This is a genomic window from Paenibacillus sp. CFBP13512 (assembly GCF_005233705.1).
In the GTDB taxonomy this organism is placed as follows: Bacteria; Bacillota; Bacilli; order Paenibacillales; family Paenibacillaceae; genus Saccharibacillus; species Saccharibacillus nuruki.
Genome location: NZ_QGAD01000004.1, coordinates 230,686 through 461,371, shown reverse-complemented (window position 1 = coordinate 461,371; position 230,686 = coordinate 230,686). Strand labels below are relative to the sequence as shown.

Annotated in this window: 213 protein-coding genes, 2 tRNA genes, 1 other RNA gene and 1 riboswitch (2 of these 217 running past the window's edge); of the genes, 55 read left to right on the top strand and 161 right to left on the bottom strand. The window is 39.9% G+C overall.

The window, feature by feature from the left end:
- Positions 1–1,059, bottom strand: the 5' portion of a protein-coding gene (locus tag PaeCFBP13512_RS08660; RefSeq protein ID WP_137222477.1) for a glycerol dehydrogenase. Its footprint begins 60 nt before the window's first position; the window shows 1,059 of its 1,119 coding nt (coding positions 1–1,059); the start codon lies at positions 1,057–1,059; its stop codon lies beyond the left edge, outside the window.
- Positions 1,060–1,461: 402 nt separating this feature from the next.
- On the opposite strand from PaeCFBP13512_RS08660, the gene PaeCFBP13512_RS08655 reads away from it, so the two are divergent.
- Complete coding sequence (locus PaeCFBP13512_RS08655; RefSeq protein ID WP_137222476.1) at positions 1,462–1,959, top strand: hypothetical protein; 498 nt, start codon at positions 1,462–1,464, stop codon at positions 1,957–1,959.
- Between the two features lie 222 nt (positions 1,960–2,181).
- Here the strand turns inward: PaeCFBP13512_RS08655 and PaeCFBP13512_RS08650 are convergent, their stop codons facing one another.
- The 23 genes from PaeCFBP13512_RS08650 to PaeCFBP13512_RS08535 all read right to left on the bottom strand — a co-directional run bounded on the left by PaeCFBP13512_RS08650 (position 2,182) and on the right by PaeCFBP13512_RS08535 (position 19,797).
- On the bottom strand, positions 2,182–2,433 hold the full coding sequence (locus tag PaeCFBP13512_RS08650) for a hypothetical protein (protein WP_137222474.1): 252 nt from the start codon (positions 2,431–2,433) through the stop codon (positions 2,182–2,184).
- Between the two features lie 135 nt (positions 2,434–2,568).
- Entirely contained in the window at positions 2,569–2,898 is a 330-nt protein-coding gene (locus PaeCFBP13512_RS08645; protein WP_069327821.1) for a hypothetical protein, read from the bottom strand.
- 273 nt (positions 2,899–3,171) lie between these two features.
- Positions 3,172–3,741, bottom strand: coding sequence for a xanthine phosphoribosyltransferase (locus PaeCFBP13512_RS08640; protein WP_069327820.1), 570 nt, complete (start codon positions 3,739–3,741; stop codon positions 3,172–3,174).
- An 81-nt stretch (positions 3,742–3,822) separates the two neighbouring features.
- The gene (locus tag PaeCFBP13512_RS08635) at positions 3,823–5,001 is read right to left on the bottom strand and encodes a glycosyltransferase family 4 protein (protein WP_137222472.1); all 1,179 of its coding nucleotides are present in this window, start codon (positions 4,999–5,001) and stop codon (positions 3,823–3,825) included.
- 103 nt (positions 5,002–5,104) lie between these two features.
- A complete protein-coding gene (locus PaeCFBP13512_RS08625) occupies positions 5,105–5,917 on the bottom strand; it encodes a Cof-type HAD-IIB family hydrolase (protein WP_137222468.1) in 813 nt (270 codons plus the stop codon).
- 19 nt (positions 5,918–5,936) lie between these two features.
- The gene (locus PaeCFBP13512_RS08620; protein WP_137222466.1) at positions 5,937–6,692 is read right to left on the bottom strand and encodes a pseudouridine synthase; all 756 of its coding nucleotides are present in this window, start codon (positions 6,690–6,692) and stop codon (positions 5,937–5,939) included.
- A 5-nt stretch (positions 6,693–6,697) separates the two neighbouring features.
- Positions 6,698–8,353: an RsmF rRNA methyltransferase first C-terminal domain-containing protein gene (locus PaeCFBP13512_RS08615; RefSeq protein ID WP_137222464.1), complete on the bottom strand. Its 1,656-nt coding sequence runs from the start codon at positions 8,351–8,353 to the stop codon at positions 6,698–6,700.
- A 227-nt stretch (positions 8,354–8,580) separates the two neighbouring features.
- Complete coding sequence (locus PaeCFBP13512_RS08610) at positions 8,581–9,060, bottom strand: DUF309 domain-containing protein (RefSeq protein ID WP_069327815.1); 480 nt, start codon at positions 9,058–9,060, stop codon at positions 8,581–8,583.
- On the bottom strand, positions 9,044–9,868 hold the full coding sequence (locus PaeCFBP13512_RS08605; protein WP_069327814.1) for a GTP pyrophosphokinase: 825 nt from the start codon (positions 9,866–9,868) through the stop codon (positions 9,044–9,046). Before PaeCFBP13512_RS08605 ends, PaeCFBP13512_RS08610 begins: the two co-directional genes overlap by 17 nt.
- 52 nt (positions 9,869–9,920) lie before the next feature.
- On the bottom strand, positions 9,921–11,015 hold the full coding sequence (locus tag PaeCFBP13512_RS08600) for a quinone-dependent dihydroorotate dehydrogenase (RefSeq protein ID WP_083243496.1): 1,095 nt from the start codon (positions 11,013–11,015) through the stop codon (positions 9,921–9,923).
- A 214-nt stretch (positions 11,016–11,229) separates the two neighbouring features.
- Complete coding sequence (locus tag PaeCFBP13512_RS08595; protein ID WP_137222462.1) at positions 11,230–12,642, bottom strand: L,D-transpeptidase; 1,413 nt, start codon at positions 12,640–12,642, stop codon at positions 11,230–11,232.
- Positions 12,643–12,881: 239 nt separating this feature from the next.
- On the bottom strand, positions 12,882–13,124 hold the full coding sequence (locus tag PaeCFBP13512_RS08590) for a ferredoxin (protein ID WP_069327812.1): 243 nt from the start codon (positions 13,122–13,124) through the stop codon (positions 12,882–12,884).
- A gap of 210 nt (positions 13,125–13,334) precedes the next feature.
- Complete coding sequence (locus PaeCFBP13512_RS08585) at positions 13,335–14,624, bottom strand: DNA polymerase IV (protein ID WP_069327094.1); 1,290 nt, start codon at positions 14,622–14,624, stop codon at positions 13,335–13,337.
- A 202-nt stretch (positions 14,625–14,826) separates the two neighbouring features.
- The gene (locus tag PaeCFBP13512_RS08580; protein ID WP_137222460.1) at positions 14,827–15,261 is read right to left on the bottom strand and encodes an immunity 26/phosphotriesterase HocA family protein; all 435 of its coding nucleotides are present in this window, start codon (positions 15,259–15,261) and stop codon (positions 14,827–14,829) included.
- Between the two features lie 59 nt (positions 15,262–15,320).
- Complete coding sequence (locus tag PaeCFBP13512_RS08575) at positions 15,321–15,767, bottom strand: DUF6386 family protein (RefSeq protein WP_137222458.1); 447 nt, start codon at positions 15,765–15,767, stop codon at positions 15,321–15,323.
- A 91-nt stretch (positions 15,768–15,858) separates the two neighbouring features.
- Positions 15,859–16,206, bottom strand: coding sequence for a hypothetical protein (locus tag PaeCFBP13512_RS08570; RefSeq protein WP_137222456.1), 348 nt, complete (start codon positions 16,204–16,206; stop codon positions 15,859–15,861).
- An 11-nt stretch (positions 16,207–16,217) separates the two neighbouring features.
- Entirely contained in the window at positions 16,218–16,595 is a 378-nt protein-coding gene (locus PaeCFBP13512_RS08565; RefSeq protein ID WP_137222454.1) for a hypothetical protein, read from the bottom strand.
- Positions 16,596–16,637: 42 nt separating this feature from the next.
- Positions 16,638–17,012 (bottom strand): hypothetical protein, encoded by a 375-nt coding sequence (locus PaeCFBP13512_RS08560; RefSeq protein WP_137222452.1) that lies wholly within the window; start codon positions 17,010–17,012, stop codon positions 16,638–16,640.
- Between the two features lie 13 nt (positions 17,013–17,025).
- Complete coding sequence (locus PaeCFBP13512_RS08555; protein WP_137222450.1) at positions 17,026–17,646, bottom strand: SMI1/KNR4 family protein; 621 nt, start codon at positions 17,644–17,646, stop codon at positions 17,026–17,028.
- A gap of 29 nt (positions 17,647–17,675) precedes the next feature.
- On the bottom strand, positions 17,676–18,149 hold the full coding sequence (locus PaeCFBP13512_RS08550) for a hypothetical protein (protein ID WP_137222448.1): 474 nt from the start codon (positions 18,147–18,149) through the stop codon (positions 17,676–17,678).
- 12 nt (positions 18,150–18,161) lie between these two features.
- A complete protein-coding gene (locus PaeCFBP13512_RS08545; protein ID WP_137222446.1) occupies positions 18,162–18,704 on the bottom strand; it encodes a hypothetical protein in 543 nt (180 codons plus the stop codon).
- A complete protein-coding gene (locus tag PaeCFBP13512_RS08540) occupies positions 18,701–19,156 on the bottom strand; it encodes a tetratricopeptide repeat protein (protein WP_137222444.1) in 456 nt (151 codons plus the stop codon). The genes PaeCFBP13512_RS08545 and PaeCFBP13512_RS08540 overlap by 4 nt, the downstream gene beginning before the upstream one ends.
- A gap of 80 nt (positions 19,157–19,236) precedes the next feature.
- Positions 19,237–19,797, bottom strand: coding sequence for an Imm50 family immunity protein (locus PaeCFBP13512_RS08535; protein WP_069327084.1), 561 nt, complete (start codon positions 19,795–19,797; stop codon positions 19,237–19,239).
- 186 nt (positions 19,798–19,983) lie between these two features.
- Here PaeCFBP13512_RS08535 and cimA point away from each other — a divergent pair, with 186 nt between their 5' ends.
- Together cimA and PaeCFBP13512_RS08525 are read left to right on the top strand one after the other, a co-directional pair.
- Positions 19,984–21,603: a citramalate synthase gene (gene cimA, locus PaeCFBP13512_RS08530; protein WP_137222442.1), complete on the top strand. Its 1,620-nt coding sequence runs from the start codon at positions 19,984–19,986 to the stop codon at positions 21,601–21,603.
- A gap of 248 nt (positions 21,604–21,851) precedes the next feature.
- A complete protein-coding gene (locus PaeCFBP13512_RS08525) occupies positions 21,852–22,427 on the top strand; it encodes a M67 family metallopeptidase (RefSeq protein WP_161594238.1) in 576 nt (191 codons plus the stop codon).
- A gap of 27 nt (positions 22,428–22,454) precedes the next feature.
- Here the strand turns inward: PaeCFBP13512_RS08525 and PaeCFBP13512_RS08520 are convergent, their stop codons facing one another.
- The 3 genes from PaeCFBP13512_RS08520 to PaeCFBP13512_RS08510 are packed head-to-tail and all read right to left on the bottom strand — an operon-like array spanning position 22,455 to position 25,694.
- Positions 22,455–23,192, bottom strand: coding sequence for an exonuclease domain-containing protein (locus PaeCFBP13512_RS08520; protein ID WP_137222438.1), 738 nt, complete (start codon positions 23,190–23,192; stop codon positions 22,455–22,457).
- Positions 23,189–24,271, bottom strand: a complete 1,083-nt coding sequence (locus PaeCFBP13512_RS08515) for a DUF294 nucleotidyltransferase-like domain-containing protein (RefSeq protein WP_137222436.1) — start codon at positions 24,269–24,271, stop codon at positions 23,189–23,191. The genes PaeCFBP13512_RS08520 and PaeCFBP13512_RS08515 overlap by 4 nt, the downstream gene beginning before the upstream one ends.
- 40 nt (positions 24,272–24,311) lie before the next feature.
- Positions 24,312–25,694: an ammonium transporter gene (locus PaeCFBP13512_RS08510; RefSeq protein ID WP_069327079.1), complete on the bottom strand. Its 1,383-nt coding sequence runs from the start codon at positions 25,692–25,694 to the stop codon at positions 24,312–24,314.
- A 479-nt stretch (positions 25,695–26,173) separates the two neighbouring features.
- Here PaeCFBP13512_RS08510 and PaeCFBP13512_RS08505 point away from each other — a divergent pair, with 479 nt between their 5' ends.
- Together PaeCFBP13512_RS08505 and PaeCFBP13512_RS08500 are read left to right on the top strand one after the other, a co-directional pair.
- A complete protein-coding gene (locus tag PaeCFBP13512_RS08505; RefSeq protein ID WP_069327107.1) occupies positions 26,174–26,608 on the top strand; it encodes a MerR family transcriptional regulator in 435 nt (144 codons plus the stop codon).
- A gap of 27 nt (positions 26,609–26,635) precedes the next feature.
- A complete protein-coding gene (locus PaeCFBP13512_RS08500) occupies positions 26,636–27,319 on the top strand; it encodes a zinc metallopeptidase (protein ID WP_137222434.1) in 684 nt (227 codons plus the stop codon).
- 152 nt (positions 27,320–27,471) lie between these two features.
- Here the strand turns inward: PaeCFBP13512_RS08500 and PaeCFBP13512_RS08495 are convergent, their stop codons facing one another.
- Positions 27,472–28,155 carry a rhomboid family intramembrane serine protease gene (locus PaeCFBP13512_RS08495; protein ID WP_137222432.1) on the bottom strand — a complete coding sequence of 228 codons (684 nt, stop codon included), beginning with the start codon at positions 28,153–28,155 and terminating at the stop codon, positions 27,472–27,474.
- Between the two features lie 121 nt (positions 28,156–28,276).
- Here PaeCFBP13512_RS08495 and tpx point away from each other — a divergent pair, with 121 nt between their 5' ends.
- Complete coding sequence (gene tpx, locus PaeCFBP13512_RS08490) at positions 28,277–28,795, top strand: thiol peroxidase (protein WP_137222430.1); 519 nt, start codon at positions 28,277–28,279, stop codon at positions 28,793–28,795.
- A gap of 169 nt (positions 28,796–28,964) precedes the next feature.
- Here tpx and PaeCFBP13512_RS08485 read toward each other — a convergent pair whose 3' ends face one another.
- The 4 genes from PaeCFBP13512_RS08485 to PaeCFBP13512_RS08470 all read right to left on the bottom strand — a co-directional run bounded on the left by PaeCFBP13512_RS08485 (position 28,965) and on the right by PaeCFBP13512_RS08470 (position 32,539).
- Entirely contained in the window at positions 28,965–29,360 is a 396-nt protein-coding gene (locus PaeCFBP13512_RS08485) for a DUF1499 domain-containing protein (protein WP_069327075.1), read from the bottom strand.
- 204 nt (positions 29,361–29,564) lie between these two features.
- A non-coding RNA gene (ssrS, locus tag PaeCFBP13512_RS08480) (6S RNA) lies at positions 29,565–29,754 on the bottom strand.
- A 122-nt stretch (positions 29,755–29,876) separates the two neighbouring features.
- Complete coding sequence (locus PaeCFBP13512_RS08475) at positions 29,877–30,743, bottom strand: YesL family protein (RefSeq protein ID WP_083243412.1); 867 nt, start codon at positions 30,741–30,743, stop codon at positions 29,877–29,879.
- A gap of 209 nt (positions 30,744–30,952) precedes the next feature.
- On the bottom strand, positions 30,953–32,539 hold the full coding sequence (locus PaeCFBP13512_RS08470; protein ID WP_069327074.1) for a DEAD/DEAH box helicase: 1,587 nt from the start codon (positions 32,537–32,539) through the stop codon (positions 30,953–30,955).
- A 392-nt stretch (positions 32,540–32,931) separates the two neighbouring features.
- On the opposite strand from PaeCFBP13512_RS08470, the gene PaeCFBP13512_RS08465 reads away from it, so the two are divergent.
- From PaeCFBP13512_RS08465 to PaeCFBP13512_RS08450, 4 genes are all read left to right on the top strand, one after another.
- On the top strand, positions 32,932–33,753 hold the full coding sequence (locus PaeCFBP13512_RS08465) for a YitT family protein (protein WP_069327073.1): 822 nt from the start codon (positions 32,932–32,934) through the stop codon (positions 33,751–33,753).
- A 258-nt stretch (positions 33,754–34,011) separates the two neighbouring features.
- Positions 34,012–34,200 (top strand): hypothetical protein, encoded by a 189-nt coding sequence (locus PaeCFBP13512_RS08460; RefSeq protein ID WP_175425148.1) that lies wholly within the window; start codon positions 34,012–34,014, stop codon positions 34,198–34,200.
- 255 nt (positions 34,201–34,455) lie between these two features.
- Entirely contained in the window at positions 34,456–35,628 is a 1,173-nt protein-coding gene (locus PaeCFBP13512_RS08455) for a putative glycoside hydrolase (RefSeq protein WP_137222428.1), read from the top strand.
- 211 nt (positions 35,629–35,839) lie between these two features.
- Complete coding sequence (locus PaeCFBP13512_RS08450) at positions 35,840–37,207, top strand: MATE family efflux transporter (RefSeq protein WP_137222426.1); 1,368 nt, start codon at positions 35,840–35,842, stop codon at positions 37,205–37,207.
- 56 nt (positions 37,208–37,263) lie between these two features.
- Here the strand turns inward: PaeCFBP13512_RS08450 and PaeCFBP13512_RS08445 are convergent, their stop codons facing one another.
- From PaeCFBP13512_RS08445 to PaeCFBP13512_RS08430, 4 genes are all read right to left on the bottom strand, one after another.
- Complete coding sequence (locus tag PaeCFBP13512_RS08445) at positions 37,264–38,145, bottom strand: DUF72 domain-containing protein (protein ID WP_069327069.1); 882 nt, start codon at positions 38,143–38,145, stop codon at positions 37,264–37,266.
- A 28-nt stretch (positions 38,146–38,173) separates the two neighbouring features.
- A complete protein-coding gene (locus PaeCFBP13512_RS08440; protein WP_069327068.1) occupies positions 38,174–38,770 on the bottom strand; it encodes a TetR/AcrR family transcriptional regulator in 597 nt (198 codons plus the stop codon).
- A 279-nt stretch (positions 38,771–39,049) separates the two neighbouring features.
- Positions 39,050–40,021 carry a 6-phosphofructokinase gene (pfkA, locus tag PaeCFBP13512_RS08435; protein WP_069327067.1) on the bottom strand — a complete coding sequence of 324 codons (972 nt, stop codon included), beginning with the start codon at positions 40,019–40,021 and terminating at the stop codon, positions 39,050–39,052.
- Between the two features lie 27 nt (positions 40,022–40,048).
- Positions 40,049–41,119: a tetraprenyl-beta-curcumene synthase family protein gene (locus tag PaeCFBP13512_RS08430; protein WP_425415572.1), complete on the bottom strand. Its 1,071-nt coding sequence runs from the start codon at positions 41,117–41,119 to the stop codon at positions 40,049–40,051.
- Positions 41,120–41,524: 405 nt separating this feature from the next.
- Here PaeCFBP13512_RS08430 and PaeCFBP13512_RS08425 point away from each other — a divergent pair, with 405 nt between their 5' ends.
- The gene (locus PaeCFBP13512_RS08425) at positions 41,525–42,838 is read left to right on the top strand and encodes a multi antimicrobial extrusion protein MatE (protein ID WP_137222424.1); all 1,314 of its coding nucleotides are present in this window, start codon (positions 41,525–41,527) and stop codon (positions 42,836–42,838) included.
- Between the two features lie 255 nt (positions 42,839–43,093).
- Here the strand turns inward: PaeCFBP13512_RS08425 and PaeCFBP13512_RS08420 are convergent, their stop codons facing one another.
- Entirely contained in the window at positions 43,094–43,291 is a 198-nt protein-coding gene (locus PaeCFBP13512_RS08420; protein ID WP_069327064.1) for a cold shock domain-containing protein, read from the bottom strand.
- Between the two features lie 153 nt (positions 43,292–43,444).
- On the opposite strand from PaeCFBP13512_RS08420, the gene PaeCFBP13512_RS08415 reads away from it, so the two are divergent.
- From PaeCFBP13512_RS08415 to PaeCFBP13512_RS08395, 5 genes are all read left to right on the top strand, one after another.
- Positions 43,445–43,675 carry a hypothetical protein gene (locus PaeCFBP13512_RS08415; RefSeq protein WP_069327063.1) on the top strand — a complete coding sequence of 77 codons (231 nt, stop codon included), beginning with the start codon at positions 43,445–43,447 and terminating at the stop codon, positions 43,673–43,675.
- Between the two features lie 9 nt (positions 43,676–43,684).
- Positions 43,685–43,873, top strand: coding sequence for a hypothetical protein (locus PaeCFBP13512_RS08410; protein ID WP_069327062.1), 189 nt, complete (start codon positions 43,685–43,687; stop codon positions 43,871–43,873).
- Between the two features lie 62 nt (positions 43,874–43,935).
- Positions 43,936–45,726 (top strand): oligoendopeptidase F, encoded by a 1,791-nt coding sequence (pepF, locus tag PaeCFBP13512_RS08405; protein WP_137222422.1) that lies wholly within the window; start codon positions 43,936–43,938, stop codon positions 45,724–45,726.
- A gap of 152 nt (positions 45,727–45,878) precedes the next feature.
- Positions 45,879–46,229, top strand: a complete 351-nt coding sequence (locus PaeCFBP13512_RS08400) for a LapA family protein (protein ID WP_175425146.1) — start codon at positions 45,879–45,881, stop codon at positions 46,227–46,229.
- 173 nt (positions 46,230–46,402) lie between these two features.
- Positions 46,403–47,443, top strand: coding sequence for a M42 family metallopeptidase (locus PaeCFBP13512_RS08395; RefSeq protein ID WP_069327060.1), 1,041 nt, complete (start codon positions 46,403–46,405; stop codon positions 47,441–47,443).
- 127 nt (positions 47,444–47,570) lie between these two features.
- Here the strand turns inward: PaeCFBP13512_RS08395 and PaeCFBP13512_RS08390 are convergent, their stop codons facing one another.
- The 9 genes from PaeCFBP13512_RS08390 to PaeCFBP13512_RS23585 form a co-directional block, all read right to left on the bottom strand.
- Positions 47,571–49,517 (bottom strand): ABC-F family ATP-binding cassette domain-containing protein, encoded by a 1,947-nt coding sequence (locus PaeCFBP13512_RS08390; RefSeq protein WP_137222420.1) that lies wholly within the window; start codon positions 49,515–49,517, stop codon positions 47,571–47,573.
- Positions 49,514–50,137, bottom strand: coding sequence for a TetR/AcrR family transcriptional regulator (locus tag PaeCFBP13512_RS08385; RefSeq protein ID WP_069327058.1), 624 nt, complete (start codon positions 50,135–50,137; stop codon positions 49,514–49,516). Before PaeCFBP13512_RS08385 ends, PaeCFBP13512_RS08390 begins: the two co-directional genes overlap by 4 nt.
- A 12-nt stretch (positions 50,138–50,149) precedes the next feature.
- On the bottom strand, positions 50,150–50,986 hold the full coding sequence (locus PaeCFBP13512_RS08380; protein WP_137222418.1) for a DUF92 domain-containing protein: 837 nt from the start codon (positions 50,984–50,986) through the stop codon (positions 50,150–50,152).
- Entirely contained in the window at positions 50,986–51,612 is a 627-nt protein-coding gene (locus PaeCFBP13512_RS08375) for a fumarylacetoacetate hydrolase family protein (RefSeq protein WP_137222416.1), read from the bottom strand. Before PaeCFBP13512_RS08375 ends, PaeCFBP13512_RS08380 begins: the two co-directional genes overlap by 1 nt.
- Before the next feature lie 34 nt (positions 51,613–51,646).
- Entirely contained in the window at positions 51,647–53,110 is a 1,464-nt protein-coding gene (locus PaeCFBP13512_RS08370; protein ID WP_137222414.1) for a CapA family protein, read from the bottom strand.
- Positions 53,111–53,375: 265 nt separating this feature from the next.
- Complete coding sequence (gene hemG, locus PaeCFBP13512_RS08365) at positions 53,376–54,812, bottom strand: protoporphyrinogen oxidase (protein WP_137222412.1); 1,437 nt, start codon at positions 54,810–54,812, stop codon at positions 53,376–53,378.
- The gene (gene hemH, locus PaeCFBP13512_RS08360; RefSeq protein WP_069327053.1) at positions 54,812–55,759 is read right to left on the bottom strand and encodes a ferrochelatase; all 948 of its coding nucleotides are present in this window, start codon (positions 55,757–55,759) and stop codon (positions 54,812–54,814) included. Before hemH ends, hemG begins: the two co-directional genes overlap by 1 nt.
- Before the next feature lie 53 nt (positions 55,760–55,812).
- Complete coding sequence (gene hemE / locus PaeCFBP13512_RS08355) at positions 55,813–56,871, bottom strand: uroporphyrinogen decarboxylase (RefSeq protein WP_069327052.1); 1,059 nt, start codon at positions 56,869–56,871, stop codon at positions 55,813–55,815.
- A 76-nt stretch (positions 56,872–56,947) separates the two neighbouring features.
- A complete protein-coding gene (locus PaeCFBP13512_RS23585) occupies positions 56,948–57,076 on the bottom strand; it encodes a hypothetical protein (protein WP_275094487.1) in 129 nt (42 codons plus the stop codon).
- 310 nt (positions 57,077–57,386) lie between these two features.
- Here PaeCFBP13512_RS23585 and PaeCFBP13512_RS08350 point away from each other — a divergent pair, with 310 nt between their 5' ends.
- Positions 57,387–58,643 (top strand): MFS transporter, encoded by a 1,257-nt coding sequence (locus PaeCFBP13512_RS08350; protein ID WP_137222539.1) that lies wholly within the window; start codon positions 57,387–57,389, stop codon positions 58,641–58,643.
- A gap of 119 nt (positions 58,644–58,762) precedes the next feature.
- On the opposite strand, the gene PaeCFBP13512_RS08345 is transcribed toward PaeCFBP13512_RS08350, so the two are convergent.
- On the bottom strand, positions 58,763–59,407 hold the full coding sequence (locus tag PaeCFBP13512_RS08345; protein ID WP_137222410.1) for an O-methyltransferase: 645 nt from the start codon (positions 59,405–59,407) through the stop codon (positions 58,763–58,765).
- 316 nt (positions 59,408–59,723) lie between these two features.
- Between PaeCFBP13512_RS08345 and PaeCFBP13512_RS08340 the strand changes: the two genes are divergently transcribed.
- Positions 59,724–60,884: a THUMP domain-containing class I SAM-dependent RNA methyltransferase gene (locus PaeCFBP13512_RS08340; RefSeq protein WP_069327050.1), complete on the top strand. Its 1,161-nt coding sequence runs from the start codon at positions 59,724–59,726 to the stop codon at positions 60,882–60,884.
- 53 nt (positions 60,885–60,937) lie between these two features.
- Positions 60,938–62,953: an LTA synthase family protein gene (locus PaeCFBP13512_RS08335; protein WP_441343323.1), complete on the top strand. Its 2,016-nt coding sequence runs from the start codon at positions 60,938–60,940 to the stop codon at positions 62,951–62,953.
- A 200-nt stretch (positions 62,954–63,153) separates the two neighbouring features.
- On the opposite strand, the gene PaeCFBP13512_RS08330 is transcribed toward PaeCFBP13512_RS08335, so the two are convergent.
- The 6 genes from PaeCFBP13512_RS08330 to PaeCFBP13512_RS08305 all read right to left on the bottom strand — a co-directional run bounded on the left by PaeCFBP13512_RS08330 (position 63,154) and on the right by PaeCFBP13512_RS08305 (position 68,537).
- Entirely contained in the window at positions 63,154–63,405 is a 252-nt protein-coding gene (locus PaeCFBP13512_RS08330) for a DUF1450 domain-containing protein (protein WP_069327048.1), read from the bottom strand.
- Positions 63,406–63,429: 24 nt separating this feature from the next.
- On the bottom strand, positions 63,430–63,732 hold the full coding sequence (locus tag PaeCFBP13512_RS08325) for a heme biosynthesis protein HemY (RefSeq protein WP_069327047.1): 303 nt from the start codon (positions 63,730–63,732) through the stop codon (positions 63,430–63,432).
- 307 nt (positions 63,733–64,039) lie between these two features.
- Positions 64,040–64,300 carry a hypothetical protein gene (locus PaeCFBP13512_RS08320; protein WP_069327046.1) on the bottom strand — a complete coding sequence of 87 codons (261 nt, stop codon included), beginning with the start codon at positions 64,298–64,300 and terminating at the stop codon, positions 64,040–64,042.
- A 222-nt stretch (positions 64,301–64,522) separates the two neighbouring features.
- A complete protein-coding gene (locus PaeCFBP13512_RS08315; RefSeq protein WP_137222408.1) occupies positions 64,523–65,161 on the bottom strand; it encodes a class D sortase in 639 nt (212 codons plus the stop codon).
- 6 nt (positions 65,162–65,167) lie between these two features.
- Positions 65,168–67,150 (bottom strand): hypothetical protein, encoded by a 1,983-nt coding sequence (locus PaeCFBP13512_RS08310; protein ID WP_137222406.1) that lies wholly within the window; start codon positions 67,148–67,150, stop codon positions 65,168–65,170.
- A gap of 31 nt (positions 67,151–67,181) precedes the next feature.
- Positions 67,182–68,537 (bottom strand): hypothetical protein, encoded by a 1,356-nt coding sequence (locus PaeCFBP13512_RS08305; RefSeq protein WP_137222404.1) that lies wholly within the window; start codon positions 68,535–68,537, stop codon positions 67,182–67,184.
- A gap of 290 nt (positions 68,538–68,827) precedes the next feature.
- On the opposite strand from PaeCFBP13512_RS08305, the gene PaeCFBP13512_RS08300 reads away from it, so the two are divergent.
- The 4 genes from PaeCFBP13512_RS08300 (at position 68,828) to mtnK (ending at position 73,814) form a co-directional block, all read left to right on the top strand.
- Positions 68,828–69,919, top strand: a complete 1,092-nt coding sequence (locus PaeCFBP13512_RS08300) for a sugar ABC transporter substrate-binding protein (RefSeq protein WP_137222402.1) — start codon at positions 68,828–68,830, stop codon at positions 69,917–69,919.
- Between the two features lie 108 nt (positions 69,920–70,027).
- Positions 70,028–71,557 (top strand): sugar ABC transporter ATP-binding protein, encoded by a 1,530-nt coding sequence (locus PaeCFBP13512_RS08295; RefSeq protein WP_241669317.1) that lies wholly within the window; start codon positions 70,028–70,030, stop codon positions 71,555–71,557.
- A complete protein-coding gene (locus tag PaeCFBP13512_RS08290; RefSeq protein WP_137222400.1) occupies positions 71,554–72,540 on the top strand; it encodes an ABC transporter permease in 987 nt (328 codons plus the stop codon). Before PaeCFBP13512_RS08295 ends, PaeCFBP13512_RS08290 begins: the two co-directional genes overlap by 4 nt.
- A gap of 65 nt (positions 72,541–72,605) precedes the next feature.
- Positions 72,606–73,814, top strand: coding sequence for an S-methyl-5-thioribose kinase (mtnK, locus tag PaeCFBP13512_RS08285; RefSeq protein ID WP_137222398.1), 1,209 nt, complete (start codon positions 72,606–72,608; stop codon positions 73,812–73,814).
- Between the two features lie 135 nt (positions 73,815–73,949).
- Here mtnK and racE read toward each other — a convergent pair whose 3' ends face one another.
- The 6 genes from racE to PaeCFBP13512_RS08255 all read right to left on the bottom strand — a co-directional run bounded on the left by racE (position 73,950) and on the right by PaeCFBP13512_RS08255 (position 77,674).
- Positions 73,950–74,759, bottom strand: coding sequence for a glutamate racemase (gene racE / locus PaeCFBP13512_RS08280; protein WP_069327039.1), 810 nt, complete (start codon positions 74,757–74,759; stop codon positions 73,950–73,952).
- An 81-nt stretch (positions 74,760–74,840) separates the two neighbouring features.
- Entirely contained in the window at positions 74,841–75,155 is a 315-nt protein-coding gene (locus tag PaeCFBP13512_RS08275; RefSeq protein WP_069327038.1) for a YtxH domain-containing protein, read from the bottom strand.
- A gap of 126 nt (positions 75,156–75,281) precedes the next feature.
- Positions 75,282–75,923: a helix-turn-helix transcriptional regulator gene (locus tag PaeCFBP13512_RS08270; protein WP_137222396.1), complete on the bottom strand. Its 642-nt coding sequence runs from the start codon at positions 75,921–75,923 to the stop codon at positions 75,282–75,284.
- A 168-nt stretch (positions 75,924–76,091) separates the two neighbouring features.
- Positions 76,092–76,565: a DUF86 domain-containing protein gene (locus PaeCFBP13512_RS08265; RefSeq protein ID WP_069327036.1), complete on the bottom strand. Its 474-nt coding sequence runs from the start codon at positions 76,563–76,565 to the stop codon at positions 76,092–76,094.
- Between the two features lie 15 nt (positions 76,566–76,580).
- Positions 76,581–76,868 carry a Dabb family protein gene (locus tag PaeCFBP13512_RS08260; RefSeq protein ID WP_069327035.1) on the bottom strand — a complete coding sequence of 96 codons (288 nt, stop codon included), beginning with the start codon at positions 76,866–76,868 and terminating at the stop codon, positions 76,581–76,583.
- A 152-nt stretch (positions 76,869–77,020) separates the two neighbouring features.
- Positions 77,021–77,674, bottom strand: coding sequence for a 50S ribosomal protein L25 (locus tag PaeCFBP13512_RS08255; RefSeq protein ID WP_069327034.1), 654 nt, complete (start codon positions 77,672–77,674; stop codon positions 77,021–77,023).
- A gap of 670 nt (positions 77,675–78,344) precedes the next feature.
- Here PaeCFBP13512_RS08255 and PaeCFBP13512_RS08250 point away from each other — a divergent pair.
- Positions 78,345–78,947, top strand: coding sequence for a transcriptional regulator (locus PaeCFBP13512_RS08250; RefSeq protein ID WP_069327033.1), 603 nt, complete (start codon positions 78,345–78,347; stop codon positions 78,945–78,947).
- Between the two features lie 104 nt (positions 78,948–79,051).
- Here PaeCFBP13512_RS08250 and PaeCFBP13512_RS08245 read toward each other — a convergent pair whose 3' ends face one another.
- From PaeCFBP13512_RS08245 to PaeCFBP13512_RS08200, 10 genes are all read right to left on the bottom strand, one after another.
- Positions 79,052–79,657: an SMI1/KNR4 family protein gene (locus PaeCFBP13512_RS08245; protein ID WP_137222394.1), complete on the bottom strand. Its 606-nt coding sequence runs from the start codon at positions 79,655–79,657 to the stop codon at positions 79,052–79,054.
- Positions 79,658–79,727: 70 nt separating this feature from the next.
- Entirely contained in the window at positions 79,728–80,810 is a 1,083-nt protein-coding gene (locus PaeCFBP13512_RS08240; RefSeq protein ID WP_069327031.1) for a GntR family transcriptional regulator, read from the bottom strand.
- A 60-nt stretch (positions 80,811–80,870) separates the two neighbouring features.
- Positions 80,871–82,034, bottom strand: a complete 1,164-nt coding sequence (locus tag PaeCFBP13512_RS08235) for a sn-glycerol-1-phosphate dehydrogenase (protein WP_137222392.1) — start codon at positions 82,032–82,034, stop codon at positions 80,871–80,873.
- Positions 82,035–82,261: 227 nt separating this feature from the next.
- Positions 82,262–83,188 (bottom strand): prenyltransferase, encoded by a 927-nt coding sequence (locus PaeCFBP13512_RS08230; RefSeq protein WP_137222390.1) that lies wholly within the window; start codon positions 83,186–83,188, stop codon positions 82,262–82,264.
- 214 nt (positions 83,189–83,402) lie between these two features.
- A complete protein-coding gene (locus PaeCFBP13512_RS08225; RefSeq protein WP_069327028.1) occupies positions 83,403–83,861 on the bottom strand; it encodes a PTS sugar transporter subunit IIA in 459 nt (152 codons plus the stop codon).
- A 121-nt stretch (positions 83,862–83,982) separates the two neighbouring features.
- Entirely contained in the window at positions 83,983–85,365 is a 1,383-nt protein-coding gene (locus PaeCFBP13512_RS08220; RefSeq protein ID WP_137222388.1) for a PTS fructose transporter subunit IIC, read from the bottom strand.
- Positions 85,366–85,532: 167 nt separating this feature from the next.
- The gene (locus PaeCFBP13512_RS08215) at positions 85,533–86,297 is read right to left on the bottom strand and encodes a DeoR/GlpR family DNA-binding transcription regulator (RefSeq protein ID WP_137222386.1); all 765 of its coding nucleotides are present in this window, start codon (positions 86,295–86,297) and stop codon (positions 85,533–85,535) included.
- Positions 86,298–86,711: 414 nt separating this feature from the next.
- Positions 86,712–88,670, bottom strand: coding sequence for a PTS fructose transporter subunit IIABC (locus PaeCFBP13512_RS08210; RefSeq protein WP_137222384.1), 1,959 nt, complete (start codon positions 88,668–88,670; stop codon positions 86,712–86,714).
- Positions 88,671–88,707: 37 nt separating this feature from the next.
- Positions 88,708–89,619 carry a 1-phosphofructokinase gene (gene pfkB / locus PaeCFBP13512_RS08205; protein ID WP_137222382.1) on the bottom strand — a complete coding sequence of 304 codons (912 nt, stop codon included), beginning with the start codon at positions 89,617–89,619 and terminating at the stop codon, positions 88,708–88,710.
- A 2-nt stretch (positions 89,620–89,621) separates the two neighbouring features.
- A complete protein-coding gene (locus PaeCFBP13512_RS08200) occupies positions 89,622–90,368 on the bottom strand; it encodes a DeoR/GlpR family DNA-binding transcription regulator (RefSeq protein ID WP_137222380.1) in 747 nt (248 codons plus the stop codon).
- Positions 90,369–90,669: 301 nt separating this feature from the next.
- Here PaeCFBP13512_RS08200 and PaeCFBP13512_RS08195 point away from each other — a divergent pair, with 301 nt between their 5' ends.
- The gene (locus PaeCFBP13512_RS08195; RefSeq protein ID WP_193555943.1) at positions 90,670–91,440 is read left to right on the top strand and encodes a cyclase family protein; all 771 of its coding nucleotides are present in this window, start codon (positions 90,670–90,672) and stop codon (positions 91,438–91,440) included.
- Between the two features lie 113 nt (positions 91,441–91,553).
- On the opposite strand, the gene PaeCFBP13512_RS08190 is transcribed toward PaeCFBP13512_RS08195, so the two are convergent.
- The 4 genes from PaeCFBP13512_RS08190 to PaeCFBP13512_RS08175 are packed head-to-tail and all read right to left on the bottom strand — an operon-like array spanning position 91,554 to position 95,895.
- The gene (locus tag PaeCFBP13512_RS08190) at positions 91,554–92,510 is read right to left on the bottom strand and encodes a DUF1861 family protein (protein ID WP_193555942.1); all 957 of its coding nucleotides are present in this window, start codon (positions 92,508–92,510) and stop codon (positions 91,554–91,556) included.
- Positions 92,511–92,530: 20 nt separating this feature from the next.
- Positions 92,531–93,610, bottom strand: a complete 1,080-nt coding sequence (locus tag PaeCFBP13512_RS08185) for a mannose-1-phosphate guanylyltransferase (RefSeq protein WP_069327021.1) — start codon at positions 93,608–93,610, stop codon at positions 92,531–92,533.
- On the bottom strand, positions 93,603–94,712 hold the full coding sequence (locus tag PaeCFBP13512_RS08180; RefSeq protein ID WP_137222378.1) for a glycosyltransferase: 1,110 nt from the start codon (positions 94,710–94,712) through the stop codon (positions 93,603–93,605). The genes PaeCFBP13512_RS08185 and PaeCFBP13512_RS08180 overlap by 8 nt, the downstream gene beginning before the upstream one ends.
- A gap of 1 nt (position 94,713) precedes the next feature.
- The gene (locus tag PaeCFBP13512_RS08175) at positions 94,714–95,895 is read right to left on the bottom strand and encodes a glycosyltransferase family 4 protein (RefSeq protein ID WP_083243410.1); all 1,182 of its coding nucleotides are present in this window, start codon (positions 95,893–95,895) and stop codon (positions 94,714–94,716) included.
- Between the two features lie 381 nt (positions 95,896–96,276).
- Between PaeCFBP13512_RS08175 and PaeCFBP13512_RS08170 the strand changes: the two genes are divergently transcribed.
- Positions 96,277–96,897 (top strand): 50S ribosomal protein L25, encoded by a 621-nt coding sequence (locus PaeCFBP13512_RS08170; protein WP_069327018.1) that lies wholly within the window; start codon positions 96,277–96,279, stop codon positions 96,895–96,897.
- A 126-nt stretch (positions 96,898–97,023) separates the two neighbouring features.
- Here PaeCFBP13512_RS08170 and PaeCFBP13512_RS08165 read toward each other — a convergent pair whose 3' ends face one another.
- Both PaeCFBP13512_RS08165 and PaeCFBP13512_RS08160 read right to left on the bottom strand, forming a co-directional pair.
- Entirely contained in the window at positions 97,024–98,013 is a 990-nt protein-coding gene (locus tag PaeCFBP13512_RS08165; RefSeq protein WP_137222376.1) for a D-cysteine desulfhydrase family protein, read from the bottom strand.
- 90 nt (positions 98,014–98,103) lie between these two features.
- Positions 98,104–98,757, bottom strand: a complete 654-nt coding sequence (locus PaeCFBP13512_RS08160) for a serine/threonine protein kinase (protein WP_137222374.1) — start codon at positions 98,755–98,757, stop codon at positions 98,104–98,106.
- Between the two features lie 224 nt (positions 98,758–98,981).
- Here PaeCFBP13512_RS08160 and PaeCFBP13512_RS08155 point away from each other — a divergent pair, with 224 nt between their 5' ends.
- Positions 98,982–99,356: a ribosomal protein L7/L12 gene (locus PaeCFBP13512_RS08155; RefSeq protein ID WP_069327015.1), complete on the top strand. Its 375-nt coding sequence runs from the start codon at positions 98,982–98,984 to the stop codon at positions 99,354–99,356.
- A 71-nt stretch (positions 99,357–99,427) separates the two neighbouring features.
- Here the strand turns inward: PaeCFBP13512_RS08155 and PaeCFBP13512_RS08150 are convergent, their stop codons facing one another.
- Complete coding sequence (locus PaeCFBP13512_RS08150; protein WP_137222372.1) at positions 99,428–100,873, bottom strand: FAD/NAD(P)-binding protein; 1,446 nt, start codon at positions 100,871–100,873, stop codon at positions 99,428–99,430.
- A gap of 396 nt (positions 100,874–101,269) precedes the next feature.
- The gene (locus PaeCFBP13512_RS08145; protein ID WP_137222370.1) at positions 101,270–103,120 is read right to left on the bottom strand and encodes a UbiD family decarboxylase; all 1,851 of its coding nucleotides are present in this window, start codon (positions 103,118–103,120) and stop codon (positions 101,270–101,272) included.
- Between the two features lie 312 nt (positions 103,121–103,432).
- On the opposite strand from PaeCFBP13512_RS08145, the gene PaeCFBP13512_RS08140 reads away from it, so the two are divergent.
- On the top strand, positions 103,433–104,506 hold the full coding sequence (locus PaeCFBP13512_RS08140) for a polysaccharide deacetylase family protein (protein ID WP_137222368.1): 1,074 nt from the start codon (positions 103,433–103,435) through the stop codon (positions 104,504–104,506).
- 194 nt (positions 104,507–104,700) lie between these two features.
- Positions 104,701–105,789 carry a low temperature requirement protein A gene (locus PaeCFBP13512_RS08135; RefSeq protein WP_069327011.1) on the top strand — a complete coding sequence of 363 codons (1,089 nt, stop codon included), beginning with the start codon at positions 104,701–104,703 and terminating at the stop codon, positions 105,787–105,789.
- Positions 105,790–105,921: 132 nt separating this feature from the next.
- On the opposite strand, the gene PaeCFBP13512_RS08130 is transcribed toward PaeCFBP13512_RS08135, so the two are convergent.
- The 6 genes from PaeCFBP13512_RS08130 to PaeCFBP13512_RS08105 all read right to left on the bottom strand — a co-directional run bounded on the left by PaeCFBP13512_RS08130 (position 105,922) and on the right by PaeCFBP13512_RS08105 (position 112,813).
- A complete protein-coding gene (locus PaeCFBP13512_RS08130; RefSeq protein ID WP_161594237.1) occupies positions 105,922–106,596 on the bottom strand; it encodes a TetR/AcrR family transcriptional regulator in 675 nt (224 codons plus the stop codon).
- 138 nt (positions 106,597–106,734) lie between these two features.
- Positions 106,735–108,177 (bottom strand): hypothetical protein, encoded by a 1,443-nt coding sequence (locus PaeCFBP13512_RS08125; protein WP_137222364.1) that lies wholly within the window; start codon positions 108,175–108,177, stop codon positions 106,735–106,737.
- Positions 108,178–108,353: 176 nt separating this feature from the next.
- A complete protein-coding gene (locus PaeCFBP13512_RS08120) occupies positions 108,354–109,808 on the bottom strand; it encodes a glycoside hydrolase family 1 protein (RefSeq protein ID WP_137222362.1) in 1,455 nt (484 codons plus the stop codon).
- 150 nt (positions 109,809–109,958) lie between these two features.
- Positions 109,959–111,860 (bottom strand): beta-glucoside-specific PTS transporter subunit IIABC, encoded by a 1,902-nt coding sequence (locus PaeCFBP13512_RS08115; RefSeq protein ID WP_137222360.1) that lies wholly within the window; start codon positions 111,858–111,860, stop codon positions 109,959–109,961.
- Between the two features lie 416 nt (positions 111,861–112,276).
- Positions 112,277–112,645 carry a hypothetical protein gene (locus tag PaeCFBP13512_RS08110; RefSeq protein WP_137222358.1) on the bottom strand — a complete coding sequence of 123 codons (369 nt, stop codon included), beginning with the start codon at positions 112,643–112,645 and terminating at the stop codon, positions 112,277–112,279.
- Between the two features lie 97 nt (positions 112,646–112,742).
- A tRNA-Ala gene (locus PaeCFBP13512_RS08105) sits at positions 112,743–112,813 on the bottom strand.
- Positions 112,814–113,081: 268 nt separating this feature from the next.
- On the opposite strand from PaeCFBP13512_RS08105, the gene PaeCFBP13512_RS08100 reads away from it, so the two are divergent.
- Together PaeCFBP13512_RS08100 and PaeCFBP13512_RS08095 are read left to right on the top strand one after the other, a co-directional pair.
- Entirely contained in the window at positions 113,082–114,056 is a 975-nt protein-coding gene (locus PaeCFBP13512_RS08100) for an ABC transporter substrate-binding protein (RefSeq protein WP_137222356.1), read from the top strand.
- 265 nt (positions 114,057–114,321) lie between these two features.
- Positions 114,322–114,405 (top strand) — tRNA-Leu (locus tag PaeCFBP13512_RS08095).
- Positions 114,406–114,494: 89 nt separating this feature from the next.
- Here the strand turns inward: PaeCFBP13512_RS08095 and PaeCFBP13512_RS08090 are convergent.
- Complete coding sequence (locus PaeCFBP13512_RS08090) at positions 114,495–115,457, bottom strand: aldo/keto reductase (protein ID WP_137222354.1); 963 nt, start codon at positions 115,455–115,457, stop codon at positions 114,495–114,497.
- Complete coding sequence (locus PaeCFBP13512_RS08085) at positions 115,458–115,853, bottom strand: tautomerase family protein (RefSeq protein ID WP_137222352.1); 396 nt, start codon at positions 115,851–115,853, stop codon at positions 115,458–115,460.
- Positions 115,854–116,005: 152 nt separating this feature from the next.
- Between PaeCFBP13512_RS08085 and PaeCFBP13512_RS08080 the strand changes: the two genes are divergently transcribed.
- Positions 116,006–116,881 carry a LysR family transcriptional regulator gene (locus PaeCFBP13512_RS08080; RefSeq protein ID WP_137222350.1) on the top strand — a complete coding sequence of 292 codons (876 nt, stop codon included), beginning with the start codon at positions 116,006–116,008 and terminating at the stop codon, positions 116,879–116,881.
- Positions 116,882–117,045: 164 nt separating this feature from the next.
- Here the strand turns inward: PaeCFBP13512_RS08080 and nrdR are convergent, their stop codons facing one another.
- From nrdR to PaeCFBP13512_RS08000, 16 genes are all read right to left on the bottom strand, one after another.
- On the bottom strand, positions 117,046–117,522 hold the full coding sequence (gene nrdR / locus PaeCFBP13512_RS08075) for a transcriptional regulator NrdR (RefSeq protein WP_069327000.1): 477 nt from the start codon (positions 117,520–117,522) through the stop codon (positions 117,046–117,048).
- A 125-nt stretch (positions 117,523–117,647) separates the two neighbouring features.
- Positions 117,648–118,211: a lytic transglycosylase domain-containing protein gene (locus tag PaeCFBP13512_RS08070; protein ID WP_069326999.1), complete on the bottom strand. Its 564-nt coding sequence runs from the start codon at positions 118,209–118,211 to the stop codon at positions 117,648–117,650.
- Positions 118,208–118,804 (bottom strand): dephospho-CoA kinase, encoded by a 597-nt coding sequence (coaE, locus tag PaeCFBP13512_RS08065; protein ID WP_137222348.1) that lies wholly within the window; start codon positions 118,802–118,804, stop codon positions 118,208–118,210. Before coaE ends, PaeCFBP13512_RS08070 begins: the two co-directional genes overlap by 4 nt.
- Positions 118,805–118,813: 9 nt before the next feature.
- Positions 118,814–119,659: a DNA-formamidopyrimidine glycosylase gene (mutM, locus tag PaeCFBP13512_RS08060; RefSeq protein ID WP_137222346.1), complete on the bottom strand. Its 846-nt coding sequence runs from the start codon at positions 119,657–119,659 to the stop codon at positions 118,814–118,816.
- A 186-nt stretch (positions 119,660–119,845) separates the two neighbouring features.
- Entirely contained in the window at positions 119,846–122,512 is a 2,667-nt protein-coding gene (gene polA / locus PaeCFBP13512_RS08055) for a DNA polymerase I (RefSeq protein WP_137222344.1), read from the bottom strand.
- 171 nt (positions 122,513–122,683) lie between these two features.
- Positions 122,684–123,343, bottom strand: coding sequence for a phosphate signaling complex protein PhoU (gene phoU, locus PaeCFBP13512_RS08050; protein ID WP_069326995.1), 660 nt, complete (start codon positions 123,341–123,343; stop codon positions 122,684–122,686).
- A gap of 25 nt (positions 123,344–123,368) precedes the next feature.
- The gene (gene pstB, locus PaeCFBP13512_RS08045; protein WP_069326994.1) at positions 123,369–124,124 is read right to left on the bottom strand and encodes a phosphate ABC transporter ATP-binding protein PstB; all 756 of its coding nucleotides are present in this window, start codon (positions 124,122–124,124) and stop codon (positions 123,369–123,371) included.
- 134 nt (positions 124,125–124,258) lie between these two features.
- The gene (locus PaeCFBP13512_RS08040) at positions 124,259–125,443 is read right to left on the bottom strand and encodes a methyl-accepting chemotaxis protein (protein WP_137222342.1); all 1,185 of its coding nucleotides are present in this window, start codon (positions 125,441–125,443) and stop codon (positions 124,259–124,261) included.
- Between the two features lie 125 nt (positions 125,444–125,568).
- On the bottom strand, positions 125,569–126,300 hold the full coding sequence (locus PaeCFBP13512_RS08035; protein WP_069326992.1) for a response regulator transcription factor: 732 nt from the start codon (positions 126,298–126,300) through the stop codon (positions 125,569–125,571).
- Between the two features lie 89 nt (positions 126,301–126,389).
- The gene (gene pnpS / locus PaeCFBP13512_RS08030; protein WP_069326991.1) at positions 126,390–128,207 is read right to left on the bottom strand and encodes a two-component system histidine kinase PnpS; all 1,818 of its coding nucleotides are present in this window, start codon (positions 128,205–128,207) and stop codon (positions 126,390–126,392) included.
- Complete coding sequence (locus tag PaeCFBP13512_RS08025; RefSeq protein ID WP_137222340.1) at positions 128,204–129,178, bottom strand: bile acid:sodium symporter family protein; 975 nt, start codon at positions 129,176–129,178, stop codon at positions 128,204–128,206. Before PaeCFBP13512_RS08025 ends, pnpS begins: the two co-directional genes overlap by 4 nt.
- Before the next feature lie 236 nt (positions 129,179–129,414).
- Entirely contained in the window at positions 129,415–130,275 is an 861-nt protein-coding gene (locus PaeCFBP13512_RS08020; protein WP_069326989.1) for an SDR family oxidoreductase, read from the bottom strand.
- A 315-nt stretch (positions 130,276–130,590) separates the two neighbouring features.
- Positions 130,591–131,016 (bottom strand): hypothetical protein, encoded by a 426-nt coding sequence (locus PaeCFBP13512_RS08015; RefSeq protein WP_137222338.1) that lies wholly within the window; start codon positions 131,014–131,016, stop codon positions 130,591–130,593.
- A gap of 222 nt (positions 131,017–131,238) precedes the next feature.
- Positions 131,239–132,183 carry a malate dehydrogenase gene (gene mdh, locus PaeCFBP13512_RS08010; RefSeq protein WP_069326987.1) on the bottom strand — a complete coding sequence of 315 codons (945 nt, stop codon included), beginning with the start codon at positions 132,181–132,183 and terminating at the stop codon, positions 131,239–131,241.
- An 11-nt stretch (positions 132,184–132,194) separates the two neighbouring features.
- The gene (icd, locus tag PaeCFBP13512_RS08005; RefSeq protein ID WP_069326986.1) at positions 132,195–133,490 is read right to left on the bottom strand and encodes an NADP-dependent isocitrate dehydrogenase; all 1,296 of its coding nucleotides are present in this window, start codon (positions 133,488–133,490) and stop codon (positions 132,195–132,197) included.
- Between the two features lie 250 nt (positions 133,491–133,740).
- Positions 133,741–134,853 carry a citrate/2-methylcitrate synthase gene (locus PaeCFBP13512_RS08000; protein ID WP_137222336.1) on the bottom strand — a complete coding sequence of 371 codons (1,113 nt, stop codon included), beginning with the start codon at positions 134,851–134,853 and terminating at the stop codon, positions 133,741–133,743.
- 386 nt (positions 134,854–135,239) lie between these two features.
- On the opposite strand from PaeCFBP13512_RS08000, the gene ytvI reads away from it, so the two are divergent.
- Complete coding sequence (gene ytvI, locus PaeCFBP13512_RS07995) at positions 135,240–136,355, top strand: sporulation integral membrane protein YtvI (RefSeq protein WP_137222334.1); 1,116 nt, start codon at positions 135,240–135,242, stop codon at positions 136,353–136,355.
- Between the two features lie 208 nt (positions 136,356–136,563).
- Here ytvI and PaeCFBP13512_RS07990 read toward each other — a convergent pair whose 3' ends face one another.
- The 6 genes from PaeCFBP13512_RS07990 to PaeCFBP13512_RS07965 form a co-directional block, all read right to left on the bottom strand.
- On the bottom strand, positions 136,564–136,974 hold the full coding sequence (locus tag PaeCFBP13512_RS07990; protein WP_371748083.1) for an FxsA family protein: 411 nt from the start codon (positions 136,972–136,974) through the stop codon (positions 136,564–136,566).
- A 30-nt stretch (positions 136,975–137,004) separates the two neighbouring features.
- A complete protein-coding gene (locus PaeCFBP13512_RS07985; RefSeq protein WP_137222332.1) occupies positions 137,005–137,523 on the bottom strand; it encodes an acyl-CoA thioesterase in 519 nt (172 codons plus the stop codon).
- Positions 137,524–137,648: 125 nt separating this feature from the next.
- Positions 137,649–139,076: a pyruvate kinase gene (pyk, locus tag PaeCFBP13512_RS07980; RefSeq protein ID WP_069326982.1), complete on the bottom strand. Its 1,428-nt coding sequence runs from the start codon at positions 139,074–139,076 to the stop codon at positions 137,649–137,651.
- Positions 139,077–139,235: 159 nt separating this feature from the next.
- Positions 139,236–140,333, bottom strand: a complete 1,098-nt coding sequence (locus PaeCFBP13512_RS07975) for an acetyl-CoA carboxylase carboxyltransferase subunit alpha (protein WP_069326981.1) — start codon at positions 140,331–140,333, stop codon at positions 139,236–139,238.
- The gene (accD, locus tag PaeCFBP13512_RS07970) at positions 140,334–141,233 is read right to left on the bottom strand and encodes an acetyl-CoA carboxylase, carboxyltransferase subunit beta (protein ID WP_069326980.1); all 900 of its coding nucleotides are present in this window, start codon (positions 141,231–141,233) and stop codon (positions 140,334–140,336) included.
- A 233-nt stretch (positions 141,234–141,466) separates the two neighbouring features.
- Positions 141,467–145,267, bottom strand: coding sequence for a DNA polymerase III subunit alpha (locus tag PaeCFBP13512_RS07965; protein WP_137222530.1), 3,801 nt, complete (start codon positions 145,265–145,267; stop codon positions 141,467–141,469).
- Between the two features lie 232 nt (positions 145,268–145,499).
- Here PaeCFBP13512_RS07965 and PaeCFBP13512_RS07960 point away from each other — a divergent pair, with 232 nt between their 5' ends.
- Positions 145,500–147,452 (top strand): methyl-accepting chemotaxis protein, encoded by a 1,953-nt coding sequence (locus PaeCFBP13512_RS07960; protein WP_069326978.1) that lies wholly within the window; start codon positions 145,500–145,502, stop codon positions 147,450–147,452.
- A gap of 272 nt (positions 147,453–147,724) precedes the next feature.
- Here the strand turns inward: PaeCFBP13512_RS07960 and PaeCFBP13512_RS07955 are convergent, their stop codons facing one another.
- From PaeCFBP13512_RS07955 to PaeCFBP13512_RS07930, 6 genes are all read right to left on the bottom strand, one after another.
- Positions 147,725–149,062 (bottom strand): DRTGG domain-containing protein, encoded by a 1,338-nt coding sequence (locus PaeCFBP13512_RS07955; RefSeq protein ID WP_069326977.1) that lies wholly within the window; start codon positions 149,060–149,062, stop codon positions 147,725–147,727.
- A 226-nt stretch (positions 149,063–149,288) separates the two neighbouring features.
- The gene (locus tag PaeCFBP13512_RS07950; protein ID WP_069326976.1) at positions 149,289–149,636 is read right to left on the bottom strand and encodes a YlbF family regulator; all 348 of its coding nucleotides are present in this window, start codon (positions 149,634–149,636) and stop codon (positions 149,289–149,291) included.
- A gap of 141 nt (positions 149,637–149,777) precedes the next feature.
- The gene (locus PaeCFBP13512_RS07945; RefSeq protein WP_137222330.1) at positions 149,778–150,464 is read right to left on the bottom strand and encodes an HAD family hydrolase; all 687 of its coding nucleotides are present in this window, start codon (positions 150,462–150,464) and stop codon (positions 149,778–149,780) included.
- Between the two features lie 86 nt (positions 150,465–150,550).
- Positions 150,551–151,942 (bottom strand): hemolysin family protein, encoded by a 1,392-nt coding sequence (locus PaeCFBP13512_RS07940; RefSeq protein ID WP_069326974.1) that lies wholly within the window; start codon positions 151,940–151,942, stop codon positions 150,551–150,553.
- Positions 151,943–152,004: 62 nt separating this feature from the next.
- The gene (gene yfkAB, locus PaeCFBP13512_RS07935) at positions 152,005–153,138 is read right to left on the bottom strand and encodes a radical SAM/CxCxxxxC motif protein YfkAB (RefSeq protein ID WP_069326973.1); all 1,134 of its coding nucleotides are present in this window, start codon (positions 153,136–153,138) and stop codon (positions 152,005–152,007) included.
- 98 nt (positions 153,139–153,236) lie between these two features.
- Positions 153,237–154,679 carry a bifunctional metallophosphatase/5'-nucleotidase gene (locus tag PaeCFBP13512_RS07930; RefSeq protein ID WP_137222528.1) on the bottom strand — a complete coding sequence of 481 codons (1,443 nt, stop codon included), beginning with the start codon at positions 154,677–154,679 and terminating at the stop codon, positions 153,237–153,239.
- A 108-nt stretch (positions 154,680–154,787) separates the two neighbouring features.
- Here PaeCFBP13512_RS07930 and PaeCFBP13512_RS07925 point away from each other — a divergent pair, with 108 nt between their 5' ends.
- The 3 genes from PaeCFBP13512_RS07925 (at position 154,788) to PaeCFBP13512_RS07915 (ending at position 157,522) form a co-directional block, all read left to right on the top strand.
- Positions 154,788–155,519, top strand: a complete 732-nt coding sequence (locus PaeCFBP13512_RS07925) for a molybdenum cofactor biosynthesis protein (RefSeq protein ID WP_137222328.1) — start codon at positions 154,788–154,790, stop codon at positions 155,517–155,519.
- Positions 155,520–155,608: 89 nt separating this feature from the next.
- Positions 155,609–156,655: an HD-GYP domain-containing protein gene (locus PaeCFBP13512_RS07920; protein WP_137222326.1), complete on the top strand. Its 1,047-nt coding sequence runs from the start codon at positions 155,609–155,611 to the stop codon at positions 156,653–156,655.
- 237 nt (positions 156,656–156,892) lie between these two features.
- Positions 156,893–157,522 carry a 3'-5' exonuclease gene (locus tag PaeCFBP13512_RS07915; protein ID WP_137222324.1) on the top strand — a complete coding sequence of 210 codons (630 nt, stop codon included), beginning with the start codon at positions 156,893–156,895 and terminating at the stop codon, positions 157,520–157,522.
- Between the two features lie 68 nt (positions 157,523–157,590).
- Here PaeCFBP13512_RS07915 and PaeCFBP13512_RS07910 read toward each other — a convergent pair whose 3' ends face one another.
- The 4 genes from PaeCFBP13512_RS07910 to PaeCFBP13512_RS07895 all read right to left on the bottom strand — a co-directional run bounded on the left by PaeCFBP13512_RS07910 (position 157,591) and on the right by PaeCFBP13512_RS07895 (position 160,584).
- Positions 157,591–157,917, bottom strand: coding sequence for an MmcQ/YjbR family DNA-binding protein (locus PaeCFBP13512_RS07910; protein ID WP_069326969.1), 327 nt, complete (start codon positions 157,915–157,917; stop codon positions 157,591–157,593).
- 164 nt (positions 157,918–158,081) lie between these two features.
- On the bottom strand, positions 158,082–159,005 hold the full coding sequence (locus tag PaeCFBP13512_RS07905) for an NADP-dependent oxidoreductase (protein ID WP_137222322.1): 924 nt from the start codon (positions 159,003–159,005) through the stop codon (positions 158,082–158,084).
- 43 nt (positions 159,006–159,048) lie between these two features.
- Positions 159,049–159,510: a MarR family winged helix-turn-helix transcriptional regulator gene (locus tag PaeCFBP13512_RS07900; protein ID WP_069326967.1), complete on the bottom strand. Its 462-nt coding sequence runs from the start codon at positions 159,508–159,510 to the stop codon at positions 159,049–159,051.
- A gap of 6 nt (positions 159,511–159,516) precedes the next feature.
- Positions 159,517–160,584 carry an alkene reductase gene (locus tag PaeCFBP13512_RS07895; RefSeq protein WP_137222320.1) on the bottom strand — a complete coding sequence of 356 codons (1,068 nt, stop codon included), beginning with the start codon at positions 160,582–160,584 and terminating at the stop codon, positions 159,517–159,519.
- Positions 160,585–160,986: 402 nt separating this feature from the next.
- Here PaeCFBP13512_RS07895 and PaeCFBP13512_RS23580 point away from each other — a divergent pair, with 402 nt between their 5' ends.
- Complete coding sequence (locus tag PaeCFBP13512_RS23580) at positions 160,987–161,115, top strand: hypothetical protein (RefSeq protein WP_275094486.1); 129 nt, start codon at positions 160,987–160,989, stop codon at positions 161,113–161,115.
- A 164-nt stretch (positions 161,116–161,279) separates the two neighbouring features.
- Here the strand turns inward: PaeCFBP13512_RS23580 and sufB are convergent, their stop codons facing one another.
- The 7 genes from sufB to PaeCFBP13512_RS07860 all read right to left on the bottom strand — a co-directional run bounded on the left by sufB (position 161,280) and on the right by PaeCFBP13512_RS07860 (position 167,878).
- On the bottom strand, positions 161,280–162,677 hold the full coding sequence (gene sufB / locus PaeCFBP13512_RS07890; protein WP_069327101.1) for a Fe-S cluster assembly protein SufB: 1,398 nt from the start codon (positions 162,675–162,677) through the stop codon (positions 161,280–161,282).
- A 33-nt stretch (positions 162,678–162,710) separates the two neighbouring features.
- Complete coding sequence (gene sufU / locus PaeCFBP13512_RS07885; protein ID WP_069326965.1) at positions 162,711–163,136, bottom strand: Fe-S cluster assembly sulfur transfer protein SufU; 426 nt, start codon at positions 163,134–163,136, stop codon at positions 162,711–162,713.
- Positions 163,126–164,346 carry a cysteine desulfurase gene (locus PaeCFBP13512_RS07880; RefSeq protein ID WP_069326964.1) on the bottom strand — a complete coding sequence of 407 codons (1,221 nt, stop codon included), beginning with the start codon at positions 164,344–164,346 and terminating at the stop codon, positions 163,126–163,128. The genes sufU and PaeCFBP13512_RS07880 overlap by 11 nt, the downstream gene beginning before the upstream one ends.
- A complete protein-coding gene (gene sufD / locus PaeCFBP13512_RS07875; RefSeq protein WP_069326963.1) occupies positions 164,343–165,644 on the bottom strand; it encodes a Fe-S cluster assembly protein SufD in 1,302 nt (433 codons plus the stop codon). The genes PaeCFBP13512_RS07880 and sufD overlap by 4 nt, the downstream gene beginning before the upstream one ends.
- A gap of 29 nt (positions 165,645–165,673) precedes the next feature.
- The gene (gene sufC, locus PaeCFBP13512_RS07870; RefSeq protein WP_069326962.1) at positions 165,674–166,456 is read right to left on the bottom strand and encodes a Fe-S cluster assembly ATPase SufC; all 783 of its coding nucleotides are present in this window, start codon (positions 166,454–166,456) and stop codon (positions 165,674–165,676) included.
- A 253-nt stretch (positions 166,457–166,709) separates the two neighbouring features.
- Positions 166,710–167,303: a DUF1802 family protein gene (locus PaeCFBP13512_RS07865; RefSeq protein ID WP_069326961.1), complete on the bottom strand. Its 594-nt coding sequence runs from the start codon at positions 167,301–167,303 to the stop codon at positions 166,710–166,712.
- 110 nt (positions 167,304–167,413) lie between these two features.
- Entirely contained in the window at positions 167,414–167,878 is a 465-nt protein-coding gene (locus PaeCFBP13512_RS07860; RefSeq protein ID WP_069326960.1) for a Dps family protein, read from the bottom strand.
- Between the two features lie 289 nt (positions 167,879–168,167).
- Between PaeCFBP13512_RS07860 and mtnA the strand changes: the two genes are divergently transcribed.
- Both mtnA and PaeCFBP13512_RS07850 read left to right on the top strand, forming a co-directional pair.
- Complete coding sequence (mtnA, locus tag PaeCFBP13512_RS07855; RefSeq protein ID WP_137222318.1) at positions 168,168–169,265, top strand: S-methyl-5-thioribose-1-phosphate isomerase; 1,098 nt, start codon at positions 168,168–168,170, stop codon at positions 169,263–169,265.
- A 318-nt stretch (positions 169,266–169,583) separates the two neighbouring features.
- Positions 169,584–170,126 (top strand): hypothetical protein, encoded by a 543-nt coding sequence (locus PaeCFBP13512_RS07850; RefSeq protein ID WP_069326958.1) that lies wholly within the window; start codon positions 169,584–169,586, stop codon positions 170,124–170,126.
- Positions 170,127–170,238: 112 nt separating this feature from the next.
- On the opposite strand, the gene PaeCFBP13512_RS07845 is transcribed toward PaeCFBP13512_RS07850, so the two are convergent.
- On the bottom strand, positions 170,239–170,622 hold the full coding sequence (locus tag PaeCFBP13512_RS07845) for a DUF423 domain-containing protein (RefSeq protein WP_069326957.1): 384 nt from the start codon (positions 170,620–170,622) through the stop codon (positions 170,239–170,241).
- Between the two features lie 118 nt (positions 170,623–170,740).
- Between PaeCFBP13512_RS07845 and PaeCFBP13512_RS07840 the strand changes: the two genes are divergently transcribed.
- Together PaeCFBP13512_RS07840 and PaeCFBP13512_RS07835 are read left to right on the top strand one after the other, a co-directional pair.
- Positions 170,741–171,316: a hypothetical protein gene (locus PaeCFBP13512_RS07840; RefSeq protein ID WP_137222316.1), complete on the top strand. Its 576-nt coding sequence runs from the start codon at positions 170,741–170,743 to the stop codon at positions 171,314–171,316.
- A gap of 190 nt (positions 171,317–171,506) precedes the next feature.
- A complete protein-coding gene (locus tag PaeCFBP13512_RS07835) occupies positions 171,507–172,364 on the top strand; it encodes a DegV family protein (RefSeq protein WP_069326955.1) in 858 nt (285 codons plus the stop codon).
- 83 nt (positions 172,365–172,447) lie between these two features.
- Here PaeCFBP13512_RS07835 and PaeCFBP13512_RS07830 read toward each other — a convergent pair whose 3' ends face one another.
- Both PaeCFBP13512_RS07830 and PaeCFBP13512_RS07825 read right to left on the bottom strand, forming a co-directional pair.
- Complete coding sequence (locus PaeCFBP13512_RS07830; RefSeq protein ID WP_137222315.1) at positions 172,448–175,525, bottom strand: PAS domain S-box protein; 3,078 nt, start codon at positions 175,523–175,525, stop codon at positions 172,448–172,450.
- A gap of 55 nt (positions 175,526–175,580) precedes the next feature.
- Positions 175,581–176,435, bottom strand: coding sequence for an alpha/beta hydrolase (locus PaeCFBP13512_RS07825; protein WP_137222313.1), 855 nt, complete (start codon positions 176,433–176,435; stop codon positions 175,581–175,583).
- Between the two features lie 97 nt (positions 176,436–176,532).
- Between PaeCFBP13512_RS07825 and PaeCFBP13512_RS07820 the strand changes: the two genes are divergently transcribed.
- Positions 176,533–177,216, top strand: coding sequence for a 4'-phosphopantetheinyl transferase family protein (locus PaeCFBP13512_RS07820; RefSeq protein WP_137222311.1), 684 nt, complete (start codon positions 176,533–176,535; stop codon positions 177,214–177,216).
- A 300-nt stretch (positions 177,217–177,516) separates the two neighbouring features.
- On the opposite strand, the gene PaeCFBP13512_RS07815 is transcribed toward PaeCFBP13512_RS07820, so the two are convergent.
- The 15 genes from PaeCFBP13512_RS07815 to PaeCFBP13512_RS07745 form a co-directional block, all read right to left on the bottom strand.
- Positions 177,517–178,974 (bottom strand): hypothetical protein, encoded by a 1,458-nt coding sequence (locus tag PaeCFBP13512_RS07815; protein WP_137222309.1) that lies wholly within the window; start codon positions 178,972–178,974, stop codon positions 177,517–177,519.
- Positions 178,971–180,266 carry a type III PLP-dependent enzyme gene (locus PaeCFBP13512_RS07810; protein ID WP_137222307.1) on the bottom strand — a complete coding sequence of 432 codons (1,296 nt, stop codon included), beginning with the start codon at positions 180,264–180,266 and terminating at the stop codon, positions 178,971–178,973. Before PaeCFBP13512_RS07810 ends, PaeCFBP13512_RS07815 begins: the two co-directional genes overlap by 4 nt.
- Positions 180,267–180,358: 92 nt before the next feature.
- A complete protein-coding gene (locus PaeCFBP13512_RS07805; protein WP_241669315.1) occupies positions 180,359–181,453 on the bottom strand; it encodes a Gfo/Idh/MocA family protein in 1,095 nt (364 codons plus the stop codon).
- Positions 181,453–182,592: a UDP-glucuronosyltransferase gene (locus PaeCFBP13512_RS07800; RefSeq protein WP_137222305.1), complete on the bottom strand. Its 1,140-nt coding sequence runs from the start codon at positions 182,590–182,592 to the stop codon at positions 181,453–181,455. Before PaeCFBP13512_RS07800 ends, PaeCFBP13512_RS07805 begins: the two co-directional genes overlap by 1 nt.
- Before the next feature lie 398 nt (positions 182,593–182,990).
- Positions 182,991–184,421, bottom strand: a complete 1,431-nt coding sequence (locus PaeCFBP13512_RS07795) for a hypothetical protein (protein WP_137222303.1) — start codon at positions 184,419–184,421, stop codon at positions 182,991–182,993.
- Positions 184,422–184,451: 30 nt separating this feature from the next.
- Positions 184,452–185,264, bottom strand: a complete 813-nt coding sequence (locus PaeCFBP13512_RS07790) for an ABC transporter permease (RefSeq protein ID WP_069326947.1) — start codon at positions 185,262–185,264, stop codon at positions 184,452–184,454.
- Positions 185,265–185,268: 4 nt separating this feature from the next.
- Positions 185,269–186,075, bottom strand: coding sequence for an ABC transporter permease (locus PaeCFBP13512_RS07785; RefSeq protein ID WP_137222301.1), 807 nt, complete (start codon positions 186,073–186,075; stop codon positions 185,269–185,271).
- A complete protein-coding gene (locus PaeCFBP13512_RS07780) occupies positions 186,065–187,057 on the bottom strand; it encodes an ABC transporter ATP-binding protein (RefSeq protein WP_069326945.1) in 993 nt (330 codons plus the stop codon). Before PaeCFBP13512_RS07780 ends, PaeCFBP13512_RS07785 begins: the two co-directional genes overlap by 11 nt.
- A 30-nt stretch (positions 187,058–187,087) precedes the next feature.
- Positions 187,088–188,104: a BtrH N-terminal domain-containing protein gene (locus tag PaeCFBP13512_RS07775; protein WP_137222299.1), complete on the bottom strand. Its 1,017-nt coding sequence runs from the start codon at positions 188,102–188,104 to the stop codon at positions 187,088–187,090.
- Entirely contained in the window at positions 188,097–188,342 is a 246-nt protein-coding gene (locus tag PaeCFBP13512_RS07770; RefSeq protein WP_069326943.1) for an acyl carrier protein, read from the bottom strand. The genes PaeCFBP13512_RS07775 and PaeCFBP13512_RS07770 overlap by 8 nt, the downstream gene beginning before the upstream one ends.
- 38 nt (positions 188,343–188,380) lie before the next feature.
- A complete protein-coding gene (locus PaeCFBP13512_RS07765) occupies positions 188,381–189,739 on the bottom strand; it encodes a peptide ligase PGM1-related protein (protein WP_069326942.1) in 1,359 nt (452 codons plus the stop codon).
- A 15-nt stretch (positions 189,740–189,754) separates the two neighbouring features.
- Positions 189,755–190,957, bottom strand: a complete 1,203-nt coding sequence (locus PaeCFBP13512_RS07760) for a radical SAM/SPASM domain-containing protein (protein WP_137222297.1) — start codon at positions 190,955–190,957, stop codon at positions 189,755–189,757.
- A gap of 186 nt (positions 190,958–191,143) precedes the next feature.
- Entirely contained in the window at positions 191,144–191,437 is a 294-nt protein-coding gene (locus tag PaeCFBP13512_RS07755; RefSeq protein ID WP_069326940.1) for an acyl carrier protein, read from the bottom strand.
- A 380-nt stretch (positions 191,438–191,817) separates the two neighbouring features.
- On the bottom strand, positions 191,818–193,353 hold the full coding sequence (locus tag PaeCFBP13512_RS07750) for a methyl-accepting chemotaxis protein (protein ID WP_137222295.1): 1,536 nt from the start codon (positions 193,351–193,353) through the stop codon (positions 191,818–191,820).
- A 188-nt stretch (positions 193,354–193,541) separates the two neighbouring features.
- Positions 193,542–194,978, bottom strand: coding sequence for an amidase family protein (locus tag PaeCFBP13512_RS07745; RefSeq protein ID WP_137222293.1), 1,437 nt, complete (start codon positions 194,976–194,978; stop codon positions 193,542–193,544).
- Positions 194,979–195,253: 275 nt separating this feature from the next.
- Here PaeCFBP13512_RS07745 and PaeCFBP13512_RS07740 point away from each other — a divergent pair, with 275 nt between their 5' ends.
- Genes PaeCFBP13512_RS07740 through hepT form a run of 3 tightly spaced genes read left to right on the top strand, consistent with a single transcriptional unit; the run spans position 195,254 to position 196,562 of the window.
- On the top strand, positions 195,254–195,691 hold the full coding sequence (locus PaeCFBP13512_RS07740) for a GNAT family N-acetyltransferase (protein ID WP_069326937.1): 438 nt from the start codon (positions 195,254–195,256) through the stop codon (positions 195,689–195,691).
- A 59-nt stretch (positions 195,692–195,750) separates the two neighbouring features.
- Positions 195,751–196,164 (top strand): type VII toxin-antitoxin system MntA family adenylyltransferase antitoxin, encoded by a 414-nt coding sequence (gene mntA / locus PaeCFBP13512_RS07735; protein WP_137222292.1) that lies wholly within the window; start codon positions 195,751–195,753, stop codon positions 196,162–196,164.
- Entirely contained in the window at positions 196,161–196,562 is a 402-nt protein-coding gene (gene hepT, locus PaeCFBP13512_RS07730; protein WP_137222290.1) for a type VII toxin-antitoxin system HepT family RNase toxin, read from the top strand. Before mntA ends, hepT begins: the two co-directional genes overlap by 4 nt.
- A gap of 114 nt (positions 196,563–196,676) precedes the next feature.
- Here the strand turns inward: hepT and PaeCFBP13512_RS07725 are convergent, their stop codons facing one another.
- The 11 genes from PaeCFBP13512_RS07725 to PaeCFBP13512_RS07675 all read right to left on the bottom strand — a co-directional run bounded on the left by PaeCFBP13512_RS07725 (position 196,677) and on the right by PaeCFBP13512_RS07675 (position 212,912).
- Positions 196,677–198,263 (bottom strand): glycoside hydrolase family 32 protein, encoded by a 1,587-nt coding sequence (locus PaeCFBP13512_RS07725; protein ID WP_241669314.1) that lies wholly within the window; start codon positions 198,261–198,263, stop codon positions 196,677–196,679.
- A gap of 164 nt (positions 198,264–198,427) precedes the next feature.
- Entirely contained in the window at positions 198,428–199,942 is a 1,515-nt protein-coding gene (locus PaeCFBP13512_RS07720) for a glycoside hydrolase family 68 protein (RefSeq protein ID WP_069326933.1), read from the bottom strand.
- Between the two features lie 484 nt (positions 199,943–200,426).
- On the bottom strand, positions 200,427–201,275 hold the full coding sequence (locus tag PaeCFBP13512_RS07715) for a PRD domain-containing protein (RefSeq protein WP_137222288.1): 849 nt from the start codon (positions 201,273–201,275) through the stop codon (positions 200,427–200,429).
- Entirely contained in the window at positions 201,265–202,806 is a 1,542-nt protein-coding gene (locus PaeCFBP13512_RS07710; protein ID WP_137222286.1) for a PTS transporter subunit EIIC, read from the bottom strand. Before PaeCFBP13512_RS07710 ends, PaeCFBP13512_RS07715 begins: the two co-directional genes overlap by 11 nt.
- Positions 202,807–203,014: 208 nt before the next feature.
- The gene (locus PaeCFBP13512_RS07705; protein ID WP_137222284.1) at positions 203,015–204,778 is read right to left on the bottom strand and encodes a glycoside hydrolase family 2 protein; all 1,764 of its coding nucleotides are present in this window, start codon (positions 204,776–204,778) and stop codon (positions 203,015–203,017) included.
- Between the two features lie 69 nt (positions 204,779–204,847).
- Positions 204,848–205,660 carry a carbohydrate ABC transporter permease gene (locus tag PaeCFBP13512_RS07700; protein WP_069326930.1) on the bottom strand — a complete coding sequence of 271 codons (813 nt, stop codon included), beginning with the start codon at positions 205,658–205,660 and terminating at the stop codon, positions 204,848–204,850.
- A gap of 17 nt (positions 205,661–205,677) precedes the next feature.
- Complete coding sequence (locus tag PaeCFBP13512_RS07695; RefSeq protein ID WP_137222282.1) at positions 205,678–206,562, bottom strand: carbohydrate ABC transporter permease; 885 nt, start codon at positions 206,560–206,562, stop codon at positions 205,678–205,680.
- Positions 206,563–206,649: 87 nt separating this feature from the next.
- Complete coding sequence (locus PaeCFBP13512_RS07690; RefSeq protein ID WP_069326928.1) at positions 206,650–207,942, bottom strand: ABC transporter substrate-binding protein; 1,293 nt, start codon at positions 207,940–207,942, stop codon at positions 206,650–206,652.
- A gap of 184 nt (positions 207,943–208,126) precedes the next feature.
- Positions 208,127–209,731 carry a response regulator gene (locus PaeCFBP13512_RS07685; RefSeq protein WP_137222280.1) on the bottom strand — a complete coding sequence of 535 codons (1,605 nt, stop codon included), beginning with the start codon at positions 209,729–209,731 and terminating at the stop codon, positions 208,127–208,129.
- Positions 209,724–211,550 (bottom strand): cache domain-containing sensor histidine kinase, encoded by a 1,827-nt coding sequence (locus tag PaeCFBP13512_RS07680; protein ID WP_241669313.1) that lies wholly within the window; start codon positions 211,548–211,550, stop codon positions 209,724–209,726. The genes PaeCFBP13512_RS07685 and PaeCFBP13512_RS07680 overlap by 8 nt, the downstream gene beginning before the upstream one ends.
- A gap of 3 nt (positions 211,551–211,553) precedes the next feature.
- Positions 211,554–212,912: an extracellular solute-binding protein gene (locus PaeCFBP13512_RS07675; RefSeq protein WP_241669312.1), complete on the bottom strand. Its 1,359-nt coding sequence runs from the start codon at positions 212,910–212,912 to the stop codon at positions 211,554–211,556.
- Between the two features lie 249 nt (positions 212,913–213,161).
- Between PaeCFBP13512_RS07675 and PaeCFBP13512_RS07670 the strand changes: the two genes are divergently transcribed.
- On the top strand, positions 213,162–214,568 hold the full coding sequence (locus PaeCFBP13512_RS07670; protein ID WP_137222278.1) for a family 43 glycosylhydrolase: 1,407 nt from the start codon (positions 213,162–213,164) through the stop codon (positions 214,566–214,568).
- Between the two features lie 186 nt (positions 214,569–214,754).
- Here the strand turns inward: PaeCFBP13512_RS07670 and PaeCFBP13512_RS07665 are convergent, their stop codons facing one another.
- Positions 214,755–215,735: a DMT family transporter gene (locus tag PaeCFBP13512_RS07665; RefSeq protein ID WP_069326924.1), complete on the bottom strand. Its 981-nt coding sequence runs from the start codon at positions 215,733–215,735 to the stop codon at positions 214,755–214,757.
- Positions 215,736–215,871: 136 nt separating this feature from the next.
- Positions 215,872–216,030, bottom strand: a riboswitch (FMN riboswitch).
- A 386-nt stretch (positions 216,031–216,416) separates the two neighbouring features.
- Between PaeCFBP13512_RS07665 and PaeCFBP13512_RS07660 the strand changes: the two genes are divergently transcribed.
- Positions 216,417–216,713 (top strand): hypothetical protein, encoded by a 297-nt coding sequence (locus PaeCFBP13512_RS07660; protein ID WP_206665604.1) that lies wholly within the window; start codon positions 216,417–216,419, stop codon positions 216,711–216,713.
- Positions 216,714–216,778: 65 nt separating this feature from the next.
- Here the strand turns inward: PaeCFBP13512_RS07660 and PaeCFBP13512_RS07655 are convergent, their stop codons facing one another.
- Complete coding sequence (locus tag PaeCFBP13512_RS07655; RefSeq protein ID WP_069326923.1) at positions 216,779–217,651, bottom strand: hypothetical protein; 873 nt, start codon at positions 217,649–217,651, stop codon at positions 216,779–216,781.
- A 159-nt stretch (positions 217,652–217,810) separates the two neighbouring features.
- Positions 217,811–218,686 (bottom strand): LysR family transcriptional regulator, encoded by an 876-nt coding sequence (locus PaeCFBP13512_RS07650; protein WP_069326922.1) that lies wholly within the window; start codon positions 218,684–218,686, stop codon positions 217,811–217,813.
- 215 nt (positions 218,687–218,901) lie between these two features.
- On the opposite strand from PaeCFBP13512_RS07650, the gene PaeCFBP13512_RS07645 reads away from it, so the two are divergent.
- Genes PaeCFBP13512_RS07645 through PaeCFBP13512_RS07630 form a run of 4 tightly spaced genes read left to right on the top strand, consistent with a single transcriptional unit; the run spans position 218,902 to position 223,984 of the window.
- Positions 218,902–219,885: an ABC transporter ATP-binding protein gene (locus PaeCFBP13512_RS07645; RefSeq protein ID WP_137222276.1), complete on the top strand. Its 984-nt coding sequence runs from the start codon at positions 218,902–218,904 to the stop codon at positions 219,883–219,885.
- 45 nt (positions 219,886–219,930) lie between these two features.
- Positions 219,931–220,965, top strand: coding sequence for an ABC transporter substrate-binding protein (locus tag PaeCFBP13512_RS07640; RefSeq protein WP_069326920.1), 1,035 nt, complete (start codon positions 219,931–219,933; stop codon positions 220,963–220,965).
- A gap of 14 nt (positions 220,966–220,979) precedes the next feature.
- Positions 220,980–222,665, top strand: a complete 1,686-nt coding sequence (locus PaeCFBP13512_RS07635; RefSeq protein WP_137222274.1) for an ABC transporter permease — start codon at positions 220,980–220,982, stop codon at positions 222,663–222,665.
- Entirely contained in the window at positions 222,662–223,984 is a 1,323-nt protein-coding gene (locus PaeCFBP13512_RS07630) for an MBL fold metallo-hydrolase (protein ID WP_241669311.1), read from the top strand. Before PaeCFBP13512_RS07635 ends, PaeCFBP13512_RS07630 begins: the two co-directional genes overlap by 4 nt.
- 201 nt (positions 223,985–224,185) lie before the next feature.
- On the opposite strand, the gene PaeCFBP13512_RS07625 is transcribed toward PaeCFBP13512_RS07630, so the two are convergent.
- Both PaeCFBP13512_RS07625 and PaeCFBP13512_RS07620 read right to left on the bottom strand, forming a co-directional pair.
- Entirely contained in the window at positions 224,186–224,434 is a 249-nt protein-coding gene (locus tag PaeCFBP13512_RS07625; RefSeq protein WP_069326918.1) for a type B 50S ribosomal protein L31, read from the bottom strand.
- A 107-nt stretch (positions 224,435–224,541) separates the two neighbouring features.
- Positions 224,542–225,603: a globin-coupled sensor protein gene (locus PaeCFBP13512_RS07620; protein WP_137222272.1), complete on the bottom strand. Its 1,062-nt coding sequence runs from the start codon at positions 225,601–225,603 to the stop codon at positions 224,542–224,544.
- 271 nt (positions 225,604–225,874) lie between these two features.
- Here PaeCFBP13512_RS07620 and PaeCFBP13512_RS07615 point away from each other — a divergent pair, with 271 nt between their 5' ends.
- Positions 225,875–226,588, top strand: coding sequence for a DUF2161 domain-containing phosphodiesterase (locus PaeCFBP13512_RS07615; RefSeq protein ID WP_137222271.1), 714 nt, complete (start codon positions 225,875–225,877; stop codon positions 226,586–226,588).
- On the opposite strand, the gene PaeCFBP13512_RS07610 is transcribed toward PaeCFBP13512_RS07615, so the two are convergent.
- Together PaeCFBP13512_RS07610 and PaeCFBP13512_RS07605 are read right to left on the bottom strand one after the other, a co-directional pair.
- A complete protein-coding gene (locus tag PaeCFBP13512_RS07610) occupies positions 226,579–227,808 on the bottom strand; it encodes an aminotransferase-like domain-containing protein (RefSeq protein WP_069326915.1) in 1,230 nt (409 codons plus the stop codon). The genes PaeCFBP13512_RS07615 and PaeCFBP13512_RS07610 overlap by 10 nt on opposite strands.
- Positions 227,809–227,856: 48 nt before the next feature.
- Complete coding sequence (locus tag PaeCFBP13512_RS07605; protein ID WP_137222269.1) at positions 227,857–228,576, bottom strand: response regulator transcription factor; 720 nt, start codon at positions 228,574–228,576, stop codon at positions 227,857–227,859.
- Between the two features lie 249 nt (positions 228,577–228,825).
- Between PaeCFBP13512_RS07605 and PaeCFBP13512_RS07600 the strand changes: the two genes are divergently transcribed.
- Positions 228,826–229,233 carry a hypothetical protein gene (locus PaeCFBP13512_RS07600; protein WP_069326913.1) on the top strand — a complete coding sequence of 136 codons (408 nt, stop codon included), beginning with the start codon at positions 228,826–228,828 and terminating at the stop codon, positions 229,231–229,233.
- Positions 229,230–230,297 (top strand): phosphodiester glycosidase family protein, encoded by a 1,068-nt coding sequence (locus PaeCFBP13512_RS07595; protein ID WP_137222267.1) that lies wholly within the window; start codon positions 229,230–229,232, stop codon positions 230,295–230,297. The genes PaeCFBP13512_RS07600 and PaeCFBP13512_RS07595 overlap by 4 nt, the downstream gene beginning before the upstream one ends.
- Positions 230,298–230,453: 156 nt before the next feature.
- Here the strand turns inward: PaeCFBP13512_RS07595 and PaeCFBP13512_RS07590 are convergent, their stop codons facing one another.
- Positions 230,454–230,686 carry the 3' portion of an AbrB/MazE/SpoVT family DNA-binding domain-containing protein gene (locus PaeCFBP13512_RS07590; protein ID WP_069326911.1) on the bottom strand. Its footprint extends 22 nt past the window's final position, so 233 of the gene's 255 nt are visible here — the last part of the coding sequence; the start codon falls outside the window, past its right edge; its stop codon occupies positions 230,454–230,456.

Genomic DNA, 230,686 nt, shown 5'->3' with positions numbered 1-230,686 from the left:
ATCTTTCACATCAGCCGCAGTCACAGGGAAAGGCAGATTATGAGCCGTCTCATCTGCTTTGGTCGCCGCTTCAGCTACACGATAAAGATCTTCATCGCTTGCATCTTGTAAATGTAGATCTTCCAATGTCACCGGCAATTCCAAGCTGATGTAGAAAGCAATATAACGTTCGATTTCTTGAATAGATCGTTTCTCAAGAGCTAACTGTGACAAAGTACCAAAAGCGACTTTCTCACCATGTGTCATATGATGAATTTCTCCATCCAATACAGTGAATCCATTATGGATAGCATGTGCCGCAGCTAGACCTCCACTTTCGAATCCAAGTCCACTGAGTAGTGTATTGGCTTCAACTACCGATTCAAGCGCAGGTGTAACCACTTTACGTTTAACTGATTCATAAGCAAGTACACCATAATCGAACAATACTTCTTCGCATTTACGAGCAATCGCTTCAGCAGCAATCGTTGTTAAACCGCCTGCCATGGTTGTCGCGCGAGCTTCAATTACTGCTCTAGCCTCTACCCATGTTGCTAGTGCATCTGCTATACCCGAAGATAAGAAGCGTGGCGGTGCGCCTGCAATCGTTTTGGTATCGACTAGAATCAAGTCAGGATTTTTGTTGTAAAATTTATAACTTTCAAATACACCTTCGTCTGAATAAATAACAGAAAGTGCACTGGTTGGCGCATCGGTAGACGCTGTTGTTGGGATAATAACACTGTACCCACCCAACTGATCGCTGACCGCTTTGGCGGTATCTAACGTTTTACCACCGCCTACACCGATAACGATCGTTGCCTGACCTTCTTTACCAAGTCCTGCTAGGCGGTTAATCTCATTTGTTGAAGCTTCGCCGTTAAATACGGCTTTGGTGTATTGTACGCCAGCTTTGTCCAAACTTTCCAATACACGGTTCCCTGCTATATCCCAGACAATATCATCAGCAATAACTAATGCTTTGCCATCGTTAATGCCTTTAACGTATTCTCCTGCTTTGTCGGTAACATCTCTACCCTGTACGTATTTTCCTGGGCTGATAAATATGCGTTCTGTCATGAAGATCTTCCCCTTCCAATTCATCAAATAGTTGGTCGAATGGATCCTATTACTCCGCTATGTACCTGAATGTGTACTTCCCTATATTGTAAATGTTGCTCACTATTCATCTTAGTTATTAGGAATCGGCAATGGCGGATCAATAGTCTCTTCTTCTAATTTCACCAAAACTGACCTTTATGAACACTAAGAAGGTTAGCTTTCGGCTTTTCAAAGTAGATAATGATGTTAATTATAAAATATAGATGATCATTGTCAAATAGAGTATTCCAAAAATATGAAATTCTGCTAACAGCGAATATTATTTTATTTTGTTCGCCTTTTTTACGAACAAAGTATTGTATCTTTACAAGTTATACCATATAATAAGAACATAAGTTCTTATACTAGGTGGTGATATGAATGGCTGTATTTTTATCTGAAGAAGAGCGATCTCTGGTAAAAAGCTATCTGCTGCTTGTTTATATTCAAAAGAAATTTGATCGTGATGCAAAGTCGTTAGAAGAAAGTGATCAATTGCCGTCTGCCGAATTATATATGGAAGTGATTCGTAGCGGTATTGACCGCACTAATCTATTGTTGTCAGAAGTTCGTCGTGATCTGCGTAGTCATAATTTACGATTATATGAGATTAATCAATCTCCTACTCATATTGAAGCTCAGATTCTTTGTAGTGGTCATCATGGCGTATTTCAGTTAGGAATAACTGAATTTCATCAAGAAGCGAATGAACGGATGCGTGCTTATCTGGGATTGTCTCCTGTTCCAGCTACTCATACACCTTCGTCTTATGAAGATCAAGGTTCTCCACATCCTGCAACAGTGTCTAATAACACGAAGCTACGGGAACCTTCTCGTTATTCAGGTTATCGTCCTTATCGTACAGGTACACTTGGTTAATTACAGTTATTCTAGGGGTTACTATCTAAATACCGTCTAGATTCCATATCCATTGATTTTAGTGAAACCACACATTTCGCTAGTCTGCATTTTCATTCAACTCCTTGAATGGCTTTTATATAATAAAAGCATCTATGATCTCTGTCTTGTGGGCAGATGTTCATAGATGCTTTTTTGTGTAACTTTATATAACTCTTTGACTGCTTTTATTTGGATGATGCTTTATTCCTCAGATGCTGGCTGAGTAGTATTATCCATTTCATCTAGCGGACTCCGGCGTTCTTCTTTGGAAGGTTGATAAATATAGCTACGACTTAATTTAACAACGTTACGGTTAGGACGGCGAATCAGTACCTGCTCATCATCCCATGCTACAACGATGCCACGAATATCATTTTCTCGAATATCATCACGCACGACACGGACTTTCTCACCGGATACACGGTATGCATCTAATTCATCATCTGTAATCATCAATTCACCCTCTTATTGGTTATATTTATCTGTACAAAAAAAGACCTAAATGAAATCCCATTTAGGTCTGATAATTTGTTGAAATGTCTGTAGATTCTAGTTGACTGTAACGACAAAGGATTTTCCTAAAGCGGATTAACGCTGTGCAGGTTCTTTGGTATCGTTTTTCTCGAACCAAAAATCAAGCACTTTAGCTGACATCACACGTTGTTCTACATATTCTACTTGGTGAGCTGAAAATTCTTGCTCCCATGCAAAATCCAGGTCTTTACACAATCCTACAATGGTCAACAGTTCTGACCAGGCAACATAGCGTTTATACCAAAAGAACTGAGGATGTTCAATCATATAGGGATACAGGTCATCAAATTCAGTGTGCTTACAATCCAAAGCACGCTCGAAGTGAATTTTTGCATCGGCTAGTTTTTTGATGAAGAACTCTTCAGTAATCGGTTCTTTCCCCATTGGTCTGCCTCCCCTCGATAACATATCTTTATTATAAGACAAATATACCCCATTTGGAAAGAGATTGCTCACATTTTCAACAAAAGGTTCAAGATATTTGTAAATGTAGTGACAATTGCGCTTAGATCACCAAGCACTAATATGGGTTATATTGTAACATATCGGAATCTGCTTTACCGAATATAAGACTTTGTTGCAACAAATTTGATTCAACTAGAACTTATTTGTAATTGTCTATCTACATCATAACTACGTGTATGATACCACTTTGGATCACCCGAATGTAATTTGTCCATCTTGAAGTGAAGTGATTTTGACCAGTGAATCCAGACGAATATTCTGATCACGAATCGCTTGTGCTCCACTTTGGAAGCATTTCTCGATTACAATACCTACGCCTAGCAACGTTGCACCGGAGCGTTCAATAATGCGAATCATTCCGCGAGCGGCATCTCCATTAGCGATAATATCATCAATAAATAGAATACGATCTTGCTCGGTCACAAATTGACGGGATAGCATAATATCGGTCACAATCCCTTTGGTAAATGAAGGCACACGCTCGATCAATGAATCGGGATCAGCAAGCAATGTCTTTTTACGACGTGCAAACACAAGCGGTACACCCAGTTCAAAAGCTGTTGTGAAAGCGACCGGAATCCCTGAAGATTCAACGGTAACCACTTTGGTAACCCCTTCTGTCCGGTACAAATCCGCAAACTCTTTGCCCATACGCATAATCAGTTGCGGATCGACTTGATGATTCAGTATGGCATCTAATTTTAGTACATCGTTAGACATAACTGATCCTTCTGCCAAAATACGTTGTTTTAATTCTTCCATATTCTCCGTCCCCCATCACCGGTATTCTGGTGCTTCTTTAGTGTCATCATATCATGTATCAAAGCTGTGATTTACTTTTTTCTATTCTGGCTCATTCGGTAATACCGATAACTGAGACATAGATTCTACTGAATTTTCAGGTTGAAATTCCAAATATAACTTTTTGAGTTCATTCACGATATGGCTTAATGAATATTGTGTTTTGGCTTTTTCCCAGCCTGTGCGTGCCAATTCATAACGATACGAAGGATCATTGATGACTTTTTCAAGCGCATCTGCAAGCAACTTTTCATTTTCCGGTGGAACTAATAATCCATTGACACCATCTTCAATCTGCTCGGCTATACCACCAATATCGGTTCCAACTAATGCTAACCAACAAAGTGCTGCTTCAGCAAACACGGAACCAAATGCTTCAGCACGCGAAGGCAGAACGAAAATATCAAAGAAAGGCATAAATTCTTCTGGATGTAAGGTATATCCATAAAAAATCGTTTCTTCATAAATACCTAACTTTTTCGCTAAGTCTTCAAGATCAGTACGACTTGGACCATCCCCGATAATATGCAGTACATACGCTTGTCCACGCTGTTTGAGAAGCGCACAAGCCTCAAGTAGTGTGTCTAGACCTTTCGCAGGGACAAGGCGACATACGGTGATAAGCTGAGCCACTTCATTTTCATGAGCGATCGGCTTGAATCGTTTCTCATCGAATCCATTCGGTAATACTCTGACGTGCTCAGGATGATCTAAAAAAGGCGCTAAGTATTGACGGAACGAATGAGATACCGTCATTAAAATATCTGTTTTATGTTCTAGTTCACGGTACAATGATGTCAAAAATTGATCTTCCAGTCCACCACGTTCGATTTTACCATTCAAAATCAGTTCACGTTCATAACTGGAGTGAATGGTCTGTACCAGCGGCGTCTCTGGAAATACTTCTTTCATCACCATGCCGACTAATGGATGATGAGAATGGATAAGATCATACGGTTTATTCAATCGCATTTTCGCCCACCAGCGGTAATCTTTATACGTCTGAATATACTTCGTTACTATAGGACTTTCACTATAGATCGTCCAATCAAACGTTTCAAAAACAACGTCTTCTTTTCCTTTGTTGCGAATCCGTTTGGGCAAAGAAAATAATTCCATTTCCCAGCGTGCAGAACTGAACCGTTCCTGCAAATAAGGGATCATGGACGATACGCCCCCTGGCTGTTCAGGAGGAAAAAACAAAGCTTGCAACAATCTCAAAATTGTTCCTCCTTCCTGTATGCTGATAATTATTGATTGTACCATGTATTGAAGTCAACCAACACAACAAAACCGCTCAAAATACAGAGCGGCTAATCAAAATTTAAACAGATATCAGTCCATGCTTGACCAAAATGTGATGAATACCATCTTCGTTGTTAGATAACGTCACCTCATCTGCGGCGGCTTTGACTTCAGCAGGAGAATTATCCATCGCAACCCCAAGTCCTGCATACGTAATCATCGAAAGGTCGTTAAAATAATTACCGATCGCTATCACTTCCGAAGAGGCGATCCCTTTACTTTCAGCAAGTGCTTGTAGCGATGCTCCTTTGGAAGATTGAGGATGCATGAGGTCGATAAAAAACTCACCACTCCGCAACATATTGAACTCTGGATTCCATGTTGTCCATTCTGCATAAGCTTGATCTAATTGATCAATTGTAGCAAAAGCACTTAGCTTGAGCACAGGCTCTGTAAATTCACTCCACGGTGGTAATACTTGAGGTGTCATTAGAAAGTTATCATACATTTTACCTGCATCTGCTTGTAATGTATCAATTGAATCCACGTACAACCCAAATGCTGTATTGATATCAAAATGGATATCATGTTGCTTACAGTACTGAATATAGGGATCAAGCCCTTGCGCGGCTAACGGAAATTGATGCACGATTTCTCGGGTACCTGCATGAACAGTGGCTGCCCCATTATGGACAATCACATAGCCATCTTCGTGTAATCCGAGTTGCTCCATGTATGGAATCGAGTTAATAGGTGTTCTACCTGTGCAAAATACGATCTCCACGCCTTGAGCGGCTACTTGCTTGATCGATTGTGCGGTCTGTGGTGAAATCTCATGATGATCATTTAAAAGAGTTCCATCCATATCGAGTGCAATTAAACGGTATGTCATTGTTCACCTGTCCTTAAATTTATTGTTCAGTTCCTCGTCCAATCTGAACTAACTCTTCAGCGGTAAGTTCACGGTATTCTCCAGTTGGTAGCGTCGGATCTAATTGTAAAGCGCCCATAGAGACACGCTTGAGGAATGTTACTTTTTTGCCTACAGATTCGAACATGCGTTTTACTTGATGGAATTTGCCTTCTGAGATAGTGAGGCGGATATGGGACATGGTTCCTTCTGGACTTGGCGTGTGATTAAGAATTTGTAATTCAGCAGGCAACGTTACATAACCATCTTCAAGAGTAACCCCTTTGCTAAATTGAACGATATCCTCTTCCGTCACTTCTCCCAGTACGTCAGCTTCATATGTTTTGGGAACGTGTTTGCGTGGAGATAGCAGTTCATGGGCTAATCGACCATCGTTGGTGATCAGTAGCAACCCTTCAGTGTCTTTATCCAAGCGACCGACAGGAAACGGTTCAAATACCTGATATTCGATATCCAATAAATCCACCACCGTAGAGTCATGACGATCCTCAGTAGCTGAGATTACTCCTTGCGGTTTGTTCATCAACAAATAAATATATTCACGATAATTCACTTGTTCTCCATCAAATTCTAGCTTTTCTTGATAAGGATCGATCTGTAATCCGCTATCTTTGACAACCTCATCATTGACTTTGATGCGTCCTTGTTTGGCGGCACGTTTGAGTTCGCTTCGTGTGCCATAGCCTAGATTTCCTAATATTTTGTCTACGCGTTGCTTTTTAACTGATGTTTTCATAAATTTTATGTCCATCTCCATCCTGCTGGATATTCATTTTTGAGCATACCCTCTAACCATTTTCCCCATCCGACCGAATAACCGTCAATACAGACTAATACATAGCCTTTAGGTGGAATATCTGTAGCACGTTCTACACGTTGTTCTTCGATTGTTAATGTTTCTCCTTTTAAGTAGGAGACAGCTTCAGTAGTATTCGATTGAAGCTGGATAGAGCGCTTGGCTTCGGTGGTCTGAAGCGCAGTAGCAAGAGCATGAGACGGTGTAAAGCGTCCATTCTTTATCGTACCGACAAACCAACCCGGTCTGACCACTTTAAGCCCTTTGAGTTGCTGTTCTGTTATCGGTGATTGATAAATACGTCCACCAAAATGAATCCAGTTCTGCGACCATGTTAGATTCAATTCACGATCTGTAAATTCTTGAATCACTTCTGTCATCGACAATGATTCATTGTGATCACTTGATGGAGCTTTTGCATCGGAACGATAGTCTTTGCTTTTCTTACCTGAACGGCGATCACTTTTCCAATCGTGTTGGTCTTTCGTAGATGGTCGTTTTTCGGCACGTTTCGGTTTGTCCGTATATGTTTTGGAGAATGTAGACTGTGGGTTGATATTCATCACAGGATGATTTGCTACAGGTTCCGCTTCTCCTTGATGATCCAGCACACAAATATAATGCCCTTCTCCTTCGATTAGATGTGGCCATAATCGAGCACTATGCACTGTCTGTTCGAGTGATGCTGTAGATACAGGCTGATAAGATTCATTATGGTCTACATCCAGAGCAGTCCCACTCAACATGGAAGTACCTGCTTGTAATTCATGTTCTACTTGCTGCGCCCAATCACTATGACCGGATGCAAAATGTTCTGCATTTTGTAGTGGAGTCACTTGAAATTCAGCATGCTGATCTAGAAATACAGCGATACTACGCTCATTTTCCTCAGGTGCAAACGTACACGTCGAATATACGATTCGTCCACCGGGAGCTAACATTTTAGCTACAATATTCAAAATATCTTGTTGCATCATTGCACAGCGTTCAACCGAATGATTGACCCACTGGCGTGCCATATCTTCATCTTTACGGAACATACCTTCACCTGAACAAGGCGCATCGACTAATATTTTGTTGAAAAATCCTGCAAACTGCTCTGCGATATGCTCGGGTGTCTCATTCAAAACGACGGCATTACGAACACCGTATAATTCCATATTTTTAGCAAGGGCTTTGGTACGATCTGCACTGATATCATTGGTCACTAATATCCCTTGTCCTTGTAGAGCCGCTGCAATCTGCGTAGACTTGCCTCCAGGAGCGGCACATAGATCAAGTACCCGATCACCCGGCTGTACATCTAGCGCTTCCACAGGAGCCATAGCACTAGGCTCTTGAATATAGTAAAGTCCTGCATGATAATATGGGTGCTTACCCGGTCTTGTTCCTTCTTCTACATAATATCCGGTAGGACACCACGGAATCGGACGTAATGCGAATGGAGTTATATGTTGAAAATCCTGATCGGTGATTTTGAGTGTATTGATGCGTATGCCTGCATGAGGTGATTGTTGATAGCTATCCATAAAAGACTGGAATTCATCACCGAGCAAATCTTGCATCCGCTGCACGAATAGCGGCGGGAGTTGCAAAGCCATATTGGGTCGTTCTCCTTTAATTGAGGTTGATAATAGATCGATTGATCTGTATACATCCAGACAAACGTCATTTTATTTTACCATAGTTTAAAGCTACTCATACCAAAAAGCTTGCCATAGTGGCAAGCTTAGTGTGTACGCTTATATTTCCAAGCGCTCAAAGTAAGATATTTTGCTTCGCAAAAATCACTTTTGATTGGACTGGGTCGCGCTTTTACTTCCAAGCGCTAGAGTTCTTTGGATTTAGGACCTCGTTCGTAGCCTGTGCGTAACGGTAGATTCGGTTGAATGGTCTGATACGCTTGGTCTACTTCTTTTTGCAATAATGGGTCTGTGATTTGGATATTGAGGTCATAAAAGTCAAAAGGTTGTTCTTGATAATGTTCTAGTCGCTCAATATACAATTGCACATCTGCCATTAGTTTTTCCATATTAATGCCGAGTGCATGATGTTGATACGGCAGTAATTTGTTATAACTGCTTTTCATCATTTTGACAGCACCAGCGATTTTATTATAGGTATGATTCACTGTTCCATTGCGGAAATGAAAGAGTGCAACTGCAATTTGTAGCAATCCCTGATATACCGGTTCTCGCTGTTTCTCTAGCCATAACTCTTCCAGCACTTCATGACATTCAAAATAATCGCGATCCCGATTAAAGTAGACCAGATATGCTACATACAGCGGCTCAAAATTGGCTTTCATCTTCTTCTCCACTTACTTTAACTGACTCTGCTCGAAGCATGACTTTGATATCGCTGGATAATTCTTTGAGCCCTTCAAAATCATGTTCTTGCCATAATTCATCAAACCGCTTGCGGAAAGCAATCGCTTCTACAATCAGATGGAAGAAGTACAACTTGTGGATATCCGTCAGAATTCGATGCACAATACTGGAATCATCTTCAAAGCTTTTCTGAGCGGATAAAATATCTTCACGAATACTGGACATTTCGTTATCGAGCACCATCGCCGCTTCCGCCGCTGTTTTGAGTCGACTACGAATATCGTCCGGTAGACTGTTATGGTATTTATAATTCAAAGAGTGTTCAATCGTTGCCCAGAAATTCATCGCAAGTGTACGAATCTGAATCTCAGCAAGCACCATTTTTTGTCCGAAAGCGGTCTGCACCGGATATTCAGCAATCATATGGAAGCTACGGTATCCACTATCTTTGAAGTTAGTAATATAATCCTTTTCATATAACACTGTTAAATCTTTGCGAGAACGTACATACTGGGCAACCCAACGAATATCTTCTACAAATTGGCACATGATACGGATGCCGGCGATATCCTCGATTCCAGTTTCAAGTTCATCCATCGGTACATCTAGACGTTTGGCTTTATCCAGAATACTCGATATTTTTTTGACACGACCGGTTACAAATTCAATCGGTGCATATTCCTGACGTTTTTTAAGTTCTGAACGCATTGTTTTGAACTTGACTTTTAATTCTTCAACCGCTTGCTCATAGGGAAGCAAGAATAATCCCCAGTCTCTTCCGTCCATCTTCATGCCTCCTTAGTCTATGACCTCTTCATTGAGTCGAGGGTATATTGGATTAATGATGATCTGCTCCCACTGCCTGGGAAATGTGTGTGAATCCGTCACGTTGCATACGCTCCCGGATATCCATATGTATCTTCCGGGTCACTTCCGGTCCTTCGTAGATAAATGAAGTATAAATCTCGACCAGACTAGAACCCGCTCTGATTTTGTCATAAGCATCCTGTCCTGAGAAAATGCCTCCACAACCTATGATTGGCAGTTTACCTTCAGTCTGACGATACACTTGAGAAATGATTTCTGTAGATCGCTTGGTTAGTGGTCTGCCGCTTAGTCCACCTGCTTCACTCGCATGCTGATGAGTCAATCCATCACGAGATAGCGTAGTATTGGTAGCAATTAGACCTGCTACACCACTTGCAGCAATCGTATCTACCATATGTTCAAGTTCATTATCGTTGACATCCGGTGCAATTTTGACCAGTACCGATTTGGACATGCCATTTTGCTTCGCTTGTCGTTTCATTTCACCCATCACTTGTCTGAGCAAATCTTTTAATTCATCACCATGCTGCAAGTTTCGCAGATCAGGTGTGTTAGGTGAGCTAATATTAACTACAAAAAAATCAGCATATCGATACAATGTGCGAATACACGTTTCATAATCGCTAGCTGCATCTGCATTAGACGTTACTTTATTTTTACCGATATTGACTGCTATAGGAATAGGTCTTGAAGACAATGAACGCAGTCTTCCTGCCATAGCAGCTGCCCCTTCATTATTGAAGCCCATTCGATTCACCAGCGCTTCATCTGAAGGCAAGCGAAACAAACGTGGCAATTCATTACCGGATTGTGCTTTGGGTGTTACTGTTCCGACTTCCATAAATCCAAAACCTGACGCAGACAATCCTGGAACAGCCTGAGCATTTTTGTCTAACCCTGCCGCAAGACCAACAGGACTAGGAAATGAAAGTCCAAACAATTCAGTCGTCATATCTGGTGTACTTGTCACCCCATACATCGACTTCATAGCAGCTAATGTGCCTGGTATACGCACTCCCGCGCCCAGACCTCCAATAACCATATGATGTGCTTTTTCCGGGTCCATCCGAAATAACATAGGTTTGAAAACATTGCGATAAAGCAAGTCACATTCACTCCGTTCCTGGCATTTACAAAAAGCCTTTATGCATGAATGTATAAGGAATACAGTATATTAACCTGTACATTCATTCTCTATACCAGTTTATCCTGTTCTGTGACAAAAGAAAAGCGCTCTTCTCATTTGAAAAGAGCGTCCACTGTGTACATAAACTCAAACGGTCTATAATGAATCAAACCAGTGACTACAAGGAACCATCCTAATTCAACCAATGATAATGACGGGAAGGATCAGTCTGATCTTGAGTGCGATTTGTCTTGAAACGTACAGTCGGTATCGCAGGATCACCCGGCAACACATTACTATCAATCGTCACTTTGGTACCTAACGGAATCATATCGAATAATTCTTCAACATCGGCTTGATCCATCCGTACACAACCTAGCGATTCATCTTTCCCAACACTATCCGGATCATTGGTACCATGAATAGCATAATTTGTATCGGATAACTGCATACCCCGACTTCCAAATTCTCCTTTGGATTTACTATTTGGATTGATCACTTTAATCGATACTCTAAACGTTCCTTCAGGCGTTTTGCTTCCACCTAGCCCGACTTCATAATTGCGTAAAATAATCGATCCACTTACAATCGCCAAGCGATGCTTTTCTCTGTCTACGATCACTTCAAGTGGCTTTGTAAAATAAGGATGATTACCAAGTGTAGAGGAGAAAGCTTTGTCTCCTCTGGTACTTTCACTATCACCTGTACTTTGTCCCGGACGACTTTGCCATTTCTTCAATGCTGTAAATGTGCTATTCATCGTATCCGAACTACCTGCTAACCAGTTACCGGGAAAAGGAGCATCCAATTGATTGATCTGCGCCGGAAGATTCCCTTTAGCTGTAATATAATTCGTAATCGCAGTCTGCATCACAATCCATTGTTCTTGTTGCTGTACCCATGCCGCAGATTCATTAGTATAACGTTCCAGTTCTCCCGGCTTGCACTTACAAGCTTCTGGATCATACGATTGTAGATCGATTTGTCCGGGTTGTTTGGTTGCAGCCATTGTATATAATACAGGCATATTGTCTTTCCATATCAACCAATCATCTTGCTTTTCCATACCTAGTACTGAGGCTACTTGAGGTGCTGTTTGGAACAATTGTTGTTGCATATACTTGGATACCGCCAATAATGAAGCATTGCTATGAATCCCCGATGCTTCAGCTGTAAAGCTAAGCGGCACAGAGTATCCTTTGAATGTTTCTTTCGGTTGTTTTTGAGAGGCTACCTGAGTAGGTGACTTGGTTGGTTGAGAAGCCAATTGATCTGCAAGAGTATCATCTGTTGCGTGAGGAGCGTCTACAGAACGTAACATAATCAGAAAAAGCAATAATAATGCGAATAAGCTACGCCGCCAACGACGTATTTTATGATCTCTTTTTTCAGCCATCTCCATGAGCTTGGCTTCATAATCTTTCAAAATATCAGCAGGGACTTTGCTATGTTCAAACGCTTCGTATACATCTCCAGCTTTGTTGTAACAGTAATTAGCTTTACCCATTTGCCCATCTGCTTCATATTCTTTACCTAACAAATACCAGCCCATTCTGTTGTTGGGATGCATTTTGACATATCGCTTTAGATAGAGTAGATTTTTCATTCATTACCTCCAGCATGGACACTGCGCTCCAATATTCTATATTTTCTCTATAGTATGTACCATTTAGGGATAATTACTTTAGATTTAAAATGTACTACAATATTATTTATATCGGCTAATCTGTGTATTTCTTCAAGGGGCTTTAAAAAGATGATAAAAGGCGTTGAGAGACACATATGTGCCTCTGCAACGCCTTTTATTCGGATCCTGTATTTATGATATTATAAATACAATCTAAATTATTCAGATTGAGCGAAAGGCTCATCAGCAATTTTGATTGAATCTGTAGGGCAACCATCGCAAGCATCTTGCAAGTCATCGTACATATCGTCTGGAATTGCCATTATACCGCGGTTAGCATCACCATCATAAATCACTTCTGCCAAACCTTCATCATCATAATCGTAAACGTCTGGAGCTGTTGCTCCACAAGCACCACAAGCGATGCATGTATCTTTATCAACCCAACTATATTTCCCCATCTTTATATATGCCTCCTATCGTTACTTACCAGTTGTCTTTTTGAGAACCGACACCAGTGTACATATAATCACAATATAATATAAAAAATCGATAATTTCAAATCAATAACCAGCAATTTCCAATACACAAATTGTAACATACCTCTTGCATTAATCCAAGATTCCCTAAAATTTAAACTATATTTTTTTATTTTAATGTCTATTTATCGTCTATTCTTCCATACCTGGTAAGATAACTCCATCTTTTTGCAGCGAAGTTCCTCTGATTTTGTGATTGCGAATCAATACCGAAGGATCATTACCTAACATACCTGCTGTCAAAATCGCACTTTCGCCAAATTTGTCACGTAATTTATCCATTACTTCATTTAACTGTTCTTTGACCGGTTGACGACTATAATCGAACAAATCCATTTGTAGAGCAGCTTCTTCTTTCGGTTGCAAATTCTGAAGAGATACACCCAGCAATCGTACAGGCGCACGATCTCCCCAATGGCGATCATACAATGCGCAAGCTTCACGATAGACTTCATCAGCGGTTTCTGTAGGAACAGCCAGCGATTTGGAGCGAGTGATCGTTTTCATATCTGGCGTACGAATCGTAATCTGAATCGTCTGTGCTATTAATTTCTGACGACGCAATCGGCGACACACCTGATCACTTAGATTGAGCATTACTCTTCTGATATCATCACGTGCTTGAATATCTGCGGGTAATGTTGTGGTATGCCCTATCGACTTACTGACTTCACGATCAATCTCAACAGGCGAATGGTCAATACCGTTAGCCGCTTGTTTGAGCCAGCTTCCCATTACACCAAATCTAGCTGTTAAGCGAGCTTCATCTGCCGCCGCCAGTTGTCCAATCGTGCGAATACCCATATCTACCAATTTGGCAGATGTTTTACCACCTACACCAAATAATTGTCCACATGGCTTATCCCACAACAACTTGGGCATATCTCGTATACGCAAAATCGAAATTCCTTTAGGCTTTTTCATATCAGAAGCCATTTTTGCCAGTAATTTATTAGGAGCAATCCCTATCGAACACGGCAAATGCAATTCGTCCCAGATCCGTTGTTGTAGCTGTTCAGCAATCTGTGGAGGTGTACCGAATTGACTTGAACCGGTGATATCTAGATAACATTCATCAATGGAGGTTGCTTGCAACATTGGCGTATAACTATAGGCAATATTCATAAATGCCATCGAGTATTGTTTATACAGATAAAAATCAGGCGAAATTAAGATCAGATTCGGGCATTTTTGCAAGGCTTCTCTAACTAACATACCTGTTTTGACGCCACGATTTCTAGCTTCATACGATGAAGTTACCACTATTCCTTTACGAAGTTCAACACTACCCGCAACAGCAGTTGGTTTTCCTTGATATTTGTCAGGTTCTTCCGCCGTATGAACAGAACAGTAAAAAGCATTCATATCCACATGCAGAATGACCCTTCCTTTGGCAGGGTAGTAATTGGCATGATGCCTCAAGCTGATCATCCTCCTTGCCTGTGTAGAGTGTACCCTGTTCCCTTTGCTCGATGATCCGAATCATTTACAATAAATATCGTATGGTTTTATTATATCGTAACTGTATCATTTAGCCTATCCTATCCATCTAAAAATAAGTACAAACGTTCGACATTTTATTATGTATGTATTGGAGCTGAATAGAGATGAATCAATTTCAACCTTATGGATACTGAGCCAGATACTTTTGTACTAATTCATATCCTGCTACAGCAAGTGGAGGATAATCTTGTAATTCACTGATTTCAAGTATTCTGATGTAGTCGTCATTGTGATATAGATGGTTAGAAACGGAGAAATATTGCAACGACGCTTGTTCAGCCGATAATGGAGCATAATCGATGATTTGCCATGTTCCTTTTGCGAGTAATTTAGAGGCGGTAACGATCATGGAGAAAGATCCTCGATAATTTGTAAATAAAAGATACTGTTGTTCCCCGTGATAGACTTCATCTTCTTGAATAGAAAGCACACCAAATGAAAATACCTTTTTAAATCGGTCATGCAGAGCACTAATCACCTGACAAATTGCAAATCGCTGATCATGCATTGGAATCACAAAAATATCGCCTGCTTTATACTTTACCTTTTTAAACATCTCCTAACTCCTTTTTTCGTTTATCAATACGTTCGCTAATGGGCTCATCTCCTTATTACTTATCCTATACGAATCAAATCTTTGAACTCGTTCGTAGCTTGCTGATGCTCAGTCCATAACAGCGCAAACTCAATCTGTTGTTCATTTCGTGCTATTTTCAAATGATAGACACCAGGCTCAACCGTTATATACTGTCCACTGTCTCCATCTTCAGGTTCTAGCTCGCCACCTGTTACATTTTCTGCTGCTCCTGCATACAATTGACCCGAAGGAACATTGATCCACAATTGTACCGATGTTTGTTGTATATCTTCTACCTGTTGCATCGTGTATAAGCCATCTGCGCCTACATTGAGAAAAGCAACATTTCCTAAATTCACTTCTAGCAATTCATCTTCAGGAATAGACCACCAATCGGATGTATCTTCTAACCGATGTTTAAGGGCTTGAAGATCGTAAATACACAATGTAGCTGTGTCTGTAATGACTTGAATTTGGTTAGACATTGGATTGCTCCTCTCTTGGTTATACTCATTTCATAATGTGCACATCTGATCCTGATTACAATCTCATCTCTTCCAGTACTCTTATGATCATTTACAATTCAATCCACTGATCTTCGGTAGAAATAATTGTTTGGATGGTATCAATCATTCGCCGTACAGGTGCATCATGTCGATGAAACAAACAATAAATATACACTTCGCCTTCGGCTATAGATTCAATGGCTAGCTCAGCCTGCTCCACTTGAATCTGTGCCACATGCGGCCACTCTGTATGAGAAGGATCTGTGATAACCAACCCATCGTCTACCTGCTCTATCACCATATCACCCAGATCTAACGTAACCAAATCCTGTCTTAACTGCTCCATTAACTGCTTGGCTTGCTGTTCTTTACTTATGCTATCATGTTCTATACATTGAATACCGTATTCCCAACCCACGATGACTCACCTCATAAATTTCCGAAAATAATAATTTCATCTGCCCATTCCAACTGTATCTCTAACCATGTAACTAGTGAGCGAATAAAAGCTTTCAGTTCACGATCTTTGGTCTGATAAGCTTTCATTTCGGCTAATATATTGGTCCAGAGTGCTTTGGCAATCGGATTAAATCCTGTTGTATCAAAGTATCCATATCGATCTTTGGTCACCGGATCAACAATCGGATAATGCTTTTTCAGATAAGGCATCAAATAATCAAAATCACCCGCATAAATAAAAACAGAATCGGCTTCAATCTGATTCCACTTTTCACCATAACGCGCAGGCAATAATTCATATCCTAGTAGTCCATCAGCTTTACTATGCTTATAGGTAATAGCTTTCATTGGTACACCCTCATTTCTTATGAAATGACATCTGTTTGCAATTTACTTTTCACCAGAATATAGGAACGGATACATGTACGACTTCATCCATTGTTGCGTTTGCTCGTGAGTGGACGACTTCACATAGGGTTGCTCTTGCTCTAGACGCTTCAACTTTTCCTCAACAAATGTTTCATTCATCAGAGACGATTGATTATAAAACGAAGCCGAACTTTCAGCCATATCACTTGCTTTCATGATTTTATAAAGTAGACTATTCAGCGAATCACTACCTGCATACAATAGTGAATCTGTTTCTTCACAAGCAAATTTCAGATACAACATTGCTTTTTGAAAAGCAACAATCTCCGCTTGATTAACCTCTATCGTTCGCAACGGTCCATCCCGCTCATCGTCTTGCTCTATAAATGGATTCAATTTCAAACCCCTCCTACCTGCTTGGATTCAATAACGATTGATCTAACCAGAGTTCATACCAGTCCAAAAAATGTAAGCGATTGGGATTATCAAAATAATGATCTGGATATATTCCTCCATCATTGAATCGATCATCTACCCATATTTCTCCGTAACTGTTCCCTCGTACAATCAAATTAATCGATACACCGCAACCATAATTGCTAATTCTCAGCATTCCATCTGCCCATTTGGCATCATACATAGCTTCTTCATCAATCTCATCTTCTGCCTCTTCCTCAGCAGGCAATAGATTCCACGATTCAGTAAACCGAAAATCAGCCGAAATATTTACCAGTCCGAATGCTTCATTTTTATCATCTAAAGATTCATAAATGCCATCTGCTAACCGTTCTAATCCATAATAAGGCCCTGCTCCACCATCACCAATTTGTAACAAAAATGCTCGATAATCCGCAGGTAATACGATTTGATGTTGTTGTTCAAACGCAGTGATTTCAGCTTCAGTTTGGACAGTATTTAGTCGATACTGATGATGAAAAGCACCGAATACTTGAAATGTACTATCCTGTATCCGCAATTGCTCCAACTTATCATAGATTCGTATGAGTTGAGTCTGAATCTGCTCACTCATTATGTATAATCTCCTTTCACCGATATAGACTAGCTGTGGATCGTACATTGATCCAATTGTACCCATAGATTCTGCTCATCATAACCACTAACAATACCGGTTACCGTTAATCCTACTCCGATCGGTTGTCCATTCATCTGTTCAGGCAATGTTGTTGTATCGGCAATTGCATACACATGCTCATTCAATTGAATAAGACAACCTTGCGGATAGAACATACGTAATATGCCTGTTACCGAATCACCGGGCAAGTACTGTTGTTTGTAATAATCCCATTGCTTTCGATAGGATGAGATTGCAGATTCCCATATTATTTCAAATTCAATTAGACCAATCTGTTCATCCGGTTCAAAATCAACTTTTTTCTCAGCGAGCATAAAATCAGGCGCAATCGATACTTTGGATTGACCTTCTGCTATCACAATCTGGCGATAAGCTACTCGTTGATCGTCCACTTCAAAATAGTATATTTCATCTTCAAATAACGATTTGATATACTGCACAATCCATCCTCCTTATTCCAAGTACTCCATACAGTCCTGCAACGTATTTTGCATATCTTGATCTGTCGTATGACGTGAGATATTTTCAAATACAGGTAGAGCTTGCTTCAGAAGTAGATAACTGTAGACATAATAATTGAAAAAGATTTCTGAATCATATCCGCGAGGTTCTTCATTGTCCCATTCTAATTCATCATCTTGATCATCGTTATCCCAAAGATACGTTTCTTCTAATAAAAGAGGCATTGCGTCCAGTGTCTGCTTAGTATCTTCCAACTGTTCGTGTTCAGAAAGAGCTTCAATTACTCCTGCATACAAATCAATCTCTGCTGCGCTGACTTCATCTGGTGATTGAAGAGATAATTCTTTTAACAAAAAGAATAGTAGCCATGGTGTGACCTGCCATAATGTTGATTGATGTTCTACGATATTGGATAGACCACTGTAATTCCTTTTGGCGATCATTTGAGGAACTTCTGTCGCTCTCCCGTAAGGCGTAGTGATCCGATTCCATGGAATATCTTGAATAGTTAATTGATCTAAAGAAACTGTCATTGGGCTTCCTCCTTTTCCGTTTGTTTCATCTGTGTATAGAATTGCAGATATTTGCGATCGAATCCTTGAAAAGCACGTGTACCACCAAATTGATAGGCTTGTTCAAACCATGTATATGCTTCGGACGTATCCCCTGTCTCATAACAGGTTATACCGACATTTATTCGAGCTGAAGTATGTCTAGGATTATCTTTTACTGCTTCTAGAGCAAGCAGTGCCCACTCACGAGCCTGTTGATAATCCTGACGATCCATATAGACACTTACTTTACATGAAGCAATCCATTCTGTAAGATCCCAGTGCGCTATAGGCTCTGGAAGCAACTCCCAAGCCTCTGTATATTTATCTAACGCTTGATCCCATTTATGATCTTCGTGAGAACGATTTCCTTGTTCTACAATAGCTACAATTTGATCGGATAACGGTTGATTATAATCTTCCAAATTAGGCATATCTATCCCCCTTTATCCCTTTACAGATATATTTCTTCAAAAGTCGTCCTCTTAAGTCTGAGGTGAACTTTCCATAGAGCTTACGATTTCAACTCTGCTTTGATGCCTCCACAGAAGAAACTACCTGACATGCCTCTTGCTGCTTCAATATCAACGACCATCAATGTTTCATCATAACGGAAATCCATCTCAGCGATTTCATTCTTCTCCATATCCGGTGCTGAAAATTCAATCTCAGTCGCTTCCAAAAAAGTAAGCTTGATCGTATGATCTGCAAAAGGTTCTGCCAATTGAACATCTAACTCCACTTTGTCTTTACCAATAGTATGATCAGTTATTACACCGTGTTCGAAGTCAGGAAAATGCCCTAATTTGGCAATAATCTCTTTACTCCCTACAATCGATACTGTCGGTGAAAATGCCAGTTGGATCACAACTTGATCGCCCCACTCTAGCGGTTCGTCTGTTGAAATATATAGCTGAATCGCATCTGCTGTTAATTCACGCACACTTGCGACTACATAATCTCCAGCAGATACCATGACCACATCGTGTGGATCAAACGGTAAAGGTTGTTCTGACGTATAATAAAGGGTGAATACCTTGTTATTTTGTTCAACTTTTTGAATATGTAATTGCATGATGTACTGCCTCCTAGTAAACTAAATAAAATCAAAATTATCGTATCCCTTACATAAGTGAGGTGATATAATAATAAATTATACTAAAAAACAATGCTTTATTGACACCCCACTTCACAAATGATTAACGAAACACTAAAAAAAGCTATTCATTTTTTTGCACAAATGAAGGAGGAACTCCCCATTATGTCAAAGTCCATATCGATTTTCGACACTACGCTTCGTGACGGTACTCAAGGTGAAGGTATCAGTTTGTCCGCAGATGACAAGCTCAAAATCGCCAAAAAACTTGATGAGCTTGGTGTTCATTATATTGAAGGCGGTATTCCCGGAAGCAATGGCAAAGACATTGAGTTTTTCAAACGAGTACAAACACTTGGATTACATGCCAAAATCACAGCCTTTGGTAGTACACGTCGTAAGGGGAGTATTGCCCATCAGGATGATAATCTCAAACGCATGATCGAATCCGGTGCACAAGCCGCTACATTAGTCGGTAAGTCTTGGGATTTTCATGTGCATACTGCACTTCAGACTACACTTGAAGAAAATCTAGCGATGATTGCAGATTCAATCTCCTATTTGAAGCAACAAGGAATGGAACTTATTTTTGATGCTGAACACTTTTTCGATGGGTACAAAAACAATCCTGAATATGCAGTAGAAGTATTACGTACAGCACGCAAAGCAGGTGCAGATTGGTTAACCATGTGCGATACCAATGGTGGTACACTTCCACATGAAATTTATGAAATCGTATCCAGATTAAATCTTGAACTTGACGGCGCTCCTCTAGGAATTCATACACATAACGATTGCGAACTAGCTGTAGCTAATACATTAAGCGCTGTTCAAGCCGGAGCAAGACAGATTCAAGGCACAATGAATGGATATGGTGAGCGTTGTGGTAATGCTAACCTTTGTTCTATCCTACCTACACTGCAATTAAAAATGGATTATACCTGTATCAGTAACGAACAGATGGCTCAATTAACGAATACAGCAAGGTATGTTAGCGAAATTGCGAATGTGCATATGCCTATTAATCAGCCTTATGTTGGAAATGCTGCTTTTGCCCATAAAGGAGGTATTCACGTTTCTGCTATTTTGCGTGATTCTAGAACTTATGAGCATATCGAACCTGAGAAAATTGGTAACAAACAGCGTATTCTTGTCTCTGAATTAGCAGGACAAAGCAATATCCTTTCTAAAGCGAAAGAAATGGATCTGATCCTTGACCCTGAAAATGAAAATACCAAACAGATTATTGGTAAAATCAAAGATTTGGAGCATCAAGGATATCAATTCGAAGGCGCAGATGCTTCGCTTGAATTGTTGCTACGTGAAGCCAATGGTGAAATTAAAGAATTATTCGTTTTTGAATCGTTCAAAATGTTGGTCGAGAAAAATGCAGGTTCTGCTGTTGTATCTGAAGCTTTTGTCAAACTCAAAATCGGTGGAGACAGTATCTACACTGCCGCTGAAGGTAATGGTCCGGTGAATGCACTGGATAATGCACTTCGTAAAGCTTTGGTTGAACATTATCCGAATTTACGTGAAATGCATCTATCCGATTATAAAGTTCGTGTATTAGATGAAGCAGACGCAACCGCTTCTAAAGTCCGTGTATTGATCGAATCACAGAATCTAAGCAATACGTGGAGTACGGTCGGTGTATCTGCTAACGTTATTGAAGCCAGTTGGGAAGCATTGGTAGACAGTATCCGTTATGCTCTTATTGGACAAGCTTTGCCTGATCAGAATCTATCTAACGGCCCTTCTATTCATGGGATCGTGAACCATTAATAAGAGATTGTAAGATGTTTACGATAACTTCGCACTGTAATGCTTCATAGCGTTAGAGAGCGTGATCCACTTCTGTATCTATTAGTTATATGATGAATATCAAAAATAAGGTTCTGGATCGTATATCTTTTGGATATAGGTCGCAGAGCCTTATTTTATGAAACGTTCTACAAATACATATCTATTATAATAAAAAAAGTGACTCTCCTGATTGCATGGAGAGTCCAATAAAGAGAGGGGTAAATACAATGGCAGACCTGCTGCGCACAGATAGGGAGACTGACATCTCCATTCGTCCAACAGCCCTACAGCTACTGACCGACCATATGAGCAGTTCCCTATCCTCAGAAGTCTGCGGGGTATTGCTCGGTAGAAAAGCAGCGGGAGGTATGCGCATCGAATCCTATCGGAAGCTACGCAACGTTGCACCTGACCCGCTGCACCACTTCCTGTTTGACCCTATTGAATGGGTTCAATGTTGTTATCAAGAGACTGACTTGATCGGCATTTTTCATTCCCATCCATTGTCTGCTCCTATACCTTCTTCCACAGATCTTATTCAATTACAGCAATTTGGTGCTTTGACCCCTATTTATCTAATTGGATCATCATCTACTGCTTTATCTGATCAGCCACAATGGATAGATCGTTCATGGCTTATGATCTCAGATCAAGATCATGTACACAAAAACCATTTGCATACACACAATACGCAATCTTTGGCTATAGCAGGTTATCAAGTGATCACGGATAATTTAGCAGATTCAACTGCCTCAGATACACCTTTGTATACATTGCAATCTTGCGCATTGAGACTGGTTTAAATCATATTAATTTCTTTGAAATCAATCTTAGAAATTACTCAAATAAGCATACAAATCTTCGAGTGTATCCACCTGTTTATGACGCATTAGACGAAGGTACTCTCCCCATAACGAAGCTGTCATTTTGGCATCTTCTAGTGCATGATGGCGAAGTGTAATCGGAATACGTGCTTCTTCCAATAATTCATCTAATCCGTAACTACCAAGTGAAGGTTTAAGCCATTTGCCGATCATCATTGTATCCAGTATCCGATGTGTTAATTGGATTTTGGATGTTTTCCATAAAGCGGCATTGAGAAATGCTTTATCATGCCCTGTACCATGAGCAATTAATACCGATCTACCGACAAAAGCCATAAAGTCATGCAACCCGTCGATTAGCGAAGGGGCACCTTCAATCATTTCCTGGGTAATACCTGTCAGCTCTGTAATATTTTCAGGGACATTGGTTTTGGCATTTACTAACGTATAAAATTGTTCATCTGTCACTTCATCGCCAATCATTTTGACCGCTCCGAAAGATAATATCTCATCTCCATGTTGAGCATGAAATCCCGTCGTCTCCAGATCGAAAACGACGGTCTCTAACTTGCTCAGTGGCATATACAATACTTCAGGGCGACGCTGTTCACGAGAAAGAGATCTTATAAAAGCCATTTGCTGTGCAGAAGGAGCACCGAATACGGAAGCAATAGCAGATGGAACACCACCACTACGCAGACTGCGCCAAAAACCATTGTTCGCTGTTTTCACTGGCTCTTTCATAAGCGTCTCCTTTCTAAAAAGCGTAATTGCCGTTGAAGTACACGATGTGCTTTTTTCACTGTTCCCAGACTATCTCGAAGCTCATGGAAAAGAGGTCTTTGTTTCCAATCTTTTTGCGGCATAAATCCAGTACCGATATACAATCCATCCACTTGCTGTACAGGTGTAGAATTACGCATACGCAGTGCTGTTAAAAAAGCTTCTTGCATCATTTCCAGTAGCGATAACGTGGCTGCTTCTAATTGAATAAGCCGTTCTAATCGCTTTAATGTAGAAGATTCATAGATACCATGCTGTAATGCCAGATAACGTGATGCATTAACAAGCGGAATATAAATACCATACTTTACATCGAAATCACCTGCATGCTCGCCAAATCGTTCAGCCACGACCTGACCCAATACATTGAGTGTTGCTTTGTGACGAACGGTATTTCGCAAAACTGCCGCTGGTAATTGAGGTGTTTCTTTGATCCCTCCATATAACGTATCTAACCATGCATTTGAAAGTTCAGTATCCCCTACCATATGTCTCATATCGGAAGCGATAATCCAATTACGAACAGGCTCCCAACTGAGATCACTACGCCAGGTATTCAATTGAGTACGCCAATCGGTTAGCGTTTTACGCCACATCGGCTCAGAGCACATCACTTTTCCCTGACATTTCTCATAACCTATCGCTTCTAATATATCTGCAAGTGTACTGCCAAATTGTTTGAAATAATCTTCTTTGCCCTCATGAGGTTCATCACTTATGATCAATCCATTGTCTTGATCGCTCCAAAGTGTAGATTCCAATCTCCCTGCGCTACCGAAAACAATAAAAGAATATGCAACAGGAGGCGGACCGTAGCCCGCCTCACTTAATTGTTTTTCACAAATGGCTACTGCCTGTTGCATTACATGATCGTGCATTTCATTGACCTTCTTTACCCACTGACGCGTGTCGCTATCCGGCAAAGCTTGATACAATTCGGTCTGCATCGATATGCGCTTTTCTTTCAATAATTGCGGAGTATCAGCATCGGCAAGATCACGCAAGGGAAGATCAAAAGAATATTCATTCATCAGCTTCATCCCCTACTGCTCTTTCTTCATGATGTTGGAGAACAGAGCGTTATTTGCGCGCATCTTCACCTAATGCTCTCATTTGCTCAGGATAACCATAAGAACCATGTTCACTAATATCTAGACCCATCATTTCTTCTTCTTCAGTAACACGAATACCATTGATCGATTTCATGATCCATAAGATAAGAAGAGAGATCACGAGAACAAAGATAAATGTACCGATCATCCCTAGCAACTGAACGCCTAATTGATGGAATCCACCACCATAGAACAATCCTGGAGAACCAACACCTGTTTTTTCTACTAATTCCGGTGTAGCGAAGAATCCTGTAGAGACAGCTCCCCACATACCTGCAATACCATGAACAGAGAACGCATAGATCGGATCATCGATTCCTGCTTTTTCAAACCATTGTGATGTAAAGAAGGTTACAATACCTGCTACCAGACCGATTACGATAGCCGCCCATACATCGACAAAAGCACAAGAACCGGTAATCGCTACAAGTGCAGCAAGCACACCATTTAACATACTTGGAATATCTGCTTTACCAAAAACAACCCATGAGATCAATAGAGCGGCTACACCACCTGCTGCGGCTGCAAGATTAGTTGTCAGCGCCACATAAGTGAAGAATCCATCATTTAATGTAGATAGCGCACTACCCGGGTTAAAGCCCATCCAACCGAACCAGAGAATAAATACACCGACTACAGAATAAATCTGGTTATGACCTGGAATAATATTAGGCTTACCATCTTTATTGTATTTACCAAGACGAGGTTTGAGCATTAATGTAGCGGCTAGACCTGCTGTTGCACCTGTCAAATGGACAACGGTAGAACCTGCATAATCCTGCATCTCCATAGCGCCTAACCACCCGCCACCCCATACCCAGTGAGCAATGATCGGGTAAATAATAACCGTAAACAAAATACCGAAGATAATATACACACTTAACTTCGCACGTTCAGCAAATCCGCCAAAAGCAATAGATAAGGAGACTGCTGCGAAAGCAAGGTGGAAAAGGAACATCATTGAGATTGGAATACCAAGCCCAGATAGTGCATCAAACGACCCCATCATTCCTTCGCCACTTAAGAAAAATCCTTCATACCCGAAAAATCCATTACCATTACCAAATCCAAGACCAAAACCAAAAGCCCAGAAAGCAATGAGTGCAATACCCAGTGTAAGAATTGTTTTACCTGCAACGTGACCCGCATTTTTCATACGTACTGAACCCGCTTCTAACAGTGCAAAACCAGCTTGCATGAATAACACCAGTGCGAACGCCAGGAACACGAAGAACGTGTTAAGTCCTGTGGATACCTCAGCTGTTGTAACCTCAGCTGCTGCAAAAGCACTTAATGGAAAAGCAAGAAGGGTTGATGCCGCTAACCCCATAACGGCCCATTTTTTTCTCATATAACCCACTCTCCTTATGTAATATTACTTCACATGTCGTGAAATCCTTAATGTCATTATAATCAGAATAATGAAAGAATGACAAGAGTTAATTTTCAATTTTTGAAAATATTTTGTTTCTTACATCTACTCTTACTTTAATTCTTTACCGTTTAACATCGTCAAAGTGTAGTGAATTCAAGCTTTTGAGCGATTTTGATCCTATTTTTTATACGTATTTTTATATTTGTTATGATGAATACTTTTTATACTATTTATATAGTATTCAGATCATTTTCATCTAAATTTAAGGGATCGTGATTATACTAGATTTAAGTCTTCCTTCATATAGTGTGACAGAATATGTAAAAGCAAGCATAACGTTACACTGTATGGTTTGACTGCAACGTTTGTATTCCTGTAATATAAACAAACAGGATGCAAACTCAAGGGATCCTGTTTTGATCATGACTATAAATGGGGGTGGATACCTTGGGGATATGAAACTTTATCGGATCGGCGAATTAGCCAAAACAGCCGGCATTAGTGAACGTACAGTTGATTACTACACTAAGCTCGGATTGATACAACCAGAAAGTCGTTCCTTAAAAAACTATAGGCTCTATAGTTTTGAAACCTTAATACGATTGGAACGTATAACAAAGTTAAAGCAGGACAAATACACTCTTGATGAAATTAGAGATAAACTGCACGCCTGGGATCGGGTTTCAGACGAAGAACAGGTTACGCAACGACTCACCGAGTTGGAACAACACATGCTTCAATTACAACGCGAAGTACGTGAACTCGAACCTTTACTTTCACAAATGAAGCCTAATCAAGCCAAACGTGCATTTGTTAATCTGATTCCTCAAAGTGCCGCCTGTATCGAGGCGTTAAAATTCCTGCTAGGTCAAAGTTCAGGCATGATGTAATTTGTCTATACTATGGAGGAATGAGAAATGAGTATTAATGCTTTCTTTTGGATCTTAATTATTCTTGCGTTTGGATTAACCATCTGGGCACAATTTAGAGTTAAAGGTACATTTAAGAAATATTCTGAAGTTCCTAATGCACGAGGTCTTACCGGTTATGAAGCAGCACGTCATATGTTAGATAGTAACGGTCTTCAAGATGTTCCTATCGAACCTGTACGTGGAACGCTAAGCGACCACTATGATCCTGTTCATCGGGTAGTACGTCTTTCTGAAGATGTATATTACCAAAACAGTATTTCGGCTGTATCTGTAGCTTGTCACGAAATTGGTCATGCGATTCAACACAAAACGCATTATCCAATGCTTGCACTTCGTCACCGTATCTTCCCGGTTGTTAACTTCACATCCGGTATTGCACCATTTTTAATTATTGCAGGTGCTATTTTCAGTTCGTTTAGCCTTTTGGGACTTGGGGTTATTTTCTTCTCGGCTGCTGTTGTATTCCAATTGGTAACTTTACCCGTTGAGTTTAACGCAAGTAACCGTGCAAGAGATATTATGGTTGCTGAAGGTTATGTAACGAATGAAGAAGAACGTAGTGTAGGTAAAGTATTGAATGCTGCTGCTCTTACTTATGTAGCGGCTGCGCTATTGTCTGTACTTGAATTGTTACGCCTTGTCTTTATGTTTGCAGGTAACCGTGACTAAGAACGTTATCATCAGATGACTGTCTAATCATTAAATTCAATAGATTCCAAACAAAAACCACTTTCGATGTATAGAAAGTGGTTTTTGTTGGTTTACACTCTATCTTTATTTTATCTAAACGACTAAAGATTAGTGGTATAGATCGAACAAGATCATTCCATTTTGTTTCGATTTTCTTGTTCAGACAGTGATTTGGCATAAGCTTCTGCCAAACGTCTCCATCGTCCACGTAATCCAGTCAATCGCAACATCAATCCGTAAATAAAGAATCCAGCGATTAGACCGCCTACATGCGCCCAGATGCCAATACCCGGAACAACGAAGGTGAAAATAAGACCCAGACCTAAAATCGTGTACATCGTCTTACGAGAAGCCTCATCCATAATTTGACGCTGGAACAACGCTATATATAAAAATGCTCCATAGATACCATAGATGGCTCCAGATGCCCCAACTGCAACTACACCGGTAACGGATTGTTGATACAGTTCCCAACTGATTACATTTCCGATAATACCACTCGCCATATACAGAACTACATAACGCCAGCTTCCAATTAAACGTTCAAGCGGTGGAGCAAATACAATTAGACCAAAGCTATTCGATAACAAATGGCTAAATCCATTATGCAAAAATATAGCTGTAATTACTCTCCACCATTCACTATATGCTGGATGATTTGTAACAGCTCCATAATCAGCTAATGTCTGCAAATTGGTCGAACCGCCATTAAAGCTTAAAAAGATAAACACTGCAACATTAATCAATAATATCAAAGAAGTGACTGGATAATACCGTAAAAAACTTTTCCAATTCTCATAACGGACAAATAACATAGGATCTTCCTTTACTGAATATAGTAGTGAACTGCATTTTTGATTTATTACCCTCACTCTATTATAATGAATTCTGGTTAAGATTGCGAAATGATAGCAAGATATAAGGAGGCAATATGATATGGTACAAGAACGTACAGGCATAGCTACTTTTAAAGGAAACCCTATTACTCTTATTGGCCCTGAACTTAAAGTAGGCGATCAAGCTCCTGCATTTAATCTGAGTAAAAATCTACTTGAACAAGCAACACTTAGCGATTACGCAGGTAAAGTAAAATTGATTAGTGTGGTTCCTTCTCTGGATACAGGTGTATGTGATGCACAGACACGTCGTTTTAATGAAGCCGCTTCTGAACTAGGCGATGACGTAATCGTTCTGACGATCAGTGCAGACCTTCCTTTTGCTCAAGCAAGATGGTGTGGTGCAGCTGGTGTAGATCGTGTCGTTACTCTATCTGATTATCGTGATAACTCGTTTGGCAAAGCTTATGGTGTATTGATTAAAGAATTTGTAATTGATATGCGTTCGATTTTTGTCATTGATCAAAACGATGTTATTCAATATGTTGAATACTTGCCAGAAATGGCTGAACATCCAGACTATGACAAAGCAGTTGCAGCCGTCAAACAATTGCTATAATCTAGCTTCAATAAGTCAATAAGTATTTCACAGTAAGAATCTAATCCTTAGTATTACGGTAGACTATCGTTAACGTTCCAAAAAAAAGAAGCTTCCTACTCACGGTATGTGAATAGGAAGCTTCTTTGAAGTCGTATACCAAATACGTATGTATGAAGCATGGGCTTCATTAGGTACTGGTTGTTTTGTATTGTGCTAGCTTTTTATCCAAAGAACCAAAAAGATTCAGGATATTACGATAATTCGCTCCTAGATCACCTAATGATCCACGAGAAGCAGAATAAATATCGATGGCACTACGCACAGGACTTACCGATACAATCGATACGGTAATATCCATTGTCCGTCCAAAACCTGTTTTTTTCTCCAGTATAATTTCGCCTACACTTGGAACTTCATGCAGTACTTTATAACCCGGAATTTTTTTGAGGGTTGAAGAAACTTCTTCCCATGCTCTTTCACGGGACAGATTGTAATATCTTGTTTTCATTTGAGGATCTTTGGCACGATCGCCTGTTCCTTCTTGGCTACGTATAATCCCCACCAATGTTCTCTTTAACGACAAGATTTTTCCTCCTTTACATGTGAAGCCTACCTTATTCTAAGTGTATCATTAGTACCTGAATAATAAAACTAATATTATGTAAGCGCACACGAAAAACGCCCTATTCTATCAATTCTTTTACAGAACTGTAGCTAGAGCGCTCTCGTATTCAATAATTCGGTCATTCACACTACACCAACCTCTTGCTTACTGATGAATCTACTAAAAAGTCCCGCATATGCCGTCTGATTACATTGTCTTCGAACCTGCGTAGCAGGTGGGTGATCGCAAAACTGTTTTTGAAGTCCCCGCATCCAATGGATAGGGCTGGTCAGCTACAGTTCAATTTGAATCTCCCAAGACATTGTTATTGGTTCAAAACAACAGATAATCAAAACGTACATTGCAGGATGTAAATTCATTATAAACCTCGTGTAGCGAATTGTAAACCTTTACACCATTTTTTTCCTGATATCTATTTTTGAACGATAATAAGGAATAAAATATGAGTTTTAACGACTATTTGTTCGGGCTATGTTAACGTTCTTTATTTTTAGTCAAGCTTTTTTTAACATTATCGTTCATTGAAGTTGGTTGCTTTTCAACATTGATTTGTTTGGCTTGCTCAACAGGAGACTGATCCCCAATCACTAATTGTTCATCTGCTTTTAATTCTTTTTCTTCATCTGCTAGTGCTTGTTTCTCAGACTGTTCTTGCATTTTAAGGAACATCCCATAGAAGTTAAAGAATGCAAACCACGCGATACCTGAAGCTAAAAAGAAAACAAATAGCACAGGATATTTGGTACCGATAAACAATAAAGCTACTGTACCGAGCAATGTCGAGAACAGACGAAATGGTCTAACGATTGATAAAAGGATCGCATTTTTAACAATATCTTTTAATTTCATATGATAGTGAGCAATCATAGCGAAGAAATTGAACAAAGATACGAATAATACCAGCAAGAAAATCAACATCACGATTCCAAGTAATTGTAGATTCGGGAATTGAGTCATATAAACGGTATAGTCTACATACATAATAACAAATAATAATGTATAGAAGAATCCACCTAACATACTCTGTTTATAATTTTCTTTGTATCCTCTAAAGTAGGTTTTGAATACCGATACATCGCCTTCGCCCATCACCCATTTACGAACCACTGTAAAAAGAGCAGCTGTCGCCGGAAACAATGTGAACGGTGCCATAATTCCCATTCCCCAATTGGCTTGAAGAATATCATTCGCTGTAAACCCGGATTGACCAAAAATAAATCGCATTACTAGGAAAAATAAAAATGGTGAAGAACAAATGACCCATAATAGGTTACTACCTGCTAAGCGCATAATCCACTCGGATAGCCTGTATATTCCACCCATTACCCCTCTAAATTCCAAATCAACTTCCCCCTCACGTCTGCATCAGCATTTCATCATATCGCTGTTTTCTCTGAAACCTACACATATTAAATATACCTAACTCTTCATTATAATACCAGTGTCGATTGATTATGTATGGTATTTCGCTAATTCCCCTTGGTTAAAAATAAAAAAAGAGAGCCAGGTTTTATACCTGACTCTCCTATTTATACAAAGATGTTATTTACTTATGCGTTGAAAGAATCGTCGCGTTTTGGTGCTGGACGACGGTTTTCGCTGCTAGTTGTACGTGGTTTGTTACGATCACGTCCAGCATCTTTGTTACCTTTATATCCGCCACCGCTAGAGCTTCCGCCGCTGCTGTATCCACCGCGTCCACCACTGCTGCTACTGTTACCTTTGTATCCACCAGTGCTACTTCCACCACGGTTGTAGCTACCACTTGGCTTACGTCCACCTGAACGAACATCTGGTTTACGACGTTTTGCACGAATTGGATCTTCTGGAGTCAAATCAACCTGTGCATCTTTTTTCTCGCCAGTTAACAATTTGATTGCTGCTGAAAGCAAGTTCACAGAATCATATTGTTCTAACAATTGAATAGCAATACCTTTATATTCGTTCAAAGGTGTTGTATCGTCTTGTACTAGCTCAAGCAAGCGCTCAGCTGTAATGCGTTGTTTACCTTCAATCGCTTCTGCCAAAGATGGAAGAGGTTTACGTGCGATTTTTTGGTTTGTTACACGCTCAATAAAGTGTAAATGATCCATTTCACGTGGCGTTACGAAAGAGTAAGCTGCGCCTTCTTTACCAGCACGTCCTGTACGACCGATACGGTGAACATAACTTTCTGGATCTTGCGGCAAGTCAAAGTTTACAACATGAGTTACGCCAGATACATCAAGTCCACGTGCTGCTACGTCTGTAGCTACTAGAACGTCGATACTACCGTCACGGAATTTACGCATTACACTATCACGTTGATTCTGAGACAAGTCACCATGCAAACCGTCAGCTGTATAGCCACGTTTTTGCAAAGCTTCTGCCAATTCGTCAACACGACGTTTAGTACGTCCGAATACGATTGCTAGTTCAGGAGATTCCATATCTAATAGACGAGACAATGCATCAAATTTTTGACGCTCGTTTACTTCGATATAAGATTGGTCAATCAAAGGTGCGCTAACATGTTTTGGAATTACAGAAACATGTTCAGGGTTTTTCAAGAATTGTTGCGCTAAACGTTTGATGTTAGCAGGCATAGTTGCTGAGAACAACATGGTTTGACGCTCTTCTGGAACTTGTTTCAAAATAGATTGGATATCTTCCATGAAACCCATATCAAGCATTTCATCTGCTTCATCCAATACTACAGTTTGTACATCATCAAGTTTGATTGTTTTACGGTTGATATGGTCAAGCAAGCGACCAGGTGTACCGATGATAATTTGAGGTTTCTTTTTCAAAGCGCGAATTTGGCGAACGATATCTTGTCCACCATAAATTGGCAATGAACGGATACCTTTAAAGCGAGCTAGTTTCTCAATTTCTTCTGCTACTTGGATCGCCAACTCACGTGTTGGTGCCATGATCAAAGCTACAATTTTATCTTCCGAACGTTCGATCTTGTTAATAAGGGGTATGCCGAATGCTGCTGTTTTACCTGTACCTGTTTGAGCTTGTCCGATCATGTCACTGCCGCTCATAGCAATTGGAATAGCTTGTGCTTGGATAGGTGTTGATTCTTCAAAACCTAGCTCCATTACCGCTTGTAGTACTTTTTCATCTAATCCGAAATCTGCAAATTTAGTCAAAATATTCGTGCTCCTTCTATATTGTGGACAATCCACCAACTTGTTTGTATTCTTAAGTAGCAAATGAGTAGTATATACCTGCATCGCAGGAGGCCTTGTGGACCGCCACTTATTCTTTTTTTGTTATGAACTATTGAATAATTCAGTAGTTAGTATAAACTATACCTTTGTTCAATAGTTTCTATGATGAAATAAATCAGTCTTGCGTTTATAGAATAGTCAACATAATTCAGCAAAACATCCCTACTCAAGAATATCTAAATCATTATATCACAAAATACACAATGATTACTAGCTGAATCATAATATAATTACTTTTGTGAAAGATACTTCTTATAAATTAACAGGTATACTTTCCATAACTTACTAACTTACAACCCGAGGTGATTTTTGTGTCAAAAAAAATCGGTGCCCTATTTGTTGTTTTTCTGGGCTCCTTATTCACAGCTGCTGCGTTTAACCTGTTCCTGATTCCCCATCAATTATTAAGTGGTGGTGTATCAGGACTTGCTATGTTAACCGGTTATTTTACACCGCTTAATATTAGCCTGCTTTACTTTGTATACAATATACCTCTGTTGATTGCAGGTTGGTTTTTGCTTGGCAAACGATACATTTTGCTCAGTATTGTCTCTGTCGCAGCAACCACATGGATGATGACTATTATTCCCGTTGAAGCAGCAGCACCTGATTTACTCCTTTCTGCTGTATTTGGTGGTGTACTTATAGGAATAGGTGTAGGTATTTCTTTCCGTGTCGGCGGTTCTTCGGGTGGATTCGATATTCTTGGTTCCATTATTACGCGCTATCGTGATTTCCCGGTCGGTAATGTGATTGTTGGATTAAATGGATTGGTTGTACTCGCTATGGGTTACTGGTCGAATAATTGGAATATCGCACTTGCTTCTATGGTCTCTATTTATATTGCAGGTAAGGTACTAGATCTTATTCATGTTAGTCATGTCAAAGTAACTTTGTTTATCGTATCTAATCATACTGATCTATTGTTAGAAAAGTTAATGCCTCTTCAGCGTGGGGTAACGATGATCAAAGCAGAAGGTGCATTCTCGCATACGCCTAAAGATATGTTAATGACGGTAACCACACGTTATGAACTCGCAGAATTACGTAGAATTATTAAAGAAACTGATCCTGCTGCTTTTGTAAATATGGTCGAAACGGTCGGAGTTATGGGTTCTTTCCGTAAAGGTTAATAGACGACAAAAAATATTGTTTTGATGTTTTATTAAAAAAATGTAAACTATTTTGGTTTTGCTATACACTGAAAGTCGCTTTTTGTCGTAATATATAGTAGACTAAAAACACGCCACCTCTACCTTTTTATTAGTTGCAGTTTGTGTTCAGTCCCTAACATTTGATACACAGCCATGCTTTTCCTAAAGTTCTCATTAGAATGATTTCGTTCATTAAGCGTAATGATTCCAGAATAGGAAAGGGTGATTATTGTGGAAATGGAAACGGTCAAATTGTCACAAATCGTCATGAAATGGTTTCCTGATATGATGCCTTCCCTAAAACAGCAAGAATTGAACGCTGTTATTGTTTTACGTGATGGGTTGCGTATCTTGGAGCCAGAGGATGCTATGGAAATTATTCAACACAGTATTTGCGAAAATCAAAGCCAGCAATTCATGCAATAAGATTAACTTATAACGATATTAGAAATGTCGCTTCTACCTTCTTCTATAGAGGGTTGGAAGTGGCATTTTTATGTTTTATACTAAAAAAGATTAATACTTGTTTAGCTATGCTTTGACATGGTTAAATATGTAAGATGGATATTTTTAGATACTAACGGTAACAATTATGTTCTTTACAGTTTATTGACATCCGTTATACTTAAAAAGTAAATCCACATGACGTCACGATTATACATACAGAGAAGGAGCTAACACATGGAAATCTTATGGGCAATTATGCTGCTCGCATCTACAACGCTTAGTGGTGGTCAAAGTGATCAAGGTACAACAAAGACAACTACTCTTCAATCCGCTTTGAATCAAGCGGCTATTCACAGTCAAATGAGTCAAACAGAGGTGGATGCTGATAATCCTCCTGCCAAAATTGATCCGCAAGTCGATGCACCTAAAGTAAAAGGCGTATACGTTACAGCTTACAGTGCTGGTGGTTCACGTATGACTACCCTGCTTGATCTTTTGGACAAAACAGCATTAAATGCTATGGTTATTGATCTTAAAGACGATGCTGGATACATAACGTATAAGACGAAAAATGCAAAGTTGAAAGAAATGGGTAGCCCGCAAAAATTTATTGCTGATCCAGAAGCGATGATGAAACGTTTGAAAAAGCATGATGTTTATCCGATTGCACGTATTGTTGTGTTCAAAGACTCTATCCTTGCTAAAAAGCATCCTGAACTTTCTTTTGTAAAAAGCAATGGACAAGTATGGAGCAATGCTAAAGGCGATAACTTTGTAAATCCATATAATAAAGACGTATGGGATTACAATATTGAATTGGCTAAAGAAGCAGCAGCGATGGGATTCAAAGAAATCCAGTTTGATTATGTTCGTTTCCCTGAAGGCTTCGAAAATCATGAAGCTGAATTGAAATTTACCAAAACTAAACAATCTCGTGTTGATGTGATTGCTGAATTTGTACAATATGCTCGTAAAGAGCTTGCTCCACTAGGTGTACGGGTTTCTGTTGATATTTTCGGTTATGCAGCTTCTGTTCCTGCGGCTGAAGGTATCGGACAAGATTTCACGAAAATTTCAGAAAATGTAGATGTTATCAGTCCAATGGTCTATCCAAGTCATTACTCTACAGGTTGGTTCGGTGTTAAAGATCCCGACAAAAACCCATATGCAACCATTAAAGGTTCGATGGAAGATACATTGAAAAAGTTAAAACCACTTGGTGATCAAACACCGATTATTCGTCCGTGGATTCAAGACTTTACAGCAAGCTGGTTAGGTAGCGGCCACTATACATCGTATGGTGCTAAAGAAGTTAACGACCAGATTCGTGCGATGCATGAAAAAGGTATCGATGAGTACTTGCTATGGAATGCAGGTAACCGTTATACAGCCAACGCTGATTATTAATCATCATTTTATGTTGGGAATGCTATACCATTTAAAGTGCAGAACCCGGATCATTTTCCGGGTTCTTTTTTTGACTATTCAAAATAATCGTTATCCTGTACAATCAACTTTTGATACTTATAATTTTGATGCCTATGATGCCTATATAGTAACTATTTGATTGTATTGATGAATACATATATTACTTTATTCTATTAAATGAGGTTAGACTATGATCCCTACAGTTACACTTTTGCAAAAGTTCAGTCAGTTTCTAAAAATATTGTTTCCAATTCTGGTCACACAGATTGCTTTATCATTGATGACTTTTTTTGATACTAATATGTCGGGACATGCCAGTGCCGAAGATCTAGCTGGTGTAGCTATTGGTTCTAGCTTATGGGTTCCAATTCAAGCAGGTCTTAGTGGTATTCTAGTGGCTGTTACACCTATTGTGTCTCAGCTGATCGGTTCCAATCAACGCAAGCAGATTAGCTTTAATGTCGTTCAAGCCTTGTTATTATCTGTAGTCGTCTCGATCGTGATTCTCATTGTAGGCGGTCTATTATTGAACCCCATTTTGGATCTAATGAGTCTAGAACCTTATGTACGTAAAGTCGCTCATGGATTTATTGTATGTTTATCTACAGGCATCGTGCCGTTGTTCGCTTATACCGTGTTGCGTAGTTATATTGATGCACTAGGACAGACACGATTTTCGATGATGATTACATTATGTGCGCTACCGATCAATGTAGTGATTAACTATTTGCTTATTTTCGGTAAATTTGGATTTCCTAAATTGGGCGGAATTGGTGCGGGTGTAGCCTCTGCGATCACCTACTGGTGTGTGTTTTTAATAGCCGTATTGGTTATTCATCTCGCTGAACCTTTCCGTCAAGATCAGATGTTTAAAAAATGGCACTCCCCTTCTTTTCAAAAATGGGGCGAAATCTTGAAATTAGGTATTCCTATGGGATTTGCTATCTTTTTTGAAGTTGCTATTTTCGCAGGTGTAACATTATTTATGAGCAACTACGATACAATGACGATTGCAGCTCATCAGGCGGCTCAGAACTTTGCAGCAACCCTGTATATGATTCCGTTAAGTATTTGTACAGCTTTGACGATTCTGGTCGGTTATGAAGTCGGTGCAAAGCGCCTCAAGGATGCAAGGCAATATACTAAGCTTGGTCTGGGATTAGCTCTTGCATTATCATTATGTACGGCTGTGATTTTACTTGCTTTTCGCCAATCGGTTTCTGCACTGTACTCGTCTGATCCGGTATTGATCGACCTGATTGCTCACTTTATGATCTATGCTGCTTTTTACCAAATATCAGATGCGATTGCTACTCCTGTACAAGGGGCTTTACGAGGATATAAAGATGTTAACCCAGCTTTCTTTTTAACCTTTATCTCATATTGGATTATTGGATTACCTGTAGGGTATATTGTTGCAAACTATACCGATTTTGGTGCTTTCGGGTATTGGATAGGATTGAGTATCGGGCTTGCAGTAGGAGCAATTACGTTGCTTTCTCGTTTATTGTGGGTACAACGACAAGCTATCCGTGATACGAACTTTGCTTCCAAATAAGATGGTTTATCAACAAAAGCGGCATTCTCCTATCCAAGGAAAATGCCGCTTTTTATTTATTCTTGTCCACTCCAGTCGAAAAGATCAATCTGTTCCATATCGACTTTCTTTTCTTCTGGAATCGTCGGTACTTCTTGTCCTAACATCGCCATCAATTGCCGAGCATTATCTGCTGCATCTCCGCCTGAATTATTATTGAAAATCACACAGACTTCTTCGGATTGCTGTTCCAATCGCTGTAGACGTTGTGCCCATTCTTGTAATTCTGCTTCATTGTAGCGGTACAGATAACGTACTTCTCGCCAGTTCGGTTGTCCTGATGAATTCCAGCCTGATTCATTACGGCCATGCATACGAACCACTGTTAACTGACGATCAGTCACTTCTTCAACAATTGGGACAGAACCGATTCCAGCCTGCGGTTCATCGCAGATGCTATGAATCCAGTTCTCTTTACGCATAAATTGGATCGTTTTATCTCGCATTTCAGGCGTGTACCAACTTTGATGGCGAAATTCGAGTGCACACGGGTAATCTCCCATAAGTTCACGAATATGCCGAAGAGTCTTTACATTTTCTCGATTACAATCGAACCAGGGTGGAAATTGAAATAGAGCAGCCATCAATTTACCTGCTTGATCCATTGTACTGATCGATAAGCGAAAAGCTTCAAACATCTCTGCTTCACTATCAAAAGGAATTTTACCCCGTGAATGCCCTGTCATACCTTGAAAAGCTTTGACAAGAAAACGAAAAGAACCAGGTGTCTCTTCAGTCCACTTTTCCATATTCCGCCGGGATTGGATCGCATAAAAGGAACTATCTACCTCTACGGTGCGGAATAATGAGCTATAAGTGGGTAATTTGTTCTTATTTGCTTCTTTGGTAAGATAGAGAGAATCATGATCTCCCCAACCCGTCAAACCGACAGTAATCATATGAAAATGAACCTCCTAGCGCTATCATCTACACTTTGCTTTGTTTCATACCAATTCCAGATACATATAAATTTACAATATCAAGCGCTAATTGTTCTGGTGCAACTTTGCCAGGAAGAAGTTGTGTAAATACAATCCGTTCGATTGTACCTACCAAACATTCTGAGACCATATTCATCCGAAATTCAGACTTAAATTGTCCAGAACGTTGTTCACCCGATAACATCTGCTCAACCCATTGAACCAATTCTTGCTTCATATTTTGCGATTGTGGTGCCAAATGAAATCCAATTCTTGTTAAATACGGATTCGCATAAAAATAGTCAAACATTGAGGTCAACGTATGACATAATTGGTGCAGCACCCCATCAGTTGAATGTATTTCAGGAAGACGACTTTCATTGATGACTGTAGTGAGTCTAGCATGGAAAAGCTTAACTAGCTCTTCAAACACAGCATCTTTACTTTCAAAGTACAAATAAAATGCGGGTTGTGAAAGCTTGGCTTCTGCAACAATAGCACTGACTTTCGTTTCATGAAAACCATGTACAGCAAATTGTTTAGCAGCAGCGTGTAGCAAACGTAAACGGCTCTCCTTTCCTTTTGCTCCTTTTTCTCTCGTCAATGTATGGTAGCCCCCTTCTAGTTGGTCTCTCCAGTTCCTACGGAGTTAAGATATAAATGACTTACTCCCTTATAGTACAATAATTTACCCGTTACTTCTAATCTTTAATTCAAAAATTTTACCATTTCTTCTCATATTTTTTACAAAAGTGATATCTAAAAGTAATTTTTGGTAAAATAAAAAGCGTGCAAATATTAGCAATCCGAAGATTACGTAAGATTTAGCCCGCTTTTTAAAGTTGATGATTCAAACATTTATCCGTTTTAGGACTGGCTTAAATTATTGAGATAAGCGAAGTGCTAACTCGTATGTTTCATGGTCAAACTCTTTTTTGCTATTTACAACTTTATCAATATCCGTCAATACGATTTCGCCTTTGATCACGCCACAAGCTTTGTCGGATTCACCTTCAATTAACTTACGTACTGCAAAATCACCCAAACGACTTGCTAGATTACGGTCACGAGGCGTTGGTGTTCCACCGCGCTGAATATGTCCAAGTACAGTTACACGAGGTTCCAAGTTAGGATAGTGGATATGCAGTTGTTCTGCGATATCTTCGCCACGACCTGCACCTTCAGCTACGATAACAATACTATGACGTTTACCACAAGCAAAGTTGTGATGCATACGATCTGCAACTTCTTTAAGATCATACGATACTTCAGGAACAAGAATAGTCTCTGCACCAGAAGCTAGACCAGAATGAAGAGCAATATCGCCGCAATGACGACCCATAACTTCTACAATAGATACACGTTCATGAGAAGACATGGTATCACGCAATTTGTTAACCGCATCTACAACAATACCTACTGCTGTATCAAAACCAATCGTTGTATCTGTATACGAAATATCGTTATCGATTGTACCTGGCAATGCCATCGTTTTGATACCTAATTTACTTAATTTGTTCGCACCTTGGTAAGATCCATCTCCACCGATAACGACTAATCCATCAATACCGTGTTTGCGAAGAATATCAGCACCTTTTTGTTGACCTTCAAGTGTCATGAATTCTTTACAACGTGCTGATTGAAGAACCGTTCCCCCACGTTGGATAATATCGCCTACACTACGTAGATCCATCGGGAAAATATCTTCGTTTAACAAACCTTGATATCCACGTTGAACTCCACATACTTCAAGACCAAAATAAAGAGCACTACGCACAACGGCACGAACCGCTGCGTTCATTCCTTGGGAGTCTCCTCCACTGGTTAGTACTGCAATTTTTTTTACTGCTGACATTTCAAATTGCCCCCTTGTTCATTATGTTTACAGATACTTGCGAATCACTTGACTATTAATGATAAAAAAGGCTCGCATAGGAGGACCTTTTCGCAATAGCCGTTTAGAGATAGCACGCACTTCTCGTTGTGTCTTGACCTTGGGGTCTGTTAAGTATAGTGCGACTAGACCTTCAACAATCATAAGATGGAATGAAGCACCCGGAAGTTGTTGTACATCTGCGCGCGCCCAATCAACGATCTTCTCAATACGATCAATGACCTTAATAGACGGATCATAATAATCGCAAAAATTAAGATCGCCTGAATGCTGATCTTCTTCCTGATCAATCACATAGTCCAGCATAATATGAAGACAACATACATTTGGAAAATAAGCAGCATGCGCTTGCTTAGCTGCCGCATCATTCATACCCGGTAGACCACTTGCTGCCAAAAACATCATAAATATGCCCAAAGTAGAGCCTGTTGCCGCAGCAAATTCATGCCAGTATAACTGAGGTGTACGATGCTTATGCTCAGACCACCATTCCATCAATGTGGGTTGTCGTAGTTCAGGAGCGATATGTTTGTATGTCTGTAAACCACAATATAATTCAACCAGATCACGCAAATAAGGATATACAATATCATAATCTGGAAGTTCACTAATATATCCCTGGCAAGCTTTTACCAGTGTAGACATATAACCAACTTCACTTTCACTATTAAATTCATAATAGTTTTTGGGTTCTACGCCTGGAACAATCGCATCAAGCAAAGCCTGATGGAGTAAACGGAAATCTTCAACATTTGTACATTGAGGACGATCAGATAGATTATCTGCATAATCACAAATCGTCTGAAATGCTACAATCAAAGGTAGCAAGTTATGAAATTGAGCCATATTCGCTACGGCATATACTGATCCACCATCACAGTGAAATTGCTTGTTACCTAGACTATCAAGTGCTTGATATCGTAGTTCAGCATCAGGTATCAAATTCGCCTGTTCACGCCAGCGAGCAAACTCTTTACGGACTTCCGGTATTCCGTGTTTGTATACGCGTCTCATCAAAGAAACAGCATTACGCGGAAACGGATAACGGACTTTCATCATATCATTCAATGGGCTTCCTCCACATAGTTGTCTGTTGAACCTATCAGTATTATCATACATTATATTCAGAGTGCTCACAACGTACAATTGAATTTATCACACCGCGCCACATATGGGTTTTCTTTCTTTTTTTCTTCATTTTAAGGGCATATATTTCTTATTTTCTCTATGGTCTTTGAATAGAATACAAAAAGGATATTCAATGTTGGAAATCGGATTAAAAACACCACTTTTTGTTTTGACTTTCCACACCCTGCTCTATACCTATAATCAGCAGTAATAAACTTGCACAAATAGATACAATTTTAAAAAAATGTAACTTTTTGTTGGTTAGATCACGCTCTCTTAGAGATCATTATGATATACTAACGATAATTTTTATAGAACAAAGGGAGACGATTACATATGTCCACACCAGAACCGCTCTCATGGAGGCGGTTGTTTTCATTTTTTATCCCTCTTGGGATTTCAGCCTCATTAGTCACTATTTCACATGTCATTATTAATCGTACGCTGGCATTTGCTGTTGATGCTGAAGTGGTGATTGCTAGCTATGCGTTAGCGATGAGTCTAGTGACGATTACAGAAAGACCGTCTACCTTATTGCGGCAGACCTGTTCTGCGCTTGTGGGAGATCGACTTTCGTTCAAAGCTTTGCTCAAAGTAACATGGATTTTTCTAGCCTTTGTACTAGCCATTGGCATACTGATTGTCTATACGCCTATAGGAAAATGGATATTTAATACTTTATTCGGAATCAAAGATTCGATGGTTCCATTAGTGATTAATGTGTATGCAATCTTAATGTTTGTAAGTATCTTTTCAGTGATTCGCAATATTTATCAAGGCATTATTATTACCAATAATCGTACCAAATGGTTAACGATTGGCATGGTATTCCGTTTAGCAGGTATGTACTCGTTATCTCTTTACTTTATTTATTATCATCAGATTACAAGTGGTACGATCGGAGCCATCTTATTTCTGACAGGTATGATTATCGAAGCAGCTGTCAGCTATAGCGAAGGACGAAATATCGCTAAAAAGATGCCTGAAAAACTTGCCGATCATCCGGTAGAAACGCGTGCAGATGTATTCAAATTTTACAAACCGCTTCTTTTTTCATCTTTTGTTGCGATGTTGATTGGCCCTGCTATCAATGTTGTTCTTGGTAAAACAGAAGGTATTGCTTTAGCGATTTCTTCCTTTGCAATTGCCAGCAGTCTGTTACAATTAATGCTTAGCTTTTTTACGTATATTCATCAGATTGTATTGAATTTCTATCATATCGATCCCAAAAAAGTACGCCGCTTTGGATTGTTAACTGGATTTATTCCGGTCACTTTGCTAGCTATTATCGCTTATACGCCTATGAGTTATTGGGTGCTAGGACATATTATGAACGTGAACGGTGAATTATTAACACAAAGTCTGTATACTTTACGAGCTTTTGTGTTGTACGCGTTAGTTATGCCATGGTTAGATTATTCGAATGGACTGATTCTTTTGCGTGGACAAACCAAAGCAATGTTTCGTTCACAGATGGCGAATGCTATATGTACATTTATCGTGCTAATAATCTTACTTTTTATCTTCCCTGCATGGAATGGTGTAATCGGGGCACTTGCTCAGTCGATCGGACTTGCTGCTGAGTTAGCTATCATTACACTGGTTATTCGTCGTACAGGACGACGTTCTGGACTTCAAGTAAATAATTAAGATTGCCAGATATCCATAAATGATAATCAGATATCCTTATTACCATAGTTGATGTGTTACACAAAACCCTGTACTGCTCTAGGAATGCCTAGAATAGGTACAGGGTTTTTATTTAGAGTATAGATTACATATAGACATATAAAAAAGCGCAAGTCTCTTAAAATGAATCAAGAGAACTTACGCTTTTACTAACATATGGATGAACATTCAAACGAATATTCAATATATAAGTGATCTGCTAAGCAGATATCGGTCTTATAATTTAATTACGTTAGCTGCTTGAGGACCACGGTTACCTTCAGTAATGTCGAATTCTACCGCTTGACCTTCATCTAACGATTTGAAACCATCACTTTGAATAGCTGAGAAATGTACGAATACGTCTTCTCCACCTTCAACCTCAATAAATCCGAAACCTTTTTCTGCATTAAACCATTTAACTGTACCTTTCATTCAAAAAACCTCCTAGAATATCGCCATATATGACGCATAACCATAGTATAACGCACCTGTTCTTAAATAGCAAATAAAACAACGGATATGATTTGCAATTAATGAAGGCAAAGGGTATGATTTTAGCAAACGGACAGGGAGTAGAATACTAAAATGATAAAAAAACACACGATTTATAAAAAAGACAATTGGAACATGATGACTATTGAAGTTCAAGGACGCAAAATCGTTTTGAGAGAGATCTCTGACGAATGGGGCGAAGAAACGCATGATTTCTTGAGCCGTCCTGCTTTGATGCAATGGGCAAGCGATCGTTTTCCTAAAGAACGCTTTGAAACAGAAGCGGAATGGGAAGAAATTATGAATGCTTTTCGGGAGGTATAACCCTTTCCAATGAATTATACAGCGATTGTCATATTTATTATTCTTGCTTTTTTGCAAGGGTTTGTACTGATTGCTTATAAGGAAACCATTCCAGCGCCTTTAAAGCGCTGGCTTGCTATTTTTGCTATTGTCATGTTACTGGTTGCGTTCTTCTTAATGATCTACGGATTTTTGGTTGCCGTTAACCCTAACACATAATATAGCTTGATGTAGATCTATTAACTATCTATCATATCATCGCTCAAGAGGAGGATTTATTTATGCAGCAAGTACTTAAACGGTCAGAAGTGTCACAGGAAAATTGCTGGAATTTATCCGATCTGTTCGCAGATCAACAAGCTTGGGATCAAGCCTATGACAAAGTAAAACAAGAATTACCTGAAGCGATTCAACTACAAGGTAAACTCAACACTCCTGAAGCGGTCAAATCGGCTTTTGAGCTCGAAGATCGTATCGGTCTACAAGTCGAACAATTATATGCGTATGCTCATATGCATCAGGATGAAGACACCACCAATCCTACATATCAGGCATTGTCGCAAAAAGTTAAAAAATTAGGCGTAGAACTTGGTCAAGCCCTCTCCTTTATCACACCTGAAATCTTGGGTCTGTCTGATGAGAAGTTGGATGAATTGCTTGCTTCTCCGGTTCTTGCTCCTTATCACTTTACATTACAAGAAATGAAGCGTGAGAAAGCACATGTGTTGACACAAGCAGAAGAAGCTTTGCTCGCACAAGTGGGTAATCTTTCTCAAGCACCACAGACTATTTTCGGAATGTTGAATAACGCAGATATGAAATTCCCTAACATTATAGATGAGAATGGTAATGAAGTGGAACTTACACATGGTCGTTATATTCAATTTTTGGAAAATCCGAATCGTGAACTACGTGAGCGTGCATTCAAAGCAATCTATAGCGCATATGCTCGTCAAAAAAATACAATTGCTGCTACGTTAACAGCTAATATTAATAAAAATATTTTCTATGCTAATGTACGTAAATATCCATCTGTGTTGGAAAAAGCTCTTTATGGAGATAATATTCCTAAAGAAGTATATACCAACTTGATCGATACGATTCATGAGGGTCTTCCTCTACTGCATCGTTATATTGCATTACGCAAGAAATTGCTTGGTGTGGATGAACTGCATATGTATGATCTGTTTGCGCCACTCGTTGATGAATTCAAAATGGATATCACGTACCAAGAAGCCAAAGCTACTGTGGCAGAAGGTCTCAAACCACTCGGTGAAGATTATCAACAAGCGCTTCAAGCAGGCTATAATGAAGGCTGGATCGATGTGTATGAGAATGAAGGTAAACGTACAGGGGCTTATAGCTGGGGTGCTTATGGTGTCCATCCTTACGTTCTACTGAATCACAAAGACAATCTGAATAGTATGTTTACACTGGCTCATGAAATGGGTCATGCATTGCATAGTTATTATTCAGACAATGCTCTTCCTTATCGTGATGCACAGTATACTATTTTCCTTGCAGAAGTCGCTTCGACGACTAATGAAGCGTTATTGATGGACTACCTTTTGAAAAAATCGACAGATCCTAAAGAAAAAATGTATCTGTTAACGTATTATGCAGATCAATTCCGCACAACTGTTTTCCGTCAGACGATGTTTGCTGAATTTGAAATGATTACACATGCTCGCGCAGAAGCTGGTGAGTCCTTAACTCCACAAGAACTATCCAAAATCTACTATGACCTCAATGTGAAATATCATGGTGAAGGTATGCATGTCGATCAGGATATTGAAATGGAATGGGCACGTATCCCGCATTTCTACAATAGCTTCTATGTGTACAAATATGCGACAGGCTTCTCTGCGGCAACAAGCTTCTCCAAACAAATTTTGGAAGAAGGTCAATCTGCTGTAGATCGTTATACCGGTTTCTTACAAAGCGGTGGTAGTGATTATTCTATTAACATCCTTGCCAAAGCGGGTGTTGATATGTCTACTCCTGCTCCTATTCGCGAAGCTATGAGCGTATTTGAAGCATTGATTACAGAAATGGAAGAGTTAGCAAAATAAGAATTTGAAGCTGGTGAACTACAACTAGACTTTGCATTCCCTTCAAAATTCACCTAATACTTGTAAAGACATGTTTACAATAGGGTTGATTGCGTTTTATAGATTAGATAAGGATGTATTCGGCCTTATGCTAAATTGAGGGGGTTATTATTTTGAAAATGCAATGGATGCTTATTTTGGGTTTGATCTTTGCGCTAATTACAGCTGTATTTGCGGTAATCAATGTCAATCCTGTGCAGGTAAATCTTTATTTTAATGTAGTACAAGTACCTTTAATTCTTTTAATTATTGGATGCGCTTTGTTAGGTGGTCTAATTGTAGGATTTTACGGTATCTATCGTCAGTACCGCTTACAGCGTGAGATCAAACTACTGAAAGCTGAGTTAGCTCAAGCTCCAGTTGCTGGAACTCCATTAACTACATCATCTGTAGATAATGATCCACTCAAGCCGATGTATACTGATAATGATACGACTGCAACTTCTTTTTCAAACCGTAAGTAATAAGAGCTGAAAAGCTAAACAGATTACTTACTGATCAAGATGAACTCAACCACTTATCGATTGTTGTCTGATTTCAGCCAACAGGTAAGTGGTTTTTTCATGTGAACTATGCTTAAAATATAAATTTACGAATGATTTTTATACCAATTTTCTCACTAAGGAGACGTTTTATAATGGCAATCACGATCAATCAAGAATATACTATTTCGCTGCTCAAAGAATTATTATCTACGGCAAGCCCGACTGGATTTACACATGATATTATTACACGTATTGCAGAAGAAGCTGGCAAATTCGGCGTTACGACCGAGTATAATCAAAAAGGCGGTCTGATCTTAACATTAGACGGCCAAGATGCTTCCAAAACGATTGCTCTCAGTGCACATGTAGATACACTTGGTGCAATGGTACGTGCAATTAAATCGCAAGGAACAATCCGTTTTACAATTCTAGGTGGATTCAGTATGAATAGTATTGAAAATGAATACTGCACGATTCATACACGCAGTGGCAAAACGTATACAGGTACTATCCTGTCTGTTCAACCTTCTGTGCATGTATATGATGAAGCACGTGGGCTTAAGCGTGAAGAAGAAAATATGGAAGTTCGAATTGATGAGTTGGTATCGTCCAAAGAAGATGTACAGCAACTAGGCATACAAGTTGGTGATTATATTTCATTTGATGCTCGTCCTGTCGTTACACCAAGTGGGTATATCAAATCTCGTCATTTGGATGATAAAGCAAGTGTAGCCGCATTGTTTGCATTATTAGAGTCACAACACACTCATCAATGGACACCACAGTATCGCACTCAATTCCTAATTTCCAATTATGAAGAAGTGGGTCATGGTACAGCTTATATTCCTGAAGGTATTCATGAAATGATCGCTGTGGATATGGGTTGTATCGGAGACGATCTTAGCTGCAAAGAAACCGATGTATCAATCTGTGCCAAAGATTCTTCTGGTCCTTATGATTATGCAATGACAGGCAAATTGATTGAATTGGCTCAAGCGGAGCAGATCGCTTATGCTGTAGATGTATATCCTCATTATGGTTCAGATGCTTCTGCTGCTCTTCGTGCAGGCAACAATATTCGTGCAGCTCTCATCGGGCCTGGTGTACATGCTTCGCATTCTATGGAACGTACTCATACGGATGCTGTGATTAATACCGCTAAATTATTAGGCGCTTATATTACGACTAAATAAAATAATACACAAAAAAACCTTCTTTCTCGTCAGAAATGATAAGAAAGAAGGTTTTTGTTTTATAGAATGCTTATTGATATCACACTGAGATGCTTATACCCTAAAAGTCTTTGGAGATCGAATGGAATTAATTCTGACTTTGCTGTATTTTTTCAGCCAATTCGGTTAGATACGTCCAGCGTTCCATCAGATGTTCTAAATGCTTTTCAGTTGCTGTCTGCTCAGCCATCAATTCTTGTAGTCTTACAGAGTCGCTGAATGCTTTCTCCATATCACTAGCAAGATCGACTAACTTCTGCTCTGTATCTGTAATATTTTTATCAATTTGCTCATATTCTAATTGCTCTTTATATGAGAATTTGACTTTATTACGCCAAGCATTTTTGTCTGGAGCAGGTGCTTTTTCTTTTACAGGTGCAGGTTCTACTGCTTTGGGTGCAACAATAGGTGCATTAGCTGCTTTAGCAATTTTGGCAAGATCAGCAATACGCTCTTCATAATCACTATAATTTCCTGCATGAATACTAACCTGACCTTCACCTTCAAAAGCAAAGATACGATCACAAGTACGATCCAAGAAGTAGCGATCATGTGAAACAGCGAATACAACGCCAGGGAATTCATCTAAATACTGTTCCAAAACGGTTAATGTTGTAATATCCAAATCATTGGTAGGCTCATCCAGTAACAATACGTTAGGTGCGCCCATCAGTACACGTAGTAAATACAATCTACGCTTTTCCCCACCGGATAATTTGGAGATCGGTGTCCATTGTGATGCAGGTGTAAATAAGAATCGTTCTAGCATTTGCGAAGCAGAGATTTTACTACCATCTGCTGTTTCTACGACTTCTGCTACATCTTTGATATATTCGATCACACGCATTGATTCATCCATTTCTTGATGCTCCTGCGTGAAATAGCCAAATTTAACGGTCTGTCCTGTAACTACATTACCTTCGCTTGCAACCAGACGACCAGATACCAGATTCAGCAATGTCGATTTACCACGTCCATTGGGACCTACAATTCCGATCCGATCTCCAGGAACAGCATGATACGTGAGATCGTGAATCAGCTCTTTACCACCAAGCGTTAATGACACATGGTCTAACTCTACAATTTGTTTCCCTAGACGAGAAGAAATCGCAGACATGTCCATCGCTTCATCGCGACGACCTGGTCCATCATTTTTCAACTGCTCAAAACGGTTAATACGTGCTTGTTGCTTGGTTGTACGAGCTTTGGCTCCACGTCTGATCCATGCTAATTCACGACGCAATAGATTTTGACGCTTATCTTCAGATGCTGCTTCTCGTTCTTCACGGTCTGCTTTGAGTTCAAGAAAACGTGAATAGTTCGCTTCATAACGATATAGACTACCATGATCGAGTTCGATCATCACATTGGCTACACGATCCAAGAAATAACGATCATGCGTAATCATTAACAATGCGCCACGACGCTTTTGCAAAAATTGTTCTAACCAGGTAATCGAATCATGATCAATATGGTTCGTAGGCTCATCCAAAATTAACAAATCAGACGGTTGAATTAGTGCAGACGCAAGAGCTACCCGTTTACGTTGACCACCTGATAGTGTACCCATCAAAGCATCATAATGATGAATGCCTAATTTGGACAAAATATTTTTAGCTTCACTTTCGAGTGACCATGCATCTAAGCGTTCCAATTCTTGATTTAAATGAATCAGTTGTTCTAATACAGCTTCATCTTCAGGATGAGTCTCTAATTGTTCCAGTACATTCATATATGCACCAACAATTTGAAGTTCTTCCCCGCCGCCATCAAATACTTGACGCAATACTGTAGCTTCCGGATCATATGGTGGATTCTGTGCCAAATAACGAATACGTAATCCATTATTGATAGTCACACGTCCACTTTCTGTACTTTCCATTCCTGCAATGACTTTAAGAAACGTTGATTTCCCTGTACCATTGACACCAACGATACCGATTTTGTCTTGATCTTCCATCCCAAATGAAGCATTTTCAAATAGTACTTTTTCGCCGTAACTTTTGGAGATTGACTCCACTGTCATAATATTCATTGTGACTCACCTTCTTGGGACTGATCCCGGTCTATTTGATCCTGAGTATTCAGCGAATGATGACAACCTTCTAGAAATAGACGTGCAACAAAGTCTGTCCGTTCATGAAGTTGTTCCATCGGAAACTCAGGGTTGAATAAAATATCCATACGTATCCGGTCTAACATACCAATATACGATTCTGCACACCATACGGGTTGAGCGACTCCACCTTCTGTGAGTACTTTCTCTACCGCTTGCATATATCGCAACATAAACTGCTTCATATACGCCATAAGTTCAGGGTCGTTATTGGGTGTCCGGAAAAATAACTTGGTGCGATGCTTACGTTCAAAATAATACATCGAATGATGCTTGGCAATCACAAGCAATCGTTCTGCCATCGTACTACAATTTTGCAAATTAGTATCTAAACCGTCAAGAAAATGTTCACAGTCTCGACGAGTAACAGCCATAAATAGTTCTTCTTTGCTTTTAAAATATAAATAAACCGTTCCTTTGGCTATTCCTGCCTGGTGTGCGATATCTGAAATCTTGGTCTCATAAAACCCATTGGAACCAAAAAGATCGTAAGCAGCATCCAAAATTAATTCTAACTTTTCACCTGTGGTGCTGCTCATTAGCGCACTCTCCTATACCCATAAAAATAACAATGCTACAACTCCACCAATAATAGAGCTAAGCCCATTCACGAGATCATTACTCATCCACGGCCATCCACGCAAATAAGAGGTTGGGCGATTACAGTGTACTTTGGTTTCCACAGCTTTACCGCAGACTTCACATTGATACATCACCTGTACCGTTGCTCCTAAAAAAGAATCCGCAAAACAACCAGCTAATCCGCCCACCAATCCAACGAGTGGCAATAGACCAATAGTAAGTATACCATCTTTAGCTACATTGTTGCTTGATTCTATAGATACACCTGACCATAATGAAAATGCCCAAGCTGCGATACCAATCAATAATGCACCGATCGCCGCAGCTAATGTACCACGAACAGATACTCCTCCAGAAGCCCCTGCTTCTAATACACGACCATTCAATACAGAACGCGGAGGCTTGCGACTAAGGCTTCCCCACTCTGTTGCCCATGTATCTGCAGTAACTGTTGCCATCACGCCTACAAAAGCGTATATCCATGCTGGATGAGGTATTAGAGCATGACCGAGGCACAGAATCATACCCAGCCCACCATTAGCAAATACTTGCCCTGCATCTCGGCGTGATGTTTTGGCATAATCCTGCTCCAATTTGCGCTTGCGTTCGCCTTTCATTTTGGAGAGTAAGCTGCCACTGATAAAAAATAAGATCAACAATCCAAACCAGAGTAGATTACCTGCTCCATAATAAATGGTACCCATAATAGCCGCTGCATATGCGCCTGAACCGGATAACCACTGCTTTTTATAAGCAAGTCCAGCAATCAATCCAGCACAGACCGCACCTATGATCCAATCTAACATTATTCTGCGATCCGGCACTTACCTACAGAAGTGCCCGCATACATTAATTCGAAAGTATCACCAACTGCTACAGGTCCAACACCTTCAGGTGTACCTGTGAAAATAATATCACCTGCTGCAAGCCCATAATTTTCTCCAATATGAGCAATAATCGTTTCGAGTGAAAAGATCATATTACGTGTATAGCCTAGCTGAACTTGCTGATCATTTTTGAGCAAAGCAAAAGGTTGTTCTGCCCATGTTGTAGCATCTGGAAATGGAACAAAAGATGTCAACGGTGCAGAGTTTTTGAACCCTTTAGCTGCTGTCCACGGATGCCCTTTTTTCTTCAAAACACTTTGTACGTCACGTAATGTAAAATCGATCCCAAGTGCTAATCCATCGACCATTTCTTCCACAGAAAGATCAGGTGCATAATCGCGTCCAATTCGAATCACTAACTCTGCTTCATAATGAATCTCACCTTTGTCTGTAGGTAAAACCAATTCTGCATGTTCTAACGGTACAGCCGCATGAGAAGGTTTCATAAAAATCATAGGTTGAGTCGGTACTTCATTTCCTAATTCTTCCGCATGAAGACGATAGTTACGACCTACACAATATACGTTTTGAATAGCAGTCATTATACATTCTCCTCTGTTATAAATAATCTAGGATCTATTAATTGGCTGGATTTGCGATAGCATTTCCTTTGATATCAAATTGAATATGATTAGATAATGTCTGTAATCGTTGGAGTACTGCTTGAGCTTTATCTGATGGCATCGGTACAGGCTGACCTAACTCCGCAGTGTACGGAATAACCTGCATACTGCAATTCCCATCGACTGTGCATTTTGCTTCAAACACACCGGTGTCCCATGTTTTTGCAACCAGTGAACGAGTGAAAATAAAATTGCCTGTACTATAAGCGATCCATTTACCTTTGTACTGCTCTAATCCTTGCAATACATGAGGATGACCACCAATAACCAGATCGGCACCGGCATCGACAAATGTATGTGCAAGATCACTCTGATGATCAGCTAGTGTATCTGAACGTTCTACACCCCAGTGAGCGACAACGACGACAAGATCGGCTTTGCTTTTGGCTTCACGAATCGCCGCCTGAGCAGCGGTTGAATCGTATGTGGTCGCTACTCCTGCCTGATCTTTTCCAGCATTCCAACTTGTTTCTGGAATAACTCGACTGAATCCCAAGAGAGCGATTTTGATTCCTTTACGGTCAAAATACACAGGTTGATAAGCACGAGCACTATTTTTACCAGCCCCTACATAGGCGATTCCGCTTTGATCCAGTTGAGCAATCGTATCGGTAAGCCCTGTGATGCCTTGATCCAAAATATGATTATTCGCTAAATTCACCGCATCGATACCTGCGTCTGCCATATGAGGGAGTGCTTGAGGCGATGATTTAAACGCATACGTTTTATCTGCTGCGGTTGTATTGGAATCTGTTACAGGCGTTTCCAAATTAACAACGGTCAGATCGTCCGAAGTAAATGAATCTTTTACATATTGATAAGGATAATCATATCCTGCTTTGGCTAACTTTTCACCGACTTTTCCCGAAAACATCACATCTCCACCAAAATGAAGCGTTACGGTCTGACCGGATGGTTCTGTACGGGTAGCAGGTTTAAGTTCTTTATTAGATGACTGAGAAGAATCTGAAGAAGACTTGGGAGGTTCTACTTTGTCAGTAGACGACTCTGGTGTTGTCTCTTCTGGTGCTTGATCTGTTGATGTTGAGTCTTTGGATGGTATATCTATTGCTTCTGAATCGGTTGCTGTCTGATCTAGATGTTCTGTATCGGCTTCTGTTGTAGCACGAGACGGATCTGCTTCTTCTTCATCTGGCTGATTAGAATGATCATTGTCATCCACTACAGGGTCATTCCCATATGAATCTGGCGCTGTTGCCTGATCTAATGGATATTCTGTCGGATACGTAGAGGCTTGCTGTACTTCTTGTGGCTTCACATGCAACCAGTAATAACCGCCAAGTGCAACAATAGACAGAACCAGCACAGTGTTAAATACGATCCAGTTACGGAGCCGCTTTTGACGCTGCTTTTTTTCTTGCTGACGCTGACGGGATTGTTGAGACCTTGTCGTATACATAAAGAACTCCTTTAATGCTTGCAATATTTTACTATACCTGAGGACGATTGGAAGATATCTTACGATACTCATGCTTGATCCTACTTTTACGCTTTGTCTATTATAACAGGTTCTAGTTGTTCGGCAAAAGTGATGCTAGGATGCAAAAAACCTTCTGCGGTGTAAAGTCTCTTTGGACATCTCCATAACATTGCATCATGTATGCGACTTAGGAGTGTAATCAGAGTACTTTACATTACAGAAGGCTATTCTTATTTATATCATTTTAAGATGAATGACTATTAGAGAAAGAAGTAACACGTTCTGCTTCTCTCATCGCCATTTCTTTGGCTGTTCGAATACAGTCAGGTAGTCCGACTCCATCATATCCTGCTCCAAGTGCTAATACTCCTGGATATTGCGCTGCTAATTGAGCACGTAACATAGAAATATTATCCATATGTCCTACAGGATACTGTGGCATCGAATGATGAAGACGTGTAATCTCTGTAAATAAAGGCTCTGCATCGATACCCATTAATTCACGCATATCATGCAATACTTTAGCTTTGATCTGCTCATCGGATTCATCCACCACTTGTTCATCGCCAGAACGTCCGACATAGAAACGCATTAACACGCGATCATCTGGACTGGTATGAAGCCATTTGGTTGAAGTCCATGTACAAGCTGTAATCGTACGACCTTCTTTACGAGGCACAAGGAATCCAGAACCATCGTATTCCGTCTGGATATCTTTGCGATCAAAAGCCATAACGACATTCGCTACCGATACATAATTGATTAGATCTAATGCTTTTGTATCTACCAAAGGTTTCAATAGTTTTGAAGCCGCAAATGTCTGTACAGTGACAATTACATGATCTGCAACTACCTGTTGTCCATCATTTAACAATACGATATACGTACCGTCTGCTTGAGGCTGAATAGACTCTACACCTGTGTTCAAACGCATATCTGCTGTAGACAATGATTCACCCAGACGGTTAATCAGACTTTGCAATCCATTGCGGAACGTTAGAAATGCACTTTTTTTGGTGCCTGTGTGCGTTTCTACAGGTTTGCTTCCTGTATTCATTCCTTTGATCAGACTACCATATTCACGTTCCACTACACCAAACTGTGGAAATGTCGCTTGCAAGCTCAACTTACGTGTATCGCCTGCATAGATTCCTGCAAGCAATGGCTCGGTTACATTTTCCAATACTTCTTTGCCCAGACGGCGTTCGATAAAATCACCTAACGACTCATCTTTGCCGTCCATTTTGGCAGGTAAAAGAAAATCATCCAATGCACGAATTTTGCCATCCATCGATAACAGATCACTTTCCATAAAGGATCTCAGTTCAGTAGGAATCCCAAGCACCAGACCGGAAGGCATCGGATGCAATTGACCCTCATGAAGGATATACGTTTTTTTTGCTTCTGGATTGGTAGTGACTAATTCATCTTCCATCCCCAGCTCGGTTGCCAGATCGACCATCGCTGTTTTGCGAGCGAGAAATGAATCCGGGCCACGTTCAATCACAAATCCGTCACGATGTAATGTGTTCACTTTACCACCGATATGATCGTCTTGATCTACAATCGTGATCTGTGCTGTAATCTCTGCTTCTTGCAAAAACTTGCGCATGTAGTAAGCCGCACTGAGTCCAGTCATCCCTGCGCCTATGACAACGACACGGCGAGTAGATTGGCTCATTATGCATGCACCTCTTTATATTTACGAATGACTTCGTCTGCGAGTACTTCCATATACAATGGATCTGTATTTAGTGAATCGATACGCATAAGACGCATATCAATCTCAGTTGCTAATTCTTGTGCTTCAATATCCAGATCATACAATACTTCTAAATGATCGGATACAAATCCAATCGGTGCTACCAGTACATATTTCACTTGCTCTTTCGCTAGTTCTTGCATCGTATCTAACACATCAGGACCCAACCAAGGCTCAGCTGTACGTCCAGCACTTTGCCATGTGAACTGCCATGAAGGAACATTGGCACGTTCTGCAATCGCTTTGGATGTCTCCATCAATTGATCACGATATGGATCTCCCATTGTTAAAATACGTTCAGGTAGACTATGAGCACTAAACAATACACGAACTTGCTCACGTGTAGCACCTGTTTCTTCGAATAGCTCTAATTTAGCATTTACACGATTGGATAACGTTTCGATCAATTTAGGATGCAAATGATAGCTTTCGATAAATGAAATCGGTAAGTTGTGCTTTTCTGCTGTTTCTTTCGCACGTTTGATATAACTAGCTACGCTCATTGTAGAATAATGAGGAGCAAGTACGATACCGACGGCTTCTGTAATCCCATCAGCCGCCATTTTTTCCACACCGTCTTCGATAAATGGAAAAGCATGTTTTAGCCCTTGGTAACACACAAATTCCAAATCGCTATCTTTCGTATGCTCATTCAGCATATTTTGCATACCGAGAACTTGATTATCTGTATTTTCACGTAAAGGAAAAACACCGCCAACGATTGCTTCATAACGATCTTTTAATTCTTTTAATTGTTCAGCTCCAGGTGGATTTCCACGGCGAATATGGGTGTAATACGCTTCTACATCGTCCAAGCTTGCTGGCGTACCATAAGACATAACCAAAACACCAATTTTTTTACTCATTATTTATTCGCTCCTTCAATTCATATCGTTATTCTAAATTACTACTATATCTATTACTTTGAAGTGATGCGTTGACGAAGCACTTCTGCTGAATACTCATGAACATAATCTGTCAATTCTTTGAGCTTATCAATCGAAGCTTCCGGGAATAGACCATGACCCAAGTTGAAAATATATCCTGGATCTTGTAACCCTTCATCTATAATCAATTTGGCTTGTTGATGAATTAATGTAGACGGTCCGGTTAGCAAATAAGGATCGAGATTACCTTGTACCGCATACTTATGATCTAATCGTCTGCGCGCTTCAGCAAGCGATACACGCCAATCGACACCAATCACATCAACAGGTAATTGACGAAGTTCTGGTAGTAATTCACCTGAACTCACTCCCGGGAAATAAATCTTCGGTACATCCAAGTCTTTCAGTTGATCAAAAATATATTGAATCGTTGGCAATACATAGGTTCTAAAATCAAGCGGTGATAATGCACCTACCCAACTATCGAACAATTGGAATGCTTTACCGCCGTATTGAACATGAGCCCGCAAATAGGTAGCTACCATATCGCCAAGCTTACGCATCAAAGCATGCCATAATTGAGGTTCGTTATACATCATGGTTTTGGTACGAATATAATTTTTGGAAGGTCTACCTTCGATTAAATAACTTGCAATTGTAAATGGCGCACCTGCAAATGTAATCAAAGGTACTTCTAATTCGTTATCCAAAATCTGAATTGTTTTTAAAATATGAGACAAATCTTGCTCCACTTGAATGGGACGCAAGCGCTCAATATCAGCCGCATTACGAATCGGATTCGCAATAACAGGTCCAATATCTTTGACAATATCAAAATCTATTCCGATCGATGCCACCGGGTTCATAATATCTGAATACAAAATAGCTGCATCCACACCTAACTTGTGCACAGGCATCATGGTCACTTCTGCTGCAAGCTCAGGCTGTAAACAAATTTCGAGCAAACTATAGTTTTCTTTAATTTTGCGATAATCGGGATCATAACGCCCTGCTTGCCTCATATACCAGACAGGCAAACGATCGACGTCTTGTTTTCGACATGCGCGTATAAAGGAATCATTATATGTCATCTTTTTGCCTCCGCTGTTCAATAAAAATCAGTCATTTTTGTATAATAAACAATATTCCTGTCAATAATCTCACTTCCTAATTATGCCCTTTTTCAAGTACAGGAACAACTCCCCAACCATGAACATCCCATGACAATCCGATGAATAAAGCGCTTGGCACCATAAGCGCTCTATCTTCTACTTCCATAAAAAGTGATTTTTGCACAGCAAAATATCTTACATAAAGCGCTTGGCACCATAAGCGCTCTATCTCCCACTTCCATAAAAAGTGATTTTTGCACAGCAAAATATCTTACATAAAGCGCTTGGCACCATAAGCGCTCTATCTCCCACTCCAATAAAAAGTGATTTTTGCACAGCAAATATCTTACATAAAGCGCTTGGTACCATAAACACTCTATCTCCCACTCCCATAAAAAGTGATTTTTACTCAATCAAATCACCTTATCCCCTCAAAAAGTGTGGTCAATTATGGTATACTATATGAATGGACTTTTTTAAGGAAGTGAAACATGATGCAAGCATGGAAAGTAAATTTGATCGTATTATGGTTTGGTCAATTTCTGGTTAATGCAGGAACCACAATGATCATTCCTTTTATAGCGTTGTACTTATCGCAAGATATTGGTGTGCAAGGTGAACACCGGATAGCGATCTGGTCCGGGGTTATTTTTGCTGCCAACTTTGTGACTTCATTTTTGTTTCAACCGCTATGGGGCAAATTGTCTGACCAATACGGACGCAAAGTCATGTTACTTCGCTCTGGATTCGGGATGGCGATTGTATTTACAGCCATGGGATTCGCAACTCAACCGTGGCATTTATTAGTCCTTCGTTTATTAAACGGAACCATATCTGGATTCAATCCGGCTTCGATATCATTGATCTCTAGCAGTACTCCCAAAGAAAAAATGGGATTTGCGATGGGAATCAGTCAGTCGGGAACAGTAGCCGGTAGTATACTCGGTCCATTAATAGGTGGAATTATGGCAGATACTGTTGGATTCCGATCGATTTTCTATATTACAGGGGCATGTATTTTTATGGCGACATTGTTAGCGCTATTCCTTGTACGTGAGAAATTCGACCGTTTAGCTGCGTCTAAAATGCCTAAAGTATCGGTATTATCAGGATTCCGCGAACTCAGCTTAACCCCACAATTACCTGCATTATTTACAGTTACACTACTTCTGCAATTTGCAATGATTAGTCCGATGACGCTAATGCCTTTATATGTACAGAAATTACATGGTACAGCTGAAAATGTTGCCTTTTGGGCAGGGCTTGTCAGTGCAGTCACCGGATTATCTAATATGCTCATGGCTCCCATTTTGGGAAAAGTCAGTGATAAATATGGGGCACATCGGGTACTCACATTCTCGTTAATTGGAGCAGGGCTGATGCTAATTCCGCAAGCTTTTGTGCAGAATGTAGAGCAGTTAATCATCGTTCGATTTATGATGGGGATCTGTATGGGTGGATTATTGCCAAGTGTGAACTCATTAATTCGGTATTACACGCCAGATGGTATGGAAAGTCGAGCCTTTGGATTTAACAGCAGTACAACCGCTCTTGGAAATATGACAGGTGCAGTGATGGGTGGTGTCTTAGCTGGATTTATTGGGATTGAAGGGCTATTTATTATGGCAGGGGTCTTATTGTTACTCAATATGGTATGGGTACGCACCAAGTTATATGTGAAGCCAGGTGCACTGAAACATAATGCTTCTTCCCCTTCCCAGTCTAGCCCTAGCGATTATCATAAAAAGTGATTGGGATTCCGCAATATATCTCGCTATATGATGCACCAAGAACCCTCTGAATCTCTTCTATAGAATGTCTTGAAGAAATCAGAGGGTTCTTTTCTTATGAACTATAACGTTATACTAATCTATTTCACCATCGCTAATGCTAAACCATCATAAGCAGGTAATAAAGTACCTGTTAATCTAGGATCAGTCACCATACGATGGTTAAATTCACGCACGGCTTGAACAGCAGGCCCATTTTTATCAGGATTCAATGTACGACCACGTAGTAAAAGATTATCACCTGCAATAATAGCCCCCGGGCGAGCCAGCGTAATTGCATATTCTAAATAATTCAAATAATTTCCTTTATCTGCGTCGATAAAAAAGAAATCAAACTGTCTTCCTTCTTGCTTCAATTGTTCCAGACTATGAATTGCTTCACCAATCCGATATTCAACCTGCTCTCCCAAACCAGCAAGTGTCATATGTTGCTGAGCCAGAGCAGCATAATCGGCTTGCAATTCTAATGAAGTAATTGCACCTGTAGACGTTAAGCCTCTACCCAGACAGACACCGCTGTATCCACCAAGCGCACCGATCTCAAGTACTTGTTCTGCACGAGATAGTTGTACTAACATCGTCAATAATCGTCCATACCCTGGAGCTACAGATACTTCTGGCATTCCTTTTTCACGAATCGTTTGTTTAATTTGAATTAACAATGGATCTTCTTGAAGCAATTCATCCATATATTGTTCAGCATTGTAAGGCGAGTGTTCTGTCATTATGTTTACTTCTCCTTTGGATATCATGATCAAGATTTAGCATTTTATAGTCTGTTGATCATTTTTGTTTGGTTTTACATGGCGTTAACCTGTTACAATAGAAATTAAAATCAATATGTGCGGAGTACCTTATCCTATACAATCACGTATATAAGCGCAATATCGTTTTAAAAATAGCGATATACCTTACAATTATGCTTATTTATTTTATTTATATTGGCATAGAAACGTTTGTAAGTATAGCCTCATTCACCTATACTAGATTGTATGGTTTTCGGAACTATCCTACAAGTTTAAATGGAGTTGACATTGTAAAATGAAAGATTTGAAATTAATAGCGACTTGTCCGATGGGACTTGAAGCTGTAGTCGCAAGAGAATTGAAATTACTCGGTTATGATGATACGAAAACTGAAAATGGACGTGTAACATTCAGCGGTGATTTTGCTGATATTTGCCGTTGCAATTACTGGTTACGTACAGCTGATCGTGTATTGATCAAAATGGGTGAGTTCAAAGCCACTACTTTTGATGAATTATTTGAAGGAACCAAAGCATTACCATGGGATCAATTTATCCCTGCTGACGGTGAATTTCCTGTATCCGGTCGTTCACAAAAATCTCAGTTAAGCAGTGTTCCTGCCAGTCAAGGTATCGTTAAAAAAGCGGTTGTTGAAAAGCTTAAATTAACCTATAACACCGAATGGTTCCCTGAAGATGGGGCATTGTACAAGCTAGATGTGTCTTTATACGATGATATCGCTTTGTTGACGTTGGATACAACAGGTCCTTCTCTTCACAAACGTGGTTATCGTAAACATGCAACTGAAGCTCCGCTTAAAGAAACATTAGCAGCTGCACTGGTGTTACTTAGTCGCTGGGGACCTCATCGTCCGCTCTATGATCCGTTCTGTGGTTCAGGTACATTGCTGATCGAAGCAGCAATGATTGGCTGGAATATCGCTCCTGGTCTACGTCGTTCATTCCCTTCTGAAGGTTGGTCTATTATTCCAGATGAGTTGTGGGAACAAGCTCGTGATGAAGCCTATGATGCTGTCAAAGATGATGTTCCTTTGCAATTAGTAGGTAGTGATGTAGACCCTGAAGCAATCGAAATCGCTCAAGCATGTGCAAAAAGTGCAGGGCTTGGTGACGAGATCGAATTTAAAGTTATGCCTGTAGCTCGTGTACAACCTCAAGGAAAATTCGGTTGCATTATCACGAATCCTCCTTATGGTGAGCGTCTAAGTGAAGTCAAAGAAGTCGAAAAAATGATTCGTGATCTAGGACGTGCAACCATCTATTTACCAGATTGGTCTGTATTCGTAATCAGTCCGACTCGTCAATTCGAACAATATTTCGGTCGTAAAGCAGACAAACGTCGTAAGTTATACAATGGACGGATTGAATGTCAATTCCTTCAATATCTTGGACCTTTGCCTCCACGTCAACCTAAAGCTGAAGCTTCAACAACGTAAATAACAATTTGTATAGATTGGATTTATTTTTTCAAACGTAAGGGGGTCTGGCTTTGCCATACTTAACTTCTCGTTCAGAGCGTGGCAGTTGGCTTGATCGCCTGAAGTGGCTTGTTTCGTTTACTCGAATAGATTATATAATTTTTCTAATCTTAATGCTGGTTAAATTAATGATTTTGCATAGTCATTTGCATTTGCAAAATATTGATATGAATCCACTTGATGTGGTGACAGCGATTGGTTCTATTATGCTTGCCTCTTTTTGGACGATCTTTTTGCCATATCGTGGACGACTGATTGCTTTGATTGTGTTAGATGTATTATTAACTTTTTTGATTTTTTCAGATTTGGTCTACTTCCGTTATTTTCAAGATTTCATAACGATTCCTGTATTACTTCAAGCGGGTCAAGTGGATTCGCTAGGTGATAGCATCTGGGAATTGATTTATATGGAAGATATATGGATGTTTGCAGATTGGATCGTTTTGCTTCTGGTTGGAGTATTTCTAATAGGACGTCGTATTCGTAGACGCTCCAATCGATCTTATTCATCCAGTCGTCGATATTCATCAGTGTATACTCCATCTTTGCCTACACGTTTTTCCAAACGATTGGTACAAGGAATGATTGTTTTTGTACTTGGTCTGGTCTTAACGATAGGTCCGATTAAGTTTGCTACATCTACATGGGCAACTGGATTATTTGTAGGGAACTGGTGGAACATGTCTCTTTACAATGTAACAGGTCTACTGGCTTTTCATGGATATGATGCTTATCGGTATGCAGACGATCATTTTGGTCCTCAAGATCAATTGTCGACAGACAAAACGGATGAAGTTAAACAATGGTTCGATGCCAAACAAGCAACAAGATCCAAAACAGGCGATGATGATCTATTTGGCGCTTACAAAGGGAAAAATGTAATCGTTGTTCAAGGCGAAGCTTTTATGAACTTTGTGATTGGTCAAAGTTATAACGGACAAGAGATCACACCTAATATTAATCGCTTAATGAAAAAGAGTATGTATTTCAGCCAGTATTATCATCAGACCGGTCAAGGCCGTACATCAGATGCAGATATGGCTTCGAATGCTTCTCTTCATCCGCTACCTACAGGTTCTGTATTTATCCGTTACCCTGATCATGAATTTGATACGTTGCCCAAAATACTTAAAAGCAAAGATTATAGCACCAATGTATTCCATGCTTATGAAAGTAGCTTCTGGAATCGATCGATCATGTATCAAAATATGGGATACGATACCTTTTACAGTAAACCAGACTTTACGATTGATGAACCTCTAGGATGGTCACTTGGTGACAAATCATTTTTCCGACAATCTCTTGATAAAATGGTCGAACTCAAACAACCGTTTTACTCTTTTTTGATTACATTATCCAGTCATCATCCGTATAGCTTACCTGCTTCTGTACAAGAATTGGATATGGGCGATCTGACAGGAACGACATTTGGCGATTATATCCAGTCTCTCCACTATGTCGATGCTGCTCTCGGTGAAATGGAACAAGAAATGAAAGATAACGGCTTATGGGATGATACTATTCTTATGTTCTATGGAGATCATGATAATTCGTTAAAAGAAAAAGAACCGATGGAGGAATTCTTAGGTCGCTCCTTAACCGATCTGGATATGGAACAACTGATGAACCAAGTCCCTATGCTTGTTCATTTACCTGATGATAGTCACGCAGGAACGTATAATGAACCTACCGGGCAATTGGATATGACACCTTCGATTCTACATTTACTAGGTATTAACGCTAGCCCTTATTATCTGATGGGTAACGATATGTTCAATCAGAAAGAAGATAAGCTTGTGGTACTACGTACAGGTGCATTTACCGATGGCAACGTATTCTATATTCCGTCAGCAGATGGTATATTTGAACATGGTACTGCCTATGATATGAAAACACGAAAAGTGACTGACGTTGAGCAAGCGCGTTCTAGCTATGATGAAGCGCAGAAGCGTCTGAATGTCTCGGACGAACTGATTACGTACGATCTGATTCGTCAATTTCATGAAGCCAGTACTACTGCCAAATAATTCATTTGAAATGGATCGATTGACATCGTTCTTTTAAGATCATATTTATAAATATCAAAAAAGCCTTTGCGGATCATCACGTTAATGTGAGATCTACAAAGGCTTTTTGGTTATGATATACAGCTATGCAATAGAAAGCACGTATCGCTCAATAATTTCATACCGATCGGTGCAATCTGTTGTTCTTGGTTAATTGCTGGTTATACCTGCTCTTGCGCTTGTACAGATGGTTTTTTAATAAACTTAGATGCTTTCTCTAGCACTTCATCTTCTGTAGGTGCACTCACATAACGGCCATTAATATATACAAAAGCACGCTTGCCACAAGGACCACAGTATGATTTACAGCCTATTTTAATTTCAGCATCAGGAGCCATTTTTTCCAACTTTGGAATCATTGTTTTGAGGCGAACATGATTGCACTTATCACATACGCGAATATCGTTAGCCATTATACTTTCCCTTCTCAAACGATCTTAGTGATCGCCATGATTGCCTTTGGAAGGGTTAGTGATGACGAAACCTTCTTCTGGCAAATATAAATAATCAATTTTAATACCATCTAACCAAGATTCATTAGGATCAACCGCTACATCGATTTCTTTATCTGTGCTTACTAATTCTTCTGCACCTTCAGGTTGTCCCAAGTCCATACCATAATGAACATGATCACCGTGAGAATTGGTAATAAATACGCGCAATTTTAGACCTTCATTTTCGGGTTTATCCAATTCAGCTTGAATCACTTTCGCTGCATTACGTGTAATTTTGACTTTCATAAAATCAGCTCCTCTTCATCGACTAGCCTGCTTATATGCAGGAACTATACTTGGAATATTCGACCATTATATTCTTTTTTGAAAAAGAAATGAACCCAACAATACTTTTTGGGTTTCATTTGTTATGAAATGTATGATCGGTTCAGATACTTATTCTGTAAACTCAACCTATACTATTGTATAGCTCCACTGCATAATACGCAAGACTAAGAGCGCTTAGAACCTCAAGCGCTCTTCATTTGATCCTACCATAAAAGTGTACTTTGCAAAGTGAGCTATGTTGCTATTGGCAACCGAATCACTTCATTTAGCGAACTTTCTTTTGCTCGTAAACAAAAGCTGTTTTGCGTTCCGCTCGACTTACAAACCAATTCATCATCAACAAAGTGACTCCAATATCATCTATAGGCATAAATGGCATCACATCAGGCAATACCCAATACGTTAACACTGGTATAAGAAATAATAATTTTTCTCCTAGAGGTAATTCCCGGGAGGTTAATAAGCTTGGCAATCTTTTAAAAACATGCGCCCATTGTTGTAGCGAAAAAAATCGATTCCATTTCACAATCCATCTCTCCCTTTTCTGTAGCAAACGATAATCACAAACACTTTTGATGTCTTACTCTAGTATTACGGTAAACTCATCTAAAAGTTTCAAAGAGATACAACACCCGATATTATTTATAGATGATAAAATAAAAAAGCTTTCTTCGCTAAATGACACGAAGAAAGCTTAATCCTATGAAGTCGGATAATAAGTGACTAGCTTATATATTCTATTTATACGTTAAACTGGCTGTTGTATAAGCTTACCTTTGACAATAAGGCGGTATTGACTGGAGTGATCAGGATAGCACGTAATCAGCGTTACAATCGATTGTCCTCGTTCAGGTTGAAGAACTTGTACTTGATCCGGTTCTACAATCTCAATATCGTATACCTGATAAGCATATTTACCTGTAGAAGTCTGCAATTGAAAAGAATCTTGCTTGTTCAATTCATGCAGACGGTTAAAAAACTGACCATATCGACTTGAACGATGACCTGCAATCGAATAATTGCTGTTAAGCTTACCCACTTCTCCACCGCCACTAATATGACCCAAAGCAGATTGTAACTGCTCTGGGTCAGCACCTTCGACAACTGCTGTTTGTAGATCAAGCTTGGGGATACTTAGAATACCCTGTACCTTTAACCCATCTACCGTTGTGGTTATTGATGCTTTTTGTTTCTTTGCACCCGTTTCACTTGAAACCGATTGAATGTTAGATTCTACTTCTGTACTTTGATCCAACCCGGTAGCAAATGTTTGTTTTAAAGATGCTTGTACTTGATTCGTATGCCAGTTGGAATACAAGGTATAGCCAATCGTCACTATACCTAACACTAACAATAACGTTCCACATCGAGCTACAAATTTGGACATTTCTATTCACCGTCCTTGACGATTAGAACGTAAAGAACGACGACGAACGATCCATCCGAAGATCATCATCAAAGCACCAAGCGTGTAAAGCATTGTCGAATCTAACCATTCTCCTGTTTTTGGCAACACAGATAATGAAGATGTGGTCATATCTGCTGTAACATCTGTGCTTTTAGCCGCTATATTCGCCGCAGTCACTATTCCTTTGGCTGGCTGAACAGAAGATTCTGTGGTCAATGCTACAGATTGTGGTATATCCGCAGATGCTGTAATTACACGATTCGGTTGATGATTGTTGATACTATCAGATGGGAATGCAGTTCCTTGCGTATCTTCTATCGTTACAGGTATAGGATTAGTAATAGAAGCTGTGGTCACTGTAGATAATCCAGTATTGTTAGGAAAAGGATTAGAGGTTGTATTATCACTAGATGATCCGACAGTTGGGCTACTACCATTACCTACCGATGAATTTCCATTATTTGTGCCTGAAGTGTCATTATTAGAACCTGCATTTCCAGTAGCATTATCATTGGTATTACCTGTATCGCCAGTAGTATTAGATCCGTTACCGCTAGTTCCACCGGGAGTACCATTGTCGTTATTATTGCCATTGCTTCCATTATTCCCGTTATTTCCTGTGTTCCCTTCTGTTCCACTACCATTATCTGGTTGTTGAGGAATAGTAGGTGTATTGTTATCTGGATTGGTGTTATCTGGATCTTCTGTGCTTGGTGTTGGAGTAAATGTTTCATTTTCAAGTACAGCCACATTGATACCAGGCAACACATTATCCAATAACCCTACTGAAATAAGGGAAGCATGATCTGTCTGACCTGCTGCATTTTGCTGACTGCTATTTTTCAAAATAGAAAGATCAATAGCATCTACAATCAGATCAGTTGTGGCTACTTCCACTACAGCTTCGTGGTTGCTATCTGTAGTGTCGGTAGAAGAATCATTGTTGTCCAATACGCCTACATGCAAATCTTCTCCTACAACAGTATCCGTTCCGCTTATTTCCACTACAGCTTCATGATTACTATCTGTAGTGTCGGTAGAAGAATCATTGTTGTCCAATACGCCTACATGCAAATCTTCTCCTACAACAGTATCCGTTCCGCTTATTTCCACTACAGCTTCATGATTACTATCTGTAGTGTCGGTAGAAGAATTACTGTTGTCTAACACTCCTACATGCAAGTCATCTCCGATAATAGTATCGGTTCCGCTTACTTCCACTACAGCTTCGTGGTTGCTATCTGTAGTGTCGGTAGAAGAATCGCTGTTATCCAATACGCCTACATGCAAGTCGTCACCGATAATAGTATTCGTTCCACTCACTTCCACTACAGCTTCATGGTTGCTATCTGTAGTGTCAGTAGAAGAATTACTGTTGTCCAATACGCCTACGTGCAAGTCGTCTCCTACAACAGTATCGGTTCCGCTTACTTCCACTACAGCTTGATGATTACTATCTGTAGTGTCAGTAGAAGAATCATTGTTGTCCAATACGCCTACATGTAAGTCGTCTCCGATAATAGTATCCGTTCCACTTACTTCTACTACAGCTTCATGGTCGTTGGTATTGCTATCAGTGGATTGATTTTGTTGATCCAATACACCAATATGCAAGTCGTCCGTTACGATTGTATCGGTTCCTGTCACCTCTACAGCAGCTTGGTGATCTTGTTGATCTGTTGTCGTATTGTTGTGCTCTGGTAACACATCAACATTGAATTCATCACCGAGTATTGTATCTTCTGTCTCAATACTGATTACTGCATTCGATCCAGAAGAGTCTGTTGATGTTGTATCTTTATTTTCCAAAATACCTACATGAACAGCACTCGATGAAGAATCTTCATTGTGAAGATCAATTTTCAGCAATGCATCATTTGTTGAATCTGCTGATACTGTTCCTTGTGACCATCCCAATACCGCCGCTAGACAACCTGTCGCTACCATTGTTTTCATTGACCATCTCATTGTTAATCGCTCCCTTTAATTTTTTATTTTTTCAAATAAAATAGGGAGCTTCTTGCGGTGGTTGTCCTGGTGGTGCATGTGTCCATTGATTACTGCCATGCTCGGATTGAGCACGGTACGTTAAAAGATGAATACGATAATGCTTCCAATTTGCCAAACGATTATTAACAAATACATTTTGCGAATTGGAAGGATTACTGTTACTAGACCATTCTGCTGAACTTGAAGAATGTGCAACGACTAATCCTTGCACGCCTTGAATATCAAGCCAAATCGCTGCGCTTGGAGAAACAGGTTCTGTTCCTTTCACATCTGAAATAAATGGCTTACTGGATGGTTCTGATTCAACAGATGTCTGAATTGCCAACGTATCTGGATTTACAAATTCATCTACTGGCAATGCTGTTGCATCTGATGATGTCTGAACAGATTGAACTTTTTCTTGAACTGGACTTGGAATCGTAGAAATATTTTTGGAAATAGATTTGGGTAGTGATGGAATTGAAGCTGGTATATCTTTATCGTTAGACTCATTGATCGGTGAAGATTGAACTGTCTCTGTCGATGGGGACTGCGTTGCAATATGAACCGATGGGACAGCAGGTTGAACCGGTGGCATAGCTGGTGTATGACTATCCGGATCACCTTGAGTACTATTTTTCTGAGAATGGTGAGTTGCAGTTGTATCTTTCGATGGATTCGGTGCTACGGAATCATCCGGTACCGGAGTAGGTCGAACGTCTACTGGAAGCTGCGGTACAATCGGCGGAAGATTGATCACCGGCACATCAGGTACGACTTCGGGTATAACCGTTGTGGTTGTATCTACAACAGAAGTGACCGTATCCTCTACTGTTTTAACGGTAGAATCTAAGACACCTGTAACGGTATTAGTTGTGTTGTCTACAGTATGTTGCACAGTGTCTGTAACATTGTTCACCGTCTGATCTACTGTAGAAGTTACACTACCTAATACATCAGAAGATTGTCCATTAGCTGCTTGATCTACTTCTTGAATGACATTAGCAGGTAGATCTACAACGTCTTTGACAATCGTAGTGGCATCTGTAGTGGCTTGATCTACTGTAGTAGATACTTGATTCGTAGTGTCTTTTACAGTGTTGGATACATTGTCTACTGTTTTGTCGACAGTATCTGTTGTACCTTTGACGGTGTCTTTGACTACATTACTGATCGAACTGGTTGTGCTACTTAATACATTACCGACTAAGCTTGTTGTGGACTTCGCCGATTCATTTGTCGTCGATGAAGTCTGAGCAGTGGATGAATCAGGATTCGATACTTCTCCATCGGCATGAGCAATATCATGATGTGTAAAATAATATAAAAACAAAGCAATCAACAAAGCTAACACTCGATACTTCATAGGAGCTTTCACCTCCTTTCTATCGAAAGAATGTTGAGACAACGATGTTTAGACAACCAATCAAGCATTTAAAAGTTTAGTTACTTATATATTACCCTTTAGGTTACTGATTGATATCTAATTTTATACTTTTTTTATAGTAAATGTTTATTCTTATCGCGTACTTTTCGACAAAAATCATCAAATTACATAAAACCCATTGACATACTTGGTTTTAGCTTCTATATTAAATTTTAATATAATTAATTACTTGAAAGCTTTAAAGCGATTATGTACAGGGGGAAAAGAAAATGAAAAAGAGTTCAAAGTTAGCTAGCTTGCTTACATTAATGGTAGTTTTGGTACTGGCTTTAAGTGCTTGCGGTAATGGAGCGGCTAGTAATGATGGCGCGGCTACAGGTTCTTCTGATCAACCACTTAAAGGTAAAAATATCGCTCTCATTATGCGTTTAAACAACGGAACTTTTTCAGCTCAATATGTAGATGGTGTAAAAAATCAAGTAGCGAAATATGGTGGAACCGTTACGGTCATTACAGCAGATAACGATCTGAGCAAAATGGCTTCTGCTCTCGATGCAGCTGTAAATCAGGGTGAGTTCGATGGAATCTTACTTGATCATGGAGACGCAGGTGCTCTTACAATGGGCGTACAAAAAGCAGTGCAAGCCAATATCCCTATCGTTGCTTTTGACTCTGCATTAGATGGCGTACAAGGCGTAACTAATCTGGCACAAAATGACCAGAAAATGGCGGAATTAACGTTAGACCAACTGGCGAAAGATGCAAATGGTAAAGGCAATATCGTTAAAATTTGGGTTGCTGGCTTCCCTCCTATGGAATCTCGTCAAATTTCGTATAAAGCATTCCAAGCCAAATATCCAGATATCAAAGAAATTGCCGCTTTCGGTACAGCAGACAATGCTCAATTGGATGCACAGACACAAATGGAAGCTATTTTAAAACAATATCCAAATAAAGGTGATATTACAGCTGTCTGGGCAGCTTGGGATGAATTCGCTAAAGGCGCAACAAATGCAATCAAGCAAGCGGGACGTGATGAGATCAAAGTCTATGGTATTGATCTGAGTGATGAAGATTTGAATTTGATTCAGGATAAAAATAGTCCGTGGATCGTTTCAGCAGCTGTTGACCCGACAACAATCGGACGTGTACAAGTTCGTTATTTGTACCAAAAATTCGCTGGCAACACCAAAGATGAAAAAGTAGAATTGGAACCTGTCTATGTACAGCGTGATGATCTACCCAAAGACAAAAAAGTAACGACAGCAGATCTCAATGAATATGTAAAAGGCTGGGGCGAAAGTGATCAAGGGAATACTGATCAATTAAAAGCACTAGAAAAATCGGTGGCTGGACAATAATCCAAAAACATACATTCCTACTTTAATGTAGACCCACATTCCGGCGGTTTCTTAGGAGACCGATCCGGATTTTGTCTATACAGATATGGATGCGAAAGGAACAATCCCATGAATACTCCTCTACATGTCTCAACAGGTAGTCTAGTGATGAACGGCATCTATAAGTCATTTGCCAATGTACCTGCACTAACCGATGTGGAATTTACAGTAAATAGTGGTGAGATTCATGCACTACTCGGAGCAAATGGCGCAGGCAAAAGTACATTGATGAAAATTTTATCGGGTGCTTATACTTCTGACCAAGGTCATATTGTGATCAACGGTGAGCAAGTCAAGATCGATTCACCAGCCGCCGCCAAGCAAGCCGGGATTCAGTGTGTCTATCAAGAAGTAGACACTTCGCTTATTCCCCAGTTGTCAGTCGCCGAAAATATTTTACTCAGTCATCTGACTTCTTCTCAAGGCAGTCCAATTCTGCATTGGAAATCTATTTATCAGCAAGCTGAAGCGATTTTGCAAAAGTTAGGATTTGCGATCTCTGCTCGTCAACAGGTGAGTGAATTGTCTTTAGCGGAAAAGCAGTTGGTATTAATCGCACGCATTATGGCGGAACAAGCTAAATTCGTTATTTTCGATGAACCTACAGCTCCGCTGAGTATGGAGGAAGCCGAACGATTATTTACCATCATGGAAGGCTTGAAAGCACAAGGAATCGGGGTTATTTTTATTTCCCATCGACTGCCTGAAATTTTTAGAGTCTGCGATAAGATTACAGTGATGCGTGATGGCAAAAAGGTAAGTACTGTGGCTACAGCTAAGACCAATGCTAATGAAGTGGTACACTCGATGCTCGGTCGAGCTTTTGCAGAAGAATATCCCAAAACATTTGTAACGATTGGTGACCCTCTATTGACCGTATCTGATCTAGCAGCAGGTCGATATGTACAAGGGGTCGATCTGGAAGTTCGACGTGGTGAAGTTGTTGCTGTCGTGGGATTGGTTGGAGCCGGCAAAACGGAATTGTCTAAATTATTATTCGGCGCGGATCAACCCGAACGAGGCACAATTCAATTAAACGGTCGTAACCTACATTCTAAAACGCCTTATCATGCACTTACTTCCGGGATTGTGCTTGTTCCTGAAGAACGCCGTAAAGAAGGTATTCTGGTCAAAGAATCGGTGCTGCATAATTTAAGCTTACCTATTTTGAAAAAAATTACCCGTATGGGTATCGTCTCGAAAACTGCTGAAAAACAGCATGGTGATCAACTGATTCAATCGCTAGGCATCAAAACGTCATCGGATCAGCAGTTAACGGGCTATCTCAGTGGAGGAAATCAACAGAAAGTAGCGATTGGGAAATGGATGCAGACAGATGCAGAACTTTTTATACTCGATGAACCGACTAAAGGGGTCGATATTGGAGCCAAACGGGATATTTTCAAAGTGATCGGAGAACTAGCTGGTCAAGGTAAAGGCATTCTATACCTTACGTGTGAATTTGAAGAAGCGATCGGGCTGGCTGATCGTATCCTCGTCATGTGTGATGGTAAAATCATGAAATCTTTTAACTATGGAGAAGCTTCACAAGAAGATTTGTTATATTATGCCAGCGCTGGCCGGGAGGAACTTGTATGAATCACAAAATTGCTCAATTCTCGTATCGTTATGGAGCTTTGATCTTTATCGGGCTTGTGCTACTCTTTTTCTCTATTTATAATCAACACTTTTTCACCTACAACAATATCAGCGATATTTTACGTTCCATCTCAATTGTCACATTTGTTGCGATTGGGATTACGATTTCACTAACTGTAGATGGATTCGATCTCTCTGCGGGCTCAACCGTATCGCTCACGACTGTTGTAGTGGCAGCGATGATGGTCTGGCATCAGATGCCTTTGATTCTGGTATTGATTGTTCCTTTGATTATTGGCGCACTGGTCGGATTATTAAATTCTTTTTTGATTGTCAAAATTCGTATTCCTGATCTACTGGCTACACTAGCTGTGATGTATATAGTCAGCGGTATTCATAGAACGTATACAAAAGGGTATTCGATCTACAATAATATGCAATTTCAAGATGGAACCAAAGCACCCGGTGTGATGTTAGATTCATTTCTATGGATTGGTCAGGGTAAATTATTAGGTGTTCCTTTCCCTGTTATTCTAATGCTGGTCGCTGTGATTGGGATGCACTTATTCTTCAAATATACACGTGGCGGACGACAAATGATTATGACAGGTAGTAATGAAGAAGCGGCTCGTCTATCTGGTCTACGTGTGAATCGTATACGTACCCTTGCTTATGTAGCTTCTGGTGTATTTGCAGCAGTTGGCGGGATTTTATTTGCAGCTCGTGTCGGTTCCGGTCAGATTGATGCAGGATCGTCAATGCAAATGGATGCACTTGCAGCCGTATTTGTAGGCTACTCGGTATTTGGTGCAGGTCGTCCGAATGTTATCGGTACTTTTTTCGGTGCTGTGTTGATGGGAGTACTCGTCAATGGAATGACTATGCTTCATGTCCAGTATTACACTACAGATATTATCAAAGGAGCAGTACTTGTTCTCGCTTTGGCAGTAACTTTTGTGCATCGTAAACGTCAAAAAGTATAACTTAAAACGTTGGATCCGACTATAGGACATACTAAATACTTGATTTTTAAAGGAGGATATTCGATATGACCCTTTCTCAACCATCGTATGAAGCTCTTACAGAACATACAGCAATCACCCTTGCCAAAAAATTAGAGTTATTCGATAGCAATGCCGATCTGGTCTGTCATGAAATTGGTGATGGGAATCTTAATATGGTATTTCGGATCACAGAACCTGCTGCTCAGCGTGGCATTATTATCAAGCAAGCTCTTCCTTATGTACGTGTGATTGGAGAAGGTTGGCCTTTGACTTTGAACCGTGCTGTGATCGAAAGTGAAGCATTGCGACATTTCGCCAAACATGTACCTCAGTTGGTACCAGAAATTTATTATACCGATGCAGCTTATGCCATTACCGTTATGGAAGATCTGTCTCATCTCACTATTGTACGTACAGGGTTAGCCAGTGGTTCTACGTATCCGTTACTCTCCACCCATATTGGTGAATTTCTAGCAAAGACTCTTTTTGCAACATCAGACTTTGCGATGGGCCCGCAGGAGAAGCGTGAACTGGCACTACAATTTCATAATCCTGAATTGTGTAAAATTACAGAAAATTTTGTATTCACGTATCCACTATTTGACCATGAGACTAACGATGTAGAAGATATTTTGCGCCCTACAGCAGAAGCATTATGGAACGATCAAGTTCTTTTATTAGAAGCGGCGAAGTTGAAGCAGACATTTATGACCCATGCCGAAGCTTTGCTACATGGTGATCTGCATACCGGTAGTATTTTTGCCAGTGACGAAGAAACCAAAGTTATTGATCCTGAGTTTGCTTTTTACGGCCCGATCGGGTTTGATGTAGGTCTATTTATAGCTAATACTCTATTGTCTGCACTGGCTCGTGAAGAAAGTGACCGAGCTGCACTGTTATTTCATATCACTCAAGTATGGGACGTATTTACAATAACGTTCTCCAATCTATGGCGACAGAACAACGTAGATGATTTTGCACAGGTCGAAGGTTATCTGGAATATCAGTTACAACATATTTGGGAAGATGCTGTTGGTTTCGCAGGAAGTGAGATCATTCGTCGTATTTTCGGTTTGGCTCATGCTCGGGATATTGAAGCGATCACAGAAGATGCTCACCGACTGGCTGTCAAACGCAATGCAGCTGCGCTAGGACGTGATTTTATAGTAAACCGTTCGTTATACGAAAGTCCTTCGCAAATCGTACAGGCGCTACAACAGGTCGTTACAGGAGCATCTATCGTGCATATCTAACTTTTCAGATCACCATATCGTTTGAATGTAGAACAGATGAACAGCAGCATCAAAAAAGCTACCTCCAACTCTTCAAGAGTAAAGGTAGCTTTTTTATGTACTTTTGAATAGATGCAGAGATCCAAATGCTCTATACTACACCATTCGTGAGACTTGCCATAATACAGGAGTAAGCTTAATCTGCTCTCCTAGCCATTGACGGGCAATGTGTTGAAATATCTCTGCGGTGCCACTACAGAAAAATTCATGGACAGGCAACTCTTCAGTAAGAGCCAGCTTGCCTTTATTGTACAAAATCGTACTGATTTCACGTGCTGTTTCTTCGGCTGAATTGATTAATTTTACATCAGGGCCGACAGCAGCTTGAATCGCTTCATGTAGAAATGGATAATGCGTACAACCTAGAATCAGACAATCAATCGGATAACTACGTACAGGTGCTAACACTTGCTGTGCTACCTCATAAGCTTCATCGTCTAGAAATACACCACGTTCGACTAAAGGAACAAATTCAGGGCAAGCCTGACTGTATACCTGTATAAACGGTGATAATTGCTTCAACGCTGCTGAATATGCACCACTATTAATCGTTCCGACCGTACCAATAACGCCGACAAAGCCTGTTTTAGTTGCACTAATCGCTGCTCTTGAACCTGGATGAATCACACCGATTACCGGTATAGACACTTTTGAACTGATATGTTCTAAGGCTGCTGCCGTTGCGGTGTTACAAGCAATCACTATCATTTTAGGTTGAAAGGTCATTAAATAATTCACAATTTGCTCTGTAAATTCTCTAACTTCTTCGAGAGAACGAGGTCCATAAGGAGCACGCTCAGTATCTCCAAAATAAATGATTTTTTCGCGTGGTAGTTGTCGCATAACTTCTTTTGCAACAGTTAATCCTCCCACACCGGAGTCAAATATAGCTATCGGTTGTTGCACGTACATATCGCTTCCTTTTCGTAAACTGTACCTATTATACCGTATACACACATAGTCGCAAGTGAAAGATGTAACGTTGATTTAGACGCTGTAATTTCCTTTTGTTTCTGGGCCTTGTGTGTCTGCTTGTTCTGCTTTGAGAGCAGCCAATTCTACTTTTACTTCTGCTGTTGCAATATTGATCTGTTCTTTCCAATCTTTGACCACACCGACAACTTCTCTACTCAACTCGGCGAGTTCACGACCTTTAGCTCCTGCAATACGAGCATTCGTAGAAATATCGGAACGCAGTTCACGACCTTGCTTAGGTGCAAGTAAAAGTGCTGTAGATCCTCCTACCAATAGTCCTGTCAAAATACCACATGTTAAACTTTTCGATTTGTTATGATTTGGCATTGTTATCTCTCCTTCGTTTCACTTATGTTTTCTATATGTGTATTACCCATACACCGCTTAAATATCCCACTTGTCTGCTGAGCATTATGCTACAACCCAAAAAGCAGACCTATAAGCTGTCTGCTTTTACTCAGAACTTGTCGATGATTGGGGTTGAAATTGAATCTGATAGACACAACAACGTCCACCTTTAGCAATACATTCTGTACGCTCTACATCAGCTTGCAACAATTGTTCAAATAACTGCTGTTCACACTGACAAGCGATATCATAACGATTAGCAATCTGGTTAATCGGACAGTTGTATTCGTAAATCGTATAATGATTCTCACTTTGTTGTTCATAACGAGCCATATAACCACCGTTATGCTGAATATCTGTTAACGCCGCTACGCGTTCTTGATGATCTTCAGTGTCGGCAATACTTTGATAACGAGATAATAACTTCTGCTTACGTCCTTCAAACAATCGAGATACATCTTCTTCATCCAATTCACTCAACAAATCTAGCGCTAGCTGGTGATAATTATGCGGAAAATGTTCTTCTGCTCGTTCACTTAACCGAAAACGCAAAAATGGTCTACCTGTCGGGATACGTACGGTTTCAGTAATCAGTAACCCTTCTTGATCTAACGTATGAATATGACGTCTTACCGCCATCTCTGTAATATTTAATTCCCGTGCTAGCTCAGATACACTGAAAGGTCCTTGTGTTTTGAGCATAATCATAATACTGCGCCGGGTCGATGGTTCCTGATGGGACTTCATCGTATGACCCCCTTGCTCTAAATTGAAATAAAAATGACCCCATCCGCTTTGTCAGCGAAAAGGGTCACATCATCCCTTTGTGTATTAACGCTATTGTAGCGTATCAACAAGGGGATGTAAATTCCAAAGCTATCTTTTCAAACAAGATATTTACAATCTTATTTCGTATTATGTAGACGTAGAATTACCTGATGCTCTGTCTACATTTACTACAGTCAACGAATCTAATTCCTGATCCAGATACGTATACACACGTTGACCAAATTCTTTCAACACATGCACTAACGGAGTCGTTAGTGGGTGCAGTTCTGTACGATTCCAATCATAATACTCTTGTACCAGTGGACGGCGAAGACGTACTAATGCAGTCAATGTCTCACCCATCGGCTGATCAATCACTTTCTCATCACGCATAATGTCTACGATATCGTCATAACTACTAGCATCCCGCATAATAAAGCCATCAATCAAATAACTGCCGATATCTGTGACACATTCAATCGCTAAATGAAGGGCTCGTTCTTGAACAAAACCAGAAATAAGACTGCTGTCCCAATGCGTAGACACTTGTTGTAATGCTTCACATACATCTTCTAGGGCTACAATTCTTCGTTCAATCTGTTCACGGTTTATATAGTACAAAACAGTCACACCGCCTTAGTATTCGTAGTCTGCTGCTATTGAACTTTCTCTAACACTATTCATGTATTCAATGATTTTCACATGTTCTGGATGCACTTGATACGCTTGTAGACCTTCTAATGTCTCAAATGTAGCGGTCAAAGCTACATCATAAGAACGTTCTGTACGTAAAATATCTGCGCCAATCTCCAAAGCAATCAGTGATTCCACTTTGCCTTCCAAACTTCTCAATTTGGCTACGGTTTCATTTACGACTTCAGTTGTTGGATTTTTCAACTTAAATAAAACAATGTGTTTGATCATAACAGAATAGCTCCTTTGTATAGACAATAAGTTTCTTTCTTATCGTATCATAAATGAATTACAGATGCGCTGATAAAAAAAGCTGATACTCATAAAGAGTACCAGCTTTTTGGTCATGCTATATTACAGATTCATACCGGGTATGAATACTATTATTCTTTGCCCACTTCTGGAACTTCTTCGCCTGCATCATTTGTAGCAGCATCAGTTGTTTCTGCTTCATCAGCAGTAGTAGGTTCAAGATCTTCTTCAGCTACACGAGGTACGATTACAGAAGCGATAATCTCTTCTTCGTTCGATACCAATGTAACGCCAGATGGTAATTTAACATCGCTTGCGATGACTCTGTCGCCGATTTCCAATCCGGAAATATCAACTTCAAGGCTACTTGGCAAGTTTTTAGCCAAACCGCTCACTTCTAGTTCTGTTGCTTGGTGTTGCAATACACCACCAGATTTAGTACCGATTGCTTCGCCGTGGAAGTCAATTGGCATTGTTACCTGAATTGGTTTAGTATCAGAAACCTGCATAAAGTCAGCATGCAAGATGCGACCATCTACACGTTGTACATCTTTAATCAATACTTGTACTTCTTTTCCACCTTCAACAGCAAGTGAGAACATTTCTGCTCCACCGCGTTTAACGTGAGCTAGCAATTGTTTGGAATCTACATGTACAGGTACGCTGCCCAAATCTGGACCATATACTACACCTGGAACGCGTCCATTTAGACGAAGTTCACGCATTTCAGAACGTTTTGAACTTTCTCTTTTTGTTGCTGTAAGTTTTTCGTGATTTGTACTCATAAGTATTGGCCTCCTAATAATATAAAACGATTATGTGGTAGTTTTAGATGTTGCAACCGATTTGGTCAAGCAATCGGCTATCGTCTTATTTAATACCCCATTAAACAACAAATGTATCAGAAATGAATTTATTTTTTTGTAAAAGAACCAAAATACTTGCACACAATTGATTAGAAACCCAGACGTACCAAGTCATACGCTCTATTTTTATTTTTTTATAAAATTAATCATTTAGCTCTTAAATAATATGGATATATGCAACTATAAAAGGATAAATATAGATATAAGTGTATTTTATGGTTCTATTTTAAAATCTCTCTGCGGATAACAACGCATACTAATTTGATAAAATATTCGATAGCTTTATCCTGTTTATTTTTCTATTCATTTGTTGATGTAAAGAGAGTATGTTTTATTGATTTTGAGGTGAGAACGTTTGAAGTATATAAAGAAGGATTAAAGAACATATAGATCAACTTTTAGATACTGCTATGATCTATATTACTGATTTGCATATGTTATTATGCTTATAATCATTCTTATTTGATAAATATTCTTAATTGGTTAAAAATAGTGTCCATGTCAGCTTGAAACGAGCGTCTGTGTGTTGTAGGATGTTGAAAGGACACTAAACCTAATATCACGAAAAAATAGATCAATCGGAGGAAATATGCCTAATCAACCAGAACGACACTTTATAGAGGCGTGGTCTCTGATCAACCGTAAGTATCTCGGCAAAGGAGTTCGAGTAAAGCGATTCCGCAGACCGACACGTTGTCAAATTCGCAATCGTGTATTGCTTGCTGTACTCATGGTCAACGATATCAAACTATCTGAACTTGCAGAACGGTTATCGGTTTCATCACGAAGCGTTAGTGCTTGGGTCTATGAAGGCCGCCTCCCTGGCAAAGCTAATCTTGAAAAAGTATGCCGGGAATTAGGATATCCGCATCACATTTTGTTTAACCAGCAGGTGATTAATAATAGCCCTGTGATTTGCCAGCAAGAACCTTCTCGCTTTATGAAAAGAACGATTACTCGTTCACCGGTACGCAATCACATTTTGACAGGTTTATGTATGGTTCATGATTTATCTGTAACCGATGTCAGTCATTGGATTGGTGTTCATCCAGGTACATTCCGCAAGTGGTTACATCAAGCAACTTTGCCTTCTCCTGCATTTCAAGAAAAAACAGAGCAATTTTTCCGTATTCCCAAATCTGTCTTATTCGCTGACTGTGTATTGGGCGAAGACGAAAAATCTCAAGCGTAATCTAGCATCTTCACATTGAATGTATAGGTACAACCAAATAAGCAGTACAAAAACTCCGCTTTCCCACTGAATCTAGTGAGAAGCGGAGTTTTTTTATATACATATCATCCATAAAAGTAATCATAAAAATGCGCGAATAATTCCGCTCCCAAAATAGGCTCAAGCGCAGCCTTTAACTGAGCATCAAATTCAGGTAGAACCACACTATCATCATCGGTAATTTCAAAAACATCAAATGATCCATAGACCACTTCAATCCATGCCGTCATAGCGGTAAAAAAATCAGCTAGATTTGATGCTATTAAAAAAGGGTTCCCTGCGTCATAGCCTGCATATACAGGTGTGCCTTCTTGATGAGTGTCTACCAGAATAGGCTTACCTTTACCCAGATCATCTGCAATAATTACCCAATGAGATGGCCATGTATCGCTTTCTTCATATGGCTCAGACATGCCTACCCAGCGATAACCGATCAATGCTTGTTGCAATTGATCGATCGACCAAAAAATGATCGGAGCAAAACCTGTTTCAATCAGGATATCATTCGGTTGATAACGACTCAGATAATAATCCAGTTCAACAGAACTTGGAATGTTGTCTGGCCACTGTTGCTGTAATGTGTCCGGTTGTATCGGAGTAAAGTGACCCTGAAGCTCAAAGGTACGATGAGTTTCTACAAATGTAGATAATGCTTGTTCTAATGTCTTCATAAGTACACTCCTTATTACAAAATAGCTTAAAGAGATAACCGTTCTTCCTTGTTGATCTCTATATAAATGATTATGCTGGAGATGATGTCGATTCTCGAATAATCAGTTCAGGGGTATGTATCTTTTCACCCAGACCACGTTGTTCTCCATCTAACATCTGCAAAATCATTTCTGCTGCTGCTGTGCCTAATGCATGCTTAGGATGACTAAGTGTAGTTAACTTCACTTCTGTTGCAGTCGCTAAAAAAGAATCGTCAAATCCCACTAGCGAAAGGTCATTAGGTACAGACAATCCTGCTTCACGTACTACTTGAAGCAAATTCACAGCTAACTCATCATTATATAGAACCCAGCCTGTTGCACGTTCTTGAGCAGATTGTTCAATCAACTGCTTCGCTTGTGCAATCGGTGCAGTGCTTTTATCATCTGTATTATACGTGAAGATCAGTGATGGCTGTAGCGGAATACTGTACTTGCGATGAGCAGCTACGAACCCTTTCATTCTGCGCACACCTTGCATATCATCTGTTTTGAAAAAACCAGCTATGCGCCGATGCCCTAACTCAATTAAATGCTGAGCTGCCAAAAACCCTCCACGCTCATCATCCATTCGTAGACAAGCCGAATCCATTTCTTCATAACTCGCATTGATCATCAGATAAGGAATAGACCGATTTTCAATCGTCAGAAAATAATTCAGATTCGCACTACGTTCTCCACTACGAGTAGGCTCTACAATCAAAGCCGCTGGAGACTGATTGAGCATCATTTCCAGACACTCCCGCTCTTTGGTGGGATCATTCTCTGTACTTGCTAGTAATAGCCGGTAGCCCTCGCTACGCAGTCTTGTTTCGATGCCTTGCACAATTTGTGGGAAAATATAATCAGAGATGTAGGTTGTGATGACACCGACAGTTTTGTTATCATCGACCGATTTGACAGCAGGATCAGCAACAAATGTTCCTTTACCTTGCATCCGGTTTAACCAACCTTCTCGCACCAGCTCTCCTAATGCTTGACGGACGGTCTGTCGGCTTACACTGAATTGATCAGCGATCTCATGTTCTGAAGGCAGTCGGCTACCTGGTAATAATTTGGATGAATGTATCCATGATAATATTTCATCTCGAACTTGTCTGTATTTTGCGGCCATAATTCCTCCGAACGATTGATAAAGATATATGATATGTTATTTTACCATAAACATAGACTATTAGATCAATTGATGTTCATTCATATATTTCAGTCCTGTATAACGGTTACGTAGCGTATGCGCCGAATGTAAAGCAAGCTCTAACCATTCAGCTGGCATTTCTAATTGCTCATATTCGCTTGGCCCACCTGCGGCAGATAACCATTGTTTCATTTGTGCACTGGTCGGAATATGTTTGTAAGCGGCAAATGCTTTAACTTCAGGATGATTAACTGCTAATTGACGATAATGATCAGCTAAAAGTGCTGAAGCCACACCTACTTTGGCTCCATGTAAAATTTGTCGGTGTCCACCTTTGATCAGTTCCATTTCCCAGCGATGAGAAATATGATGTTCTCCACCTGAAGCAGAGCGAGAATGATCAGCAATCAACATCGCTATTCCTGAAGCAAGTAACGAATGCATCACGGTATAGATGCCTTCTGCACTACCTGAAGCAATCAAGTCTACTTTTTCAATACATTGATTAAGTGCTTCTTCTGTGATGTCATAGACCAATTGGTTATAAGGTTCATTACCGAGATCACGAGATACTTTCCAATCGGCAAGTGAAGTACATTTGCCTAGCATATCCCCAAATCCTGCGGCAGTTAAAGTCTGTGGCGCATTCATTAAGACATTGATATCGGCAAAAATAGCTTGTGGAGCTTTGGCTTGAAACGTTTCTTTGGTTCCATTAACGATTAACGGTGCTCCCGCAGAAGTGAATCCGTCGACTGACGCAGCGGTAGGTACAGAAAGAAACGGTTTATCCATTTTATAACTAACAATCCGTACTACATCATGAATCGTTCCTGAACCGACTGCAATAATAGCATCTATCTCAGGGGTTACAGCTAGCAACAATTGTACGATCGTCGCTTCATCTGCAATCACATCACCCACTTTATTTTCACGCAGTTCTAATTCTGTAATACCTACCTCTATACTTTGTAGCAAATCTATAATCTGTCGTCCTACTGCTTCATACGTATTCGTATCATAGACAACCATCACTTGTTGATATCTTTCAGTCTGCACATATGCAGGTAGTTTGCGAACCGCACCTGCTTCAAGTTCGATATGAATACCGATTGTTTTGAAATGTTGACCTCCTGCATCCAAAGCAGATTGTTGATTCCAAAGCGTAATTTGTTCATTGATAGATGTTGTTGGTTGCTTCATGTTGTCATCTCCTTCTTTATAGTAAAGATACCGCTTACAAAAATAATGAACTTGTACATATAAATAATTAAATTATGCGTCATAATATCCTACTTGTACATACATTTTAGAAAATTTTTATATTATTGTCTATGTTTGAGTAGCTATTTTCGGTATTTAAACAAAAAAAGACATTGGTTTAGAATGTCTTTTTTTGTGGTTTAACCTTTTCAATGGCTATACGATTATTAGATGATCCATATCCATCGACCGACCAACAATACCAGAATCATCACCGTTCCACATTGAAGCGAAGTTCGTAAAGATAACCATAGTAATTGCTGATGCGTCTGTAAATTACGTTTGTTTTTCATATGCTGGTACATACGGCACAATGGAATAGCTGTCAGTAAAGCAAGAATACCGTAGATCGGCAATCCGCCTACAAGCACACAGATCAAAATGCTGAACAGTGCAAGACATAACAAAACAATCGAAAAACGAAAAGATTTGCGTTCTCCCCATACAACTACCAGTGTACGCTTACCAACTTGTTTGTCAGTTTTCCAATGTAAAAAATGGTGATTAAAAAAGGTCAGTGTCGTTAGTAATCCCATCGGTAGTGACAAAAAGAATAATCGGATATCAAAATGACCGGTCTGCACATAATAAGCACCCATGACTGGAAAAACGCCAAAACATAATACATGTGCAAGTTCACTACTGCCTTTACCAATATATCCGTATTTGATCGGTGGAACGACATAAAATAAAGCCAATAATCCACCTATGCCACCCAGTAATAAAACGCCCCATCCGCTTAAAAAGTATAATGTTACCGCACAGATAATCGTAATTGCCAGCATACTCCATGTCACCCGGGCAAATGTTTGTTCACTCCATTTCCCAGTAGTCAGATACCCTGAATCGGTTGAAATCGATTCATCCGATTGATAAGCAGCTACATCGACACCACTACGATAATCCCATAGATCATTAATCATCATCGAAAAAATATGTATGGCACTGGAGCCAATCAATGTTAATAGAAAAATGATCACACTAAACTGGTCATTCCAGATCCATGCTGCCAAAGCTCCTTGTATCACACAAATGATCATCAAAGGCACAAAATGCAATCGCGAAGCTTGAGTAAACTCTATCCATTTGCTCATTATGTTCCACCTTTATTTTATAGTTGGTTCTATACGTATCCATTTTTGTAAGATACTGTTCATTAACCGTCTGCATGACTTTCAAACGCCTAGCTGTGATGTATCCTTATCACTTCATCGATCATGAATCATCAAAAAGAACAACAAAAAAAGCGTATCACCTGATCAAAAGGCAATACGCTTTTATTTACATATAGCTATATCTAATTCTATATTATCCAATCGTACGCGTTAAAATATCAATCACTTCTTGTTTGCTTTGAGCATTGATCAATTCAGCACGAAATTCTTCATGAATTAATTTGCGAGAAAGAGCCACTAAAATCTGCAAATGTTCATTTCCAGCATTCTCTTCAGGTACACCAATCATAAATGCAATTTGAGCAGGTTGATCATCTAAAGATTCCCAATCAATCGGCTCTGCAAATCGTGAAAAGGCTAAAGCTGCTTTGGCTACACCTGCTGATTTACCATGAGGAATCGCTACACCAAAACCAATTCCTGTTGAACTTTGTTGTTCACGTGCCATCACAGCATCTACATAAGCTGCTTCGTTGGTCACTGCACCAGAAGCTTTCATACCGGCTGCCATTTGTTGAATCGCTTCTTCACGTGTAGTTGCTGTAGAAGGTAAAAAAATACTTTCTGTGCTTAATAGTTCGCTGATATTCATGGCTAGTGTCACTCCTTCTCATCATCTTCATCTAATTATTATTTGTGAACCCACTAAGCAGAAATATGGACAGCGACCGGAAAGAGGGTCTTTCCGATCGCTTGTAATGAATTATAATTACTTATAATTTAGCAGGTGCTTTGCGTTTAAGCAACAAGACCATCAATGCTGTAACGACTGTACCGATCACAATAGATAATACATATTGTGGTAAATGATCAATTGCATTCGGGATAAAGAGAACGAATACACCACCATGAGGAGCATGTAGTCCGCCACCAAAGTACATAGACAATGCACCAGCAACTGCTGAACCTACCATAAAGGAAGGAATAACGCGAATCGGATCGGCTGCACCAAACGGAATCGCTCCTTCGGTAATAAACGATAATCCGAGAACCGAAGCAACTTTACCTGCTTCACGTTCTTCTTTCGTAAAGCGATTTTTAGCTATAACGGTTGCTAACCAGATACCTAGTGGTGGAGTCATTCCTGCTGCCATAACAGCAGCCATTGGTGTATACAGTGAAGCACCTAGCAGTCCTACTGCAAACGTATACGCTGTTTTGTTGAAAGGGCCACCCATATCAAGTGCCATCATTGCGCCAAGAATAGCACCTAGCATAATTGCATTTCCTGCACCCATATTCGTTAACCAAGCTGTCAAACCAGTCAATAACCATTCAATCGGCTGACCGATAACGTAGACCATCAATAGACCAATAGCAAGAACAGACAAGACTGGAACGATTAGAATCGGTTTAAGACCTTCAAAGTTTTTAGGCATTTTGATCGTTTTGATCAAGTAATGTGCAATATAACCAGCTACAAAACCTGCGATAATACCGCCGATAAATCCAGCGCCCATATCTTTAGCAAGTACACCACCAACTAAACCAGGTGCAAGTCCGGGTTTACCCGCGATAGAGAATGAAATGAATCCAGATAAGACGATAACCATAAGTCCCATTGAAGCGCCACCGATCGTGGACAAAGCAGCTCCGAATGAACCTTCGACTTGATCGACTCCACCTTTAGTGAAAGCGAATAAGAATGAGAATGCGATAATTAGACCACCCGCAATAACAAGCGGTAACATATTGGATACACCATTCATCAAGTGTTTGTAGAACATATTAGGCTTGCGACCTTCATTTTCTTCAGGTGTAGATGTTGGTGAAGCTCCAAGACCACTAGAAGCTTCTTTGGCAAGTGCACGGTCAATCAATTCCCCTGGCACTTTAATCCCCTGTGCAACCGCAACACGGATAACTGGCTTGCCTGCAAAACGATCTTCATCTACATCGGTATCAGCAGCGATAATAATAGCATGTGCTTCAGCAATTTCTTGAGCGGTTAGACCATTTTCAACTCCGACTGCACCACGCGTTTCGACTTTAATCGGTACACCTTTTTGATCCGCAGCTTTTTGCAATGACTCAGCAGCCATATACGTGTGAGCAATACCGGTTGGACAAGCGGTAACAGCCAATAATTTTTTCATGGTAATATCCCCTTATAATTGAGTAATGGTCTAACCTGAACCAAGCTTAAACTGAAGCGTTCACAATAATTCTTTAGTATATTATTGCTGTTTTGCACTGCTGATGATGTTGGAATAAAACGCTTACAAATATGCTCTATGATAAAGCTTTGAATAGAAGAATGTAGTTATGCGATCGTTACTCCTATACCAAGCTTTCTCAACTGATGAATAACATAAGGCGGTACTTCTGAATCCATAATGCAATGATCAATTTCGGATACGTCTGCAAATTTAGCATAAGCGATATTACCGATTTTGCTATGATCTGCGAGTAAAATGACTTGCTTGGCAATTTCAATCATTTTGCGCTTAATAGCAGCTTCTGTGAGATTAGGGGTAGTAACACCTTCTTTGAGATCAAGACCATTCGTTGCAATAAAAGCTTTGTCTACGCGCACCATATCCAGTGAACGCTCTGCAATCGGGCCAACAAAGGCTAAAGTGTCTGGCCTCAGCAATCCGCCAATAATAGATAACTCAATATTCCGACAATCTCGAAGCTCACTGAGAACTATGACAGAGTTCGTAATGACTCGAATCCCCGACATATTCTTAAGCTCTCTAGCTAGTGGAAGAGTGGTTGTTCCTGAATCAAGCAAGATGGTATCTCCTGAATGAATCATCTCTACTGCTCGCTTCGCTATACGCTCTTTCTCTTCTCGAAAAGAATCTTCTTTGTCGACCATGTTCGGTTCAAAATTCACACTTTGAAGTGATACTGCTCCCCCGTGTGTTCTTTTCAAACGCTTTGCATCTTCTAACTCTTTGAGATCCCGACGAACCGTTGAATCGGATACACCAAAAGCTTCCCCTAATTCTTGAACAGATGCCCTGTGATTCTCTTGCAAATACTGAACCATTTTATGCTTTCGTTCTTCTTCAAAAAGCATGGGACAACCCACCTGTCTACATATGTTAGCTAATATTGTGTTCATCACACTCTCATGATCGAGAATGATCGTTTACTGATTTTTTTCGACAATTTTCGTGATCGTTTGTGATTACTATTGATTGATTTTGATTATAACAGCGTTTTCATAGACTGTAAATAGATTTTTATAATTCTTTTGAACTAATTCATTTTCTAGGAGTTATAGATTATATATCGTCAGTAACTTGCCTAATATTTACATATATTTGCACGATTTCGCTCATTTTTTTAATTTATAGTGTGAAATGATCACATAATACAAAATACGACATTATACTGCATCATTTTGACATCAAAAAAACCTTTATCAAAAGAACAGAGGCTATATGTAATCAGCTTAGTCTTTTGATAAAGGTTTTGAAGGGTTAAACTATTATTTAGCTACAAGTACTTTTTTCCATAAACCTAGAATTAATCCTGAAATAACAGCACCAATCGCAACAGCTAACAAGAACAATAAAGCATGATTTGCTAATGCCGCTACGAAAATACCACCATGAGGTGCAGGGATATTAATACCCCAAAATTGTGTTAATCCGCCTGCAACCGCAGAACCAATAATACAAGATGTTAAAATACGTAATGGATCAGCTGCTGCAAAAGGAATCGCACCTTCGGTTATAAAGGACAATCCAAGCACGTAGTTAGTCAGACCTGACTTACGCTCTTGCTCTGTAAATTTGTTTTTGAAGAATGTAGTCGCCAAAGCGATAGCTAACGGAGGAACCATACCGCCCGCCATAACAGCCGCCATCATTGTACCATTTACATTACCACTCGATGTGAATACACCGATCGCAAACGCATAAGCAGCCTTGTTAAATGGGCCACCCATATCGATCGACATCATTCCACCTAAGATCAGACCCAGAATAACAGCATTTCCTGTTCCTAAATTATTCAATACGTTAACCAACCAAGTGTTAATCCCACCAAAGATTGGATCGAAGATATAATACGAAATCGTACCGGTAATCAGCAAACCAAGTACAGGATATAACAAAATCGGTTTAAGACCATCTAACGTTTTTGGTAATCCAGCCAGTAACTTACGTAGACCGAGAATTACATAACCTGCTAAGAAACCAGCTGCTAGACCGCCAAGGAAACCAGCATTAGAGTTCGCCGCCATCAGACCTCCGACCATACCTGGCATTAATGCCGGACGATCACCGATACTCATTGCGATAAAACCAGCTAGAATTGGAATCAGGAAGAAGAATGCTCCTTCGCCCCCACCAATCGTTTGTAACAGTTTAAAGATTTGGCTATTCTCGCCTGCTGTCTGCTCGATTAAGAACGAGATCGCAAGTAAAATACCACCACCGACAACGAACGGCAACATGTGAGAAATACCATTCATTAAGTCTTTATATATTTTGCTACCAATTTTAGTTTTTTCATTTGAAGAAGAAGTTTCAGAAGACGATTTGCCCCCTGCACTATGATAAATAGGAGCGTCTCCATTCATCGCTTTACGAATCAATTCTTCGGATTTACGGATACCATCACTAACCGGTCTTTGCAAAACAGGCTTACCATCAAAACGAGCCATTTCTACATTCTTGTCCGCAGCTACGATAACTCCACTTGCACGGCGAATCTCATCATCGGTTAGGACGGTTTGGGCACCTTCAGAACCGTTTGTTTCTACTCTGATCTCTACGCCCATTTCTTGCGCTTTTTTGATCAGTGCATCTTCCGCCATAAACGTATGAGCAATTCCTGTAGGACAAGCAGTAACAGCAACTACAAATGGTTTGTTGTCTTTGCCTTCAAGAGTAGCTTCTGCTTGTTGTACTGTTGCATTTTCTTGTTGTTTGGCTTGTTCTCTTGCTGCTTTAGCTTCCGCTTTTGCTTTTTCAGCAGCTTCTTTTTCTGCTTGTTGAGTATCAAATAAAGCCGATACTTCATCAGGATTAGTCGTATTCATCAATTTTTCGATGAAATCGCTATCAATCAGTAGCTTAGAGAGTGCTGCCAGTGTACGCAAATGAGTATTAGCTGCTCCTTCTGGTGCTGCAATCATAAAGAACAAATGAGCAGGTTCTCCATCAAGAGACTCGTAATCTACACCTCTTGTACTTTTTGCAAACACGACAGTAGGCTCGTTCACTGCTGTTGTTTTGGCATGAGGCATTGCAATACCGCCACCAATACCTGTACTCGATTCGCCTTCACGCTTCAAAATCATTTCTTTGAACAGCACTTGGTCATTGATTCTTCCACTGGCTGCAAGGCTTGCGATCAATTCATCAATCGCGCCTTCTTTGGTTGTTGCTCGTAAGTCCATGATCATCGTTTCTTTGATCATTAGATCTGTAATTCTCATTGGGTTACACTCCTTTGTTGGATTCAATCAACAGATTCTATAATTTAACAATAGTAACTTGTGGACGTAACTCTTCAATTTTTTCACGTGTTGCTAGATCATCTGAAAAGGCAGTCGCACTACCTGAAGCAACACCTGTACGGAAGGCTTCTATTGGATCGTGAGTAGATACCAATGTACCGGTAAATCCAGCAATCATTGAATCGCCTGCACCTACAGAATTTTTCACTGTACCTTTAGGCACATTCGCATGATACACTTCCTCCGGTGTGATCAATAAAGCTCCATCGCCTGCCATCGAAATCAGTACATGTTGCGCACCAAGTTCAAGCAATTTACGACCATACGTAATAATATCTTCACGACTCGCAATCACAACACTGAACAGTTCTGCTAATTCATGATGATTAGGCTTCACTAATAGTGGACGATCTGCAAGCGCTTTGAGTAGTGCTGGCCCTGTCGTATCAATCACAAATTCTGCACCTGTCTGCTTACATACTTCAATCAGACGATCATAGAAATGAGCTCCTAATGAAGGCGGTACACTTCCGGAAAGAACAACCACATCTTCTTTGCTCAATTGAGACAATTTGGCAACCAGTGCATCTGCTTCTTCTGTACTGATATTCGGCCCTTGCCCATTGATCTCTGTTTCTTCTCCATGCTTCAGCTTTACATTAATTCGTGTATCATCTGCCACATGGACAAAATCAGTCGAAATGTGTTCAGCATGAAGTTTATCTTCTATATATTGACCGGAAAATCCACCGACAAAACCAAGGGCTGTATTCGGCGCATCTAAACGATTCAAAATACGAGATACGTTGATTCCTTTGCCACCGGGAAGTTTCAAATCCCGTGTCATTCGGTTCAATTCACCTAGCTTCAGTTCGTCCACTTCCACGATATAATCTATGGAAGGATTAAGCGTTATTGTATATATCATGGTTATCCCTCGATTATTTTAGTTTTTTGGGCAATCGAACGTTGCCATTGTTCTGGCATAGCTTCGGTGATTAATACAGCTTCATTTAGATTAAATAATTTGGCAAACGTAATCTCACCGATCTTACTCGAATCTGCTAGTATATACGTCTGACTGGATAATTCATGTGCACGTCTTTTAATTAAAGCTTCTTCAGGATCTGGCGTTGTATATCCCATCTCTGCATCTATGCCGTTTGCTCCGAGAAAACATTTATCAAAGCGGAAGTTGTCCATATTCTGGAGCGCTATACTTCCAATAACGGCTTTGGTATGCATTTTCATCATACCTCCCAACAAATAACTTCGAATCTGTTGCTGAACAAGAGCTTCAACATGAGACAATCCGTTGGTCACCACTGTAATGTCTTTGGCTTCAATATAAGGAATCATGGCAAGCGTCGTTGTTCCTGCATCGAGATAGATACATTCACCATCCAAAAGCTCTTGTGCTGCTAATTTGGCAATAATATCTTTTTGTTGAACGTTTGTGAATGTTTTTTCATCCATACCAGGTTCCTGGCTTTTTTGATGAACTAGGGCTGCTCCCCCATGTATACGCTTTAGCAGTTGGCGACTTTCAAGATCGATCAAATCACGACGAATGGTTGATTCCGAAGCACCTAAAATATCAACTAATTCTTGTAATTTAACAATGCTTCGTTCCTGTAAGCGCTGTAGAATTAAATGGTAGCGTTCTTCTGTCAGCATGATCATTCCTCCAACTCCAACTATCGTATCACAAACCTAACAAAAAACAATCACTTTCGTTCAAAATAATCCACAAAAATTCAAATCATGATTGTTTTCGTTCACATTTTGATAAATATTTGGAGGGATTTGGATTCTTTTATAAGATTCACTATTATTTTCATCGGTCAACACATGATTTTTGTAAAGTGCTCTATTAGGCAGTTCATTTTATACTCTATCTCTTATCATGAGCGTTTCTATACAAATCAATTCCGGGCTTGTTATGATATTGGCATACTATGTGAAGGGGTTGAATATCATGGCGATTATTGATCTAAGTGTATCTATCGTATCTCAATTACCTGTTGATCCACCTGCACAAATGGCAAACATCCAGTATATTGATCATCAAGAGTCTGTGCCTACAATGTTATCCTTTTTTCCGGGAGCAACGGCTAACGATTTACCTCAAGGGTTAGGATGGGCAATCGAACAGATTTCATTAACTACACATACAGGTACCCATTTAGATGCTCCTTATCATTATCATCCAACAATGAATGGTGGCGAACGCTCACTAACCATCGATGAGATCCCTTTGGAATGGTGTATAGGAAATGGAGTGGTGATCGATTTCTCAGATCGTCCAGATGGTTATGTATGTACAGCGGAAGATGTGAAGCAATATCTAGAAGCTCGTCAATATACACTCCAAGCAGGTGATATTGTGCTTATACATACAAGTGCAATGGAGCATTATGGCACACCTGCTTATTTGCAAAGTGGTTGCGGAATGGGCAGAGAAGCAACATTATGGTTGATTGAGCAAGGGGTCAAAGTCATGGGGACAAATGCTTGGAGTTGGGATGCTCCTCTGCCGACGATTGCTGAACGGTACAAAGAAACAGGCGATGCCAGTCTGATCTGGGAAGGACATTTTGCAGGCATTGAGAAAGCATATTGTCATATTGAAAAGTTATGTCATTTGGAGCAATTGCCGTTTACCGGATTTCAGTTTATTGGATTGCCGATCAAAATTGATAAAGCGAGTGCAGGGTGGATTCGTGCTATAGCGATTGTACCCGATTGAACTATAGCTCAAAGCAAAACAAGGCTATCTCACAATCTATAATCTGATTGTAAGATAGCCTTGTTTATATACATTCTATATTGATTAGCGAATTGTAGCCATTCTACTTCACACTAATGTTTGGTCAAAATAATCTGCTCATACTCTACAAACGGATCAGGGATATCAATACAATAAGATTCGACATCGCTTGCCCCTACATACAATATGGCACGATCATTCGCTTCACGTGTTAATCCACCACTAAAAATAACATCGACTAAATCTGGACGCTTGGCAGGGCCTTCTGGAAAATCATTTCGAACAGCAATAATTTTCAGTTCAGACTTCTCTCGTGTCCATGGATTGAGTACAAAAGACATCGCATGATAATGTAGTATCTTATGTTCATCTCGATAAGCAATATGACCGAGTATGCCTAATAGTCCATTATTTAGCAAATGAATTTCGTTTGCTCCGCCCCACTCATTTTTATCGAATTGATCTTTAAATACAGGCGCACTAATAATATTAGATTCAGATAGATTTTGAAAAGATTCAAAAATACCAAATCCTATCAAAGCGATTGCCCCTTCTACACCAAATGGTCGAGAAAATACAGCAATATTGCCATCAGCCATTTCGTTTAAGCGAATATCTTTCATATTCCAGGGGCCTGTCACTGCATATTCAAAATCATGGATCGTTTTGCCACGATACAGTAAAGTACGCCAGCCAATAATCTTATGGTCCGGTTCTTGGTTCCGATAAATTTCCACGCCACCAAAGATCAATTCATCGTCTAGCTTCGTAATAAACGGATCTTGTAATTGAAAAGGCGTGAGATCTTCTTTCGGTTCCCATACCTCTCCATTACGTACAAAAAAGATCACTTCAGAGTCTTCGGAATCTCTTGCTTCTACACGTCCAGCAATATACAGTTCTCCATCATTCCAGAAAGGAGCTGTAATATTATAGACATCCAGACCATCTACTCCTGTAAAATGAAGCTTGGTTCCTTTTTGCTCGGCAGGCGTATACTCTGACAGTAATTCCCGGCACGTTTTGATATCCCAATCTAATTTCATCATGAGGTAAGAGTCAACCTTTCTCAGGTATATTCCTGAAGTCCTTTTTCTTTCAACATGATCACCATATCTTTGATATCCTGCGCACGGTCTTTGGCACAGATTAGTAAGGCATCTTCTGTGTCTGCAATAATCAAATGATCCAGACCTATCGTAGTAATTAATCGCTTTTCTCCATAAATAATAGAGTTACGTGTATCAATGCCTACATAATTGGCTTTCACAATATTGCCTTCATCGTCTGGTGGGAAAATAGCACCTAAAGCATCCCAGCTTCCAATATCATTCCATCCAAAATCACCTTCAAGCACAACCACTTCATCACAACGTTCTAAAATACCATAATCAATCGAGATATTTTGCAATAACGGATAAATCTGATTGATCATCTCTTCTTCTTGATCGGTACCTAGATAAGCAATCAAAGGTAGCATTGTTTTGTACAATCGAGGTAGGAAACGCTTGAAGTTATCAATGATTGTAGATGTTTTCCAGATAAACATACCACTATTCCATAAATAATGCCCTGTTTCTAGATAAGATTTGGCTTTGACAAAGGTAGGTTTTTCTACAAATTCAGCAACTTCGTATACAGGACAAGGAGTATTCATCAACGGTTCGCTTTTACACGAAATATAACCATAGCCTGTTGCTGCAAATGTAGGCTTGATGCCTATCGTTACAATTTTGTCTGTTTCGATAGCAATTTGACACGCTTCTTCTAACTTGGTGCGGAATTTCTCTTCTTGTGTAATATGATGATCAGAAGGGAACACAATCATTAAAGATTCGCCATGATTTTTTTCGATATATAGAGCAGCTAGCAGAATACTTGCAGCCGTATTTTTGGAAACAGGTTCTACGAGGATATTGGAAGCTTGTACACTGGTATGCATAATACTTTCAAGTAAAGTCGCTTGAGAGCGATGGGTCACAATAATGGTATTTTCCATAGGTATGACTCCATCAAAGCGTTGAATCGTATCATTTAGCATAATATCGTTACCGCTAATATTTAATAATTGCTTGGGGAGATCTTGCCGGGAAAGAGGCCAGAACCTCGTTCCTCCTCCACCTGCAAGAATAGTCGCAAATCTATTCATTGCCCATCACCGCATGAGCCATGCAGTAAGAGACAATATTCTCTGACCCTTGATTGAGATTTAAGCCTACTGCATGAATTCCATCATAACAACCGCCTGTTTGACGATCAATCAACGATTCATTACGTGAATTTCTACCGTGGAACCATTGATAGCATAACAAAGCTTGATCATGATACTTTTGTACACCAAGTATTTTGTAAGCTTCATAACAAGCCATTAACATCTCAGAAGCTTCGATCGGTTGCTCATCATAAGGTGCAGCAGGCTTACCACGCTGTAACCAACCATGACTACCTATCGGCTTGAAATAACCTTCAGAAACAAATGTTAACTCCGCTAAGAAATCTAAGCTTTCTTGGGCTGTTTTTTGAAAAGCAGCTGTATTGGAATGTTGAGACGCTTTGAACAAAGCCCACGGTAACATTGCATTACCATAAGTCACTTTGTCTTCAAACCAGTGCCAATCTGCACTAGCATGACCTTGATACAGATTGTGCAGACGAATCCCCATATTCTGAATCAAAGATTCGATTCGTGTGCGTGGTAAGAATGAAGCGCCTGATTTCTCACCTGTAGCAAATGGGAATGTATACGTTAACGCATCTGGAGTATCGAGCATAGTTGTTAATCCGATCAAAGCATACCCAATCGCTCTTGGAGCACGAATCTTCTCCAAAAATGGAAGTGCACGGTTGATCATAAATTTACATGTGTTTTGCAAATTATCTGGAATTGAAGGCTCTGCAATAGTGACACCTAGTGCCCACAGACATCTGCCCTGACAATCTTCAGAACCTGTTTTTTCTATAAATGTACGGTTGTAATCCATAAAGTTACGGAAGCTACCATTTTCATTTTGAGCATGGTAGATAAATGCTAGATACGTATGCACAAGATCAAGAGAAGCCTGATCTTGTTTGGTTTTATAAAGTAATACCGCTGCGATGAGTGCTCTTGCATTATCATCAGAAGTGTAGCCTTTCGAACGGTCAGGAATACCAAATTTGGTGTGTTGAAAAATCCCTGTATCATCGGTTAAGCGTCGTAAGTAATCTGCAGATAAGGTAGATGTTGGCGTTGAATCGATGACGTTTTCCATTTTATACTGCACTCCCTTTTAATCCGTAACTGCTAGACATGACTTCACGAAATAGTTTGGCGTAGGACTTCACAACTTCGCTCCACATCATGGTTTGTCCAAGAGCCAAGGTTTTGTTTTCCATTTCTGTCTTCAGCTCTGGGTGATCTAATATATTCAACATATGCGTTTCTAACGATGCTGAATCATTGAACTCTGCTAGCATCCCTCTGCCATCTGCTAACATTTCAATAGCATAACGATAAGGCGTTGAAATAATAACACGTCCGTATCCTATTCCATAAGCCAGTGTTCCACTTACAGCCTGATCTTTTCCCAAATAAGGAGTCAAATAAATATCAGACATGACCAACGACTGAACCACTTCTTCTTGCGTCAACAGTCTATCTACAAAAGCGACATTGTTCTCAAGTCCAAGTTCAGTGACCAAATCAGTTAGCTTTTGACGATATACTTCACCGACCTGTTGTTTCACGACTGGATGTGTTTTTCCCCATATAATATAAAGCGCTTCTGGATGTGTTTTGACAACACCGCTCATCGCTTGAATCGCATATTCGATTCCTTTACCCGGGCTCAAAAATCCAAATGTAGATAATACTTGACGATCACTATATCCATAACGTTCTTTCAATTCAGTACGACTACCTGTGTCAACAAACGGAACACCATGATGATACATTTCTATTTTATCAGCAGCAATATCGTACACTTCGATCAAATCTTGTACTTTATTCTGCACCATTGTCACTACTTTATAACTCATATCTGCTAGCTTTTTCATAATCTGACGTTGCTTATCGCTAGGTTCAGATAGAACGGTGTGGAAAATAATAATAAACGGTATGGTTAAATGTTCTGCAAGTTCTACAACATACTCGCCACTTTCGCCGCCGTAAATACCGAATTCATGTTGAATCACCAGTACGTCTGTGTTGGATTGATTCAATTCATTCGCTGCTTTCAAATAATCAGCACGTTCAAACTGATTAATTTGCCCCATGACCTGACTACCGTACTCATATGTTTTGTCATTGTTTACAGCCATAATATGTGGAGGATTAAAATCGCTTATTTTTTGAATTTCATCAAGCATATCTTGCGAAAAGGTAGCCAATCCACATTCTCTTGGTAGACTGGTTCCTAAAAATACAATATTCCGTTTTTTGATCTCTTTGTTCATAGTTATTTCTCCCTTTTATTATATTATTTTCCAAAATGAGATAACAAAAAAGAAATAAAGATACCTTTATTTCTTAAGATCGAATAAATTTGTATTTGATTCTGTACGTATTGGATAAGCAATTAAAATGAGTCATGATGTATATTCTTAGCTGATATGTGTATCTTTCCGTTCCTATCTGCTTCCCTAACTTTACCACTCTGTGGATAAGTTGTCAAATAATTAACTTAGTATGGCAACATATTTGACAAGCAACAAACTTGTAGTAACATGATACATAACAACAAGAAAATGTGTTCGCATGGCGAGCTGATTAGACATCCATTGCTAATCAGCTTTTTTTGCGTAAAATTTTCTTGTATGTCCAAGGAGGCAATACAAATGAGTAACTCTATTGTATTAAATGAACGTAGTAGCCAACAAAGTGGATCACAGATTCGTGAATTAAGAACTAGCGGGCGAATTCCTGCTACTGTATATGGTAAAGATATTGGTAGTGTTTCGGTTATGGTTGAAGAAAAATCATTTTTAGCAACAATTAAAGAAAATCCTCGCGCTATTCTTATGGCAGACATTCCTACCAAAGGCAAAAAGCCTGTTACTATTCAACATATTCAAAAAGATCCGATTACAAGAAAGATTTTGCATATTGATTTTCACCAATTGAATATGAATGTAGCAATGGATACTAAAGTAACTATTCATTTCTCTGGCGAACCGATCGGTGTCTATGAAGGCGGCGTTATGCAAGTCGAATTGTATGAAGTTGATGTTCGTTGTATGCCTGATGATTTGCTAAGTGCTTTTGAAGTCGATATTACTAAAATTGGTATTGGTGAGCATTTATTAGTATCTGATCTTGAATTCCATAAAGGCGTTGAAGTGCTTACTGATCCTACAGCTGTTGTAATCAAAGTATCTCCAGCTATTGAAGCCGAACTAGAAGATGAATCAGCTGTAGCTACTCCTGTTGTACCTGAAGTAGACAAACCTACTGCATAATTATATTTAATAAAGGCAGTGCCTATAATCCTAATTTGTAATAAATATTTTAATTTAGCTTATTGCGATTTATTATAAAAGTCTGCTAACACTAGATTATTATGTGTATAGCAGACTTTTTCTATTTTAAAATTCAAAAGATGCACTGTGAGGAAATAATCCGTATAATCCGCCAGTATGAATAAATAAGATATTTTGTAGGTCTTGGAATGTGCCTTTACGAATTTCTTCAACTAACCCGTAAAAAGCTTTCCCCGTATACACAGGATCAAGAATTACACCTTCTAGCGAAGCCAGATCTTTAATACACTGTAATTCTTGAGGTTGACTTTGAGCATAACCTTTACCTACATAGCCGTCTATGATTTCTATCGCTTCAGTCGGTATCGTAACCGATTGATCAAGGTAATGAGCACTTTCTTCAATAACTGTAGTAATCGCTTTTATAAAATAATCTTCATCATCACACACATTAATCCCTATAATACGATGTGAAGTAGGAAGTAACTGTTGAGCTAGCAATAATCCACCATGTGTCCCACCTGAGCCTACTGCCACAATAACAGCATCGAAAGAGATACCTAATTCTTGCTCTTGCTGGACAATTTCTTGTAGCGCTGAGAAATATCCAAATGCACCGATTCCGCTTGAAGCTCCTTCTGGAATCACATAAGCTTGTTGCCCTTTAGCTGATACTTCATCAGCAATCGTATGCATAATATCCATCCGATGATCTCGATAATCTTCACTACTGATCCAACATACTTCTGCACCTAATAAATGATCCAACAATAAATTGCCTTCGTATGTATCAGGATCATGACCACGTAATACAACGATTGCTTTTAACCCGAGCTTGGCGGCTGCGGCGGCTGTTGCACGACAATGATTCGATTGAATCCCTCCACAAGTAATCAACGTATCACAACCCTGGTCGATAGCTTCACGAATACAATATTCCAGTTTGCGAATTTTGTTACCTGATAATTCAGTCCCTGTCTGATCATCCCGCTTGATATAGATGGAAGGTCCTTGTAATTGCGCAGAGATACGCTCTAACTTTTCGATCTTGGTCGGTAGATTAGCCAGTATGATTCGTTCCGGGATAGTGATCATCGGATAATGCCTCCTTTATAGAGTCTGTATGATCTATTACTTCTATATACCTTATTTGGGATAAATGAAAACAAAAGACACTACATCAAGTCAGTGTCTAGCTAGTTGAGCTTTTTTTCGTTTACGATATACTTGATAGCCTTTGCGTACACCTTCCAACATGATACCTGGCACTGGAAATAATATACGAGAAGCAACAGGCAAATATAGACGGTAATATGCTTTTTTGAAGTCTGCCCACATTTTACATTCTTCTTGTTTGTAAAAGTCAGAGATATCTACGATCAGCCCTCGCCCATGTTCAACCATCACATTTTTACCATGAATATCATGAGGACGTAGACCTTTGGAAATAGCATAATCGAGCGCCGCATCTATATCTTTGATCGCTTGTTCAGAGACTAGAATTCCGCGTTTCATACATTCATAGACGGTTACACCTCGTAGACGCTTTAGAACTAGAAAATTCTCACCTACATAATAACAAGCGGAATACGCAGGATGTACACCTAACTTTTCATAAACGGCTGCTTCTTCTTTTAAGCCTGTCTTCCCAATTGCATATACTTTCACTGCATAATCTTCATAATCGGGATGATAAAATACAGCTGCATAATTCCCTGCACCGAGTAAAACCCATGGCTGAGGTGCATTTTTTACTCGTACAGGCTCCATAAAATGAAAACTTTCTACAATAACATGAGCGATCAATTCATCCTTTACTTGCTGTAATAACTTTTCCATCTCATACGCTCCCTATAGCTTCATTCATCAACAGGTTATTCTTTTCTAAGTATGTACATACTGTAAGTGATTCACAGTATTATTTTACGTGATAATGTAGCAAAACGCATCTACATTTCATAGATTTATTTCACAAAAGATAAACAATAGATGCTGATATGACCCCTAATCTGATGTATGTTATACTTTTGTAGATGACTATATAAAGAAAGGAGCAAGATACCATGAATACATATGAAATTGTAGCGATGATTGCGCTTGTATTATCCGTATTTCTGTTACTGCGTGTCATTAGTCTACAAAGTCAACTCAACGAAATAAAATCAGATCTAGAATGGCTCAAAAATCGGCCGGGTAATGCAGGAGTGTCTACCTCTTATCGTGCCAAGTCGGTATCTTCAACAAGTGAAGTTCATCCTCCTCATTCACCGCCAATGATTGACCAAGCTACGTTTGAAGAACGTATATTGTTTTTGACTCATGACAATAAAAAGATTCAAGCGATCAAAGAAGTTCGTGAAGCACGTGGATGGGGACTCAAAGAAGCCAAAGATTATGTAGATCACTTGGAAAATGAATACAAACAAAAAAACCTGTAAGCACGATTTCAACGTGTTTGCAGGTTTCTTTTTATAGAACGATCATTAAGTTACAGACTTTCAAAGCTTACTTATACATCTACAGTATTGGCTACTTTCGGCCATTGTCCGATAAATTCATCTTCAGCGTAAGCGAAGAAATTGTGTAAAATATCTGCTCGATCGTCTAAAAACAATTCATCCGCAATCGCTCCGACTAACTTCGGTATCGCAAATCGCATGCCTGAAATCGCAGATGCCGATAATCCACAACTGACCAACGCAGAATAGTTAAAAACATACAATCCATGCAGTCGTTCTTTACCGGCTTCATCTCGACTTTGCAGACCGAACCCTGCACTAAGATACGGATGAGCATCCAATAATGGATTAGCCACTTCTGCCGGTGCTGTATATTTATCACTCCAACGTGCAATATGAGACTCTACTAACTTCAATTCAGGACGTAATGCGGGATCACTTAATAATCCTGTACTGATAATTAAGAAGTCAAACGAAAATCTTCCTTGAGGTGTGGTAACGACAGCTTGCTCACCTACTTGTTCAACCTTTAACCATGGTGATCCCAAATGAAGATGAAATCCATCCCATGCAGATGCACGTTCAAATGTATCATTGGTGGGGGGTTGATTGTATTTGAAAAAGTGCCCGATTGCTGCATATTTATCTTCATCTTGCAAAGCGGCAAATCGTTCAATCATACCCGATACTTCCATTTGTCGAATCGGATTGATTCGTGGTAATTGTTCACGTCTGACAAAAACATGAGCTTCGCCTACACCTTGTGTAAGGGCAAAATGAGTATTATCAAAAGCGGACGCTCCGCCACCTAATATAGCTACTTTTTTGCCTTTTAACGGTTCAAAATCAATATCTGCTGAAGTATGAGCATACAGATGAGAAGGCAGATGATTACGGATCATTGGTGGAACATGCCACTCTCCGCCGCCTTGTATACCTGTCGCCAACACGACTTTCCGTGCTAAAAGTACGTCATTAACGCTTACTGAATCTGAGCTGGTATTCTCGATATGCAGACGGTGAATCCCTTCTTCGGTCGGTTCGATCAGCTTCAAGCGTACATGATTGCATACAGGTAAATCAAGAATATGGCGATACCACCGCAGATAGTTCATCCAGTCTCCACGTGGAATTTTATCCACAGCTGCCCATCCTTCTGCACCTGTCTGTGCTTCCCACCATGAGCGGAACGTTAATGAAGGAATCCCTAGATCTATTGATGTTAAATGCTTAGGAGTACGCAAAGTGACCATCCGTGCATACGTTTCCCATGGACCCTCGACCCCTTCTTTATTTTCATCTATAACCAAAATATTCGATATCCGTTCACGCAATAATCCAAAAGCTGCGCCCAGACCGCTCTGACCACCACCTACAATCACGACATCATAGACATGACCTGCTGGATGTTGCAATGGACGTACCCAATCTGCTCCTCCATAAGCTAGATAAGAAAGGTCTGTTTTCACACGTTGATTCAGTTCTGCCAAACTCATACTCTCTCATCCTTCCTCTGCTCTATATCTATTGATTATTAGAATGAATTGAAGCTATTTAATATGTGATGTTGATGTGATATATTATTTTATTTTAACTTGAAATGTAATGAGATATAACTTGTAAGCTTATTATATATGTAATATTCTTCTTTTTAAAAGTTAATGATAGATTTATTGTCATGATTTCTAAATTAAAAGCTTCATATTGTTGTTTATTACTAATTTTCTGATAATTCTTCTTCATTTGGTGATAGATAAGTTATCATATCGAGTGTTTTTTCTCTATTGGTTCTATTTCTGCACTACTATTTCGTTCTTCTACCACGTAAATGTATATAATAAAAAGAACCTTTCTCTATAACTAAGAGTAAAGGTTCTTTGTTAATCCTCTTTTTACGATTGTGAAGTACGACGTGTTAATGTACTCAAGCTTGCTCCATCTGCAAACAGTCGCTCTATATTTTGCGCCACGTCAGGATCAGGAATCAATGGTGGAGCTTGATGAGGCTTGGTACGTGCATCAATAATGACATTATCACAACCCCAATGCTTATGCTTGGTAAAGCTATTCACTCCATACATATCATGAGAAGGATTGCTTCGTGTAAACGTAACCCACAAGAAATTGTCGATCGTCGCACTTAAAAATGGACTATCATCGCACAGGATAATTAACGGACAGTCAGGCAATTCACCACGTTGTGCAATACTCTCACATAGATCCTGTAATTGTTGCTCGGTATGTTCATAATCGACAAAGCTAGCCCCTTGTAAAGCCACTACGCCTGGCATCACCAGATGAGCTGCTCCACATTGCGGTAGATCATGTAAGATCGCCGGAACCTCTGTACATAATTCACGCTTCGGTTCACCTACAGCCGCAAAGATCACTTTACTACCTGTATTAAGCCCAGTCCCTGAATAGTCCAGAGTATCGATTGTTGTATTCGTATAGAAATGAATATCACGGTGCAAATTAATCCGCTTCAATATATACGTTAGAAAATGTTCAACATGATGAGAATCCAATATCTCTTCTTCTTCCGCAGTCATAAATAAATATTTAGCAAGACTTAACTGCCCTGTTCCCAGAATTCGATTCGCTATCGTCAGAATCTCCGCTGGTTGCTTCACTTGCTGATAAGGCGTGTATCGTTCGCTACCAATCGCAAATAACAATGGATGTACCCCTGCGGCATCGACAGCATGTACTTCTTTGACTCCCGGAATCTCTTGCTTGATCGCTCCACCTGTCAATTCATGAATCAGAGCGCCAAAAGCCGTATCTTCTTGCGGTGGTCGACCTACAACGGTAAACGGGAAAATCGCATTTTTGCGTGCATAGACTTTGTGTACACGTAACATCGGGAACTCATGAGTCAGACTATAATAGCCCAGATGATCTCCAAAAGGTCCTTCTGGCTTCGTCTCATCCGGATAAATCTCGCCTGTAATTACAAAATCAGCATCGTTGCTGACACAGAATTCATCCACATAACTATAGCTAAAATGTCGTCCTGCTAATAATCCTGCAAATGTTAACTCACTCATTCCTTCAGGCAAAGGCATAACCGCAGATAAGGTATGTGCTGGAGGGCCACCGATAAAACAGCTTACTTTTAGCGGTTTACCTTGACGATTGGCTTTCTCCTGATGAATACCAATACCACGATGAATCTGATAATGAATACCGATCTCTCGATTCAACTCATATTCATTTCCGTTTAACTGCACACGATACATCCCTAGATTAGAGTTCATGATGCCTGGCTTTTCGGGATCTTCGCTATATACCTGCGGCAATGTTACAAAAGCACCACCATCATCTTGCCAGTTCTGGATCAGTGGTAAATCCTCAATCTGAATTTCTTCAAATTCTGCTGGTAATCCACTCGATTTTTTCAAAGGTAAAGCTTTACGAGCAGATAGACCTGTACCTACATATTGAAAAGGATGCTTGAGTGCTTGCATCGGATTATTACGCAAAGCGATTACATTTTGTGTGGATTCCCATGTCTCTCTAAAAATAAATTTGCTCCGTTCTACAGTTCCGAACAGATTCGATACTGCACGGAATCGAGAACCTTTTACATTTTCAAAAAGTAATGCAGGCCCGCCTGCTTCAAAAACACGCATATGAATCGCAGCCATTTCAAGATAAGGATCAACTTCTTCATGAATCCGAATCAGATGACCGTTTTTTTCCAGATCATTCACACATTCTTCCATATTACGGTAGTTCATATTCCAGCTCCATTCTACCTTTATTACTTGATCTATAGTGTAGGTTTACTTTGTTTCAAATTTGATTTAAAAATAAGTATATATGTTATATCCCCATTATGGCATGGTGTACGATATAGAGATGGTACTATTATGTGAACATAAGATCATTTCTTTTTAGTGTACGATATAATCCTGCAAAACGCATCTTACCACCTCAACTAAAATGCGCTTAATCATGATTGTTTACAAGTCACATATTATATCCTCCTCTTTATTTTCCGATATTAGTGCTAATGATGCCCCCACTTTCTAACAAAGGATGATCTATGTATGAAATTATTCAAAACGTCTGTGTTTGTGGTTACCGGTCTGGTAACGACTCTAGCAATTGTGCTTATCGCAATGGCTATGTATTCTGATCGCAATCTTTTCTCATCCTTTACTTCTGCCTCGGCAGATCAGTCTAGCTCTTCTTCACAAACCAACCCTACAACAATCAATGAACCATTATCCGCAGACCAGCTTCCACCTGTGGAACAATTTGCTTCCATTGCCCAAAAAGATCGTTATCAAAATAAAGTTGCTGTACTGATGTACCATGATATCGATCCGATCAAGCAAGGAGGCGATATTATCACCCCTGCTCTGTTTGCGTCTCAATTGGATTATTTACGTTCTAAAGATATGAATTTTATCTCGCTTGAACAATTCCGATTATTTATGAAAGGTGGCAAAGTGCCAGATAACGCCGTATTGGTGACTTTTGACGATGGGTATGAGAACTTCTATACGACAGCCTATCCAATTATGAAAGAACGTCATATTCCAGGGGTAAGCTTTGTCATTACAGGAGATTTTAGCAAAGGCGCTCTTGTGGCGACTCCACATATGACCAAAGCAGAAATCAAAAATATGACCAGCACAGATCCAACAATGGAAGTGCAAGCTCACACCAATAAATTACATTACAAAACAAGCGATACTACAGACGCATTAACCGCTGCACTGGTAAAAGATGGAGTCACCGAGACCTATGAGCATTATCTAGCACGCATTGAAAATGATATGCGACGCTGTGTTGAAGCCCTTCGTCCACTCACTCCACATGTAATCAATACATTTGCTTATCCTTACGGATTGCATACGCCTGAAGTTGAGAAGATTATCCAAAAAGTAGGGATTCGTTATGCTTTTACAACGGAACTTGGATTAGTCACACGTGATACCGATCTTATGACGATTCCACGGATTAACGGGGGTTCTCCATTGATTGATCCAGAACGGTTATACAATTCAATCATGTGGGAAAATAAACTGCCAGGTCGTAACCTATTTATTCCTGATTCGATTCAACATAGCGGTCGTGAAGCAGGAGAATCCGAGAAATCTATGACTTCGAAATAAAGCAACTATATTCTGATCTAAATACCAGCTTGCGATTGTTATGATTCAACAAATAAATAAGCTTTGAGAAACCAACCCGTTATCGCTTCATTACAGATAACGGGCTTTTCTTTATAAAAATAATAAGCTGACACTTTTATGTCCATTCTATACAATAGATATGAAAATACGATGGATATACAAGGGGGAAATTTATGTTAGAAAAGAAGGTAACCTGGCTAGAGTTGTTTTATGATCTTCTATTTGTAGCGGCAGTCTCTAAAGCGACCCATGTGTTACTTCATGTCGAACACGGTGGTATGTCTTTGGAACAGTTAGCCAAGTTTTTACTTATTTTTATTCCGATCTGGTGGGCTTGGGTAGGGCAAAGCGTATATAACAATCGATTTGGAAAAGACAGCACCAAAGACCGGATATTTATGATTGTGCAATTATTTTTTGTATTGATCATGACAGCCAGTCTTAATATTGATTTTGATTCAAATTACATACCTTTTCTGATTGGATATATCGGTTTGCGAGCATTAATGGTGATTCAGTATATGATCACGACTACTCAAGAGAAACATCATCGCCAAGAAACGGCTCGATTTTTTGGCAAGTATTTCTGGCTAGGGATTGTTATTTCATGTTGTTCTTTGTTTTTCGATTCATGGATTCGTTATTTTGTTCTGTATGCAGGGATAGCAGTCGATATTATCGTCCCTTTGATCGGTCGTCGAAATCTAGTTAAAACGCCGATTCATACCGCTCACTTGTTAGAACGTTTTGCTTTGTTTACGTTAATTTTGCTAGGTGAGTCAGTGATCAGTATGCTATCTGTACTGCAATCTGATCAATTTACACCTTCATCTATTCTGTTTGCAGCGATGGCATTTGTATTGATTATTGCGATCTGGTGGCAGTATTTTGAAAATGTCGAAAAGCATGTGGATAAAGAAAAACAAACTGCCGGGCAAACGATTATGTATGGGCATCTGTTTATTTACTTTTCACTGAGTATGATTGCGGCTTCGATTCAGTTATTATTTTTGGAGCAACTGTCGTATCTATTTATTCTTAGCTTTACATTTATTTCGGTATTGATTTACTTTGTGGCTGTAATGGTCGTATTCCATCGGTATCGCTACCATAACTTCAAGCCACGATTTAAAGTGATGATTGGACTGATTCTTACACTGATTGTCTTATTCGCTTTTGATTGGCTAGTTATGGTTTCTCCACATATCGTGTTGGCTGAATTGATGGTCTTCTTTATTGTATTTGCCAAAGTTACCACATAACCATTTCTACAAAGTAACATAAATAATCCCTGTATGCCATCGCCTGTTGAGGTTTTGGATGCAGGGATTATTATCTTATTTGTCTCAAAAGTGTACGCTTGCTTATCTTCCTTTAACGTTCCGATGGATATCTTACGAACTAGCTATAACCTTTTGCTCGATGCCACGTAACAAAATATCTAATCCCGATTCAAACATCTCATCTGTACCGACTTCTCCAAATAGACCATTGGTATACATCCGGTGAATAATACTTACTTTTTCTTGTGGAATCTGATCAAATGATTTTAGCGCCCAACCTTCTAATAACTTCTCATCTTTAACACCAATACCGATCGCGACTTGTTGACGTTCATACTCATCAAGTTCATGACACAATACATAGTTGATCACACAGACGATATAGTTCAACTTTTCTTTATCTGTCAGCGGAAGAGGTTCGATCGGTTGCAGAAATTGATCTAACAACTGCAAATAATCGCTTTCTAAAGGCAATGTTCTCATTAGCAATTGAGCAGAACATGGATAAATTCGTAACTGTTCTCGCATCGTGACTGCATAATGATGCAATTGTTTTTTCCAATCTCCTTGCGGATGAATATTCAGCATAATTTCTCTTGCGACTTGATTTGCCATAGCTTGAAAAAGTAATTGCTTGCTTTTGAAATACCAATAAATCGAAGGCGCTTGAATCCCGATCAAGTCTGCTAATTTACGCATACTGAACTTTTCCAATCCATCTTGAGCTAACAATTCCCAAGATGCTTCCAATACTCTCGCTTCACTCACTGCTATTTTTTTAGCCATTTTATCCCTCTTATCTAACCCTGTAAGATTTTGTTCATTTCTTATTTGGTTCATGATATCATCTAACGATGTTAGATTCAACTTATTTGAAAAGACTTCCCTCCATTAAGAGAGAAGCCCTTTTGTAGATATGACCTTTTAATTTAATGAGTCTATTTTCAAATTATGACTTATATCTGACCAACTTATAACTTCTCCACTATTATCGAATCGTATACTAGAATAATCATAACTCCATGTATCTCCTATAATAGATGTTGGTGTTCCCATTGCATTAATAACTTCTTGTTTAGAGGAGTGCGTCGTAAATGGCATAGCATCTTTTTGAGCTAAACCTATAGATACATTGAGATTGTCACTAATATTTGACCAACCTATTACGGTATGATTTCTATCAAAGTTTACCATCGAATACTCATAGCCCCATGTCGTTCCTATAATAGATGTTGGCGTTCCCATCGAATCTACCACATCTTCTTTAGTAGAGTCTAATGTAAATGGAGAAGCATGTTCTTTTTGATCACCCATATATGCTTTCAAATTATGACTTATATTCGACCAACCATCAACCTGTTCATTCTGATCAAATTGTATAGATGAGTACTCATAATTCCAAGAACTTCCTAAATTCGATGTAGGATTACCCATGACTGCTTTAACTTGATCTTTAGTTGATCCCATAGTAAAAGTCTCTTCTGGTATTTCTATCGCTACAGGTTCTTCCTCTTCAACTGGTACAAGTACTGAAGTCTGATCTTCTTTATCTTTTTCAAATGAATAATCATCACTCTTCACAGCTTCAGGGGGCAGAGTTGATAAAGAGGCATCTATGACATTTTCTGTTGCAGTATCATCCACACTATCTTCCGAAGAATCATTTCCGCTTATACCTTCATTTCCAAAATTAGATGCGGTTGAATGATCTTCGATCTGTACATCCAATGATCTCATCTTGTTATCAGAATCACTGCCAACAATAGCATTACTATTACCAGTAGAATCAGCTTCCAATGTATTAGGTTCATGATTCCTAATCGTACCTATTACAGCTCCTATAATACAGACAACAAAGAAAATGGTTATTAGCCATGATATAGATAATCCTGCGATATTGACTGTCTTTCTTATCATGTTAAACACCGAAGAAAAAATTCTAGTTGTTCTTGTTATTCTTATTGTTTCATCCTGTTCTTCTAAAGATGTATCTAATAATTGTTCCAAAAAATAATCAGTATTTCTATGATTAACATGTTTATAGTCCAGAAATAATTGTTTTTCAGCATTATATGTTACTTCATAAGCATAACTTGTAGCAGATATATTAGAGATAAATATCTCGAATTCATTACTTGTACCTTTTAACCTTTTTAAGTTTTGAAAAGTACGATCTTCAAAAGATAAATGAAGGAATTGACGAAGGATATGGTTACGAATTATAGCACGAAGAACTTCAATCTTAGTCGTTCTATATGTATTGCGATAGACAGGTGTGGTATCAATCAATTGTTGATTCTTCTGAATTTCAATTTTCATTGCTTCTAATGTATGCTCTTTTGCAAGTTCTCGTAATGAGTTGTCCAAATTCCTTCTCTCCTGTCATTTATATACATCTTATTATGCTTTAATAACTTAGATAATTACAATATCTAAATCTAATAAATATTCATTTACATGAAATAAAAAAGTCTGCTTAACCCCTTTTCAAGGAGTGCAGCAGACTTTTTATTGTATATTGGCAATAATTTATTCAAAGATGTCTATTCCAACACGGCTCCATTACTCTCAATCACTTTCTGATACCAGAAAAAGCTATCTTTCCGTGAGCGATCCAGTGTACCTTTACCGTCATTATCTTTATCGACATAAATAAATCCGTACCTTTTCTTCATCTCGCCTGTGCCTGCACTGACAAGGTCGATACAGCCCCATGGCGTGTAGCCGATCAGGTCAACGCCATCCGCTATCGCTTCTTGCATAGCGATCACATGTTGCTTCAAATACTCAATACGATAATCGTCATGAATACTTCCATCGGCTTCCACTTCATCCACAGCACCCAGACCATTTTCCACAAGCATCAAAGGAATCTGGTAACGATTATAAATATTGTTCAGTGACCAGCGCAATCCTTGTGGATCAATCTGCCATCCCCAATCGCTTGCTTTGAGATACGGATTTTTGAGTCCCATGGATAGATTACCACCTACTTGTTCTTGGTCAGGATCAGCGCTCACACAAGTCGAAGAATAATAGCTGAATGTATAATAATCGACACAGCCTTCTTTCAAAGTCTGCTCATCTTCTGGCTCCATCACAAGTTCAATTCCTTGATCTGCAAAATAACGCTTAGCAAAGCCCGGATAAGCTCCTCTAACCTGTACATCCGAACATAAGAAGTTCGTTAAATTATCTTTTTGTTGCGCCAAAATTACATCTTCTGGATTCGAAGTTAGCGGATAGGAGCACATATAAGCTATCATACAGCCGATTTTGAAATCGGGATTGATCTGATGCCCTAACTTAACGGCTTTGGCACTAGCTACAAATTGATGATGAAGCGCTTGGTATCGTGCTTGTGGATCATCTTGCGATGTATCGACTAATTCTCCATTGCCTTTAGGAATCATTGCGCCAGCCAGAAACGTTCCAAACGGTAGCGTCAAAATATTAATTTCATTAAAGGTTAACCAGTATTTCACAGTATCTTTGTACCTTGTAAATAGTGTCTCACAATAACGAGTGTAACAATCAATCACACGGCGATCAGACCAACCGTTATATTTCTGCGCTAGAGCAAATGGGGCTTCATAGTGAGATATCGTTACCAAAGGCTCAATATTATTCTTTTTCAACTCAGCAAAGACTTGATCATAGAACAGCAATCCTTCTTCACTAGGTTCAAGATCATCGCCATTCGGGAAAATACGTGACCAGGCGATCGACATCCTAAATACGTTAAAGCCCATTTCACCAAACAGAGCAATATCTTCTTTATACCGATGATAGTAATCAATAGCTTCATGGCTTGGATAGTTGAGTGTAGGGTCTAACGCTGTTGTGATTTTGCGAGACGTCGTATGTGTGCCTGCGGTCAGCATATCAGATGTACTTAACCCTTTGCCCCCTTGATTATAGCCACCTTCTAATTGATTCGCAGCTGTTGCTCCTCCCCATAGAAATCCTTTTGGAAATGTAGGCTGTAGTGTGCTCATCATTCATTCCTCCTGTTATATAGTGATCAGTATCGTTCCAAGTGTCTGTTGATCTGTATACTGTCAGACACTTGGAACTTACATATGAGTAGAGATTATTTTGATTCCACAGAAAATGTATACGTATTCAACAATCCCTTTAAGTCTGTATTAGATCAAGACCGTAATTAGATCTTCTTTGAAATGAATCGCTTGCTTGTCGGTCTGCACAACATCTTGGAAATTAGCTGTATTGGAAATAATCACGGGTGTAGTTACAATATATCCAGCGGCTTTGATCGCTTCGATATCGAACTCCATCAACAACTGTCCTTTGGTGACGATATCGCCTTGTTTCACTTTAGGTGTGAAATGTTTGCCTTTTAACTTCACCGTATCCTGACCCACATGGATCAAAATATCTACGCCATGATCACTGGTAATCCCCAGCGCATGACCGGATGACAGCATCGAAGTCAATACACCATCCACAGGCGAATATACTTTGCCTTCAGACGGTTCAATCGCTATCCCTTTGCCCAGTGCACCCGAGGAGAATGCTTCATCTTCTACAGCACTAAGTGGAAGAATTGTTCCTTGTAACGGACTTGCAATCGTTTCTTGAGCGATTTTGATCGTTGTTTTGGGTGCTTGTGATTCTGTGACTTTAGCTGTTTCTTTGTCGTCTTGGAACATCGCATACATAATAGCAAATCCAAGAATAAAGCTGACTCCAATACCTATCAACATGCCATAGAATCCAGCATCTATGCCGCTTGGACCGATATAACTTGGAATTCCGAAAATACCCAATCCACCTAGAATATAAGCTTTGGTACCTGCAAAGCCGATAATCCCTCCACCTACCGCAGCCGCGATACAGCTGATAATAAATGGTTTTTTACGAGGAAGTGTAATTCCATAAATCGCTGGCTCAGTGACACCGAAGATACCTGAGATAAATGCAGGAATCGAAAGTGATTTGAGTTTGACGTTTTTCGTTTTAAGTAAGATTGCTAGTACAACACCTGTCTGTGCAAATGAAGCTCCGAACATCCCTGCTAAAACAGGATCGAATTTCATAACCGTTAAGTTGTTGATCACAATCGGAACCAGACCCCAATGTAAGCCGAAAATAACAAATACTTGCCAGAATGCACCGATCAACATGCCTTCAATAATCGGGCTTAAGTTATAGACAAACAATGTACCTGCCCCTAACAATTGACCTGCCCATGTAGCAATTGGTCCAATAATAAGTAAGGTTAACGGAACAATAACAAGTAATGTACAGAACGGAACCAAGAACGTACGCACAACACTTGGAATGATTTTTTTGAAAAATACTTCTAATTTCGAACCGACATACGTAGCTAAAATAATCGGAATAACACTAGACGAATACGTCATCAGAATTACAGGTATTCCTAAAAACGTAATATGGATCGGTGACTCAAATAATGTACTTGCAAACAAGGTGTACAATGGATCGCCAGCAGTTAAGCCACTAAGCGTCGGATAGACCAATGTTGCTCCGATCGCCATTCCGATAAATATATTGGCATTGAACTTTTTGGCAGCCGTATAACCCAGAAAGATTGGGAAGAAATAAAATAGACAATCGCCTAATGCATTAAGAATTTCGTACGTTCCTGACTCTTTTGTTAACACATGTAATGCAAGCAGTAATGCAGTAAATCCTTTGATCATCCCTGTAGCACACAGCACGCCTAAGATCGGAGTAAATACGCCGGAGATCATATCAATAAAGCGATTAAACAAGCTTACTTTCTCTCCGTTAGATGTATCTTGTACTGTATCTGCTTGAAATCCTCCAATGGTACTCACTTCAGCGTACACATCAGGTACATGATTCCCAATAACCACCTGATACTGTCCACCACTCTGAATAACGGTAACGACGCCATCCATATTTTTAAGTACATCCGTATTGGCTTTGCTTTCGTCTTTTAATTTGAAACGCAAGCGTGTAATACAGTGTGTCAGACTATTCACATTGTCCCGACCACCAATATTGTGGATAATATCTTTGGCTAATTGTTCATATTTCATGGTTATCGCTCCTTTGGCATTGAGGTACGAAAAAAAGACAAAACCCAACTAGATCGCGTAGATATAGATACGATCTGATTAGGTTTTGCCTGCATGACCAGTAACAATCCTATTTCTATTCTTTTGAGGGTAAGGAGTATCCTGAGCTTGCTGTATCACTTTATAGTAAGCGCTTACTTTAAAGCGATATTGAATGCTCTAGATAGAGATATTATACGCAAAAAGGCAAAACCCAACACATGTCAGACCTAGCTACATGTACTGGGTTTTGCCTTTGCAGTAACAATCCCTAAAGCAAGAATATCATCGTTTGATTCATTTGGCAAGAGAAAAAGTATACGCTTACATTATTTATTTTTTAAGAGTGAATTTTAGTTTTTATTTTTAAAAATGTATAGTGTTTCTTTTCGCTTTCTTTAAAATTCGTTAGTGATATTATACCAGTTGGTGAGATCGGGTAATTTCTGCTGAGTCCAGTAATCCAAAAGAATTTGAATGATTTCCTGGTGGTTGGATGTGTGATACGCATAATGTTGAAACGCAGATGGGTCTTCTTCAGGTACAAACCGAATCTCAATTACCATCGCTTCCCCTTCATGTTGTTCCGAAGCCGCTTGTATGTAGATACTGTGTTCGATGGGCTGGATTGGCGTGATAATGAGATAGTCGTAGATACCTGTTTGGAAATCGAGAACGATATCTGAAATGACGGAAGCTTCGATCGAATCGTTATCGTAGATCGTGCCGTTGCTGTCGATGGTGTAAGTAAGTTGTTGGTAAGACATGGGTTGGAACCTCCTGTAAGTGTTATGTATTTGGATGAGTCTATTATACGCAAAAAGTCCGCTAAACACGAAAAGTGTCTAACGGATTTTTATTTTATGGAGCTAGGCGGAATCGAACCGCCGACTGATCGCTGCCAGCGACCTATTTTCCCCCTAAACTATAGCCCCATGTTTAGTTATAACTCAACCTATTTCTCTCATAATCATGTGGAGAGAAAAAATACATAAAGCAACAACTACATTAATTTATCACATCCACCTATACCTCGTCAAGAAAGATCCTTTTACACCTCTTTCTCTCCTCCCTGCAACCTCAATTTATACCGTTAGCCCCGCAGTCTGTGACAAGCGGGTGACAGTTGGGCGGAAGCGTTGACTTTGGTTCTGTGTGTATTGGTATAATGAAGTATAGTACTCAGAAAAGAGGCGAAATGCATTGAAATTTAATACTACTTATGCCAAAGCAGGATTGGGATTACTCCTAATGTTGATTTTTTTGACGGCTTGCGGACAGCCTAAAGAAACGCGTGCCGATATTTTCAATCCCAATGGGATCAAAACGATGCCGATCAATGATTCTTTTGGAACGGTAAGTATTCCGGTTTCTCCGAAGCGTATTGCAGTCACTAGCCAATATGCACTGGATTACCTGAATGCGATTGATGTGAATGTAGCACTGGCTCCTAAGCCGACTGAAAGCAATCCTTTTCCTATCTATATGACAGATGAAGAAAAGAATAATATTTCACTGATCGAAGGCGAAGGTACAGAGATTAATCTATCTGCACTGAAAGGTCAAAAGCCTGATCTAATCTTCACCGATAATAGTGATCGTGCAGTCTATGATGAATTGTCCAAAATCGCACCGACCATCTATATCGCACAAACCAACGACTGGCGCAGTGAACTGTATAACTATGGAACGATTGTAGATAAAGAAACGGCTGTCAAACAATATCTCAACGCTTTCCAACAAGCGACCAATGCAAGTAAATCCAAGCTAACACCTATTATCGGAACATCTACAGTAGCAGCGGCTTCAATTACCAAAGACGGCATGATGTTATACAACAATGCCAAAAATGGTGTAGGCGAAGTCATGTATCAGGATATGGCGCTTAAAGCTCCAGCTACATTGCCAACAGATGCGGTATCAGCTCCGGCAACAGTTGCTCAGTTGCAAAGCACCAATCCAGATTATCTATTTATCTCTACAGGCGTTGCTGGTGATACACCTGACGCTTTGACCAAGCGAATGACCGCCACAGCAGATGGTGCAATATGGAACCAGTTAACAGCAGTACAGAATGGGCATGTTTATATTGTGGATCCTAGCTTTTTCAATAATACTCCTCCTGCTAAGACCTATGTATTAGAAACGATTTTGAAAAAAGTACAGGGTACATCTTAATCTAGTCTGTCTTCTCAACGCTCGATGGATTAAAATCTTTTTGATATAACAAACAACGATGAATCGGTGTCTCCTTTGAGCGATCAAGGGAACAGTATATACGATTCATCGTTGTTTTATTGTTGTACGAATGGTATGGATCAGACGAGCAAAAAACTTGTATTCACTTTTCAAATCCGATATAATCTTAGTTACGGTGATTTGTTCACCACTCCCACATTAACTTCTCAGACAAACATCATGAACATGTGGAAGTTACATATTCGCGGTCATGGCGGAATTGGCAGACGCGCACGGTTCAGGTCCGTGTGGGCTTACCCCCGTGGAGGTTCGAGTCCTCTTGACCGCATACTTATCGTTTACTAAGCTTGTCTCGTCTATTGCGGGATGGGCTTTTTTATATTTCAGTTCCTTTTTATATTTCAATCTCTGTGCTATTCAATCTATAGAAGCTATCTGCTCCCATAGGGATACAGGCATAGTTCCTAATGACATCACCTGTTCGATCTCATCGATATGCGCTGTACGACTTGCTCCGATTAACATCGAATCTATTTGTGGATGTTCTATCGTCCACCATAATATTAACTGCACCAGTGTAACCCCTACTTCTTCTGCTATCACACGATATTTATCCACTTTTGTAAAATTTTCTTCTGTAAAATAATGCTTCATGCGTTCTTCGCCTTTGCCCATCCGACTTTCAGGAGGAATATCTTGTAGTGATGAATAGCGTCCTGATAATATCCCTCTTGCCAGTGGACTGTAAATAATCTTCCCGATTCCAACTTGATCCGCATAAGGAAACACGTCTTGCTCTATATCTCGAGTCAGCACATTAAGCTCGGATTGAATAGAAGTAAAAGGTGTCCATTGATGCGTATTACTGAACTTGTAAGCAGCACGTAACTGATCTACAGCAAAGTTAGAACACCCGATTGCTCTGACTTTACCTTGCTGTACTAATTCATGCAATATAAGTAACGTTTCTTCAAGTGGTGTATGAGGATCAAATTCATGAACTTGATACAGATCAATGTAATCAGTTTGCAGACGGTGTAGAGAACGATCGATCTCTTGCATGATATGGTGACGAGATAACCCTTCGTCCATTTTACCCTGACCCATACGCATACCTACTTTGGTTGCAAGGATCACCTGATCTCGTTTTCCTTTCAGCGCTTGACCAATGATCTGCTCTCCTAATCCATCTCCAATATGGTCAATATCTTGCCTTTTGCCATAAAAGTTAGCTGTATCTATAAAATGAATACCTAGCGCTAGGCTTTGATCCAGAATACGTTGTGAAGCAGATGCATCGATCCATCTTCCAAATGCCATCGTTCCTAGACCAACTTTGGATACTTGAATATTGGAATGGCCTAATAGGTGCTTATCCATTTACTTATTCTCCTTTACCATTTGTGCCAGACCACTTCCAAATGACCAATCTTCAAATTCAGTCTCGATTAACATGATAAAAACATCTTCAATCCGAACGCCGACTTGTTGTGATAGTTGCTTCGCTAATTGCATATACAGCTTTTTCTTTTTGACTACCCCTCGACCAGACTTCAACGTAATCTGGATATACAGTAATCCATCTGAACGATCTCCTTGTAAATAGTGTGGATCATATATAAATTGTTCTGACTGATGATGATGAAATACTTGAAAGCAATCTTTTACCGGTACATCACAGCAATCTACCAGCGCTGATAAAATGACCCCACTGATCTGTTGCAACTGCTCCGCATGGTACTGATTCTCCATATAACTGACTCTTGTAAATGGCATAATTCTGATCCTCCATCTGATCAATAAATTTCTTAAATATTTAAGCGGTTGTGTATGCTCTTATTGTACTTAGAATCATTCTATTTATATAATAGATAATAATCATAAAGATCATTCATTTTATCGATGAAGATAGCAAAAGGAGATGGATCATGGATCTGACAGAATTGATTGCTTTTCAGACAGTCATGCGTGAAGGAACGTTCTCCAAGGCTGCGGAAAAGCTAAATTATGCTCAATCGACAATTACCAACCAGATTAAACGATTAGAAAAAGAGTTAGGAATCACTTTGTTTTATCGCAATTGGGAAGCTACACTCACGCCTGCCGGGCAACGATTTGCAGAACAAGTGGATCAGCTCATCCAGCACTGGCGTTATGTAGGCGATATTGCCAAGCAACTAAACGAAGAAGAAATAGGCACATTACGCATTGGAGTCACAGAAACATGGGCAGACTACCATTTACCTCACATTTTAAATGAATTTCGGCAATATAAACCTAAAATTGATTGCGAGATTACAGTGGGTCATTCTGCTTTTTTGGAAGAATGTTTGCAACAGGAAAAAATCACTATTGCGTTATGTGCAGATTCTGAATATTCTCATCTTTTCTTATTCGAACCTTTAGCGCAAGAATCGATCTCTGTTGTTATACCAGTAGGTCATTCATTAGCTACCGCTCAAACGGTAACGATAGACGAGTTATTATCGCATTTATTGATTATTGGACAATCGTCTTGCAAGTATCGATTACAGGTAGAAAAAGCGTTCCGAACATATGAGCAAGAACCGTTATTTTATACATTAAATCAGCTATCACTGATTCCTTTGTATGCTGAGCAGTTAAATGGAATTGGGATTGTTCCTTCTTCCTTGCACATAGACTCTGGATATACTTGCTTGCCTTTTCCAGTGTTAGATAACCCTTTAAATATCGGTATCCTGCAACTTCGTTCTATGAAATACAGTAGTGGGATACAGCAACTTTTTATCGAACAAGTGCGGAATTATTTTCACAGTCGTTAGTAGGATGAGAGTTTAATCTGCTATTTAGTAGATAGGAATAATTCATTATTTTATAGAAATGTATACCAAAAAGAGCATCTCTACATGTGACTGTAAAGATGCTCTCTTTTGCTTATCAAGTATCCTCTAACGTTATTACGATCTCTAATCTTATGTAACTCTGATTAGGTATTCGTATTTTCGCTCTCTTCTTTGGATAATAGACCTTTGAGCTCTTTCATAAACATATTAATATCTTTAAATTGACGATAGACTGAAGCAAAACGTACATAGGCTACTTCATCGACAGGGTACAACTGTTCCATCACTAACTCGCCTACAGCACGACTTTCCACTTCTGCCATCGCTGTAGTATGTAGACTTTTTTCCACTTCAGAGACGATCATATCCAATTGATCTACAGATACAGGGCGTTTCTCACAAGCACGAATTAGACCACGAAGAATCTTATCACGGCTAAATTCTTCACGACTACCATCTTTCTTAATCACAATCAGTGGAGTTTCTTCTACCATTTCGAACGTCGTAAAACGGCGATTGCAACTTTCACATTCACGTCGACGACGAATCGACTTATTATCATTGGCTGGACGGGAATCCAGCACCTTGGTTCCATTGTGACTGCAATATGGACATTTCATTGCTCACGTCACTTCCTTTCTCGCCAACCGTTCATTCGGACATCATTTCAGTCAAGTTCACGCATATATAGTTCATCTATTATCAAATATATGTGTTCCAGAATCCAACATAGTGTTTGTTCGATCTAAAAGGCATCGTATAATTCAGTATACTGCTTATAATAATATAATACACGTTGAACATAATGTCTTGTTTCGCCAAAAGGAATATCTTTAGCATCTTCTAGTGTGCCATCCCATTTACCGGAACTGAGCCATGATTTCACATTGCCAGGCCCTGCATTGTAAGCCGCAATCACAGCCACCTTATTGCCATCAAACTGACGATTGAGCTGTCTTAGATACCATGTACCGATCTGGATATTGGGATCGATCTCATGCTTCACCGTTTCCAGTGACATATTATCTAAGTGTGCTTGCTCCATGATCCATTGCGCTGTATTAGGCATCAATTGCATCACACCCAAGGCACCCTTTTTGGATTCCATACTTGGTTTAAAATTCGTTTCTACTCGAATAATCGCAGCGACTAAAAAAGGATCGACTTCATACGCAGCAGCATGCGCACGAATCTCTTCTTTGTATTCGATTGGATAAATCCAACCTAACCAGCGACTATTGAAAAAAACAACGATCACAACAAGGATAAACAGTGGTAAAAGTATTCTTTTACGAACCAATTTCTTCATGAAAGACCTTTACTCTGCCAGAACTCTTCCAATTGAGCATACGTATCCTCAAGGGTACCGCTGTTATCAATTACAATGTCAGCTACTTTTTTCTTTTGCTCAATATCCATTTGCGCATTTATTCGTTTCCATGCTTGTTCTTCTGTTAATCCATCGCGCGCTATTAAGCGTTCCAATTGCACTGATTGAGGCACATACACTACCATAATCTGGTCAAACGTATAGACACCTTTGGCTTCTAGCAATAATGGAATATCTGCAACCACTAACATATCTGGATATTGTTGTTCTAGCTCTAAAGTACGTGTCTGAATCAATTCACGAATCGCAGGATGAGTAATCTCTTCAAGCGATTTGCGTTCTTCAGGATGGGTGAAAATATGTTCACCTAACTTTTTACGATTCAGTGTTCCATCTGCTTGTAACATGTCTGCGCCAAAACGTTGTACCACCTGTGCAAGCACAGGATGGTCAGGCATCATCACTTCACGCGCAATCAGATCAGCATCGATCAGCTTGGCTCCTTTAGCGGATAACCACGCAGACACCGAGCTTTTACCTGTTGCGATTCCTCCGGTTAAACCGATATTCATGATGTCACCTCAATGTTTCTGACGAGTAGGTAGCGGCTGACACACAGGGCAAAAATGTGTTCCTCTTCCGCCAACAACCGTCTTCTCGACAAGTGTTCCGCATTCATAACAAGGTTCTGCTTTACGACCATAAATACGTAGACTGTGCTGGAACATCCCCATTTCGCCCTGTCCATTGACATACGACTTAATCGAAGAGCCACCTGCTTCTACAGCATCCGCAAGTGTTGATACAATGGCTTCGTGTAGACGGGTTAATTGTTCTGCTGTTAACGTATTAGCGATCTGCTCTGGATGAATTCCTGAACGAAATAAAGCTTCATCCACATAAATATTTCCGATCCCTACCACATACTTCTGATTGAGCAACACAGGCTTAATCATCGTACGACGCTTGCTCATTAGATTGATAAACTGCTCTGCTGTAAATTCAGGCGCAAGCGGTTCAAGCCCCAAGTGCATCAGTGGCTTAGACTGCAAATCTTCATCTTTTTTAAATAAATGCATGGTACCAAATTGACGTACATCCTTATAACGAAGCTCTGTACCATCGGTAAAATGGAAAATAACATGAGTATGCTTCTCGACAGGTTCATCTTTTGTATAGACTCCATAGCGTCCTTCCATCCGTAGATGAGAAACCAACACCAAATGATCCATTACGATTCGCAAAAATTTGCCACGACGCTCCACTTTCTCAATCGTATGCCCTTGAAGCTCAATCTCAAACTGCTTATGATCATCTGGTAATTGAACAATACGTGGCAAAGATACTGTAACATGATCGATCGTTTTGCCGGCAACCAAGGTGTTTAACGTCCGTCTAACTGTTTCTACTTCCGGCAATTCCGGCATAACCTTTCACCTTACCTTTTACAATAATATTCTTAAATAAGTCATTATAAAAATTTTAATAAGTCAAATGCATATTTTATATAATCAATCTTTAACAGCGATCGTAAGGATCATCTCTTTGGCGGAACGAATCACTATTCCACCTCCAAGCATCCCTACGTTCCCTACCCTCTAATTATAGACTATTTACTTCGCTTCATACCAGTTCGCACCATAGCTCACTTCAGCTTTAAGTGGCACAGATAACGACAATGCTTTTTCCATCACTTCTGGTACTAATTTCTTCATTTGTTCCATTTCATCCGCAGGCACTTCGAATACCAATTCATCATGTACTTGCAGTAACATACGACTGTTCAGCTTATGATCTTTAAGTGCTTGATCCATATGCACCATAGCTAGCTTAATAATATCTGCGGCTGTACCCTGAATAGGTGTATTCATCGCTGTACGGTTCGCAAACGAACGCAGATTGAAGTTAGATGAATTGATATCCGGTAGATAACGGCGACGCTCTAGCATCGTTTTCACAAAGCCATCCTTTTTCGCTTCGATTACGATATCGTCCATATAACGGCTAACGCCTTTGAAGACTTCAAGATATTGACTGATAAAGTCGCCTGCTTCTTTACGTGTAATCCCTAGATTCTGAGATAATCCATAATCACTAATACCATAGACAATTCCAAAGTTAACCGCTTTGGCAGAACGACGCATATTACCATCGACTTGCTCTTTGGTCACGCCGAATACGTCCATAGCTGTTTTGGTATGAATATCCATATCATGTAAAAAGGCATCTTTTAGACCTGGATCATCTGCCATATGCGCAAGTACCCGCAATTCGATCTGCGAGTAATCAGAGGATAGAATGCTCCAACCACTTTCAGAAGGGACAAATACTTTACGTAATTTACGTCCTTCTTCTAGACGGATCGGAATATTTTGCAGATTCGGGAACTGACTGGATAAGCGACCTGTCGCTGTAATCGTCTGACGGAAAAAGGTATGCACTTTACCTGACTTCGGATGAACCTCTTTTAACAATCCTTCTACATACGTCGATTGCAATTTAGCAAGTTGACGATAAACCAGAATTAACTGCACAATATCATGATAAGGTGCTAATTTTTCAAGTACATCTGCACTGGTAGAATATCCAGTTTTGGTTTTCTTCTCTACAGGTAATCCTAGACGATCGAATAGAATTTCACCTAATTGCTTCGGTGAATTCAAGTTAAATTCAACGCCAGCCATCCCATGAATTTCAGTCACTAAGACATTGATTTTCTGTTCAAATTCTTTGCCTAGTTCACGTAGTTCATCGGTATTAATAGCAACCCCTTGCTTCTCCATATCGGCTAAGATGCGAGATAACGGCATTTCTAGATCATCAAATAAACTGGTCATTTCATTTTGCTCCAACTGTTCACGTTGAAGTGGAACTAGCTCACGAATAGCTGCTGTTTTGCGTGCCAGATGATGACTCAATATTTCTTCTTCAGGCACTTTATATTTAGCCCCTTTACCAAAGACTGTCTCGTCTTCTGGCATATGAGGTAGACCGTATTTGGCTCCAAGCGCATTCAAGCTCTGCCCGGACTCTGTTGGATCAAGTAAGTAGGCTGCAATCTGCACATCAAAAGAAGCCCCTGCAAATGGAATATCGATCCAGTGTAACACCAGGTCTGCACGATGCAGATCATGTCCATGCTTCGGAATCGATCCATCAGCTAACCATGCACGTACACCTGCTGCGCCCTCGCTTAACAATGTCTCAGGCGTCATAAAGTAATACTGATCCGGTGCAGATAATACAATACCCACCAGTTCCGCATGATGTGGATTATCTCCATGACTTTCAATATGCAATACTTCGACTGTATTCAGTACTTTTTCCAGTTCTGGAAGTTGCTCTTCACCTACAATCGTGACTTCAAGTTCAGAAGCTTCTACTTGCGCAGGATCATGCAGATCTTCACCATCAAGCTCTGACAAATTCAAGCGTTGAATAATCGAGTTAAATTCTAATTTGCGCAAAGCGACAATAGAAGTCACCGGATTAAATCCATCATATTTCATACTTTCCCATGTCGCATCAAAAGGAACATCCCGGAAAATAGTCGCTAATTCTTTACTCATACGAGCATCATCAGCATGAGCTTCTACTTTTTCTTTCATTTTACCTTTGAGTTGATCGGTGTTCGCTAATACTTCTTCTACACTGCCAAATTGATGCAATAATTTGAGCGCTGTTTTTTCACCGACACCTGGAATACCCGGAATATTATCTGACGTATCCCCCATTAATCCTTTAAGATCAATAATTTGAGCTGGAGTTAAGCCGTAACGTTCTTCAATCTCTGCGGGTCCGTAAGGTTCAATATCACTTACACCTTTGCGAGTAAGCGCAATTTTGACATGATCTGAAGCCAGTTGCAACATATCTTTGTCACCGCTGACAATCAATACATTGCGTCCTTTTTCCTCAGCTGTCCGTGATAATGTACCGATAATATCATCCGCTTCATACGTATCTAATTCATAATACGTAATTCCCAATCCTGTTAATAACTCTTTCAGTAATGGAAATTGTTCTGATAATTCTGGCGGTGTTTTTTGACGTCCACCTTTGTAATCTCCATATGTGGTATGACGGAAAGTAATTTTACCTGCATCAAAAGCAACCATCACATGCGTTGGTTTCTCTTCTTCTAGCAATCGAATTAACATATTAGTGAATCCATAGACTGCATTGGTATGCTGTCCACTTTTGGTTGTCATTGGTTGTTGCATTGCAAAAAAAGCACGATAAATAATACTGTTACCATCTATTAAAAGAAACTTTTCCATAGAACCTCCTGTAGTTAGAACATCTCTATATTGAACCATCTTCTGGTTTATGATTGTGATTAATATTCGCTCTTTCTATGATACCACAAGCCCTTCTAATCAAAAAATAAAAGCACCGGATTTGTGTCCGATGCTTGTGGGTTAGAGCTATGATATAACGTATTGTGTTGATTAACGGTTAAGATCGGGGCGTACACCTGTAACCAGATATACCACACTTTCACCAATATTGGTGGCATGATCTCCGATACGTTCGATATAACGTCCAGTTAGATTAAGCAACATGACTTGCGGGCCATCAACGGCATGATCGATCATATAGTTATGCAGTTCACGAATCATTCCGCTATACATATGATCTACTTGATCATCATCTACGCCTACTTTATACGCCAAATCAGTATTTTCATCCAAATACGATTGGATTGATTCTTTGGTCATTTGTCCTACGATATCAGCCATACGAGGAATATCGACTAATGGCTGGATTAAAGTAGAATCTTGAAGACGCAATGTTACTTTAGCGATATCAAGCGCTAGATCACCCATACGCTCTAGATCACTAGAGATTTTGAAAGCTACGATAATACGACGTAAATCTTTGGCCACTGGCTGTTGGGTAACGATCAGACGTGAACCAATTTCCATAACTTTTTCTTCTAGTTCATTAAGCGTGTGATCATTGCCAATGATTTTTTTAGCTTGTTCGATATTGAGTTGTTGCAATGATAGTACTGCTTCTTCTAAAGCATGAACTACATGATCTCCCATAGCAGTGAGCAAGCGACGTAGCTCTCCTAAACTTTGGTCGAATTCTTTCCGGTTGGGCATGAACAAGTCCTCCTTGGTGTAGGTATTAGCCGAATCTTCCCGAAATATAATCTTCTGTTCGAGAATCTGTGGGGTTGGAGAACATCTCCGGTGTATCTGACGATTCTACAACTTCGCCATTTAAGAAAAAAGCAGTTTGATCTGAAATACGCGCAGCTTGATGCATATTGTGTGTTACCATCACAATCGTATAATCTTTTTTAAGCTCACGCGTTAATTCTTCAATCTTCAAGGTAGAGATTGGATCAAGTGCTGAAGTTGCTTCATCCATTAAAAGGATATCGGGTTGACCTGCTAGCGCACGAGCGATGCACAGACGTTGCTGTTGTCCACCGGATAAGCTAAGGGCAGACCGTTTAAGATAATCTTTCACTTCTTCCCATAGAGCCGACTGACGTAGGCTTGTTTCTACAATTTCATCCAATTCTTTTTTGGATTTTACACCATGCAGACGTGGCCCATAAGCTACATTCTCGTAGATGGACTTGGGAAAAGGGTTGGGTTGTTGAAATACCATACCAACCTGCTGACGTAGATTTTCAACTTCTACATTTTCACCATAAATATTAGAACCACTGATCTCTACTACACCTTCAATACGTGTACCTGGAATCATATCATTCATACGGTTCAATGTACGAAGCAAAGTGGATTTACCGCAACCCGAAGGGCCAATAAAAGCAGTAATCGCTTTTTCTTTAATGTTTAAATTAATATGTTTAAGAGCCTGATGTTTCTCATAGTACAGGTTCAATTGTTCTACACGTATAATAGCTGACACAAGGTACACTCCCCTGATTTTCAATTCTTTTTTTTGATAACGAATGTTTTTTACATCTATTCATCATAAATCATATTTGTAAATCCCATCAGTTCGAATTGTAAACGGAATGTAAAAAATGTAAAGCTCATGATTTAACGCTGTAAAGCTTGTGCCACGATACTTGTAAGATGATCCGCTTCGTCCGCCGATTGGATCAATTGCTCTGCACTTTTAGAAGCTTCTTCTGCTTCCAACGCCATTTTGCCAAATAATTGATTGGCTTGCTTAATATACACCATACTTTGATCCATAACGGTCTCTGTTGTGTGTGTAGAAGAAGCTGATTGTTGAATCATCTCACTTAATCCGGTCAATAGCCGATTTACATCTGTAGAGAGTGCTGTAATATGAGAAGATAATTTACGCATTTCTTCGGCGACCACTGCGAATCCTTTGCCTGCTGTTGCAGCTCTAGCCGCTTCAATCGAAGCATTAAGTGCCAGCATATTACTTTGACCTGCAAGATCGGTTACAGCATGTACCACTTTACTCGCTTGCCCTGTGTAATGAAGCATATCTTCGGCTAATGTACGTTGACGTACGACCAATTGTTGTACTTCTTCAAATTGCTGATTGGCTTTATTGAGATCTTGTTGACCGGATACTGTCTGTTGCTTCATCAAATGCAGTTCACGATGACTTTCTTGAGCAGCTTGTTGAACCACTTTCACCGCATCACCAATCTGTTCTACAAATTGATGGGTCTCTTGCAAAGAAGAAATTCGTCTTTGTTCTGTCGACAACTGTAAATAGTTAGATAATTCCATAATATCGCGGATCGTGATAATTCCAGCTAGCAGACCTTGATGTGTTAATACGACACATTCATAAAAAGAGTCTCCTTCACGAGCAAGAGCAGCATCCACAACGATAGAAGCTTCTGTATCGATATCCATTGCCAAAATATGAGGCTGACTGAACATGACTGTAGATCGAGTATCATACAGTTCACTTGCAAATCGACTTGCCATATGACGATAAAACTGTTCACGCATAATTAACCCTTCAGGGCGCTGTTGTCCATCGCACAAAACAATACATGGCAGATGGGTTTGACGCTTAAAGCGAATATATGTTTCTCGACAGGTTTCTTCCACCGTAATAGCAGGTACAGTGATCAAATAACGTCGTAGACTTAATTCATCTGATAATATAGCTACACTTTCTGGTTGTGTTTCTTGAGTAATTTCAATTTCTACTTGTTCTACTGGTATGGGATGAGTTGCTATATCAATAGGTTGTGTGGTTTGCGGTTCACGTATCATTGTCTCTAACATTGATTATCGTCTCTCCTAACGAAGTAAACTAGTCTTTTAGACTCATAACCTAAGACTAAAAGATCAATGTAAACATCAATGTGTTAAAATTCGCTTATTATGTAAAAAACGCTCGACATCCCATTTTAAATGGAATGTTGAGCGCTTGTTCTTTTGCGTACGACTAATTTATAACCAACTCCACGAATTGAATCGATATGTACCGATTCAGGATCGAGTTCTAACTTTTTGCGTAAAGAGCTGACATGTACATCGACGGTACGTTGACCACCGATATAATCAAATCCCCATACGGCATTCATTAGATCATCCCGTGTCATGACTACACCTGGCTTACGTGCCAGATACAGCAAGACTTCAAATTCTTTAGGACGCAGTGTAATATGTTGTGTACCCAATGTAACTTCGTATTTATCCGGGTAAATCGTTAAATCTCCCAGTTCTATGCGACTCTCATGGGATAACTCTTCTTCTGGTTGATCTTCTCTACCAGTTGCACGGCGTAATACTGCAGCGACACGTGCTAATAGTTCAGAAACACCGAATGGCTTCGTAATATAGTCATCGGCTCCAGCTTTGAGTCCTTCCACTACTTCTTCTTCTGCATTTTTGGCTGTCAAAATCACCACAGGTGTACGAATCCCTGAACTGCGTAATTTACGCAAAATGTCTAATCCCGCCATACCTGGCAACATCAGATCAAGCAAAATCAATTCAAACGGTTCACTCTGCGCACGATCCAATCCTGCACTTCCGTGATCTTCTACAGTGACTTCATATCCTTCTTGTGTCAAATTGTAAGACAACAATCGAGATAACGTTGATTCATCTTCTATGACCAGTAATCGTTTAGCCATGATAACCTCCCACAAGGGTTCGCATTTCATACATCAATGTCAGCATATCACTCTTGTGTTAACCCTGTGTAAAATGATGTAATAAAATATTAAATATCTGGTTCATCCTCTTGTAACAACGGCAAATTGACTGTAAATGTTGTTCCAATATTAACTTCGCTTTCCACAGTTACAGTGCCGTGGTGTAAATCCACAAGATGTTTAACAATCGATAATCCAAGACCTGTACCCCCTGAAATACGTGAACGCGCTTTGTCTACCCGATAAAAACGTTCGAAAATACGTGGTAAGTCTTTTTTCGGAATACCCATACCTGTATCTCTAACATGGAAAAGAATACGTTCCTCACCATTCTCAGATACTTTCTCTTCGACTGTTAATCTTACTTTACCACCGTCTTGTGTATAGTTTACCGCATTTGAGATCAAATTGACAAAAATCTGTCGTAATCGATCTTCATCGGCTTCCATAAACATTTCTTCCGGTACATTCATTTCCATCGTAATATTCTTTTTGGCAGCAGAAGAATTTAACATCTCCCGAATGGTGTCAAAGAAAGGTTGTAAATGAATCGGTGAGAAATTGAGTGGTGAACGCTTCGATTCAATTTTGGATAATTCCAGAATGTCACCGATCAGACGGTTTAATCGTTCACTTTCATCATAGATAATTTGTAAAAAGGCTCGTGAAGTTTGTTCATCTTGCACGCCACCGCCTAGCAATGTTTCGGCAAATCCTTTGACAGCAGCAATAGGCGTTTTCAATTCATGTGATACATTAGCTACAAATTCGCTTCGCATTCTTTCTAAGCGACGAATATTGGAGATATCTTGAATCAAGAACAACATGCCCCGGTACGTATCATCATCTTCGAACATAGGTACACCATCGATCTGAATCAAGCGCGGTTCTGGATCATACAAGGTCTGTTCATCATGAATACGCTCTTTACGACGCAATCCTTCTCCAAGTAGCTTGGTCAGTTCATAATGACGTTTCAATTCGTGATACGACTTGCCTGTTAGACGCTTAGAAGTGACTCCAAGTACTTCTTCTGCAAATCGATTCACCAGTGCAACATTTCCTAATGAATTGACCATCAACATTCCACCGGTCATATTCGCCAGTACACTTTGTAACAAATCTTCGTTATCCCGAATAATTTTGAGTTGTTTTTCTAGGCTATCTGCCATATTGTCTATCGCTTTACCCAGTTCACCAATCTCATCACGACGTTCCAATTTCACTCGTGCTCCATAGTCTAAGCGAGAGATCCGATTAGCGACCACTGTAATATGTTCAAGTGGCTTGGTTAGACCGGATGCTACTCGATAACTCACAACAGCCGCCACTAGAAATAAGACGAGCAAGCTAATCCCCATCACTGTCCACGCATTGCGTACACCGATCTCTACGGCTTCAAGGCTCATGGATAACCGAATATACCCGTTGAACACATTACCTGCTTGTACAGGCGCTGCAACGTACAGCATATTCTTGTCCAGTGTAGCGCTATAGCGAATCGCACTTCCTACACCTGTCGTTGAAGCAGCACGAATTTCTTCACGATCCATATGATTGTTCATCGCATGTGGATCACTTTCAGAATCCCCGATTACAGTGCCGTCTTTCTCAATAAAAGTCACTCGTGAATCAGTTAAGTTCCCGATCTCATGTGCTTCTTGAGAATAATATTTGAAAATATCTTCAGAAGGCTTACCGCTTGTACCTGTTGATCTAAAATCAAACGTTGTTTCCAACAAACGAATTTCACGAACCATGTTGTCTTCGAGTGTTTGAATATGTGAGCTTTTGAATATTTGACCCATTGTCAGTGCCGCTGCTAGACCAAGTACACCGAGCAGGATCATCAGAATCAATGTCAAACGAATGCGGAAAGGCTTCATGCATCTCTTCCTTTACGATAATTTGAAATACGCATAAAAATAGAATACTGGAGCGTTGCCATCGGCTGTTGAAGCATAATCCCTAGTACCACGGGTACAGCTGTCTGCGGGCTAAAATAAGCCATCGCAATCACCATCCCGACCGAAATATTACGCATCCCTGAAGCATAGGCTAATGTCACAGGTAACGACTGCCCTTCCCCTTTGCGACGAAGAATCGCCGACGCGACATACCCCAGTCCATAACATAAAGCGACCAATATCATCACAGAAGGCACGACTAATAGTAGATCACCACGCAATGATTGGAGTTGTGGAGCAATCGCCGCTGCATTTAACAATACGACTCCTGCAAAACACAATTTGGCTAACGGTTGCGTAATTGGAGCTGACCAATCACGGAACTTTCCACCTGATAACTCATAGACCATCATACCTGCAAATGTAGGTAATACAATCAGTAATAATAAATCTTTGAACATATGTAAAGTATCGAACTGTATATCTGCACCGAAAAACACTTCGATTAGCACAGGCACGACAAAAGGGCTAAGTGCCGAATCCACGATCACTAACGTTAATGCTAATGCCACATTACCGAAAGACATCCCGACCCATAAGACAGAAGATACGCCTAAAGGGATAGCCGCAAATAATACCAAGCCTACCGTATAAGGAGAATCACTACCGAATAATAAAAGTCCTAATCCGTAAGCGATTAAAGGTGCGGCAATATGGGCTAACAATAAAGTGACGATAATAGGTGCAGGCTTGGTCAATACGCCTTTTAAATGTTTTCGTCCACAACCAAGTCCCATCACAAAAGTAACATAAGCAAATAACCCTGGAATCCAACCGACAAAAGGTAACAATGGCTTCGATATAAAGAATCCCAAAACCAGTGTACACGGAATAATCAAAAACATATACTTTTCAAAAAAACGAGTAAATGTGGCTGCATGTTCTCTCATGACGTAATCTTCATCTCCAAAAGTTAACATATTTCAATGTACCGATCACTTATAGTGACAAGTATTATCATACCAGAGGTTGCAGAATAAGTCCCTTTCCTACATCCTATGATATTTGTGTTGTATACAAAAAAAGACGATAGCACAGGTCAATAACTCCCTGATCTACCGTCTTTCCATATTTTTGTGATTTTAATATGATGTTATTGTCAAATCTATGCTAGATAACGTCTGTATTATCCGTTAATGATCTCGCCACCGTTAACATGAATAATCTGACCGCTTACGTAAGAAGAATCTGTACTTGCTAGATATACATAAGCTGGAGCAACTTCTTCCGGTTGTCCCGGACGCTTCATCGGTTGGCTTGCTCCGAATTTGCTTACTTTTTCTTCGTCAAATGAAGCAGGAATCAATGGCGTCCAGATCGGACCTGGAGCAACAGCATTGACACGAATTCCTTTTTCTACAATATTCATAGATAGAGCACGTGTAAAGGCTGTGATTGCACCTTTGGTAGAAGAGTAATCCAACAATACAGGTTCACCACGATAAGCGGTAACTGATGTCGTATTGATGATAGCAGAACCTTCTTTAAGATGCGGTACAGCTGCTTTGGTAATAAAGAACATACCGAAAATATTCGTACGGAAAGTACGTTCTAACTGTTCAGCCGTGATATCTACGATACTTTGTTGAACATGTTGTTCTGCTGCATTATTGACAACAATATCTAATTTACCTAATTCAGATACGGTTTTTTCTACAGCTTGCTTCGCAAATGATTCGTCGCCTACATCACCTGGAAGTAAAATACATTTACGTCCTTCTTGCTCGACAAACTTTTTGGTTTCTTCTGCATCACCATGTTCATCTTTGTAGACAATCGCTACATCTGCACCTTCTTTAGCGTACAAAATAGCTACAGCACGGCCGATACCACTATCCCCACCTGTAATGATTGCTACTTTATCTTTCAGCTTACCTGCTGCCTGATACGCAGGCGCTTTAAATTCTGGACGTGGAGTCATTTCCGATTCGATTCCTGGTTGTTTTTCCTGATGTTGTGGAGGTAATGTTTGTTCTTCGCTAGACATAATTAATTCTCCTCTCGAATATAAAAAATGGATGATTCACACATGCATAAGATGATTCCATTTGTTGCTTCCGTCCATTATTTACCACTGTCTATACATGTTTAAACATCTATTTCATTATAAATTAATGTATTGAAATACACATTTTGGGGTAAATATCCTAATTTCAATAACCGAAACATTCAGCAAGCAAATCAACAAAAAACCGCTACTTCAAAAGTAACGGTTGGTCGCCTATATCCAATTATGTGTACGTTCTTATCCATCTGTTCAGATGGTCTACTATGTGTGGGTAAACGTGTCTACGCTACAATATTAAATAATGTCGCGGAATACCATAAAGAAACTAATAACAACCAGACATACAGCCAGTATCATGCTTAGTGACCGAATTTTGCCGATGTGGAGTGTAATATTTTTGTTCTCATTGATATCGGCGAGTGCTAATCGTAAAGGCTTACCCATAATTCCACCAATCGCAGCGATTGCCAAAAATAATACAAACACAACAACCATCCAAGCGATTGAATAATTGCCTTTGGTCATTAAGTATCCGCCTGTTAATAACTGCACAATCAATCCAAATTGGGCGATACGATTCAATGTACGAATCATAGCAATACTGCCTGATTGGGCTTCTGCTGAACTGTTAGCTATTTTACTTGTCACAACAGGTAAAAACAAATAAAAGCCCATCGACAATGCTCCTAAGATGTGTATAAACACTAATACTTCTGCCATCCTTTAACCTCCACTCTTTTTATCTATAGCCACTCTAGCGATCAATCGGCTATACTCTATTATTTTAACGGATAAAGCTATGAAAATACATATTTTCGTCTTGATTTTATAAGGTCGTGTGTCTAATTTTTGTCATATTAGTAAAAATTGTTTGTACTTAAATTTAAATCAAAACATAACAAAAAGGCTCCCACAGAATGTGGAAACCTTTTTGTTTAGACATTATACGTTAACGATTTTAAGCACGTTACGGACAGAATCAGCAGATTTCTCAAGAGCAGCTTTTTCCTCGGAGGTCAATTCCAATTCAAAGATTTTCTCGATTCCACCGCCCCCTAGAATAGCAGGTACGCCCATAAAGAGATCGTTATAACCATATTCGCCTTCTAAATAAGCAATAATCGGTAAAATACGCTTCTTGTCTTTCAGAACCGCTTCTGTCATTTGTACAAGTGATGCTGCCGGGGCATAGTAAGCACTACCATTTCCCAATAGATTCACAATTTCCCCTCCGCCTACACGGGTGCGTTGTACAATTTCTTGAATACGTTCTTTGGAGATCAATGTATCGATCGGAATACCGCCTACACTAGAATAGCGTACTAACGGCACCATATCGTCACCATGACCACCCAACACAAATCCACGTACATCTTCTACCGATACATTTAGTTCTTCTGCAATAAAGGTACAATAGCGAGCTGTATCCAGTACACCGGATTGTCCGATCACACGATTTTTGGGAAAGCCCAAAGATTGATACGCGACATAAGTCATTGCATCTACAGGATTGCTCAAAATAATCACAATCGCTTCAGGTGAATATTGCTTGACTTGTTCACATACCGATTTGACGATTCCTGCATTCGTATTCACGAGATCATCGCGGCTCATACCCGGCTTACGAGCAATACCTGCTGTGATAATCACCACATCCGAAGATGCTGTGTCCTCATAATCAGATGTCCCTTTAATCTGGCTATCAAAGCCCTGTACAGGACTTGCTTCCATCATATCGAGCGCTTTACCTTTAGTTGGGTTCTCCAACTGTGGAATATCAACCAGTACTACGTCACCAAGTTCCTTTTGAGCAAGCATCAAAGCTGTAGTTGCACCGGTAAAACCGGCACCGACCACTGTGATTTTTTTGCGCTTAATGACGGTCATAGGTTATCCTCCTACATGTTTTCGATGATTTTGTCAGCAAACTCAGAACATTTCACTTCTGTTGCGCCATCCATTAGACGAGCAAAGTCATATGTTACTGTTTTGTTGTTGATTGATTTTTCTAGACCTTTATAGATCAATGCAGAAGCATCATGCCATCCCAAGTGATCCAATAACATAACACCAGACAAAATTACAGAACCTGGGTTTACTAGATCTTTGTCAGCATATTTAGGAGCTGTACCATGAGTTGCTTCGAAAATAGCATGTCCTGTTACATAGTTAATGTTTGCGCCCGGTGCAATACCGATTCCGCCTACTTGTGCAGCAAGAGCATCAGACAAGTAGTCACCGTTCAAGTTCAATGTAGCAATAACATCAAATTCATTTGGACGTGTTAATACTTGTTGCAATGCGATATCAGCAATAGCATCTTTTACGATGATTTTGCCAGCATCTTCAGCTGCTTTTTGAGCTGCGTTTGCTTCATCTGCACCTTTTTCTTCTTTGATCTTGTCATATTGTGCCCAAGTGAACACTTTATCACCGAATTCTGCTTCAGCCACTTCATAACCCCAGTTTTTGAAAGCTCCTTCAGTAAATTTCATGATATTTCCTTTGTGTACCAAAGTAACTGTTTTGCGCTCGTGATCAATAGCGTATTGAACAGCAGCACGAACCAGACGTTTGGAACCTTCTTCAGATACAGGCTTGATACCGATACCGGATGTTTCTGGGAAACGAATTTTGTTAACGCCCATTTCGTCTTTCAAGAATGCCAATACTTTTTTCACTTCTTCTGTACCTTCTTGGTACTCGATACCTGCATAGATATCTTCTGTATTCTCACGGAAAATAACCATATCTACCAATTCAGGACGTTTTACAGGAGAAGGTACGCCGTCAAAGTAACGAACAGGACGAAGACATACATACAGATCCAATTCTTGACGAAGAGCTACGTTCAATGAACGAATACCACCACCGATAGGTGTAGTCAAAGGTCCTTTGATCGCTACAATATATTCGCGAATTGCAGTCAGCGTATCAGCTGGCAACCACTCGTCGTATGTATTGAACGCTTTTTCACCGGCAAATACTTCGTACCATGCGATTTTTTTGGAACCACCGTAAGCTTTTTCTACCGCTGCATCCAATACACGTACAGATGCTTTCCAGATATCGCGTCCTGTACCATCACCTTCAATAAAAGGGACGATCGGGTTGTTAGGTACATTAAGAACTCCATCATTGATTGTGATTTTCTCACCAGTAGTAGGTAATTCGTATTTTTCAAACTTCGGCATAATTATGTTCCTCCTTAAGGGATATGGCTGTGGCATCGTAAGAGAAGGCGTTTACACACATCAAAAGGAAACCTTTGAATACCCTATACACTTGGGTATAAATTACTCGCCGGCTCCTCTTCAGGTATATGCATGGTACAAATCATTTGTATATGCTTACCTTCACAGACATGCACAGTTCTGTCTTTATTTTACCAGACGTTGGGTCATATGAGAAATATCTACTTGCATATAAAATGAAATACTGATTTTAGCGCTGTTCGATCGGAATATATTTTTGATCAACAGGTCCTACATATTCTGCACGAGGACGGATAATACGGTTGTTTTCATATTGCTCCAAAATATGTGCAGACCATCCAGATACACGGCTGATTGCAAAAATAGGTGTAAACAAATTGCGCGGAATACCTAACATGGTATAAACAGAAGCTGAATAGAAATCAACATTCGGTTTGAGTCCTTTGCTACCCGTTACAATTTCTTCGATCCGAATACACATTTCGTATAGACTTAGATCGTTGTTCATTTCACCTAGCTCTTTGGACATTTTTTGTAAATGCTTGGCACGTGGATCACCATTTTTGTATACACGGTGACCAAAGCCCATGATTTTTACTTTGTTGTCTAGTTGTTCTTGGATATAACCTTCTAGACGGTCCATCGAACCGATCTCTTCAAGCATTTTCATAACCGCTTCATTTGCTCCACCATGTAGTGGGCCTTTAAGCGCGCCAATTGCTGAAGTAATACCAGAATGAATATCAGACAAAGTCGCTACAGTAACGCGAGCAGCAAATGTAGAAGCATTTAACTCATGATCCGCATGCAGAACAAGTGCTTGATCTAATGCTTTAACTGCTGTATCTTCAGGATCTTCGCCATTTAACATATACAAGAAGTTATGAGCAATCGATACGCCTTTTTTAGGAGCGACCGGCTCTTTACCACTTGCAATACGTCCAAGAGCAGCTACAATCGCAGGCAATTGTGCTTGCAATTTGACTACTTTTTTATGATTAGCTTCTTGGCTCATATCTTCAGCTAGATCATCATATAGAGCAAGAGCAGAGATCGCACTACGAAGAGCTGCCATCTGATTCATATCTTTAGGATAAAGTTTCATTTGCGCAATCAATGGTTCTGGTAAGGTAGCATATTCATCTAGATCTTTTTGCAATTGATCTAGCTCTGCTTGATTTGGAAGTTTGCCAAACCATAACAAATAAGCCACTTCCTCAAAACTTGCGTTAATAGCTAAGTCATCAATATCGATTCCACGGTATGTAAGTACGCCGTCAACGATAGAACTAATAGATGAACTTGCTGCAACAACGCCTTCCAATCCTTTAGTAGCTGTCATATTACTCTCTCCTTTGCAGAACGGAATGATTGTGATTTTGCCCATTTACGGGAATGAAAACATTTACATTTTTAAATATGGAAAAATTTAAAAACTGGCTAGTAAGGTCCTTCACAATTGTTGAAAAGAGTTCTAATGATCCAAACACCTACCACTAACCTTCCAAGGACCTTCTCTCATCATACTTTATTTTGACGGAGTTGTGAACAAAAGGAGAAGTGTTTGTGACATCAAATTGTTTTATCAGCTTCATAAGAATTTTTTTGTAACCCTTTACATTATCAATTATAAGCCCTTTCGTTTCAAAAGTCTTGTCTGCCGTTTAACATCATATATGATGCTGATTACATATTTATGACTATATTGAGTAGAAGGAGAGCCATTCATTGAATATTATGATCCGTAATCGGATTTTACGTGGAATATGGGTACTGGTCGCTATTGTGATTACGGCTATTGCTGTACGTTATCTTTTTCCGCTTCTTTATCCATTATTGCTTGCCTGGTTATTTGCTTATGCAATGAATCCGTTAGTGCGGTTATTGCAGAATCGTGCTCGCTTTCCACGTTGGTTAGCTGTTTCGATTTCATTGCTTGTTTATTTTGGTGGATTGTTAGCCCTTTTGTCTTTTCTAGTGACAAGGCTTGTTCAACAAACGATCACACTGATGCAGACGTTCAACGATCATATGGATAGTTGGCGTGATATGTTTGTCGGGTGGACCAAAAATGACAGTCTACAAAATATTACGAATCAAATCAATGGATTTTTGAAAGACACTCCTTATGGGGATACGATCAATAACAACCTTGATCAAACTACGCAAAGTCTTTCAAGTACGGTAAGTAGTATTGTGACAGGTATTCTTAACTATCTATTAGGTTTTTTAACAGCACTGCCTAACTTTGCATGGATTATTGTGGTTATTGTATTATCTGCTTTTTTTATCAGTAATAGCTGGGAAAAGCATACCCGTATCGTCTCAGGTTGGTTTCCTTCTAATATCCGATTGACGATGGTGACGATTTGGCGTGATTTGCAAAAAGCATTGTTGGGTTATGTACGTGCACAATTTATTTTAATTTCGATCACAGGTATTATTGTTATTATCGGACTGTTTATTTTACGAGTCGAATCGGCTTTGTTGATTGGTCTACTGATCGGTGCTGTCGATCTACTGCCTTATCTTGGCGTAGGGATTGTGATGATACCGTGGGCGATCTACAACTTCATGAGCGGCGATCTCAGTCTAGGGATTGGTCTAAGTGTACTTTATGTCATTGTGTTGGTTGTACGGCAGATTATGGAGCCTAAAGTGCTAGCCAGTAGTGTAGGTCTTGATCCTTTAGCCACCTTAATCAGTATGTTTGTAGGACTCAAGCTATTTGGAGCTCTAGGACTATTGATTGGACCTGTAACGCTTGTTATTGTTTCTGCTCTCAATCGTGCTAATGTGTTCCGTGATCTGCGCAACTATATTGTGAATGGCAAAGCAAGATAAGTCATTGCATAAGGATGTAGAATCCATTTCTCAACCTTATATTTTTACACTATCCTATCAGAAATAATCATTACCATCTTATAAAAACAGACTAAAACAGGCAGTCCTTTTAGAAGTAATCATCTAAAGGACTGCCTGTTTGTTATGATCGATTGTGACCCTTTGATAAAGCGCCTATTCATCTAAAACATGACTAAAGTAGGTAAGCTTATTGACCACCACGGTGAATCGTAATACTGCCTTTTTTCATCCGCTTCTCTATCCAGCGTAATAACAGATTACGATAAATTGGACGTGTTAATGGGAATACAAGCGTAAATCCGATAATATCCAAAATAAAGCCCGGTAATACTAACATCACTCCGCCTACAAACACACATAGACCGTCTAACATTCTTCGTCCTGGTGGTTCGCCAGCGTCCATCTGTTGCTTGGTATCTTCAATCACTTTACGTCCTTCAAATCTCATCATCAATATACCAACCAGCGATGTGGTGAGTAAAAGAATAAGGGTGTTCCAGCCACCGATCCATTCAATCATCTGTAAAAAAACATACCATTCTAGGAGTGGTACTATAATAATCAATGCAATAATCCATTTGCCGATGCCCTTACCCAAAAGTACCTCTCCTTTCTCTATCCAACCAGACTACATCTGTAAAGATTCTACAAGTGCATAATACAACGCAGGCACTTGTTTATCAAGTCGTACAGGCTTGAAGTCTTTATTAACCCACACATGTCTGGTAGAACCGCTTGTCAAAGGCGTTCCCGGTAACTCTTCATCCCTTTTAAAAATAGGACGTTCTCCAGCAGATGAAGAATCCCCTACGGCTGTATCATGTTCATCTAATAAGTGGATTTTGTACTCATAATCTATACGAAGCTTGGAAAACTCTGTTATACGGGTATAGATTGCTACACGATCATCATATCTTGCTGGATGTCCATATGACAATGACGCATCGATTAATGGTAATAATAATCCTGCGGCTTCCATATCCCTATAACGGAATCCTAGATCCCGAATCATTTCGGTACGTCCTAATTCAAACCAATTCAAATAATTTGTATGATACACTACGCCCATTGGATCATTTTCTTGATAACGTACACGAAAAGCTATTCCGTGCCAATCGCTAGGTAAGTTTAATCGTTCTTTTGCCATCATGTGGTACCTCTGCTTTCATTTCAAAATTTAAATAGGTCTATAAAAATCATCAAAAAAAGCAATGGAATGATCCACTGCTTTCTCTGATATGATGCTATCTTGCACTATTGATTGATATTCTATTACGATTTAGCAGGCATTTGAGCCACTTTGATCAAGTTCGTAGAACCGGATTGACCCAAAGGAATACCCGCAGTAATCACAACCAAATCGCCTTCTTTAAGTAGACCTGAATCATGTCCACCTTGCAAAGCAATTTCAAACAACTCATCTGTAGAATGAGCTTGTGTACCTTTAACAGGCAACACACCCCATGCTAGAGAAAGACGACGCATTGTTTGCTCCAATGTGGTTACAGCAATAATTGGAGATTGCGGACGGTATTTAGAAACAGTACGTGCTGTATGACCAGACTCTGTAGAAGAAATGATCGCTGCTGCGTTCAAGTCCATTGCAGAGTTTGTTACAGATTGACTGATCGCTTCTGTTACTGTTGTTTGTTGTGCATGTGTTTGTTTAAGGAACAACTCGTGATAGTTCAAAGCAGATTCTGCTTTTTCAGCAATACGAGACATTGTCAATACAGATTCAACTGGGTATTTACCAGCAGCTGTTTCACCAGAAAGCATGATTGCATCTGTACCGTCGAAAATAGCGTTCGCTACGTCACTTGCTTCAGCGCGAGTAGGACGCGGGTTACGTTGCATTGAATCCAACATTTGTGTAGCTGTAATAACTGGTTTCCCTACACGATTACATTTTTCGATCATGCGTTTTTGTACCAATGGTACTTCTTCCGCAGGGATTTCTACGCCCAAGTCACCACGAGCAACCATCAAACCGTCAGATACAGCAAGGATTTCATCCAAGTTATCTACACCTTGTTGGTTTTCAATTTTAGAGATGATGTGGATATGGCTACCACCTTTGCTCTCTAACAATTGACGGATTTCAAGAACATCGCTTGCTTTACGTACAAAAGAAGCCGCGATAAAGTCTACACCCTGCTCGATACCGAAGATAATATCGTTAGCATCTTTTTCTGTAATACCTGGAAGTGAAATATTTACTCCTGGTACGTTAACGCCTCTACGACTTTTGATTTGTCCACCGTTAACGATACGGCATTTAATTTCAGTACCTTGAACTTCAACAACAGTCAAACCGATCAAACCGTCATCGATCAAAATTGTTGAACCGACTTCAACGTCACTTGGAAGATCTTTGTAAGTCACGTGCATACGATGTTGGTCACCCAAAATATCTTCTGTAGTCAAAGTTACATATTCATCTTGAACTAATTCTACTGGTTCTTCTTTAAATTTACCGGTACGGATTTCAGGACCTTTGGTATCCAGCAGGATGGCTACTGTTTTACCTAATTCTTTGCTTGCTTGTTTAATGTTTTTAACACGGTTACCATGCTCTTCAAAATCACCATGAGAAAAGTTAAGGCGAGCGACGTTCATACCTGCCATAATTAATTTCTTCGTGTTTTCTAAAGACTCACTTGCCGGTCCGATCGTACATACAATTTTAGTTTTACGCATAATTGATTTTCCTCCGTTTTTAAAGGTCTCTCTTTATTTTGTTTTCCCAACATGACTTGCCGAAGCCATTCAACAAGTCCCAACAATTAAATTTACTACAGTTTGTCTACTTTGTATAGAAGATTGTCAAAATTCCTCAGAAATTGTGGAAAGGCTCAATTAGGAATGACGCTTGGAACGTGAAGATTTAGCTTTCATTTCTTCTTCATTCCCAAGAATAGGTTCCACATCGGATTGCAATTCTTCTTGAGGTTGATCTTCTATATTCACTTCGGATCTACTCGCTGGCAATGTGCTCATCGCTTGCTCTGTAAATTCACCAATTTTACGGAATTTCTGATAACGATCTTCAATCAATTCAGCTGCATTCATTCGAGATAATTCTCGTAAATGAACAAGCAGATGCTTTTTGATCGCTTCACCTGTTGCTTCGTAATCTTTGTGTGCTCCACCTTTAGGTTCAGGCACGATGTCTTCTACAACTTCCATACGAAGCAAATCTTCCGCTGTAATCTTCATCGCTTCTGCGGCTTGATCGGCTTTGGACGCATCTTTCCAGAGGATGGATGCTGCACCATTTGGAGAAATCGCTGAATAGATCGCATTTTCTAACATAAGTACACGGTTACCTACACCAAGTGCCAGCGCACCGCCACTACCGCCTTCTCCGATCACGACACAGACGACAGGAACACGTAGCTTCGCCATTTCCCATAGGTTACGAGCGATCGCTTCAGACTGTCCGCGCTCCTCTGCTGTATTACCCGGATAAGCACCCTTGGTATCAATAAATGTAATAATCGGACGTCCAAATTTCTCAGCTTGCTTCATCAGACGCATCGATTTACGGAATCCTTCAGGATGCGGACTGCCAAAAAAGCGAGCAATATTATCTTTGGTATCTTTACCACGTTGATGACCAATAATCGTTACGGGATGTCCATCCAATTTGGCGATACCGCCCACAATCGCTAGATCATCACCATACATACGATCACCATGTAACTCCATAAAATCACTAAATACGATCGAAATCAGATCCAGCGAAGTAGGACGTTGTTGATGTCTTGCCAGATGCATTTTCTGCGCAGGTGAAATCTGACTGTATATTTCACTTTCCATCTGACGATATCGTTCTTCCAAACGTGTAATCTCATCGTTGAAATCTATTCCTTTTTCCTGTCCGAATTGCTTCAGCTCGTCAATCTTTTTACGCATTTCAACGAGAGGCATTTCAAAAGGCATCTCTCCTGCCACTTAAAATCCCCCTTTTCCACTGTGAAAATCCAACAATTGCGATAATGTAGACTTCATCTCTTTACGATGAATCACCATATCGAGTTGACCATGTTCCATATTAAATTCTGCGGTCTGAAAATTCTCTGGCAATTTCTGACGAATCGTCTGTTCAATAACAATACGTCCAGCAAACCCGAATAATGCTCCCGGTTCAGCAATATTAACATCTCCAAGCATGGCAAAACTTGCAGATACTCCGCCCATCGTAGGATCGGTAATTACAGAGACATACAGTCCTCCATTTTCTTGAAAACGAGCCAAAGCTGCGCTTGTTTTAGCCATTTGCATCAGACTCAAAATACTTTCTTGCATACGTGCTCCGCCTGAAGTAGAGAAAATAATCATCGGGATCTGACGAGCATCTGCATGCTCAATCGCACGAGTAATCTTTTCACCTACAACCGAACCCATACTTCCGCTAAAGAAGTCAAAGCTCATTACCGCAAGTACTGCCGGTTGACCATCGATCAGACCTTCACCTGTAATAACGGCATCACGTAGTCCGGAGTTCATTTTCTGTTGCTCAAGCTTACTTGCATACCCGGGGAATTTCAAAGGATCTTTGGATTCCATACGAGCATCCATTTCGGTAAATTGTCCATCATCTACTGTCATCATAATGCGGTCAATCGCATTCAGACGCATATGGTAACCACAGTTAGGACATACTTTCAGGTTTTTCTCCAGTTCTTTGCTGTAATGAATCGTGCCACATTTGCTACACTTGTTCATTAAGCCTTCTGGAATCTCACGTTTGGGACGCTCTTGTGGCTCTTCACCAGACTCTGTTTCATTCCCCCAACGTTGGGATGGAATGGTCGCATATTTCTTTTTCTTTTGAAATAAATCTCTAAACACAACTACACCTCTCCAGCCATGTACGTATTCCTCAGCGATGGAATTCATATCATATATTGTTCATTTATACCGAGCCTAATTGGACTTAAAAGAATAACGAAGCGGTTACAGCACTTTAAGCCCACATAATGGGATAATGATAACATACCACACTTTTTTATCGCAACAAAGATAAGTGAAGATAAATTGGCACATTGACGGGTTGACAATCAATGTGCTCTAGCATAATAGACTTATTTTACTTTAACTGTGCCTTCGCCTAACATCTGCTCCATTTCCTGAAATAGCTCAGGTGAAGGTTTGATGCTATACGTTTCACTAAGATCAAATAATTTTTGCGTTTCTTCATAAAATAACAACGTACCTACAGGCCCCGGATGACTCGCTAATAGCTTTTTGAGTACTGCTAATTTATCTGCTTGTTGAGCTTCTTTGGTAATTTTGATAAATACACGTTGCTTCAATACCGGTTCAGGATGACTGTCGGTATGAGGTGCATCATTTACTACACTGGCTACACCTGAAGCAGATGAAGAAGGAACCGTCTCTTGCTCAGTCGGCGCTACACTTTTCGCAGACGTTGTACTTTTGGTATAAGGCTTAGCGGTTGAAGTGGATGACGATTTGTTGGTCTGTTTGGTCTGTGCAGTAGCTTTATTTTTGGCGATATGCATCCGTTGACGAGCTCTGGTCGCTAATTCGCGTGCAGACTCTTCACTCAACGTCACTACTTCTTCAGCTAACAATTTGAATCCTTCATCTTCTTTTTGCAATTTACCACGTACACTGAGCAGTAATCCTTTATCTACTAACGTACTACTTTTACGCCACACTTCAGGGAAAAGAACAACTTCGCACCGTTCAATCTGATCTTCAAGCTCCATAAAAGCCATCGATTTTCCTTGCTTGGTTGTGATCAGTTTAAGCGATACGACCATACCTGCTACAGCGACAATACTTTCATCTTCGCCTTCATGTAGATTCATCAGACGGGACAATCCACTATCTTCGATCACTTGCTCATAATCATCTAACGGATGTCCTGATAAATACAATCCTAACAATTCACGTTCAAATTCAAGTTGTTCTCCGGTTGTATAAGGCGCAACATCTGGATAAGATACTTCCCAGTTATGGGTCTCTACAAATCCCAGATCGGCAAACATTTCTATCTGTAATTCTTCCCGTTCTTTGCGCCATTTGGCAGCTTCTTTGATCGTATCATCAAGCATCGTTAATAATTGTGCACGGTGTCCGGGTAGACTATCAAATGCACCTGCTTGGATCAAAGATTCAATTACACGCTTATTACACGCTTTGGGATCGACACGACGGCAAAAGTCGATCAGGCTATCATACGGACGATCTTGACGTTCTTTAATAATGCTATTAATCGCTTGTGTACCGACATTTTTGACTGCGCCTAGACCGAAGCGAATATTACCTGTAGATGAAGAAGTTTGTGATGAATTCGGTGATTCTGACGATGAAGCTGTATCTTGAGCCTCCGCATTCTCATCATCAGTTGCCGATTCTTTAGATAATAATTGTTGCTCTAACTCTTGTTGCATCGCTGCTGTTACCGGAGTAAATGTCACTCCACTGGTATTCACATCAGGTGGTAATACTTCTATACCGATACGACGACATTCCAATACATATTCAGCTACTTTACGATGTGTTCCCATTACAGCAGTTAACATCGAAGCGATAAATTGTACCGGATAATGCGCTTTGAGATACGCCGTCTGAAAAGCAAGTACACCATAAGCCGCTGCATGAGCTCTCGGGAATCCGTAATCTGCAAATCGTACAATCATATCGTAGACCACATTAGCTTCTTGTTCAGTGTAAGACTGTTCTATACTTCCTTTAACAAAATGCACCCGTTCCTCATCCAAAATTTCGCGCTTTTTCTTCGAAACCGCTCGGCGTAGCAAATCGGCTTCTGCCAGTGTAAATCCAGCCATCTGTGAAGCAATCTGCATAATCTGCTCTTGATACACGATAATGCCATACGTATCGCTCAGGATCGGTTCCAAATCGGGATGTGGATATTCTGGAACGGTACGACCATGCTTGGATTCAATATATTTGGGAATAAAGTCCATTGGACCCGGACGATACAAAGCCACCACCGATACAATATCTTCAAAGGCTGTAGGCTTAAGATCACGCAGCACACGCCGTACACCCGGAGATTCCATCTGGAACACGCCCATTGCATCGCCTTGGCTTAGCATTTCATAGGTCTGTGGATCATGGTCTGAAATCTTAGAGAAATCAACAGGATGTCCTTCTTGTTCTGCTATCCATGTCATACAGCGTTCCATAATAGATAATGTACGTAGACCCAGAAAGTCCATTTTAAGCATACCAATCGATTCTAGACTTTCCATCGGATATTGAGTCAATACGGCAATCTCACTACCTTCTTGGATTGGCACAATATCAGTTAATACTCCACTTGAAATCACTACCCCTGCGGCATGCGTAGAAGCATGACGTGGCATACCTTCAACCTTAAGCGCTGTATCGATCATTTCACGAACAGGTGCAGACTTTTCATAACGATCACGTAATTCGGGAACTTGATCTAACGCTTTGCTGATTGTCATGCCAACTTGAGCAGGAATTAACTTGGCGGCTTTGTCTGTATCTGCGTAAGGAACATTGAGTGCTCGTCCTACATCACGTACGGCTGCACGCGCAGCTAATGTACCAAATGTAATAATCTGTGCCACATGGTCTCTTCCATATTTGGAAACGACATATTCGATCACTTCATCACGGCGTAGATCACTAAAATCGATATCAATATCAGGCATAGTGATCCGCTCAGGATTAAGAAAACGCTCAAATAACAATTTGTATTTGATCGGATCGACATTGGTAATTTCCAGTACATAAGCAACCAGACTTCCTGCTGAGGAACCCCGCCCGGGGCCTGTTACAATGCCTTGAGCATGTGCATATTTCATAAAGTCCCATACAATCAGGAAATAATCGGCAAATCCCATACTACCAATTACCTTTAATTCATAATTTAAGCGTTCTTCGATGTGTTGACGTTCTTGAGGATCTGTCCAGTACATCGTATCTTGATAACGTTGCTCTAATCCTGTACGACACAATTGTTCCAAATAACGTTCAGGTGATAATTCATCTGGAATCGGATAATACGACGGTAACAGTGATTCGCCAAAAGTCAGTTCCAAGTCACAACGATCTGCAATAACGTTTGTATTCGTAATCGCTTCAGGCACATGACGGAATAACGATTCCATTTGCTCACTGTCTTTTAGATACAATTGATTCGTTGGAATCCGAAAACGACCTTCATCATCCATTGTTTTACCGGTACCAATACAGATGAGAACATCTTGCGTTTTGGCATCTTCTTCTGTTAAATAATGAACGTCATTGGTAGCGACTAATGGAATATTAAGCTCTTTAGCCAGATTGATTAATAACGGCATTACTTTTTTCTGTTCAGGAATATGATGATCTTGCAATTCTATATAGAAATCTTCACCAAAAATCGCTTGATAACGAAGAGCGGCTTTTTTGGCTTCTTCCGGTTGTTCATGTAATAAATGTTGTGGAATCTCTCCTCCAAGACAAGCACTCAGGCAAATAATACCTTCATGATACTGTTGCAATACTTCAGCATCCACACGAGGTTTGTAATGGAATCCTTCTAAATGTCCAATCGAACTTAATTTCATTAGATTACGATAACCGATCTCATTTTTGGCTAGTAACAATAAATGATGAATCGGTTGATCTTTACGTGCTGCTTTTTCTTTACGTGATCCAGCAGTGTAATACACTTCACAACCAATAATCGGCTTAATACCATGTTGCTTACACGCTTTATAAAATGGAATCGCTCCATACATTACTCCATGATCGGTAAGAGCCATTGCTGTCATGCCTGATTCTGCGGCTTGGCTCACAAGATCCCTTATGCGCGCAGCCCCGTCCAGTAGACTGTATTCGCTATGCACATGCAGGTGAACAAATGGGGTCATACGCTTCCCTACTTTCGCTAAAATCATTGATTTTCAGATCGGTTTTGAATCACAATCCATTACTTCTTATTTTATCATATCCGTCAATAAATGATGCATCTGTTGTTAGATAGGATGGGTTATTACGCTTATTTCGACATATGCTGACAAAAATTCTAAACTTATTGAAATATTTACCGATAAAATCATCAATATCAAATTTGATTGATTTTATCTATCGGGGGAAATAACAATGAAAAAGCAATTGATTATGATTATGTCGTTAATCGCACTTATTCCATTACTGGTGTACGGAACGTTCAGTATGATTAGTACAAGCAACAAAATTGAAAAAGATGCGTACAGCATGAATGAACAGAATGTGAATTTGGTTCTTCAAAAAACAACAGCTTTAATTAATTCGGAAATTGAGATGTTGCAACAATTATCTGAGAATCCAGAGATCAAAGAATATATACCCGCACAATTACCACAAGTTAAAAATTTATTATCATCTGTCGGCAAATTACATCCTGAAATTCAAGCGATTATCTTTACCGCTACCGACGGACAACAAATTGCTAAAAGTTCAGATGGCGATTTGAGCAATACAAGTGATCGTGATTATTTCAAACAATTGATGGCGACTCAAAAACAAGTGATTTCGGATATTTTGGTCAGCAAAACGACTGGTAAAAAGATCGTTACTGTTGCTTACCCTGTATTCGATACGACTAACACACTAAGTGGTATGCTTCAAGTGACTTTACCTTTAGATAATATGAGTGCATATGCCAAAGAATTTTCTACAAACGGTCAGACAGCTTATATTGCAGATCGTACGGGAACGATTCTTGCTCATCCTGATACGAATTCACTGGATAAAGATATCAAGGATACTCCTTCTTTCCAAAGTGCTTCACAAGGGATTGCAGGCACACTATCGTATGGTGAAAAATCAGATCGAGTATTGGTTTCTTATGCCAAAGATCCGTTAACCGGATGGAGTATTTTTAGTGAAAAGCCATATAACTTAATTATGGCGGATTCTACTATTCTATTACGGAACAGTATCATTATATTAGTGATCTCTCTGATCCTTGCTATTATAGCGGGTTACATTTTCTCTACTCGTCTAACCAAACCGATTATGCAATTGGTTAAAGTTACAGAAGCTGTCGCAAATGGCGATCTTACGTCCACATGGGATATCAAATCCAAGAATGAGATTGGTGCATTATCTAATGCTCTAGCGACGATGACGAACAGTCTACGAGAAATGGTGTCTCATTTAAAAGATACATCCCTTCATCTTGCTTCTTCATCCGAACAATTAACAGCGAGCGCTGGTGAAACGTCTAACGCTTCTCAACATATCGCTTTATCGATTCAAGAAATGGCTGAAGGCTCAGATCGTCAAATGGAATATGTAGGGCATACGTCAACCACCGTGAATCAAATGGCAGATGGTATTCAAGGAATCGCAAGTAGTGCTCAAGAAGTGGCTTCCAAAGCAGTTATGGCTTCAGACAAAGTTAATGAAGGCGATACCGCTCTCAAAGCGGCTGATACGGAAATCAATAAATTGAAATTTATTTTCGGAGAGCTTTCCGGTTCGGTTCATAGTCTTAACAATCATTCAGAAACGATAGGACAGATTGTCAATGTGATTGCGCAGATCGCTAAGCAAACGAATCTATTATCACTGAATGCCGGAATCGAAGCTGCTCGTGCAGGAGAACATGGTAAAGGATTTAGTGTAGTGGCTAAAGAAATTCGTAACTTAGCTGATGAAGCTTCTTCTTCTGCCAGTCAGATTAGTGCTCTAATCGATAGTATTCAGTCTGAGATCCACACAGTTGTTGATCGTACAGAAGCAGGCTCTCAAGAAGTACTTCAAAGTATTTCGGCTGTGCACACGGCAGAACAATCATTTGGCCTGATTCGTCAGTATGTACAAGAAGTGACTTTCAATATCCAAAGTGTATCAGATGCTTCTTCTACACTTTCAAAAGGAACAGAGCAAGTGATCCGTTCGGTTCATCAAATGTCAGACATTACGAATACCTCAGTAGGTGAGATTGAATCGGTATCTGCTGCAACCGAACAACAATTAGCTACGATGGAAGAAATCGCTGCTTCTTCTGAAGTATTATCTGATGTCGCTCAAGAGTTAAAAAGAATGGTCGAGAAATTCCAGGTCTGATAATGGGTTGCTGTAGTGAGACTAGCATGGATACATGAAATAGGAATTTTGTAAAAAAAGAAGCGCTACAGGTGAGTTGATCCTGTAGTGCTTCTTTTTATTGGACTAGGCGCACTTATGGTGCCAAGTGCTGATCGTAAGATATTTTGCTTCGCAAAAATCACTTTTTACTGAAATGGGTCGCACTTATGGTGCCAAGTGCTGATCGTAAGATATTTTGCTTTGCAAAAATCACTTTTTTATTAGACTAGGCGCACTTATGGTGCCAAGTGCTAGTGGTCAATGGATTGTAAGGTTAGGATACATTTGGCTACGGGTAGTTCATCGTAGGACATTTGGATTTCTAACTTACATGTGCGGCGGCTGGATTCGAGTACAATTGGACGAATGACTACGGCATCTTCAATCTGTATCGGACGTAGAAAATACGTGCTCATATTGTCTAACACGTAATCGAATCCGCTTAGTAATTTGGCGGTACGTGTTGCTGCTTGGATCATGACTGTTGTTAAGATTCCCTCGGAAATAGTTCCCAAATCGGTAGCCATCTGTGGAGTAATAAAGCCATGAAATACGATACCACCATCTTCATCTTTTTCTTCTGCAAATCCATTCCAGATCAAATGATCGAATGTTTCACCTGTACCTGTATTCGGTTGTTGCTGGGCATCTCTCATCGCTTGCAGTACTTCATGACGGGTCACCGTGCTGATCAATTTGCGATTACGATCGACGATTGGTAAAAAGTCGACACCTTCCCACATCATCGTCTGTGCGGCTGAAGCAAGCGAAGTCTGTAACGTCGCTGTAATCGGGCGACGAATTAATACTTTTTCGATTGGCTGTTCTGCGGGTAGTTCTTCGATTTCTTTTCGTCCTACAATCCCAATCACTCGATTCCATTCATCCACGACCGCTAAACGTGCATAGCCTGTTTTCTCAGTCATTTCACGAAAATCTTGAGCTGTACTTGAAGCTTTAAGCACTTCTGGCTTCGGCTTACCTGCAATAATATCTTCAACCAGCATAATTTTCTTTTTGATCATTCGGTCAAAAATAGCACGGTTGATCATTGAAGCCACTGTAAACGTATCATGACGGGATAAAATAATAGGCAAATCACATTGATCTGCTAAAGCTTTCACTTCTGTACTCGTGCCGAATCCTCCGGTAATCAAAACAGCTGCTCCATGTTCCAGTGCAAGCGAATGAGCATCTTCACGGTTACCGACAATCAATAAGCTTCCTGCTTCAACATAACGCATCATCGCTTCGACTTTCATCGCACCGATCGCATATTTCACAAGCGTTTTATTCAGTCCACCGCTTCCGCCAAACACTTGACCGCCGACAATCTCAGCGACATCAGCAAATGTAAGTTGCTCTGAGATTCCGCGTGGTTTCTTTTCTACACGTATCGTACCTATACGTTCACGGGTCACTACGATTCCCATATTTTCGGCTTCTTTCACAGCACGATAAGCAGTTCCTTCGCTCACTCCCATATGTTTGGCTAGTTTACGAACAGAAATTTTACTGCCTACTTGTAGCTTTTCAATATGTTGCAATAACTGCTCATGCTTTGTAATCGTCTCATCCTGTTCTTCCAACTGTAACACCACCGTTCTTGATCTGTATCACTCTGAATTGATTATAGCACAAAAACAAGCGCCTCCAACCATAGATATCTGGCTAGAGGCGCTTGTGATGGCACTATTTTGATATATCTTTTTAAAAATACATATGTATTCAAAAAAATATATACTTTAAATTTAGGATAGTTATTCACCTGTTATAATTTCATTATAGCTATTTACTGAAACAGATGGTTACGAATTATACGTTGTCGCCGCCGTATAGATCGCTCAAGCTTTCTGTAATAATTTTGTTAATATCTTCAATAATTACACTTAGACGTTGCTCTGCATCGAACAAACGACGAATATTCAAGTTCAAGTTCAACACTTCAAATACTTTTTCCATTTGTTCCATTTCTTCCGGGTTCGGCATATCTCCAGACATCATACGTTGTTGAACTTCCATTTGACGCGTACGGAAATCATCTAACATACGTTTGCTTTCTGGATCACTTTCGATCAGTTTCATAGCAGCTGTAATATCTTCTACTTCTTTACTTTCACGGATCGATTTCGATAGTTCATTAGCTTTGTCATAAATATTCATTATTGTATCCCTGCTTTCTTTAATATCATTTTTATATTGTACCCAATCATTTGCGATTTGAACTTTTACAGATTAACTGATTTGGTTACAGAAGTAAAATAACGGACACTCATATAGAGGTAAACCCCTTATTTTCACAGGTTATTCTGCTTGATCATAAAGCGTAATTAATTGGTCAAATGAAGTAATAATCACATCCGAACCTTCCAGTTCAGCAGTATCTCCAAAGTCTGCATAATTACAGCCAATCACAACCTGTCCATTCTTTTTGCCTGCTTCAACATCGGAAGAACGATCTCCGACCATCCACGCTTCGGTCACATGATGGGTAGTCATTAATAATTTTACCAAATCGACTTTGGAAGCCGTATTGTACTCTCCAGCACTGTATACTCCTTCAAATAAAGGCGTTAATTGATGAACATCGGCTGCGCCTTTAACATAGCCTTCTAGACCGTTACTCGCTACAAACAAACGTACACCTTGATCATGCAAATACTGTAGCGTTTCAGTCACTTGTGGATACATTGCAGAGATGCCAGCTTCCATTTCGTCTAGTTGCAATTGTAACAATAGTTCATTCGCTCGTGCCACTGTAGGCGCTCCAGCACCTGGAATAACACGTTCCCAGATATGTTCTAACAACATGCCCAGACAGCTCAAAATAATTTCTTCCGGTGGCGTTTCTCCGTAATATAGACCTTCTTGCTTTAGAATTTCAAATGTTTTGTGATAGGCAGGTAAAAGAACCGTTTCTGTCTGAAAAAGAGTACCGTCCATATCAAACATCATCGCTTGAGGCTTGTGTAACTTCGGCTGTTCATTCATCAGTGTAGCTCCTATCTCTATGTATGATGGGCAGCATAACACTGCCCTCAAATCAGGTCTAACTTATGGTATAGCACAACTATTATTTAATCGGAATCATTGTCGTGATCGTTATCATCATCTTCAATCTCAGGAACAGGATAAATACGTACACGCATAATGCGCAGACGTTCTGCTTCAGCCACTTCAAATGTGACGCCATCCAGTTCTACTTTACCGCCTGTTTCCGGTACACCTTCAAGCTCTTTAAACATCCAACCACCGATTGAATCGACTTCATCATCATCGATCTCAACACCACTTAACTCATTGACATCTTCGATCAACATCCGTCCATCGACTGAAATGGTATCCCCATCTCGTTCCAAATCAGGTCGTTCATCTTCAAACTCATCATACAATTCGCCTACGATTTCTTCCAAAATCTCTTCTGCGGTTAAAATCCCTGCGGTTCCACCATATTCATCGACAACCAATGTCAATTGAGAATGATTTTTCTGCATCATCTGTAAAACATGACTAATTTCCATTGATTCAGGCACATTCAAAATAGGTCGTGCCAGCGCCACTAAATCATACGGTTGGTTCACAGGAGATAATAATACATCTGTAATATGCACAAAACCGATAATTCGGTCTTTATCTTCTACGGCTACAGGGTAACGTGAATGTTTGGTTTCATTGATAATCGCCAAATTTTCTTCTTTGGACAAATTCGTATACAAGCAAGTCATATCGGTACGTGGCAACATGACTTCACGAGCAAGTAAATCAGAGAACTCAAAAATATTGTTCATCAGTTCCATTTCGCCTTCATCAATCACACCGCTTTTGGCACTTTGATTCATCAAAATCCGAATTTCTTCTTCCGAATGAGCAGCTTCGGCTTCATTAGCAGGTTCAATACCTACTGTACGCAATACAGCGTTAGCAGCTGCATTTAATACCCAGATAAACGGGAAAAATACACGGTAAAAGAATAATAATGGTGCTGAAAGCAATAACGACACGCCTTCTGTACGCTGAATCGCTAATGATTTTGGAGCCAATTCCCCTATAACGATATGTAGAAATGTAATTACAGCAAAACCAATAATAACGGAAATCGTCGTAACTAATGGAGATTCACCGAATCCTAACTTATACATAATTGGTTCGACAAGTAATTCCGAGATCGCAGGCTCACCAATCCAACCGAGTCCAAGAGATGCCAGCGTAATCCCAAATTGGGTAGCTGATAAGTAAGCATCCAGCTTCTTGTTGACCTTAAGCGCGTATCCTGCAAGCTTGTTGCCTTCACTCTCTAATTGAGTCAAGCGAGAATGACGTACTTTCACAAGTGAAAATTCAGCAGCTACAAAAAAGCCATTTAAAAATACGAGCAGTAAAACCAAAGCCAAATTCAATACTAAAGTTCCTATCTCAAACTCCGAATGGCCCAACCAGAACGCCCCATTTCTTCCATAGTTAATCAGCATTCTGCGTTATTCTGTTGTTGTCTCTATTTTACTTCAGTGGATAACGCAAAATGCTTATTGAATTACAAAATAGCTTGTCGTGATTTAAAATCTGTATCTTTGTAATACATATCTGCAACTAATAGATTCGGTCCACAGCAAGATGCAATATCACAATGGCAATTGACAGTCTGATTTAACGGATGATTGTTACTCCATTCGCTAAATACATCGTCAAGCTGACTATGAGACACATTCCCAAACGCTGGAATCGCTGCAAAATCGGTTACAAATACATCACCTGTAAACATATTCACATTGACCCGATTACGTCCATCTGGATCATTACGGACGGTAACATTAGGTTCACGACGCAGACGCTGAATCAATTGACGATCTTCCACTTCTGAATTACAAGCAAAAAACGGCAATGTTCCAAATAACATCCACATGTCTTGATCCCGATGATCCAACAGATCATGAATCGCTGTGCGGAATTCAGCCAGTGAAACTACAGGTAGATTAGCTGCAAAGTCAGCCGCATACATCGGGTGAACTTCATGACGACGGCAACCCATTTCTTTGATCAATCGATGAATCTCAGGCAACTTGTGATGAGTACGATAATTGATCATCGTCTCTGCCGAAATAAACATACCGGCTTTGCTTAATATTTGAGAATTTTCAATCATTTTATCATACATTTTGACAGCGACTTCACGAGGAACAGGATGTCCGCTATTCGCAAAACCCACCTCATGAAAATCATCCACCGATGTATAGTTAAATGAAATATGCATCACATCTAAGTACGGCAATAATTTCTCATACCGACCAATATCCAATGTTAAATTAGAATTGATCTGCGAACGAATACCACGCTCACGCGCATATTTAAGCAAAGGCACGATGACTTCATCCACCGTTTTTTTGCGGAAAGTCGGTTCACCACCTGTAATACTGATCGTCTGAAGATGTTCTACTTCATCTAATCGTTTGAGCATTAAAGGTAAAGGAATCATATCAGGTTCACGCATGACCAGTGAATCTCCAACCGCACAATGTTCACAACGCATATTGCACAGATTCGTCACCGTCATCTCGACACTGGTTAACGTATTACGTCCAAACTTGCGAAGTGATAGCAATGGGTCCCACGGATCATAACTTGGGGATAACTCTTTGAGTGGCCATTCACTTCTTTGTATTACTGTCATTTGCTTTCACCTTATTTCATGTATTAACCTTAAATCATGTATTGCATAACGTTCTTTGACTCATTAAATATGCAAAATATGACGCAAGATCTCATTTATCATACCATAAACCATCGTTTTTCGGCAGACGCTAACGCTGCTCCTGGTGTCTGTAACTGCATCCGTAATAGATCGCGGATAAATTCAGGCAATATATATTTGACCTCGTTACTTTCACTAAGCGACATATATCCAATCCCAAATGTAAACATATCCAGACAACCTACACTGTATTTTTTCTCAGCTTCGAGCAGTTGATCCCCTAACTGAATATGAGTAATACGATCATAAGCTGGTCGTGATAGATCATACGAGATATCAATGCCATCTACACAGAGACAACCTAATACTTTACCTCGAAAACCAAATCCCATAATCGTTTTGTGTGTAAATTCAGGCAACAATGATTGCTCTAACGCTAATTTGATATTTTTTCCTTGAAGCAAGGTTACACATGGATTAACAGGCGAGGGACACAGACGATGTAGCAGACCTTCTGTCACTTCTCCTGCGGGCAGATCAGCCAGTAGTTGACCTGCATTCACGATCGACAACTCTGCCCCTGTAAATTGACGTACAGCCTGTGCAAGCAAATTACCAAAGGGAGACTCTGTTTCGTAATTAATTTCGATAGGCGCTTCTAACATGGCGACTGTACGATTCATACGTTCTTCTGCACGTTGTCGATGAAGAACAATCGCATTTTCGATAGAGACATCTCGTTCCATATTTTCAGTGATTGGAATCAATCCACCATCCAGTAGATGAGCACGAGCGCCTTGTGTATCTTTTTTCCAGACCATTTCTCCGATATACTGACCGAATTTGCCTGCGGCTCCAAGTACCGTTGTCCCGATCCACAGCGGACGATCTAGCACATGGTGACTATGCCCTCCCAAAATCACATCGATCTCAGGTAACTGCTCAGCAAGCTTCTGATCGGTCGGTAATCCCAAATGAGACAATACAACCAATAAATCTACCTCGCCCCGTAGCTTGGCTACCCATGGCGCTAGACTGGATATAGGATCACTAACATTCCAACCTAAGAGTTCATAATAATCGCTATATTGCGCTGTTGCTCCGATAAGACCTATTTTCCATGTTCCTTTGTGAATAATCCGATGTGTCTCCATCCATACAGGCGGAACACCACTCTCTATCTCTTCTACATTACTACAAATAATCGGGCAGCTAATACCCGCATACGCTTGATTCAATAATTCTGGTGTATACGTCAGACCTTCGTTATTACCGATCGTTATCGCATCATAACCGGTCATATTGATAATATCGATATTGGCTCCACCTGACGATCCTTCTGTCTCGATAGACATCCGATCCATATGATCTCCAATATCCAGTACCAATAGTTGATCTTCACCACATTGTTGCTTACGATCGACTACTATCGCTGCAATCGCACCCATATTTTCAAAATGACTATGGATATCATTTGTGTGTAATAGTGTTAATGTATCTTCAACTTCATTCATGTCCATCATTTGTATATCCTCCTGCATCCGATCCCTTGAATTAGGGTTATAATAGCTATATGAACTTATGATATATTAAAGAGATCCAAAAAGCACATGGAGGCGTTTAATACTATGCAACAATATACTATCCGATTATTTGCAGGTCTTGCTGAACGTGTTGGCAAATCGCAAGTTATTATAGAAGTTCCGCAATCTCAGGACATATCAGTCGCCCAAATGAAAGAACTTTTGTCTGAGCAATATCCTGATGCAAAAATAATGATTCAAGGAGCCTTCGCAGCTGTTAATCAAGAGTATGCTTTAGCCGATAATATCATTAAGCCTGTGGATGAAATTGCTTTGATTCCTCCTGTATCCGGTGGCTCAGGAATAGAACCTAGCACTTCACAGACAGCGGACGGTTTATACCTCATTACCAGTGAGCCCTTACAAGCTGAAGAAGTGATCGCTAAAGTGATTGATCCCAATCACGGGGCAACACTCACGTTTATCGGAACCACTCGTGAAATGACAGGTGCTATGCAAACTGTTCATTTAGAATATGAAGCTTATATACCTATGGCACTTCATCAGTTACAGAAGATTGGAGATCATATTGCATCCACATGGACAGGAACACGTTGTGCGATCAGTCATCGTATAGGAACTGTTGGCATAGCGGAGACCAGCGTGATTATTGCTGTCTCTTCTGCTCACCGCAATGATGCGTATGAAGCCAGTCGATTTGCTATAGAACGTCTCAAAGAAACCGTACCAATTTGGAAAAAAGAGATCTGGGCAGATGGTTCAGAGTGGAAAGGGGTTCAGACAGGTCCTTGGAACCCTACTCAGCCAAAATCTTGAGCTATAGGAACTGATTTTAACCATTGATCCTGCTTTTTTTTCCTGATATGATACATTTACAATTTGTTTAATAAACGGGGTGCCCACTATTGAGAGTGCATGTTACCGATTTGAAGCCGGGAGATACGCTTCTTAGAGATACATTCAATACATTCGGCATTCATATTATGCAAAAGGGCCATACTCTTCAGCGGGAAGATATTGCCAAGCTGCTACAGCATGGTGTGGATGATGTCGACATTGAAGAAGTTTTCTCAGAACCTGCCGATATTAGCCAATCTTTATCTAGCCATCCCCTTCAAGATGCTAAAGTTCAATTTAATAGCGCTTTAGAAGGATTTGAAGATTTATTTTTGAATGCTGCGGCGCGCGGAGAATTCGATGGCAGTCAAGTAGATGCCAAGCTAGAACCTTTACTTACAGAATTACAAGAACAAAAAGATGTCGTATCTGTTTTACTTTTTCTCAACGATGATAATAATTATACCTATACTCATTCTCTTCAAGTAGGGATGTTATCTTATTATTTAGCGACATGGATGGGATATACAGAACAAGAAGCATATCAAGCAGGCAAAGCCGGTTATCTACACGATGTAGGTAAATCCAAAATACCGAGTCATATTCTAAATAAACCCGGTCGGCTAACTACAGAAGAATTCGAAGAAATGAAGCGTCATACGATTTATGGTCATGATATCATTATGCAATCTACAGGAGATAAGATCAGTGCAATGGTTGCTTTGCAACATCATGAACGTATGGATGGCAAAGGATACCCTCATGGACTTAGCCTTGATGAAATACACCCTTTATCACGTATTACAGCTGTAGCGGATGTATACAGCGCTATGACGACAGCACGAGTGTATCAGACCAAACAAGAATTGCTACGTGTATTGAAAGAACTGCACAAAATGAGCTTTGGCCAATTGCACGCCGAAACCGCGCAAACGTTTATCCGAAATATGTTGCCTAATTTTATAGGCAAACAAGTATTGCTCAGTTCTGGAGAAGTTGGTCAGATTATTATGACTAACCCATCTGACTTCTTCCGTCCATTGATCAAAACGGACAAAGGATTCACAGACTTGGCGATGCAATCGAATTTGGATATTGAAGAAATTTTTATGTAAGTTATTCATGTCATTGTTCAGACTTAGCTGAGAGTGAGTTTATATTCTCAGCTATTTTTGTGTTTTTATATCTTAGAAGTGTGGCTATGTTAATTGTTTATAATCAATTTACACCTATTCATTGTTCTAAAAAGTTCGTAATTTGAAGATAAACATGAAATAATTAAAAGATGTACTAATTGATCATGAATCAACAAAGAATATATAGCATCACTTTAGATAGGAGTGTAGATCATTATGGATTTTGTTACTGTTGACTTCGAGACTGCGAATTCCAGCCGATCTAGCGCCTGTTCCATCGGTATTGTGGAAGTCTCTCAAGGACAAATCGTTTTTGAACAAGAATGGCTTATTAACCCTAATCAACATTTTGATCCAATGAATATCAGTATTCACAAGATTACGCCTGCGATGGTCAAAGGACAACCGACTTTTCAAGAGTTATGGCCAACCCTATTGCCTTTTTTTGAAAATAAATCGATTGTGGCGCACAATGCTTCATTCGATATGAGTGTGTTACGTTATTGTCTAGATCATGCGCTACTGGATTATCCTGCTTTTGACTATTATTGTACGTATCTGTTCAGCAAAAAAATACTGGCACATATGCCTTCTCATAAATTAAATGTGATCTCGAACCATTATGGCATTACTTTTAACCATCATGATGCACTAGAAGACGCACGAGCGACAGCCAAAGTGTTATTGAAGTTGTTGGAACAAGAAGAGCATATCAGTCCAGCAGAACTTGCCAAAGCACATGGCTATCAGATCGGGCAGATGTATGCAGGTGGATATACTTCTTTTTCTGCTTCTGCTGGAAAAAGCAAAAAGAAATTCGCATTCCGTCCTAACACAAGAAAATAAAGATAGTTTATTTCCCAGATGCGAACCAGTTACTTCGCCTTTATAGATAAGGACTGCATAACAGAATATTACTTGGTCATTTCATAACTGGTACTGATTAAGTACTTCATATCTTTTGCCGAAATAGAACCGTCCAATATCAACGAATTCCAATGGTCTTTGTTAAGATGATATGCAGGTATGATAGACTCATATTCTTCGCGCCACTGCTCGATCATACCCGGTTCACATTTCACATTAATCCAGATATGATCTTCTCTTTCAAAAATCCATGCGAACGTTTTTTTGTTGTGCTGGTGTCTGATTAAAGTCCAGTTGTCATCTTTAAACGGATGATCTGCATATACATTATCGTATGCCATACAGTAATCTATCGCTTCTTGCCTGCTTTTCATGTTGGTTCATTCCTTTTTAGTTGAAATAGAATTTAATAATCGACATTCACTATGCAAAACAATACAAAAAAAGACTTGTCGATATACAAAGTAGTGGAACTTTACCTAGCATAAAGTTCCACTACTTCTATCGTCAAATGATTATGTTAACAATAAATATTCTTTTAGATTTTCAAAAGAATTCTGCCTCTACCTCGTCTACTCTCACTTCTTTGCAAAGCTTCTGAAGCATCTTTCAAATCGAAAATACTATCTATTTCTGTTTTTAACGTTTTGTCGGCTATTAAACGGGTGATGATCTCCAAATCGGTTGGTGTAGGGTTTTCAGTATTAAATTTGGCGGTGACATGATGCAGATCTGCATTCTGTTGTGAAGGTTGTTTTACTAGAGATACCAATATTCCTTGTTCTTTCAGTAAGCTCCACGATCTATCTTCTGTTTCTCCACCCACCAGATCCACGACTACATCTACTTGATCAATTTCTGTTTCAAACGAAGTAGTTGTATAATCAATCGCCTGATCTACACCTAATTCTTTGATAAATTCAATATTGGAAGTAGATGCTGTTCCGATCACGGTAGCCCCTTTCCATTTCGCCAATTGGACAGCATATTGACCTACACCACCTGCGGCTGCATGAATAAGTACCGTCTGACCTTTTTCTAGATTTCCTTCTGTGAATAAAGCTTTCCAAGCAGAGTCTGCACCACCTTTAATAGTCGCTGCATCTTCAAAGCTCAGATGATCTGGCATTTTCACTAATTGGTTGGTTGCAGCTACACTGTATTCAGCATAGGAACCATTAGCGATTCCAAAGACACGATCTCCAGGTTGGAAGTCTGTAACGTCAGCAGCTACAGATACAATTTCTCCTGCCATAGCGTTACCCGGAATATAAGGAAACGAAGTTGGGAATACCACTTGGAGCCAGCCATTACGAATTTTAAAATCTAACGGTATAACAGACGCATATTTGATCTGTACAAGCACTTGTCCGGCTTGAGGAACAGGGATATCTATACTTTTTAATTCCATGACTTCAGGTCCACCGTAATTAGAAATAACAATCGCATTCATTTTTCCCATGTGGTCATCTCCTTGTATCTTGATTGAATTTTTTATTTCTTTGTTATAACGTGTCGTCGATATCTAAAAAGGCTTCTACGTTGGCAGTCATCTGGTTAGAAATGCGTATAAACATTTTCAATTCTTCTTCTGAAATATCTTTTAGAGTAATGTCTTCTAAGGCTTTCCATACTTCGGCAATCTCATTTACAGCCTGTCTACCTTTATCTGTTAACATGACGTTTGTAATTCGTTTATCTTCTTCGGATCGCTTTCTGATAACAAATCCACCATCTTCTAAGCGCTTTACCGATTTTGCGACTGTCGAATGATCCAGTCTTAATGTTCTTCCCAAGCTATTTTGAGATTGCCCATCTTTGTCACCTAGCTGCATCAACATAATTTCTTGTCCCGGATATAATCCGATTTTGCGTAATAACTGCGCTGCCAATCCTCTATGTGATCGTGCCAAAGCAAATATAGAAAAATTAGCTGAATAACTTGAAATGTCAGATGATTGTGTCACGTTATATCACTTCTTTTCTTTTAGTGTAGGATAATCAGTATATCCTTCACGACCCCCTGCGTACAATCCATTTGGGTTAAGTTCGTTCAGATCTGTACCTTTTTTCAATCGTTCTACAAAGTCTGGATTAGCGATAGCCCAACGACCTATAGGTGCGATATCTGCCAGATCATTTTCGATATCTGTTCCAATATCTTCTAAAGCGCGATCCGGTCGATTAACGAGTAAAACCGATTTCCATGCTTGGCGAACTTCTTTGAGAAATTCATCATTTTGATTGGATACGATATGCAAGTAAGCGAGATTCAATGCATTCAATTGGTTCGTTAGATAAAGGTACAACTCTTTATTAGCATCTTCTTCCACGATTCCTCCAAGAGCCATACCCGGGGAAATCCGAAAACCTACACGATCTGCTCCAATCTCTTCTACAACAGCAGTTACGACTTCTAAAGCAAAACGAACACGATTCTCAATCGTACCTCCATACTGATCTGTTCTATGATTAGCATTGTTGGCAAAAAACTGATGGAATAAGTAGCCACTTGCTCCATGAATTTCGATACCGTCTGCACCCGCACGAATCGCCGACGCAGCAGCATGACGAAACTCTTGAATCGTACGTTCAATTTCTTCTATAGTCATTTCTTTAGGAATGGGAATATCTTTCATTCCTTCTGCTGTAAACATACCTACTTGAGGAGCAATAGCTGAAGGTGCCAGTGCTTGACGATGATGTGGCGTATTATCGGGATGAGACATTCTTCCGACATGCATCAATTGAATATATAGATAACCGTTATTTTCATGCACTTGATCCGCTACATTTTTCCATGCTTTAATATGATCTTCTGTATAAATACCTGGAGTTGTTAAATACCCTTGACCATCATCAGAAGGTTGCGTTCCTTCACTGATTAAAAGTCCAAGTGAAGCTCGCTGAGCGTAATACAGAGCCGCTAAATCGCCTGGTCTTCCATCTGCATGTGCACGACTTCGAGTCATCGGTGCCATGGCTAATCGATGATTAAGTTTCATATGACCTACATTTATAGAGTCCCATATATTTTTCATTTCACATTCCTCCAATATATTTATGTTGCCGGCAACTAAATAATACTATAGATATATGTGGTTGGCAACACATATATTAAAAATTTTCAAGATATTCTGAAATTGTTTATTTATATTAAGTATATTTATTCATTGATATATCTCATCTATGTCAAATAAAATAGTCGCTTCCTTAGAAACAACTATTACAATTCCAATCCATTATTCAATTCGTAATATCCCTTAATTGATGATTGCTATACGATCAATTCTCTCTTGCTTATATTGGATCTTCGTCATACCTCTCTATTTTACTTATGTCTGGTTAAGATAAAATATCTCTTACTCATATATTACATATACTTCCATTAGATATAATTATTTGATATAGTATTTTTTAATCTAAAGAAAGAGGTGTTACATATGAAAAAATATTTAGCTATTTTAGGATTAACTGCTATTCTTGCTTTGTCTGTAGGTGCTGTTGCTTCAGCCGCTGAGCCAGCTGGTTGTTCTTCTCAATCAAATGCCTTTTGTTGGACAGATCTTTAGACTAACCGAGCTGAGCGCTTTTGCTCAGCTTTTTTATATGTAGATCAAAAATAATTAACTTAGTCCATATAAAAATACATTTATTTAACAAAAAAAGGGACAGAATCGGGGCAATCCCCTTTTCTGTCCCTCTTTTCAATTCAAAATCCTTACTATAAAAGGAATTAACCGATAGAACCTTCCATCTCAAACTTGATAAGACGGTTCATTTCTACTGCATATTCCATAGGCAATTCTCTTGTAAATGGCTCGATAAAGCCCATAACGATCATTTGTGTTGCTTCATCTTCACTTAGACCACGACTCATCAAGTAGAAGAGTTGATCTTCAGATACTTTAGATACGGTCGCTTCATGCTCAAGCGTGATGTTATCGTTCTTGATCTCATTGTACGGAATTGTATCTGAAGTGGATTGGTTATCCAGAATCAGCGTATCACATTTGATATTGGATTTAGAACCTTCGGAATTACGTCCGAATGATGCTAGACCACGATAGGTTACTTTACCACCATGTTTACTGATCGATTTAGACACAATCGTAGATGTTGTATCTGGTGCAAGGTGAATCATTTTTGCGCCAGCATCTTGATGTTGTGCTTTACCTGCAACAGCGATAGACAATACCATACCTTTAGCGCCGCGTCCTTTAAGGATAACCGCAGGGTATTTCATTGTTAATTTAGAACCGATGTTACCATCTACCCATTCCATGGTTGCATTTTCTTCAGCAACAGCACGTTTTGTTACCAAGTTGTAGATGTTTGGAGCCCAGTTCTGAATCGTTGTATAACGTACACGAGCATCTTTTTTACAGATGATCTCAACAACAGCACTATGCAATGAGTTCGTGCTGTAGATCGGCGCTGTACAGCCTTCTACATAGTGAACCATACTACCTTCGTCTGCGATGATTAGCGTACGCTCAAATTGACCCATGTTCTCGGAGTTAATACGGAAGTAAGCCTGCAAAGGCACTTCACATTGTACACCCTTCGGTACATAGATAAAGCTTCCGCCTGACCATACTGCACTATTCAATGCTGCAAATTTGTTATCGGTTGTAGGGATAACTGTAGCAAAGTATTCGCGCAAAATTTCTGGATGTTCTTTCAAAGCTGTATCGGTATCCATAAAGATAACGCCTTGATCTTCCAATTCTTTTTGCATGCTGTGGTAGACCACTTCAGATTCATACTGAGCGGATACACCAGCCAAGAATTTTTGCTCTGCTTCAGGAATACCTAATTTGTCAAAAGTTTCTTTGATTTCAGTCGGTACTTCTTCCCAAGTCTTACCTTGTCCTTCAGATGCTTTAACATAGTACTGGATATCGTTGAAATCCAAGTCACTGATGTCGCCGCCCCAGTCTGGCATAGGCATTTTTTCAAATTGTTCCAAAGCTTTCAAACGGAATTCTAACATCCATTCAGGCTCATCTTTCATGCGAGAAATTTCCATTACGATCTCTTTGTTCAGTCCTTTACCGGATTGAAAAATCGACTTATGCTCATCACGGAAACCATATTTATATTCTTCCATTTCTGGTGCTGTTTTAGCCATTTGTGTAGCCTCCCCATCTAATTTGTGAAGCATTTAGTTGTCTTCTGTAACAATTCCCTTGCGTAGGGCATTCCAGGCCAACGTAGCACACTTGATGCGAGCAGGGAATTTATTTACTCCAGATAGGGCTTCGATCTCTTCGTATTCTTCAAATTCCACATCTTCGCCCTTCATGAGAGCAGAGAAGCGGTCTGCAAGTTCAAGTGCTTCTTCATAAGTTCTGCCTTTTACAGCTTCTGTCATCATTGAAGCGGAAGCCATACTGATTGAACAACCGTCTCCTGAAAATTTGGCATCTTTCACTTTGTTATCTTCCACCAAAAGTTGTAGAGATATTCGGTCACCACAGGTTGGGTTGTTCAGTTCAACCGTCATCGCTCCGTCTTCAAATGAACCGCGGTTACGTTGATTTTTGTAGTGATCCATAATCACACGGCGGTAGAGATCATCAAGTTTCATCGCCAAAATACTCCTTCGTCTGAACCAACGCATCGATCAAGCGATCTACGTCTTGTTCATTATTATACAGGTAAAAGCTTGCGCGTGCCGTCGAACTTGCTTCAAGCCATCTCATTAATGGCTGACAGCAATGATGTCCTGCACGAATCGCTACCCCGAACGTATCCAGTACAGTTGCTAGATCATGAGGATGAACACCATCCAGATTGAACGTCACAATACCGACTTTACGCTTAGCAGGTCCATAAATTTTTAAGCCTTCGATCTGAGACATACGTTCCATCGCATAATTCGCAAGATGCGCTTCATGCTTTTCGATTTCATCCATTCCAATTTCTGTTAGGAAGTCAATCGCTGCTCCCAGTCCAACAGCCCCTGAGATAATCGGCGTACCGCCTTCAAATCTCCATGGAGCGTCTTTCCAGTCGGATTCGTATAATCCCACATCGTTAATCATCTCGCCACCGAACTCGATCGGTTCCATTTGAGCAAGCAATTGACGCTTACCGTATAGAGCTCCGAATCCAGTAGGTCCACACATTTTGTGACTGGAAAGTGCATAGAAATCACAATCCAGATCTTGTACGTCCACTTTCATATGCGGTGTACTTTGTGCGCCGTCTACCACCATAATCGCTCCATGACGGTGTGCGATCTCAGCAATTTGTTTCACTGGATTCACAACGCCAAGCACATTAGATACATAGACAACCGAGACAATTTTGGTATTGCTGTTAATTACTTTTTCCACATCTGCCAGATCAATATTGCCATCCGGTTGTAATGGAATATATTTAAGTGTTGCTCCTGTCGCCTTGGCTAATTGCTGCCATGGAATCAGATTACTGTGATGTTCCATCGGTGTAACCACGATTTCATCACCCGGTTGTAACCGAGGACGACCGTAGGACGAAGCCACTAGATTCAGTGCTGTTGTTGTACCGCGTGTGAAAACAATTTCTTCACTACGTCCGGCATTGATAAAGCGAGCAATCTTTTCACGAGCACCTTCGTAAGCGTCAGTCGCCCGTGTTCCCAGTGTATGGACGCCGCGGTGTACATTGGAGTTATCATACTCATAATAATGATTGAGCGCATCCAGGACAACCTGTGGCTTCTGAGAGGTTGCTGCATTGTCTAGATAAACAAGCGGATGTCCGTTTACTTCCTGATGTAAAATCGGAAACTGCTCGCGGATAGCTTGGTTCACTGACCTAGCTTCCTTTCAACCAGTTCCTGCAAACGAGTCTGCAAACGTTCCAAAGGAATATCCGATACGACTGGAGCCAGGAAACCGTAGATAATCAGTCGCTCTGCTTCTGGACGAGTAATACCACGCGACATCAAGTAATGAACTTGCTCAGGGTTAACCTGACCTACAGATGCTGCGTGTCCTGCCATAACATCATCTTCATCAATCAATAAGATTGGATTCGCGTCGCCACGAGCTTTCGGACTTAACATCAATACTTTCTCTGTTTGCTCACCATTCGAACGAGTTGCACCATGTTCGATTTTGGTAATACCGTTAATAATCGCATTTGCAGATTCGCGCATCACTGCACGAGTGATCATTTGGCTTGTTGTATCTTTACCAAAATGAACCGCTTTGGTTGTATAGTTCAAGCGCTGAGAACCTGAACCTACAGCGATGATTTTTGCATCGGAAGTTGATCCATTTCCTTTAAGCACTGTTGCTGTATCTGTAACGGTATTGCCATCGTTCATTTCACCGATGATCCATTCAATCGAAGCATCATTTTCAGTGATTGCACGACGGTAACTCATATCTGTAGTGCTACCCCCGAATTGGTGAACTGTTGCATAACGAACTTTAGCGCCCGCTTTTGCTACAATTTCAACCACTCCGTTATGCACACGAACATCGTCGCCTGATGAAATGTAGTTATCTACATAAGTTACAGAACTGTTCGTATCTGCTACTACTAGAATACGAGGTGCAAATGTAGCACCTGCATTTTCAGTCAAAAAGATCGCTTGAACAGGAATATTTACTTCTACGTTTTTAGGAACGTATAAGAATGCTCCACCATTCCACATCGCTGCATTTAGAGCTGTTAATTGATGCTCATCAGGTGCAACGACTGTTGTTAGATATGGCTTCACCAACTCTTCGTGTTCACGAGCAGCTGTTTCCAAATCTGTAAAAATCACACCTTGAGCTTTCAATTCGTCAGATAAACTGGAGAAAATAGCGCCTGAATCTTTTTGCACAATCAGGTTATCGGATTCGTTACCTTCCACCAATGCACTGATCAATGGAGGTAATTCGTCTAATGTTGCTACTTTTACAGGTGCCTGATAAGTTCCGTAATCCGAAAGATCCCATTTGTCGATCTTGGTTTTTTCCGGTTTAGGAAGTTCCAATTTGGAAGCAAGTTCAAGTGCTTTCAAACGGTTCTCAGTCAACCATGCAGGTTCATTCTTTTGTTGAGATAATGATTTAAGAGCTTCCAGATTTAATGGAAGTATCGTTTGCAATGTCATGTTATTAGCTCCTCCTTCCGTGCAGTGTTTTACGCTTCTTGACCTACAGTTTCGTCTGTAATACCAAGTTCTTCTTTAACCCAATCGTAACCTTCTGCTTCAAGACGAGCAGCCAATTCAGGTCCACCGGATTTCACGATACGACCTTGCATCATTACGTGTACATAGTCAGGAGTAATATAATCAAGTAGACGTTGGTAGTGAGTAATGATTAAGAATCCACGATCTTCATTACGCATTTTGTTTACGCCGTTTGCTACGATTTTAAGAGCATCAATATCAAGACCAGAGTCAATTTCATCTAGAATAACTAATTTTGGCTCAAGCAATAACATTTGCAAGATTTCGTTACGTTTTTTCTCACCACCGGAGAAACCTTCGTTCAAGTAACGGTGTGCGAATTCAGCATTCATGTCTAGCTCTTTCATGCTTCCTTCCATTTGACGGATAAATTTGATCAATGAAATTTCTTTACCTTCTTCACGACGTGCGTTGATTGCACTACGCAAGAAGTCAGAGTTTGTTACCCCTGTAATTTCACTTGGATACTGCATAGCCAAGAATAGACCTGCACGAGCGCGCTCATCCACTTCCATTTCCAAAACGTCTTCGCCGTCTAAAGTTACAGTTCCTTCAGTTACTTCATATTTAGGATGTCCCATCAAAGCAGATGCTAATGTACTTTTACCAGTACCGTTAGGTCCCATGATTGCGTGGATTTCTCCACCTTTCATTGAAAGGTTAATCCCTTTAAGGATTTCCTTATTGTCAATTGTTGCTTTCAAACCTTCAATGACGAAATTCGTTGCCATAATAGTTTTGACCTCCAGTGAAATAAGTAGTTTGGTTGTAGCTTATATATCTGTCAACAGAGAGTATAGTACACAAATCCCTGATGTACGAAAAACGAAAATACATTTAGATAAAGTCTAAGAATAAATCTCTCTTAGAACCATTCTAAACTGATTCTCAACGATTCTCAAGTTATTTTATAATAAATTTGAAGTAGTCGCAATGAAACCGATAATCTTATGCCATGCAAAAAAGACCTGACCGATCACTCAGTCAAGCCTTGTAGAATGTCCCGTCTTGTTGCAAAGCTTGCAAAATGACAGTTCTCATTCGCTCAAACTCCGCAGCGTCCAGCACCGGCGTCAATTCGCTCGTCACCAGACCACTTGGTATAGAAATCCATGATTTGCAGCCCAGGTACTGGTCCTGCACAGGGATCTCTATCGGTCGTTCAAGTATATATACCCGCACAATCAGTAAATGAAGCGGACTTTTTCTTTTCCAATGCAAACGTTCTTCGGCAAACGTATCTGTCCAGATATGCTGGTCCAGTAAAGCATCTAGCTGGTCTTGCTCGAATATTTCTAAATCATCTGTTACTTCCGCATACAGACGAATACCAGCTGATCTCGTATCAGGAGACCAGCCGTTAAGTGATTCGTCTACCAAATGATTGTATTCGGATTTGAGCAATTCGCGACGTTGGTGCTCGTAAGTTGGATACAAGTAAAAGGCATGATCTTTCAACTCAAAGTGACGTGTCTCTTCGACAATGCCGCCTTTGCGCATCAATAAGATCTGGTGACCTTTTTCCAACGCCTCAATAACCGAAGCCCATTCTTTCAAAGCCAATACTGATTCCGCCATCAATCGTCGCCCTCACTTTCTGTAACGGTTTGTTATCACCTATTATATCGCAGATGTGAAGGACTTCAATGTAGCAGGGTAACGCTTATGCAGTACATCTGAGATGGGGATTAGTTACCCAAGAATGAACGAAGCATCCACATGTGTTTTTCAAGATCTGCTTTGAACGCAATCAACATATCTGCTGTTGGTTGGTCATCCGCTTCATCAGCCAATTCGATTGTTTCTTGGAATTGCTCATTAACTGTAGCGAAGTCTTCGATCAATGTTTGTACCATTGTACGCGCATCTTCTGTTCCGTTCGCTTCTTGAATCGTTGCTAGTTCCAAATATTCTTTCAACGTTGCAGCAGGTGAACCTTTAAGAGTCAATAGACGCTCAGCGATTTCATCCATTTTCAATGTTACTTCGTTGTACAATTCTTCGAATTTGATATGCAATGTATAGAAGTTTTCACCTTTTACATACCAGTGGAAATTATGAATTTTTACATATAATACATTCAGGTTAGCAACCTGTAGATTTAGAAGTTCTTCAACTTTTTTAGTTTGACCTTTATTAGTTGTATTCGTCATGATTAGATCTCCCTCTTTCTTCTTTTCAAATTGGATGTTGGAGACTTTCAATCCTCAGCCTCGTCTGTTTACAAATTACCCTTGTATTTCATTTACGAAACAAATAGATATTGAAAAAAGACTGTGCAAATTCCTTCTTTTCCGATATCCTATATTTTAACGTTTACTATTTAAGTGTTGGTTATGAACAAGCGTAAGCTATTCAAATCATAGTAGAGATTGCGATTATAAAATCTTCTATTATATGATTTTGGTTTGACGATATATAGGACAGGGAGTGTTTCTTTAGATGAATCCATCATTTTCAACATCGGATGAGAATCCAGTTAAAGCGCCATTTGAACCTTTGTTATCATTGCGTTGGGACGACGATAAATTGTTGATGCTTGATCAACGTTTATTACCAGATGAAATTGTAATGCTTGAATTATTTACGTCAGAGCAAGTATTTGAATCGATTCGTTCGATGAAAGTACGTGGAGCACCTGCTATTGGTATCTCTGCTGCCTACGGCGTTGTTCTAGGCTCCTGGGAATATGAAGGCGAAGATGCAGACCACTGGCTCAAACATGTGCTTAAAACGGCTGCTTATCTGGCTGAATCTCGTCCAACCGCTGTGAATTTGTTCTGGGCATTGGATCGTATGAATAAGAAAGCTCATCAATTGGCAGAACAAGCAGGGACAACTGCTGATCGTAATGCGAGTCTGTTGGCTGAAGCGATTGCGATTCATGTCGAAGATGAAGAAGTATGTCGTATGATCGGTGAACATGCACTGCCTTTATTTACAGATGGTATGGGTGTATTGACTCACTGTAATGCAGGCGGACTCGCAACAGCTAAGTATGGTACAGCACTGGCTCCTATGTACCTTGCTCATGAAAAAGGTATTCATCTTAAAGTCTATGCTGATGAGACACGTCCTGTGCTTCAAGGTGCTCGCTTAACAGCATTTGAATTGCAACAAGCCGGTATTGATGTTACGCTTCTCTGTGACAATATGGCTGGTATGGTAATGTCCAAAGGGTGGATTCAAGCTGTTATCGTAGGTGCAGACCGCGTAGCTGCTAATGGTGATGTAGCAAACAAGATTGGAACGTATAGTGTAGCGGTACTTGCCAAAGCACATAATATTCCTTTCTATGTGGCATGCCCTTTATCGACCATTGATCTATCCACTGCTAATGGAACTGAAATTCCGATTGAAGAACGTTCTGCGGAAGAAGTAACAGAAGGCTTTGGCAAACGTACCGCACCAAAAGATATTAAAGTGTTTAACCCGGCATTTGATGTAACACCTAACGAATACGTAACTGCAATTATCACTGAAAAAGGTATTGTTTATCCTTCGTATGAAGAAGGTCTAAGAAATATATTTGAAGTGTAATCTATACTCATATTATGTTCGTATAATATGATATCTGCTTTGCATCACGTATGAATTTGTTGAGCTGACCGGGTCCGATAGGATACCGGTCTTTTTGCCCCTAAATGCAATATATTTTTGTAACATATTTCGACAGCCCATCCGATAAAAGTATATAGATAAGGCTTACATTTCGTGTTTATCTAATTTTGCTTATTGAGGCAATTGTAAACGATTTAAAAGCATATGTACTTGAAATGATTTATTTTAAAAACGGTAGGTTATAATGAATTGTGAAAATTTTTAACATTCTGATAGGATAAGTGAGATGGGAGAATCATGGATAAAAAGCCAACTAACGACGAAGCCGAATTTTTATTTAATGTTGACCTGATGATCTCTGGTCGAAACAACGCTGTTGCTCTTCAAAAACTGCTTGAAATTCTAAATAATCATGAAGAATTAGCAGATTTTAGAGTCGTTTCTGGCATCAAACTTGGACAAAAGATAGAGAAATCTTTGAAAGATACAAGTAAACAGCAAGTGCCTATAGATATATCAAGTATATCTGAAAGTAAAAAATCAATTACTGCACAAACTGCGTCACTGGTCAAAAAATTAGAAAAGCACAAACAAGAAGCTAAATCAGCAGCGATCTTACATGAAAAGATCGAAAATGATATGAACAGCTGGTTAGCCCTTTACATCAAAGATAATACATTGGTACGTCTAACGATCAACAATCGAGGGGATCGCTTTTCTATTCCGTGTCGTATCTTAAATTTTGATAATGAAAATCAAACGATTAGTGTATATCATGTGGACGAAAAACAAGTGTATACGTTCAAACTCAATGAGATTGATGATTTTCAACATACTTAAATCGTTATCTTATTGACGATCTGCTTCTTCTAACGATGAATATCAAAATAGCGTCTATCCCGGTCAATGAGATAGACGCTATTATTATGTTATATATGATAATAAGATTGGTTTAATTCCGTTTACCGTATTTGGCTCCAACAAGTGCTAACATGATCCAGCCTGCTATAAAGCATACTCCACCGATAGGAGTAATTGCACCTAACACTTTGATTCCCGTTATACTTAATACATAGAGACTACCTGAGAAAATGATAACTCCAATAGTAAATAATCGACCTGCCCAACGCAACAGACTGGATTCACCAATCACTCCTGCGAGCACAGCGACAATCAAAATAGCCAGTGTATGTACAAAGTGATATTCCACACCTGTTTTGAACGTTTGTAACAGTTGAGGCCCGATAATAGGTTCTAATAGATGAGCACCGAAAGCGCCAATGCCGACTCCAATCATACCCAGAATAGAACCGATAATTAAATATGTGCGTTGCATGAATATGCCTCCTGCTAATTGTTTTATTTTTAATTATACCTTACTCCGATGCTTGCATTTGTGAGGAAATTATGAAAAAGTAACGATACATACATATATTGTAAAGGAGATTAGATTCATGGACCCTTATGATCCCAAACGAAGTTCATCTTTTCCTAATTTAAAAAAAGATACGGATGCACCTCAAGACAATGATTTTAGAGATCCTTTAGCAACATCAGAGCCTTATGATTATCGCTCTTCTACCTTTGTACCACCATCTAATGATACCTATTACAATCCTAATGATCCATACGCTCCTCTACCCGGGCAACGCTGGCCTCATTCTAAGTTAGGTGTCGCTTCTTTTATTATTGGAATATCTACGCTTATTGTTAATATTATTGTAGGTGTGATTGCTGTTATTATGATGGTAGCCGCTGTTGAAAATTCAGATATTTCTTTTAATCTGTTAGATGAACAGAGTATCGAAGCAGGGCTGGCTGCAATATTAGGTGGGTTACTTGTCCTTGTGTTGATATGGGGATTATTAATCCTTGCTAATTGTACCGGTCTGGTCTTAGGGATTGTTGGTTGTTGCATCAAGCAACGTCGTAAAGTGTTTGCAATTATCGGTATTGTTTTAAATGCTTTTCCAGCCGCTTTTATTTTATTCTTTTTTATTATCGGTATTTTCTCAGACAGCAGTTATTAATTACTCTCAATCGCTTATTTCTATTTTGTCATATGAATCTTATTTGTTGCAGGTTGCCTTTTCTATTCTTTCTTAGAGAAGAAGCAATCTGCTTTTTTGTGTACTGTAAATCGTGATATACTAATACAATCTATTCTTATCAGCATTTAGATATAGATAATTGGACTCGATGGAAAGACAGGAGATTATTATGACATCTATTCGTATTTTTGTAGATAGTACTTGCGATTTACCAAAGGCATGGTTAGAAGAAAATCAAATCGGTGTTGTGCCTTTATATGTGAATTTTAATCATGAAGTATACCGGGATGGTGTGGATATGACACCTGCCGAATTGTATGAAAAAGTAAAACAAACCGGACAAACACCCAAAACGTCTGCACCTTCACCTGCTGATTTTATTCATGCTTTTCAGCCTGTGGTTGACAATGGGCATACGATTATTTATATCAGTCTTTCTTCCGCTCTTTCTTCCACGTATGCTAATGCCCATCTAGCAGCCAATACATTTCCTGAAGGCGCAGTAACGATCGTAGATTCATTGAACTTATCCAGTTCGATTGGCTTGTTAGTGATGAAAGCGGTACAAGCGATCGATCAACAACAATCGGTTGCAGAAATTGTGTTATTGCTTGAATCCATGCGCTCACAGATCGAGACCGAGTTCGCTATTGATTCGTTAGAATTTTTATACAAAGGTGGACGCTGTTCAGGTATGCAGAATCTGATCGGCAGCCTGCTCAAAATTCGTCCAGTCATTCAGGTCACTACACACGGAACACTGGTTCCTGCTTACAAAATACGAGGTAAACGTGAAAAAGCTGTCGAACAACTGCTTAGAAATACACTTGCTCATCGACATGCGATTGATCAAGATATTATTTTTGTAGTTCATTCTTTTGCTGAAGCAGAAGCTCGTCACATGCAAGCTGTACTTCGAGAGCAGACTGATGCGCGTCAGGTAATGATTACAGAAGCAGGATGCGTTATATCCAGTCATTGTGGTCCACAGACAATTGCCATTATGTATGCCAAAAATAACCATTAATTTCTTCATACAACTACTTCATTTAAATACAAAAAACCTGTTAAGAGACATCTTTGATAACATGTCTCTTAACAGGTTTTTTATTAAGCTAACTGTAATGGAATACTGAAATAAAACGTAGAACCTTGATGTTCCTGACTGTTGACACCAATCGTTCCATTCATTAATTCAATAAGATTTTTGCAAATAAACAATCCTAGCCCTGTACCACCATAGCGACGATTCATCACCGGATGTACTTGGGAGAATGAATGAAAGAGCTCACTTAGCTTATCTGCGGGTATGCCAATCCCTGTATCTGTAATCTGGAAATTCAGCATCATTCCTTGATCTTGAGACAAATACGAGACGCCTGCGCTAAGATGAATATTTCCTTTTTCCGTAAACTTAATCGCATTGCCTATAATATTGACCAGTACTTGCTTGATTCGAGGCATATCCCCTCTGGCTAACTTCGGAACTTCTTGTTCAATATGCTTATCAAATACCAAATACTTACTTTGCGCTGTCGGCAAGAACCATTGATAGACATCATCTATTAATTCACGAAGATCGAATAACTCTTCTTCCAGTTCGACATTTCCATTTTCCAAGCGATGCACATCCATAATATCATTAATAATCTGCATCAATTCATTGCCACTTTGACGAATAATATGAATATAACTAGCTTGTTCTTCATTCAGATCAAGATCAAGCATCAATTCCGCCATACCGACAATTCCATTCATCGGTGTACGAATCTCATGACTCATCATTGAGATAAATTGAGACTTCGCATAAGCAGCTCGCTCTGCGGATTCTTTGGCTTCTATAATCGCTTTCTCATTGGTTCGATCACTGAATACAACCACAACACCGACAATCTTTTCCCGATCTCGTAATGCATTAGTCTGATAAGAAGCGAAAAAGCTAGATCCATCACGGCGAAAGAATACATCTTCGGTTACACGTCTTGAAATGCTATCTTGCATCGTTAGCTCTACTGGATGATGGGTAGCCGCATAAGGCTCTCCATCTGATCGTGTATGCATTAACAAGTCACGCACAGGTGATCCTATAAATTCTTCTTTGGTCACGCCTAGCATCGAAGAAGCTGCCGCATTTAAAAAGATACCATTGCCGTCTGCATCTACTCCATAAATGCCTTCGGATACCGAACTCAATATCAAATTGTATTCATCACTGATTTTTTTAATCTGTTCTACATATTTTTTGCTTTCTGTAATATCTGTCGCAATTCCGAATACACCGGTGATTTCTCCGCTGACGATAATCGGCACATTTGTAATATTCACTTCAATTTGATGACCGGTATGATGCACCAGCACCGTTTCGTAGTTTTGTGGCATGCCCATTTTGGCTCTATTAAAACGATTCAAAGCTTCTTCACGCAGATCAGGATGGATCAGCTCAGCAAAGTATGTGTTTTTCAATCGTGTTCGATCATAACCACTTTGAATTTCAGCAACAGGATTGAGATTAAATAATCGACCTTGTAGATCAAATGAATATACACCTGATGGATTATACTCCACAAGTGACTTGTAACGCTGTTCGCTCTCGTGTAATCGTTGTTCTGCTAATTTACGATCTGTAACATCTCTGGAGACTGCAATCACTGTACCGGCAATTCCTTCGATCTGACTAGGTGTATACGTCGCTGTACTTTCTAACCAGACATAATGACCTGCTTTATGTTGAAAACGATAATGTACTGTCTTTGACTTACTATGCTCAGGCATCTCAGTAATCCATGTAATATAATCTCGGACAGCTTGATAATCTTCAGGATGATAAAAAGAGAATGCACTTTTGCCGATCAATTCTTCTCCTTCATACCCAATAAGCTTTTTCACAGAAGCTGACGTATATATAAAACTAAGTTCTTCATCTGCGGTATGAGAAGAAATCAGATCTAATGTATTGTTAGAAAGCATCCGGTATTGACGTTCACTTTCGCGAATCAAGTCTTCCATCAGACGACTTTCTGTTATATCTTGAATCGTACCTACAATCTGGCGGGTACCATCATTGTCATCTGCCACCAGTGTGCCTTGAATATGCACAGTTTTGATCTGATGATGTTGATCAACTAGACGACATTCAATATTCACATGTTCCTGAGCAACCGATTGCCGAAAAGCATACCGTACTTTATCCCGATCTTCATGATGAACCATCGTCAAAAAATGACGATACAATAACTTAGCTGAAGGTGATTCTACGCCAAGAATCTCAAGAAACTTATCCGAGCAGACTAATTCTTGCGTATCTAAATTCCAATCCCAACATCCAAATCCAGCAATACTTTGTGCCAGAGCTAGACGTTCTTCACTTTTGCGAAGTTGCTCTTCTGATTCTTTACGAGCGGTAATATCTCGCCCTATTCCCATATATTGAACCGTTACTCCATTCTCATCTTTGATCGCTTTAACCGTTAATTCAATCCACTTGTACGTTTTGTTTTTGCATACGCAGCGAATTTGAACCGCTTTGCGTGATTGAAATGGAGGTTCTAATTGCAAAATATCTTCGGCATAAATCAAATCAGTAGATAACGTCTGCATTAATTCAGAAGGCAGAAATCCTAGAATTTTTTCAACAGAAGGTGAAATATAGGTAATCATTCCGTCTGCATCGGAACAAGTGATCAGATCATCGGCATTTTCAGAAATCAGTCTATACATACGTTCAGCTTCTACAAGTTTTTGTTCAACATCATTGCGTGCTGTAATATCTTTGGCGATACCATAAATGCCTACAATTTCTTCGTCAATAACGATGGGTGTATATGTAACATCTAGGTCAATCAAATGTCCTTGTCGATGATAAATGTGAGTCTGAAATTGTACAGATTTACCTTGTAACACCTCTGCCAGATAAGGAGAACGCATTTCTATGCGCTCTGCTCCGAAAATTTTACTTCTATCGACATGTTCTAATGTATCTATAGTATAACCAGAAATCTTTTCGACACCTGGATTGGTATAAATGTAATTCCCCTTTTTGTCCATAACATATATCGCATCAGGGTGATATTCAAAAAGAGATCGGTACGACCCACTTTCAGATATCAGGTTTTGAAGAATTTCATGTTCATGATTGTCCAATGGTCTATCCCTCTCAATCTTTCGTATGCCCTTAATGTAAAAGCACATTATGAACTGTTTAGACTCTTGATAAGCAGCCTACTCTACTATTAACCTATATTGGTCATGATCCTTTCAAATGTCGCGCAAAAAATTCACTAACAATTTCTAAAACATCATTTCGGGTCATAAATGTAGTCGACGAATGACCTACACCTTCTAAAATATACAATGTGACTTCCGCCGATATCGCTGCTAAAGCATCATACAAAAACTGGCTCTGACGCGCAGGTACCACCTGATCTTGATCGCCATGCATAATTAAAAACGGAGGCACATGAGCAGGAATATGAGAAGCAAGATGATGAATAGGATTCGATTGATCGGCTGTGTCTATTTTATGTCGTAACGGCCCGCCCATCAGTAAAGAAATCACCGGTAATTCATATTCACTTTGAAAATCTGCCTGAATATCAATCGGTCCTGCAAAATCAACTACTGCTTTGACACTACTGGAATGTCCTTGCCATTGTCCTTGTTGATCCCATTCTGCTTGCTCTCCAGTCACACCAACTAATGCAGATAAATGTGCACCTGCGGAGTGTCCCCAGATTCCGACATGTTCAGGATCAATATGATAATCCAGTGCATGAGCACGTAAAAAGCGAATCGCTGTTTTGATATCTTCTAATTGAGCAGGAAAAGGTGCTTTGTTGACAGTGCGGTATTCCACACAAGCAATCACATACCCTTGACGAGCTAATTTGGACAGTGCCGGGATATGTTTGTAAGGATCAATATCGACCCATGCTCCGCCGACCACCCAGACAATTAACGGTAATGGCAAATCAGAAACAGGACGCAAAATATTCATTTTTAACGATTGACCATTGGCAAAGCGAGCAAATTGAACATCTGGAATTAATTGCACAAAGTACCCATCCTCGGTTTGATGCGCTAAATGTTTGATTTCTGACATTATATTTCCTCCTCGAAAATGGTATTGTATAATTTAGACAATAAAGTCATTTCTTTTATAACTATAAATCGATATAGGAAAGTGGGGAGACTAGAGATTGATTACAGTAACAGCAATACATTTGCCGGATTTATTATCGTTAGAAGATATGGAGGTATTACGTCGTAATGTATCACCTGCACGAAAAGAAGCTTCTTTGAAATTTGTTCGACAGCAAGATGCTCAACGTGGCTTAATAGGAGAGTTGCTTGTTTTGCATCGATTACGTACTCACTATCAACTGCAAGATCACCAGATTCAATTTGAGCAAAATAAATACGGGAAACCGTACCTACACAATCACCCTGATATTCATTTTAATGTATCCCATGCAGGTGAATGGATCGTATGTGCTGATGGGAATGTTCCAGTCGGTATTGATATCGAACAAATACGTCCTATCGACTTTGGGATCGCTCAACGCTTTTATACAGAACCAGAATATCAATTATTAATGAATGCACCGGAAAGTGAACAGCTAACCACCTTTTATGCATTATGGACGTTAAAAGAAAGTTATATCAAATTTGTAGGCAAAGGGCTTTCTTTACCCTTAGACTCATTCTCTGTTCTACAAAATGATAACCACGAATATCAAGTAAGTTCAGCCAAACCTATCGATATGGCAAGCTTTTTCCGTCATCTGCCGATCGATTCAAAGTATCAATTAGCAGTCTGTGCAGGAGAACCGTTGAGTCTTCTTCCACTTATTATGCTGGATTGGACCGAACTGATTCCGTGATTTTATACATATGGAAACATTTAGTTAAAATTTAAAGTTATTTTTATGCAATTTGTATAACTATGTATTATACACTCTATAATCATAACATCTAACTCCTACGATTTAAAAGAATCTCTGTGATAGTCGCTTCTATATATAGTTAAAACGTTCATTAATAATCCAACAATACTTTGACATCATCAAATTCATTTAGAGTGGCTTTTACAAAATAAGCCTTTCGATTCTCTGATCTGCTAGAGAACCAAAAGGCTTATTTGTTATGCATTCAAATCATAATCATCAGGTATCATTCATTACTTATTGAGAACGAATTGCAGTCATCGTTGTATACCAGTAATCTAACTGTGCTCTCACTTGTTGATCTTGAACTACCATCTGCATCCGCTCAATCACATTACGCAATGTATCGTATTGACTAGCTACCCATGGCTTACGTGCAAGCAATTCGCACCAGAATGCAATCAAGCGATCTGTACGTAGAGGGTCTGTCTGAGATAATAACTCCCATATCTGCTGATCCATAATCATAACAATTTCGATCCACTCATTAGGATGATCTAATTGTTCCAATTGATCTAATATTATTAATCGATCTGCTGATGTTTGGCGCAATTGACGATCCATCACACGGCGCTTGAGCTCACGGGATTGCTCTAATACCGATACTGCTGGAATATGTTGTCGAAGTGCAGTCAGTACCGTCTGCAATACCTGTTCTTCTTGCCCGCGCATCGTATACAGCAATTGCGAAGCACGCTCAAGACTTGCGGTATTGTGACTTCGATTGTATTTGAGCAATAGATTACGAATAATCGTCGACTGCCTTGTAAGTTCTTGAAGCTCTGGCATCATCGTCGGATACTGATCGAAGATCGCTTGTAATCCTTCTACTGTCTGTGCCAGATACATTAATCGTTGTTCCATCGCTGCTTTGTGCTCATAAAAGATATGAAAAGCTCGAATATCTGCTTTGCTGTTATTTTCGATAAATGTCTGAATACTATTTTGCAAAATATCATAGATTTCCATCCCATAAAAATGAGCATTGGCTTGCTGAATATCATTCCGTCTCCATGATGAAGGACGCGAATCCACATAATCTTGTAACTGCTCGATCAGACCTTCTAACGAGACCACCACTGCGATAACTTTGGGAGAATGTACAGGTGCTTGTTGATACCGAATCGTAATCAAGCGTTTATTTGCTTCTTGAAATGAAAAATGAGCAGCCAACACTTCTTCGATCGGGATACTGTACTCTCCATACTGAAAATCACGATTGTACCCGCTTGCCCAAAAAACCTGCTGTTCGAGATCATAACCGTGCAACATAATATCATGAGAATAATGTTCTTCTTGGTAAAATGCCGTATGAGACAAATAGTATTCATCAATAAACATGACTAGATATTTGTCTTGATTCATCATATCCACCCATGTCGCAATTAACTGCTCGGCATTGAGATCGGCACAATCAGTCTCATTCGTTTCTAGCCAGGGGTAATCACTAAATTCATGGGGATGATAAAAGTCGACCCACTGGTAATTAGGCGAACTTAACTGGATAAATTGATGATATACCCATGGTAAACATTCCTCGTGTGTCATCACCACAGAAAGAGCATACCCTAGATACTGATATCCTTTAACAAGTGGCTTGGCTAAAGGAAGTATTTTTTGCGAAGACGATTGGACAGGGTAACGGGTTAATGAATGTGTAGGGTGAACTGTAGTATTCATTTCTGACTTCATCATAGAACCGCCGTCCATTCTGTGGTAGGTACTATATGTTGTTGCCGTAATAATAAATCTTCAGGATCACCTTGTTCTCGAATCAAATACGATTTGCCTTTATAAGAAAGAACTTCAGCAGGTGTAGCATGACCCAAAAACTGAGTAGGACTATACGTTAATCCATACGCACCTGATTGTAGAATACATATGTAATCGCCAGCATGGATCACAGGCAATTCTACATTTTTGAATAAACAATCATCCGGTGTACATAACGGCCCTACAATACTGGTGATCTGCGTCTGTTCTCCATCGGTTATATGATGCCTTGGAATAATTTCCAGTGGGTAATTGTTACGCGGTCTTCTACCTCTAAAAGTAGCGCCTGCATGATGGTGCATACCTCCATCTACAATAACAAAATGCTCGCCTTTGGATACTTTGGTATACAGTGCCTGACAGACATAGATCCCTGATGCTGCGAGTAAATAGCGACCACTTTCTACAATAAATGTACTGTGTGGCAGATGAACAACATATTCATCAATTAATTCGGTGAGTTGTTGCATAACCGATTCGATGTCCAGTGGATGTTCATGGGAAAAGTAAGGCACTCCAAACCCACCGCCCAGATTGACTATTTCCAGTTGAACCGGATATCTGGCTTGAATTTGCGCGGCTAAAGACAATGTATATCTAAAATTACTGAGTAGCACTTTTTCATCCATAATCTGTGTACCTGCATAGACTTGAATACCGATCACTTGAATATAAGGCATCTCCGCTACACGCTCGAATACACCTGCTAATTGAGACTCATCGATCCCGAATGGACGAGCCACTCCTGCCATCTGAATAGAAGCTCCACTGATCCCTTCTCCATCCGGATTCACCCGAATACCGACACGCACTTTACACTCATATTCAGTCGCAATCTGATGGATCATTTCTAATTCAGCGAGCGATTCGACATTAATACAATGAATCTGATGAGCCATCGCTGTCCGCAATTCTTTTTCACTTTTACCAGGCCCTGTATAGATGATCTCTTCCGGCAAATACCCTGCTGCTTCAGCCAGACGCAACTCCCCTAATGAAGCAATCTCTATATGACAACCCCATTCACGCAGTAGGTTAGCAATGGTAATATTATTGTTTGCTTTTAAGGCGTAATGTAATTGAACTTTGGGGTGTAGTAATTGTTGAAACGATTGAATATGTTCCGCTAATTGATCTCCATTGTAATAATAAAAAGGAGTCGGATACTGTTCTAAAGCTTCATATAAAGGATTGTTTTCTGATAAATGGCTCATCCATGTTCATCTCCTAAGCATTTGGCATTATACATGCGACAACATTCCATGAGAAAAAGATTTTTGCAACGCAAAATATCTGTACTTATGACTCAAGATATAACACTTTTGGCTTTGGCCGTAGCATGAATATGAGATAACAATTGAATACGCTCTACCGACTCAGCAAACAAATGATGGTGCTGATGATGATTGATCGTATCCCGAAAAAAACGTAATTGATTGACATAATAATTCATCGGTTCAAACGTATGATAACGAACTTCTCCTGTTTCTTGTCCATTTTCTATCAGCGCTATTTTGAGCTTCAGCTTATAAAACCCTAGATTACAGCGAAAAAAATCGTTGATCGTAATCTTCGCTTTTTCCAGATAGATCACATGTCTGCTACTATACGGCTTTTCAAAAGAAAAAAGAGCTTCTGCTGTCACGCCATTGGCTAACTGAGCTTGCGCTTCAAATGTCCAATCACAACCGTTAGGCCCATCAAAAGAAGAACGTCCTTCAAATTCACTATGTTGTATTCCGATCACCTGTTGTAAAAATTGAAGCCAATAACAACCCAGATCCCAAAAACAGCCGCCACCTTGTTCTGGATGACTACGATAATTATCATGATGATCTTCTTTGGCTGGAATGGTCAGTTGAGTGACTGTACGGACTAAGGCTCCATATTCACCGGATGAAATGCATTCACGTAACGTATGTTGCCACGGATGATGAGCTACCATTACCCCTTCGATCACCTGTAATCCATGATGCTGTGCCGCCGCTCCAATCATGGGCAGTTCTTGCGGATGCAGACAAAGCGGTTTTTCAACCAGTACATGCTTGCCCGCAGACAATGCTTTGCGAATCCATGTGGCATGCAGTTCGTTACTTAGCCCGATATACACTGCATCTAACTGAGGATCTGCTAACAATTCTTCCAGATCCCCGTAGATTGTAGCGATGCCATAATGTTCTGCTAACGATTCTGCTTTGGACAACGTACGATTAGCAACACCTACAATGTCCAGTCCATCGACATAGGGTGCAGGATCAAGAACAGCACGCGGCACAATACCCGAACACCCGAGAATCCCTAATTTGACAGTAGCTTCTGAATTATGCCCTACTTGGGCTGAAAGAATATGTTCGTCCGTCTGTGTAGAAGAATGGCGTACACTCATTTCGGAAGATTTCATCATGGTGTACCTTTAGCCATCGTCGGGTGAAGCAGTTGCATATGACGTTGAATGTACTCATCGGCATACGCTGGAAATTGCTGACGAGCTTGTACCAATTGCTGATGCATCTGTTCCAAAATATCTGTGCCTCCACCATACTCACTCATCCAGCGTTCATATGATAATCCAAATCCATATTTTTCCCACTGACTGGCATTGCGAGCTTCATGTTCTCCAAAAGGTTCTAGAAAAATAATCGGCGTACTTAGTGCAAATGAATCGGCTAATGTTCCTCCGCCCGGCTTACTGACAATCGCTTGTACATTGCGTTCAATCTCACATAATATGTGATATTCTGATCGTGATTCATACTGTACGGCTTGATCGACTTGCACTTCTCCAAGTGGTGGAAAAGTATGCTTACCCTCTTCATTTTGTTGCCATGTGCGCCACTCTGGATTCATCCGATAATACCGTTGTCCTTGATCCGAACTTCCCCGTTCATCTTGATCGTACAAAATAATATCCAATCCATAACCCACTTGTTCTAACTCGGCGATCCGTTCACGATAGGTGCCCATTCCCCAACCACCCCCATGCACCAACAGTCGATGTTGTCGCTGACTATACGGAATCACTGGATCAGATAAAGGAATATCAATATACGTATACATTTCTTGTTGGTCATGACCAAATAGCCAGACTTCATGATAACTCTCATGTAGCTGACCTAAGCGCTTACGTACACTTTTCCAAGAAGGAGAATCGATCACATCCAGATATAATAAGTCTACATGGAGATTGGCTTCACCGATCTGCTCCCGATAGCGATCTAGAATGTATATCCAATGACCGGATAAGCAAATAAAATGTTTTCTTCCTTCGGCTTCCCACTGTTGTAACAACGTTACAATCTGCTCATCATCCATACTTTTGCGAATATCTTGTGGAATCCGTTGTGACATCAACGCTACCGAAAAGTCAGCATGATACGCTTGACGACTTTTATCTACTTTTTGCAATTGATCTGATTGCATCACATTTTCAAACACAAGCACTTCGGTTGGAATACCCATACGATTCAAGCTTGCTTCTACAAGTAAACCCGGCGTATAAAATCCAAGTCCAAACCCAGAGCATAATATCGTTACGGTCATGATGATCCAATCCTTTCATTTGAGGGTGGTGAAGAAAAGAATAATACTTTTGGAGGTGGAATATATTGTTCTTGGGTGGATGTATCGCTACGGGCATCTATTATTCTTGGCGTCGCTGGTAAGACTTGGATATCTTGAATGGACCGCTTGGCGGTCGATATCCTAGTCTTAAAGGCGACTTTCAGAATAATAGATTTCCTTCGCTGGTGGTGGGAGAACAATATGGTATTTTATTTTAAGAGATAAGAGCATATGATTCTTGCTTCCCCAGTGGTGATGGTAGCAGGGTAAGGCAAAGAAATTAGTAAAATAAGAATAATGTTTGGTGTTGATTTGAATATGTGATGGTGAAGATTTTTTATTTATTCGATGAAATAGATCAATGATTATATGGTTTATTAGTTTAGTATGCTGAACTGGTTGGTTTCTAGAAGTTGTTCGAATTGGGTTAGTAATTGTTGTTTGATATGGTCATGGCTGGCTACGACTGAGAGATAGATTCTGCCTTTGTGTTTTTTGTTATCGTTACGGAAACGGTGGTTGATGTGTAGGGCTGATGATGTTAATGGGATGATGCCTTGTTGACGATTCGGTAAATAGAGCAAGTTGGCTTGATCTAACAAATGAAGTAGTTGTTCGTGCGAGACTTCGCCTGTGTGTGAGACGTTATAGTTGGTCATATTGCCGACCTGTCCGTAGGTACGCAGGTATTGATCCATTTGGTGCTTGATCAGGCTCATCGATTTGCGAGCATTGATCTCGACCATCGGTTCAAGGCTTCCATCTTGTAATACCATAGAGTCAATACAGACATGTCCAAAGTATCCATCCTGATATAATTGCTTACCGATCTGTTCCATTAATGCAAAATAACCTTCTTGTTCGAGTCGCATCATAAAGGCTGGATCAGGAGATAATGATTCACGATACGCAAATTGAGAGTTTGCCAACCACTGAACAGACAGCATTTCAATCTGACCTTGTGGATCAATATGAAATTGGCAAGAAAAATCCCGTTCTTTTTGCAAATACTTTTCGATCAGAAATTGGACTTTCTTCCCTTTTTCTTCTTGTTTGTGTAGACCGTGACCGATACGAACAAGCAGTTCAGGAGAATCGATCAACATATTCCCTTTACCGGACACACCATAATTATCTTTGATCAGAAAAGAACCTTCTTTTAGCCACTCGCTTCCTTTTTCAACTAATTCTTCACTGCTCTCTACTAATACACCGACACCACTCAAGTTCAATGTCTGCTTCATCTGTGCAGAGTAATGTTTGGTATTGACCCTTTTGACGACTTCAAGTTCAGGAGCATGATAGCCAATACCGAAGCGTTGATTCAGCTCTTTAATATGAGGAATCCATGCAAAAGGAGACAAACTCATCGTGGATAATGGAAATTGCTCGGCTAATTGTTCATCTTGTTGTTCCATCCATTGGAAAACAGATACAGGGCGTGCAGACATTCCTGCTTGCTTGCCTGTACTCAACCGATTGATCGCCGCCATCGTCTGATCTTGTCCCGCAAGAATCTGATCTTTGATTTTCGAAGCATCCATTTCCAGATCTTGCGTATTGCCATATACGCTAAATCCCAATTGATGAACATATTGACGTTGCGCAGGTTCCATCGCATAACGAGTAAATAACAGGTCACCCGGCTGACAAAAAGTAAACAATAATTCATCCATAGCTGTCACAATCTTTTCAGCTTCTTTATCAGGTAGTGCAGGCAGTGTGGCAAGATCATCTTCACGCCAGTATAATTCAGCTTCAAAAGCGCCCATGTGGAGCAATGGCTGACTGCTGATCCGTTCATTCATATGTATATTCCTCCTTTTTGAAATGGATGTTTATTGACTAGCACTGGAATAATGACGTAATGCATAACGCCAGATCACACGAATAATGATCAGCAACCAAATCGGTGCAAGTACTGCCCACCAGACCATGCCTGCACTGAGTCCACCCATAACAAACATTGGTGGAAAGTTACAAATAACGAACACCGGTAATAAAAATGTACCTAAGCGCTGAATAATCCGATCATAGACTGCCATAGGAACATAATTCGTTTCAAATACACTATTTGACATATCGGTTACCCCTGTAGTCTGTACCGTCCAGAACGCCAGCAATTGTGGTAACAAAAAGACAGAATAAGCAACCAAGACACCAATCGCGATAAAAAAGATAAAACCGCCAATATGATAAAAATCTACAGGCAACCCCATTCGACTCCAGCCAATCGCTACCATTACACTGCCACCGAGTACATTGGGGATCGTATAACCCAATTCAAATTGACGTAAAGTGACAGCGAATTGCAAAGAAATGGGCTTCGTAATCAGCACATCCAGTGAACCGGTACGTACTTTATCTGGTAACTGAGTAAAATTGGTAAAAAACAATCCACTATATAATCCGCTCATAATGGTAAATACGCCTACATATAACAAAATCGCATCCGGCGACCAGCCATTAATATCGGTTCCTACCTGATACGGCAGAATCGCATATAATAGTTTGATCAGTAGATACGCTGTTTCAATCAGAAAAGCTGTAATAAAATTGGTACGATACTCCATTTGTGACATCACAGAGAATTTCATAAATCGTCCATAAATACGAGAATAGCGCTTTGCTTCTTTCCAGATCATCTGCATATTATTATCCTCCCACCGCTACATAACGGCGTACCCCTGAACTCCATACCCATCTAGCGACTACTAAAATAACAGCGATCCATAACCACTGCATGCCTATACCTGTAATTGCTTCTGTTGTGGTTAATTTACCAGTAATCATATTGACTGGAAAAAAGACAATATACGAAAAAGGTAACATCCCTAATATCTTGGCAATCGTCGCTCCAAAAATGGTTAACGGAAAAACACTACCACTCGCAATATAAATAATGAGCGATAAGGTATAAAATAATCCGGTCGATTCGGTTAACCAGAACGCTATTCCGCTTAATGCATAATAGATCACAAAGTTGAGTAACAATGCACCCGGTAAAGCAATCAGATAACGTAATGCACTATCCCAACCTACAGGAACGTGTAGACCGATCCGCAACCAGATCAAGACTACAGCGGCAAAAATAATGACCAGTACCGATTGGACTGCTTTGGCACCTAGAAATTTTAAGATACGATAAGCAAAATAGTTCAGCGGTTGGACTAGAAATTTACCCAGTCCACCTTCTTTGATATCGCCTGCAATTTCATATTCAAATCCCGCGGCAACAAGCTTACCAGTGACTGCTGCCATAATAATGTAGATCAACATTTCTTGAAATGTATAACCTACAATCGTTCCCTGACCGGATGAACGAAAAATCGCTAACCAGAGAAAAAATTGAGTCATCATCGGTACAAAAAAGCTAACTAGCTGTATCCAATAATTGGTTCGATATTCCATTTCATTTTGAATCCCCATATGTAAAATTTTGCGATAGACTTTATTGGGCATGGGGCAACCCACCTTTTTCGTACAGGATCGCAATCCCTTCTTCCAAAGGAATATCTTCAATTGTAAAATCAATAACAGGTAAATGATCCAGTATTTCTTTCGATTTACGTAGTACATCTTGCTTGCTAAGTTCGAATACGACTTCCAATTCAGAACGAGAACGAATTTTACCATATCCATTCAAAGACAATTCCGATACCGGCGCTGACAATTGGATTTTGAGTAATTTCCAAGAACCAATCACATCGTTTACACTTTTGAGATCACCATCATAGACCAGTTGCCCGTGATTAATAATCATCGTTCGAGAACATAAGTCTTCAATATCGCGCATATAGTGACTGGTCAGCAAAATCGTTGTATTGTACGTTTTGTTGTATGTTTTAAAAAATTGTCTGATTTTACTTTGTGAAATAATATCCAAACCAATCGTCGGCTCATCGAGCAATATGACTTTCGGACGATGAAGAAGTGAAGCAATCAATTCCATTTTCATGCGTTCACCTAAAGACAATCGGCGTACTTGCACATGTAACTGCTCACTGACACCCAGCAGTTCAACCAATTCGTCCAATGTACGCTTATATTCAGTATCGTCCAGATCATAGATTAATTTGTTGAGTTCAAATGAATCACTAGCAGGCAAGTCCCACCATAGTTGATTTTTTTGACCCATCACAATCGAGAACTGACGTTTAAATTCTTTTTTACGTTCCCATGGCGTATACCCGAGTACAGAAGCTTGACCATCACTAGGATGCAAAATACCGGATAACATTTTGAGTGTGGTCGTTTTACCTGCTCCATTAGGTCCTAGAAAACCAACAATTTCACCTTCTTCAATATCAAAACTAAGATCAATTACAGCTTCTTTCTGCAATTTTTCCCGTTTAAATAAATTCGAAAATGATTTGCGTAGTCCAGGTTCTTTTTTGTAATATTCAAATGTTTTGGATAGTTGAGTTAACGTTATCGCTGACAGATGACACGACCTCCTTCATGTTGCACACTGCTATAGACGGATCTGATATACCGTCATTCTCATCCGCTCTAACAATGTTTTTAATTCGGCTAATAAACGCAAACTATGCTGAATATAATCAGTTACTTTCTCTCGGTTAACCCGCAATCCTATTTTATACAGTTGAAGCAGATGCCTTTTCCATGTCTGACGGAGTTCATGAATATCTTCTCGCAATTGATAAGCACCATGCTCACTGCCCATTAACCCTTCATAACGACTCATAAATTGCTCGGTATACTGTAGTAGATGCATCAGACTTTCGATCCGTAGTTGGTAATAAAGAGTATCGCAACTCTGACGGAATGATTCATCTTCCATCTCTAACAGACGATCCAGATCACAGAATAAGACGGCATACGCTGACCAGCTTTCTTGCAAAAACTGTTCTAAATGACGATCACACGCCTGAATCACTTGTTGGACACTAAGCTCTTCCGCAGGATCACTATTGAGATACGCATATTCAGTAATACCTTCTAGCAACAAAGTAAGATTTGTCTTGCCATTGTAACTAAGTACATGACCGGATTCTTCTAATAAAAAGTGATCGGATACATAGGCTTCATCCTGCTTCATATCCAACCCGTATAGCTGGATCACATGTCCTTTGCTCGGGTTATTCTGATATACCGGATGGAAATTCAGGCAATGACTTTGTAAATGAAGAAGTATACTTTTTCCATTTTCCAATGCGTTAGACCAATCTTGTAAGATCAAAAAATCATTTCGCTTGGATAATGCTGGATCGATCGTGACATGTTTGACTTCAACCTGTGTATTCGCTGACCACTGGGATAACAAATCCGCCATCGGACGCAGACCAAATGAGTCAAAATTTCCTTTATACGAGATCGACAACCCGTTACATAGAAAATATAGATCGGCTTCATCGGTATAGACACCCTGACGTAGTAGTAAAGCGTGCAGGCTAGCATAAAAGCAATGCTGTCCTGGCGCTCCTACTGTTTCCGGTAACACTTGTTTAGATAATGATCGTTTAAACATAATGAGCTAACATGTTTTCGATACGGCGTAATGTCGATAATTCTTCCAGCAATAAATTATCATCGTCGATCATGATATTGAGATGATTTTCAAGTTCTACAATCAATTCAACCGCAGATAGTGAATTGAGACCATACTCTCGTAGATCATCATCTGGTTGTAGATTTTCCAGATCGGCTGGAGCCATTTTCAACACTTGAGCAAGTAAAGGTACGACTTGTTGTTCACTAACTTCCATCGTTTGACCTCCTTTGACATCTAACTAACCTAAGCTATTTACAGTTCAGCAATCACTCGCTCTAACTGTTCTTCAAGTCGCTGTGCTTCTTCTGTGCTATCGGCAATAACAATAGCAAAAATACGGTTATTGTATCCGTTCGTTGTTTTGCTTGCAGACAATGTACCTGCTGTATACACCCACACGCCAAAAGGATGTGCAGAAGTATACAAAAGATTATGTTGCTCTAACTTTTGACAAAGAGTCTGATACGTTAAACGTTCTTTGGTAATATGCCGGAAATAACGAGAACGGAATATGCGCAGCCCGAACATTTGCGGTAATAATGAGATATAGGTCGATAACGTGAATCGCCCATTAATCTCAATCACCGGAATCAATTCTCCACTTTCATCAATAAATGCATCAATTGAAGCAATACCACGATACTGCTTTTCGTACAAATAATGTCCCAATTCCATCGCATACTGACGAGATTGTTGGCGAATCTCTTCGGTTACCCCTGAAGGCATATAGGAACCAATATAGACGGTTCCATCCACCACCTGACGTTTCAAAGAAAAGACTTCAACATCACCATCAGGATGAATATAAATTTGATAATTTAGATCCATTTGCTTTTTGTGCCAGCGTTCGACTAACCATGCTTGGTCTGGATTGTTTTGCTTACGTGCAAAACGACTCATCACACTCAGCGTAGCATCGAGCTTTTGTGTTCCTTGTAATAAATACAGCCCTTTGCCAGAAGCTCCATAAGGTTCTTTGATAATAATTTGAGCTTCGGCATCGGCTGTACCTATAGCTAAACATTCACGCCGAATCTCTTCGACGGTTGAGCATACGGTTCCGCTACTGACTGGAAAACCCAACTCAATCGCTGCTTGGCGACTAAAGATTTTGTCATTCACCATTTTACAAATCTCCGAAGGGGCTCCAATATAAGGAACTTCACACGTATGAGCAATTTCTTCTTCCCATTGCGTGACTGCATAAGGAACAAGATAGGTTGCTCCATACAGGGCACGACCTTGCACCCCATACATCTGCAACCGTTCTAACAAGGCTTCATCTTGCAAAATCAGTTGTGAAATCGATACAAACGGATCATCACTTTCCCCTTGCGGAATCTCGATTCGTGGTAACTCAAAACCCAGATTTTCCAACATATCTAGATAATCCGGGTCAGGTTGTTTACGCAAAATCATAATATCCTGCTTACGACAGAGTAAAAGATTCATCTCTTCGATTCGATTCACAACTTCTTGTTCCTGAGGATCGCTCACTCCTTTGCTGATATTGTGCCAGACCGATTCAGCGCCGATATTAAAAATCCATATAAAGCGACCTTGATCACGATGATCGGTCAATGCATCCATTAGCGATAACTGCTGTCTCATGAACTCCCTCCGCTCTTAAATATAGTCGAGCGAATTGACTGTACCTGCACCATGTAGATACAATACACTGCACTTCGAGCACGCAGGCGTTAGCCCTTCTTTATTGATAATATGTCTTACATTTTCATATTCTTCGGAATCCCAGATTTCTTTCAGGCTCTTCTCTTTCAGATTACCAACCGTAAACTCGGAAAAGAATTTGCAAGGCATAACGCTACCATCTGGCACAATATCGGTACGAGAAGTCAATGCTAGACAGTGATTAGAACAACGGCTTGTCATTTCATCACCATGAATAAATTTGTCGATCTCATCATAATCCAGACCCGGTTGGTAACGAACACGGATTTTCCATACACGATCATTGATCTTGTGTAGATCTTCCATCAACGCATCCATACGATCAGGATTGATTTTGTATTTAAATGCATGCCAGCTACTGATATGACGCTCATCTAACTGACGCAACCATTGGAATTTTTCAGAGAAATACGTATCCATTTTGAGCGATGTTTCGCGGGAAATGTACCACGGGAAGCACAACATCACCAAGTCCAATTTTTTCGATTCAAAAAACTCTAGCAATTCAGTCATACGACCGATCATATTATCGTTGATAACGGCATGAACGGAAATTCTACCTTTGTACAATCCTTGATCACGCAATTCCACTAAGCGATCAATTTGTGCCATCGTTTTTTGAAATGTACCTTTACCACGGATTAAATTATGCTCGTATTCAAATCCTTCTACAGCAATTAGCAGTTCCAGATTTTCAGATAAATCTAAAATAGGCTCAATAAATTTATCTATTAATAGTCCATTCGTACAGATCGTCATCTCACGGCGATCATTCTGAATGTATTCCAGAATTTCTCCAAATTGACGGTGAAACATCGGTTCTCCGCCCCATAGATATAGACGAGACTTCGCTTCTTTGGTATCGTCCAATAATTGTTTGAAAATCAATGGATCAAGATCCATATTTTGCTCTGCTTTGTCCATTTGATGATGATAGCCATCTTCATTCCACTGAAAACAGTGTGTACAGCGCAGATTACAACGGTTTGTTAATTTAATCCCTAATGATTGCGGGATTGGCGTTTTGTACGTCGGATCTTTGATCTGGTTACGGTAAGAGACAGTGGCGTTGCGAATGGTTCGTTTAATCAGCTGAAATTCTTTGCGGTCAATGGTTACTTCGCTTCTTGGTTGCAAAAAAAACACCTCTTCCTTTGAATTCAATGTTCAAAGCAGACTGTCCTTTAACGACACATCGCATCATAAGCCCAATAAGTGACAAGCAAAATTTCTGATATACAAAACGTATTTATTGCAAATAATGTTCATGATACTGTTGTATATACACAACAAGTGTTAGCGCTTTAATTTTTATGTAAGCGCTTATACCGTTTTCACCTGTTCTTCTACAGCCTGACCTTGATTGGCTTCAAGACTAACAAAGTTACAGAACGCTTGAATAGAACCTAAATGTTCCATATCAAATTCTTCAAAATCAATTTCAACATTAAAATCATCTTCTACTCGTAAAATAAAATGAATCAATTGGATAGAATCAAGCCCGGCATCATGAATAATATCAGAATCGCGGTCCAGACGTGTCAAACAGGAAGGGTCTTGTTTTACCTCACTAATCATGGTAATAATTTGCTCTACAGTGACTGGGGATTGCTGCATTCTAATTCCTCCTTCTAGATATAGATCAGGTAGTGAGAATCAGGTCAAGCACGCATACATACGAAGAAAATACCGACTAAAAATAGCGACATCTAGCGGATAATTCCGTCCACCAATTAATGGAATTATATGCATATATATTCATCTATATTCCAGAAATAGTCAATCCTTATAATAAGAAACTGGTCAAAAGACCCAACCTGCATAATTACAACGAAAAAAAAACACTACCCTATGTAAAAACCACATGAGTAGTGTTTGTTCAATCGTTTTACAAGACTTTTTGGTCTTTGTTTTACAGAAAGCAAGTACACCGTATTGGAAATATTTTGTCGAATAAGTGTATGAATCTGACTACATTTTGTCTTTTTATTGACAAATTAAGATGCTTTTTCAGTCACAACTTCGTCACTTTTTACTAGAGCATTATTTTGATCCAATGAATGATTTAAGATATCAATCAATTGTTTCAATTCATCAATACTATTTGCAATACGACTCACGCGTGTAGATTGCTCTTGTAAGCTTGACGTCATTTGTTCTATAGACGCACTCGATTGTTCTGTTACTGCTGAGATCGTTCCTGTTTCGAGTACTGAATGACGAATACCTTCAATTAATTCTTTAAGCATACTGCCAATTTCTACCGAACGATCTGATACTGTATTCGCTTCTGTCATGATATCTCCAAACGAAGATTCGGTCTGTTCCGCAGAAAGTTGGATCACATCAATCGCTTCTTTACCTTGTTGAATACGACCGGATACGACTTCTGTCTGATCATGAATACGATGCAAGATATCTGTAATCAAGACTGTAGACTGTTGCGCTTCACTCGCTAGATCACGAATCTCGGTAGCAATAACTGCAAATCCACGTCCATGCTCTCCTGCACGAGATGCTTCAATACCTGCATTAAAGGAAAGCATATTGGTCTGACGAGCGATATTTTCAATCGCTTGAGATACAGAAGAGATTTCTTGTGCATAGTTGCGTAATGTATTCATCGCTGCATGGGTATTGTCTATCGTTTGACCGACTTCAAGTACACCTTCGCGCAAACGAATAACTTGTTCATTTCCTGAGCGAGTTAATGATGCTGTTCGTTCAGCTAGCTCTGTCATATCATTTGCAGTATTGCCAATATTACGGATAAACGTTTCTGAATTTTGCATCGATGTATTAATTTCACCGATACTGCCTGCTTGTGAATCAATTCCTTTTGCAATTTCATTAAAGCCTGTTGTTAACTCTTTACCAATCCGATCGGTATCTTCTGCATTACGTTGCAATTGTCCACCAAACTGTGTCAATTCTTGTGCAGAACGCTCTACTTCTTGTAGCAAATTATCAATTTGTTCTTTTTGTTGATGTAAATTGCTCATCATTTTCTGACCCAAAATACAGATCGCTACCCCAGCAGAACCGACCATCGTCGTAACAGCAAATAATACGATCATATCCAATACAGGAAGCGCTTTTACCAATGGATCAAATACAAGTAGAATTACTTCTAACACGACTGCATATATGGTAGCTACAATACTGACACGCATATTCAAGTACACTACAGAAAGAGTGATATAGATCAAAAATGCTGACCATGAAGCTTGTGAAGGCAATACCCAGATAACACAAGTACATGCGATAAAAGATAACGGAGTTAATAAGTATTTACCTATGGATAAATGATTTGTTTTTTTAAATATAAAGAAAGCCGCTGGAACCAAAATACATACACAAACGATTAGATATAACCATGTATACAAATTGACCAGATGAAAAAAGTACATTGCTCCATAAATAGGAATACAACTGATCAAAATAATAGCTAACGTGTACAGCAAAAGTTTGGATGCTAATCTTTCATAAGCAGTTGCTTGTTTCTCTTCGTTGTTTGCTAATACGCTTTTCATAAGCGCCTCCTTAGTTGTCTGAGATCATAAAGTAACAAATAGTTCTTTTTTACTATTTCGTCAAAATTCAGCAAAAAGTTTACAGCTAGTTCACTAAATTTTTTAGTTATTTTTTTGCATAAATAACCACGTAAAAAAGCAGTAACTCTGATGTCAGAATTACTGCTTTTATTTATGAAATAAACGACTTATAACATAGGTCTTCTGCGTGCAGGTACGGTATGTTCAAAAGCATACGCGATTCGAATCAATTCTGGCTCTTTGTACGCTGTACTCATAAAGCTGATACCAAAAGGCATACCGTCTCGGCGGTAACCTGCTGGTACAATAATCGCCGGATAACCCCCTACTGCGGGTGCATCAGTATGATTCGGGGAAAAGATCGCATCTAATTGATGCTCTCGAAGCAGACGATCTATGCCTTCTTCTCGTGCTTGATTCCAATCGCTTAGACGAGCCTGAATATATTTAGCTTCAGTTAATTTACCTGACGTTTCATATTGCGCTTTGATCAAGATTTCTTGACCGTATTTGAGTGCATCTTGATGATGGAGATGATTATAATCGATCATATCTTTAAGTGTTCGAATCGATGATTGTGGCCCTAGTGTCGATAAATAATGATTAAGTGCCGACTTGAACTCATACAATAAAACAGTCATGTCTTCTGAAGCAATATGATCCAGATCGGTATGGTCTACAATAACGGCTCCTGCATGATACATCGCTTCGATAGAAGCTTCCATAATCGACTTTTCTTCGTCGCTTAACTCATGCACATAAGCTCGATTAATACCGATTCGTGCTCCACGTAAGCCTTCTGCATCTAGATAAGACGCATAATCGGGTATCGGAACAGGTGAAGTCTGGGTTGGCGCATCTTGTTCATCTTTTCCAGCTAATACCTGTAATAGAATAGCAGCATCTTCTACATTTCTAGCCATTGGACCTGCTGTATCTTGTGTATAAGCTATCGGAATCACGCCTGTCCGACTGATCAAACCCAGTGTAGGCTTGATGCCTACCAGACTGTTTTTAGCTGCCGGATTCAAAATCGAACCTGATGTCTCTGTTCCTACTGCTACAGCACATAGATTGGCAGCTACCGCAGCTCCTGAACCTGCGCTTGAACCGCCTACATCCAATCGTCCGGGGCCATACGGATTAAGCGTCTGTCCTCCGCGGGCACTGTACCCATTTTGCATATTGAAAGACATAAAGTTCGCCATCTCGGTCAGATTGGTTTTGCCTAAAATAACAGCTCCAGCTTTCCGTAATTGTCGTACTAAAAAAGCGTCTTCTGGAGCAAAAGAGTCTGATAACGCTAATGATCCAGCGCTGGTATGCATATGATCACCTGTATTAATATTGTCTTTGATCAAGATGGGTATCCCATGCAGTTCACTACGAACTTGTCCTTGCGCGCGTTCTTGATCCATTTGAGCAGCAATATAGATCGCATCCGGATTCAATTCAATCACAGATCGTAATAAAGGGCCATCTTGATCTATTTCAGCTATACGCTGCATATACAAAGACGTTAACGATACAGAAGTCTGCTCTCCTTCTTCCATCCATTGTTGTAACTCTCGAATACGTACCTCTTGTAAAGGAAAATCGATCATTTGGACACTCCTTCCACTTCACTTACAAACCTTGTATCGATTCTATAATTGATTGATGCGTTGTGCAAATGTTAATTATCAATAGATACAGACTATAATCAATAAAAAAGAAGCTGAATTATACTGACTGCAATTAAATAGTGCGGTTTACATTTACATTCATTTCGTTAAAATAGAAAGACGGTCTATTCCTTCTTCAAAGAGTATCTATTTCTATAGAAGGTATTAGATGTAACTCATATAGAGAATCATGAACTAAAGGATGGAGCATACACATGGAACTATTGATAAAGCAAGTTGAAAATGAATATGAATTGGATCATTGTCTATTTATCCGCAAAGCAGTTTTTGTGAATGAACAAGGTGTACCTTTGGACGAAGAATACGATGAGTGGGATAATGCCAATACTATCATCCCACATATTATTGTGTACAATGGTGAGACTCCTGTTGCCACTTCGCGCCTGCGTGTGGTTGAAGGTGTTGCCAAATTAGAACGTATTTGCGTAATGAAAGACTATCGTAAATACGGTGTTGGCAAAATGCTGGTTGAACATATGGAGCAATTGGCGCGAGAACAAGGTCTGACTCAAGCCAAATTAAATGGGCAGACACAAGCCGCTTCTTTCTATGAGCGCTTAGGATATGTACAATCTTCTGAGATATTTTTAGAATCCAATATTCCTCATGTCTTGTTTACCAAATCATTATAATCTTTAGCAAAGTATCGATCTCTCTAGCACACTATCTAGAACAATAAGGAGTTGTTATTATGTCTAAGCTGTGTTTATCTTCCCATCAACAACTTCTTATTGTTCAGGAGTTGTGTAGTCTTGTTCAAGCACATACGATTATTATTTTTGGCTCTGTTGCCAAAGGCACTGCAAGAGCTGAAAGCGATATTGATATTGCTTATTTGTCTCAAGTGCGCAGATCGACTTATCAACGATTCCGAATCGGACAGCAATTAGCCGATCAGTTAGATCGTGATGTTGATTTGATCGATTTTGAAGAAGCAAGTACAGTATTCCAAGTGCAGATTGCCAGTACAGGGATCGTATTATATGAAGAAAAGCCAATGATCAGACAACTGTCGTATATTCAAGCTTTCCGTGAGTATGTACAACTGAATGACAAGCGCCAACCGATATTAGATCACTTTATGAAGAAAAGAGGCACGCTATGAATCAAGATATTTTACTCAACAAAACGGCTACGATTCGTCGCTGTGTTGCACGTATTCATGAAGAATATGCTGGAGATGAAGACAACTTATTTAACTATACCAAGCAAGATTCGATTATTTTGAATCTTCAACGGGCTTGTGAGGCTTGTCTTGATCTAGCGATACATATCATTTCTGAGCGCAATCTAGGCGTTCCACAGAGCAGTCGAGATGCTTTTGATCTTCTATTCCGCAATGGATTATTGTCTAAAGAATTGAATCAAAGTATCAAAGCAATGGTCGGCTTTCGGAATATCGCTATTCATGATTACCAAGGGGTACAAGTTGAAATTATTCAAGGCATTATCGAAGAACAATTGGATGATTTTGAACAATTTATTGCAGCGATTAACGCTTGAAAATAGGAAATTGATGCTACACTCTCCTTTCTACTATACTAATTTAGAAAAAAAGCCGAAATCTTCTGATCTCATAACGATCAATAAGGTTCGGCTTTTATTATTCTTTATTGTTTATTTAAACTGTTTAACGACTATATTTTCAAAAACAGCTTTGCCACCGTCTGCAAATAAAGTAATCCCTTGATCTTCTTTATTCGGGAAAATCAAGCTAGAGTAAGCTACTGTACCATCATCTACAAAGACTTCGATACTGTTCTTATCGACTAATATTTTCAGATGGACTTTTTTCTTATCGGTATTGAAGGTTGCCTGACTTTCTAGACTTTTGCCTTGAGTATCAGGGTGACCGGTGTAGGCTCTATTCACATACGTATATTTTCCTTCTACAAAGACACCTACATCGACATGACGACTTTGATCTTTAGACTCTCGAAGTCGCAATCCTACATTTTTAAGTTGTGACCACGAAATGTCTGTATCCAGCTGGAAAGAAGATCCACGAATATTAAGCGGCTCAGAACCTTCTACTTCCATCCGTTGTATTTTTTGGGTAGATGCAGGTAGTAAACTAATCGCTCCAATCGGTTGAGAAGATAGATCATAAGATTGACCATTGAATTGAAGTCTTATTTTACGAACGATCGAATCCATACCGTTGAATCCTTCTTGTAATGTCGGTGTGTTATTGACATAATCCCAGTTGTTCATCCATCCAAAAGCATAACGTTGCTCATAAGGATTAGAAGCTCCTGCGATATCAAAAGTAACAGCGGCATACCAATCAAATCCATGATCCAACCATTTGGGTTCTTGACGGTCAGCTATAAATTTCTTGCCATTAAAGCTTCCTGTCCAGTATGCATACGTATTTGGATTACCTGCTCCACGTCCGTTTGCGCTAGCACCGAGTACCCATTTGTAAGCTCCATTTGCCGCTTGCATCAAGTATAGATCAGGGCATTCCAGTATGCCTACATTTTCGGTAAGGAATCCGCTGGTGTACGTCCACTTTTTCAAGTTAGTGGATGTGTAAAATCCAATCTTATTGCCTTCTGCCATCAACATAATCCAGTGTTTGGAATTGGCATCCCATATTATTTTGGGATCACGAAAATCGGTGTTACCGGGATTCGACAGAATCGGTTTTTTCCCATAGGCAGTGAAGGTATTCCCTCCATTTTTGCTATACCATAAATACTGTTCTTGCGCTCCACCGTTAGCAGAAGGTTGAGTCACAATTGCGATAAACGCATTTTTACCAAATCCGGCTGTGTTGTTGGTATCGACGACAACCGAGCCTGACCATGGATCACCGTTTTTATTTGTATATTTAGGAATAGCTACTCCGTGATCTGTCCAATGGATCAGATCGGTAGAAGTAGCATGGCGCCATTCGGTACCATTGCCATCCGGATAATCTTTGTTATAGAGATAATAATAATGATATTTTCCTTTGAAATAGATAGGACGTTGTGGATCGTTTTTCCACTTGTCCGGCACTGTAAAATGATAATCAGGACGTTCGCTACTGACGGATGTTCCATGAGAAGCACTATTATGAGGAAGACTGCTTTGAGTACTTCCTTTTGCGCTAGTCTGTGTGAAAAAGTAGAGTAAGGCACCTAATATAATACATCCGAACACACTGAGAACAACGAGTGTCCGCCGATATTTAGATACGTGGTTGCTGTTGTTCAAGTGAGCACCTCCATATATTAGTGTTTCCTTTTTGGCGTCTACATTTCGTTCTACGGATAAAAGCAATAAAGGAAAAGAAAATGCCGCTGTGTGGCAGACATTTTCTTTCCCGGTTGATCTATTGAATCCTCAGAAATGATAGATTAAAAACTTATTCATTAAACTTATTGATTAGAAGTAATCTGACCTTGTTCCAAAATGCTATTAGGAACAACTTTGGTTTCACTACCATCGATTTCTACTTCAAAGCTTGGTGCAAATGTAGAATGATGATCAGTATAGAATCCTCTGTTGGTCATGTAGCTTGTGATTACAACTTTATTACCTTTTACTTGTGGAATCGCAAAGTGAGCGTAGTTCCATGTAATATCGCGTTTGTTCAGATCTTGATGCAATACAAGTCCACTACCGTTAAGCGGTTTGTAAGGTCCATCAATTGAATCCGCTACATATCCAAGCATGTAGATATCTTCGGAATCCACACCATCGACAAACATTTTAGCACCGCGTGTATCTGTGAATAGGTACCATTTGCCATTCATTTCAAAAATATTGGCACGTTCAATCTCATCGGTCACTGTGTTGGACGCAATAAGTGGCTTCATCACTTTTTTCAATGAATAGTCGTTGTTCAATTCAATAATACCCAATGCCCCATTCGCAATCGTCATATAGTTACGACTCGGGTTGTTCATTACTTTCTGGTATTCAGATTTGAAGAAATCGTCATCTCCACCATAATACGCTTTGTTGGAGAACATCGATTGACCTTGATAACCAGTCTCAGAACCTGTATTGGCTTCAAATACTAGATATTTGCGTCCATGATCTTCTACATAATGCGGATCTCTTAATGTATGGTTATCGGAGTAATCACCTGCACGGAATGCTTGATCCACCGTTTGATACATTTTACCATCACCATCAAAAATAGATTTGAGGTCTTCGACACCGTTGACTTGAAGTGTTCCATTAGAAGGTTCAGACACATTAATTTGAGCTGTTGTTAGTGTTTGTTTACCGAAAAATCCTTTATCGACATCCCATGGCTGACGGTTCGTATAGAATAAGCGAACTTTGCCGTCTTTAGTCATTGTTGCTGAACCTGACCATTCTTCGGATTGATTATTTAAAATTGTATCGTTAGGTACCATTTTGTCGCTGTCTTTAAATACACGACCTGCATTTTTCCAAGCATCTAATGATTGATCGCCTGCTTTTTTATAGAACAGATAGATAAAAGTATCTGAGGATACTTTAGGATCACCTGCAAGTCCAAAAACAACTTCATATCCATTATAGTTGGCTACTGTACCGTCTGCATTTTGTAATGGCCAAGTATCCCATACATCGAGATCAATCGTATTGCCATTTGCATCTTTTCCTACAGCAGAAGGAATATTGCGAATTTTGGATACATCAAATTGTGGAACTTTATAGCGAGACTCTGTTTGCTGATTAGCTATTTTCAATGCATCAAAGCGCGTAAGATGTGTAAATCCGTAAGTATCGTTAAAAACAGATGCAGGTGTTTCTACAACAGGTGTTGGTGGAGTTGGCTGTGTCCCATTACCGTAATCGGATTCTGATCCACTTGCAAAAACAGAAGTTCCTCCTGTTAACATCGTTGCTGCCATCATCATAACAGCTGTTTTTCTTGAGAAATTCTTGATTTTCATTGTGTTCTTCCTCTCTAATTTCAAATTGTGGCTGTTTTGGCGCACAAAAAAGACCTAAAAATTCCTCTGAAGAACGAACGACACCTGTCGCCCGGATTCCTCACGGAGTTTTTAGGTCTTGCCTGCTTTACCAGTAACACACCCGAATATGCTGTTGCTGACATTTATTCTATAGGGCAAATCGTAAAGACACTATAGACTGAACGAATCAATTTGGAAAAGCGACATAAAAGGATAATTCTGTAATTTTTCATTCATTTTCATAAATTTTAGTCTTATTTTCACTGTTTCAAAGTTTACATTTTTGTAATATGTCATTCGATATACATACTTTATACCTAGATCTAATTTGATTTTGAATAAATATCATAACCTATCGAATCAGGTATATAGACTTGATACAGCTTTATTTTTCTTGTTATTCTCTATTAAAATCGCATGATTGATCTACTTTATCATTACATTCGATACGGATTAAGCTGGATTAACGGGAATGATGACCCAGTCTTTCGAGCAGGCGATTCACTTCGATAGTAATTAACACGCATTGACTCTCTGTAAATAGATAACCATATTCATCTTCCATATTCGCTGCCATCTCTTCTACCTGTTCATATACTGTTTTATATTTCTCTACAGCAATCTGAATAAGCTCTTGATTCAGTTCGCTTCCGGGCTGATCTTTTTGATATTCTTGAAGAATACTTTTGAGTTGGCTCATTAATCGTTCATAGTCTGCTGACTTGCGATCTAAAGATTGATTTAACATATATTCAATATCTTTGACCATGTCTTTCATAATTGCCGCCATACCTGCTGCTGTGTCTTGAGCTCCTGCATTCATCCGTGCAGTATGAATATGCATCGCAATATATCCTACTTCATCTTCAGGAATATCAATCTGCAAGCGCTCGGTAATCAATTGCTTGGCATGAAGACCGATCTGGAACTCGGCAGGATACAATAAGCGAATCTCTTCCAAAAGCGTATTGTGGATAATCAGTCCACTCCGTAGACGCTCAAGAGCAAATGACAAATGATCGGTTAGTGCAATATGAATATGTTCATTAAAAGAAATCTGTAACTCTTGTTCAGCATAAGAAATAATACTTTCAGATACAGCGATCTCTTCTTCCGGTAACGTCTGAAGCATCTCTTGTAGATAACCGTACCGTTCCTGATCTTCTAGAATAAATAACTTCTCAATACGCTGTTTATCTACAATATCATTTTTGCCTTTTTCAAAAGAAATCCCACCGCCCATAGCGATCTTTTCCTGCCCGTGATCATCCACGACCACCGCATTATTATTGAGAATCTTTTTAATTTTCATAACGTCCTCCTGTGAATTTACGAACAATGTTTGAAATATGATATCGAAAAGCTGGCTTTTCTGCACCGAGCAACAGAGTCGTCATAAAAGCTATACCAGCTGAGAGTAGAAATCCAATCATATAATGGATAAAGTTCATTTCGCCAAACGGAATAATATAGACAAGCATCGGTATTCCTGTTAAGCCAAATGAGCTAGCGATCACATGATGAAAGCCGACATAAGCTCCGCCTACTGCCCCACCAATGGCTGCACTCAAAAAAGGACGACCTAACTTGAGGTTAACTCCGAGAGCAATCGGTTCTGTTATTCCTAGAAAAGCAGTAATCGATCCTGAAAGAGCTACTTTTCGTAATTCGTTATTGCGAGTGGTCAAATAGACGGCTAGACCTGCCCCACCCTGCGCCATATTTGCCATCGACCAGATCGGTAGTAAGAAATTAACGCCTACACGAGGGTCAGCGATCAAAGCAACCTCAAGCGCTTGTATCCCTTGATGCAGTCCTGTTAATACAATCGTGCTATAGATACCGCCCAGAATAAATCCAAAAAATGTACCTCCATAGATAAAGAGATATTCTAACTCTTGACCTATCCATTCTCCCAGCCATATGGCGACCGGACTAATCAAAAGAATAGCCAGCGTCCCACCGATAATCAGACTGATGGCTGGAGCAAGAAGTGTAGATGCTGATGCCGGTAGTATACGGCGTATTCCTTTTTCTATCCAAGCCATAATCAGTGCTGCCAGAATAATCGGCATCATTGCACCTTGATAACTGAATTGAGGAGTAACCATCGTATCTATATTTTGTACCGTCGTATCATAAGAACCTATTAGTATCGCTAGATCAGGTTGAGACATTGCAATCCCAAGTACAGCCCCGATCGCAGGTGTACCTCCAAATCGTCTTACTGCATGATAACCGAACAGTACGCTAATAATTTGAAAAGCAGAACTTGTTAATAACTGAAGCAATCGGAACCAGACCGCACCCTCTGTCACCCAGTCAGAAGATTGCAGAATCGTGACCAGACCTAATAAGATACCCGCTGCAATAAAAAGCGGTAAGATGGGAATTAGAATATCTGAAAAGATAGTCGCTACCTGTATAATACGCTGCATAATGCCTGACCTTTGATCCTGATCTGGTGATGGCATTGATGGTTCAGCTTGCAGTTCAGATTCTTTAGACTCTAAAATAGAAGGTTCTAATGCTGTTTGTTCATGCTGTTGAAGCCATAGATTGATTTTGCGATGTAACTTATAGACCAGCTCAGGACCTACAATAATCTGTAGTTGTCCGGGCAGTTTGTTTATATTTTGCACTTCTTTGATCTGAAGAAGTCCTGCTTCATCGATTTGATCGTAATTTTTTAATTTGAGCCGAATACGAGTCGTACAGTGAATGACTTCTACCATATTATCAGGACCACCGGATAGATCGATAAGACGGCGGGCAAGCTCTTCTGTCGAATGATCTTTTGCACGTCTATGACGAGAAGAAGGTAGGTCTATTTTATCCGACAACACTATTCCTCCTTTATCGGGTTGAATCCAGTATGATTTGACTGTGTATACTTATTATAAAGTAACAACTTTGTAGTATAGGATAGTTTAGGGGTTATGACAATCTTTAGATGAACAGAATATGTTTTTAACTATGTACAAAAAGTGCTGTTCACTATCTGACTTGAGCAGTCAAAAGATAGCAAACAGCACTTGGTATAGGTAAATCTTAAGATTGATTCATAACGATACGGCGAATATCTTCTAGTGGCACCTTGGGCTTACGATCATACGTAACCAGACCGTTAATCTCCTGTTCGACATCGGTCAACTGGGTATAACAGAATCCTTGAACAATCGGAGAACGATGTAGCGGACGAATCACTGCGGCTAAGCGCTGTAGATAATCTTCATCATTGTCTGCGCCCGAGTATCCCCAGCCTTCCCACTCACTTTTTTTATACGCGATTCCGCCGAACTCTGTAATCAGAATCGGTTGCCCTTGATAAGTCGCTCCCCCTACAAAAATCTCTCGATTCCCTGGCAGACTATGTACAGCCTTTTCAATCGAAGCATAACGTTCATTCAACACTTCTTCTTGCCATGCATAATCATGAATCGCTACCAGATCGGTGTCCATCATTTCCCAGCCATCATTATAAATAACAGGACGTGTATCATCCAGTGACTTGGTGAGATGATAGAGAGCCAGTCCATGCTGTTGTTGACGCTGATCATTTTTGACATTAGGAATGCCCCAACTTTCATTCATAGGAACCCAGACGACAATGGATGGATGATTGTAATCCCGTTCAATCACTTCTTGCCATTCTTGCGTGAATCGGCGTACATATTCTTCTGAATAATTGTAAGCATTTGCCGCTTCTCCCCATACCAGTAATCCTTTGCGATCACACCAGTATAAGAATCGTGGATCTTCCATTTTCTGATGCTTACGTACACCATTGAAGCCCATCGCTTGCGTCAACTCAATATCTTGAATAAAAGCTTCATCCGACGGTGCGGTTAAAATGCCATCCGGGAAATATCCTTGATCCAATACCAGACGTAGAAAATAAGGTCGATTGTTCAGATGTAACTTTCCATTTTCAATCGAAATCTTACGCATCCCAAAGTATGATTCTACCGCATCTACTACGTTATCCTGCTCAATCAATTCTAATCGAATATCGTATAAATGTGGCTTTTCTGGTGACCACCAACGTCCTAATTCATGATCGTTAAAATCATGCAGACCGATCGAGCGAGTATGTTCATGATGAGTCACTACAAATTCATCCTGTGCTACCAATTCGCCTTCAAAAGAAATGGTTAATCGTGTACGCATTCCTTTTTGACGTGTAGATGGAGAATAAAATAAGCGTACTCTAACTTCATTTCGATCAATATCGGCTGTAAATTTAGCTTTGCTAATATGAGCAGGGTCTACTGCTTCTAACCATACCGTCTGCCAGATGCCTGTCGTACGGGTATAGAAAATACTTGCTGAATCTTCTTTCCAGTATTGCTTCCCCCGTGGCAATGTCACATCTTGACTAAAATCTTCTACCCGCAAAATAATCTGATTGTGCTCTTCTTCCAGTAACTCTGTAATATCTGCTTGAAAAGGAGTATGCCCACCTTCATGAAAGGCTGCCCATTTGCCATTTATCCAGACTGTAGCTGTATAATCGACCGCTCCAAAATGTAAAATCGTACGTTTGTCTTGCCAATCGGACGGGATCTGAATCGATTTGCGATACCAGACCAGATCATGAAATCCAGTATCTCCTATTCCACTCAACTCACTTTGAAAAGTAAACGGAACTTGAATCTTCTGATCGAATACCGCTTGCTGATCAAGATGCCATTTCTGCTGATCGCCTACACGTTTATCGTCAAAAGCAAATTCCCACGTTCCATTGAGATTGATCCAGTCTGCTCGTTGGAATTGAGGTCTAGGATATTCAGAACGAGTTGTTGTTGTATTCAATCATAATTCCTCCTTTAAAAGTATACATGTCTGTATGATTGATCCGGCTATTAATGTTCAGCTTAGTGGTTATAATTCTTTCCCACCTGTAAATGCAATCCCTTTAATAATCTGTTTCTGGAAAATAAGAAATACGATTAAGACTGGAACAGCGGCTAACGCATTAGCTGTCATCGGAAGCGCATATTGCTGGACATACGAACTCTGGAACATCGGTAATCCTAATGTAATCGTCATATAGGCTTTGTCCGAGATCGAGATTAGTGGCCATACATAATCGTTCCATGCTCCAATAAAGCTAAAAATACCTAATGCAGCTAACGCAGGACGAGACAAAGGTAAAAAGATGCTATACCAGACTTTGAAAAAACCTGCTCCATCAATTCGTGCGGCTTCTTCAAGGTCTTTCGGTAATCCATCAAAAAACTGCTTTAGAATAAAAATCCCCATCGGCCCTGCCACTGCTGGTAAAATCAACGAAGTTCGTGTTCCCAGTAGACCCCAATCACGCATAAACAGATACAATGGAATCAATGTCGCTTCTGCTGGAATCATGAGTCCGGATAAGAACAACAGAAACATAAATTTGCTACCTGGAAATTGAATACGAGAAAATGCGTATGCCGCCATCGACGATAAGATCAGTACCAGTACTGTAGTAATCACAGACACCATCAGACTGTTACCCATCCACCCGAAGATCGGAGCCTGACTCAGTACTTTCTGATAATTAACAAATGAAAGCTGAAAACCATTAGCAAATACACTTTGCCCTTCTGGCGTAAACGATAAAGCCAACATCCAGATCACAGGAATAAGAAAAAAGATCGCTAACGCTACAGCTACAATGCGAATAAAATAATAATAGATTCGATCCATCATCCTACATTCGCTCCTTTCTAAGATTCCAATCTACGTAAAACAAAAGTCTGTACTAAAGAGATCACTAGAATCACCAGCATAAGTACAAATGCAATCGCAGACGCATATCCCATCTGGAACGTCTGAAATCCATTTTCATAAATCGAAAACACGACGGTTTTGGTAGCTCCTGCGGGTCCTCCGCCTGTGATCAATTTGGATTGACCGAATATTTTGAACGAAGCAATCGTCTGAAGCACAATCACAAGTATCGTAATCCGTGATAATGATGGCAATGTGATATACCAGAATGTCTGCCAGCGATTCGCTCCTTCGATCTGCCCTGCTTCATAAAAAGATGCTGGAATATCTTGAAGCCCTGCTAGAAATAAAATAAATACAAATCCTACTGTCCACCATACGGTAGACATAATAATAGCCGCCCATGCTAAAGTCGGTTCCGATAACCAGAAAATCTCTTCATGGATTAAACCTAATCTACGTAAAATCTGATTAAATAATCCGGTGTACGGCTGTAAAAAAATCACCCAAATGCTAGAAATAACAGAAACAGATAACACATACGGCATAAAAACAGAGATCCGAAAAAAAGACTGCCCCCGACGTATACTGTGAACAAGAATCGCTAATAATAAGCCAATTCCACTAACCAATGGCACACTAATCAATGTAAATACGATCGTATGCAATAGGTTGCTACGAAATTCTTCGTCTTGGATAAGATTGGTATAATTTTCAAAGCCTACAAAAACTTTATCTCCTAGCAAAGACCAGTCATAAAAACTGATGCGCAGACCGTACAAAATCGGAAATAAAGAAAAAAGAGCAAAGAAAATCGTATATGGCAAAATCATTAATATGCCTGTGATCCACCCTTGATGTGATAAGGATTTGGTGCCCATAGATGAGACTCCTTTCTTCAGCTAGATCAGACAAAAGAAGCGGGTTGATGTCTATGTCGCTCCGCTTCTTTTGTGATGATCCTATCTTTATTTTCCAGTAATCTTGTTGGTAGAAGCATCTGCTTTTTCTAAAGTGGTCGCTGGGTCTTGTTGACCTGCTAACATTTTTTCGAACTCTTTGACAATATTGTCGTTAACCTGTCCTTGTTTTTCATTACGAGGCCAGTATTTCACAAAGTCAGCCGATTGCGCATAATCACTACGATATGGCATGTCTTTGAACTCTTGAGAATCCAATACTTTGGTTACACTTGGAATATGCCCTGCTTTTGCCCACATGTCCCCATGTTCTGCAAGCCAATTGGCAAACGTCAATGCAGCTTGCTGTTTCGCTGGGTCTTCTTGACTGTGCTTCGGCAAAGCTAATGTATGCGAATCGCCCCATGTTGCCGGTTGATCGTAGATTTGTGGCATCGGTACTACCGCAAAGTCCAAATCTTTAATATTTTCAAATGATCCGGTACTCCATACCCCTGTGATGAGTACAGCTGCTCGTTGATCTTGAAATAATTTAACCGCATCATTTACATTCGGTGGAATTAATTTGGATGTATACAAGCTATTCACGTATTCTAATGCTTGTTTGGCTTGTGGATTATTAAGTTCTGCTTTGCCATTTGCATCATAGAACTTCCCTCCACCAGTTAACTGATTATAGAAGCCCCAGAACATCCAGTACGCATCTATACGCACGCTTGGTTGTGCAAGTGGAGCAACATCTGCTGGAACTGCATCTTTAATTTTAGTTAAAAATGCGGTAAATCCTTCTGGTGATGGATCGAATACAGGTTTACCGTCTTTGAGTACGCCTGCTTTTTCCAGATACGTCTTGTTGTAATACATGACGATCGCATGAGTATCCAGTGGAATCGAATAATGTTTACCATCGTAAATCGTCGATTCTAAAATCGTAGGATTGAATGCATCCCAGTCCACTTTGGAACCTGCTGCTAGATCATCTAGTGGGGTCACATAACCCGCTGGTACAAATTGTGGCATCCGTGAGGAGTGCAATACTGCTAGATCAGGCGCTTGATCCGAAGCTAACGATGTCTGTAGCTTGGTATAGTAATCTTCCGAGCGATTACTTAGCTGTTCCACTTGAATATCTGGGTTCTCCTCATTAAACTTGGCTACCATTGCCGCCATAAATTCTCCATCTCCACCACTAAATGGTGTCCAGAATGAGATTTGTGTTTTACCACCTGTTTTGCCACTTTCGGTACTACTAGCAGGTGCACTACCTCCAGCACAAGCCGACAGAATAAACATAGCAACCAGTAGTATAGAACCGGCTTGCAACCATTTTGTTTTTCTCATCAATAGAACCCCCTTGTCGAATAATGAAGAATGTGCGTTTTTAGATAACGCTTACATTTCAAATCTTAATGTATTCTTCAAGAAGGAACCATGACGCTTTTTTCGATGGTATAGACATATATTTAGGTCTGTTGCCTATATGTGCATATTGCGTTCAAGCGATGATGAGATAGTGGCTACTTCATTACACCGGATGTTGATAATGACGACGACTATCCCGATACTGTTTGGGTGTGGTACCTGTTTCTGTTTTGAATACTCTATTGAAATGCCGAATATTTACAAACCCTGTATCATAAGCAATGGTCGCAATCTTCTCATCACTATGGATTAATCGCTTGATCGCTTCTCGAATTCGAATATCAGTCAATACTTCGACAAATGAATGCCCTAATCTATTTTTGAACAGACTGCTGAGATAAGAAGCATTTAAATAGACTTTTTCTGCCATTAGACTGAGGGTAATCGGTTCAGCATAATGTTCTTCCAGATAACGTACTACCTGATCTACAGCGTGGATCACATGCCCTTCTTTACGCTGAATCAGCTCATACAGCGAATACAATAAATCCCCACAATAACGGGCAAGTTGCTGGCGTTCATTGATCAGTAGTACATTTTGTAATATCCCACCCATATCCTGCTTATTCAGCCATTCACTGAGTACGTTATAATCCAAAGCAATCTCATAACACTCTAATAATATTTTGCAGATCTGTTGTTGGATCACTTCAGGATTACTGATCTGACGGCATAATCGTTCGATAAAAGCTTGGACTTGCTTTGTTAATTCTTGTCCATTTTCTTCTGCTAATAATTGTTCCAAAAAATGTCGGTCTGCTGCTTCTAATCTGGATAATGGCATTGTATTTGTTGTGGAAGATTCATAGACAAGTACTTGATCTCCACCCGAAATCAAACGATAAAGCAGAGCTGTCTCTGCTTCACGATAAGATTGGGGTACCGATTCGAGATCAGCCACACCGCCACCGATACCTATCGTCACCGTCATCTGGGATATACGTTTAATGCTACGAATTAATTGTCCTGACAATGATCTAATCTGCCGGGCTGTCTGTTCACTGTGATCACTATTAATGAGTGCAACCACTTGATGATGATCGATAAATGTGTAACCTTGTAAAGGCTCCAATATGATCTCACGGACAAATTGTTGAATATACAAAAAGAACAGTTCAGGATCATTCTGTTGATACCGTTGTTCTGTGACAGAATCTCGATCCAATTGAACAATCAGACAATATATACCGGTATGGGGAAAAGAAATATTCGCTTGATCCAATAATTCACCTTCATCATAAGCACTATTGCCATGAATCAGACTGCTTAATATTTGTTGTCGGATCACTTGCTGACTAGGAATATGCTCTGCTAACGATTGCGATTCATTTTCTTTGGTTAACTCTGCTTCTACTTTGCCCAAAGCGGTGTACAGTTCTTCTTTATTGACAGGCTTAAGTAAATAATCTCTGGCTCCACTGCGAATCGAATGACGTGCATATTCAAAATCATTATGTCCACTGAGCACAATACAGCGAATAGATGGATACTGTTCTGCTACCGTGGCTTGAAGCTGGATACCATCCATACGAGGCATCCGTATATCGGTGATTACTAAATGAGGGCGTTGATCCTGAATCATTTCCAGTGCTTCCAGTCCGTCACGCGCTTCACCGATCACTGTCCATTCCAGATTAGATTCATGAATCAAATGGGTGATTCCTTTACGAAAAATCATTTCATCATCAACGACTAATACGTTATACATGATCAGTATCTCCTTTCTTGAACTCCTCTATATGCTCAACCTCAACGATAGGCATAGTCACGATCACTTGTAACCCTCCTTCATCCCGATTGTGCAGCGTAATGCCATACTCATTACCATATTTGAGTGCAATTCTGCGATGAACATTAACCAATCCATGACCTCCCGGCCCTTCTGGCAATATCCCTGCTTCCATATGGTGATGTTGTTCTTCAATCCATTCGTTTTCCATACCTGGTCCATTGTCGATCACATCAATCTGAATCTGTTTATTCTGTCTATGCACTTCTATCTGAATATAAATATCTCCACGACCTCGTTCTAAGCCGTGAATAATTGCATTTTCTACAAGCGGTTGTAACGTTAAACGAATTATCGGATGTTGTAGCAATAATGGTTCTGCATGAATGGTATACGATAATCGCTCATCATATCGGATACGCTGAATCGACAGATATCCTCGTACATGCTCTAGCTCCTGTTCAATCGTAACTTCACTATGATCGCTTCCGATACTATACCGAAGCAGAGCACTCAGATGATTGGTCATCTGCACCACTTCACGATTGCCTTCGAGTTCAGCGTACATACTGATAGAACCCAGTGTATTGTAGAGAAAATGAGGATTGATCTGACTTTGCAGTGAAGCAATCTGTGCATTTTTTTCTCGAATCTCTGTTTCGTATAACCGATAGGTTAATGACCCTAGACGAGACACCATAATATTAAACGTTCGACTTAAATGTCCGATCTCATCGGTCTGATGTACTGGCAAAGCAATATCGAATTCTCCCCGTTCTACAAGTTTCATCGAATCCCGTAATACACTAAGCGGTCTTGTGATTCGCATCGCATGAAAAATCGACACAATTACCGATATAATGAGACAGATGCCGCCTAACCAGATCATTTGCCGATTCACCTGCCGGGCATCCTGTACCAAGACAGCGACAGGCACTGCTTGAAGAACCGTCCAATGCGTGACAGGCGATGTCTGATATGTAAGCAACACGGATTGTCGCCCACTATCTATCGTTAATGTGCCTTCTCCTCCATACTGTTGCAAAGTAGCATCTTCTACAGGAAAAGACGGGCTTTTATAAATCAATTGCTTATGCTGATCCATCATGGCAAATAACGAGGTCGGAGAACCGGCAAGATGAGTAATTCGATCTGTGAGCGCTTCAGCAGGAACATCGATCACCAGTGTACCTAATTCTTGACCATCATCCAGACTACGAATCTTACGCGCAATTGAAAACACTTGATATATAGTTCCATTATCAGACAATACCGCATGAGGAGCGACAAAATATCCTTTACCGGATAATGCTGTATTTACAGGTAATAATCGTTCTCGATCCCCTGACTCTGCAAATCGACCGGGGCTATCAGGCAATTCTACATAAGACGAATGCGTATGATTGGTAAACAAAGCCACCCCTGCAATATCTACACGTCCATTGACCCGAATCCGTCGTACAAAACGTTCTAATAGTAGACGATCTTCATATCGATCGATCACTTGATCTTGCTTGTCATGCTCAAGATACTCCATCATTTCTGGAGATTGATACGGCAAAATAGATAATAAAACCAATTCATTCATATAAGCATCTAGATTCGATGTAAATTCACGCACTACATCCGCTTGATATTGCCCGGCATTGTTTTGAATAGAATCGGAATAGCCAATACTCGATATCCATGAAGAGATGACTAACGGAATCGAAATCAGTGTGATATTCATAATAATCAGCCTTGTGACCAACCGCATATTTTTCCAGCGACGAATCCAATGTTTTATAGGTATCTGCATCCCTTACTCCTTCAAAATATGGTTAATTAACGGCTCTAAATGATTTAACATTTGATCAACACTTTGCTTGCCGTACCAGATTTTCTCCAATTCATTAATCAGCGCATCACTCATCATAATTTGCTTCGGATGACTGGGGAAATATTCGACATGATTGGCTTCTGCAACATACTCTTTACGAAATGGAAGCGACAAATATGCAGGTGATAAAGCTTCGGCTTGAACAGCAGGTACATGCCCTGCTTCTCCCCATATGGCTCCATTCCGGGCTAACCAGTTGGCAAATTTAATCGCCGCAAGTACTTTTTGAGGATCTTGTTCATGATGGGTTGGAAAAGCAAGTGTATGCGCATCACCCCATGATCCAGCATGATCATAGATTTGTGGAAAAGGCATGACCCCAAAATCCAAATCAGGTACTTTTTCAAACGAACCAATAGACCATACGCCTAGAAAAAGCAAAGCTGCTTTCCCCTGTGCAAATTCATTAGAAGCATCATTGATATTCGGCGGGATCAATTGTTGATCATACAGTGAAGTGACTAATTCTAGCGATTTCTTAGCGGCAGGCATATTTACAGAAGCACGTGTGCCATCCGAAGTATATAATTGTCCTCCTCCATCGATCTGAGCATACAATGACCACCATAACCATAACGAATCAATACGTACATTGGGTACAGCTAGAGGAGCAACATCTTGTGGGATATGCTGTTGTAATTTCTGCAAAAAGTCTACAAATCCTTGTTCTCCGGGTTGCATCTGTACTTTACCATCTTGATATAAGCCTGCTTTGGCTAACCACTTTTTGTTGTAATACAATATGCTAAAATGAGTATCCAGTGGAATTGCATAATGTTGTTCATTGACCATCGTTCTTGCAAGAATTGATGGATTAAAGTCTGTAAAATGTACTTGCGCTTTTGCAGCGAATTTATCTATATTTTGTATAAATCCTGCGGGGATATACTGAGCGAACATAGATGCATGTACAATCGCTACATCTGGTGCTTCTTCGGTCACGATCGCCGTCGATAATTTGGTATAGTAATCATCTGATTTATTATTTTTCATCGTGACTACAATATGATCAGTATTTTCTCGATTGTACCGTTGTACCAATTCATTCATAAATGAAATATCGCCCCCACTAAAAGGAGTCCAAAATGATATTGAAATAGACTCGGGAGCAGATGAATCCGTAGAGGGTATTGTGCTCTGTCCATCACCCCATAACGATGATAATCCTCCACGATAAACTCCATAACTTATCAGTCCAATCATCAATATCATAAGGCTTAGCAACACACTATATAATTTAAGCTTTGTCATCGAAAATAAAGATTGTTTGATCCATTTCATCATCTAATTCAACCTCGCTTTGTAGATGTGCTTCATCCTTAAGTAAAACCAATCATACGAATTATGCCTAATGTACCTGTTTGATCTCAAAGTGTAAACGGTTAAACTCTTCATTCAGACCCTCTCTTGAATATCTCCAATAGAATGTCTATCCATCCAAAATATCGTCCTGTTCCACAACTCTATTCTGCGTTACAGTTCCTATTGTAAGCGTTCTCTATTTCAAGAATATGCAAAGGGGTTGAATCAATGAACAGTCGTCGATTGATGATCAAAGGAGGATTTTTATTTTTGCTATTCACTTTGCTTATGAGTACCAGTATCAGTATGGCTTCAGCAGCATCTGTACAAAAACAGTTTTATAATGTCATTATGCAAGATGGTGCAGATCCGTGGATGTATAAGCATACCGATGGATTCTATTATTTCACAAAAACGACAGGGAACAATGTCACGATCTGGAAATCTTCAACATTAACCGGGATTGATGCTGCTGAAAAACGTGAAATTACCACAGGTGGACAAAATGTCTGGGCGCCTGAAATTCATTTTCTTAATGGAGCTTGGTATATTTACTATGCCAAAGACGATGGAGATAATGCTAATCATCGTATGTATGTGATGCAGAATACGAGCAGTAATCCCATGCAAGGCACTTGGGTAGATAAAGGTCAAATCACCGATACAACGAACCGCTGGGCGATCGATGGCACTCCACTATCAGTTAACGGACAATTGTACTTTATTTGGTCAGGTTGGGAAGGAACCGATAATGTTAGACAAAATCTTTATATTGCCCATATGAGTAATCCGTGGACGATTGATTCTGCACGTGTTGAAATTGCTCGTCCTACGTATGCATGGGAAACGAATCATCAACCTAACGTCAATGAAGGCCCTCAAGTGGTGATCAAAAACAACAACATTAATCTAATCTATTCTGCCAGTGGAAGTTGGACGAATGATTATGCGTTAGGCTTAATTACAGCACAGACGAACAGCAATTTATTAAGCCCTTCGGCTTGGAGCAAACGTGCTCAACCTGTATTCTCTTCTGCTAATGGAGTCTATGGCCCGGGTCATGCTTCATTTACCACTTCTCCTGATGGCAAAGAAGATTGGATTGTATATCATGCTGCCAAATTCAACAATTCAGGCTGGAACCGAGAAATTCGTACTCAGAAATTCAGCTGGAATACAGACAATACACCTCAATTTGGTCAACCACTGAATCCAAATATGCAGATAGCTATTCCATCAGGTGAACCAGATCGCAACCGTTATGAAGGCGAGCAAGGAACTTTTGGCGGAGCAGCTTATGCTTCTTCAAGCCCTAATGGTTCAGGATCGTCCAAAGCAGGTCATATTGATACAACAGGCAGTTATGTACAATATTCTGTGAATGTTCCTACAACAGGAACCTATATGCTAGCTGCACGTACAGGCAATGGCACCGATGGACTGGATTGGTCTACCCTGCGCCTTTCTGTCGATAGCAATAATGCAACAGACTTTTTTATTACGAATAAAGGTTGGGAAAATTGGGGATTATCGACGCAACGTCTATCGTTGACAGCAGGTAATCATACGATTCGTTTTAGTAAAGGAAATGGTTATGGAGAGTTAGACTTCTTCGATCTAGTACGTATTCAATAAATATAGAATGCTTTCAGGCTTGAGATGACAAGCTACTGAATATTCGATATCTTATGACATCGCTGTCTTATACAAACTAAAAAAATCCTGTCTACTATAGCGGAATTTCGCTGGGTAGACAGGATTTTTGATATTAAAGTTACTATTTATAGATAGATGAACATATTCTTTTTGATACAACAGAGCTTATGACGCAGAAGGTACTGCTGTTTTGGCATCAGATGGTTGTTGACGTCTGGAAATAAAGAATAATGCTACCCAGATTAACAAGAATCCGACCAATTGAGCCCATGTTAATAATTGTCCAAATACGATCCAGTTAATAATGACACCGACTAATGGAAAGCTCAATTCTGCTAATGTTGCTACCGAAGCTTTGGTAGTCGACAATCCTTTATAATACATCAATAGACTGAGCAAGCCCGGCAATAAGGCTTGACCTAGCAAATTCAATGATACCGCTGCGATACCACCAGAATCAGCAGATAGGCTCCAAGCTGCACCTTCATGCCAAGTTAATACAAGCAATAATGGTAGTGCCATAATAAAGCGCAATGATGTGACGGTCTCATATTTCATCTGTCCCACCATTAAGCGTCCCATAACTGTAGATCCACCCCATAATGCAGCTGCACCTAGAGCAAATAGACTACCGACCTGTACAAATTCACTCATATGACCAATCGGAATCGCGAATCCGAAAGTTAAAATATACGTACCGACTAATGCTAAAGCAAATAACCAGCCAAATCCACGTGGTAATACTTCTTTCAAAATAATACGGGCTAATACGATCGCAAAGATTGGTTGTAATTTCTGTAATAATAAGACGGCATTGAGGTTACCATGAGCCAATCCCATCGTAAATAGAATCGTAGCAATTGCTGATCCACCCCATGATAAGAACAATAACGCTCCAATATGGCGCATTTTTAATCCTTTTAATTCAGCACGGTTCACCCATAATACCGGAGCTGCCGCTAGAAAAACAATCAAATGCTCCAACAATACCAACTGAGTTGAAGTCATTGTTTTCAGCAAAATAATTCGGAACAGTGGATCTACGCCCCATAAAGCGGCGCCTACAAAAACAAGCCAAAATCCACTTTTAATATGACGCTGTCTAGCTGATGATGCTGTTTTGATGTTATAACTTGCATTTTCCATGATTCAAACTCCCTACGTGATTAGAATTTGAATATGAGATCTCATACGGAAAGCCCCCGTTATCAACGTACAATAAACGGGGGCTTGATCAAATAAACCTGCAACTGTATTTTACAATACACTGGCATGCTTATCGGTTGATCTTCTCCCATCCGGACTTTACCGTCGGCTCTGGATTCTCACCAGATCAGTCATTCCTCTATAAAACGAAAAATGAGTCGCGGGCTACCATTTTTTCACTTGTAAAAAAATGTTCACCGCCGGTCGGGAATTGCACCCTACCCCGAAGATCTCTATTCGATTTTGGTTTGTTAGTATAATTTAGCTACTCTCATGTTTAACCATGAAAACAAGATTTGAAAACTTTCTTGTATCAAACATTCAATATATCTCATTATAAAGATACTTTTAGTAACTTGCAATAGTTTTGTACAAATAAATAGCTAACAATAGATTAAAACATTTAATCCCGATCAATTAACTATACTATACAACAAATATAATTTCTGTCTAGTCATGATCGAATGTTTCTATACATTTATAGATTTGTTGATAAAATGGAAAATATAACTATTTTCTTTTGCATTACTCTATTGTCACATATCTGTAACAGTTGTATAATTATAGATGCTTTACATGTTTCCACAATATTCAGTACATAATTGAGAGGGGTAGAAAAATTTGGATTATAATTCGCAAAACAATGGTTACCCGCCTGCGCAACCGGATGCACCTGCTTCTATTATCAGTGTGAAAGAGTGGATGCTTACACTTTTATTGTTAGCTATTCCAATTGTCAATCTAGTGATGTTATTTGTATGGGCTTTTGGTGGCGGTACTCATCCTACCAAAGCTAACTATGCCAAAGCAGGACTGTTATGGGCAGCAATTGTTATTGTTATTTACATTGTTATCTTTCTTGTTTTCGGTGCAGCATTCTTTGCAGGTATGGGCAATATGGAACGTAGCGGATACTAATAGAACAACCAAAAGAAGCACCTCGCAGGGTGCTTCTTTTTTTGTCTATTTTTAAATAGATGTTCTTAGTAACGATCTAATACCAATTGTGTTTTGAGCGAATCTTGTGGCACTAACCAACCTTCTTGATTCAAATAGTTCATCAATTGTTGACGATCTGCTGCTGCTGTATTGTAATCATCGGTTTTGAACGAAATCTCTATCACTGGCTCTGTACCTGTTCCTGAAGCATTGCGAATGGGCCAAATTTCAACATCCACATCGATTCCGTTCCATGTTCCTTCATATTTACTAGCTACTACAGGTCCATAAGCACGAGACACTTTTAGCTGCTTTTCACCCCAGCTTGATCCATCTTTCCACTTTTTCAATTTCCCTGGAAGATTATCTACAAGTAGAGACAATGCTTTGCTATCTGCTGGCAATGTAGCTCCTGATGTGGTTGCTTTAGACTTTTTATCATTAGAAAGACTTAACGTCTGCTTACCATAGCCCCAATCGACTTCAGCTTCATAATTCGTATCCGATGCATCAAATCCTTGTTGATTCGCTAGAGTTAACGCCGCATCAATATTTCCGTTAGCAATGTTATAACGCTTTTTATACGTCATTTCAAAATTATCTTTATCTGCTTTTTTGCGAAAACGTACATTCCAACCTTCACTATCTAACTGCTTATCACTAGTATCGAAATACTCTACCGCAATTTTCTGCGCTGTTGCAGGTAGATCAAAAGCATCTTTCACTTCAGACTGAATCGTTAGGTCGCTGTTCAGAATATCATCATCCAGCATAAATTTAACCTCATACGTTGGTGTGAGATTGGCGGCTTTGGCATCGACAACAGATGTAGATTGTGGAATATACAATCCTGCGAACAACACACTGCTTAGCAATACCAATGGAGCTTTTTTACTGAGCTTCAATCCTAAATTCATTTGCAAATTCTCCCCTGTCTGTGGAATATCATTTGACTACTACTCCAATGTAACAGTGAAGAATGATAGCGGAATCAACAGATATAGATCATTTCGTAAAAGATATCTATAGTTTCTATATGCTATTCATCACTTTTTCGATGCTACTGATATCTGCACTTAACTAAAATATTTCACAAACTGATGAATAAGCCCTGAATAATGACGTTGACTGTTATAGACATAATAAATGTAACGATGAAAAGGCGTATTCGGTAATGGTCGCATGTGGAGTAATCCTTGATGCACCTCTTCTTCGACAGCCATTTTGGATAAAAAAGAAACATACTCTCCCAACATGACCGACTTCTTAATCGCTTCCGGTGAATCGAGTTCCATATATTGCTCGGATACCACACCTACACTACTCATCCAGCGATTGCTCAATTGGCGTGTACTTGATTCGCTACCATGAAGAACAAATCGGCTTTGACGTAGCGTGTCCATATGCAACTCTTCATAGTCTGCCAGCTTGTGATCCGGCGCGAAAATAGCCACCATTTCATCTTCATCGACTAATCCTTTGACTAATGAAGGATGTTCGAACGGTTCAGTCAGCATAATACCTAGATCAATCTCATGATTAATCAACATTTCTCTGATCACAGGCGAAGGCTTTACAGCAATCGAAATACTCACTCCCGGATAAGCACGACTGAACGTATCTATAATAGAAGGTAATAAATAGGTCGCTGGTACATAACTTGCTCCTATTCGTAAATTTCCTCGTTCCAATGCTCCAAATTCTTGTACCACTCTTCTCGATTCTGCGGCTAATGCGTTAATCTTAACTGCATAATGAAGTAGTGCTTTACCGGGTTCTTTGAGCATCACTTTGCCACCTCTGGATTCGAACAACGCAACACCCATTTCTTTTTCCAAGCTTTTCATATGAAAAGTAACTGTCGGTTGCTTGAGCCCTAACTCATCTGCGACAGCGGTGATTTTGTGATGTCGGTCTAATAATTCTACTATTTGAAATTTGATCAAATTCATCGTATAACCCCCATCATTGCTTTTCTTCCACCGTACCATAGAAACATTCGATGATTGTCAAAAGGAACACACTATAAACTTAATGTTGCGTTTACATTCCCCACATACCCCGTGCAAATTGAGCAGATATACTACATATAGAAAGTAGTTCAGGGCAGTATTCGCACACAGTAATCATGCCGATGAACAAGCGTCAAAGATAGGTGGAATACAAAATGACAGCATTAACGATTCAAGGAATCAGCAAGTCTTTTGATGGTGTACAAGCATTACAAGCGACTGATCTAGTGATCGCTTCTGGCAAATTCACAACATTACTCGGACCTTCTGGTTGTGGCAAAACCACATTATTACGTATGATCGCTGGACTTGAAACGCCCGATCAAGGAGAGCTACGAATCGAGAATGATATTCTGTACTCTTTCAAGCAACGTAAAAATGTCCCTCCACACCGCCGTGGATTTGGAATGGTATTCCAAGAATTTGCCTTATGGCCGCATCTCACTGTTTTTGAAAATGTCGCTTTCAGTCTGCGTGCTTCCGGTCAGAAAAAAGATATTCAAGCACGCGTCATGACTGCACTGGAACAAGTACGTCTGCAAGGAATGGAACAACGTTATCCACATCAACTATCAGGTGGACAACAACAACGGGTCGCTTTTGCAAGAGCGATTGTGATGCAACCACGTCTAATTCTATTTGATGAACCACTAAGTGCATTAGATGCCATTTTACGTGATGAAATGCGAACAGAGTTAATGAATTTGGTACAACAGTTAGGTGTAACAGCCCTCTATGTTACCCATGATCAGACTGAAGCCATGGCGATGTCTGATGAGATTATTGTGATGCAGTCTGGATCGATTTTACAACGTGGAACACCTGAACAAATTTATCGACAACCGACTCATCCATTTGTAGCTCGCTTTATTGGACATTCCAATTGGATCGATAATGGACATCAGATGGTTCGTCCCGAGCATATCCGCTGGCAGAGCAATCATTCGCCTGATGAACATATACATACTGGAATGATACAACAGGTCAGCTATATGGGTGATCGCTATGAAATTCTATTGGATATGGGTGAAGAACGACTCTGGACGGCTTATCAAGATGAACGAATGACTGTCGGTGAACAGGTCCATATTTATATTTCTGCACAACATGTTCATACGATCGATGCTGTCTCTGTGTAATGAGCTATTCAAATATGGATTTAACCACTCTAGGAGGAATAAATAATGAAATGGAATCAATTGTGGCAAAAAGGAAGTCTGCTTGCTTTAACAGCGATCTTGGGAACAACACTTGCAGGTTGTAGCACTTCGACAGGTGCATCAAGCGCGGGTTCCTCTACAGCAAAAGATGCAGGTACACTGGTTGTCTATAGCGCAGGACCTGAAGGGTTAGCCAAAAAAATTCAAGCAGGTTTTGAAGCCAAAACAGGGATTAAAGTTGAAATGTTCCAGGGAACAACAGGTAAAATCCTTTCCCGTATGGAAGCTGAAAAAGCCAACCCTGTAGTCGATGTGGTTGTTCTCGCTTCTCTTCCATCTATGCAAGCATTAGCAAAAGAAGATATGACACTCGCTTATCCAGAAGCAGCTAATCACGATAAATTAGTCAAAGATTGGTCAGATACAGAAGGTAAATATGTGAGCTATAGCGCTTCTGCTCTCGGCATTGTCTACAATACCAAAGAAGTGACGACTCCACCTACATCATGGGCAGATCTTGCGAAGCCTGAATGGAAAGACAAAGTGAATATTCCTGATCCTTCGTTGTCTGGATCTGCGCTTGATTTTATTACAGGTTATTTAAGTGCTGAAGGCGATAAAGGTTGGTCATTATTTGAACAATACCAACAAAATGGAGTTGCTATTGCAGGTGCGAATCAAGAAGCACTTGATCCTGTCATTACTGGAGCCAAATCAGCTGTAGCTGCTGGTGTCGATTACATGGCATACAAAGCCAAAGCTGATGGTGAACCTGTCGATATCGTGTATCCAAAAGAAGGTACAGTCATTAGCCCACGTCCTGCGGCGATTATCAAAACAAGTCAACATGCTGATCAAGCCAAGCAATTTATCGACTACCTATTGTCAGATGAAGCACAACAAATGGTAACCAGTGCTTATCTATTACCAGGAAGAACTGATATCACTGCTGACAACCGTGCCAACTTAAGTGAAATTCCAACATATCCTGTGAAATGGGATTGGATGGGCGAACACAGCGAAGAAACAACAACCAAATTTACGAACCTATATAAATAAGTGGTGATCCTATGATGAAAACAAATACTAATCGAACTCTATTCACTTATCAAAAAATCAGTACGGCTGCGGCATTTTTGCTGCTCGCCGTACTAATTGTATTTCCGCTCCTGATGATTTTCCGAACAGCTATTGACCAAAATGGTGTGATAGATCTAATGGCTCCTTTGCGTCTGCTCGGTCAAAGTGATCTTACTTCGGTGATGTTCAGTACATTATGGCTGGGATGTTGTGTAATTGTCACGACGACAGTGCTGGCGCTACCTTTAGCGTGGATGATGGCGAAAACAGCGATTGGTAGACAACGTTGGTTAGATGTTGTTTTTCTGATCCCTTTTATGACACCCCCTTATATTGGTTCTATGGGTTGGATGTTATTTATGCAAAAGAACGGCTATATGGAGCAGATTCTTCCCGCTTCAGCCAAAATCACACCTGCTTTTTTCAGCTTTGGTGGCATGGTCATGATTATGAGCCTACATCTGTTTCCTTTTCTTTATCTAATTCTGCGCAATACGTTAGAACAGATCGGCGGAAGTACAGAAGAAGCTGCTTCTGTTCACGGTGCTTCCTTTGGCTATCGTTTCCGTCGCATTATTTTACCGTTATTATTGTCTAGCTATGCGATGGGCGCTCTATTAATCTTTGTCAAAACGATTGCTGAATTTGGTACGCCGGCTACCTTTGGTCGCAAAATCGGATTTTATGTTATGACGTCTGAGATTCATAAATATATTTCCAGTTGGCCGATTGATTTTGGCAAAGCGACTTCACTTGCTTCTTTACTTTTAACAGCATGTCTATTGATGTGGTATATCCAAAGTATATTAAGTAGTCGTTACTCTTACCGCTTAACAGGAGGTAAAGGATCACGTAGTAAAAAGTATTCTCTGCGTGGTTGGAGTGGAATTGTCTGCTGGTTGTATATCAGTGTATTACTGATTACCTCTATCGGTATTCCTTACTTTTCTGTGATTACGGCTTCATTATTGCGCTTGCGCGGAACAGGGCTAGCTGTCGGTAACTTTACGTTAGAGCATTATAAAGACTTGTTAAGCTGGGGTTCTGAGAGTATGGAAGCACTGATCAATAGCTTTACCCTTTCCCTTGTAGCTGCAACGATTGCTGTATTAATCGGTACATTTCTAGCGCTCAAAGTTGGACAGGGCAAACGATGGTCACAAAAAGGAATCGACCTATTCAGTCTAATGCCGAATACCGTTCCTGGAATCGTGATTGTTGTAGGATTGATCTTATTCTGGAATTCACCATGGATGCCTATTCCTCTTTACAATTCATATGGCATGGTGGTCTTAACGTATATTATTTTGTTCTTGCCGTATACGTTACAGTATGTCAAAGCGAACAATGGACAGATTGATCCTATTTTATTACAAGCCGGTGCAATCTCTGGCGGGCACCCTTTATATGTATTCCGTCGTATTTTACTGCCTCTACTGCTTCCCGGTATGATCGCAGGTTGGACAATGACGTTTACGATTGCTAATCGTGAATTGGTGGCTTCCCTGTTAATTTTGCCACCATCCATGCAGACTTCTGCAACGTATATTTTTGCTCAATTTGAACAAGGAGCTGTATCGATGGGAATGGCGATGGCTGTCGTTTCAGTGGGGATTACTACAATCTTACTGCTGATTTTACAGACATTACCTGCCTATCGGAAGCAGCAAGTATCATGATGGAACTCACTATACTTGGCGGTGCAGGTGAACATGGTCGATCCAGTTATCTACTCCAACAGGGGGAGCAGAGTCTGTTACTTGATTATGGTGTCAAAAAAGAAGGCGATGGACAATATCCGATCACTCCTGATATAGATGAAATGGTCGCTAGTCTACAGACTGTCTTTTTATCGCATGCTCATGAGGATCATTGTATTGCATTACCTTTGTTATATAAGCATGGTTACGCAGGCGATGTCTGGACAACTAGAGCTACGGTAGGTCAATTACCTGCTTATTTTGAAGCTTGGAAAAAGTATACCGATCATCGCTCAGCAACACGCCCTTACGATGATGAAGATCAACAGCGTATCCAATTTCGTTATTTGGAAGATATCGCCCCACCGGGGAGCTGGAGCCCTTTATTGCCTCATCTGAGTGTGTGCTGGGGTCGAGCAGGACATTTACCCGGTTCGATCTGGTTAGCGTTATGCTGGCATGATAAATATATTTTCTTTTCTGGAGATTATACATCAGAATCCCAGTTGTTAGCCGCCGACCGTCCACTGCACCAGACACGATTAATCTCAAAAACGCAAACGATTCCGGGTATTCTCCCTGATCTGGATATGGCAATTATTGATGCTGCGTATGGTGTTGACCCTGATCATCAAGATAATAAGTTAACCCAGTTGAAGCGACATATCGATGAGACTCTTCGGCAGCAGGGATCGGTGATGCTTCCTGTACCGGTCTATGGACGGGGACAAGAACTCATGTTATGGGCAAGTGAAGAATATCCGAACACGCCCCTGCTTGTCGAAGCAGGGCTACTTAATAACTTGCGTTCATTTACAGCCGATACGTACTGGCTTCATTCACAAGCATGTGCACGGATTGAACGTTTGCTTCAGCACCCGTTGCTGTATGTCATGGATGATGAACTATCTCGCACCACTTTGCCTGCACAATATCAGCAATTTATTTTATTTACCGATGATGGTATGATGCAATCGGTCAAAGCACAACAACATTATGAACGTATAGCAAACAATGAACATAATGCCGTGATTTTTACAGGGCATCTGGCGCATGGTTGCTTCGGACGTAGACTGTTGCTCGATACAGAACGTGAAGGTTGTAAAGTTTATTATGTCCGTTATAAAGTCCATCAAGGGCTTCCTGATGTACGGCGAATGTTACTGGACCTCAAAAGTCCACCTGCACTACTTGTTCATGCGACCAAATCACGTACCGATGGACTGGCGCTACGATTAGAACAAGAAGGGTTCCATCGTATTCATTCATTGCTTCCAGAAGACAAAATACAATTTTGAGTCCCTATAATTTTGAGTCACAACGATGATCATGGGAATGACGATACATGAACATGATCATCCCATATCATTTCTTACCTTTCTATAAAAAGGCAACAAAAAAAGCGTACCATATTCATATCCTAGGATACGAACAGGTACGCTTTTTATGACGGTTCAAAACAGTTCGAAAACGTTTTGAAATGGTGTTCAACGTACGTCTTAGTTTTTCAAGCCGTATTTTTTGTTGAACTTGTCTACGCGGCCACCGATGTCTGCGTTTCTTTGTTTACCAGTGTAAAACGGGTGAGAAGCAGAACTAGTATCAACGCGAATCACTTGATAAGTGTTGCCATCTTCCCATTCCATAGTTTCGCCGGAAGTTTTAGTTGTTCCACTCAGGAACTTATATCCGCAACTTGGATCAAGAAAAATAGCTTGTTGGAATTTAGGATGTCCTTCTTTTTTCATGAGTATCACCTTCGTTCATAAAATTAATCGCACTTTTCTTATTATACACCGTTATATCCAAATGTCAAAGAACTTATGTTTTTAATTGCAATTAATTTTGAAATTTTTTAGGAAAGCTTGGGATTCATCTCTGTTCCTACAATAACTGCCGAATCCTCTGACTCTGTATGTTGCAATTGTTCTAATTCAGAAGCTACTTGTTGAATCATATCTGCAAAAGCCGCTAGTTCTTGTGAACGTCCTGCTTGATGACGTGACCACTCTACATTTTTGCCAAATTCAGATTGTACTTGATCCAGCTTACTCATAATCACTTTTAGCGTCAGACTGATATCTTGTAACGCATTTTGTGATGATCCGGCTAGCTTGCGTACTTCTTGCGCTACAATACTGAATCCTCTACCATATTCACCAGCATGAGCCGCTTCTATTGAAGCATTCAGACCTAACAGATGCGTCTGTTCCGATATTTCACGCATCACTGTTCCTACTTTACTAATCTCTTTGACTTCATGCCCTAGCTCGTCCATCTGTTGCAATGAACTTTCTTGTGAATGTGCCATTTGATCTGCTGATTCTGAGATCACACGTGCATTATCATTTAATTTGACAATCATCTCACTGATCCGATTAACGGCTTCTGTGACAGCCGTCAGCATATGCTCTTTTTGATTGACCATATTTTGAATACGGTGTTGCTCTCGTTCACCATATGCTTCTAGCACCAATTGGGAATCCAGATTAAACATCTTAGTCAACGCATGCAGTACTTTGATCCATTGATCAGGAATTTCACGTTCTAATACAACCGTTGCAATATCGGTATACGTCATATACGTACCTAGATAATAATCCGAATTTAGTCCGATTCGTGAGTGAATCCGACCAATCTTAAGTCTTTGCTCAATAAATTCTTCATCTACCGTGCCTGCCGCTAGTGAAATCCAGTAATCTCGTTGTGTCTGCTTCAGTCGATCTATTGTGGAACCTGCTTGCTTAATAATCTCATGCAAGGCTGGATATTGCTCAATATGATTATAAAAGTGATCAACAACCTCATCAACGACTTTGACAAATAAATCATAATGATGATGCAGTAATTGCAAATCAGCTTCTGTTAAGCCAATATATTGAAGTTGTTGTTGACGCTGCTTGGATACTTGGATCATGTGTAATACCTCCTTTTTGATTGATTATCAATCTCTATGATTTTATTCGTATCTTACCTTTTATTGTAAAAGATAGCTAATACCTAACATAAAATTTCATTCAAAATAGAGTACGCAATCACTAACTATTTTTATAACCTATTTCATCTTTTGTATTGTTTTTGTAGCGCTTCTATCTTGTGATCATCCTATGCTATACTGTCGAACATAAGACTCAACATCGTGCTATTTTATGGATAAAAGATGTACGTATTTAAAAGGAGAGAACATCGTGGCTGTACAACGAGAAACCGAACTTTATCTTCCAATCAAACAGTTCTTTACAGCTCAAGGATATGATATCAAAAGCGAAGTAAAGCATTGCGATCTGGTAGGTATACGAGAACAAGATCAGGAACCCCTGATTATCGAGATCAAAAAAACATTCAATATCGCTTTACTTCTACAAGGGATCGAACGACTGAAGCTTAGCTCCAATGTCTATCTGGCTGTTGAAAAAAATCGTGCCAAAAAAGGAGCGCACAATCAGCGTTGGAGTGAAATCACTGAATTGTGCCACCGATTGGGCTTAGGGTTAATTGTCGTGACTTTGTACAAAACAAAATCTCCCTTTGTCGAGATATTATGTAGTCCAGCGATATCTTCTAAGCCTGTTCGACCTGCTCGCCGTGGAAGTCGCAAACAAAGGTTGTTACAAGAAATTGCTGAACGAAGCGGAGATTACAATCTAGGTGGAAGTACAGGCACACCTCTGATAACCGCTTATCGTGAAAAAGCGCTGCGAATCGCTTCTGCTTTTGGTACCGACCTTTATCTATCACCACGGATATTGCGTGAGCGAAGCGGTGTCGGTACTACAGCAACGATAATGCAGCGCAATCATTATGGATGGTTTGAGCGGGTTGCTCGTGGTAGTTATCAATTAACTCCAGCCGGTAAGCTTGCTTTGGAACAATATGCGCATGTTGTCGAGAATCAGAAGTGACTTTGAGTTCTCATTTCAGCAATGCATTCAGAGATCAGATTCATGCCCAGTAATAACTCATCTCGTCCGGGATGGGTAAAGTTAAGACGAATCGCACTTTTACCTTCATCACTAGCATAACAACGGGCACCTGGTAAAAATGAAACGCCTTTGGTCATCGCTCTTGTTAACAGTTCTTCGCCATCTAACTGATCTGGCAATGCTGCCCACAAAAACATTCCGCCTGAAGGCACATCTACTTGGGTTCCATGCCAGTTAGGACGTTTGAGCAATTCAAGCATTAATTTGAGTCGAATCTCATACTCACGATTCAACATTGTAATATGATTATCCCAATTGAAGCGTGGCGATTGTAACAGACGTAACAAAATCGCCTGATTCATTGAGCTGGATTGCCAATCGGCGGTTTGCTTGGCAGCTGACATCACTTCGATCAATCGTGGATCTCCTGCTGCCCAACCTACCCGTAAAGCAGGTGCGATCGTTTTACTAAATGATCCGATATAAAGAACATGATTGCCTCCTTGCTCCCGATCCAATTGAAACAAGCTTGGATAACGACGGCGGAAAGAACGAACCGATTCCAATCCATAACGTAAGTCTCCGTATGAATCGTCTTCTGCGATCAACAATGTATATCGCTTACAAAGCTCTAGGATGGCTCGTCTACGCTCTAAGCTCCATACTCTTCCCGTAGGATTAGCGAAGCTTGGCGAAGCGCACAATAGCTTAGGACCATGTTCTACAATCAATCGTTCTAGATCTTCTGGAATCATACCTTCTTCATCACAATCCACATGAATCACATTTGCCCCTTGTAGACGAAGCACTTGCAGACAACCTGGTGAAGCCGGAGATTCAACCAATACTGTATCTTCCCGATCCACATAAATACGCACTAACAAATCTATCGTCTGCTGACTACCTGATGTTAACAAAATATCTTCAGGATCTACATTTAATTTCTGATCGATTTGCCAGCGGGTATTGAGCCAATTACGCAAAGCTAATGAACCAGCTGCTTCTCCATACTGAAGAACAAGCGGACCTGCTGAAAAAACAGCCCCTGCCGCCTCTCCTAATTGTGCCAATGGAAAAAGTTCTTCTGCTGGTAATTCTTCAGCGAGCGAAATCCATGATTCTCGGCGCTGTCTATTATCAATCGACCTGACTGAAAATGAAGGCATATTACTCACACTTGCTGCAAAAGAAAATTCCACCGCTCCAGCCTCCTGTACGATGCTTTTTCAAGATCATACACCTGAACTTTAATCGAGAGCAACCTCTTTTACTGGAACGATACTTTCAGGCGGTGTGATCATGTTGTTCATCGTTGCTATATTGAACGAAGCAGTATGCGAATATAACGTGTATTTTTCAATCGCTTGAGCGCGGCTGTTCACACCAAGTTTGTTATATATTTTGCGTAAATAGTTATCAACAGAACGTCGGCTCACACGGATCATATAAGCGATCTTATCGTATGTAAACCCTTGTGTAATTTGGATCATAATCGTGTGTTCGATTTTGGAAAGATCAAAATAACCATCGGTAGGAATTTCAGCAGGAATAGGAACTACTCCTTGATGAAGCCATGACAGAGGAATAACGGTTGATCCTTGACGTAGACTACTGATTAAATGCAACAATTGTGCAGGCGAAGATTCTTTAGATAACATGCCACTAGCACCCATACTCATTAATCCTGCAAATAAGGATAAATTATTATCGCTGGTCAACACGATCACATGGCTATCTCGACTCGCTTGTTTTACTTGGCGCAAATATAATTGAACCGATCCTTCAGGTAATGCATCATCTAGTAAAACAAGGTTAGGTTGAACACTAGCTACCAAATCGACGCCATCTTTTACAGAACTTGCAGTTCCGATAACACTCAAATGGGCTGTCTCTTCTAGTATCATTTTTGTTCCAAGCATCAGCGCCGGATGATTATCAATGATGATAACCTTCCAAATGTCCTCCATTTTGATACTTCCCCCTTTATAAAACGTTATTAGTTACTGATTATTAACTTATATCTTGATATCGGCATCTTTCGTTAGATTTTTAACGTTTTTTGGATATTTGTGGATGTTGTCTCATGCGAGAATTGGATAATAGAAGAATTAGATACGTAAAATTTAAAATTAGTTTTAGGAAGATAGACTAGCTATATTGGACATGTTAAAATGGATTTTGGTCAAAAATAAAAAGCTTTATAGAGGTGAATAAATATGCATTCTAAAGCAGAGTCTTCTTCCCGTACAACGATGCGACATCAGAACAACAAAGGGTCCTCTGCCAAATGGTTTCTGGTATTTTGGATATTGATTATAGCGCTGGGTGCAACGATCGCCTACTTATATAGCAATCATATGAAGCAACAGATGATCACATCGATCAAAGCTGATACAGAGCGACAGATTTCATTATTGCAAAGTGATTATGAAAGTCGATTAAATGAAATGTCTAAAGAAATGACCGCTTTGCAAAGTAAAGTGGATTCGTTTAACGAACTGCTTACTTTTACAAAAGATAATGCGAGCAGCAAAACCGATAACAGCAACAAATTGTACACTCAATTGAATGAAGTCCAAAAGCAACTCAATACTTTACAAAAGAAAATGGATTTATTGAAATGAGTATACGTGCCAAAAAAATCAATCGGTTATTGATGTTAGCGACAGCGCCTTTTGCCGGGTTATTAGTTATTATGTTGCTTCAATCCAATCAGGTAGCTGTTCCTTTGGATATCGAAAAGTATGCGCCAATCAATCATCTTAGCGATCAATCTCAACAAATTCTAACTCACCTGAAACAAGCTGAAAAAGTAGCTGTCCAGACTTCATCGTCTATTGAACGCACGACCAAGCTATACAATCAGACCACATCAACGATGTCTCATATTGTGCAGACTGCTTCTTCACAAGCCAGTAAGCCTGAACAAATTTACAATAAGCGGATCACTTCCAAATTAGGTGCAGCTTCTGAGAAAGTGAACAGTCAGCGCATCAATATTGAGCTGTATCGTCTAAATCCGGGCACATACAAAGCCTATGCTATGAAAATTAAGCTGAAAGAGCCTTCTGCGATGAATATGACCCTCGGTAAAGATTCATGGGGTGGCGCAGAAACGACCTTAACAGCAGTTCAGCGTTCAGGAGCTATTGCCGGGATCAATGCTGGCGGTTTTGCAGACGGTGGTGGCAAACGCTATCCTTTAAGTACAACAGTACTGAATGGCAAATATATCAATGGCTTTCAATCGACATTCAAAGACTTATTTTTTGTCGGTATGAATAAGACAGGGCAACTGATTGGCGGTAAATTTACAAGCAAAGCGAATCTGGATGCTTTAGATCCTTCGTTTGGTGCTTCTTTTGTTCCGGTATTGATTCAAAATGGCAAAAAGGTACCGATTCCTGCCAAATGGAAAGCTTCGCCTTTACGTGCACCCCGCACAGTTATTGGTAAATATAAAGACGATCAGATCATTGTAATCGTTGCAGATGGTTATAATGAAAATGGAAGTTCAGGCGCTACACTGGTTGAACTGCAAAATAAATTATACAAAATGGGTGTTGTGGATGCGTATAATCTGGATGGTGGCGGATCGACTTCACTGATTTTGAATGGACGGGTGATCAATCATCCTTCAGATGGGAATCTGCGTCCTGTACCTACACACTTTTTATTCTTCAAATAATGTGCTAACAAGTTAGTTCATCCACAAATACTATAAAGAACGACAAAAAAGAACCTTCCGGCACTATACAGTGCCGGAAGGTTCTTTTTGATTGCCCATTTTATAAAGAGACTACAAACAAGTTTCTTTTATCTAAAATGTCTTTTATTAATTAAATTAAGCATTTTTAGGAATTAAATTCATTTCTTCCATACATTGAGCACATACATAACGTTCTTTGAATTCGCCTACTTCTTCCATAGATCCACAGAAAACACATTTCGGGCGATATCTTTCCAAAATAATATGGTCGCCCTGTACCAAAATCTCTACAGGATCTCCTTCATTCATTTGGTATCTTTTACGCAACGACTTCGGTAATACGATTCTTCCAAGTTGATCGACTTTAC

Bases quoted from the DNA above. Each gene is read 5' to 3' on its own strand.
- PaeCFBP13512_RS08575 (WP_137222458.1), bottom strand. From the start codon at position 15,767: ATGTCTAACCAAATTCAAGTCATTACAGACACAGCTACATTGTGTATT.
- PaeCFBP13512_RS08555 (WP_137222450.1), bottom strand. From the start codon at position 17,646: ATGAGTGAGCAGATTCAGACTCAACTCATACGAATCTATGATAAGTTG.
- PaeCFBP13512_RS07815 (WP_137222309.1), bottom strand. From the start codon at position 178,974: ATGATGAAGTCAGAAATGAATACTACAGTTCACCCTACACATTCATTA.
- PaeCFBP13512_RS07845 (WP_069326957.1), bottom strand. From the start codon at position 170,622: ATGCAACGCACATATTTAATTATCGGTTCTATTCTGGGTATGATTGGA.
- PaeCFBP13512_RS07740 (WP_069326937.1), top strand. From the start codon at position 195,254: ATGGAACTATTGATAAAGCAAGTTGAAAATGAATATGAATTGGATCAT.
- PaeCFBP13512_RS08200 (WP_137222380.1), bottom strand. From the start codon at position 90,368: ATGCTGACAGAAGAACGCTACCATTTAATTCTACAGCGCTTACAGGAA.
- cimA (WP_137222442.1), top strand. From the start codon at position 19,984: ATGTCAAAGTCCATATCGATTTTCGACACTACGCTTCGTGACGGTACT.
- PaeCFBP13512_RS08135 (WP_069327011.1), top strand. From the start codon at position 104,701: ATGTTAGAAAAGAAGGTAACCTGGCTAGAGTTGTTTTATGATCTTCTA.
- PaeCFBP13512_RS08340 (WP_069327050.1), top strand. From the start codon at position 59,724: ATGAAAGATTTGAAATTAATAGCGACTTGTCCGATGGGACTTGAAGCT.
- PaeCFBP13512_RS08545 (WP_137222446.1), bottom strand. From the start codon at position 18,704: ATGACAGTTTCTTTAGATCAATTAACTATTCAAGATATTCCATGGAAT.
- PaeCFBP13512_RS07770 (WP_069326943.1), bottom strand. From the start codon at position 188,342: ATGGAAGTTAGTGAACAACAAGTCGTACCTTTACTTGCTCAAGTGTTG.
- PaeCFBP13512_RS08455 (WP_137222428.1), top strand. From the start codon at position 34,456: ATGGAAATCTTATGGGCAATTATGCTGCTCGCATCTACAACGCTTAGT.
- PaeCFBP13512_RS08260 (WP_069327035.1), bottom strand. From the start codon at position 76,868: ATGATCAAACACATTGTTTTATTTAAGTTGAAAAATCCAACAACTGAA.
- PaeCFBP13512_RS08175 (WP_083243410.1), bottom strand. From the start codon at position 95,895: ATGAACAAAGAGATCAAAAAACGGAATATTGTATTTTTAGGAACCAGT.
- PaeCFBP13512_RS08460 (WP_175425148.1), top strand. From the start codon at position 34,012: ATGGAAACGGTCAAATTGTCACAAATCGTCATGAAATGGTTTCCTGAT.
- PaeCFBP13512_RS08415 (WP_069327063.1), top strand. From the start codon at position 43,445: ATGATAAAAAAACACACGATTTATAAAAAAGACAATTGGAACATGATG.
- PaeCFBP13512_RS07945 (WP_137222330.1), bottom strand. From the start codon at position 150,464: ATGAATGAACAGCCGAAGTTACACAAGCCTCAAGCGATGATGTTTGAT.
- PaeCFBP13512_RS08245 (WP_137222394.1), bottom strand. From the start codon at position 79,657: ATGAAGACATTAGAACAAGCATTATCTACATTTGTAGAAACTCATCGT.
- PaeCFBP13512_RS08640 (WP_069327820.1), bottom strand. From the start codon at position 3,741: ATGGAAGAATTAAAACAACGTATTTTGGCAGAAGGATCAGTTATGTCT.
- hemH (WP_069327053.1), bottom strand. From the start codon at position 55,759: ATGAGTAAAAAAATTGGTGTTTTGGTTATGTCTTATGGTACGCCAGCA.
- PaeCFBP13512_RS07605 (WP_137222269.1), bottom strand. From the start codon at position 228,576: ATGGAGGACATTTGGAAGGTTATCATCATTGATAATCATCCGGCGCTG.
- PaeCFBP13512_RS08230 (WP_137222390.1), bottom strand. From the start codon at position 83,188: ATGAGCAAATGGATAGAGTTTACTCAAGCTTCGCGATTGCATTTTGTG.
- PaeCFBP13512_RS07775 (WP_137222299.1), bottom strand. From the start codon at position 188,104: ATGTTTAAACGATCATTATCTAAACAAGTGTTACCGGAAACAGTAGGA.
- PaeCFBP13512_RS07830 (WP_137222315.1), bottom strand. From the start codon at position 175,525: ATGTGCTTTTACATTAAGGGCATACGAAAGATTGAGAGGGATAGACCA.
- PaeCFBP13512_RS07715 (WP_137222288.1), bottom strand. From the start codon at position 201,275: ATGAAAATTAAAAAGATTCTCAATAATAATGCGGTGGTCGTGGATGAT.
- PaeCFBP13512_RS08165 (WP_137222376.1), bottom strand. From the start codon at position 98,013: ATGATCACTATCCCGGAACGAATCATACTGGCTAATCTACCGACCAAG.
- PaeCFBP13512_RS08130 (WP_161594237.1), bottom strand. From the start codon at position 106,596: ATGGCTAAAAAAATAGCAGTGAGTGAAGCGAGAGTATTGGAAGCATCT.
- PaeCFBP13512_RS08140 (WP_137222368.1), top strand. From the start codon at position 103,433: ATGAAATTATTCAAAACGTCTGTGTTTGTGGTTACCGGTCTGGTAACG.
- PaeCFBP13512_RS07865 (WP_069326961.1), bottom strand. From the start codon at position 167,303: ATGGCGGAATCAGTATTGGCTTTGAAAGAATGGGCTTCGGTTATTGAG.
- PaeCFBP13512_RS08430 (WP_425415572.1), bottom strand. From the start codon at position 41,119: ATGATGAAAGTCCGTTATCCGTTTCCGCGTAATGCTGTTTCTTTGATG.
- PaeCFBP13512_RS07695 (WP_137222282.1), bottom strand. From the start codon at position 206,562: ATGGGCACCAAATCCTTATCACATCAAGGGTGGATCACAGGCATATTA.
- PaeCFBP13512_RS08370 (WP_137222414.1), bottom strand. From the start codon at position 53,110: ATGTATACGACAAGGTCTCAACAATCCCGTCAGCGTCAGCAAGAAAAA.
- PaeCFBP13512_RS07805 (WP_241669315.1), bottom strand. From the start codon at position 181,453: ATGAAATCTTCCGAAATGAGTGTACGCCATTCTTCTACACAGACGGAC.
- PaeCFBP13512_RS08495 (WP_137222432.1), bottom strand. From the start codon at position 28,155: ATGTTATTTGTCCGTTATGAGAATTGGAAAAGTTTTTTACGGTATTAT.
- PaeCFBP13512_RS23580 (WP_275094486.1), top strand. From the start codon at position 160,987: ATGAAAAAATATTTAGCTATTTTAGGATTAACTGCTATTCTTGCTTTG.
- PaeCFBP13512_RS08020 (WP_069326989.1), bottom strand. From the start codon at position 130,275: ATGTCTAGCGAAGAACAAACATTACCTCCACAACATCAGGAAAAACAA.
- PaeCFBP13512_RS07810 (WP_137222307.1), bottom strand. From the start codon at position 180,266: ATGAGCCATTTATCAGAAAACAATCCTTTATATGAAGCTTTAGAACAG.
- PaeCFBP13512_RS08615 (WP_137222464.1), bottom strand. From the start codon at position 8,353: ATGGCTTTGCAACTCCCGCCGCTATTCGTGCAGCGGATGCAAGATTTG.
- PaeCFBP13512_RS08620 (WP_137222466.1), bottom strand. From the start codon at position 6,692: ATGAAAACATCAGTTAAAAAGCAACGCGTAGACAAAATATTAGGAAAT.
- PaeCFBP13512_RS08395 (WP_069327060.1), top strand. From the start codon at position 46,403: ATGGCAATCACGATCAATCAAGAATATACTATTTCGCTGCTCAAAGAA.
- PaeCFBP13512_RS08325 (WP_069327047.1), bottom strand. From the start codon at position 63,732: ATGAAAGTCAAAATTACACGTAATGCAGCGAAAGTGATTCAAGCTGAA.
- PaeCFBP13512_RS08595 (WP_137222462.1), bottom strand. From the start codon at position 12,642: ATGAAAAATCTACTCTATCTAAAGCGATATGTCAAAATGCATCCCAAC.
- PaeCFBP13512_RS07645 (WP_137222276.1), top strand. From the start codon at position 218,902: ATGACAGCATTAACGATTCAAGGAATCAGCAAGTCTTTTGATGGTGTA.
- mtnA (WP_137222318.1), top strand. From the start codon at position 168,168: ATGAATCCATCATTTTCAACATCGGATGAGAATCCAGTTAAAGCGCCA.
- PaeCFBP13512_RS08085 (WP_137222352.1), bottom strand. From the start codon at position 115,853: ATGCCATTTACAAGAGTCAGTTATATGGAGAATCAGTACCATGCGGAG.
- PaeCFBP13512_RS07835 (WP_069326955.1), top strand. From the start codon at position 171,507: ATGACATCTATTCGTATTTTTGTAGATAGTACTTGCGATTTACCAAAG.
- PaeCFBP13512_RS07960 (WP_069326978.1), top strand. From the start codon at position 145,500: ATGAAAAAGCAATTGATTATGATTATGTCGTTAATCGCACTTATTCCA.
- hemE (WP_069327052.1), bottom strand. From the start codon at position 56,871: ATGACATATAATGATTCCTTTATACGCGCATGTCGAAAACAAGACGTC.
- coaE (WP_137222348.1), bottom strand. From the start codon at position 118,804: ATGAATATCGGTTTAACCGGAGGAATCGCAACAGGTAAAAGCTCGGTG.
- PaeCFBP13512_RS08170 (WP_069327018.1), top strand. From the start codon at position 96,277: ATGAGTAACTCTATTGTATTAAATGAACGTAGTAGCCAACAAAGTGGA.
- PaeCFBP13512_RS08190 (WP_193555942.1), bottom strand. From the start codon at position 92,510: ATGATGAAATTAGATTGGGATATCAAAACGTGCCGGGAATTACTGTCA.
- PaeCFBP13512_RS08080 (WP_137222350.1), top strand. From the start codon at position 116,006: ATGGATCTGACAGAATTGATTGCTTTTCAGACAGTCATGCGTGAAGGA.
- PaeCFBP13512_RS07745 (WP_137222293.1), bottom strand. From the start codon at position 194,978: ATGATCGATTTTCCTTTACAAGAGGTACGTATTCGAGAGTTACAACAA.
- PaeCFBP13512_RS07630 (WP_241669311.1), top strand. From the start codon at position 222,662: ATGATGGAACTCACTATACTTGGCGGTGCAGGTGAACATGGTCGATCC.
- PaeCFBP13512_RS08420 (WP_069327064.1), bottom strand. From the start codon at position 43,291: ATGAAAGGTACAGTTAAATGGTTTAATGCAGAAAAAGGTTTCGGATTT.
- polA (WP_137222344.1), bottom strand. From the start codon at position 122,512: ATGGAAAAGTTTCTTTTAATAGATGGTAACAGTATTATTTATCGTGCT.
- PaeCFBP13512_RS08070 (WP_069326999.1), bottom strand. From the start codon at position 118,211: ATGAAGAAATTGGTTCGTAAAAGAATACTTTTACCACTGTTTATCCTT.
- PaeCFBP13512_RS08210 (WP_137222384.1), bottom strand. From the start codon at position 88,670: ATGAGAATTACAGATCTAATGATCAAAGAAACGATGATCATGGACTTA.
- PaeCFBP13512_RS08590 (WP_069327812.1), bottom strand. From the start codon at position 13,124: ATGGGGAAATATAGTTGGGTTGATAAAGATACATGCATCGCTTGTGGT.
- PaeCFBP13512_RS07750 (WP_137222295.1), bottom strand. From the start codon at position 193,353: ATGAAAAGCGTATTAGCAAACAACGAAGAGAAACAAGCAACTGCTTAT.
- PaeCFBP13512_RS08185 (WP_069327021.1), bottom strand. From the start codon at position 93,610: ATGAATAGATTTGCGACTATTCTTGCAGGTGGAGGAGGAACGAGGTTC.
- PaeCFBP13512_RS08425 (WP_137222424.1), top strand. From the start codon at position 41,525: ATGTCCACACCAGAACCGCTCTCATGGAGGCGGTTGTTTTCATTTTTT.
- PaeCFBP13512_RS08090 (WP_137222354.1), bottom strand. From the start codon at position 115,457: ATGGATAAGCACCTATTAGGCCATTCCAATATTCAAGTATCCAAAGTT.
- PaeCFBP13512_RS08345 (WP_137222410.1), bottom strand. From the start codon at position 59,407: ATGACAGAACACTCGCCTTACAATGCTGAACAATATATGGATGAATTG.
- PaeCFBP13512_RS07940 (WP_069326974.1), bottom strand. From the start codon at position 151,942: ATGCTGATTAACTATGGAAGAAATGGGGCGTTCTGGTTGGGCCATTCG.
- PaeCFBP13512_RS07860 (WP_069326960.1), bottom strand. From the start codon at position 167,878: ATGACGAATACAACTAATAAAGGTCAAACTAAAAAAGTTGAAGAACTT.
- PaeCFBP13512_RS07790 (WP_069326947.1), bottom strand. From the start codon at position 185,264: ATGCAGATGATCTGGAAAGAAGCAAAGCGCTATTCTCGTATTTATGGA.
- PaeCFBP13512_RS08015 (WP_137222338.1), bottom strand. From the start codon at position 131,016: ATGGCAGAAGTATTAGTGTTTATACACATCTTAGGAGCATTGTCGATG.
- PaeCFBP13512_RS07655 (WP_069326923.1), bottom strand. From the start codon at position 217,651: ATGAATTTAGGATTGAAGCTCAGTAAAAAAGCTCCATTGGTATTGCTA.
- PaeCFBP13512_RS08035 (WP_069326992.1), bottom strand. From the start codon at position 126,300: ATGGCTAAACGATTACTGGTCATAGAAGATGAATCAACGTTATCTCGA.
- sufU (WP_069326965.1), bottom strand. From the start codon at position 163,136: ATGAAACTTGATGATCTCTACCGCCGTGTGATTATGGATCACTACAAA.
- PaeCFBP13512_RS08250 (WP_069327033.1), top strand. From the start codon at position 78,345: ATGCCTAATCAACCAGAACGACACTTTATAGAGGCGTGGTCTCTGATC.
- PaeCFBP13512_RS08650 (WP_137222474.1), bottom strand. From the start codon at position 2,433: ATGATTACAGATGATGAATTAGATGCATACCGTGTATCCGGTGAGAAA.
- PaeCFBP13512_RS08155 (WP_069327015.1), top strand. From the start codon at position 98,982: ATGAATACATATGAAATTGTAGCGATGATTGCGCTTGTATTATCCGTA.
- PaeCFBP13512_RS07895 (WP_137222320.1), bottom strand. From the start codon at position 160,584: ATGAAAAATATATGGGACTCTATAAATGTAGGTCATATGAAACTTAAT.
- PaeCFBP13512_RS08215 (WP_137222386.1), bottom strand. From the start codon at position 86,297: ATGCTTTTTGAAGAAGAACGAAAGCATAAAATGGTTCAGTATTTGCAA.
- PaeCFBP13512_RS07905 (WP_137222322.1), bottom strand. From the start codon at position 159,005: ATGGGAAAAATGAATGCGATTGTTATTTCTAATTACGGTGGACCTGAA.
- PaeCFBP13512_RS07800 (WP_137222305.1), bottom strand. From the start codon at position 182,592: ATGACCGTAACGATATTATGCTCTGGGTTTGGACTTGGATTTTATACG.
- PaeCFBP13512_RS08655 (WP_137222476.1), top strand. From the start codon at position 1,462: ATGGCTGTATTTTTATCTGAAGAAGAGCGATCTCTGGTAAAAAGCTAT.
- PaeCFBP13512_RS08450 (WP_137222426.1), top strand. From the start codon at position 35,840: ATGATCCCTACAGTTACACTTTTGCAAAAGTTCAGTCAGTTTCTAAAA.
- sufC (WP_069326962.1), bottom strand. From the start codon at position 166,456: ATGGCAACGAATTTCGTCATTGAAGGTTTGAAAGCAACAATTGACAAT.
- PaeCFBP13512_RS08500 (WP_137222434.1), top strand. From the start codon at position 26,636: ATGAGTATTAATGCTTTCTTTTGGATCTTAATTATTCTTGCGTTTGGA.
- PaeCFBP13512_RS08350 (WP_137222539.1), top strand. From the start codon at position 57,387: ATGCAAGCATGGAAAGTAAATTTGATCGTATTATGGTTTGGTCAATTT.
- PaeCFBP13512_RS07840 (WP_137222316.1), top strand. From the start codon at position 170,741: ATGGACCCTTATGATCCCAAACGAAGTTCATCTTTTCCTAATTTAAAA.
- PaeCFBP13512_RS08515 (WP_137222436.1), bottom strand. From the start codon at position 24,271: ATGAAGCTGATGAATGAATATTCTTTTGATCTTCCCTTGCGTGATCTT.
- PaeCFBP13512_RS08300 (WP_137222402.1), top strand. From the start codon at position 68,828: ATGAAAAAGAGTTCAAAGTTAGCTAGCTTGCTTACATTAATGGTAGTT.
- PaeCFBP13512_RS07670 (WP_137222278.1), top strand. From the start codon at position 213,162: ATGAACAGTCGTCGATTGATGATCAAAGGAGGATTTTTATTTTTGCTA.
- PaeCFBP13512_RS08270 (WP_137222396.1), bottom strand. From the start codon at position 75,923: ATGAAGTCCCATCAGGAACCATCGACCCGGCGCAGTATTATGATTATG.
- mtnK (WP_137222398.1), top strand. From the start codon at position 72,606: ATGACCCTTTCTCAACCATCGTATGAAGCTCTTACAGAACATACAGCA.
- PaeCFBP13512_RS08380 (WP_137222418.1), bottom strand. From the start codon at position 50,986: ATGTTAGATTGGATCATAGGTGCGGTCTGTGCTGGATTGATTGCTGGA.
- PaeCFBP13512_RS08025 (WP_137222340.1), bottom strand. From the start codon at position 129,178: ATGAGAGAACATGCAGCCACATTTACTCGTTTTTTTGAAAAGTATATG.
- PaeCFBP13512_RS08610 (WP_069327815.1), bottom strand. From the start codon at position 9,060: ATGAAAGCCAATTTTGAGCCGCTGTATGTAGCATATCTGGTCTACTTT.
- PaeCFBP13512_RS07785 (WP_137222301.1), bottom strand. From the start codon at position 186,075: ATGCCCAATAAAGTCTATCGCAAAATTTTACATATGGGGATTCAAAAT.
- PaeCFBP13512_RS07965 (WP_137222530.1), bottom strand. From the start codon at position 145,267: ATGACCCCATTTGTTCACCTGCATGTGCATAGCGAATACAGTCTACTG.
- PaeCFBP13512_RS08625 (WP_137222468.1), bottom strand. From the start codon at position 5,917: ATGACATACCGTTTAATTGCACTCGATATGGATGGAACTCTTTTAAAT.
- PaeCFBP13512_RS08540 (WP_137222444.1), bottom strand. From the start codon at position 19,156: ATGCCTAATTTGGAAGATTATAATCAACCGTTATCCGATCAAATTGTA.
- PaeCFBP13512_RS08565 (WP_137222454.1), bottom strand. From the start codon at position 16,595: ATGAAAGCTATTACCTATAAGCATAGTAAAGCTGATGGACTACTAGGA.
- PaeCFBP13512_RS07930 (WP_137222528.1), bottom strand. From the start codon at position 154,679: ATGGACATGAATGAAGTTGAAGATACATTAACACTATTACACACAAAT.
- PaeCFBP13512_RS08275 (WP_069327038.1), bottom strand. From the start codon at position 75,155: ATGCCAAATCATAACAAATCGAAAAGTTTAACATGTGGTATTTTGACA.
- pfkA (WP_069327067.1), bottom strand. From the start codon at position 40,021: ATGTCAGCAGTAAAAAAAATTGCAGTACTAACCAGTGGAGGAGACTCC.
- PaeCFBP13512_RS08525 (WP_161594238.1), top strand. From the start codon at position 21,852: ATGGCAGACCTGCTGCGCACAGATAGGGAGACTGACATCTCCATTCGT.
- hepT (WP_137222290.1), top strand. From the start codon at position 196,161: ATGAATCAAGATATTTTACTCAACAAAACGGCTACGATTCGTCGCTGT.
- PaeCFBP13512_RS08220 (WP_137222388.1), bottom strand. From the start codon at position 85,365: ATGAAAAAATTATTGGCTGTTACCGCTTGTCCAACCGGTATTGCTCAC.
- PaeCFBP13512_RS07755 (WP_069326940.1), bottom strand. From the start codon at position 191,437: ATGCAGCAATCCCCAGTCACTGTAGAGCAAATTATTACCATGATTAGT.
- PaeCFBP13512_RS08150 (WP_137222372.1), bottom strand. From the start codon at position 100,873: ATGAGTTTGGCAGAACTGAATCAACGTGTGAAAACAGACCTTTCTTAT.
- PaeCFBP13512_RS08385 (WP_069327058.1), bottom strand. From the start codon at position 50,137: ATGAGCAGCACCACAGGTGAAAAGTTAGAATTAATTTTGGATGCTGCT.
- sufD (WP_069326963.1), bottom strand. From the start codon at position 165,644: ATGACATTGCAAACGATACTTCCATTAAATCTGGAAGCTCTTAAATCA.
- PaeCFBP13512_RS08110 (WP_137222358.1), bottom strand. From the start codon at position 112,645: ATGTCTTACCAACAACTTACTTACACCATCGACAGCAACGGCACGATC.
- PaeCFBP13512_RS07985 (WP_137222332.1), bottom strand. From the start codon at position 137,523: ATGGCAAAAGAACGATTAAACTTACCTAGCGATTGGCACGGAATAGCT.
- PaeCFBP13512_RS07720 (WP_069326933.1), bottom strand. From the start codon at position 199,942: ATGAAAATCAAGAATTTCTCAAGAAAAACAGCTGTTATGATGATGGCA.
- PaeCFBP13512_RS07680 (WP_241669313.1), bottom strand. From the start codon at position 211,550: ATGCAGATACCTATAAAACATTGGATTCGTCGCTGGAAAAATATGCGG.
- nrdR (WP_069327000.1), bottom strand. From the start codon at position 117,522: ATGAAATGTCCATATTGCAGTCACAATGGAACCAAGGTGCTGGATTCC.
- pyk (WP_069326982.1), bottom strand. From the start codon at position 139,076: ATGCGTAAAACTAAAATTGTATGTACGATCGGACCGGCAAGTGAGTCT.
- PaeCFBP13512_RS08520 (WP_137222438.1), bottom strand. From the start codon at position 23,192: ATGAAAGAGCCAGTGAAAACAGCGAACAATGGTTTTTGGCGCAGTCTG.
- PaeCFBP13512_RS07620 (WP_137222272.1), bottom strand. From the start codon at position 225,603: ATGATCCAAGTATCCAAGCAGCGTCAACAACAACTTCAATATATTGGC.
- pnpS (WP_069326991.1), bottom strand. From the start codon at position 128,207: ATGAAGCCTTTCCGCATTCGTTTGACATTGATTCTGATGATCCTGCTC.
- PaeCFBP13512_RS08225 (WP_069327028.1), bottom strand. From the start codon at position 83,861: ATGAATATCAGCGAACTATTAAGCACAGAAAGTATTTTTTTACCTTCT.
- PaeCFBP13512_RS07595 (WP_137222267.1), top strand. From the start codon at position 229,230: ATGAGTATACGTGCCAAAAAAATCAATCGGTTATTGATGTTAGCGACA.
- PaeCFBP13512_RS07850 (WP_069326958.1), top strand. From the start codon at position 169,584: ATGGATAAAAAGCCAACTAACGACGAAGCCGAATTTTTATTTAATGTT.
- PaeCFBP13512_RS08505 (WP_069327107.1), top strand. From the start codon at position 26,174: ATGAAACTTTATCGGATCGGCGAATTAGCCAAAACAGCCGGCATTAGT.
- PaeCFBP13512_RS08240 (WP_069327031.1), bottom strand. From the start codon at position 80,810: ATGGCCGCAAAATACAGACAAGTTCGAGATGAAATATTATCATGGATA.
- PaeCFBP13512_RS08235 (WP_137222392.1), bottom strand. From the start codon at position 82,034: ATGAAGCAACCAACAACATCTATCAATGAACAAATTACGCTTTGGAAT.
- PaeCFBP13512_RS07600 (WP_069326913.1), top strand. From the start codon at position 228,826: ATGCATTCTAAAGCAGAGTCTTCTTCCCGTACAACGATGCGACATCAG.
- tpx (WP_137222430.1), top strand. From the start codon at position 28,277: ATGGTACAAGAACGTACAGGCATAGCTACTTTTAAAGGAAACCCTATT.
- PaeCFBP13512_RS07700 (WP_069326930.1), bottom strand. From the start codon at position 205,660: ATGATGGATCGAATCTATTATTATTTTATTCGCATTGTAGCTGTAGCG.
- PaeCFBP13512_RS08410 (WP_069327062.1), top strand. From the start codon at position 43,685: ATGAATTATACAGCGATTGTCATATTTATTATTCTTGCTTTTTTGCAA.
- PaeCFBP13512_RS08535 (WP_069327084.1), bottom strand. From the start codon at position 19,797: ATGCAATTACATATTCAAAAAGTTGAACAAAATAACAAGGTATTCACC.
- PaeCFBP13512_RS07685 (WP_137222280.1), bottom strand. From the start codon at position 209,731: ATGTATAACGTATTAGTCGTTGATGATGAAATGATTTTTCGTAAAGGA.
- PaeCFBP13512_RS07690 (WP_069326928.1), bottom strand. From the start codon at position 207,942: ATGAGAAAAACAAAATGGTTGCAAGCCGGTTCTATACTACTGGTTGCT.
- PaeCFBP13512_RS08115 (WP_137222360.1), bottom strand. From the start codon at position 111,860: ATGAAATATGAACAATTAGCCAAAGATATTATCCACAATATTGGTGGT.
- pfkB (WP_137222382.1), bottom strand. From the start codon at position 89,619: ATGATATATACAATAACGCTTAATCCTTCCATAGATTATATCGTGGAA.
- PaeCFBP13512_RS08040 (WP_137222342.1), bottom strand. From the start codon at position 125,443: ATGTTAGAGACAATGATACGTGAACCGCAAACCACACAACCTATTGAT.
- PaeCFBP13512_RS07675 (WP_241669312.1), bottom strand. From the start codon at position 212,912: ATGAAATGGATCAAACAATCTTTATTTTCGATGACAAAGCTTAAATTA.
- PaeCFBP13512_RS08390 (WP_137222420.1), bottom strand. From the start codon at position 49,517: ATGAATATTATGACAGTGGAGTCAATCTCCAAAAGTTACGGCGAAAAA.
- mdh (WP_069326987.1), bottom strand. From the start codon at position 132,183: ATGACCGTCATTAAGCGCAAAAAAATCACAGTGGTCGGTGCCGGTTTT.
- sufB (WP_069327101.1), bottom strand. From the start codon at position 162,677: ATGGCTAAAACAGCACCAGAAATGGAAGAATATAAATATGGTTTCCGT.
- PaeCFBP13512_RS08580 (WP_137222460.1), bottom strand. From the start codon at position 15,261: ATGTTTAAAAAGGTAAAGTATAAAGCAGGCGATATTTTTGTGATTCCA.
- PaeCFBP13512_RS07765 (WP_069326942.1), bottom strand. From the start codon at position 189,739: ATGAGACAGCAGTTATCGCTAATGGATGCATTGACCGATCATCGTGAT.
- PaeCFBP13512_RS08295 (WP_241669317.1), top strand. From the start codon at position 70,028: ATGAATACTCCTCTACATGTCTCAACAGGTAGTCTAGTGATGAACGGC.
- PaeCFBP13512_RS08180 (WP_137222378.1), bottom strand. From the start codon at position 94,712: ATGGAAAACGTCATCGATTCAACGCCAACATCTACCTTATCTGCAGAT.
- PaeCFBP13512_RS08605 (WP_069327814.1), bottom strand. From the start codon at position 9,868: ATGGACGGAAGAGACTGGGGATTATTCTTGCTTCCCTATGAGCAAGCG.
- PaeCFBP13512_RS07625 (WP_069326918.1), bottom strand. From the start codon at position 224,434: ATGAAAAAAGAAGGACATCCTAAATTCCAACAAGCTATTTTTCTTGAT.
- phoU (WP_069326995.1), bottom strand. From the start codon at position 123,343: ATGCCCAACCGGAAAGAATTCGACCAAAGTTTAGGAGAGCTACGTCGC.
- PaeCFBP13512_RS08315 (WP_137222408.1), bottom strand. From the start codon at position 65,161: ATGTCCAAATTTGTAGCTCGATGTGGAACGTTATTGTTAGTGTTAGGT.
- PaeCFBP13512_RS08445 (WP_069327069.1), bottom strand. From the start codon at position 38,145: ATGATTACTGTCGGTTTGACGGGTTGGGGAGATCATGATTCTCTCTAT.
- mutM (WP_137222346.1), bottom strand. From the start codon at position 119,659: ATGCCGGAATTGCCGGAAGTAGAAACAGTTAGACGGACGTTAAACACC.
- PaeCFBP13512_RS07665 (WP_069326924.1), bottom strand. From the start codon at position 215,735: ATGGAAAATGCAAGTTATAACATCAAAACAGCATCATCAGCTAGACAG.
- PaeCFBP13512_RS08145 (WP_137222370.1), bottom strand. From the start codon at position 103,120: ATGAACTACCGTAATATGGAAGAATGTGTGAATGATCTGGAAAAAAAC.
- PaeCFBP13512_RS07925 (WP_137222328.1), top strand. From the start codon at position 154,788: ATGCAACAATATACTATCCGATTATTTGCAGGTCTTGCTGAACGTGTT.
- PaeCFBP13512_RS07910 (WP_069326969.1), bottom strand. From the start codon at position 157,917: ATGAAAAGCAGGCAAGAAGCGATAGATTACTGTATGGCATACGATAAT.
- icd (WP_069326986.1), bottom strand. From the start codon at position 133,490: ATGCCGAAGTTTGAAAAATACGAATTACCTACTACTGGTGAGAAAATC.
- PaeCFBP13512_RS07795 (WP_137222303.1), bottom strand. From the start codon at position 184,421: ATGAATGAACGGATCAGCAGTCAGCCATTGCTCCACATGGGCGCTTTT.
- hemG (WP_137222412.1), bottom strand. From the start codon at position 54,812: ATGAGCCAATCTACTCGCCGTGTCGTTGTCATAGGCGCAGGGATGACT.
- PaeCFBP13512_RS08330 (WP_069327048.1), bottom strand. From the start codon at position 63,405: ATGGCTAACGATATTCGCGTATGTGATAAGTGCAATCATGTTCGCCTC.
- PaeCFBP13512_RS07950 (WP_069326976.1), bottom strand. From the start codon at position 149,636: ATGAATATTTATGACAAAGCTAATGAACTATCGAAATCGATCCGTGAA.
- PaeCFBP13512_RS07650 (WP_069326922.1), bottom strand. From the start codon at position 218,686: ATGAATTTGATCAAATTTCAAATAGTAGAATTATTAGACCGACATCAC.
- PaeCFBP13512_RS07915 (WP_137222324.1), top strand. From the start codon at position 156,893: ATGGATTTTGTTACTGTTGACTTCGAGACTGCGAATTCCAGCCGATCT.
- pepF (WP_137222422.1), top strand. From the start codon at position 43,936: ATGCAGCAAGTACTTAAACGGTCAGAAGTGTCACAGGAAAATTGCTGG.
- PaeCFBP13512_RS07640 (WP_069326920.1), top strand. From the start codon at position 219,931: ATGAAATGGAATCAATTGTGGCAAAAAGGAAGTCTGCTTGCTTTAACA.
- PaeCFBP13512_RS08255 (WP_069327034.1), bottom strand. From the start codon at position 77,674: ATGAGTACAAATCACGAAAAACTTACAGCAACAAAAAGAGAAAGTTCA.
- yfkAB (WP_069326973.1), bottom strand. From the start codon at position 153,138: ATGACAGTAATACAAAGAAGTGAATGGCCACTCAAAGAGTTATCCCCA.
- PaeCFBP13512_RS08000 (WP_137222336.1), bottom strand. From the start codon at position 134,853: ATGACAGCTACTAAAGGATTGGAAGGCGTTGTTGCAGCAAGTTCATCT.
- PaeCFBP13512_RS08195 (WP_193555943.1), top strand. From the start codon at position 90,670: ATGGCGATTATTGATCTAAGTGTATCTATCGTATCTCAATTACCTGTT.
- mntA (WP_137222292.1), top strand. From the start codon at position 195,751: ATGTCTAAGCTGTGTTTATCTTCCCATCAACAACTTCTTATTGTTCAG.
- PaeCFBP13512_RS08290 (WP_137222400.1), top strand. From the start codon at position 71,554: ATGAATCACAAAATTGCTCAATTCTCGTATCGTTATGGAGCTTTGATC.
- PaeCFBP13512_RS08305 (WP_137222404.1), bottom strand. From the start codon at position 68,537: ATGAAGTATCGAGTGTTAGCTTTGTTGATTGCTTTGTTTTTATATTAT.
- PaeCFBP13512_RS08310 (WP_137222406.1), bottom strand. From the start codon at position 67,150: ATGAGATGGTCAATGAAAACAATGGTAGCGACAGGTTGTCTAGCGGCG.
- PaeCFBP13512_RS07825 (WP_137222313.1), bottom strand. From the start codon at position 176,435: ATGTCAGAAATCAAACATTTAGCGCATCAAACCGAGGATGGGTACTTT.
- PaeCFBP13512_RS08645 (WP_069327821.1), bottom strand. From the start codon at position 2,898: ATGGGGAAAGAACCGATTACTGAAGAGTTCTTCATCAAAAAACTAGCC.
- PaeCFBP13512_RS07635 (WP_137222274.1), top strand. From the start codon at position 220,980: ATGAAAACAAATACTAATCGAACTCTATTCACTTATCAAAAAATCAGT.
- PaeCFBP13512_RS08120 (WP_137222362.1), bottom strand. From the start codon at position 109,808: ATGAGCACACTACAGCCTACATTTCCAAAAGGATTTCTATGGGGAGGA.
- PaeCFBP13512_RS08160 (WP_137222374.1), bottom strand. From the start codon at position 98,757: ATGGAAAAGTTATTACAGCAAGTAAAGGATGAATTGATCGCTCATGTT.
- PaeCFBP13512_RS08510 (WP_069327079.1), bottom strand. From the start codon at position 25,694: ATGAGAAAAAAATGGGCCGTTATGGGGTTAGCGGCATCAACCCTTCTT.